Source organism: Legionella sp. PATHC039 (assembly GCF_026191275.1).
In the GTDB taxonomy this organism is placed as follows: domain Bacteria; phylum Pseudomonadota; class Gammaproteobacteria; order Legionellales; family Legionellaceae; genus Legionella; species Legionella pneumophila.
Genome location: NZ_JAPHOP010000001.1, coordinates 2,947,501 through 3,178,186 on the forward strand (window position 1 = coordinate 2,947,501; position 230,686 = coordinate 3,178,186).

Consider the following 230,686-nt stretch of genomic DNA (forward strand, 5'->3'; position numbering starts at 1 on the left):
TTGGCCGTAGAGGGTGAAAGCCCCGTATACGAAGGTTTGATGAGGAACTAGGCACGCGAGCAAGTAGGCCGGGACACGTGAAATCCTGGTTGAAGATGGGTGGACCATCATCCAAGGCTAAATACTACTTACTGACCGATAGTGAACCAGTACCGTGAGGGAAAGGTGAAAAGAACCCCGGAGAGGGGAGTGAAATAGAATCTGAAACCGTTTGCGTACAAGCAGTGGGAGCATGGTTTAGGCTGTGTGACTGCGTACCTTTTGTATAATGGGTCAGCGAGTTACTTTCAGTGGCGAGGTTAACTGAATAAGGGAGCCGTAGAGAAATCGAGTCTGAATAGGGCGATAGTCGCTGGGAGTAGACCCGAAACCGGGCGATCTAGCCATGTGCAGGATGAAGGTTGGGTAACACCAACTGGAGGTCCGAACCGGGTAATGTTGAAAAATTATCGGATGACGTGTGGCTAGGAGTGAAAGGCTAATCAAGCCCGGAGATAGCTGGTTCTCCCCGAAAGCTATTTAGGTAGCGCCTCGTGAATGATTACTGGGGGTAGAGCACTGTTTCGGCTAGGGGGCTGTCATGGCTTACCAAACCGATGCAAACTCCGAATACCGGCTAATTGGATCACGGGAGACACACGGCGGGTGCTAACGTCCGTCGTGGAGAGGGAAACAACCCAGACCGCCAGCTAAGGTCCCCAAGTACTAGTTAAGTGGGAAACGATGTGGGAAGGCATAGACAGCCAGGAGGTTGGCTTAGAAGCAGCCACCCTTTAAAGAAAGCGTAATAGCTCACTGGTCGAGTCGGCCTGCGCGGAAGATGTAACGGGGCTAAAACTAGTCACCGAAGCTGCGGATGTGCGCGAAGGCGCACGTGGTAGGGGAGCGTTCTGTAGGCTGATGAAGGTGCATTGAGAAGTGTGCTGGAGGTATCAGAAGTGCGAATGCTGACATGAGTAACGATAATGTGGGTGAAAAGCCCACACGCCGGAAGTCCCAGGTTTCCTGCACGACGTTAATCGGAGCAGGGTGAGTCGGCCCCTAAGGCGAGGCTGAAGAGCGTAGTCGATGGGAACCAGGTTAATATTCCTGGACTTTTTATAAGTGGTGAAGTGGGGACGAAGAAGGCTAGGTGAGCCAGGCGTTGGTTGTCCTGGTACTTGCATGTAGGGGGGAAGACTTGGCAAATCCGGTTTTCCGATACTCTGAGGTGCGAAGTGGTTCTGACCTTTTGGTACAGAGAAGTCATTGATGCCCGGCTTCCAGGAAAAGCTGCTAGCCATAACTTATAGAGAACCGTACCGCAAACCGACACAGGTGGACAGGTAGAGAATACTAAGGCGCTTGAGAGAACTCGGGTGAAGGAACTAGGCAAAATGGTACCGTAACTTCGGGAGAAGGTACGCCCTTTCTGGTGATGGGATTTACTTTCAGAGCTGGAGAGGGCCGCAGAGACCAGGTGGCTGCGACTGTTTATTAAAAACACAGCACTCTGCAAATTCGTAAGAAGACGTATAGGGTGTGACGCCTGCCCGGTGCCGGAAGGTTAATTGATGGGGTTATCTTCGGAGAAGCTCTTGATCGAAGCCCCGGTAAACGGCGGCCGTAACTATAACGGTCCTAAGGTAGCGAAATTCCTTGTCGGGTAAGTTCCGACCTGCACGAATGGCGTAACGATGGCCACACTGTCTCCACCCGAGACTCAGTGAAATTGAAATCGCTGTGAAGATGCAGTGTACCCGCGGCTAGACGGAAAGACCCCGTGAACCTTTACTATAGTTTTGCACTGGACTTTGATGATGACTGTGTAGGATAGGTGGGAGGCTGTGAAGTGAGGACGCTAGTTCTCATGGAGCCGCCCTTGAAATACCACCCTGTTGTTATTGAGGTTCTAACTTGGTCCAGTAATCCTGGATGAGGACAGTGTATGATGGGTAGTTTGACTGGGGCGGTCTCCTCCCAAAGAGTAACGGAGGAGCACAAAGGTACCCTCGGTACGGTCGGACATCGTACCAAGAGTGTAAAGGCAAAAGGGTGCTTGACTGCGAGAGTGACGGCTCGAGCAGGAACGAAAGTTGGTCTTAGTGATCCGGTGGTTCTGAATGGAAGGGCCATCGCTCAACGGATAAAAGGTACTCCGGGGATAACAGGCTGATACCGCCCAAGAGTTCATATCGACGGCGGTGTTTGGCACCTCGATGTCGGCTCATCACATCCTGGGGCTGAAGCAGGTCCCAAGGGTATGGCTGTTCGCCATTTAAAGTGGTACGCGAGCTGGGTTTAGAACGTCGTGAGACAGTTCGGTCCCTATCTGCCGTGGGCGTAGGAAAATTGAGAGGAGCTGCTCCTAGTACGAGAGGACCGGAGTGGACGAACCTCTGGTGCACCGGTTGTCACGCCAGTGGCATGGCCGGGTAGCTAAGTTCGGACGGGATAACCGCTGAAAGCATCTAAGCGGGAAGCCTCCCTCAAGATGAGTTTTCCCATGAAGCCCGTTGAAGACTACGACGTTGATAGGCAAGGTGTGGAAGCGCAGTAATGCGTGAAGCTAACTTGTACTAATTGGCTGATTGTCTTGACCATATAATCTGAGTGACTTCAGAATGTGATATTGATTTGTATACGTGCAACGTATCGTGTAAACTCTGACTCTTTACCAAACCTGTGGCTTAATAAAGCAATCAAAGCCTCAGGTAAACCAGTTTTCCTGGCGACTATAGCGATTTGGAACCACCTGATACCATCTCGAACTCAGAAGTGAAACATTTCCGCGCCAATGATAGTGTGAGGTCTCCTCATGCGAAAGTAGGTCATCGCCAGGGTTTTATTCCTTATAGCGGCTTACAAGCCGCTTCTTTTATTTTCACATGTTTTTTTCTATTAATTAAATCTGCTATTGACCAAAGTACAATCTGATATCAAAATAATTCCTATTTATTAGCAAGCATGACATTGTTTAGGTGATTCCAGTTCAATCGTATTGATAGAGAATGCTTGTTGGTTCAATTTGATTTATTAAGGATAGGCTGCAGACTTTAATGTTAGTACAAGACATTCATAGGTTTCTTGATGAGTTGAGGGAAGCGAAAAATATTCTTCCCTGTGATAAAAGGTTATCCGCTATTTTACAAGGACATTTCTCCCATAGAGAAAATCATGAAGAGTTAACCTCAAATGATATTCAATTTGTTTTACAATGTTTTAGCGAACGCTGGATTGCTGACTCAGAGTGTGATTATCTGCTTTATCCTTCTCAGGCAAACCAGTTTTGGATCAAGTTGGCTCATGAGATAGAACCATTCACAGATAAAAATTATTTGCAAATTTTGCTGCCCCACATAACCAATCAGTTTGATTTTAATAATTTAACTCCATTGACTGAAACCGTTCGATTGGAAAATTTTTATCTTGGATATGATGGAAAAACTTTATATAGAAAAAGAGGATTATGTGAGCGTTTGCTTGATAATCAATTTGAGTTATCTACTTGCAGAACGCTAAAAACCAAACAATGTGAAGTAATGACAATTGAAGAATTAACAAGGTTATATAGAGGAAAATATTGCAATGGAGAGTTTTCTATTGATAAAGAAAAATTTGATAATTTTTGGGATTTTCTATACAAAAAAGCCTTTCCCCGAATGCAATCAAGAGGTGAAATTCCATTAGAAGTACTTCCTCACTTGCTTATGTTAATTGAGAGTTATTATCATTTAAAAAATTCTGGAGCAGATTTTAAATTATTTACAGCAGAGATTCACAAATTTTTTAAAATATTATATCAGTTTAAATTAGAAAATATTAATTTTCTCTATGGAGTTAAAATTCTATATCATGGGAAAGAATACTATCTATTAGAACTTTTTGTTTTAATCAATATGGCGCAATCTTATGATGTAGATGAACAGGTAAAAGCTATAATGAGTTGGCTGTATCAATTTAATCCCATATTAAAGGCATCAAATAAAGGGTTATTATCTTTTTATACAGAATTGGAGCCAAAATTCCACTCGGAAGGTCACTTAGAGAAGAGAGTAGAAACTGGGACAGATAATTTATTGTATCGTATTAAAACTTTTTTAGTGTCATTATTTGTTACCCCATTCGAAGTTTTTCCTTTTTCAGGTAAAACAATCAGTTTTTGGGATATCAAAAATGTAATCTTTGCAGAAGGGCAACAGATCTATAATCAGTTTGCTCCTTTCATAATGACGAACAAGTCAGACGCTTTAATTGCAGTCTATAAAAAGACAATAGATGAGCATATTATCCCTTGCCAAAAAAATAAACACATTTGTAAATGGCTGACACACTACCAATCAACAGAGGCTTGGTACCAGTTGGTTGAGACGGGTGATTTATCTAAAATGGATGTTTATTGCTTTGATCCGGAGTTAATACTTCATGGTTTAGCGCATTTTAGATTGATTAATAAATCATTGGGCGAAAAAATTGTTAATTTTTTGGATGAATTAATACATACTTATGCTCAAAATAATAGTGAGTTTCAAATTCAACTGAGAGTCAATATTTTATTTTCCAGATTCTTGAAGAGTTTAGATGAGCACCAAAGACGAAAATTAATTTTAACTTTGTCATTGTTTGATCCTGTAGAGGCTAAAAGTAAATTTTTAACGAACTGCATTCATTATGTGACAAACCGACTATGTCAAATTAGTATGTACCAGCTAGACAGTTCCCCTAATTTTTTTGGCACTTACCAATGCATAGATAGTAAGAAATTGTTAATTAATAAAACAGATGTAAAGCAAGTGAGTGCTATTTTGGAAGCCTTTAAAGAAATGCTTCATTCGTTAGAAGAGCGTTGTAAACCTGAGCAATTGGAAAATATGCTCATTTTCCTGCGAAATATAAGCCGCCCTATTTTGACTGTTGCTGAAATAGAAGAGGCGCAACAGTCAGCCCGAGTTATAGATTATATAGGCGCTCCGACCTGACATAATTAGCTGGAATTATCCTAATTCATTGTTGTGGATTTTGATCTCATCGCGTTGATAAGGATCGATTGTCTTGGTCTAGCCTATCAAAGCTTGCTTCAGTGTGCGAATTGAATTATAATGATACAATTTGCCTAATTTATGCTTTTAAAATTATAATATGTCAAAACTAATAGAACTCGCTTTAAGAAATGCGGCACTTGATAGAACAAAACTTTTAAGTCAGGTACAAAAAATTGAATTTTTAAATGGTTATGATCCTAGGTTTGTCGAGGGATTGATATCATTAGAAATGATTGACGATATTGATGAATACGTTGCTTCTTTGATGTATGTTAAAATGACTGATAAATACACTCAGGAGGAAAAAGAGCAATTAACAGATACTATATTAACCATCAATAATGATCGATTGATTTCATGTCAATATCGCTTTCCTCAATTATATCAAAAATTAATGCATGACCAATTTTTATCTACTTTTTTTTCAAGTTCGCATTTACTCCCCAATATTGCTCCAGGCACAAATAATCAATCTTATGTAACAGTAAGTACTAATAATAAAATGAAGATGGAGTCAGCAAAGTTATATGGGCATTATGAATATTATCAATGTGTTGTCGCTTTAATCGCTCAAGTTGATGGTTCTCGGTATTTTTATCATTTGAATCCAAACCGTATCTTTGGTGATTACATGGGTAGTGAGCCTTTGAAATTATCAGGTAGCGAACTTAAAGATGTAAAGAATATAACCTTTATCCTTCACCCGAGAAGTATGGTTGATTATCGCGAATTTCAAAGATTGCAAGAGAGAAATATTGTTTTTAAAACCGTTATGCTACCAGTGGGGGCAAAGTCGGTATCACTTAGTTATGATACAGATAAAGATGTATTGACGGTTAACAATCTTGAGGCAGGACAAACTGTAACATATAACAATCTGCTACAAACATCCCAATATAATAGATATCAATATACACCTGAGCAATATTTCATGACCCAACTATATAGAGGCCAAACATGGGCAGAAGCACTTGGCGAGGCATTGGATAAATATATTGTTACAAGACAAGAAGGTGCAACCTGGTGTGATCTTAAACCATTATTTTTTAATCGTGAGACTACAAAAAATAATATGATTGCTGCTGCGCGAATCAAAAAGGAAGTTGAGGCTGGTGCAACCTCATTTGATTTTACAGGGGTTAGTAGGAATGGCTTGCTGAATCAATTATTAACAACTGCTGTTGACTATCAATTAGAATACCAGCGTGGATTGCAAAACGGGGTGCGTTCGGCTGAAGACCTAACAACAAGTGTTGCGTTACGTTGATAACTGATTATCCATTTCCGGAAGAGCTTTTTGTTTACTCTTTTAAACTATTAAATTGGGCACATAATTTTGTAAAATTTTCATATCGTTGGGTTGAAATTTTTCCTTTATTTAGCGCGTCAATGATCGCGCATTGGGGCGTATCAACATGTGTGCAGTTGCGGAATTTACATTGGGACAAATAAGGTTTGAATTCTTTATATCCTTGAGCAATCATGGCGCAATCAATATCCCACAAGCTGAATTCCCGAACGCCTGGCGAGTCTATCAAGGCACCACCACTAGGTAGATGATAATAGCGAGAGTTTCTTGTAGTATGTTTGCCTAACTCTGAAACCATGGATATCTTATCGATCGCAATATTTTCCTCATGTGGCAATAAGCTTGAAATCAATGATGATTTGCCTACCCCCGATTGGCCAACAAAAACACTGATTTGATTATTTAATGCTTGTTTTAATGGTACTATTGCGTCTGGGGTTTGCTTACTTGCCATGATGACGGGATAGTTCAGCAATTGGTAATCCGCCATGAGTCGCTGCTGAAGTGTTTGACAGGGAAGATCAATTTTATTGAGAACGATCACCACGTGTAATTGAAGTATCTCTGCCATAATCAAATAGCTGTCAAGTAATGGCCAACTAATCTCTGGTTTTGGAGCAATCACTACAACCAGTTGAGTGATATTTGCCGCAACGGGTTTCTTTAACCCCTTCTGACTGGGCCTTGCCAGTAAGCTTCCCCTGGGATAGATGCTCACAACCACCCCTTGTTTCTCGCCTTCTATCTGCCAGATTACTCTATCACCAGCTACCAGTGTGTCAAGATTAGGCCGGATAGAGCAAAGAATTCGTTTCCCCTGATTGTCTTCAATTTCTGCATGCCTGCTAAATCGAGTAATGACTAAACCATCAGCCAGGTTATCGGAGTTATTTTCCATGCTTTCACGGTAGTTTTTCTGGATTTTAGCTATACGGGCAGATTGCTGCTTATTGATTCGTCTTTTACTCATAGTGTCAATCTATACTATAATTGATGCGATTAATAATACAGTATGAAGGTAAATCATATTTAATGAAAGTCTACTTGGTAGGCGGTGCAGTTCGTGATCGATTACTAGGAATTCCTGTCCAGGAACAGGATTGGGTCGTCGTCGGAGCAACGCCGGAAGAATTATTAAAAAGAAAATATAGGCAAGTTGGGCGGGATTTTCCCGTTTTTTTGCATCCTGAAACGAAAGAGGAATATGCATTAGCAAGAACAGAGCGTAAATCAGCTCCAGGATATTATGGATTCATTTGTGAGTTTAGTGAATCAGTGACGTTGGAAGAGGATTTGGCACGACGAGATTTAACGATTAATGCCATGGCTATGGATGAACAGGGAAATTTAATTGATCCATATCAGGGACAGCGAGATCTCGAAGAGAAATTATTACGTCATGTGTCCCCCGCTTTTGCAGAAGATCCTGTTCGTGTTTTACGTGTTGCCCGTTTTGCCAGTCGGTTTCACCATCTTGGATTTAGAATAGCCAATGAGACTCGTTTATTAATGTATTCCATGGTTAAACAAGGTGAATTAACTCATTTGATCCCTGAGCGTGTTTGGCAGGAATGGCAAAAAAGTCTTGAAGAAAAAAATCCTGAACAATTCATTCTTTCTTTACGTTCCTGTGATGCATTAAGAGTGATTTTGCCAGAAATTAACTCATTATTTGGTGTGCCTAATCCGCATCAATACCATCAAGAAATAGATACGGGTATTCATTCATTAATGGCATTAAGGGCATCATCTGAGCTTAGCGAAGAACCATTAGTACGATTTGCTGCTTTGGTTCATGATTTAGGCAAAGCCTCGACACCAATTCAGGCTTGGCCTAAACATCATGGGCATGAGGAGGAGGGTACCAAGCTGATTCGAGCTTTATGTGCTCGCTTGCGCATTCCTAATGATTATCGCGATTTGGCCGTTACAGTGGCGCGAGCTCATTTGAATATTCATAGGGTATGCGAATTGCGTCCTAACACAATCGTCAAGCTTTTGGAGCAGGTAGATGCCTTTAGAAGACCTCAATTATTTCATAGAATATTGATTGCTTGTCAAGCCGATGCCGAGAGTTGTGGCAAAGCAGTGGTCTATCGCCAAACTCAATTATGGAATGAAATATTATCTGAATGTGTTAAAGTGACGCCACAAACTTTTATCGTACAAGGTTATGAAGGTAAAGCGATTAAGGAGGCCATGCACCAAAGTCGTGTGGCTTGTGTAGAGCGAATTATGACTTCTTGGAAATCAAATGAAAAATAATCAAAATTTAATTTGGATTGATTTGGAAATGACTGGCCTTGAGCCAGAACAAGATAGAATTATAGAAATGGCCACGATTGTAACGGATCCACAACTTAATATTCTCGCAGAGGGACCTGTCATAGCGGTGTCTCAGCCTAAAATTCTTCTAGACAGTATGGATGCATGGAATACAAAGCAACATAATCAGTCGGGATTGGTGAAGCGAGTTTTAGAGAGCAATGTCAGTGAATCTCAAGCTGAGCAATTAACGATTGAGTTTTTAAAACAGTATGTGGATAAGGGAAAATCACCCATGTGTGGCAATAGTATCTGCCAGGATAGACGTTTTTTATATAAATACATGCCTGAGTTGGCTGCCTATTTCCACTATCGGAATTTGGATGTTAGTTCGTTGAAAGAGCTGGTATTGCGCTGGCGTCCAGAATTAATGAATGGAATAGTTAAGGAATCGAAACATCTTGCTTTGGATGATATAAAAGATTCAATCAATGAGCTGATTTATTATCGACAACATTTTATTAATTTGCCGGAAGTAAGAAATGACAAATAGAGAACGTTTAGAATTACCTAATGGCGCTAAAAAGTTATTACTTCATTCCTGTTGTGCTCCTTGTTCAGGTGAAGTAATGGAAGCGCTCACTTTTTCTGAGATTGACTTTACTATATTTTTTTATAACCCCAATATTCATCCTATCCAGGAATATGAAATAAGAAAAGAAGAGAATATTAAGTTTGCCCAAAAGCATAGTATTCCCTTTATCGATGCTGATTATGATAAAGAAAACTGGTTTGCTCGAGCCAAAGGATTGGAATGGGAGCCAGAAAGAGGCAAGCGTTGTACTATGTGTTTTGATATGCGATTTGAAAGAACAGCACTCTATGCTTATGAGCATGACTTTCCTGTTATCAGTAGCTCTTTGGGTATTTCACGTTGGAAAGATATGAATCAGATCAATGATTGCGGAGTGCGGGCAGCAAGTCATTATCCTGATTTGATATATTGGACTTATAATTGGCGAAAGAATGGTGGCTCTGAAAGAATGTACGAAATTGCCAAAAGAGAAGCATTTTACAAACAAGAGTATTGTGGTTGTGTTTATTCTTTACGAGATACGAATGCCTGGCGCAAGCAAAATACAAGAGATCGTATTAAAATTGGACTTAATTATTACTCTGCAAGCAAGAACGAAGGAGAATTATGAGTAAGCATTCGCATGATGGAGCACACCATCATGAGCATGGGGAAGTGACTTATGACAGGGCTTTTATAATTGCAATTACTGCGAATGGCCTTTTTGTTGTGATGCAAATTATTTTTGCCTATTTAGCGAATTCTACCAGCTTGCTAGCAGATGCTTTTCATAATCTAGGTGATGTATTAGGGTTGATTTTAGCATGGGTAGCAACCGGATTAATGAAGAGAAAACCTACCCATAAAGCAACTTATGGATTTAAAAAAACCTCTATTTTAGCGGCATTGGCCAATGGAGCGTTACTGGTATTTACTTGCGGGATCATAGCGACAGATGCTATGTATAAGTTATTTTCACCGACTGAAGTTCAAGCTGTCTCTGTGATGATAGTCGCCGCGATTGGTATAGTCGTGAACTTCTCTACAGCGCTGTTGTTTTTACGGGGTTCCGATGATCTCAATATTCGAGGAGCTTATTTACATTTATTTTATGATGCCTTGATCTCGGTAGGTGTTGTTTTATCAGCGGGTGTATTATACCTGACGGGTTGGTTATGGATAGATCCGGTTGTCGGACTATTAATTGCATTAGTGATTTTGAAGGGCACTTGGTCACTATTTGCTGATAGTTTCAGATTAATTATTGATGGTGTTCCCCGTGATATATCCTGGATTAAAGTCAGTGATTTTCTCTTGGCTATACCTGGCGTTAAATCTATTCATGATTTACATATTTGGGCAATCAGTACGAAAGAAAATGCACTTTCTGTTCATTTATTTATGCCAGAGGAGTCATTATCTGATGATTTGCGTAGAGAGCTGGTTGAAAAATTAAAGCATGATTTCAGTATTCAACATGTCACTATCCAAGTTGAAAAGACAGAAGCAGAATGCAATGACGCATGTCATAATCCCAGGATAATCATTTGATTGGGGCTGGATTTACGACCCCTAATTTCTTTGTTTAAAAAAGGGTTTAATTTATTCATTAATTGTATCTAAGCGCCCCCATTAAAAACATTTTCGTCTTGCATTTCGAGTTATCTTTTTCAGTTTTTTAATCAATTAGGATAATTCATCTTTTGTTATCAACTCCAGACCTTTTTTATAACAAGAGCCACTGGATAAGGGATCATTTAGCTTTTCATGGAGTTTACCAAGTTCTATAAATGCTACGGGCGTGGGGTTTAGCTCAATAGACTGTTCAAGATAATGTTTGGCTTTTCCCCATAAATGCCGAGAGAGGCACATTCTCCCTAAACATAGGTACAATGCGGCTGAGTGAGGATTTTTTTTGAGTAATGATTCAGCAAACAACAATTGATTTTCTTCACAAGGGAGCAGGCTATAAAGCTCAATTAACCGATTATCCAACTCTTTGCGAAGGCATCGCCTTAAATGATATTCTGCCTGATCGTAATCCTGATTCCTAATCAGAAAGCGGGCATATTCTGCTGTAATCGCTGTATCGTTAACCATTGTTTTTGGCAGCGTCTGATACAATTTGGTAATGCCATCTGATTGATTGTGTTTTGCTAAATCAATTATGGCTTGCAAATAAGTATTTTTTTGTAATTGTTCAAAAGCTTGATCTGAAATAATGTGGTTCTTTTTTAAATCAGGTAAAAGAGCGATCAACTGCTGCCAATCTTTTATTTCTTCATAAAGATTCATTAATAATTTCAAGACATAAGGATGGTGTGGTGCTAAATCTTGAAGATGCTTTAATGTGGCCAATGCCTGTTCCCATTGGTGATTGGCCAATTGTAATTGCGCCTGGGTTAATTCAACAGCAATTTTCGCTTCGGGCATAGATTGCTGTGCTTCCCTAAGATAATGATCGCGAAGCTTGCTATCCCCCATTTTTTGAGCAGCTCTCGCTGCTGTTAAATAATTAAGTAAAGGAGTGTCGGTGTTTGGCAGAGCTTGTATTAAATGATTTTTTGCTTTTTGCCAATAGCCCTCGCTATATTCTATCAGTCCCTTTCGAGTCGTGGCTTGAGCTTTTTGTGCCAAGCGCCGTGAGTGCCATTTATTGACCATGCCTGGCATTCTTGTAATTTTATTGCAAAGCTGAACCAGGCCATAGATTAAAAAAAACAGAAAAAACAAACCAAAAGCAGAGACCCATAAGGTGGTTTCTATAGTCCAGTTATTAATAGCTATTAAGACATAACCTGGATCCTTATTGAGTTGAATACCAAGGAACACAGAGAGCAGTAAAATAATAAAAGCAAACAGAACTCGTATCATTCTTAGTTTTCTCCTTTCTTGCTGTTTGCTTGATCGACCAGCAATTCTTTATTGTCAATCATTTGATTGATTAGCGGGATGGCTTGTCCTACGACAGGTTTTTCCTGAGTTAATTTTACATTTTGCAGGGTGGATAATTGCTTAATCAAAGCGTCAGTGTTTTGGGAAGATTCATTAAATACTCTTTTAAGATTTGCAATGGCCTGGTTTAAAGCAAACTGGTAGACTGGGGGGTTATTATTTAAAATAGCCCACTGTGCTTCCTGAAGGTTAAGCCGGATATTCTCTTTTATTGCAGATTCATATAGAGGGGAGATAAGTGGTTGAATATTTTCATTATGGCGACGAATAACAACCAATTTCGCCAGAAAATTCACACTGTCTTGCAACCGATTTCGCCATCCAGTTTTGCCAGACTCTTCAGACTTGGTGATATGGTTTAGCACTTCCTGTTGATCTACTACGGATTGAATAGAAAGATTATTGATGGCCGCTTGAGCCGCATCCAATTGGCTTAATATCCCTGTGATATCAACAACAGAAATTGACTTTAATTGGGCAATTTCTTTGGCGATTGTTTGGCGAATGGTAAATATTTTGGGGATATTCATGCCTTTCAGTAGCGCATCAGCTTGCTGTAAAAGGGCGACAGAGGTATTAAAATTATCACTCCAATGAACATTGATTTGTGCTAATTCAAGATAATAACGTGCTTTTAAAAGAAGCCAATCATTATTTTGATACAATTTTTGCTTCATAGCTGTTTGTAATTCTTTATTTAAGTTATTCATTTTGCTTGTTAAATCACGCTGAATTTGCTGAAGATGATCGGCATTGTTATCCAGGAGCTTTTGGACTGTATTTTGCTCTGCTTTTATTCTTCCCAACTCATCAGTTAAATTTTTGTTTTCAACAAGCTGATGATTTTGAAATTGTTTCTCCAATTGAATGGAATAAATAGAGACGATGATAGCAAGGAACGCCAAAAGCGATATCAAGCTGATTATTAAGGATAGGTATTTACTACTGAAGAAAGAGGCTTTCATTTGTTGGTTGATCTCGGGCTCAACTTTAGATGGTTGTTGAGGTTGAATTGTTTTTTTCTGTTCTTCATTGCTATTGGCCATGGATTAATCCTTATAGTCAAATAACGTACCTATCATCCTTTCCGGATGGCTAATAAGAATCTTTTTAATTCCAAATAAAGAAGCTACCTTTGCAAGTCGGTCACTAATGACCAGGCAAGGTTTGTTTTGTAACCACATTTGCCCCTCTATGCTAAACATTTTAAAAAGATTATGTATGGACTGCTCACTTGTTAACAGTATAATGTCCGCCAGGTCATCGCGCCACAGAGAATTAAGAAATTCTTGGTCGATGGTTGGCATGACTCGTTTATAGACTGACAGAAGACATAGCTTCACTCCCTTCAGCATTAAATATTCTTCAATCAGTTGCCTGCCTCCTTCTCCTTTCACAAGCAGAATCGTCTGATTTCTTATTTGTTGCAACGAATTGAGAGTCAGTAAATGCTCGCTATCAGGTAATTCGGGGACATCACTAACTTGGATATTGAATTCATTTAGTACTCTGGAGGTGCCTTTACCTATAGCAGCTACCCGGATGCTATTTGGCCAATTGATGTTTTTGGAAGCCAGTTCCATCATGAAATAACGAACTGCATTTGCACTGACAAAAATGGCCTGATTTACTGAGGTCAAATCGGGCAAATTATTTATCCAATTGTTTTCAGATGCCATTATTTCCATCGTGGGGCAGTCGATGGGTATTCCGCCAGACTCGATAATTTTTTTATTAAGTACTTGTGCTTGCTCCCTGGGTCTGGTATTTAATATGCGAAGACCATTAAGTGATTTGGTCATGATGGTATCGTACTTAATAAGGACATTGCACCTTTAGTCATTAATGACTCGGTACACCTGTCTGCAATGACTTCGGCTTCTGCAATTTTCCCTTGTTGCTCATCATCAATCATTTGAGAACCATCCATATTAAGTACTTTTGCTCTCAAAAGGAGGAGTTTCTCCGCAGTAATGGTACAATAAACAGCAAAGGGTATATGGCAATTGCCTCCTAATTTTGCGTTGACGCGTCGCTCAGTATGGACACAAAGGGCAGAAATTGGATCATTTAATCCATGAATCAGCTCCTGGATTTCCAAATCGTCAGTTCGGCACTCAATACATAAAGCGCCCTGAGCACAAGTAGGCAGCATAATGTCATCAGGTAGGAGTTGGGTGATGTGATGTGCCAAGCCCATTCTTTCCAAGCCTGCGGCAGCAAGAATAATGGCTTGATACTCTCCTGACTCCAGTTTGCTGAGTCTTGTATGGATGTTTCCTCTTAATGTTTTGATTTGCAAATTGGGATTGTAAGCCAATAGTTGAGATTGACGTCTAAGACTTGATGTACCAATAATTGCGTTTTTGGGGAGGGCATCCAGACTCTTAAATTGGGGACTTATTAAAGCGTCAAAAGGGTTATCTCTTTTACAAATGACGGCCAACGAGAGGCCATCCGGAAGTTGTGCTGGCATGTCTTTAGTCGAATGAACAGCTAAGTCCGCTCTTTTATCCAATAATGCTTCTTCTAACTCTTTAACAAATAACCCTTTCCCTCCTGCAGATAATAATTTATCTTTAAGAAACCGATCACCAGAGGTTATCATGGGTAATAATTCAATGCTTAGATTTGGCCATTGCTTTACAAGCATTTCCCGTACATGATTAGCCTGCCATAGTGCAAGCGGGCTCTGCCTCGTTGCGATTCGTATAATTTTTGCGCTCATGGAATAGACGGTATATGTTCTTTGGGTAAAGATCATAACATTGATTCTAATTTAAAAAGAACCCCATTGAGATAATAGGCACACAAATCTTGTCAGGCAATTGATTTATAAATGAGTATTCTTACCGGTTTGAGAATTGGCTTATAGTGCCAACCCCCAATTTCTTTGCTAAAAAATTTTTTAATCCTGTCATTTATAGTCATTTAAAAATCAAATAACTATAGCGTATCTAAGCTCCTTATTAAAAATTTTTTTTGCCTCGACCTTGGATCTTTGTGTAAGTCCTATAGAGCATATCTCATGCACAATCCCTATATTTTATGATAGGCTTTTCCAGTAGATAAAGCGCTGAAAATCAGGGGCGTTTTTTAGCTTGATTTAAGGATAAGGAATGTCACAACTAAAAAAAATAGTGAAACATTTAGATGAATCAATGCAGCGTAGTTTGTCTAATTCTGCTCATCAATTGGTTGCAGTAGGCGCGATAGCTTTTGTGGGATTTCCTTTATTTTATGTTATTTGGGCTTTCTGGTTGCCTCAGCCTTATGAAAACCTGCCACTCCGTCTTATTGGAAGCTTTTTAGGTTTGGGATTGATGCTTACTCCTTATTGGCCATTAAAATGGAAGCAATATTTATCTTGGTATTGGTTTTTAACTCTTTTGTTTACTTTGCCATATTTTTTTACTTTTTTATTTTTAACGAATCAAGCAAGCGTTATTTCTGCGATGTCTTTGTTGTGTGGTGTATTTTTACTTGTATTGCTCGTTGATTTATTGAGTTTATCCATTGTGCTGATACTGGGGTTTAGTTTAGCTCTTGTAAGTTATTATCTTGTTTCTCCGCAAATGTATTTTGGAGAAGAGCATATACAAATGACATTGGTGATCATATTTACCATTATTGCAGGTTCTACTTTAAATTATAAAACAGCCATGTTGCAACAACAAAAATTGGCTGGCATGGCTGCTGCTGCAGGCATGATTGCACATGAGTTACGTTCACCATTGTTAGGAATAAAGAGCGGCGCTCAAGCTTTAGTCCAATATTTGCCAAGATTGATTGATGGTTATCAATTGGCTAAAAAACAAGAGTTAATATCTTCACCTTTACGTGACAGATTGTTATTACAGCTTGGGGGAGTCAGCAATCGAATTGTTAGTGAAATTGATTATGCTAATACGATCATTGATATGTTATTAGTCAAGGCAAGTCGCGATAATATTTTGCAAAATTGCATATTAGAGACTTGTTCTATAGCAGAATGTTTGTCTGAGGCTATTACCAGATACCCATTTCAGTCACCAAGAGAAAGAACATTAATCACATGGACTGGTGATTTTCAATTTAAAGGCTCCAAGTTGTTAATGCAGCATATTTTATTTAATTTAATAAAAAATGCACTTTATGTTATCGCAATGGCACAGCGTGGGGAGATTAATATTTGGACTGAATCTGGCGATAAGTATCATTATTTGTATTTTAAAGACACAGCAAAAGGGATGAGCAAACAACAATTAAATCGATTATTTAATCATTTCTATACTACTACCTTTATGGGAACAGGCATTGGTTTATCATTTTGTAAATTAGTTATGAATGCGTTTGGTGGTGATATTGTTTGTGAATCTAAAGAGGGCGAATACGCTTTGTTTATACTGAGTTTTCCAGGCTCGGTTTAAAATTGGTTTTCTGTTGAACATACCATCATTCGTCTTAAAAGACGTCAGTATGGTATTGAGTTAGAGAGCCCCAGTGATTCTCTTCCGCTAGAGTTTGGCCGTTTTTACTGAGATAGCGATAAAAATATATGTCCAACCAGTGACGATCAATTCAATCGCAATAAAAAGCCCAATGATCCACAGCCCGCTAACAGGCCATTGCATTAGAATTAATACCCCAAGAATAATGGCGGTGATTCCGGCCAATAACAACCATCCCCATCCTTTGGAATCTTTTAAGGCAAAAGCCATAATCATTCTTGTTAAACCAATTACAATAAGCACCGCTGCCAGAAAAGCTGTGATTAGAGTGGATGCTAAAAACGGGTCATACAAAACAATGCATCCCGCCGCAATATACAAGACTGCAATAAGCGCCTGCCATATCATTCCTTTCCATTCTTTGTATTTAAACACGTCTATGATGTGACTTATTCCCCCAATAATTAATAAGGCACCAAAAAAGAACATACTTACCAAGGTTAGACCAACTACCATTCCAAGACCAACACAGCCAAGGATAAGAAAAAATATTCCAAATCCTAAAATCCATCCCCAGTTTCGTTTTAACTCATCCACTGGAGGTTGGTAAAATTCTTGTGAATTAGCCATATCAATATCCTTTTTTGATTTCTTAGCTAAGATAAGGTACTTATTTAATAATATAGACTTATCTTCAATAACTTGTCTAATTTTGAGCTTTGATTTTAAGAACTCTTATTTTGAATACTCACTCCAAAAAGCCCGGTGAATATAAAACGTAAATAATTTGGTTATAATAAACAATCATGTTACTTTATTCACAAGTTAGCCAGGTTCTGATGATGGAGCCACAGGTTATTTGAAGTTCATAGAAAGGATATAACTTTGGAACGTTTTGCTCAGGAGGAGCCATGCAACATTTCTCAATACCTACCTGTTACTTTCCAAGCACTGCGGTTTTTGTCGACGACAGTCGGGATTTCTTGCTCAATTTCGTATTGCAGCTGGATGAAGGTTTGGCGTACCGTGTATTTGATTCCCCTTTTGAAGCTTTGGATTGCATTAAACAAAAACGCTGTGAACTGGAATTATTAAGTGAACGTTGTCTCAGCGAATACACAGAAGCAAAAAATTGCCCATTAACTAATCATACCATTAATCTTGATTTGGCTGCTATTCATGCCGAGGTTTATAACTCTCGACGATTTTCTGAAATTTCAGTAGTCGTTGTTGATTATGCAATGCCAGGCATGGATGGATTAGAGTTTTGCAGGCGAATCGAAGATACTAATATTAAAAAAATATTATTAACTGGGCAAGCAGATGAGAAGCTGGCAATCGCTGCTTTTAATGAAGGATTAATTCATAGATACATCAAAAAGAGTGATCCGGATGTCGCCAGTCTCATTATTCAAAGTATCCATGATTTGCAGTTGCAATATTTTCAAAGCATGTCTGATATGATTGTACGTATGCTTTCGGTGACATCCCCAAATTGTTTACATGACAAAAAATATGCTGAGTTATTCTGGCGTTTATGCAGGGAAAAGGGAATCGTTGAATTTTATCTGGCCGATAACTCAGGTAGCTTTTTGATGCTGGATGATGATGCCAACATCAGTTTTTTAATCGTGAAAAACGAAGCGGATATGAAGTTACACTATGATTTGGCTTTGGATAATGGAGCTAGTGGAGATGTATTGGACCAATTGCATAACGGAGAAAAAATTCCTTGTTTTTGGCAATCTAATTTAGTGTCACCTCAATGGAATGAGTGGTCGAATTGTTTGGTTCCTGCCAACCGATTTGTTTCTGATGAAACCTATTTTTATGCTTATGTGCAAGGGGCTGTTTTGTTTGATGTACGCCTGGATAAAATTCTTTCTTATCACCAATACCTGGAAGAGCTGGATGCAGAAGAAATGTTTCTGAATTAATAGGAATTCTACGTAAGGAGCACATAATTCTTATTTGAAATGGTAAGTGTTCAAATGAGCTACCAATAATCAGAAGTCTTGTTAATTACCCTTAAACAAAGGAATATCGGGTCTTTTTCTTGCAAGTTTGGCCAGGCACTCAATCACTCTGAGCAAGTCCGATTTTTCGTGATGCGCGCTGATGGATAAACGAATCAGGCATTTATTTTTCGGAGTGGCGGGTGAACAGAACACGGCTCCAAAGAGGTCTTCTTTTTCTAACTCATCCCTTAACCAAAGCGTGTTAGCCTCGCTGCCTGTCACTAAAGGGACTATTTGAGAGCCACTACTTCCTATATTAATTCCTTCATATGATAAGGCTTCTCGTAAAAAATCAGCATTGGTTTGTAATTTTGCTCTTCTCCATTCTTCTTGAGTAATAATTTCTAATGATGCGCTAAATCCTGCTAAATCATGAGGCATTAAAGCAGAACTAAAAATAGAAGGCAGAGATGAATATCTGATATATTCTATAAGTTGCCTATCTCCTGTAATGATGCCTCCACGTCCTGACAAGGCTTTAGCCAGGCTTGCTGTTATGATGTCTATTTGGCTTGATAATCCAAGTTTAGCCACCATTCCCTTGCCTTGCGAACCATGCGTACCTAATGAATGAGATTCATCGACGATGAGTAAACATTTGAATTTTCTTGCAATGTCAGCATAGTCAGCCAATGGGCTAATCGTACCCAGCGTACTATAAATAGAATCTACTGCAATTATTCCTGGTCCATGGTGTTCAATTCGTTTTTTTAGTGAATCGACTGAATTATGTAGAAACGGTATAGGTTTGGCTCTTGCTGCTTTTACACCAGACCAAAAAGACATATGGGCATAAAAATCCAGATACACTGGTGTATTGTACTTGGCCAGGGTTTGTATGAGACCAATATTAGCGCTCCAGCCTGATTGAGTGAGCAGGGCCGCAGAATAATTTAAAAAGGAACTGAATTTCTTTTCACATTGGCTGAGTAAAAAAGAGCTGTTATTTAAAAATACAGCGGATTGCATTTGACCATTACCATATTTTTGCATCGCAGCAATTTGCGCTTTAATTAATTGCGGATGTTGACTGATGTTTAAATAATCATTGCTCGAAAAAATCAGTGAATTTGCAGTCGGGGTTTTGCCTTTAAGTATGTGTTTCCCTTGCCAAGATTTATTGACTCGCCCCTCGTAATATTTTTCCATGGAATAATTGATGCACTCAGGATAAGCATGGTTTTGATATTTTTCTTTTCCATTGATATATTGAGTCTCGTTATCAATTGTTTGGTATTCTGTATTGCTCATCCATAGCTCAGATTATTTTTCCTTGTGTGCAGTTTAGCACAATGGTTCATAGTGGAAGGATCTTTTCATTAAAAGTCTAAGTATTAAGTTAATGATTTTATAAATCGTTGGGCTTATTGAAATCTTTCTGGAAAAAAAAGTCACTTGTCGGTATGATTTTTAAATTAACTATTAGAGGACGGATAAATATGAGGTTGAATATTGCGCTAATCTTGTCTTTTTTTTCAATCATGCTTTTTGCAATGGACGAGGTGGATGAGCAACAAATTTTACAAAGAATTCAACCGGTTGGGAAAGTTCGAGTTCAAGAGGAACAGGGGAATAGCATAGAAGCTGGAGCGACTAAAACGACTGTTGTTGATTCCAAGAGCAAAAAAGAACCAGGCCAAGATATATATGATAAATATTGCTCCGTATGTCATAGGGGTGGATTGGCAGGGGCGCCTAAATTTCAATCGGAGGCCGATTGGAAACCTCGATTGGCAAGTAAAAAAATAGATGATTTACTCGCTTCTGCAATCAAAGGGTTAAATGCCATGCCAGCAAAAGGTACTTGTATGGATTGTTCTGATGCTGAATTAAAAGCCGCAATACAATATATGTTGCCGAAATCATGAAAAAGCTTACTTACAGAAAAATACAATCTTTTCAGGCAATTATTACAGTATTGGTAATATTCGCTTCGTTTTACCTTGAATATGCTGTTGGGCTACAACCATGTCCTTTGTGCTTGATGCAACGAGTTTGTGTATTTATTTTGTTAGGATTAATGGGATTGTCTCTGGGAACCGTGAAAAAAGCGCATATACTAAGCTTGATGCAGTTTCTGGTTGCGTGTGCCGGTTTGTATTTCTCTTTAAGGCAATTGTGGTTGCAATCTTTACCATCAGATCAAGCTCCTGCTTGCATGCCTGAGCTTGATGTATTAATTCAGTATTTTCCATGGCAAACTGTTGCTAAAGCCCTATTTTGGGGAGCAGGGGATTGTGCTGAAGTGACTTGGACTATGTTTGGAATTTCTATGCCTGGCTGGGCTGCCATGTATTTTCTGTTTATGGCGATAATGGGGCTTTTTCTGTTTTTTCGAACCCGAACGATCAATTAATTCCTGGCATTAAAAGCGTGCTTTCGTTATCATTCTTTGTTTTATCTTGTCGTTTCTGCGAATGAACACTTTTTCATGTGAAGTACTTTACCAGCATTCGGGTACCAAAGCTCGTGTTACACGTGTGGTTACGCCTCATGGTGAATTTATTACCCCGGTATTTATGCCAGTTGGAACCCGTGCAGGGGTCAATAACATGACGCCATCAGAACTGTCTGCTGCGGGTACTCAAATTATTCTGGGAGGTAATACCTATCATATGTTGTGTGCGCCTGGCATGAAGGTGATAGAAAATGCAGGGGGGATGCATCGCTTTATGGGGTGGCATGGACCTATGCTAACAGACAGCGGTGGTTTTCAAGTTTTTAGTTTATCGAAGAACAAGGAAATTTGTTCTATAGATGAATCTGGTGCTCATTTTATATTGCCTGGCAGTAAGGGGGTTATCCATATGACCCCGGAAATGTCTCTGGAGACCCAGAAAATAATTGGTGCCGATATTATAATGGCATTTGATCAGTGTACTCCTGACAGCTGCTCCAAGGATGAAGTAAGTCAAATCATGTTGCGGACCCACAGATGGCTAAAACAATCGATTGACTACCATCAACAATATCCCAACTCTCGATATGGATATAAACAAGCTTTATTTGGCATTGTGCAAGGAGGAGTTTTTCAAGATTTACGTCGAGAAAGTGCTGATTTTGTTTCTGCAATGAATACGGATGGTATTGCAATAGGTGGAGAAACTGTAGGCTTTGATATGAATACTACAGTGGAAGTCATTCGTTGGGTGTATGAGTATCTTCCGGGCAATAAGCCACGTTATACTATGGGAGTTGGAATGTCACCTCAAGATCTGTTGGATGTGGTGGCAGAAGGTATCGATATGTTTGATTGTGTTGCACCAACACGTAATGCCCGGCATGGTGCCTTATATTGTGGTAAATTGGTAAGAGAAGGGAATTGGCTAAAATTTCAAAGCGAACATGAAAATGGACGAATTCAAATAAAGAAATCATGTTTTGCTGATGATTTGGCACCTGTTATGGAGAGTTGTTCTTGTTATACTTGTCTTAATTATTCAAGATCCTATTTGCATCATTTATCAAAACAAAAAGCTAATTTATTTACTGCTTTGGCAAGCATCCATAATGTTCATGTTTTGCATGATGTTTGTAATCACATGCGTCATTTGATAATAAATTCCTAAATTATTTAATATTAAGAGGTGAAATAATGGTTTTAATTTCTACATCCATGGGTGATATTCATATCAAGTTAGATACAGAAAATACCCCATTAACTGCAGAAAACTTCCTAAATTATGTGCGTAAAGGTTTTTATAATGACACGATTTTCCATCGTGTTATCGATGGTTTTATGATTCAAGGCGGCGGTTTGAAGACAAATATGGAGCAAAAAACAACTGCCTCTCCAATTCAAAATGAAGCAAAAGGAGCGAAACCTAACAAACGTGGAACCATCGCAATGGCGAGAACAATGGATCCCCATTCTGCAACAGCCCAATTTTTTATTAATGTTGCGGATAATGGTTTTCTGAATTACAGCGGTGATCACCCTCAAGGTTACGGTTACTGCGTATTTGGAGAAGTAGTTGAAGGGATGGATGTGGTTGATGCCATTGCTAAAGTGAAAACAGGCCAACGAAATGGTCATGCAGATGTTCCTGTAGAAGAAATAAGCATCATTGAGGTTAGAGAATTGGCTTAGCGAGAAAATATATGGCTGAAATAGCATAGGTTTTCCATGGCAAAAGTATATTTTCTTTAATTTCATCCCAAGTATGGAAGAGGGATCTTCCTTATGCATGCAAGAAGCCGCATTTGTAAAACAGCGTGCCATTTTTCAGAGGCAAAATATCATGGGGTATCTCTAAGAGATTAACATCATTATTTAAGTGTTTTAATGAAAAAATAACGTTATTTTTTTCTCCTCTTTATACTCTCTGAGTAATCAAAAATTGGAATTTCAATATGAAAAAAAATAGCCAATAAGCGGGCGGTAAAAATGCATAACAAAGTGATAATGATATTTAAATTATGAGGGATATGAAAATAGTCTAATGTTATAAACAGAAGCGCACCAGCCAGGGCAATAACAGCATATAATTCTTTTCTTAAAACCAGAGGAATGTCATTACATAAAATATCTCGCAACATTCCCCCGCAAATCCCGGTAATCATTCCACTGATTACTGCAACACTTGGTGGCATACCATGAGCGAGAACTTTTTGTGTACCAATAATAACAAAAGTTGAGAGACCAAGGGCATCAAGAATTAAGAATACTTTCATTATTCTAACCAGTGAATGAGCAATAAAAATAGTTAGAAAAGCGCATACTGAGGTATATAAAAGATATTCCGGGTGAGCTACCCAGGTCAGTGGATAAGTGTTAAATAATGTATCCCTTACGGTACCTCCTCCCAGTGCAGTGATTGACGCAATAAGTAGCACCCCAAAAAAATCCATTTTTTTACGTCCTGCTGCCAGGGCTCCTGTAATCGCCTCTACACAAATCCCCACAATAAAAAGATAATGAAGTAACATATGATTTGCTGCTATTTAAAAAGACAATGATAGCACTAATAGTACAAATGAAGAAATGCTGTACTTCGACTAGAATTTAATAGTAAGGTTTAAATTATTTTGGCAGGAGCAAATTGATGAATAATACGATCGATAATCAATCGCAAGAAGAATTAACTCATTTTGATGTAAATACGCCGCAGAGCATCATTCAATTGGATAGAAAGCTCAGGGAAATGAAAAGCGAAGTTGATATGAAACTAAATGATCCTTCATCTTATAATGGAGATGATAAAGAAGTTTATTTTCAAAAATTATCAAAATTATCTGAAGAAATAAATGAAGCAATCAAGAGCTTGGACGCATTAGTTAAAATGGTTGATATTCAGGATGAAGAATTTAAAAAAGATTTTTATGAAAGTGATGTAATGAAAGAGTTTAATGAATCCGTCATGAAAAGTTTTGATAAATTGCCTGAATGAAAATAGATTTTAAAGGCTCTTAAAATAAATTTTGAGAATGTAAAATAGTTAAATCAACAAGCTTTTTTGCAATACTATTTATCGCAGGAACTGTTTCAGGATTAATATTCAAAATATCCATATTGAGCATTTATCTCTCCCATTCGTCTTATTTTTAGTATTGGTATCGGGCAGGTTATTTGAAATTTCAACAAACATGACCATAGGTAATCACTAAATTGACATATCGCAATAAAACGATATAATATAAAATATGAACGTAATAAATATATTAAAAGCGCTTTCTAATGAAAAGCGATTACAGATAATCAGATGGCTAAAAGAGCCAGATAAACATTTCAGTTCGTCGCACTGTGATGTGAGCAAAGATGGTGTTTGTGTTGGCTTAATAGAAAAAAAATCAGGCTTATCTCAATCCACGGTATCTCAATATTTATCACAATTACAACAAGCTGGTTTAATATTCACTGAGCGTAGAGGACAGTGGACCTATTGTAAAGCGAATGCAAACCTAATTAATGAATTTATAAAAGAATTGAAAGTTATGATTTAAAAAATTTTGCTTTAATAAATCGAATATTTGCGATATTCCAATATATTGTTATGACATGCAGGAGATTTATCATGGTTAACTCCGATTTAATTTTAAGTCCTTATCAGCTTAATGAGAAAATTACACTAAAGAACAGAGTCATTATGGCTCCCATGACTCGTAATATGGCTAACGATGATTTCAGTCCAACCAAGCAGATGGCAGATTATTATGCTCGAAGGGCTGATGCCGGGTTGATTATTACAGAAGGCACTATTATTAGCCCTGATGGACAAGGTTATAGTAATGCTCCAGGAATATTTACGCAAACCCATATTGACGGTTGGAAAATGGTAACTGAAGCTGTGCATGAACTGGGAGGGAAAATATTTTTGCAAATTTGGCATGTTGGCAGGGTATCTCATCCGATTTTTTTACATGGTAACTTACCAATTTCTGCTTCAGAAACGATGATGACAGGTAAGGTCCGGCGTGCCGATGATCTTTATTATGGAAAATCAAGGGCGGCTACACTAGAGGAAATTAATGAGTTAATCCAAAACTATGCGTTGGCTGCAAGAAGAGCGATGATAGCCGAGTTTGATGGCATTGAGATTCATGGTGCCAATGGTTATTTGATTGATCAGTTTTTACATTATCATACCAATCAACGTCATGATCAGTATGGACAGTATCCAGAGAATATGGGGCGATTTGCGCTGGAAGTGGTAAAAGCCTGTATCAATGAAATAGGTGGGCAATCTGTAGGATTGCGCCTTTCTCCCGGAGCTTATCTAAATGAAATTGTCGGAGATGAGCGAGATGCCATGGTATTCCAATATGTATTGGAGGAATTAAATCACTATGGAATAGCTTATGTGCATACAGGTAATTTTGATGACGGTATTCAATTCAAAGAATTAGGGTTCAAAACGATGACAGAATTTATGAGAGCTCATTTTAAAGGAACCATAATTGCCAGCGGTAGCTACACGCTTCATCAGGCAAGAAAAGATATTCAAAATAAAAAATACGATTTAATTGCTTTGGGAAGGCCATTTATTGCTAATCCTGATTTAATGAATCGTATCAAGTGGAATGCCGATTTTATACCTTATGAAAACAGAATGTTGGACACCTTGTTTTAGGCACTTGAGCGGGGTATTCAATTACCTTTCTTGCTTTCTCTATTACCAGAAAATTTTGGAATGAAGTGATGAAAGGCACAAGGAGATGATGAGACAGTGTCTTGGGATGCTAAATATAGAGCATTTCAAATGTTAATATCCTGGGAAGTAATTTTGATTTCGCCGTCAATTTGATTCGCAAAAATCAAAGTATATTCCGGGACCTCAAGCCAGGTTGTTGTGTTTTCAGTTAATGGCTCAGACGCAATAATAATGCTTGAATTAATGGTTCCCCCTTCATCTTATATTCATTTTCATAAAATCCATATCGTTCTCCATAAGTGTACCATAGTGAATGGTAGGTGAAATATGTCGATTGAGGAGCGTCTTTGGGTTTCCAGCCGTAATCCAAACAAAATCGAGTCGCGGCAATAAAATCACCATTGGTCAAAAAAAGATTAACTGGCGATTTAATGACTATGTTGTTTTGTTGGTGTACCGTCTTTAAAATTTTTAAAGTGGCAATCACAGCATTTATGATTTCAAAGGCATCGAAATGACCCTTAGGATTTTCTAATTGAGAAAGAAAAACAGCATAGATCCACTCACTATCTGTAGTTCCTTTAATATATTTTCTGTATTCCGTTTTAACATATTTCAGCAGATCATAGCGCATAGTTTCAAAGTTATGGAGCATACCATCATGTGCTAAAGCAATACTGGTTACTGGATAGAGAAATGGATGCACGTTTTGATCAGTAACTACTTTTCTATGTTCAGTCCCACGTCCAATTTTTTTAAGGAGCGAGCTAGGGAAATGATAGATCCACATATCAAATTAAATAATTTGTACCAGATCATGGGTTTATTTTTTTGGAAATATTGAAGTTCGGTTTCAGATATTTTTAATAAAGTTGCTGATTCGCAGGTAATAAATGTTATTGAAAATTTAGTGTCACTCAGAAAACAGGCCGTGCTGGCAAACAACGAGTCAGGACCAATAACAGACAATTTGGCAATTTTACTGTTTTGTATGACATCACTACACAGTTCCTCAATATATTCGCTGTTTCCAAGTCCATTAATGTATTGTTCAATTTTTTTATTGTTTCAAGAATGTCATCCATGATAGGTATGGACCTGTCTTTATCAGTGACAGTTAATTCTCCTTCCAGACCATGTCTGCTGGCTTGGAACCTGTTGTAATTATAGACATAGTATAAATCATGAGACAGCTGGACAGGTTTTTCTTCGAGGAGATAGAGTGCCAATGCTTGAATATAAGCAGTAATAAGAATCGATTTTCTAAGAGTTAAAGGGTTGTCGCAGACTCTTATTTCTATTGTACCAAGTTCTGGCTTTGGTCTAATGTCCCAATAAAAGTCTTTCATATTTTCAATGATTTTCCAACGATACATTTTGCGATAATAATCAGAGAATTCTTGCCAATTTCTCAGGTAGGGAATGACACCACTTAATGGAAAAGCATTAAAAATAGTCGAACGTGATGAGCAATAATTTGTATTAATACCCAGATAGAAAGGCGATGAAGCGCTGATTGCAATAAAGTGGGGGACATATCTTGCCAAGGCATGAGTTAAATAAATAGCATCGTCTCCTGTTGGGCAGCCGATATGAATATGTTGTCCAAAAACAGTAGCACGCTTGCTGAGATAACGGTATTGGTTAAATTTTTTTTGAATCGTTTCGATGGAAAAATTTTTTGCATGGTCCATTGTTGAAATGGGTATGTCCCTCCGCCGCAAAAAGCAATATCAATGCTTGCAGCAGTTTCTACTAAAATTTTTTGTAGCTCTAACAGTTCGTCATACATTTCTTTAGCGGATTGATGAATTGATGAATTGATTTCAATCATGCTTTGCGTAATTTCCGGCTTAATTTGGTCGCGATAGTACATGTCTTTTAAGGCTCTCATCAATTCTTTTGAACGAGAAACCAGAGACAATGAACTGCAATCAATAATCTGAAACTCCAATTCAGTTCCAATTGAAACAATTTTGGATTTTTTAAAAGATAATAATCTCATTCCTTTCTCTGACTATTATTTTCCTTGTTTAAGTATAGCAGATAGGGTTTTTGGTTAGATGATTGTTTAATGAGAATAGATATGAAGGTTCACGTTTCCCCAAACCCATAAAAATTGTTCAATAATTTATCTTGTTTGCTGCTATTCCAGGGCAATTAAAGTGGGAGTTCATTGCATGAATTTAATACTTCCATGTTATTACATGAAAAGTGAATATTTGTTATTGTCGACTTTGAGTATGCCCTTATTTTGAAGGGGAGTTTTTTACATGGACTAGGGAATGCCAAAACGTCTCATTAACAAGAATATCGATATATACAATTATCCTAATGAATTGGAAGATAATTTAGGTTCTATTTCACTGGGCGACTTGCATGGCAATGCAATCAAGCTTATCCATTTTCTTTTCCGTCATAAAATAATTAAATTTAAACCAGAGATTAGCAATTTCCACGAAGCTTACCAGCAATTTGTAACAATTTATGAACAATATGACGATATGGTTCAAGAATATTTGGAAATTCGTACACTTCTTCAATTGATACAAATAAAAATAACTAACGCACAGCAAAGAATTTTAGACATTGAGCAAAAATTATCACTTGCCATAGACCATCAGAAAGAGTTTTCTCAATCATTATTGCAACTTAAGAAGCCAATAGAGGCCAATTTACAAATGGCTGAAAAGAGTAAAGCTGGCCTGGAAGAAAAATTAAGTGGGTTGAAAACAAGGCTGCCATCATGTATTGAGCGATTTAATAAGTTCATGACGCAGATAGAAATTAATGATATTAAAACGCTTATTCGATTGCTGGGTGATGAGGTGGCCGATCGGGGGAGTTGTGATTATTTCACTTTAAGAATACTGGACTTCCTTTATCAACATCAGATAGCAATCAAGATCATTTTATCCAATCATGGGTACGAGTTTATTCATGCTTATGAAAAACTTGCAATCGGTCAACCATTTAAACCCAAAGGTTATATTGGGGATATACAAATTAAATCATTCTGGGGTATCCAATTATTACTGGAGCAAAGTGCCATTACCCAGGAGGATTTGAGAAGTTTAGTCGAGAGAGCTTATAAACCAACTTTAAAAATAATCGATTTTTCTCTATGCGAGGACGGTATTACCTTGTATAGCCATGCTCCCATACGCTTTGATAGCATTCGAATGGCAGCTTCTCAGTTGGGTGTCGCTTATAATGATTCCACCAAAGAAGCATTGGCTGAAACCATAAACCAACTTAATGCCCAATTGCAAATTTATATGAAGAACAACATGCTGCATTTGTTATTTGAGAATAATGAAATTAACGATCCAACCAATATGACTGATGAAGAGAGAAACGCATCGCCGTTAATTTATTTAGTATGGAATCGCTGGAATGAAAGCAAAGAAGTAGAGAATGCTCGACCAGGAAAATACAATGGTTATTTTGTCACGTATGTTCATGGACATGATCCTTTTCAAAGCCCATTAACTTATGTATATAATCTGGACACTCTGTGTGGAAAATACTCAAGAGTGGATGAGGAAGAGCAAATTAACAAGGCCTTCCAGTTTTTGACTGAAAATCGACACACCAATGTGGATAAAACAGCAAGTGAAAGCCTTCTTCGCAATATATCAAGGTATAAAGTGCTGGATTCGGATGAATACACTTTAAAACACAAAATCCCTAAGACGTCACCTGAATTGGCAACAGATATTCTCGATTGTAAAATTAAGGAGAGTTTAATAAAACTGAGCTTGCTCGGGAAACCAAAAGCAGTATCAGGTTCGCTGAGTGTAGACCAGAATACTACTATTCTTAATCAGGCGTTTCTGGGCAAATGACCGACTCTCTATGAAGCGCTGCGTTTTAGAGATAGCCATAAAATGCGCACAAAATGCTTCGAAAAAATTGAGGTACGTTAGTAGATTATCGAGTTCTTTAAAAATCAAGTAATTCATTACAAAGTCGGGATGGGCGTTTATTGTTCATTGTGAGTTTAAAATTAAATATTGAGAAGGAAAATCTTCATAATAACTAAAAAATGGATGCAGCAAATTGGAGGAATATGGCCCTATTTTTTAAAAATCTTCTTGATGAGTAGAAAATAACTCACGAGTAAAGGCACAAGATTTGTGGCTTGCTATTGAATAAATCACATAATTTTGGGTTATTTTCCATGAAAATTTCTTACTCTACGTTCCTTGCGAGTGTCTAAAATGGCTCACTGAAGAGATAGCTAAATCAATTATTTTTTTGGACTGTTGTTCGTTGGCATTGATGAGACTAATGTCATTGATCAAATCCATCAAAAAGTCGGACACATCATCTTCCACAAGCTCACGATTATATAGACAAGCTGCTTTTGTAAAAATATGATGGAGTAAACTTTTACTTATCGTGATGTGTTCCTTAGATGTTCCAGGATCATTAGCGGTTTCACCAAACAAAAGCCATCCTGGCGAAACATTTAGTTTAGATGCAATTTCTACCAGCTTGACTGGATCGGGAATGACCTCTCCACGAAGGTATTTTCTGCATATTTGCAAAGAGTAACCTGTCATTTCAGCTAATTTATGGATACATACTCCTGATGGAGAGCGTTGAGAATTATGCCCTGCTGCAATCATGGCATCACGCAAACGGTAAGCAAACTGTTTTGTCAAATTAACTTTTTCCATATTGGAGTAATAATTTTAAGAGATTAAAAAGTGGCAAAAGTGTAGCAAAGGGTAGTTAAACCTGCAAATACATCCATTTAAAGGAAATAAATTGTTTCTTTTGGAAATCATTTGTTGATATTTATTATCAAATAATTATAATTGGTATTGGAACGTTATAACACGTTTCTTTAAGTCCAAATATTGGACGCTGATGTTACTTGAAGGAACAAGTATCACAGGGTAGTCCAATCAATAGAAAAAGTGGTTTAACCATAGCGGTTAACCTCGCATTGCTTGGCTTGAATGAACCCCTTCATTCGGGCCATTTCTAAGTTTTAAAGGGTGATATGTTCTAGATTTTTGGATTATTTAGAAAGCAGAAGACAGATTCTGATAAGGATAATCTTATCAGCTTATGACGGCTACTTTTTCCTTTTATTAGCTCGATTTGTATTTTTGGAATTTTAAAAAATTGGGATACAAAGAATAAAAGCTCATTATTCGCTTCTTCTTCCTGCGGTTTGGCATGGAGCGCAATATGCAGCCTATCATCAGAAATGGCCATGAGTTTTGTCTTCTTGGCGTTCGGTTTGGCATAAATAGCTATTTCCACCTGGGAATGTATGATTTTAAACCACATAATATTTTAAACGCTAACGGAGGCTTTATCATTTTACCTTGTTTCCAAGAGAGTTGGAATTAGCTTTTCATGCTCTTTATTCTTCTTGCATGAATGCATTTGGGTGAAAGCAATAGTGTTTTGCGGTTTGGTTAAGAAGGGTTGCATTTGCAAAAGAGTTAAAAAGCAAGATTGATAGGCCAATCTCATCCAAAATTTTAATGTCATGCTATCTTGCTTTTTTATTAGATAAAAATGATATGTTTTGGAGGATTGCATTTCCATGAATCTTATGTGTATAATTCATGCCAATTTTCATTCAGGTTGAATTATAGGCACGTAGCTCAGTGGTAGAGCACCACCTTGACATGGTGGTGGTCGGTGGTTCGATCCCACTCGTGCCTACCATAATTCCTGGATTTCTAGTAGAATCTCTAATTGGTAAGCTACTGCACTGAATTATTAAAGGTTTAAACCCTGCCATGCAGGGTTTTTTTTTAACAAGAACCTGAAAGATGGAAAGACGGATAAGATTATGCCAAATGTTAAATTACCAGATGGAAATGTAAAACATTTTGAAGCGCCACTCACTATTTATGATGTGGCACATCACATTAGCCCTGGATTAGCTAAAGCAGCGATAGCAGGCCGTGTCGATGGCGTCTTGGTGGATACATCCTATCTTATAAAAGAAGACTGCTCTTTGATTATAGTAACCGAGAAACATGAAGACAGTCTTGAAATAATCAGGCATTCTACCGCTCATTTATTAGCTCAGGCTGTAAAAGCCTTATTTCCATCAGCTCAAGTGACTATAGGTCCTGTAATAGAAGACGGGTTTTATTATGATTTTGCTTTTGAGCGCTCGTTTACTCCTGATGATTTGAGTTTAATCGAAGCGAAGATGCATGAGCTGGCAAAGGCTAATCTTTCAATCACTCGTAGAGAATTACCTAGAAATAAAGCAATACAATATTTTAAAGGTTTAGGCGAAGAATATAAGGCAAAAATTATTGCTGATATACCTGAAAATGAAGCGCTCTCTCTCTATAGGCAAGGTGATTTTGAAGATTTATGTCGAGGTCCACATGTCCCTTCCACTGGGTTTTTAAAAGCATTTAAATTGACAAAAGTAGCTGGCGCTTATTGGCGTGGTGACTCAAATAACGAAATGTTGCAGCGAATTTACGGCACTGCCTGGGCTGATAAAAAATCCCTGGAAGAATATTTGTTTCGTTTGGAAGAAGCAGAAAAACGTGATCATCGTAAATTAGGCAAGGCACTGGATTTGTTTCATTTCCAGGATATTGCTCCGGGAATGGTTTTTTGGCACCCCAAAGGATGGACTATTTATCAAGAGCTAGAGCATTACATGCGAAATCGCCTGGTCGATTTTGGTTATCAGGAAATTAGAACACCGCAATTAGTAGATAGATCGTTATGGGAGAAATCAGGTCATTGGGCGAACTTTAGAGATGAAATGTTTGTTACCGAAACAGAGAATCGACATTATGCAGTAAAGCCTATGAGCTGTCCCTGCCACGTTCAAATTTATAATCATGGTTTGAAAAGTTACAGGGATCTTCCTCTCAGACTATCTGAGTTTGGGAATTGTCATCGCTGTGAGCCATCAGGCGCGCTGCATGGGTTGATGCGGGTACGCAATATGGTGCAGGATGATGCTCATATTTTTTGCACTGAGGATCAGATTCAATCTGAAGTGGCTATGATGCTGGAGTTAGTGCAATCCGTATATAAGGACTTTGGGTTTACTGAAATAAAATACCGATTGGCTTTGCGCCCTGAAAAACGAGTCGGTTCAGATGACGTTTGGGATAAAGCGGAAACCGCCCTTAAACTGGCTATGCTGGGAAGAAATATTGAGTGGGTGGATGCGCCTGGAGAAGGAGCATTTTATGGACCCAAAATTGAATGCTCTCTATCTGATTGTTTAGGTAGAATTTGGCAGTGTGGAACGATTCAAGTGGATTTCTCTATGCCTGCACGCCTTGAGGCAAGCTATGTTGCTGAAGATGGAAGCAAGCAAACACCGGTGATGTTGCATAGAGCCATTTTGGGTTCTTTCGAACGATTTATGGGAATATTAATCGAGCATTATGCAGGTAAATTGCCATTATGGTTATCTCCGGTCCAAGCGGTTGTGCTTACTATTAGTGAGAAGCAGAATGAGTATGCCGAAAAAGTGAGGAAAACTTTGCAAAAAAGAGGGATTCGCGCCAATTTTGACTTGAGAAATGAAAAGATTGGATTTAAAATTCGCGAGCATACTTTACAAAAAATTCCTTATTTATTGGTTGTTGGCGATAAAGAGGTTGAAAATTGTCAGGTAGCTGTTCGCACTCGAGATGGCATTGACCTGGGTGTGATGACAATAGATACAATTTGTGATACCTTAACGCAAGAAATTATCCGTAAAGGATCAATATAAATAAACGAACTGGAGGATTAAACCATTAGTGCACCAACTAAGCGTGAAAATGATCGCGCACGAATTAATGAACAGATCACTGTACCTGAGGTACGCTTAATTGATGTCGATGGTAACCAGGCAGGAATTGTATCAACGCGAGAAGCGTTAAGGGCAGCAGAAGAAAGCGGATTGGATTTGGTGGAAATATCTCCAACAGCCAAACCCCCTGTTTGTCGTATTATGGATTATGGTAAGTTTCTCTTTGAACTGAGTAAAAAACAAGCTGAAGCAAAAAAGAAGCAAAAACAAATTCAGGTCAAAGAATTAAAATTCCGTCCTACGACGGAAGATGGAGATTATCAGGTCAAGCTACGCAACCTGATCCGTTTCCTCAATCATGGTGATAAAGTCAAAATCACATTGCGTTTTCGCGGTCGTGAAATGGCTCATCAAGAACTCGGTATGAAGATTTTGGAACGTTTGCAAGCCGACACGGCTGATGTAGCTATAGTGGAGCAGCATGCAAAACGTGAAGGAAGACAATTACTGATGGTATTATCACCCAAAAAAACCAAGTAACGAATGCGGAGTATATTGTTATGCCGAAGTTAAAGTCACATCGTGGAGCAGCTAAACGCTTCCGAAAGACAGCGAGTGGAGCGATTAAACGTCGCGGCGCTTACAGAAATCATATCCTCACTAAAAAATCTACTAAGCAGAAGCGTCATTTGCGTGTAGAAGCAGGTACTTTGAAGCCATGCGATGCGCGTTTGGCTGAACGTATGTTGCACGGTAGTTAACGGGGAGATTGAACGATGCCAAGAGTAAAACGTGGTGTGACAGCAAAAGCGCGTCACAAGAAAATTTTAGACCAGGCCAAAGGTTATTATGGTGCCCGTAGCCGTACCTATCGAGTTGCTAAACAGGCTGTAATTAAAGCTGGTCAATACGCATACCGAGATAGAAGGCAGAAAAAACGACAATTCCGTGCTTTATGGATTACTCGTATCAATGCTCAAGCTCGTGAATGTGGGTTATCCTACAGCCGCTTGATTGATGGTTTGAAAAAAGCTTCCATTGAGCTGGATCGGAAAATCCTAGCTGATATGGCGGTTCATGATAAAGTTGCCTTTGCTGCTATTGCAGAACAAGCCAAAGCAGCTTTAGCTGGTTAATTTTCAGCCCGCTTTATTTGTTATTGCCTTTCGTTTATAAATCACAATTCGGAATAGCAATCTTAAATAAAAGCCGGTTTGTAAAATAAAAATTATTGAGGAGGCTAAGGCCTCCTTTTTACTTGTGGGTAGAACTATGTTGGTACTTATAAACACCATACAAGAACAAGCTTACGAAGCAATCAAACAAGCCACGGATACAGTTGCTCTTGAACAAATTCGTGTTGATTTTTTGGGCAAGAAAGGCAAGCTCACCGAATTGCTAAAAGGACTTGCTAATTTGTCTGCAGAGGAAAAACCCAAGGTAGGTCAATTGGTCAATCAAGCAAAGCAGGGAATTAGTGCTTTGATTGAAACAAAAATGATCGAGCTGAAAGAAAAACAATTATTAGCCAAGCTGGCAGCAGAGCAAATCGACGTTACTCTTCCAGGTCGCAATCATTCCACAGGTTCCCTACATCCTGTTACTCAGGTAAAGCATAGAATTAATGATTATTTTAGTCGTTTAGGATTTGATATTGTTGAAGGTCCTGAAATTGAAACAGAATTTTATAATTTTGAAGCATTAAATATCCCTGGCCATCATCCTGCACGTGCGATGCACGATACGTTTTATTTTGGAGACGGACGCTTGTTGAGGACACACACCTCTCCTGTGCAAATCAGGACAATGGAGCAGCGTAAGCCACCTTTTCGTTTAATTGCTCCTGGTCGAGTTTATCGTTGTGATTCGGATGTAACCCATACCCCTATGTTTCATCAAGTGGAGGGATTACTCATCGATAAGCAAGCCACTTTGGCCGGCTTAAAGGGTTTGTTGCAAGATTTCTTCGCTTATTTTTTTGGTCGGGAATTGGCATTAAGATTCAGACCTTCCTATTTCCCTTTTACCGAACCTTCCGCAGAAGTAGATATAGAATGTACTCAATGTAATGGTAAGGGTTGCCGCTCTTGCAAGTTTACAGGCTGGCTTGAGGTACTGGGTTGTGGTATGGTCCACCCTAACGTTTTAATCGCAGTGAACATTGATCCGAATGATTATCATGGCTGGGCTTTTGGCATGGGTATGGATAGATTGGCAATGCTTTATTATGGCATAGATGATTTGCGTATGTTATTTGAAAATGATTTAACTTTTTTACGGCAGTTTTAACCATTATAAAAATAATGAGTCCCGGATTTTATTTTTATGTTTCTTTATGATTGTCTTTCATATGGTACATAAATGATACAGATTAGACTAAATTGTAGCCCGGGATAATTCCCATGAATACTAAAAATAATATTTTATTATGTAGTTGATACAGGCAAATAGTTATCAGTAATTTTATCTCAATTATCATAAAGAGAGCAAAATTAACGGATGGAAACTTTGAGCCAAATGAACAGTTACAGAGATGAGGACTTTAAATGAAAGTAAGTAAGTTATGGTTACGAGAATGGGTAAACTTCTCATTAACTGAACAAGAACTGGCTGAGCAATTGACCATGGCTGGCTTGGAAGTCGACGCAGTGAATCCTGTAGCTGGCCAATTCACTCATGTCATTGTTGCTGAAGTCCTAAATACCAAGCCTCATCCAGATGCTGATAAATTAACCTTATGTGAAGTGAATATCAATAAAGACAAGCCTCTGAAAATTGTTTGTGGTGCGGCTAATGTGAGGCCTGGTTTGAGAGTTGCCCTGGCCATGATTGGGGCACGCTTGCCTGGCGGTTTGCAAATTAAGGAATCCAAATTGCGCGGAGAATTGTCTCAGGGCATGTTGTGTTCTGCGACAGAACTGGGACTGGCAGAACATTCCGAGGGGATAATGGAGCTGAGTGATGAGGCACCAATTGGAATGGATTTACGCGAGTATCTTGCTCTTAATGACCATGTATTTGATATTGATTTGACTCCGAATCGCGCTGATTGCTTTAGTATTTTAGGTGTCGCGCGGGAAGTGGCTGTTCTCAATAAATTACCCTTAATAGAGCAACCAATAGTTACGGTGCCGCCAGCCATGGATGATGGTCTTCGAGTGAATTTAATTTATTCCGAGGGATGCCCCCGATATTGCGGTCGAATTATCCGTAATTTAAATCTTGAAGCGAAAACGCCATTATGGATGGCTGAGCGCTTACGTAGAGGCGGCATTAGAACATTGCACCCTGTAGTGGATGTAATGAATTATGTCATGCTCGAGCTTGGACAACCCATGCATGCTTTTGATTTATCAAAAATTAACGGTGAAATTAATGTACGTTGTAGCGCTTCAGACGAGCAATTAGAATTATTGGATGGTCAAGAAGTTGTATTAAACGACAATGTGTTGGTAATCGCTGATAAAGAAAAACCTTTGGCTATGGCCGGAATAATGGGAGGAGCTAATAGCGCAGTTCAAGAGCAGACACAACATGTTTTCTTGGAAAGCGCCTATTTTAATCCGGTGACGATTGCCGGAGTTGCCAGAAAATATGGCTTATTCAGTGATTCGTCACAACGATTCGAGCGGGGAGTGGATCCTTGTTTGCAATCAAAGGCGCTTGAAAGAGCGACGGAATTGATTTTATCTATCTCAGGAGGCGAACCTGGGCCAGTGATAGAGTCTTTTGACAAAAAGTTTTTGCCAGGTACGGTTTCCTTTTTATTTGATACGACAAAAGTGAAAAAGTTAACTGGGCTGTCCATCCCTCTAAACGAAATGAAAAATTTGCTCGAAGGTTTAGGTGTTGTCATCACCAAAGAAACCAATCATTTTTTTGAGGTCACCATTCCCTCTCATCGAGTCGATTTGCAACAAGATGCTGATTTGGTTGAAGAAATTATTCGTTTATATGGCTATGACAAGTTACAAGCTCAGCCAATGCAAACATCAGTACAATCTGGTTTAATCAGTGCCAAGGAAAAAATTGCGACACACGTTTCATCGTGGTTTAGTGCCAAAGGCTACCATGAAACCATCAGTTATAGTTTTGTCGATCCTGAGTTGCAGGAAGCGCTTTATCCACAAAAGGAGTTTATGGAACTGCTTAATCCAATTTCCTCTGAATTATCGCAAATGCGTGCGGGAATGTGGCCAGGCTTAATTGCATCTATGATTTATAATAGCCACAGACAACAAACCGCAGTGAAATTTTTTGAAATAGGCGTGGTTTTTGATTTGGACGTAGGGCAATTAAAGGAGCGTTCATGTATTGCTGGCTTGTTAATGGGGGAGCAAGGCAATTTGAACTGGAGTGAATCTGCCCGTTTATTTGATTTTTATGATTTAAAAGGGGATTTACAATCCTTGTTTGCTTCATTGAAGCTGAATGATGTTGAATTTATTCAATCATCTCATCATGCGCTTCACCCCGGCCAGTCAGCTCAGATTGTGATTAACGGCAAGCATTCAGGCTGGATCGGTGTGCTGCATCCTCGATTGTCGGATGCCTTTGATCTTGACCAGGATGTGGTTTTGTTTGAATTGAATCTTGAATCATTAATCAATCCGACTATTTCTCTGTATAAGCCTATTTCCAAATATCCACAAATAAGGCGAGATTTGTCTTTCCTGGTTGATAGGCAGATAAGTGCCATGCAGATTGAGCGAGTAATCAAAAATACAGTTAAAGAGGATTGGTTAAAATCGTTTAACGTATTTGACGTGTATATGGGTAAAGGTATTCCAGAACATAAAAAAAGTATTGCTGTGGCTATGACACTACAAGACGATACTCGAACTTTAGTGGATGCCGAGATCAATTTAACAATTAGTGCTATAATCAAGAAACTGGAAAATGAATTTTCAATCCTTTTGAGGGAATGATCGTGAACGCACTAAGCAAAGCAATAATGGCAGAAACATTGTGTGACGAATTAAAATTAAATAAAACTGTTGCTAAAGAAATGGTTGAAAATTTTTTCGAAGAATTACGTCATGCTCTTGAAAATGGTCAGCATGTGAAATTATCCGGTTTTGGTAATTTTACTTTGAGAGATAAACCACAAAGGCCAGGCCGCAATCCAAAGACAGGTGAAGAAATTCCTGTGGAAGCTAGAAGGGTTGTTACCTTTAAGCCGGGTTTAAAATTAAAAACGAAAATTGAAAAAATAGGAAAGTAGTTTGTTGTCACATTACACCAAGCATGTATTCATATGCACAAATCAGAAAGCACCGGGTAAGCAATGTTGTGCTAATTCCGGCGGAGAAGAATTTTTTGATTTTATGAAATCAAAATTGTTAGAATTTGATTTGCATGGCCCTGGAAAAATCCGGGTCAGCAAATCAGGATGCCTTGGACGATGTGGCTCTGGTCCTTGCATCGTTATTTATCCAGAAGGAGTTTGGTATACCTATTCTTCCTTTGAAGATATTGAACAAATCATCAAGTACCACTTGATTGATGGTGAGATAGTAGCGCCACTTCTGCTAGACAGATAATTATTTAGGGAAATAAACTTTTTTGTGCTTTCCTGGCGCGAAAAGGCTTTTGATAAAATTAAGCGTTGGTTAATTCTGAGCGAGTAGTCAGGCCCAGTCTCTTCTAATGAAACAAAGAGATGAAAATGAGCATCGGGGTTTTCTGTTGATTCAGTATGAACTTACGTCAATAAGATGAAAAATACTTCACATTTAGTCATTAATCTGATGTTTTTATTGAGATTTGATTAATTGTATATATTTTTTTATCCATTTTACTTGTAGGTTGTTTCTGTTTTGGTTAAAATCGCCCGTCCATGATAGAAAGATTACCAATTGAGGCGGTTCGGAGTTTATTTAATGAAGACATTTAGTGCAAAAGGCAATGAAGTCAAGCGTGACTGGTTTGTTGTCGATGCCAGTGAAAAAGTTTTGGGTCGCTTAGCCACAGAGATTGCTCGTCGTTTACGTGGCAAGCATAAAGCTGAGTATACTCCCCATGTTGATACAGGCGATTACATTATAGTCACTAATGCAGAAAAGGTTATTGTGACTGGTCGCAAGTTTAAAAATAAAATGTATCATCATCATACAGGGTTTCCTGGAGGGATTAAATCGGCATCCTTTGAAAAATTACAGGATAAAAATCCAACAAAAATTATTGAGCTTGCTGTAAAAGGCATGTTGCCCAAAAATCCGTTAGGTAGAGAGATGTATCGCAAGTTGAAAGTATATGCTGGCAGCGAACATCCACATACTGCGCAGCAACCGAAGCAACTTGAGATTGAGGAATAAGTATAATGGCTGAAATCAAGCAATATTATGGCACCGGCCGTAGAAAAAGTTCAATTGCACGTGTATTTTTACGTCCTGGAAAAGGTGAGATTAAAGTAAATGACAGAACATTGCAGGAATATTTCTGTCGAGAAACTTCATGCATGATTGTAATGCAACCTTTGGAAACAGTAGATCTTCTTAGTAAGTTTGATGTATACATTACTGTAACTGGTGGTGGCATATCTGGTCAAGCGGGAGCCGTTCGTTTGGGAATAGCCAGAGCATTGGTTGCTTATGATGAAGATGGTTTGGCCGAAGGAGCTGAGCCAAGTCCCGATTCGTTCCGTCGCAAGCTAAGAGCGCGTGGGCTATTAACTCGCGATTCAAGACGTGTGGAACGAAAGAAAGTGGGGCTGCACAAAGCACGCCGAGCTACTCAGTACTCCAAGCGCTAATTCTATTACTTTTTTCCAAGCCTCGTTTTATGCGAGGCTTTTTTATTTTCTAAGAAATAAGTTATCCAACCGTTTGAAAAATTGTTATTCTTTGTTATAACTAACGAGAGTTATATTAGGCGAACTGGATCCAGTTCATAGACCACAATCAGGATGATTAAGCAGTGAGCGAAATGACTGATCTCAATCAGGATGTAAGTAATCACAATCAAGACGAACAATTAGATGAAGAGCGGCGTCGTTTTTTGTTGCATACTACCTGTGTCTTAGGTGGGGTAGGCGCTGCATGCGCCTTAACTCCTTTTATTACTTCCTGGTTACCAAGCTCTAAAGCACAAGCAGCAGGTGCTCCAGTCAAAGTTGATGTCAGTAGAATGGAGCCTGGTGAACAGGCTATTATTGAATGGCGTGGCAAGCCAGTATGGATAATTAAACGAAGCAAGGACATGCTTAACCAGTTACAAAAAGAAGATGAGTCTCAACTGAGGGATCCCGATTCTTTAGTGGATCAACAACCGGAGTATGCGCAAAACAAGTTTCGCTCCATTAATCCCGAGTTTTTGGTTTTAATCGGGATTTGTACTCATTTGGGTTGTTCCCCAAAATACAAACCTAATCTTGGTGAGTTAGGCCCTGATTGGCCAGGTGGCTTTTTTTGCCCATGCCATGGGTCAATGTTTGATCTTTCAGGCAGAGTATTTAAGGGTGTTCCTGCGCCTATCAATTTGGAAGTACCACCTTATCACTTTTTAGATGAACACACCATTGTGATAGGTGAGGATGCAAAATAAGGATTAAGGCATGAATGGGTTAGTCAATTGGTTAGATGAACGTTTCCCTCTTGTTAGCACTTGGAAAGCGCATTTCAGTAATTATTATGCACCTAAAAATTTTAATTTTCTTTATTTTTTTGGATCTTTAGCACTGATAGTTTTAGTCAATCAAATCATTACTGGTTTATGGCTAACCATGTTTTATACGCCAAACGCGGAGCAGGCATTTTCTTCAGTTGAATTCATTATGCGGGACATCAATTTTGGCTGGCTACTCCGTTATATGCATTCCACAGGAGCTTCTGCTTTTTTTATTGTTATCTATTTGCATATGTTTAGAGGCTTGCTTTATGGTTCTTATCAGAAACCACGGGAGTTAGTTTGGTTACTGGGGATGTTTTTATACCTCTTGTTAATGGCAGAAGCATTCTTTGGCTATTTATTACCCTGGGGACAAATGTCTTACTGGGGTGCTGAAGTGATTACTTCCTTATTTGGAGCGATACCTTATATTGGCAAAGCTCTTGCTGTATGGTTGAGGGGAGATTACTCTGTTGCAAATCCGACGTTGCAGCGATTTTTTGCCTTGCATGTCATAGGAATACCCATTTTAATGATCATCCTCGTGTTTTTGCATATTGTTGCATTGCATAAAGTAGGCTCAAACAATCCGGAAGGGATTGACATCAAGAAGGCCTTGGATAGGGATGGAAAACCTTTGGATGGAATACCCTTCCATCCTTATTACACTGTGAAAGATTTTGTAGGTATCATAGTCTTTTCAATTTTATTTTTTGCGGTTGTCTTTTTTGCTCCTGAGATGGGAGGATATTTTTTAGAGCATGCTAATTTTGTACCCGCTAATCCAATGGTGACTCCAGATCATATTGCTCCCGTTTGGTATCTCGCTCCCTTTTATGCCATTTTAAGGGCTATTCCTGATAAGCTAATTGGGGTGGTGTGCATGGCTGCAGCCATATTATTGCTTTTCTTTTTGCCCTGGCTCGATAAAAGCAATGTGCGCTCTGTAAGATATAAAGGAATTTATTCCAGAATAAGTATTACCTTGTTTGCGTTTAGTTTTCTGCTTTTAGGATATTTGGGCACAACTCCGGTTACACCAGTAAGGCTGCTTTTAGCGCGAATTGCCGCTGTTATTTATTTTTCTTATTTTATCTTGATGCCTATTTATAGTCGTTTTGAGAAAACCCAGCCAGTACCTACACGGATAGGTGAAAAATGATGAAAATAAAGGTGTTATTAGTTGCTGCATTGGCATTTTTAATGTCAAACGCCGCTTTTACAGAAAATTTAACAATGGATTATGTACCGGTTGATATAAACGATAAAGAGAGTTTGCAAAGAGGGGCAAAGATGTTTATGAATTATTGCTCGGGATGCCATTCTCTCAAATACATGCGTTATAACCGCATGGCTCAGGATCTTGGATTAACTACTTTTGATGGTCAGATTGCTGAAGATTTATTAAAAAATAACTTAATTTTTACTCAGGCCAATATTTATGATCCCATTCAAATTGCCATGTCACCTGAAGATGCCAAGCAATGGTTTGGTATGGTACCCCCCGATTTGTCTTTAAGTGCGCGGGATAGAGGGCCTGTTTGGATATATAATTATTTGAAAAGTTTTTACAGCGACCCTTCCAGACCTTTTGGTGCTAATAATTTACTAATGCCTGATGTTGCTATGCCTAATGTTTTGGAACCCTTGATTGGAAAAGTCATTTTGGTCAAAGATAAAAACTCGCATGCAAATAGTTTATTAGTGGTAAGACGAGGTGAGATGTTTGAAGGCCAGTTTGACAGCGCATTAAGGGATTTAGTCAATTTTTTGGTTTATGTAGGTGAGCCTGCCAAGCTAATTCGTTATAAATTAGGAGTTTTTGTTCTTTTGTTCTTCTGTATTTTCCTTATAGCAGCTTATGCACTGAAGAAAGCTTATTGGAAACAGTTAAAATAGGAATAGACTACTTACTCCTCAGTTTTGTAAAAAGTACTACATTTTTGCCTTTTATACAGAGTTCAATCTCAAATGGTTACCTTCAGAATCAGAAAATATATCTGGTTTCTTGTATCGACTTTACTCTAAAATAAGAACATTTGCTCAAAGTAACCCAGAAGTTTAAAAATGTGATAGAATAGCAACCTTTGTGCACTAGAATATAAAAAGCCATTTTAACAGGCTTAAATGAATTGATAGGAGTAAGGTAATGGCAATCGTTGCAAAGCGCACCATAATGTCTTTATTTTCTGATGTAGATGATGTTTATAGTCACCAAGTTCGTATCGTTCTGGCCGAAAAAGGAGTTAATGTTGAAATTCTTGCAGTAAAGCAAGATGAGCCTGGAGCCGACCTATTGTCTATTAACCCTTATGGAACTGTTCCTACATTAATTGATAGAGAACTTGTATTATATGAAGCAAGAATCATTATGGAATATTTGGATGAACGTTTCCCTCATCCTCCATTATTACCAGTTTATCCAGTAGCCCGTGCTGAAGCTCGCAAAATGATGCATAGAATTGAACAGGATTGGTATTATTTAATGAATGCTATTTTGCGGGAGGAATCTGTAGAGCAAGCCAGAGCTAATTTACTTGAAAGTTTAACCAGTTTAGATCCTATATTTGCAGATAAACCTTATTTTTTAAGTGATGAGTTTTCACTTTTGGATTGTGCATTGGCTCCTTTATTATGGCGGTTACCTAAATTAGGTTTGGAAATTACGCCTAATTTTAAAGGAATAATTTCCTATATGCAGCGTGTGTTTAAACGTGATTCTTTTCAAACGAGTTTGACTGACGCTGAGAGACAAATAAGAGCAGCATAATTATGGCAATGACATCAAACAGACCCTACTTGATTCGTGCTTTCTACGATTGGATTGTTGATAATGATTTAACACCCTACATTCTCGTAGATGCATCAAATCCCAATGTGCAGGTTCCAATAGAACATGTTCAGCATGATAGAATTGTATTAAACATTTCTCCCTCAGCGACCCGAGGACTTTTATTGGAAAATGATCGTATTGTGTTTACGGCACGCTTTTCAGGGCAAACAGAGCAAATTTTTGTTGCTCCCAATGCAGTACTAGAGATTTATGCAAAAGAAAATGGCAGAGGAATTGCTTTTTCAGTTGACGAGGATGATGAGCCACCACCTAAAACTTCTTCCTCCTCTGAAAGTGCTACAAAAAATAAGCCATCACTAAAACTAGTAAAGTAGATGGCATGGTTTCTTTTAAGCGAATCGTAGCCAAGAAGCAGTGATTTTTACAGCATGATCTTGGCATAGTAGCGATATAAAAATATTTTGTGGTCGTTATATCAAATTTACGTTAATTTGGAGCCAAGAGGTGAACAAGCTAGAAAATGCTCTGTATCGTTGTGATCAAATTAAAGCTTGTGAACAGCAAGCTGCAACTTTGTATCAAAAAGACGAAAATGCCTTGATGGCTCTGGCCGGGGCAGAGGCATTTTCTTTCTTACAGAAACTCTACCCGCCTGTAAGGCATATAGCCGTCTTCTGTGGTGCTGGCAATAATGCAGGTGATGGTTATGTCTTGGCCAGATTAGCTCATGAACAAGGATTCTCAGTTGCTGTATATCAATGTAAATCAATAGAAAATTTACCTTCCGCTGCCAGGAATGCCGCACGCCAGGCATTGGCATCTGGAGTACTTTGTCAATCCGCAGATGAACCTTTAGATGGCGATACCGAATTAATTGTTGATGCATTATTGGGTGTTGGGTTACAAGGAGCAGTGCATGGGGTAATAGCCAACGCGATTCATCAAATCAATGCCAGTGGGTTGCCGGTATTATCGATTGATATTCCATCTGGTCTTAATGCGGATACAGGATTAGTAGAGAATATTTGCGTCAATGCGACTGCCACGATTACTTTTATCGGACTTAAAACAGGAATGTATACTTTGGATGGACCAGATTATTGTGGTGTGATTCATTGTGCTCATTTAAACCTGGAGGCATGTGCAACTAAATTAACCCGATTTGCTTCCCTGCTGAGGGATTCTACCTTGCCATTGCCTCTCGCAGCAAGAAAAAAGAACTCTCATAAAGGTGATTATGGACATGTTTTAGTGATAGGCGGAGGCCCAGGAATGCCGGGAGCAGTGAGCTTGGCAGCCAAGGCAGCACTCAAGACGGGAGCAGGAGTAGTTACTGTTGCAACCTGGCCGGATTATGCGAAGAGCGCTTTACCCTTAATTCCTGAAGCGATGATCTGGGGTATCAAAACGGCAGGGGAGTTAATGCCTTTATTAGCAAAAGCTACGGTTTGTGTTATTGGGCCTGGGCTTGGTGATAGTGATTGGGCTAAGACCTTGTTTTTAAATGCAATTACAACCCAATTACCCATGATCATTGATGCTTCAGCGCTGAGGTTACTTTCTCAACATCCCCAAATGGATGACAATTGGATTTTAACACCCCATCCTGGCGAAGCCGCCAGTTTGCTTTCATGTACTGCAAGAGATGTTCAAATGGATAGATACCATGCGGCATCTGCTATACAAAAACAATATGGTGGTGTTGTGGTATTGAAAGGAGTAGGTACGGTTATTCAGACAGTAGAAAGGAATGTTTTTGTATGCCCGCAAGGCAATCCAGGTATGGCTACCGCAGGCATGGGGGATATTTTGAGTGGGATTATTGCCGCTTTTTGCGCCCAGGGTTTTACCTTATCCGATGCTGCGAAGTTAGGGGTGTGGGTCCATGCAGTTGCTGGAGACAAGGTTGCTGAAAAATCAGGAGAAGTTGGGGTATTGGCGAGCGACTTACTTGATGAAATTCCAAGCATTTTGAATTGTATCTAGTGCGATGATTTATTAAGAGGGTAACCTGAGTGTTACTGAGGTAACAAACTCTGTTTCAATACTTGTGTATAACGGTTTGGCTGACATGCTTTTTCTAAACAGATACATTATGTAGTGTTCTCGATATGGCTATTGAAGATAATGATAATTTCATAACTTTGGATTTGGTTAGTGAACAAGAGAGCAAAAGATTTGCAGAAAAATTGGCGTTTTGTATCTCAGCGCCTTTGGTGATTACTTTAAGTGGTGATATAGGGGCCGGAAAGACTACCATTATTCGCGCAATGCTAAAATCACTAGGGGTAATTTCAGCCATCAAGAGTCCAACTTTTTCATTAGTTGAAAGTTACAATTGTGGTCAATTTCATATTCATCACTTTGATTTATACCGCATTCAACAGGAAGAAGAACTGGAGTATTTAGGTTTTAGAGACTATTTTTCCAATCAGAACGTTTGTTGTATTGAATGGCCTGAACATGGTGGAAAAACATTGCCTCCAGTCGATATTCAGTTTAATTTAATAATTAAAGGGACTGGGCGCTTAATACAAATAGCTGCATTAAGTGTCGCGGGTAAAAGAATTTTAGCTTGCCTGGCGGGTGAATGATGATGATGCGAGCGTGGGTCTTAAGTCTGTTATTATATCTACCAAGTTCTTTTGCTGTATTTTCTGCACAACTAAAGAATATTACAGTTTCTCAGCAACCAACCATGACGTCTCTTTATCTTTCTATACAAGGTTCATTTACCCATAAGCTATTTACCTTAAGTCAGCCTAATCGCGTGGTGTTAGACTTAAGTGATACACAATTAGCCGTCAATATCAGTCAATTGGGTTTAATCAATGCGCTTATTCAGCAGGTAAGAAGCGGTAGCCCCTCCAAAAACACGCTCAGGCTTGTCATGGATGTAAAACAACCAGTCAAGGTGCGCTCATCTTCATGGAAACCGAAGGGAGAATTTAATGGGATCAGAATTGATCTTGTTAATGATACTCCTTTAGTCATAAATAATCGCAGGCAGTTGACTTTGCCTGTTAAAACGATTAAAGCTCCAGTCCAGCAAATCCAATCAAAAATATCCAGCCAGCCATCAGAACAACGAATAACTGTGCATAAAACACCTGTCCAGGTTCCTCATAACCCATCAAAAAAACCTTTGCGTGATGTTGTTGTAGTGTTGGATGCAGGGCATGGGGGCAAAGATCCTGGCGCAAGAGGTCCGCGCCGTAGTAACGAGAAGGATGTTGTGCTGGCCATTACTTTAAAACTTAAACGATTGATAGACAGGCAACCAGGTATGCGCGCAGTCCTGACACGATCGGGTGATTATTACGTTGGACTTAGACAACGCCTGGATATTGCCAGAAAATATAATGGTGATGTATTCATTTCTATCCATGCTGATGCATTCAATAATCCTCACTCTAATGGAGCCTCGGTATTTGCCTTGTCACAAAGGGGGGCCACCAGTGAAGCAGCACGCTGGTTAGCAGAAAAGGAGAATTACTCTGAATTAGGTGGAGTGAATTTAGGTGAGTTGGATGATAGTAATGGGGTAGTACGTTCTGTTTTGATCGATTTATCACAAACTGCGACAATAAATGCTGGTTTGGAAATGGGGGGAAAAGTATTAGGCCAATTGGATAATTTTACCAATTTGCATAATAACAAAGTGGAGCAAGCCCGTTTTGTTGTTCTGAAATCTCCAGATATTCCTTCTATTTTGGTTGAAACCGGTTTTATCTCAAATCCCCGTGAGGAAAGAAATTTAACCAACCCTGCCTACCAGGAGCGATTGAGTCAGGCAATATTTCAAGGACTAAAAAATTATTTTTGGGATCATCCTCCTCATGGGACTCGAATTGAGGCTATGATTTCTCCAAATTTTCATATCGTTAAAAAAGGTGAAACTCTTCCTGCTATCGCTGCTCGATATAGGGTATCTGTGAGCGCATTACAATCAATTAACCGCCTTCAGACAAGGGCAAGGCTTATGCCCGGGCAAAAATTAGTGATACCTGGCACATGGTCTTAAGGATACATCAACTTTCGCCAGCAATAGCCAATCAGATTGCAGCAGGAGAAGTTATAGAAAGGCCTGCTTCGGTAGTCAAGGAGCTGCTGGAAAACTCTTTGGATGCTGGTGCCAGTGTGATTGGTGTCGATGTCAATTATGGGGGATTGCTGCAGATTACAGTTAGTGATAATGGTTCAGGAATTTTTGGAGACGACTTGCCTTTAGCTGTTGCAGCTCATGCGACCAGTAAAATCAGAACGCTTGATGATTTATATTCCATTGATAGTATGGGCTTTAGAGGGGAGGCATTGGCAAGTATTGCCTCTGTTGCCAAAGTGACTATCATTTCAAAGCCTGAGGAGCAGGACAATGCAATGATGTTGCGAGTAGAGGGGGAGAACAGGACTCTCTCTCCTTGTGCGCGCAATATTGGCACTACCATTGATGTTTCTGATTTGTTCTATAATGCCCCAGTTCGCAAGCGGTTTTTAAAAAATGAAAAACTGGAATTTCAAGCTATTGAAATGGTTGTGAAACGGTTTGCATTAAGTGCTCCCCGGATTGCATTAACGCTTAAGCATAATAAGAAACTGATTTTTTCATTACCGCCAGCGTTAAGTGAGCAAGCCAAAGCCATTCGTATGGGTCGAATTTTGGGCAATACTTTCATGAGAGAAGCTATTTTTCTTGATGTGGAGCACAGTGGTATGCGTCTTTATGGCTGGATAAGCAACCATCGTTTGCAACGCAGCCAGAACGATAGGCAGTGGATTTATGTGAATCAACGCATGGTAAAGGATAAATTACTCCAACATGCAGTAAAACAAGCTTATGATGGCTTATTGCATGCAGGCAGATTTCCAATTTGTTTGTTGTATTTTACTCTACCTGCTTCTGAAGTCGATGTGAATGTGCATCCTACAAAGCATGAGCTGAGATTCCAACAGCCCCGCCTGGTACATGATTTTTTTACTTCCCAATTGATGAAAGCGTTGCAATCGACTCTTGACCATTCAGACACAAGGGAATACGCCTATGCTGCTTCCTCTGGTAATGAGCAGCAAAATACAGTTTCGGAACCTTCCCATATCTGCAATGACAGAGAGTCCCATGAAGAAGGGGCAAGAGCTTTATCCCCAAGCTGGAGTGCCAACTCATTATCATCATCTATAACCAACAAAAGGTATAAAAAAACCAGCTCGGTCTATCATCCAGAAACAGAGTTCCAGTGGGTTATCTTAAATGAGCGGTTTATTTTGGTTTTTATAAAGCAACAGCCTTACCTTGCAGACATCGTAACATTGTTTCAAGAATGGATAGAAAAACAGCTAATGCAAAAGGCATTACCTCTTGAGAGCAGGCCGTTATTGATTTCAATTCGTTACCCATTGCCAAACCAATGGATGCATAAGCAGGAGCAATTAAAGCATGAGTTGGCTCATGTTGGGATACAAATTGAGTACCCTAATGCTGATGACTTGTTAATTCGCAGCATCCCTTTGAATGCGCCTTATTTAGATGTTCGTTGTTTTTTTAATGTTCTCTGTGAGTTGGATATTTTTCATACTGAGCAATTGATAGCGTTAATTAGCCGTTCTCAAATATTTGACCCAAAACAATTAACAGTTGAAGAGCGTATTGAAATGAATCAATTATTGCTGGAACTCTCTCTTAAAGAAGAGAAACATAATATATGTAAAGCGTTAACCATTGATGATTGTCGGATGTTATTGCATGAATAAGCTAGTGTTTTGTTTAATGGGACCAACTGCTTCAGGAAAAACAGGGTTAGCATGCGAGTTAGCAACCCATTTCCCTTTTGAAATTATTAGTGTTGATTCCGCAATGATTTATAGAGATATGAATATTGGGACAGCAAAACCTTCAATCCATCAATTACAGCGAGCGCCTCATTATTTAATTGATATTAAAGATCCTGTTGAATCTTATTCGGCAGCCCAGTTTTGTACAGACGCTTTGTCTTTATGTGCTGAAATCATCAAAAGAGGGAATATTCCTTTGTTAGTGGGTGGAACTATGATGTATTTTAATGCTCTGCAAAAAGGGTTAGCCACTTTGCCTGAAGCCGATGAAGCTGTTCGTAAACGGCTGGAGGAAGAAGCATTATCACAGGGTTGGGATTTTCTTTATCAAAAGCTAAGTCAATTAGATCCGGTAACAGCTGCTCGCATTCATGCTCATGATACGCAAAGAATTCAAAGAGCGCTGGAAGTTTATTACTTAACCGGTTCAACGTTATCAACCTATTTGACCGGACCCCATGTACAGCCTGATTATTATTTTGTTAATCTTGCTCTTTTTCCTGAGCAAAGATCCTGGTTGCATGAACGTATCGCGCAACGGTTTGACGCGATGCTTAGTGAGGGATTCATAGAAGAAGTTCAACAATTGCAAGCAAAATGGCCTATTCAAATCAACTTACCCTCCATGCGCTGTGTTGGATATAGGCAAATACTCGAGTATCTTGCAGGCCATTATGATTATGAGAGTATGAGGGAAAAAGGTATAGCAGCAACAAGGCAGCTGGCCAAACGGCAATTAACCTGGTTGAGGCATTGGGAGGGCGCTTTATTTTATGATTCGCAAAATGAGGGTTTTAATACAGATATTATAGCGAAAATAAGGGAAATATTAGATAATACTGTCTCTAATTGACATCATGCCGCAAAGGAACAACATGAGGAAAACAACAAAAGAACCCGCAAGTGCTAAAAAAAATTATGTCGTACATAGACATCAATTACCATTGAGTTGCCCAACAGATGAGATGGAGTTATGGAATGCTCATCCCAAGGTTTATTTGCCTATAGAGAAAACCGGGGTGGAGGTTTGCCCTTATTGTGGCTCTCGTTTTGTATTGCAGAATGATTAAATCGATTTGTGTTATAAGGCTTTCAGCTTTAGGGGATGTTTTGATGTTGGTCCCACTGATAAGAACCTTGCAAAATAAATTGCCTAATGCTCAATTGACCTGGATTATTTCAAAACCTGCCTTTTATTTGGTGGAAGGAATGGAAGGCGTGGAGTTTATTGTTATTGATAAACCTAAAACGCTTGCTGACTATTGGCGGTTTAGGAAACAAATGTTGCCTCGCCAGTTTGATGTGTTGTTAGCGCCCCAAGCCAGTTTTAGAACTAATTGGCTTATTCCATTTATTAAAGCTAAACGCAAAGTTGGCTATGATTCTCACAGAGCGAATGATGGCCATCGTCTGTTTATAAAGGAAAGCATTTCTCCTGGATTGGAACACACACTTGAGGGCTTTTTAAAATTTGCTGAGCCTTTAGGTATCACTGAAAAAATAATCCACTGGGATTTACCGATTACCAAGGCAGATTATGAATGGGCTCAAAATCATTTGCCGGAACAAGAAAGGCCAATTTTAGTCGTTAATCCCGCAGCCAGCAAACCTGAGCGCAGTTGGTTGGCGGAGCGATATATTGAGGTTCTGAAACAGGCGCAAGTTAAATGGGATGTCAAAGTTGTTTTAACTGGAGGGCCAGGTGATCATGATAAATTATTGGCAGAGGAAATAGCGAAAGAGATTCCAGTGGTTAATTTAGTTGGAAAGACAAAACCTAAGCAATTGTTGGCTGTGATCAGTAAAGCAAAAGCAGTCTTGTGCCCTGATACAGGACCTTCTCATATGGCGGCAGCGGTAGGCACGCCTGTTGTGGCTTTGCATGCTGTTACCAATCCCTCTATTTCTGGCCCGTATACTTTTCAACATTTGGTTGTTAACAGGTATTCGCAAGCTATCCAAGCTGTATTAGGAGTGAGTCCAGAGAAGAGTGTTTGGGGTACGCAGGTTCATGGATATGAAGCCATGAAATTAATTACCGTAGATGATGTAATGGAAAAATTAACTGAAATATTTTCAGGACTTATGAACAATACCGAATCTTTATGTGGGAAAGGTTTTTAATGAGAGCATTTCGCTTATGCTCATTAAAAGCCGTTTGCCCTTACCCTGGTGATTTCCCCAAGTACTGATTTTGATTTTTGAGGAGCATAGGATGCAACTTTCTTCTGAGCAATGTGATTTTTTTTTCACAAATGGATATTTGGTAATAAATAATTTCTTTTCAGAATCTGTATGCGATCTATTAAAGCAACGCATTCAAACATTGCTTGAAAATAATCAGGCAGAGATACCTAAAACAATTTTTTCCACGCAAACCAACGAGCATGCTAAAAAACAATATTTCCTTGATTCTGGAGATAAAATTCATTATTTTTTTGAGCCGGGTGCTTTTGATGAAGTCGGTGATTGTCTACGCCCTTTTAATCAATCAATTAATAAAATTGGACACGCTTTACATGAACTGGATCCTGTTTTTAGGCAATATTCCCGAGATGATCGAATTAAGAAGATAGCACATCAACTTGGGTTGAAAACACTAGGATTGGTTCAATCGATGTACATATTCAAACAGCCGGGAATAGGAGCCGAAGTACTTTGCCATCAGGATAGTACCTATATTTTTGGAGAGGACAGTGATGCTTTAGGGTTTTGGTTTGCAATAGAAGATGCTACTTTGGAAAATGGCTGTTTGGAAGTGATTCCAAGCCCTTGTACCACCCCCTTAAAGCAGAAGATGTTTCGTCGAGAAAACGAAATTTATTTTGAAAATTTCGATTCAAGTCCTTGGCCAGAAGAAAACAGTGTCCCTTTACCTGTTAAAAAAGGCGCTTTAATTATACTACATGGCAGAGTTCCACATAAAAGTCAGGCTAATTTTTCTAATCAATCCAGACATGCCTATACTTTGCATTTGGTTGATATTTCATTACCTTATCCTGAGAAAAATTGGTTGCAATGGCCTAATGGGATTCCTTGTTTATAACATCACTAGTTTAGAGATCTCAGAGAATACAACATCAAAAGTTTCCAATTTTTTAGAAAATTGTGTTGGAGAACTCTATAATTTACAAGAGGCTCTTGGTAAATCATTTTGGAAGAAATCCCGAATGGATAATGAAAGTTTGCTTGCCATATTGAATAATTGGTCTGCAACCAATTATGCAAAAGGTAACTATATCCTAAGAGAAATCTCCAGCAAGTTTCTTGCAAAGATATCTATCCATAGTAATGATTACTTACTCGATGCTGGTTGTGGTGATGGCAGTTTCACTCAAATGCTAGCCAATTTAGTCCCTGATGGATATGTTCTTGGCTTGGATCGATCAAAAACAATGATTGATTATGCAAACAAACATTGCAGGAGTATCAACGTTCGTTTTGATATAGGGGATATTCAAGAACCTATAATTTTCGGGCCATTTGATAATATTTTATCATTTTGGTGTCTTCACTGGACTGATTTGGAAAAATCATTATCCAATTTATATCATGTCTTGAAACCAGGAGGTAAAATTTGTGCAATTTTTTCTTCTGGCAAACAAAGCACTTTGTTTGAAGTGTTAAACAGCCTGCAACTTCAAAATCTTTACCCTGATGTCGCTAAAAATGTCGTGCAATCTAAAATGATGCGGGAGAATTATTCTGTTCAATGCAGAAGGGCATTGGATAATTTGCCATTTAAAAGCATTTCTTTTGTTGTAGAACATTGCCAAGTGGAATTACCTGATCTTGGGTTATTTGAAAACTTTATACACGGCGCCCCATTATTCAAGGATCTCCCCGGTAAAATGTACCAAGATATTGTAAATAGCATGGTGCAGTTTTTTGATGAGTACTGCAAAAAAAAATACGGTGGAAAATGGGTGTATAAAACCACTCCCTATTTTTTAACAATTACCAGGGAGTGAAGAATCATTGTAATTAAATTATATTGTAGCGAATAAGTCAGTTTTTTTCTTTCAAGGAACCCAGAAAACCGCTTATGGACTAACATGGGATTGTCTACCCAACTCATCCAAATCGACAGTAATTTTATCGGGGACACTGGGCGTAAAACAAGAGCTCAAGCATTTAGTAATTTGTCGATTCAAGCAGACTCCAACGCACATAGAGAAACAAATAGTAGCAGGAATACTCGAAATATATGCTATTTGCGTTGATGGATCGACAGCCGCTGCTTTCAGGATGTAATAAATACCAACGTGCACTCCAGCCATCAATGTAGTGAAGGTAAAAGCAGAGCATTTTACAAAACATTCATTAGAACTAAGATTGGAACTGAATTCCTCAATTTTTTCGTTCCTGGCTTCCAACTTGGTTTGATAGTCTTCAGTTAATTCGTGAGTTAATGCCTCTAGCTCCATGTCAATAAACCCTGTTTTTATCTCAGGGGGAGTTTCAAGTGAGTGCAACCTGAAAAAGAGATTTGCATTGGTTTTTTGAACGGCATTAGCGGCCAGGGATTTTAAACTGGGGATTTGGAGTGATTTATCTTCAAAGGTTGTTGGCATGAGTTTTCTTAAAATGTAAGTTAATTAATTTTGCCAATTTGACCATACAATTTATTTATTATCTATATAATGATGCGGTAAACATTGCTGATTACCTCATTTCACATGCGATTTTTATGAGTCATCACATATTGGTAAGAGACATCACATTCTTGACCCTTTAGAGCATAATAAATCAAAATTGATTGTTATGATTGAGGAAGGTGATTGGCCTTCCTCATTTCAACTTTAGACAAGCTTTATTTAGGGCTTATCCTCTTTTGTTATTCATTAGATGTTCGGTACCTGTGTCCTTTTCTTCTTCAAATAATTCAGGAAAATAATCACTCCAAAAGGAAGGTGATTTATTTGTACTGGTTGGCTGCTTTCCAGATTGAATAACTGATTTATGATTAATCTCGGGAGCTGTATGGAAATTGGGTGAATGCTTTTTCATGGCTTCATAAGAAGAAGGAGCCGGTTCTGGTTTTTCCTGAACTTTGTCTTGCAAATGTTGCAAGGGTTGCTCTTTAAAGCGGTATACATTGAGCAAGACAAAACAAGCCTGGGTTACCATTAATGCCACACCAACAGCAGGATTCAGCACAAAACCAAGGGTGACTAACAGACCACTGGCTATTAATACTGTTGTCAAATTGTACCCTAAGCTAATTAACAAATTCTGGTTGATATTGTTTACTGTTTGTTTTGATATGGCAAAGGCATTGGCTATAGGCAATATAGTTCCACTTTGTATAATGGCCGAGGCGTGTTGCTGGGTGATTTCATCGCTGTCTTGAGACAGTACAGCTATACCGAAGTCGCTCGCAGCAAGGGCGTTTGCGTCATTAGCTGCATCTCCAATCATAGCTACTTTTAGTCCCTGATTTTGTAATGATTTAATATAAACTGGTTTGGATCTATCTTCTGTATTGATAGTTGTAGCAACACAATTAGCATGTACCTTCTTAATGCCAAGAGCTTGCGCATAGCGATAGGCGGTTTTTTCATCTGCACCAGTACATAGATGTAGTTCTTTTCCCATTTTAATTAAAGCATCAACTGTTTGCTTTGCATCTTTTCGTAAGGGGTCGGTGATGACCAGATAACCTAAGAGTTGTTTGTTTCTGGCTAGAAACACCAGGCTATCGCCTGCAACCAGATTCATTTGGTTTTCAAGCGAAGATGTAGAAATCCCTATTTCCTGCATTAAGGTTTTACTGCCAATAGCATATTGAATACCATTAATCTCTGCTGAAATGCCTGAATGGTTCGAATAATCCAAATTAGCAATATTGAATTTTTGTTTATTGATTCCTTGGGTAAACGATTGTATTGCTTTGCCGAAAGGGTGTTTTGATTGTTCTTCCAACACATTGCAAATACTCAGAAATTGCTCAGAAGAAAGATCAGCATCATTTAATACAGCATATTCTTTAACCACTGGAACGCCGGTTGTTAAAGTGCCATTCAAGTCAAAAATGACTACATCAATTTGTTCTGCTAATTGTAATACCCTGGAATTTTTAAACTGCACACCGTGTTCGGCTCCTTTATGAATTCCAGTTTTTACTGCCAGAGGAATAATTAAACCAAGCGTACAAGGACAAGCAGAAACCAATACTGAAATAGCGCATTGTATCGCAAGTGCTGGTGTGGCAATCAAGCCGACAAAGATCCCTGAAAGGATGGAGAGAGCAATAATGGATGGGATAAAATAGCTAAGAAGCAGCCCTGTTTTTACCTCTATCGGTGCCCTTTCAAGTACAGATTGGGCTATGCTTTCATCAAGACGGGCAAGGTATGACTCTTTTGCAGTTTTTAGAACGCGGAGGGTGAGTGGTTTTGCATCATTTGCCAGACGCATTCCGGCAAGTATTTTTTCACCACTACGAAATTGTTTAGGTATGACAGCACCGGTAATGATGGTGGGATAAATGAGGGTGTCTTGCTCACAAACGCCATCCAATGGTATAAGCTCACCCGGCTTGACTTGTATAATGTCGTTGGGTTGAATCTCTTCAATCCTCGTTTTTTTAAAATCAGGATGGCGATATAATCTGACTTTTTGTGGGGTTCTGTCTTGAAATTTGGCGGAGCTTATTTTTTCTTTGATAGTGTCCTCAATAGCGATACCAATATGCCTGAATCCATAAATAAGTAATCCTGCCTCAAACATCATAGGTAACCACGGTACAAAGAATGAAGCAAGCGACACAACGAGAACAGAAATTGTGCTAATTGAAAATAATGTATCCATTGTGAGTGTGCGAGATTGGACTAACTTTTTCCAAGCCTCGTAATAAGATTGGGCACCAAGGGCAATGGTTAATAAAGTGCTGATGCTTGCTAAAGGAATCATTAGTGCAAGTGGTAAACTACCTAGAGCCATAGTCAGGATCATTAAGCTAACTCCAGTGATACAACCCAATCCTCCAAGCAACCAATGGGAGGTGATTATTTTTTTTGCGCTGCTAAGGATTGTGGATAATTGGCTGGCTTCCTGTTGAACGGTTGTCTGCGTTTTCTCGAGAGGGAGAGCCGGTTGTTGATCTTTCACCTGAGGGAATTCATAATTTTCGCAAGTAAAACCTGTATCATCAATTAATCTTTTAATAGTTTTCCAGTTGCTTTCATGTTCATTTTCCTTTTCTTCAGAAAGAGATATCACAATTTTTTTGGGATCCGGGGTGCTCATGTCCGCGTGAAATGTATTGATTTTGATTAAATTGGAATTTTTTAAAAAGGACTCTATGGCATTGCTGCAACTGGTGCAATTCATTCCGCTGACATAAAAAAAATAAGGTTTGGACATAATAGCTCGCTGAGTTAAATGGTTAACTCATCCTGAGAACTTTATACCGGATTTATCAATAAACACCAACCATTGAGTAGGGGTTACATTTTTAATTTAAATCAAGGCCTATCATCTTTAGTCCAGTGGATGTGATTCACTGTTTTGAAATATTATTGTGGTACTCCCTTATCACAATGCCCCAGACTTTTGGCGTTTCTTGTAAGTTCCGTATTATTCCATTGAGGATACAGTTTTTTTAAATTGGGTTGGAATCATAACATACCCATTATTTTTTTTGCATCATGATTTTGGAGCTTGTTGATGCTGTGTGATATTGTTATTGTGGATTGTGTTATAGAAAAATTTTCTGGAGCAGAACACATTTTGAGTTCCTTGTTATCAAGAAGAAAAACCATTCTGGTGCTATTGATAGCTATTTATTGCGCTTACGATCTGATGGTCTCGTTGTATACAGCCTGGGATTTTACGACAGATGATGCTTATATCAGCTGGTATTATGCTCGACAGTTAGTGAGTGGGAAAGGGCTGTTTTGGCATGTGACCTTGCCTCCCGTAGAGGGGTATTCCAATTTTTTATGGCTTATGATTGCTGCCTTGGTTATTAAATTGCAATTACCTCTGGTGAGCAGTATGAAGGTCATTTCCTGTTGTAGTTTGGGATTGGCATTACTGTTTTTATATCGACTGGCAAGACTTTTTTGTAGCCCTGTGTTATCCATATTACCTGTTTTTTTATTTAGCCATTATACAGGAGTAACTTGGTGGGCGGTCAGTGGATTAGAAACGCTATTTTACTGCGCTCTGTCTTTGGCATTGATATGGCAGTGTACCTTGGCATTTGGTTATCAAACTGTTGGTGACAGGCCATGGCCCAATCGATTTTCCCTTTACTCAACTACTCATTGGATAATAACCAATATGCTCTTGTTATTATTGAGCTTAACACGATTTGAAGGAGTCGTTTGGATAATTCCTTTGGCTGTTTTTATAGGATGTCAATATTTGAGAGCTCAAAGGGAACTGGTTTTTAAAGATCATAAGAGATTGTTCTTATGGGTTTCAATTACTTTTATTTGCTTTGTATTGCCCTATCTTGTGTATTTTATTTGGCGATTAATTTATTTCAGTCATTGGCTTCCTAATAGCTATCGTTGTAAAGCATTAGCTTATGGGCAGTTTTTGGCGGTAGATTTTGATTATTTTCTTTTTATAACACCGTTGCTTGTATTATCGGTACCCTATTTATTGTCTGCCAATAAAGATTGTCGCCATGTTTTACTTTGGTTGCCTTCTGTTTTATATACTTTGTTGCTTTGGAAAGCAAATCCTTTAGTCACATACGGTTTGAGATTGTTTTTAAGCCCATTCGCCCTTATTTCCATATTAACTGTTTTAGGGCTTAATCAATTGATACAATATTTTAAACCTTTCAGATGGGATCCTGAATATCTGGCTGCTGTATTAATGTTGTTTATTACCTGTTTTTTTGTGCCGGGGAATGATTTAAATCATTTATCCAAATCAGTTGCAGAATATAATGAACGCACTCAAAATAGAATGAACATTGCTGATTTGCTCAACCGTAAGGCAAAAAGGGGCGACAGCGTTCTGTTAGATGATTGTGGGATTATTCCTTTTTTTTCTCGAGAAGACATTCGATTTATAGACGCTCAATGTTTGAATAATAGCGATTTAACCAAAAAGCCATTCAAAAACGATTTAAGTTTTTATGCCGATTATCTCAATTCTAAAGTGAAGCCTGATTGGGTGATCACCAATTACTATCCTATGGAATCACGAGGTGATTATTTAACAGATTTGCTATATGAAAAGGATTTTTTTAAAAATTATCATTTAGTTAGTACATTAAGCTCGGGTTTTTATTTAAACAAAGATCAATCAAAAGGAAAAAAAATGATTGATTTTGTGTACCAAATTTTTAAGCGTGTTAATCAACCTAGCGACAATGGCACCCTAGAATTGGAATCCCAGGAGCCAAAGTGATGACTATTATTGCTCGGAAGGAGAGCCTTGACTTGAAAAGTCTGCGGTCGGTTGCGCTGCTTTTAAGTTTTGCAATAGCATAATGCTGTTAGTTAATAATATCCGTTCTTGTATTTGTCTGTCCAAATACATTTGATAATTAATTTCAGCCAACAATACCGCTATTTCTTTTTGAACTGTAGCAGGGGAGGCGTCATTAATTTGTTTAATCCATTGTTGGTTTGGTTGTCCGGGAGTGTTGGAGGCGGTTGGATCAAATAATCTTCGAGTTGCCATGTTAAATTCATTCAACGCCTGGCTTGTCACATTTGGGTTGTTTTGGTCGCTACTCATATTTTGGGGTAACCTTTTGGATAAAATATAGTAGAGATTACTCACTCCGACAGAAGTTTGTGCTGCGTAAACGCGCAAATTATTAAAATAACTGCTCAATGTTGCAGCCGCTTGTTTTTGCTGGACTTCATTATAACCGTCAGAATTCGGTTTGGCAGTGGCTTGATTCCATAATTCACTGTAGGCACTCAACTTGGGTAAGGAAGGAGGGGTGACTTGAGCACTTGCGTATCTGATAAAATTAAGCGCTTGCTGTGCTTGGCTGATAGCTTTTAAGCCTCCAGAGCTACTCAATTGCTGTAGTGTTGCTGGATTGGTATCTAATAGCAACGGGGCAATCAGCGAGTTGCCGTTCAGTTGGCCAATGAGCGATTGGTTATAATTGTAGGTATAAAAAGCAGGTGTCGAACCAGCGGTTTGCGCTGGAGGCAAAGTGCCGATAACATTTTGCATGACCAGGTTTTGGTACATCAGGTTGCAATTTGGCAACCAGTTTTTTTGCTCGTTGTCCATACAAAAACTGTAATCTGGGGTTCCTAGTATATTAAATACGGCCTGACTGACTGGATCCTTCAAATAAGTTCCGGAGGGTGTGGTTTGAGGGTCTGAAAAAACTCCTGAGGGGGTAGGGGCTTGGGCATTGGCCGTTGATTGGTCTATTAAACTGTTGGCAGAAACTGTTCCATTCAAGCCGGATGATGGGGTGCTGAAATTTTGATATTTAAAGGTATTATTCGCCAAATTATTAATTAATGAGCTTCCTTGCACATTTTGGGTCACAAAATTCATAAAACTCTGGGACATGGCATTCACGGGGATAGCGCCTAAAAAGGTATTGTAAGCGTAGCTTTGAATGAGTTGGGCTACGTTGGAATTAAATAATTGTGAATAAGGCGGGTTAGGCGTTTTATTGGATTGAGTGATGTCATAGCCTAAATATTTTCCCAGATTGGTGAGGTAAGTCACTAGATTAGACGTGTTGGTGCTTGTCTGTTGTCCAGACGTATCAGTAGGTTGAGCAAAAACAGATAAAGTGGTAAAACAAAACAGATTGGCCAAGGCCAGTTTAGGTAATACTTTCATTATTCATCCCCTTCGAGTGCTCGTAAAACGAGTTTTAGACGGTATTGGCAAAAAACTCGCGATAATAACCTTAGTCTTTCAAATACAATATTGCGTTTTAGAAAAAAACCTGCCGGGTCATTGCTGCTTAAACTGGTTTCTTCCGCATGGATTAAAACACGGGAGGCGCTACCAGGATGGACTGTATCTATTGCCTGAAGCAAGCGTAGGCCTCTTCCTGATTTGATATTTCCAACGATACGAATAAATTTGTCTTCTTCTGCTAGCAAGCCCAAGTCAATTTTTTCAATATCATCAAGCTCTTGCCCTAACTGTTTCATTGCCTCTTCCAGTTCCGGATTTCCATCAAGAGTCCAGTTTTCCACACTTTCCATAAAAGTGATGACCCTGTAAATCATGGGGTCAAGGTACTCAAACCAGTACTTTGCAGCGGCTTCATGGCTTAAATCAGGCATTATTTACTCTTTTTTTACTGAGATACGTTGATAGACGAAACAACTACTTAATACTATAGTATATTATGATATATAAAAGTCCATTACTTAAAATTGTGAAAAAGTAAAAAATATGAAAAAGAAATCGGGATCAAGGATCGTAAGAGTTATTACAAGGATTATCAATGTTCGTAAATGGGTCGATTGGGACAGAATGAAGTCATTCACCTTATATTTGGTCAATGGCGTTAAGCGTTTATTCGTCCCACAGGAACCAACCCATGTAGAATCATTTGATGAAGCAGTCAAAAAACTAAAATTGAATGAGGCTGACTTGATAATCAAACAAAAAGCCTTGTTCCGGCTAAGTGTGATTATGGTTATCGCTGCGTTTATGCTACTCATTTACACGGGTTATCAACTGTTTTATGGTTCATGGAAAGCTACAATAATAAGCTTGGTTGTGGTTATGATCGCATTGGTGCTAGCCTTTCGTTATCATTTTTGGTACTACCAGATTAAACAACGTAAATTGGGATGTACCGTTAAAGAATGGTACAGGCAAGGGTTATTGGGTGAGAAAGAATGAATAAATTAGCTATTACGGTTCTCCTTTGCTTTTTTCCTGCGCTTGCTCTCGCTGAAAGTGGCTCCTTAAGTTTCGCGCCTCCAGCAAGCGATTTGTCCGTCGTTTTTTTAGGTAACCTGTTTGGTGTAGTCGATGGGGTGCTGCACGGAACGGGAAGCCAGATTATGGGCAACATGTTTGGTGTCTTCAACTCCGCTGTCCTTGCTTTGGGTGGAATCATCATTATGTATACCCTCATGGTTTCCACCATGAACACAGCCCATGAAGGGCAAATGCTTGGCCAAAAATGGTCCTCAATCTGGATTCCTCTTCGTTCCACCTTCGGTTTGGCTTTGTTAATACCTAAAGCATCTGGTTATTGTATGATGCAGATATTTTTTATGTGGGTTATTGTGCAAGGTGTTGGTGCAGCCGATAAAATATGGGAAGCTGCCCTGAGTTATCTGAATCGGGGTGGTGTGATAATACAGGCTCAGTCTGACCCAACCAAGAGCCTCACAGATAAAGGTGGGAAGTCTACAGGTATAGCAAAAGGGGCATTTACTATATTGGCAGGTCAAGTCTGCATGTTGGGTTTACAAAAACAATTACAAACGCAAAGGAATCTTTATCTGAGCCAAAGTAACAGCCCTCCTTGTGGGGGTAATCCTACTCCTGAAATGAATACTTTTTGCCGTACAGCGATTCCTGACTTCATCAGTACAGTGAATTTTGTCAAGAGGCAAAGTGATGACAAGTCTAAAGGACCATTTAGCCTTGATATGCCAAACTTCGATAAAAGCTCACCATTTTATTTCTTAAATGGGATTTGCGGCACAGTAACATGGAATAGTATTTCTGATTTGAAGGCTGATATGGGGAAAAACATAAAGCTTACTTCTTCCCAGTTGGAAACAGCTCAATTGTCTCGCGCGATTGCTATACAGCAAATGTATGTGACTTTATCTACGGTGGCACAGGTGATGGTTAATAATGATCCGGCCTTTTCATCAACTTCGTCTACCGGAAACTCAAAAAATGATTTTTCAGCCATTGCCAAGCAGCAGTTTGGAGTGCCTTATAAGGCATCTGGTCAGGTCTGCACTGAGTATCAACAAGTTTGCCAAACATGGGGATCGATACCCAGTTCTACCGGATCTACTACGGGGGTATTATTTAATGGTACTGAGTTTTTAGGGGCAATTAATGACTACAATGGTATTATGACGCCAACCATTAATCTGATAAAACAATCTAAATCTGCTGAATATGATGACAAATCCCGTGATTTTATCCAAGAAGCCAATATCAAAGGATGGATCATGGCTGGCTCTTATTTTTTTGATTTGGTGAAACTCAATGGAAGTGCAGTAAAAGACGAGAGTGATTTTGATAGTGACACAGGCCTTGATAATAGTAATTTTGATCTAGCACAACTCACCAAGCCATTTGGGAAAACGTGTCAGGGCACGTATGCTTTATTGTGCAACTGGTTTCAAAACAAGAGCGATAAGCTGGTTCAAGTCCAGTCATTAATCAATGGGGCACCGGCCTTGAGTCAGGATGGGGTCAAGCAACCTGATCTAAGTCCTGACCCTAAACGTGCTTATGTTGAAGGGCCATTGTCTTCAACAGTCTATGGGTTTATCAACAATTCCATGATGGTCCAATTGCCAGGCCAGCCGGGAATAAAACCGTTAACTTTTGCCAATCTTATTAATTTTAAAGTAGATACCTCGCTTTATTACATGAAGCACCAGGATTTTGATTGCGGCAGAGTGAAGATTTTGTTCTTCTCTTTTTGCCTTGGCCGCATGATGGGTGATTTATTTTATAACTATGTTTTCAGGTACGTGTACAATTTCTTTCTAGCTATATTCGGGGAAATGATTAATTCCATAGTCATGGCCTTTTTAATGATTCCTTTACAAGGCATGAAAGATATTTTCATAGTGGGAGTTCAAACTCTCTCGCAACCTGGAGTAAACCCCATAGTCGCATTGGCTAATATGGGGACGATGTATATTAATTTTTCTGGTACTTTGTGGTTAACACTGTTAAATATGGCCGTGGTCAGTTCGCTAATCCCACTTTTTGGTATCTTTATCTTTGCCTTGATTATGATGGCTATGCCCTTGTTGATGGCATGGATAGGAACCATGGTATCCATAGGATTTGTTACAGCATATTATATACCCGTTTTACCTTATATGATTTTTACTTTTGGATCATTTGCCTGGCTGATAGCCGTTATCGAAGCCATGGTTGCTGCCCCAATTGTCGCTTTGGGTGTTACGCATCCGGAAGGTAATGAGGCTTTTGGTAAAGGCGAATTTGCCATTATGATTTTGGTTAATGTCTTTTTACGACCATCTCTGATGATAATAGGATATATCACAGCGATTGCCTTGTCGTATGTTGGTGTCTGGATTTTGAATGCCGGATTTGATCATGCTATTTCCTATATCCAATCGGATCAAGGAATAGAAACATGGGAAAAAGGCACCAGTTCGAATGATGCGGGGAGGTTTTTCCAGAGTGCTGGAAACTGGACTGGGGCAAAGAAGGATACATCGCAATGGGATAATTTCGGATCCAAATTGAGCGGTGATTATCAGTCAACTGCATTAGAGGGTGGTTATACGGGCTGGGCAGGAGTGTATGCTTTCTTCTTCTCCATCTTAATTTATACCACCATGTATTTAATTATCGTGCAAAAAGCCTTCACGCTAATAGCTCACCTGCCAGATAAAGTGCTGAGATGGATAGGAGGCAATCCTGAATCTTTTGGTCAGGAAACCACGCAATGGGGTGAAGAAGCCAAGGGTAAAGTAGAGAAAGCAGGTGAAGCCACTTATGGCGCTGAGAAAGCTATTGGAGACAAATTGGGAGCTAAAGGTCAAGAAATGCTTGGCAAATTGGGACCCCAGGCTAAAAAGATTTCAGAAAATGCGGGTGATGTTTCAGGGAAAGGTAAAAACAGTGGCAGCCAGACTGGGCCAAGCTCCAAACCGGATACAGGTCAACAACTGGGCGGTACAGATAGTGGTACCCCAACCAGTACACCGCCTCCCGAATAACATTCTAAAAAATACGATAAGAAGGGCTCAAAGCAGCCTTTCTTATTATTTATGGGCAGTTCATTTTATTAAGACTTTGACAGTTAGTTATAAATACTGTTTGGAAGGCCTTTAAAAACGAGGATTACTATGTTAGTGACTAAGGAAGTCGAATACGAGGACGGTGATACTGTGTGCAAGGGTTTTATTGCCTATCATTCCAGTGTCTCAAAACCGTTACCTTGCGTTATGGTTGCTCATGATTGGGGAGGGCGTGGAGAGGGAGCTTGCAACAAAGCGATTCATCTTGCTGGCATGGGGTATATTGGATTCGCTATAGACATGTATGGAAATGCCAAGCTAGGCAAGGATAATGTAGAGAAAAGAGCTTTAATGACTCCTTTCAGAGAAAATAGAGGAAAGTTAATCACTCGTATTAATGCGGCCTTCAGCAAAGTGGTTCAGTTGCCTGAGGTGGATAGTGATAAAGTGGCTGCTATTGGCTATTGTTTCGGTGGGTTGTGCGTATTGGATTTGATACGTTCCGGTGCACCGCTTAGAGGAGTTGTCAGTTTTCACGGGGTATTATTACCTTTGGAGGGCGAGAGTAATAAGCCATTGCATGCGAAAGTATTGATATTGCATGGTTATGATGACCCTTTAGTACCAATCGAGCAAGTTAATCAATTCTCTATTGAAATGACAGAAAGGAAAGTGGACTGGCAAGTTCATGTTTATGGCCAAACAGCTCATTCGTTTACTGACCCTAATGCGAATGATGATGAAATGGGACTACATTACAATCAATTAGCGGATCAACGTTCCTGGCAAAGCACTCAATTGTTTTTGCAAGAGCTATTTGCATGATTTATTGATATTAGACCTTTGCATAACCTGACTTTTTCGTTTTAGGGCAAGCTGCAAAGCCTTTGAGGGGCAGAGATTAACTGCAATAAAATGAAAGGGACAGGTTATGCAAGGATCTATTGGGACTTTATAAGCCGAGTAATGTGATGGCATTGGAGAGAAATAGCTCTTCCATTCGTTTTGCTGATAAACCCAATTCATTAAATATTCTTTTTGAGAAATGCAGCCACTCTGGAATATCCATTTGGCTGGGTTGTCCCAAATCCGAGCTGTAAATGACTCGAGGGATATGAGTTAATACTTGTGAAAAATCTTGTTTATCCTGGTGCTCAAGGATAAAAGTTAAGGCGGTTTGTTCGAACCATAACCACTCATTTTTAATCAATTCATTGAGTTCAGTAAATTTTAAGCCGATTAAAGGATTAGACGGTTGGCTTAACAATAATGAAGGAACATTATATTGATTGCAGGCATCAATTAGCTTATAAACCTCCTCTCTCGAGGCAAGACCTGATGTTAAAACAATGGGGTAATCCCGGGCCATTTTTAAAATATCTATCACTTCTTTGCGTAGTTGTTGTTTTGATCCAAATAGTGTTTCTTTCTGTCGAGTATATTGTTTTAAATTATTGTGAGTTAATTCCCTAGTTAGTTTTGATTGCAGTTTACGACCGGTGATGGTTGGGAAATCAACGATCATTTTACCCGAAAAAAGAGGTTGATATTCACTCAAGGCACGGATAACTACTCTATAATTTATTCCTCCATTGATATGATTTAACACAACGGAAGGAAAAACGGGCAAACCCATTTCTTGGGCAATAGTTGCCTGGATACCAGTACTGCCAATATGACTTTTTAAAACAACTGCACCGCATAAAGAGTGATACAATCTTCCCGCTTCAATTGCGTTTCTGCGACGAATATAAAGATCAGGGGCTGCATGGTAGTGCATGTCTATGAATTTGAGTTTTTCAGGCAAAAACACTATTACTCGCTCTTTTTATTAATACCTAACCAGGGTTGCTCATAGTAATAATCTTCTCGAGCTTGCTCAAGAGTGGAACCTGATGCTACAGCTGCTTTAATGCGTTCCTCAGTTAATCTTATGGCAATTGCTTTATTCACTACCTCGTGAAGAAGCTCATTTGGGATCACCAACACTCCATTGTCATCAGCAAAGACAATGTCGCCAGGATTTATTGTAACTCCATTAATGAATAAAGGGCATTGCTCATTCGCTTTGTAAACGCGATTCTTACCAGAGCACATATAAATTCCTGTGCAAAACACAGGATAGTTTGTCGAGCGAATTGATTCGACGTCTCTCACGGCCCCGTGCACAACCGTGCCCATGATGTTATTTCTCAATGCGGTATGTGTTAATAGGTCACCCCAAACAGTGCAATCAGTTTGACCGTTGTTGTCAATGACTATGACCGAATGTTTGGGAACTTTGTCAATATAGTTTGCGGCATTATGGAAGGCTGTTTCTTTTTTTTCTCTGGGTAAATATTGGATAGTATAAGCCGGCCCAGCCATTTTCATTCCCTGTGATAACGGTTTGATATTCAATAATCCGCCTTCGATTCCACAAGCTTCCAGGGCGTCAGAAATTTCTGCAGAATTACAGTGCCTTAATTGCTGAAGCAAGTTGCTCATAGTATCTGACTCAATTAAATTTTCTTTAGGGACCGAACTAAAATCTATTGATAAACAAGAAGCTTCTAATCGCGCACAACGTTCAATTACTGCATTCGCCATATCGGTCATAGTGGAGTGCCCACCCAGATCATAAGTAATAAAACGCTTTTCCTTTATGATTTGCATCACGGCATTGACTATTTTTTTTGCCCGCTCAGGATAACCAAAATGATTTAGCAGCATGCTAATTGTTAAAAACATAGCTGATGGATTGGCACAATTTTTTTTCATTCTTGGTCCGCTACCATGTACTGGCTCAAAGTAACTCCCTTTATCACCAATATTGGCACTGGGTGCAAGTCCTAATCCTCCCATAACGCCTGCTCCGATGTCGGATAAAATATCACCAAACATATTCTCCGCGACGATTACTCCAAATCTTTCCGGACTTTTTAGCAACCATAATGCTACGGCATCGACATTGAGTATGTCCGCTTGGATTTTCGGGTATTTTTGGGCTGTGCTTTCAAAAATTTTCCTGGCAAATTCGCCACTTTCTCTAAGCACATTTGGTTTATCTGCCAAAGTTACTCTAGGCATGCCAGTTTGCATGGCATGATTAAAGGCAAAATCAAATAAACGGGTTAAGCCGGGTTTTGATTGCAATCTTAAGGCACAACTTGCTTCATCAGCTGGAATCGTTTGCCAATGTTGGCTTTCTGCTAATAAATTATGTATTGCTTTTGGTAATGGAAAATAATCAAATCCGCAATATAATCCTTCGCTATTTTCCCTAATGATGCAAAAATTAAACGGCTTTGATTGGTCATCGATGGAAAAACAGGGGCGAACATTTGCAAAAAGATCCAAACCTTGTCTTAATTGAATGACAGGAGATACGTAATAAGGGTTGCTCTTTCTAAGCGCTTTGCTTAATTCCTTTTTGGCTTCACGTTGGGGCTTGCTGGTAATCGCCCCTAGCAAAACGGTATCAGAGGCGGCTATCAATTGCCATGTTCTGGAGGGGATTGCTGTTCCTTCTTTTTTCCAAAATTCCCAGCCAATATCGCCATAACTCAGGGTTGCAGGGACATCAAGGACTTCAAAAACAGGAAGCGTAGCCTCAGTCACTTCAATCCCAATCCCGTCACCTGGTAATACAGCAATTTTTATAGGATCAGTGGATTTCATGATTCAGGGCCTTAAATATAATTTCTTTGCAAAAAGTGGGGTTGCTTTCCAGAACTCGCATACTTGCTTGGGGGACTACAATCAATTGGCCACATGATGGTTTTATCACGTTATTGGTATTAACCAGTTGTGATTTTTCACCTATTAAATGCAGGTGATTCACATTACAATGATTTAAAATTGAAACACAATTTGTTTTCAATACTTTGGTTAAGCCAAAAATAAGCCTCTTGATTGCAAGTTTCCTATTTAAATACTGCAGTGAAGCATCAGGAATAGAATGAGGCGCGTAAACTGCTTGATAGAGCGAAGACAATCCTTCTTCCAACTTATTTTGAGAACAGAGGGAGATGACTGTTTCAAGTTTTTCTCTTAAGATGGAATCTGCAAATGTTGGTGTGGAAAAAAGAATGATTTGTTTTTTTTCTCCGCTCAATATGGAAAAACATTGTTGAAGAATAACACCACCAAAAGAAAAGCCAACAAATGCATCATAAATTTTGATGAGCGACTTTAGTTGATTTTGCCAAATTCCATAATATTCCTCATCGGAACATTCTTGCAGCGTGACAAGAGGATCAAGACACTCAATGGAGTAATAAGGATTAAGAAAAGATAAATTTTGGCTTAAGTGCCTCAGACTAGAGGATTGAGTTGAAACAGGGCCGATAATCAATAATCTTTTTTTTGCCATTGTATTCTCTACTTATTCCTGGAAGAACTATGATTTTGCCAGCTTAATTTTGAAAGTACGTTGCTTTCTGGAGCATCAAATATTGAGGAATCAAGGTGTCACAGTCTTATACTCCTATATTGGAAATGTAAGCATTTTCTACAGCTTGCCTGGTTTATAGCTTTTAAGGTCTGCTGTAGACAGATCAGAAATTCCCCTTATGAATTCACTCATTTCAATGGGTTCTTGTCCTATTTTCAAGGCATCTCTTACATAATTAGCTGCTGTCAACACATCTTCCAAATTATATTTTTTTATATTGTTTGCAAGTAAATAAGCGATAAAAAATTCAGTTTTTAGGTTACCTGTTCCCTTGCCCATTCCTGCCAGTGAGGCATCAATAAAATGAACCCCGGCGTTTACCGCCGCAAGAGCGTTGGCTTGCGCCAATCCAAGGTTATCATGAGCATGAAATCCAAAAGAAACTTTATATTGACGGGTGTATTTTTTATACAGGCAATTTATCCTGTCAGGAAATAAGCTTCCATTAGAATCAGCAAAATAGATCATATCCGGTTGGTGTTTGCTTACTTCCTCAATCAAACTATCCAGTTCGCTTTCCGTATAATAAGAAATATGGATAATGTTCACTGAGGTTTCAAAATTCAAATTCTTAGCCAGTTTAATTAGAGGGACAGCGTTTACAAGATCACCTTTTGCTATACATATTCTTATTAATTTCACACCGCAATTTTTTAGCTCGAACAGATCCTGTTCGTTTACATTATGAGGATGAACCATCACTGCAATTTTTGCTTTTTTTATTAGAGATTGGCAATACAGGAGATAATCTTGGGGACACATTCCAGCTTTCCCTATATTTTCAATAGGGTGAAGTGAACCATTACGGTAGCCAATTTCAATGTATTCAATACCCGAATTATCAAGAGGAAGTAGTATTTGTTTTAAATCATCATCCTTAAAATGAAAATTAGTTCTATGTCCACCATCTCTTAATGAGGCATCTAAAATCGATACAGGATTCATTTAATACCTCGTAATATAATTTAACCTCATTATTATTAAGTATAAACTTTAAAAGAGCACTTGCAAAATGAGCCTGCTCAATAGATTGTTCGATTAAGTACTTTAATCTCAAATTTCTTTCATCGAGGTTAGTGAATTATCAGAATTTATCATGAAGTGAACTACATTTACCTGAGCAAAGTGATTTCAGAAATAAATTTATTATCAAATAAGCTCTCTGCCAGGTATTGAAAGTAAAGATTGGGAAATGACATAAGTTTTAGGTGAGGTGAATTACCACACGGCTAAAAGAATTAATCCCATAATGATAATAAGAATAGAACTGCGGGCATAAAAAGCGGTCGGTTGGTTGTTGTAGATAGAATATAAGTAAGACAACGGGTGGCGGATGATGAAATTACGCATAATTTTTTTTGTGACTTTTTGCGGGGTTCCTTTCATTGGGAACTCATGAATTCGGATACTGGGTTTGTGGTTAACTTCCAGTATGACCCCTTTTGATTGTTCTATAGGAACATTGATAATATCTGAGCATTCCACATCTATTCCAACTAATTGCAAGTCGAGTATTTTGGCTGCTTGAAGCAATAATTTACGATTTTGCTTGCACATCTTCTTGTTTATGGTGACATAGGATCCACCTCTTGTTGCATTGCTTGTATAGCATAAAACAATTTGTTCTCCAAAGGAGGGGATGTAATTTTCTGTTATGCCCAGCTCTTGAAGTTTAATCCGAGTTTCCTCATCTAAAGTAATTTCACCTAAAGCTTCATTGATTCTTTTTCTGTTTAAATTTTCCTGTTTAATTAACTCATGTATGGGATGTACCCTATCGCCAGTTACAGTGGCTGGATAACGTTGGACTATACCAAGGATACGGTTATTAAAAACCAATACACGGTAAGAATTCAGTTTGCCGTGGAATTCTTCTATTATTAGGCACTGATAAGAGGAAAAATATTTTGTTAAATGGCTTTCCAGTTCTTCCCATGTTTTTATATTACATAAAACGCCGATTCCCAGCGAACCATCTATTGGTTTAATGACTAAGGGAAAGTTTAATTGTGCAATTTTATCTTTATGCACATTCCGTTGAAATTCACTACAGTTTAAAGAAATGGCTTTGGGAACAGGAATACCAGCTTTTTCCAATAGTTTAGAGGTACAATATTTATCAATAGCAATATTGGCACTACAGCTATTATTAAAAGGAGTTTCATTCTTGCAAAAATGGTAGTTATTCTTGCCCAATTTAAGTATAAAACCATCAAATTCCTCGACAGGTATTACTGGCAAGAACAATTCCTTCGCGCTTTCAAAATATTGCTGTGCATTCCTCTCTATGGTAACGTCTCCTTGGAATAATGAAATGCAATAGTAAAAGAATATAGTATCATAACTGTAATAATCGCTATATATCTCTACTTTCGAACGCTCATTTTACCGCTTGTTTTTATTTGCATGTCAGCAAGATGAGAAAGAATTGTTAACGATATTATAAATCACCAGAAAATAGCTTATAGTTCATGGACAACGCACGGAGTCTTTATTCTGAAAAACAGGACATTTTAATGAAGCCATCTGTTTACCTGACCAACCAATTTCTAGAGCCAATTATTCCCATGCTGATTCCTGATTGGAACATTATTCATGGTTGGAAAATGGCTTCAGGAGTGGATCAATCCCGAGTTGTAGCTTTAGCCACAACGGTATGGGATCAGATTGACCATTCGTTTTTAATGCAATTTCCTAACTTAAAAATTATTAGTCACCTGGGAATAGGAACGGACAATATTGATCTTAATTTTTTAAAGCAAAATCATATTATTCTGCATTCACAACCTAATGCAGGTGTTCATGATACAGCAGAACTTGCTATCGCTTTATTGTTAGCACTGTCGCGAAGGGTGATTCTAAATGATCGCTATACCCGAAATAATGAATGGGTTGAGAAAAAGCCCCGTTTTCTGGGCAACCATTTATTGGGAAAGCAATTGGGCTTGGTTGGATTCGGTCAAATTGGTGAAAAGATAGCGCAATTTGCAGAGCCTTTCGGGCTAAAAATTGCTTATACGGCCCGAAGTCAAAAAAATAGCCCTTATTTGTATTGTCCAACAGCCGCAAATTTAGCATCTATTAGTGATTTTTTAATCATTTGTTGTTCCGGTGGTGTTGAAACACAACATTTAATTAACAAACAGGTTTTAGATAATTTAGGGGCAGAAGGATATTTGATTAATGTTGCGCGAGGCAGCATTGTGGATCAAAACGCTCTGATTGATGCTTTGCAACGCCATACAATCGCTGGTGCCGCTTTGGACGTATACCAGTATGAACCGGAAGTTCCTTTCGCTTTAAGGCAACTTGATAACGTCGTCTTATCACCGCATATGGGTAGCTCAACTAAAGAAAACTTAAACCAGATGTTCCAATTACAGGCAAAACACTTAAGCCAATATTTAAGTGAGCCTTTGTGGCAAAGGGAAAGCCATGTAACCCTTTTTGAAGAACAATAGTTATTTTTTATCAAATATAAGGATATATTATGACCAGTACTTACATTCTAAATACCAATGAAAAGGCGAGAGAGCGTCTTTCTCTGCAACATCAATTGTATGCCAAGAGCAGCCTGGATTTACTTTCTGAGGTTGGGCCTTCAGCGGCAATGACTGCTCTGGAAATAGGGTGTGGCTCTGGTGATATGACCCTCGAATTAGCCAAATTAATTGGCCGGGAGGGCAATTTGCTTACTATAGATTTGAGTCAGGAGCAACTGGATCATACTCAACAACGAACCAGAACTTATAGCAATATACGATTTAAGGTGTGGGATGTTAATCATCTTTCAGATCTTGGGGAAAAATTTGATTTGATTTATTGTCGAATGGTTTTACATCATGTGGCTGATGCGCGCTCTGTCATTCTTCAAATGAAAAATTGTCTTAATTCTGGTGGTTTCATCGTATGTGAAGAACCCTCTTTATTTGATTCTACCTTTTGCTCTCCTCCTTCACCCTCCTATGACCAGTTTACACAATGGGCGAGGTCATGTTTTAGCAAAAACAATCGAGATTTTCAGATAGCGCATCGATTAGAGCAAGAGTTTTCATACTGCGGTTTTGAAATTGAGCATTGTTCTTTATTTCAACCCTTACTCAGAACGAACAAAGAAAAACTAATTTATTCAATGGCCCTTGATGATTTGACCCCTCAGCTTTTAGAGCTTGGTATAGCTAAAAGGGAGGAAATCAAACAATTACATAATGAACTTGAGGACTTAGCGAAAACAAACTCTACTATGTGCTGGATTAGAATGCATAGAATAATAGCAAAACTTAATTAATAAATAATAAAAACAGGGGCTGACGGTAAAATGAATTTAGTCTATCCAACTCCTGTTTTTAATCCAGTCTCTGATTCTTTTATCCTTGCCTCAATAGACGCGTGAAAGGGTTGAGGTAAACTTTTAATATAAGCGATTACCGTGTCATGATCACTTTGACCAATATGGATTATTTTTCCTCTTTTCATAACTGAAAAAACTCCATTCCCGCTGGCAAGAAAATCTGAAGTGGCTATGGTATACATTTTTTCTCTAAGCAATGGTTTATTTTGATGTCTAATTTCAATTATTTTATGTCCCAGAGGTTGATGTGAATCATAGGTGTAGGCAAACCCGGAAATTTGTAACATATTGATATAAGAGCCCATCCATTGTTGCTCTAACAAGTTATAAATGTCATTTCCAGTTAAGGTAATTATGACTATCCTGTTGGAAAAGGGTAAAATAGAATAGATATTTCCCCAGTTAACTTTCCCTGCTTTTAAATCATCGCGAATTCCATTGGGATTAGTGATGCCCAGATCGGTATTCATTACAGTTCTATAAGCATCAGCGATCAGATTTCCTAAACTCGACTCTCCATCTTCATTTTGTTTCCTTAGCAGATCATATTCTGCGGTGCCTACATGGCTATTTATTATTGGCCCAATTTTATCTTCTGCTAATTTAACAATTTCCAATGCTTGTGTATCCGGATTTGTTCCTGGCCATCGATTAGCATAAGTTGTAATAATTTTGGCTGATTTGTTTTTTACTGTATGATTTCTGGTATCGACTTGGAGGATAACTTCAGCAAATGCAGCACTGTAACTATTTGCTTGTGTGACCAAGATCTCGTGCCCATTGCGATTACGAAGGAAAGCATTTAGAAATTGATGGGTGTGGCCACCCATAACAACGTCGATTTCATCACCAAGGGAATAAACTATTTCTTTAATATGACCTTCAACTGCTGAGGTAGCTTGGGTATCTCCCTCATAAGGAATTTGATTCCCACCTTCATGAATCAGGACAATAATAACATTGACTCCTTTCGCTTTAATTTCCGGGATGTAACGATTAATACTGTCTGCTTCATCTAAAAATTTAATTCCTTCTGCATTTGCAGGAAACATGGAGTCCGCCGCATCTTTTAAAACAGCCCCAATAAATGCTATGGGAATATTATGTATCCGTTTAATTGTGTAGGGCGGGAAGAGAGGTTGCTCTGACTTGGCGTCAACGATATTCGCAGAAACATAGGGATAAGATGAGCCAGGATAACTAGGTAACGAGATCCATGAATCAGTCGGTGGATTATTGGTACCATAAATTAAATCAAACATGGCCTTTTGACCTTTGTCAAACTCATGGTTTCCTACCGTGGCAACGATGTTGCAAAGAGGATTCATTCTTGATTCGGGCTTGCATTGATTATTTCCCAAGCTATTAATGAATAAAATACTGGGCTCATCATTCAACAGTCCTGAAGAAGGGGGGGAGGCTCCAACTAAATCACCCATGATGGTAATTATTGATCGATCTTCCATTCCCAATTGAGCTTCCTTAAGATAAGCGGCCAAGACAGCTGCCCCGCCAACAGGTTCGTTTTTTACGGCTCTCCCACTGCTTATTTGACCATGAAAGTCATTAATGCCTAAAATTTTAATGTCGAGGGTTGGCGAATCTGTGCCGAGCTGATTGACGGAAGCCCAATTGAGAGAAGAGCCTAAAATTAACAAAATAAATAAATTAAAAAAATGGTATAGGCATCTCCTGTGAAACATCATGAATCGATTCCTTGATCTTGATTGTTTTATATGTGGTATATCAATGATTTTTCTATGGCAAGTACAAGCAGATTAATTTTGATTATTGTTGATATTCTTTGGCCCCGGCAATGATTAATTTATAAACTCGCTCACTGATAATCCCCTGTTCAAATTTCATTTTTGCGTCCCAAGTCATTAACTGCCCTTTTTGCCTCACTAACTTACGAGTGGCAGAAGTTACTTCGTTAGGGTCTCCCTCTAATAGAATATCTCTCACTTCTTCATCGAATACCAGATACTCCCTTAGGGCTACACGTCTTTCATCAACGGTTGGGACCAGTTTTTGCCAAATGCAAAGCCTAATTGTTTCAAGAATATCGATGGTTCTTCCCAAACGCTCTTCCCCGCTAAAAGATGTGACCAGACGTCGCATCGTTTCTGCAACACCAGAAGTATGCAGGGTTGTGTAGACAGGGTGTCCTGTTAAAGCGGCTTCAAGAGCGGCGCTGATGGTTTCTGCATCACGACATTCACCCACCATAATTAATCTCGGCTTTCGTCTTAATGCGTTTCTTACTCCATCAGCAAAGTTGGGTAAGTGTCTTGGAATCTCTGATTGGCTTACTACAGCGGAAATTGTTTCAATTTCATCATAGACGAATTCTATTGGGGATTCGTAAGTTAATACTTTGCGGTTTGAGTCTGATGTTTCAATAAGCTCGCGAATAATGGAGGCCAACAATGTCGATTTGCCCGAACCGGTAGCGCCTGTAATAAACACGATTCCTTCCTGTGGAGCAATCGCTTCAATAATGTTATCAGGGAGGTTCATGGTACTGAGTTTGGGTGGTGTGGTCGGAATAGTTCTTAATGTGATCTGAATGGCATCATGACCTTCAACAAGGCAGGCAGTCGCGTTAACCCTATATCGATAGCGTACACCACGGTTGGGTCGAAACTCATAATGAGTATCTATATCTTTACCGGAAAGTAATTGTGTCGTGGCATTCGGGCCATAAATGGAATTAATAAGGTCACCCAATTCTGTATTGGAAAGACGTCGATTTGTAATTTTAAGGAGTCTTCCATAAACCTCTGCAAAAATGGGTTCGCCAGTTTGGATTGTTATATCTGAAGCATTCAGGCTTTCTGCATGCTCCAGCATTCTGTCCATGAATACAGGAGTGAAACGAGTTGGCTCATCGGGCATTAAATTAATATTATCCATAGACATTAACTTACTGGTGCTATAATAGGTTGCCAGGATTTGTTCGTTATAACAATTTTAGCCTGATTTGCCAGTTTTTCCATATTTTTGAAACGTTCGAGAGCATTTTCATCTTTGGCGACCGCAGCTCTCCATTCCGCACTATTGACATTAAGTTCAGGTAACGCGGTGATGCGTAAGACCCTGTCATCGATATGAATTTCTGAGCCATCCCCAGTTACCCCCAAGTCAGTATGAGAAACATAAGGAGGAGATACCATGTTCATAGCCAGTAATTTTCTATAAAGAATCATACCGCCGAAATCTTCTTTAATGCGGGCAATATTTTCTTCCAAAATGGTGTTTGCCTGATCTATACCATTTTTCCACCCTCTTTCAGTATAGATGCACCATATTTCTTTTTCAGCCTTGGTTTTGGGGAGTAGAGTGACATTGGGAGCTTCAGGTTTCACATAATCCATCCACAAATATTGCCGCCAGGTAGGTGGAGTGGTAATGAAATGAGCTTGTTTTGCGACTTTATAGGTGCGATCTGAAATACGGATACTTTGAGCATCTGCAAGATTCAAAGTATTCCTTCCCTCAAGCAATACAGGAGGTAAAATATTATGCTCTAAGACCAGGGAATTAAAATCATAAATTGCATCAAGATTCCTTGCCTGTTTGTTTAATTGCTCGTCAATTATTTTTGCTCTCCAGGCTAACCCAGCCTGGGCGCCAACACTTAAAGCGGTTTCCTTAAGGGCCATCTCGCGAATTTTACCCATTTTTTGTTTTTTTTGAGCTCGGGTGTATTTTGAATCAGCCATCGCTTGAAGGCCTGCCAATGAGCCAGTATCCCCGTAATGATTACGAGAAGAACAGGCTACCAGGAGGGCTGATAGCAAAATAGATAAACTAAGAATAAATTTTCGCATAGCGCAATTCTACAACCTGACTGTTAGGATACACATGAATACTGGCTTTTTTCCCAGCTTGATAATCAATATCTCTAAGGATCTCGGCCAGACTCTCATCTTTGGTACTGATGCTGATTAAAACTGGAACCGAAGGGGATTTACCTAAAACACGAAAGCTGAAATGTGCTGCTTTGGCGATACGTGCAGTCAATTCTTCTATCGGACCAGACCAATCGACACTGGCTCTTGCTTGCAAATTATAAGCATTAGGTATAGTTAAGGTATTGTCTTTGCTTGGTGGAGTAATTACTTTTTCAACTTTTGCCATTTCAAGCATGGAGTCACTGACTGAAACGGCAGCTTCTGCTAATTTAATAGTCGCATCATCACTTGGATTATTCATGGGTGGTTTTTTAAATTTCATTGTTCCAGCGCAACCAGCAAGAAGCGCTGAAAAAATAAACATTATGACAATCTTATTGTTGTTCATTCAATGTTCTTTACCATTTGGAAATATTAGTTTGATTGAAACAGGAGGAGGGCTTGTTGTCAAGACATTGTTTGTTAGAGTTTTTCAAATAATCTATAAATGACTTGACCGGCTTGTTTTAATTTCAATTGCTTCCAAAGTTCAGTTTTTACTTCAATAGGAGATGATGATTCAATGTAGATAAGACCTCCTTTAACAAGAAGGTTATTTGTTATGATATGATCAAGACATTGAGGAACATAGTTGAGAGCGTAGGGAGGATCTAAAAAAATCAGATCGAATTGCTCGGTGCTTTGTTTAAGATAATTTAATGTATCAGTTTTTATAAGTTGCAAGTTGGGGGTATCAAATTGACGAATGGTATTTTGCAAACTGGCATGAGCTTTGCTAGATTGTTCGATAAAAACGACATGAGACGCTCCTCTGGAATAGGCTTCAAATCCCAACGCGCCACTACCTGCAAAAGCATCCAGACAGCGGGCATTTCTAATATCATTCATTAGCCAATTAAAAAGTGTTTCCCGAACTCTGTCTGGTGTTGGTCTCAGGCCATCTACATCGGGGAAATGTATTTTTTTCCCCCGATATAATCCTCCGATAATCCGTATTACCTGTTTCAAGATTGTCCAACCGTTACCAGGAGTAATTTTTCAGGGTTCACCTGTTGCTGGAATGCTTGCCTGATTTCAGCATCGGTTACCGCGTTGATTTTAGCGACATAGGTATCCAAATAATTATCAGGTAAATGGTAGAACGCCATTCTTAATAACAGGTTTGCAATGTTGGTATTGCTCCCTAGCGAGAGAGGAAAACTGCCTGTCAGATATTGTTTCGCTGAAGTCAGCTCCTCCTTATTAGGCCCATTTTTGATAAATTTTATCAGGGTATCCTGGGTAATGTGCAGTGCGTTTCTGGCCTCGGAGTTTTTGGTTGATAAACTAATGATAAACGGTCCTTCACCTAGCATAGGGACAAATTGACTATCGATTCCGTAAGTTAAACCTCTTTTTTCTCGTACTTCAGTACCTAGCCTGGAAACTAATGTTCCTCCACCTAAAATATAATTCCCAACCATTAAAGGGAAATAATTTTGATTATGATGATCTATTCCTATCTGTCCCAAGCGAACTACTGTTTGTGAGGAAGGAAACGGTACATTAATTTTTTCCGCATCGGCCAGCTGAGAGGCCTTGGGAATTGTTGGTGCTGGCTCTCCTGCAGGTAGATCCTGGGTCAACTGTTCTGCCAATTGATGAGCTTGAGAACTGTCAATAGCACCAACCATAACTAATATACCATTTTTAGCAACAAAATATTTTTTATAAAAATCAATGACTTGATTTTCTTTAATGGCATTTAGTGACTCAACTGTCCCATGCACAGGATGGGCATAAGGATGCTCTTGATATAAGGTTTTAAAAAAGTTCTGGATGGCTACATCATCTGGCGATTCTTCTGTTTGTTCAACTGCCATGAGAAGTTGATCTTTTTCTCTTGCGAAGGATTCTTTAGGAAAATCAGGATGACTAATAATTTGGCTAAAGTTTTTGGTAGATTGCTGCAAAGCCTCTTTGCTAGTAAGAGTTCTTAGACTAAGGACAACCATATCCCTACTCGTTTCGGCATTAAATTGTGCTCCGGTGTCTGCTAAAGCTTCCGCAATAGTCGTTGCGTCTTTACCGGAATTGCCTTGATTAATCAAATTGGTTGTTAATGCGCTTAAACCAAAATACTTACCGTCATAGGCAGAGCCGGCAGCAAATGCCAAACTAATATCAAGCATAGGTACTTCCATTGCTTGATAAAATACAACTCGCACCCCATTTTTAGTCTGCCATTTTTCAGTTTTGAATGAATTGGCGAATAGATTGTGAGAAAAAATTACACTAAACGAAATGATAAAAGCTCTTATAACACTCATGGTCTTACCTCTTCTTGCCTGATTGGCTTTAATTCTGCAACAGTCATGTTATTTTCTTGAAAATATCGTTGCGCAACTTGCTGAATTTGCTCGGGAGTTATTTCATTGATGGCTTTGGTGTATGTTTCCGTATTTTTCCAACCCAGACCTATTGTTTCTAACAATCCCAGTTCCATGGCCTGACCAAAAATAGAATCTTTTTCAAAAGTTTTTTGTGCTATGATTTGATTTTTAACCCTTTGCAATTCCTGATTGCTAACAGGCGCTTTTTTTAAGGCTTCCAATTCCGTAATCAATGCCTTTTCCAGATCTTTTATTCGATGATCTTGGCTAGGCGCCCCAAAGACAATAAATTGGCTTTGGTACCTTGAATAGAGGTTATAATAGGCCTCTGCACCAGTGGCTACTTGATTGCCTCGCACCAAGTGTTTGGCAAAGCGCGCACTTTCCCCTGCATCAAGTATCCCGGCTATAATCTCCAATGCGTAAGGTTCCCAGTTATTTTTAGCAGTTTTTACACTGGGTACAGTATAGCCAATTAACAGTAATGGCAATTTCGCTGGCGCGTTAATGTAAACCATTTTTTTCCCGAGCGCTGAGGGTTCTTGCTGGGGTTTACGAGACGCTATGGGACGTTTGGCTATTGAGCTGAAATAACGTTCAGCCAAGGCATGTACTTTCTCTGGATTCACATCGCCTACTACTACCAAGGTGGCATTATTTGGTGCGTAATAACTTTCATACCATTTTTTTAAATCCTCTACTTTCATTTGTTTCAAATCATTCATCCATCCTATCACCGGGTGATTGTATGGTGCTGTAAGATGCGCTGTGGCCAGAAAACGTTCGAAAGCAAGTGCCTGCGGGTTATTGTCAGTACGTAAACGTCTTTCCTCTTGAATGACTTTAATTTCTTTAGCGAATTCCTCGCTATTAAGCAGTAAATTATTCATGCGATCGGCTTCTAATTCGAAGCTTGTAGCCAGATGATCAGCATCTAATTTTTCATAGTAGGCGGTATAATCATTGTTTGTAAAAGCATTTTCCTGACCTCCCAATGCAGCAATTGTTTTGGAAAATACCCCTACCGGGTATTTGGAAGTTCCTTTAAACATCATGTGCTCTATGGCATGAGAAACACCAGTGATGCCTATAGGCTCATCTGCTGAACCCACGTTATACCAAATCATGGATACTACGACTGGAGCTCGATGATCTTCTTTTACCAGTACTTTTAAACCATTGTTTAACGTATACTCCTGGACTTGGCTAAAAGCCTGAAATGAGAGTAGCATCATAAGAGAAATGAGTAATTTGTGCACAATGTCACCTCAAAGCTAAAAAGATGATAGAATTTCATATTTTTAAGGAATTGTACACTAAAATGATTAAATGGTTTAAACGAAATCAAAATTCCGAACCAAATTTGGATGCCGAAGAGCAACAAGATTATGCCGAAAGCAGCATGGAATCCAGGCTTGAAGAACCCCAGGAACTGACTGCCAAAGAGCCTTCGCCCAAAGAAAGTATTTTTGCCCGGTTTAGGAAAGGCCTTAGCAAAACCCGTCATCAATTGGGGGAAGGCATAAGTCGGCTGCTGTTAGGTAAAAAAGAAATCAGCCAGGAGTTACTCGAAGAGCTGGAGACCTTACTAATTAGTGCTGATTTAGGTTTGGACACCACTCAAGACGTATTGAAACAGCTAAGTGAAGGCTTGGCAAGAAAGCAACTGTCTGATGGTGAAGCAGTTTATCAGACTCTAAAGACAAATTTGCAAACGATTTTGAGCCAGGAAGAGAAACCGCTTTCCATAGAAACTGAAGACGGTTCTCCCTTTGTCATATTAATGGTTGGTGTCAATGGTGCCGGTAAAACAACCACGATTGGTAAACTAGCCAAACAATTCCAGAAGCAGGGAAAAAAAGTCATGTTAGCTGCGGGCGATACGTTTCGGGCTGCCGCGGTGGAGCAATTGCATGTATGGGGCGAAAGAAATGGCATACCTGTTATTGCCCAGCATACCGGCGCTGATAGTGCCTCAGTAATTTTTGATGCTCTTCAGGCTGCCAAAGCGAGAAAAATAGATGTTTTAATCGCTGATACAGCTGGGCGTTTGCATACTCAAAGCAATTTAATGGAAGAGTTGAAAAAAGTGAAAAGAGTCATGCAGAAACTCGATCCCAAGGCACCTCATGAAACCATGTTGGTATTGGATGCGAGTATTGGGCAGAACGCCTTGGCTCAGGCAAAACAGTTTCATGAAGCAGTACAATTAACTGGAATTACTATGACCAAGCTTGATGGAACAGCCAAAGGCGGGATATTATTTGCTATAGCGAATGATTTGGGTATACCATTTCGTTATTTAGGGGTGGGGGAGGGCATTGAGGATTTGAGGCCCTTTGACGCAGCGCAATTTGTTAGTGCAATATTCGATGATGATCACATTTGACCAGGTTAGTAAACGTTATCCGGGCGGCTTCGAGGCATTAAGCCAAGTTAATTTTTCTTTGCAAAAGGGAGAAATGGCCTTTCTTACAGGCCATTCAGGCGCTGGCAAAAGCACCTTGCTCAAGTTGATCGCTCTTCTTGAATGGCCGACGTCTGGTCAATTAACAGTCAATGGTTTGAAATTAAATCATCTCAAAAAGCGAGATGTTGCTGCTCACCGCAGTCAGTTGGGCATTACATTTCAATCACCTCAGCTGCTGAATGACAGAACTGTTTTTGATAATGTTGCCTTGCCCTTGCAAATTCAAGGAGTTGCTTATCCTATGATTGCCAAAAGGGTGCATGCCGCTTTGGATATGGTTGGATTGTTGAGTAAAGAGAAAATGTTACCAGTTCACCTGTCTGTTGGTGAACAGCAACGAGTCGGTATTGCTCGTGCTGTAGTTCATAAGCCTGCATTGTTATTGGCAGATGAACCTACCGGTAACCTGGATCCAAAACTTTCTTCTGAGATAATGAAGATTTTTGAACAATTTAATCAGGTTGGAGTTAGTATATTAATTGCAACTCATGATTTGGCTTTAATAGCCGGAATGAAACATCGCATCGTCATGCTGAAAGGAGGAAGGCTGTGTTAAAACGATCACAATCTCTTCTTGCCTATCATTTGCAAGCCGCGGCCAATAGCTTGAATCTTTTCTGCCGCAAACCGATAGCAACCATGATGACCGTCATTGTTATTGCTATCGCTTTGGCGTTACCTACACTTTTTTGGGTATTCACTGACAATTTAAGTGAACTAACCAATCGTTGGCAGCGAGGGGGGCACATTTCCCTGTTTTTGAAACCTTCATTGTCGGAAGCGGAGCAAACATCGTTACTTGAAAAAGTACGCACTACTGAAGGAGTTGGTCAAGCAAATATCAAATCTGCAGCAGATGGATTATCTGAGTTAACTCAACAAGAAGGCATGCAAGACATTATGCGGTATCTTCCTGAAAATCCTTTGCCCGCAGTTATTGAAGTAGTTCCTGCATTAGTTATAGATTCTCCTGCAAAATTAGATTTATTATCTCGAAAGCTTCAGGCTTTTCCACAAGTCGCGTTGGCGAAACTGGATATGGAGTGGATTAATCGATTGCACGCTATCTTGGGTTTTTCTGGCAAGGCAGCAAATGCTTTAATGGCCTTATTAGCTTTGGCTGTAGTATTTATTATTGGCAATACCTTACGTCTAGACATTCATAATAGACAAGAAGAAATTAAAATTTTAAAACTGATTGGCGCAACAGATCCTTACATTATTCGTCCTTTTTTATATTCTGGAGTTTGGTATGGGGCAGCTGGCGCGCTTTTAGCCATCTTTCTGGTTAATATTTTTATTCTAACCCTGGGCGTCGCAGTGAATCAGCTGGCTAATGTCTATCAAATGCACTATCCTTTAGCTTGTTTGTCACTGCGGCAAATCTTGCTACTTGTGTTATTTGCTATTATACTCGGGTGGCTTGGAGCCTTGATGTCTGTTAAGCGGCAATTGGCTTCTATAGAACCCTACAAATAATGTATAATATTAGTTGATCAAGTATTAGTTTTGGTCAGTATTTGTTCAGATTCGGTGTGTGCTTATAAACCGTAAAAAACTTTTATATAAGAGGTTTAGCGATTTATAAATATGCCAAGGATCGCTGAAATAATGACCAAAATTGAAACATCATGAAGAGAGTGCTAAGTTATGAAGTTTTACTTAATTTGCAGTTTTTGAAAATTTATAGCTTAGCATTCATTTTGGTGAATCCTATCAGTTAATAGGATGTAAATTTTAATACTATTTTAGTGTTAATGACCGGAGGAAGTAGTATGAGTCAACAGTTGCAACTTGCTGCAATGAATCTACCTGTTGGTAGTCTTGATTCTTATATCCATCGAGTAAATCAAATTCCAATGCTGACTTTGGAAGAGGAAATTGCATATGCCGAGCGTTTTCATTCTGAAGGAGATATAGAAGCTGCTCGACAATTAGTTCTTGCGCATTTGCGCTATGTAGTTCGTGTAGCCCGCGGTTATCTGGGGTATGGATTGCCTTTAAGTGATTTAATTCAGGAAGGTAATGTAGGCTTGATGAAAGCCGTAAAACGTTTTGACCCCAAGATGGGCGTACGCCTTGTTTCTTTTGCCGTTCATTGGATTAAAGCAGAAATTCATGAGTTTGTGCTGCGTAACTGGCGAATAGTGAAAGTTGCTACAACCAAGGCCCAACGTAAATTATTTTTTAATTTGCGCCAAATGAAAAATCGATTAGGTTGGTTCAGCAATGAAGAAGTTGACGCTGTCGCCAAAGATTTGGGCGTTAGCCGAGAAGACGTGTTGTTGATGGAGCAACGTTTAAATGTTATGGATTCATCTTATGATGCGCCAGATGTTGATGATAATGATGATGCTTACAAAGCGCCTGAGCGTTATTTGTTTAATGTGAATGATGATCCTGCTGTCTTGTTAGAGAATGAGGATACTGGCGATCAGGGGCGTGAAAAATTACTGTTTGCTATGGAACAACTGGATGAACGTAGCCAGGATATTTTACAACAACGCTGGCTTGCTGAAGAAAAACTCACGTTACATGATTTGGCAGAAAAATATGGTGTCTCTGCTGAGCGGGTTAGGCAACTTGAAAAAAATGCCATGAAAAAAATCCGTCAATACATGGAAGGTTAATTACAAAATTTTGAAGCCAATTTCTCTGTATGTGAAGCACATTGTTTCAGCAAATACAATGGTCTGCCTATCTACTGGATTCACCTGGATTAGGTAAAGCCGTAATCCAGGTGGATCAAAATTCCCCTGTCATATTAACGATTTAAAAAATCCAAAGCGATTTGTTCGACACGCTCATCCATTAACACACTCACATGATCAGCGTCTGGTAAAAGAGACAGGCGGGCATTTTTGTAATATTTGCAAAAATTTATCGATTCTTTGGGGCTGATAGTGGCATCCAATTCTCCATGGATACATAGAAAATAGGTATCAGGGGCTTGGGAAATAAAATGACTTAAACGAATTCTCTCAGGATCTACCGATGCTTGTTCACGGATTAGTTGGCGAAGTTGTAAATAGGCTTGCCCGCTTAATTTAAAACGTCTGGCAATTTTATTGACAGGAGTTCGCATTTGTGTTGGCGATGCAATTAAAATGGCTCTTTCCGGCTTGTGATTTAATTGCCATTCTGGTAATTGGCCTGCCAGATTCAAAGTATTTAAAATCATTGAACCACCAAAAGAATGGCCAACCAATCCATAAAAAGGCCCAAATTGGTTAATCGTTTCTTTGATAATAGCAATGGCATCAGTCCAGGGAAGCTGAATCCCTTTAGCTTCGCCATGGGCAGGAAAATCGATAGCATAGACTTCATATCCTTCTTTATGAAGAAGCCTGATTAAGCGAACCATATAAGCAGCACGAGACATCCAGCCATGGGTAATCAATATTTTTTTTCCATTTGGTTTGTTCGGGGGAGTAAATCGATGTAAAACATGATGACGAGGATATTCTCTGTGTATGATTTCATCCCGTCTTCCTTCTATGAATTCACAGGCCATTTTGGCAAATTCCCTGTATTTTTTATCGATAGGAAGATGAATGGGGGTAATAAACATTTGGTAGCAAAATTGAGCATGTAACAAATCCCTTATGTGTATTAATGAATCAGTCATCATGGCAACATTCCTCACATAATTTATTTTTATTTTAGACCAAATCCATAATTTGAGTTAATTAGTGGACATATTGATATTTACTGACTCATGGACTCATGTTTTGGCGAAACATGCAAGAGCATTAGATTAATTCAATTCGATATCCTTTTATTGGACGACACTATTTTACTTAGCCACGAGGAATAAAAGACAAAGAATAGCATTATGCTAAACTAATGTAATTACTGGACTTTTACGGATATTGCCCTAGACTATTTTAAAATAATTTAGGAGATATTTTATGTATTCATCGAATTATATTTATCAAAATGATGATCTTGAGTTACACGGATTTTTAGCGCATGAAGAGGGAATTAAACAATCTCGGCCTGCCGTAATAGTCGCTCATGATTGGAGTGGAAGAGGTGAGTTTGCTTGCCTTAAAGCAAAACAACTTGCTGAGATGGGCTATATAGGCTTTGCTTTGGATATGTATGGGCAAGGACAAATTGGTTCTAACAATGATGAAAAAATGGCATTAATGCAACCCTTGTACAGCGATCGCTCTTTGCTTAGGGAACGGTTGTATGCCGCATTGGAAGCCATTAAATCAATATCGGTAGTTGATAACAATCGCTTAGCCATTATAGGGTTTTGCTTTGGTGGTTTGTGTGCTCTTGATTTAGCCAGGAGTGGTGCGGATATTCGAGGAGCAGTAAGTTTTCATGGCTTGCTTAATAAACCTGAGAATCTAGCATCCGAAAGAATTAAAGCAAAAATTTTGGCCTTGCACGGTTATGATGATCCTATGGCAAAACCTGAGCAAGTACATGCTTTTTGTCAGGAAATGACAGAAGCTAATGTGGATTGGCAAATGCACATGTATGGGCAGGTGAAACATGCTTTTACTAATCCTCAAGCGCATGATGGACATTTAGGATTAATTTACGATGAGGTTGCCGCGCGCCGTTCATGGCAAGCAATGAGCCGGTTTTTACAAGAGATTTTTAATGTTTAAAAAAATTCTGGTAGCTAATCGCGATGAGATAGCCTTGCGAATAGTTCCTGCTTGCAAGGAGATGGGGATAGCAGCAGTTACTATTCACAGTGAAGTAGACAGATTTGCCCTTAGTACTTCGACGGGCGCGTCGATCTCTTGAGGAAATGCGTATGTTTGGAATAAAAAACTACCATTCCTTATTATTTAGAAATGATAAAATCGGAGGAGTTTCAGAAAGGGGTATTCAATACCGGTCTAGTGGAGGCATACCCCGAATGGTTAAAGTATTCAAATAAATCCTTGCCTCAAAACAAGGCAGCGGTTATTGCAGCGGTAATCGCTTTAAATAAAACCTAGAACAGGTTTATCTCTAGGTATCAACATGGGATAAAATAATTTCCAGGCGTTCTTTTATTGAGGTTGCTGGTAATTCTATGACAGGGTAGTTAAGGCCAACATAGGCATTATAAATGCAATCGCTAATTTTCTTTGCGGTGACATCATCCTCATCTCTTATGGTATCAGGGACAACAGGCAAGGGATGACAGAAAAAAATTTTTTTATAACGTAAATACCGACAAGCTCTAACTACATGAGCCTCATCTAAATGATGAAAACGAAAATAGCCGATGCTGTCCGGGGTGCCACGGTCAAAAAAAATTAAGTCGTCCTTAGGCAGGTTTCTTTCTCGTCTTAACATGATATTGAGAATTTTTCTTTGTAACCAAAGGATATCATGTTTTACTTCTTGTAGAGTTTTTTTATCATGAGACAGCAGTTGGTTGATATAAAATCTGGCTATTTCTGGCGCAGTTTTGTATCCCAACTCTGCCAAATGATTAATTAAAGTGGTTTTCCCTGAGGAAGGTCCACCTGTTATCACGCACCAATTGGTTTGAATCATAGCAAATAATTATCAATGAGACGGATATCGCCAATTTTTACAGCAGCAAATCGTCTGCCCTGGAATTCTTCAATATATTCTACAGTAATTCCAAGCGCTTCCAATTCTTTGCTTATCATGGCAGAGGATTTGTTTTGATGAAATATTTTTGCAAATTCATCAGCGATTTCTCTTTGGCTTGGAGTAAGCCTGTTATTGCGTGAGCTGCAGGCCAGGCCACTTTTTTCTCTTACTGTGGGGCAAGATTTGATTTCAATATCCATGAACAATGCTTTTACCATTCCTTGAATTAGCAACAGTTGTTGGTAATCTTTTTCACCAAAATAGGCACGGGCTGGTTTGACCAAATTAAAGAGTTTCATGACGATGGTCAGGACTCCGTTAAAATGCCCCGGTCGGTGTTTCCCCTCCATCAATTGCCCAAGCCGGTTTTCTTGAACTTGATAAGCATAGCCATCGGTATAGATTTCATTTTCATTGGGGAGTATACAAAAATCAACTCCATTCTGAGTCATTAATTCGAGATCAGCATCAACTGTGCGTGGATAATGCTTGTAATCATCAGGGTTATTAAATTGGGTCGGGTTAACAAACAAACTGGAGGCGGTATAGTGATTTTCTTTGCTACTGGCTAAAAATAAAGAAGCATGTCCAGCATGCAAGTTACCCATAGTTGGAGCAAACCCCAGGGATAAATCAGAGGACAGGGTATTTCTAAAGTGAATCCACTCATTTAAATTATGAAAAATTTGCATGGATAATTTTCCTAGAAAGAATGTTCATTAGCTGGGAAATGCATCTGTTGTACTTGCTGGACATAGCTGTTTAAGGCTTCAATAAAATGGTCTTTGGCTCTAAAATATTTTTTTACAAATTTAGGATTAAATGAAGTCTGTAAACCCAGCATGTCGTGCCAGACAAGGACTTGCCCATCAGTTCCAGGGCCTGCGCCAATTCCTATAGTAGGAATAACCAACGAATCGGTAATCGTTTTTGCCAAGTCCTGCGGAACACATTCAATGACTACCGCAAAGCAGCCTGCTTGTTCCAGGGCGGCTGCCTGTTGTAATAGAGTTTCTGCCTGTTCGCTGCTTTTTCCCTGGACTTTATAACCGCCTAATTGATGAATGGATTGGGGAGTTAAGCCGATATGCCCCATAACAGGGATGCCGGCATTAACTAAATGGGAAATCGTTTGGCAGGTGTCTTTATCAGCTCCCTCGATTTTAACTGCTTGAGCTCCAGCCTGTAAAAGCCTTTTTACGTTTTCTACTGTATGACCTTGAGATGATTTATGTCCAAGAAAAGGTAAGTCAGTAATCAAAAACTGTTTGCCTAAACCACGAGCTACTGCCTGGGTATGTAATTCCATCATTTCGATAGTGGCCATAATGGTTGTAGGATGGCCGTGCACTGCCATGGCTACGGAATCACCCACGAGAACACAATCGATATTTGATTCTGCTACTATGCATGCTGAAGGGTAATCGTAACAGGTCAACATGGAAATTTTCTTCTGTTCCTGTTTTTTTATTTTAAAATCATGGATTTTCATGCCGCTCTCCCTGAATAGGAGAATGCGCATGTAATAGATAAGAATGATGGTAATGCAGGTACCTGTCTCATGGATCAAGTCCTCCTCTGAAGGTCAATAAAAGTCGCTGCCAACAAAATAAACCAGATATACAAAAGGTCTATTGGGGGTCAACGCATCCATTGCTATAATAGCCTAACTCTTTTGCTTAAATCCATATTGATTTGGGTTATTATCTTTAAATTGGCAGGGTTGTTATGCTATTTACCGACAAATTAAATACTCCCGGAGAGCATAAATTAATGCTTGAAGGATTAGTTGGCCCACTGGAAGCTGTACTGACTGTTCCTGAAGATGCGGATACTCGTTATGTTGCTTTTCTTGGTCATCCACATTCTTTACAAGGCGGGACAATGAATAACAAAGTAGTTACTACGATGGCCAGAGCTTTTAGGGAATTGCATATTCCTTCAGTGCGGTTTAATTTCAGAGGCGTAGGGCAGTCCGGAGGCCATTATGATAATGGCATTGGCGAGAGTGACGATATGCGCAAGCTTGTGAGGCAGTGGCATTCTGAGCAACCGCAAGCCCAAAATATTTTTGCGGGCTTTTCTTTCGGATCTTATGTGGCTTATAGAACGGCGTCTCATTGTGAGCATGCTCTGTTAATAACGATAGCTCCTCCTGTGCATCATTATGATTACAAAGAATTTGAACCCCTTCCTTATCCCTGGCTTATTATACAAGGCAAAGAAGATGAGGTCGTGCCATTTGAACTGGTGAGTGACTTCGCCAGCCAATCATCGCAGGTATTGCCAGTCATTGAATTTGTTGAAACGGGTCATTTTTTTCATGGTAAGCTGTTAATATTAAAAGAAAAACTGATGGATTCTGTTCGTGATCAGGTTTGCCTGTCATGAGTTTGATTGAGCAGTATGAAGCCGCGATTTATAGAGGTGAAATAGATAGCGATCCTGAGCAGAGAGAAATCCTTGAACACATGCAGAGGCTTGCTGATGATTTACAGAAAAAGAATGACTCTTGGTTTCCCTGGAGAAAAAAACATCTTATTAAAGGGCTTTATATCTATGGGCCTGTGGGAGTTGGCAAGACTTATTTGGTGGATTTGTTTTATCAGCATATTGATGAGGAAAAAAAGGCGAGATTTCATTTTCATCATTTTATGCAGCAAATTGATGTTCAATTAAGACGATTACAAGGTAAAAAAAATCCTTTGCAGTATATCGCCAAAGAAATGGCCAAATCGATTCGTTTACTTTGTTTTGATGAGTTTTTAGTTCACGATGTGGCTTATGCAATGATTTTGGCTGAATTATTACAAGCACTGCATCACTACGGCGTTGTTTTGGTTGTTTCTTCGAATACTCGTCCGGATGATTTGTATTTAAATGGGGTGCATAGAGAGAGATTTATTCCGGCTATCGAGATTATTAAAAAAAATTGTGAGGTTCTGAATCTTAATCAAAAACGAGATTATCGTTTAGGTCGACAACCCTTGTTAGAGGCTTATTTATATCCTTTAAATGAGCAAACACAAGAAGCAATGGAAAAACAGTTTGCTCTAATAACCCGGGAAGAAGACTGCAAAGGTTTTATAACAGTACAAAATCGTGATATTCCATATATTAAATATGGGGCACGGACTATTTGGTTTGCTTTTGATGTGATTTGTAATTTTCCTCGTAGCCAATTGGATTATTTAGAAATTGCTGATCGCTTTGATAATATCTTCCTGAGTGATGTTTATCAGCTTACTGAAAGTCACACAGCACAAGCGATTATGTTTATTCACTTTATAGATGTTATGTATGATAGGGGCATTAAGCTCATTATCTCAGCGGATGTTCCTGCAGAAGAATTATACGTTAAAGGTGAAATGAAGGAAACGTTTAAAAGAACGTTGAGCCGTCTAATTGAGATGCAATCGGTAGACTATCTGGGTCGTCATCCTCGGCGTTTGTTAAAGGAAATGCTGTAATGTGGTATAAAATTTCTTAATTGAGAATGATTCTCGATATCGTTTGTGTTAAAATCAATTAAATGAATCACCTTATTGTTTATATATTATGCAGATTAGTGAATTAAAACAAGGGGATAAAGTACGATTGGTCAGTTTTGGTGCGACTGATATGCAGTATCGACGCAGGCTTTTATCCCTTGGTATTACTTGTGGAGTTGAGTTTTCTGTAGTGAGGATGGCTCCATTAGGTTGTCCAGTACAAATTGAAGTAAGGGGAACATTTTTAACTTTGCGTAAAGATGAAGCGAGTCAATTAGTGTTGGAGCATCTATGACTCATGCCCTATTAATAGGAAATCCCAATTGTGGTAAGACAACCCTATTCAATGCCTTGACTAATGCGAATCAACGCGTAGGCAACTGGCCCGGAGTAACTGTTGAGAAAAAAACAGGTGAATTTTTGCTTGGAGAACATTTAATTGAAATCACTGATTTGCCAGGTGTCTATTCTCTGGTTGCAAATGCCGAAGGAATAAGCCAGGATGAGCAAATTGCTGCTCAGTCAGTTATTGATTTGGAATACGATTGCATCATTAATGTTATAGATGCTTGTCACCTTGAAAGACATTTGTATTTAACCAGCCAACTTTTTGAGTTAGGTAAACCTGTTGTTGTAGCACTTAACATGATGGATATTGCCGAGCATCGGGGTATTTCTATTGATAAAGAGAAACTCGAGAGTTTCTTAGGGTGTTCTGTTATTCCCATTCAGGCCCATAAAAACATTGGTATTCCGGCACTTCAGCAATCATTACTTCATTGCTCCCAAAAGATAAAACCTCTAAAACTTTCCTTATCAGTTGCAGCACAACAAATTTTGAATGACCTGGAAAATCAGCTGATCTCAAAAGGGTATAAAAATTCCCTTGCCTACTATTTCTCCCGTAGGCTTGCCGAAGGGGATACTTTGATAGGAGAGAAAGCGTTTACCGAGAGTCTTCTTATAAAGCTTCAAGAAACGGATCAAAATCTTGATGTGTTACTGGCAGACGCTCGCTATCAAAAAATCCATGAAATTGTTACTTTGGTTCAAAAAAAGCATAGTGATGCCAGCGAACACTTCACTGCTAAATTGGATAAACTTGTTTTGCATCGCTTTTTAGCTTTGCCCATATTTTTTGCGATGATGTATTTGATGTTTTTGTTTGCTATTAATATTGGGGGAGCATTCCAGGATTTTTTTGACATTAGTACAGAGACTATCTTTGTTCAGGGTAGTGGTTGGTTGTTGCAACAGCTCCATGCACCAAATTGGGTAATCGCGCTTGTAGCTAATGGGGTAGGCAAAGGAATTAATACCACTATTACTTTTATTCCTGTGATTGCCGCGATGTTTTTCTTTTTGTCCTTATTGGAAACTTCTGGCTATATGGCAAGAGCTGCTTTTGTCGTGGATAAAGCGATGCGAGCAATGGGATTACCAGGAAAATCATTTGTACCCATGATTGTGGGTTTTGGATGTAATGTCCCTGCCATTATGGCAGCACGCACCCTGGACTCAGAGCGCGATCGATTATTAACTGTGATGATGAGTCCATTTATGTCTTGTAGTGCCAGATTAGCTATTTATGCGGTATTTGTCGCGGCTTTTTTCCCCTCTGGTGGGCATAATGTTGTTTTTTCGTTGTATTTGATTGGCATTTTAATGGCCGTATTTACCGGATATATTTTACGCAAAACTACGTTGAAAGGACATGCTTCTCCTTTGATTTTGGAGTTACCCGCTTATCATAGACCCTCACTCAGAAGATTGCTGAGAGAAACCTCCATGCGATTACGATTTTTTGTTTATCGTGCGGGTAAGCTGATTATTCCCATTTGCGTGATTCTAGGAGGATTAAATGCGATTACTTGGGGAGGAGGGATTAGCTCTGGAGAAGCCAATACGGATTCTTTATTGTCAATAATAGGTCAGTGGATTACTCCATTATTTGCTCCAATGGGAATTCATCAAGATAACTGGCCCGCGACTGTCGGTTTATTAACTGGCATGCTGGCTAAAGAGGTAGTGGTTGGCACCTTAAACTCACTTTATGCCCAAGTAGGCCATGTGGGAGAAATAGCTGCTGCTCACTTTGATTTTTGGGAGGGCATCAAAGCTGCTTTTGGGTCTATTCCCGCCAATTTGTCTGAATTAGGCTCTGCATTGTGGAACCCTGTTTCTGCCAGTGCAGCTGATAGTGAGTTATCTCAATCTGTCTATGGCATCATGTCACGACGTTTTGATGGAGCTGTAGGAGCCTATGCTTATTTGCTTTTTGTTTTGCTTTATATCCCTTGTGTTTCGACTATGGCGGTGATTCGCCAGGAGGCAAACAAGCGATTTATGTGGACTTCAATTGTTTGGTCATTTGTCGTGGCTTACGCTACTTCTGTTGTTTTTTATCAAGGCGCTAAATTTCTGGATCATCCTCAACAAAGTATGGTCTGGGTTTTGGCTATGTCACTGAGTCTGCTTGTTGTTTTAGTTGTATTTCGTTATAGCCAGTATGGTATGGGGAGGCAAAATGCTGCTGCAAATACGTGATTTTATCTACCGGGAAGGGGTAGTAAGCACTCAACAGTTGAGTAGGGAGTTTCACTTGGATCTGACCGCATTGCAACCTATGCTGGACTTATGGGTTAGGAAAGGAGCAATAAAGAAGTGTCAGGAAGGAGGCAATTGCAAAACTGCCTGCTTTAAATGCCGCACTCCACCAGATTATTATCAATCGGTTGTGTAATTATTAGAATCAATGCAATTATCAGGTTAATAATTTCTTTCCAAGGCAAATTTGGCCAAATCGACTAAAGCTTCTTTATAAACTGAGTCAGGCAGTATTTCCAGGGCAGATAGTGCTGAGACTACTTCTTGGGCAGCAATTCGTTTCGTAAACGGTATGGCTTCGGTTTGCTCAATAGCAATTAAAATATCAGGCAGATGGCTTAGACTGCCTTTCATTAAACTTTCTCTTATTTGCTGTTGTTGAGTCGCATTACCATTTTGTAACGCATGTATTAGTGGTAAAGTCGCTTTTCCATCAGCTAAATCGTCGCCGATGTTTTTACCTAAAGTGGCAGAATCCGAGCAATAATCCAAGGCATCATCAATCAATTGAAAGGCATTTCCCAAGTGTAAACCGTAATTATATAAACTATTTCGAATCTCAATAGGCGCATTCGTGAGTATAGGACCTATGCAGGCAGCCGCAGCAAATAAAAGAGCTGTTTTGGCCCGGATGACGTCGAAATAGTCATCAAGGGTTAAAGCGGGATTGTGGCGATTGGCAAGTTGTTTGACTTCACCACAGGTAATTTGGTGGGAAGTATTGGCCAGTAGATTGAGAATTTCTTTGATGCCAACCTCTACCATTAAATTTACGGATTGGGTAAAAAGATAATCACCAACTAAAACACTGGCTTTACTGCCCCAAATACTATTTGCAGTTTGTCGACCTCTTCTTAAAGTGGATTCATCAATCACATCATCATGCAACAAAGTGGCAGTATGGAAAAACTCAACCATAGCGGCAAGAGAAATATGGTCTTTTCCTTTGTATCCACAAGCATTGCTTGCCAACAGGACAACCAAAGGCCGTAAACGTTTGCCGCCACTTTCGACTATATGTTGAGACAAGTCCTGAATTAAACCAACTTGAGATTGAATTTTATCAATAATTAAATTATTAACCGCGTTAAAATCTTCACTAACCAGCGCTCTTATACGGTCAATAGTCATTCATTTACCCTCTGATATTTAATCAATGAATGCTAAAGTTGTAAAAGTTAATTGTCAAGTGAATGTCAGATTGCTGCATCCTGTGCTTGATAAAATGAAGGCCCAATCATACTAATTAAATTAGGGGTGTTGGTTAAGAGATTTGTTTAAGCGTTTGATATTTTTTCCTTTTATTGTCATACATCGCTTTATCAGCCCATTTTAACAAATCTTCCGCATTTTTTGCATTGCGCGGGTAATTGGCTATCCCAATGCTTATGGTGCAATGAATGGTCTGGCCATTTATGACAAAAGGTTGTTCAAATTCCTGTTCAATTCTCAGAGTTAGAGCCTCAGCAATTTGATCATGCGGTTTATGAACGATAATCGCGGTAAATTCATCTCCTCCCAGTCGGGCTATAAAATCATTTTTCCTAAAGCAGGATTGCAAACGCTTGCTGGTTAAAAGTAAAAGCTGATCACCGAACTCATGACCGTATTTGTCATTGATGGGCTTGAATTTATCCAAATCCATAAAATAAAGAGTAATGGCTTCCTTTTTAGTGTCAGTATTCTCTAATAGGGCCTGAAGATGAGCATGAAAGTAGGAGCGGTTGGGTAAGTTGGTTAATGAATCGTGATGCGAAAGGTAATGGAACTTTTCTTTATCCGCAATGAGCAGATAATTTTGCTCTTTTAACAGCAATTCATATTGTGAGTTTTGATCCAGAAAATGATAAAGAACAGTGAAAATAAGAGCAAAAATAAACAGGTGGTTAGTATTGTCCAGAAAAAATACATATTCCTGAGAAATGGAATAGATGGGGATGTAGAATTCGAATACAAAAAGAAACATTGCCCCAATCGCCAGCAGACCATAAATGACTAAGCCGGCTAATCCAAGTGTAGCAAAAGCAACGATTGGGGAAACATAGAACCATCCCAGGTAAGACATGGTAGTTTTTCCAACCATGAGATTGCCTCCAATGATGATAGACAACACAAGAATATTCAAAATGTGCCCGCTCAAGGCCAGATTGAAGTTCCTTTTAATTAAGATTAAATTTCCGAGCAAAATGAAAATGCCCACGATTAACATACTGATTATAAGCCAGTCTCTTAGCAGGCAGAGGTTTGTTATTATCAGCAAGAGACCCAAAATTACAAGCTCTATGGAAATAACATTAAGTAAATGGCGCTTTCTTTGTTGGTCTTGAGTGGTAACCAGGATTGAGTAATCCTGCTCTCTTGTTTTCTTTAGTAATGACATTCAGCTACCTCAATCGCATTGGCCGGTAATCAATGGGGCTAATTTCTTTTATTAATTCAATTATAGATTAAAAAACAGCCACACTGTCCTCATTGAGGTTAATTTACGCACAGGGAGTTGGTTTGCTATTCATTTTCTACCAAGTCGTTTATCTTCTGTTGACCCGGCGTCGGTTCGAGCTATCGCAAGCTAAGCAACAGTAAGTGTGGTATAAGATTAGTAAGACACATGCCTATAGCTTACTTCCACTTGCTTCAATGCTTTGGCCACTCGTAATGATGAAACGATAGAGGCTCGAGTCTCTTTGGTTCAATTCTTGAAAAATCACCACTTGCAGAATACTAATGATTAAACATTAAAGCGAAAATGCATGACGTCTCCGTCACAGACAATATATTCCTTGCCTTCAAGCCGCAATTTTCCAGCTTCTTTGGCACCTTGTTCTCCGCCAAAGCGAATAAAATCATCGTAAGAAATCACTTCCGCGCGGATGAATCCTTTCTCAAAGTCGGTATGAATGACTCCGGCAGCTTGCGGTGCTGTGGCGCCTTTGCGTATTGTCCAGGCTCTTACTTCTTTCACTCCTGCGGTGAAATAGGTTTGCAATCCCAGCAATTCATACCCTGCACGGATCACTTTATTTAATCCAGGTTCACTAAGCCCCAAATCAACCATAAACTCTTGTCTGTCTTCTTCATCCAGCTCAACCAGCTCGGCTTCTGTTGCTGCACAAAGGGCTACTATGCTGGCATTGTCCTGGGAAGCCAGAGCCTGAACTTTAGCCAGGAGCGGGTTATTCTCATAGCCGTTATCATCGACATTGGCTATGTAAAGTACTGGTTTGGCCGTTAAAAGAAAAAGGCGTTTGCTAACCTGTTCTTCCTCAGGGGTAAGTTCAAGGGTTCTTACAGGATATCCGGCATCAAGATGTGCTTTAATTTTTTCCAGAGTTTTTAATTCAAAAATGGCTTCTTTATTTCCACTTTTACTGTTTTTCCCTACTTTTAATAGCGATTTTTCCAATGTCTCCATATCCGCTAATGCCAGTTCTGTATTAATCACTTCTATGTCACTTAAGGGGTCAACTCGCCCCTCCACATGAACAACGTCCGAGTTGTCAAAGCAGCGAACGACGTGAGCAATAGCGTCTGTTTCTCTAATATTGGCCAAAAATTGATTTCCTAATCCTTCTCCACTGGAAGCGCCTTTTACCAATCCCGCAATGTCAACAAATTGCATGGTGGCATGAATCACCTGCTGAGGCTTGACTATGTCGCTTAAATTATCCAATCTTGAATCAGGAACGGTGACGATACCTACATTGGGCTCAATGGTACAAAATGGGTAATTGGCCGCTTCTATCCCAGCCTTAGTCAATGCATTAAAAAGAGTCGATTTCCCTACATTGGGCAATCCTACTATTCCACATTTAAATCCCATGAGTCATACCTCATTATGTTAAGCGTTTACTTGATTCATTGCTCGGGCCATATCCCCTGACAATACTATAGGTATTATCGCTATACCTCTGTCTATTGCATCATAAATTTGTTGCCTGTCGTGCATAGAAGGCCTGCTGAGTACGTATTGATGGACTAGATCTTTATGTCCAGGATGACCTATCCCTATACGTAATCGATGAAACTCACCTGTTCCCAATTGAGCAGTGATGTCTCTCAAACCATTATGCCCACCATGGCCACCACCTGTTTTTAATTTGATTCGTCCAACAGGTAAGTCCAACTCGTCATGAACAATTAATATTTCACCGGGTTCAATTTTATAGAATTGACTGATTATTCTTGTTGTCTGACCACTATGGTTCATAAAAGTCAAAGGAAGCGCTAGTCGACATGGGTGGTTGTTAATATCAATTTCAGTTAATTCCGCTTGCATTTTCTTATCAATCTTAAAATGCGAATTATGTCTTTGGGCCAAAGCGGTCACTAACCACGCACCTGCGTTGTGTCTGGTTTGTTCATAAGCCGATCCGGGATTGCGTAAACCGACAATTAGTTTAATGGCCATAGATTTTCTATAAAATTTGAATTAAGCGGATTTGAGTTGACTATTCTAGCACTAGATTTTATGCAAATACTCTGGATTAAGCTCTGAGTATTCGCATAAATATAACAGGGAAGTGCTTATTCAGCACTTTCCCCTTGATCTGTAGTCGGTACAGCCGATGCTGGAACTTCAGGTGTTTCTTCCAGTTCAGTTGAACTTACTTTAGCGGCATGTATACTCACCACAGGAGCATCATGACTACCATCGGCTACATCCACTGTCAGCTGAACGCCTTTTGGAAGTTTTAAATCCGATAAGTGAACTACATCATCCATACCTACCTTAGACATATCCACTTCAATAAATTCAGGCAGATCTTTTGCCTGGCAACGTATTTCAACTTGAGTCATGGTATGTTGAACAATACCGCCAGCTTTAATTCCTGGAGATTGTTCTTCATTTATGAAGTGAACAGGTACTAATTTAACCAGAATGTCTTTACTGGAAACGCGTTGTAAATCCATATGTAACACGATTGGTTTGTAGGGATGGCGTTGCAAGGCTTTCAAAATAACGTGCTCTACTTTGCCATCTACTGTGATGTCAAAAACGCTGGAATAAATGCTTTCTGTTTCCAATGCCTTAATCACTTTATTGTGGCTAAAATGGATTGCCATAGGTTTTTTGCTTCCGCCATATATGACAGCAGGAACTTTATTTTCAAGACGACGTAGGCGGCGGCTCGCACCTTTCCCCATATCCGTTCTTGATTGTGCTTCTAATTGAATAGTTGACATTATAAAAACTCCAAAAATTTAAGGGTTCCCTCTAGGCACTATCTTAAATATGACTATAGCTCCTAATTAATCCGCGACCAGATTAAAATTTACTCGAAAGCCTCAAAAACATTAAGTCAATCGGTAAAGGGTGGTGAAGTATACAATATTTTAAAATGAACTTGAAGTAATAGTCATAATTTCATAGAATATGGCACTTTGTTGGAATTGTGATAGCCAATCAGGCGAATTGGAGAATAGTTATGTATGCGGTAATTAAAACTGGCGGTAAGCAATATACCGTGAAAGAAGGTGACGTTTTAAAAATTGAAATGCTGCCTGAAAATGTTGGCAATGAAATTAAATTTTCGGAAGTATTAATGCTAGTGGATGGTGATAAGGTCACTTGTGGCACACCTTTTGTTGCTAAAGCAACTGTAAAGGCTGAAGTGCTTGATCATGGTCGTCACAAAAAAGTTAAAATTATTAAATTTCGTCGACGTAAGCACCATATGAAACAAATGGGGCACAGACAATATTATTCGCAAGTTAAAATCACTGCGATTGGTAAATAAGAGGAGATAGCAATGGCTCATAAGAAAGCAGGTGGTAGTACTCGTAATGGCCGCGACTCGAATCCAAAGTACCTCGGTGTGAAACGTTTTGGTGGTCAATTTGTAAATGCCGGTGAAATCATTGTAAGGCAGCGTGGCACACGTTTTCATCCTGGACCTGGTGTTGGTTGTGGTCGAGATCATACTTTGTATGCGTTGGTAGAGGGGTTAGTACAGTTTACTACCAAGGGTGAAAAAAATCGTAAGTATGTCACTATATTACCGGAGCAACGAGAAGAAGCTGCGAGTTAAGCTGAAACAATGCTATTACCCAATGGCATCATAATTCGTTTTGTTTAACCCCGGAAACGGGGTTTTTTTTTACAGACTTAGGCAAAATCCCAATCTCTTTACTAAAAAATATTTTCAATTCAGTCACTTAGCTTATCTAAACGCATTCATTGAAAATATTTTTTGCTTCGAGCTTGGAATTTTGCGTAAGTCCTATTTTAGTCTAAGGTTAGGCATGAAATTCGTTGATGAAGCACTTATTAAAGTTGAAGCCGGAAAAGGAGGGAATGGTTGCTTAAGCTTCAGGAGAGAAAAATTTATTCCTCGTGGTGGCCCTGACGGGGGTGATGGGGGTGATGGAGGCAGTATTTATTTTGAGGCGAGCAGCGATTTAAATACCTTGATTGATTTTCGTTATACTCGTCAATACAAAGCAGAGAATGGACAATCAGGGATGGGTGGAAATTGTACTGGGAAGAAAGGAGAGGATTTAATCATCAAAGTGCCAGTCGGTACTATGGTTTATGATGCCGATACAGGTGAATTGTTAGCTGATATCAGTCAACCAGGTGTTCCCGTGCTGATTGCTCAGGGTGGGTTTCATGGTTTGGGTAACACTCGCTATAAGAGCAGTGTGAATCGATCACCTAGACAAACAACACCCGGAAGCCCGGGTGAATCCAGAAATTTGCGTTTGGAGCTCCGAGTTTTAGCAGACGTAGGTCTGTTAGGGCTTCCCAATGCAGGAAAGTCTACTTTAATAAGAGCCGTCTCCAGTTCAAAAGCCAAAGTGGCTGACTACCCATTTACAACCTTACATCCTGGTTTAGGGGTGGTCCGCGTTTCACCCTATAAGAGTTTTGTCATGGCGGATATCCCAGGTCTTATAGAAGGCGCGGCTCAAGGAGCAGGATTGGGGCATCGGTTTTTAAAACATCTTTCACGTACCTGTGTCTTGTTGCATGTTATTGATATTGCGCCTTTGGATGGGAGTGATCCTGTCGCTGATGCGAAAGCAATTCTTAATGAGTTGACTCAATATAATCCCGATCTGCTCAACAAACCCAGATGGTTGGTTTTAAATAAAATCGATATGTTACCTGATGAAAAGGAAAGAGAAGAAAAAATTCAATCCATAATAAAAGGCTTGAAGTGGAAAGACAAAGTATTTTCTATTTCCGCTATAGAGAGTAAGGGAACACAAGAACTTTGCTACGCTTTAATGCAATTGATTGATGAGATGAAAGAGTCTGAAGCTTAGCCATTCAGCGGCATAATGCACAACCATAGCACTTCGATAAGGAATCTGATGTGTTTCACGACCCTCTTGCATTTGATTGCTGTAGTGAATGATTAATTTGGTAGTGCCTTGGGGGGCTTGTTGTGACCAATAATCTTCTAATCCACTGCAATGAAAATATAATTTGGTCCTGTTAAGATTATGAAAATTTAATAAATGGTAGTTTTCTGGTCTTACCAATAGGGATTGCAATAATCCTCCAGTAATCTCATCAATAATAGTTATTGGTTCATTATTCTTTAAGATTAGGCTTCTCAATTGATCAGATGCTTTGGTTTCAAGTGATGATATAATGTGAGGGGCTAAAATGGGGTCTATTATTGATGTTATTTTTTCAATCAATTCTCTTTTGCAGCGAACCTTAAACTCCAGATAAGGCGTTTCCAATCGGTACCCCGTCTGACAGTCTAAACCTTCCAGAGCTTCTTCAAGGATTTGAGCTATTTCACTTTCAGCCAAGCCAAAAACTCGCCAGCGCAGAATTTGTTTATTGCTATGCCTGGATGTTTGCAATAATAACGGCAGTACATCCTGATTAAACATTGGAAGGCATTCACGAGGAGGCCCAGGCAATAGAATAAAAACTTTACCTTTCCATGAATAAGAACATCCCATGGCTGTGCCATAAGGATTAGGAAAAAGTCGTGCATTGGCTGGAAAGAGGCATTGCTGCAAATTGCCTTGATTCAATGATATTTTGGCTATGTTTGCTTTTTTTTCTATATGATTCAGAGCGTCAGCATGTTGAATAAGAGGTTCTTTGGTGAATTTAGCCAAAGCAAAGCGAGTAATATCATCCTTCGTTGGACCAAGCCCACCAATTAAAATTAGAATATCATGGTGTTCCGTCAGGAAGTTTAGGCTATCTATCATCTCATTTTCCTTATCGCTACAGGCCACTTGTAATCCAAGAGGTAAGCCTTCAGAGCAAAGGGCATGAGCAATGTAATGCGCATTGGTATTTAGAGTATCGCCATGTATTATTTCATCTCCGGTAGACAAGATAGCTATTGTCATTTTGTGTATTCCAATGAGTAATTTCTGTAATAAATTCTATAGCAGAATCTGTAAAATAAGTAATAATTAATATATAAGGGTTAACAGATTAAGTTATCGTTTTATGATGCCCTAGTTACGTTACCTCACATAAACCAGTTGGTAATTTTGGCCATATCGGAAAGTTACTTATTGCTTTCCATTGTTAGAGGGCATCTCAAAAAGATAATGGTAATCATGTTGACATTTAGTTTACTGTTAGGTAATTACTAAAACAAGTTAGAGAGTTTAGTGATCATCATAATAATGCCAATCTCAAACAGGGTATTGGCTTAGATGTATACTCAAAATAAAGCAACTTTTAGGTAAAAATTCTCGTTGACTTTAATAGGCTGACCCCAAATACAAATAAATATTATTATCCCTGGTTATTGATTTTTGAATGAGATGAGTGAAGGAGAGATTATGGAGTTTAGTAGCCGGTATGTCGCACATGTCCCTGATGCTCAGGGTTTAGTCGATTATTCGGCACAAGAAAATAGAATTTGGAATATTTTATTTGAGAGACAACTCAAGTTATTGCCAGGAAGAGCTTGTGATGAATTTCTGTCTGGATTACAGACTTTAGGACTTAACTCCTCGACTATTCCACAACTTCCAGAAGTAAGTGAGCGATTAAAGGCCAAAACGGGATGGCAAGTAGCGCCAGTTGCTGCTTTAATTTCAGCCAGGGAGTTTTTTGAATTATTAGCAGAAAAATATTTTCCTGCGGCGACTTTTATTCGAAGTGAAGAAGAATTGGATTATGTTCAAGAACCTGATATTTTTCATGAGCTTTTTGGTCATTGTCCTATGTTAACCGATAGAGTCTATGCTGAATTTGTCCATGATTACGCATGTAAGGTATTAACTTTTCCTGAACAGGATTGGCCTTTATTGCAAAGAATGTTTTGGTTTACTGTAGAGTTTGGATTGATTAAAACGCCTAAAGGGCTTAGAGCATACGGCGGGGGAATTTTATCTTCTATTAGTGAAACGGTATATTGTGTGGAAAGTGATATTCCTGTGCGAATTTTATTTGATCCAGTGGTGGCTTTTCGAATGCCTTATCGGATTGACCGGCTACAACCGGTTTATTTCGTTATTGACAGCTATCAAAATTTATACGACTTCGTGCTTTCTGACATGGGTAAATTCATGGATCGTGCGCGAGAGTTAGGTGAATTTCCACCGTATTTTGATGTGGATCCGGATAATCCAAATATTCATATAAGGGCTTGTTAGTTTGTTATTTTGTAAGACAGCTGGACTTGTGGATTAGAGTGACTATGTATTGTAATGATTATCGAGTCTTGTTAACATCGACCAACACAGTTTGTTCATTGACTGGTTGGTCAAGGAGCATTATTTGATTAAAGTATTAATTGTTGATGACCATGCATTGGTTAGAATGGGCATTCGACGATTGCTTGAAGATATGTCGGATGTTGATGTGGTTGCAGATGCTGAAAGTGGGGAGCAGGCTTTAGCTTATGTGAAAACCCACTCCCCTGATGTCGTATTATTAGACATGAAAATGCCTGGGATAGATGGGTGGGAAGTGACGCGTCGTTTAAAAAAAACAAACCCAAATATTAAAGTCATAGCCGTTACAGCTATTTGCTCAGATCCTCTCCCTACTCGAGTATTGCAATTAGGTGCTATGGGATACCTTACTAAAGAATCAGGGGCTGAAGAAATGGCTGCTGCAATTCGTAAAGTGGCTAAAGGTGAGAAATATCTTAGTGCCGAGATTGCACAAAAAATGGCAATTAATAGTCTTCAGGAGCCTCAGGATTCCCCCTTTGATTTATTGTCTGAAAGAGAAATGCAAGTCATGTTGATGATTACGAGCGGCATGAATGTACAAGACATTGCTGATAGATTATTTTTAAGTAGTAAAACCATCAATGGTTATCGGTATAGGATGTTTGAAAAATTGGGGATTAAAAATGATGTGGAGCTTACTTATTTGGCTATGAAGCACCGCATTATTGAACACCCCAATGATTTGTCACAAGATGATTAGATGTTAATTTCATGAATGACTTACAGCTTTCCGCTGAACTCGCTTTATTTTTAACGAAACTCCCAAGTGAGCCGGGTATATACCGCATGTTAGACGAGGAAGGCACCGTACTATATGTGGGGAAAGCAGCCAATCTTAAAAAAAGAGTCAACAGCTATTTTAGTAAACAAAATACAGGAGTTAAGACACGAGCACTGGTAAGCCAAATCAAATCCATAGAAATTTCTGTGACAAGATCAGAGACAGAGGCCTTATTATTAGAGAGTAATTTAATTAAAGCATTAAGGCCAAAATATAATGTTTTGTTGCGTGATGACAAATCCTATCCTTATATTCATCTATCAAATCATCCAGATTTTCCAAGAATTGAGTTATACCGAAGTAAAAAGAAGCCGCCCTCCGGTAATTTTTTTGGCCCCTATCCTGGGGTAGCTGCCGTAAGAGAAACAATAGTCACGATTCAAAAAATATTTAAAATTCGCAATTGTAGAGACAGTTATTTTAAAGCCCGTTCTCGCCCTTGTTTACAATATCAAATAAAACGGTGTACCGCGCCTTGCGTTCATTATATTTCTCCTGAAAACTACAAATTGTCTGTAGAGGATGCCATAAGATTTTTACAGGGGAAGTGTCAAATAATTCTTGATGAACTTGCCGAACGAATGAAACAAGCGGTGAATCAATTAAATTTCGAAGAAGCTGCTGTTTTGCGTGATCAGATAAAAAATTTGCGCTTAATTCAAGAACAACAAGGAGTTGTCCAGTTACGTGGTGATGCTGATGTGATCGCAATAGAAGTACGCCCTGGTTTCGCATGTATTCAGTGTGTGACTATTCGTGAAGGACAAGTACTGAATAGTCAAAGCTATTTCCCTACAGTGCCTTATGCAGTATTAGATGAAGAATTGGATGCCAACTCACTTTGGCAGCAGACTTTTGAAGCCTTTATTGGTTTTTATTATTTGGATACATCAGAAAGAATTCCGGATTTGATAATTACTAATCAATCGATAACAGAGAGTCGTTCATTAGAATATATTTTGTCCCAGCGACGAGGCAAATCCTGTAAAATTCAAGTCAATCCAAGAGGAGTCAAATCGAGATGGATGGATTTTGCAGTGAACAATTTACGAATTTCAGTAGCAGAATATGTCAGCAAACATTCTACGATAAGATCAAGATATCAGGCATTAAAGCAATTGCTTGCGCTTGATAAAAATATAGAGCGAATGGAGTGTTTTGATATTAGCCATACTCAAGGTGAAGCAACTGTTGCATCTTGTGTTGTATTTGATACAGAAGGCCCTCGCCCCAGTGAATACAGGCGATTTAACATAGAGGGTATTACTCCAGGGGATGATTACGCAGCAATGGAACAGGCAGTTACTCGCCGATTTAAAAGACTGATTGATGCTCAATTATTGCCAGATGTTTTGATTATTGATGGAGGTAAGGGTCAGGTTTCTATTGTAAAACGAGTTTTAACTTCTCTGGGTGTGGAAGATATTACTCTATTGGGTGTATCCAAGGGGCCTTCACGAAAGGCGGGATGGGAGAAATTGATACTGGTTAATGAAAACAGAGAATTTGTTTTGCCAGAGGACTCGAAAGCGCTTCATCTTTTACAACATATTCGTGATGAAGCGCATCGTTTTGCTATTACTGCCCATAGGAAGAAAAGACAGAAGACACGTGTTGAATCCACTCTTGAAAGTATAGAGGGTGTTGGTGCGAAACGACGTCAAGCGTTGCTGCAGCGTTTTGGCGGGTTGCGAGAATTGGCTAAAGCGCCACTGGAAGAAATTTGTAAAGTCCAGGGAATCAGCGAGCAGTTGGCAAAGCGAATTCATGAACATTTTCATCCTTGAGCAAAATTGAAGTTTTGCCATACTTAAAAGGCTCTTACAGCACGGACAGCAGCTGTTTTATTTTTGGCAATGTCTTTAATTTCCCCTGTTTTAGAATTAAATACCCAGCTGTTTGCCGATGATTTTTCAATCGAGCTCCAGTAATTGCCTGCCAAAAAATTTCCCAGCTCATCACGCATCATATAAATTAAATTCAATTCAAAGCGGCTAGGAAGCCTCCAGTCAGAATATAATTTACCTTCATTGTCAAAGTGGGCAGGATTGGTTATGGAATCTTGAGCATCCCACCATGTGCTTGAATTAACTTGATCTGAATTTGCTACTACAAGCCCATGGGTCCCTAGCGCATTAACATAAATTACTGTACCGCCAAGAGCTTTATCGCCTAATTGCCGCCTAATACCGGAATTTGCCGGGTCAACCCACATGGTATTGAAATCGAGGTCATTTGATTTAGCAAGGACTTGACCGGTTTCACCGCCTGCAGGCACACCTTGGCCGTCATCTCCTGCTTCGCCTTTAGGTCCTGGTATACCTTGTGGACCTACTGCTCCTGTTTCTCCTTTGTCTCCTTTCGGTCCGGGTAATCCCTGCGCTCCTGCCTCCCCTCGATCTCCTTTTGGACCAGGTAATCCCTGAGGTCCTGCTTCCCCTTGGTCTCCTTTTGGTCCGGGTAATCCCTGAGGTCCTGCCTCCCCTCGGTCTCCTTTCGGTCCGGGTAATCCCTGTGGTCCTGTCTCCCCTCGGTCTCCTTTCGGTCCGGGTAATCCCTGAGGTCCTGCCTCCCCTTGGTCTCCTTTCGGTCCGGGTAATCCCTGTGGTCCTGTCTCCCCTCTGTCTCCTTTAGGGCCAGCCTCGCCTTTATCTCCTTTAGGTCCTTGAGGTCCAGAGGGGATACTGTTGATTTTGTTGGTTAATTCATTTTTTAATTCAGATACCTTACCGTCCACATAGGCTTGCGAGGCCGGATTGCTTTTGGCAAATGCTATCTGTGATGTGAATAAGATTAATAAAATGCTATTAAGAACTTTATTTCGATGTATCATTCTTTATATCCCACTGTATGCTCACTTGTCTCTTTTATTTTACCGCTGCGTTGTAAGCGTTTCTGCGGTGCTCATTTACTGCTTGTAAATCCTAGTCCTCAAAACGTTTGTACCTTGCCCTAAAACAAAATAAGCAGGTTATGCAAGAGATCTATTAGAAAAATGAGTTAAATCATTAAAACAATACCTAACAAAATGGCGTGTTGAACAGGAATCTTTTGTACATGGCCAATGCCACTTTCCAGATCAATAGTGAAATTTGGTTTGTCTCCAAATAAACCTTGATACGATAGGGTAATACTGGCATTTGGTGTAATTGTATAACCACATCCAGCCATTATTTCGCCTGCAAGTTGAGAGATGTCATTGATCGTGTCTCTATCCATTTGCCATTGCCTGTAGGCAGTTCCTGCTTTCAGTTGTAGAAACAAAGGGGCGGTAAATTCAGGGGTAATACGGATTGTAGCTAATGCATCAACCATAGGTTTCAAGGTGGTTTGTACCAAAAGTCCTCCGAGGGCATCGACCTCTTCTTCCGTCATTTGCAGTCGCATTTGATTCCCACTTTGTAAACCTAATTCAAGTCCAAATAAAAAGGGGCCTTTCATCAACAAATCTTTTCCTATTGCAAACCGACCTGTTGCGGTAATATGGTCGCCTTCGTGTACGTATTGATAATTGACATACCCCAAGCTTGCGGAGACTGTCCATGGATAATTGATTGTTTTCGCAAGGCTCGAATTACTAAAGAAGAGAATAAGCACAAGTATTTTTAGAATAAGTTTGTTATTTAAAATATTTGGTTGGTTGGAAAAACAAAAAGGCATAAGTTAACTTCCATTGCAATGTATGATTCTTTTATCAAGTATTTAAGTCAATTAATTATCAGGACTTACGAAAAACCCCAATCTCTATGTTAAAAAATGTTTTTAATTCGGTGATTTAGTTTATCTAAACTCCCTCATTAAAAATAGTTTTTGCCTTGACCTTGGAGTTTTTCGTAAGTCCTGATTATGACGAAAAACTATCTAAGTAATGGTTCAAAACAGTTAGAATCTTATAAGATTATTGCGTTTGATGCCATAAAATTAGGTTGAATTATTAATTACTTAGTGGATGGTTTTTTTTATAAGTGGCAGTAAATCATTTAAGGCAACAGGTTTGCAGTAAAAATATCCTTGTGCGTATTGGCATCCTAAAGATTTAATCACTTCATGCTGTTCTGCAGTTTCAATACCCTTTTGAATAATTTTAATATCAAGATCTTTAGTTAAATTGATTATTCCTGATAATAATTTACGTAATTTGATTTTTCCCTCTATGCCTATTAATAATCGTTGATCTACTTTGAGATAATCAAGTGGTAATGACAGCAATTCAGGAAGGGAAATTTGTGGGCAGCAAAAATTATCCAAGCTTATATTAATTCCAATATGATGTATTTGTTTTAATTTTTTTGATATTTGAATAAAGTGTGGGGCAATCATTCGTTCTGATATATCTAAAATGATCTTGCTCTTGCTTAAATTATTTTGCAGTAAACTATCACACAATATTTTAGTAAATCGCGTGTCATTTAATTGACTTAAGGAAACATTTATCGACAATTTGATGTTTGAACTTAATTGCTGAAACTGGGAGTAATCAAGTAATGTCTGTTCTATAAACCATTGACTGATGGTATGTATACACCCTGTTTGCTCTGCTATGGGAATAAACTCAGCAGGTAATATTAAACCCAGAGTAGGGTGTGACCATCGTAATAAAGCTTCAATTCCAACTATTGTGTTATCGGATAAGTCAATTTGGGGTTGGTAATCTATATAGAGTTCTCTTTTTAATGCTGCTAATTCTATGTCTTTTTTGAGAATTTCATTTCTTTGATTTTCCTTGTAGTGTAAGTTTTTTGAAAACACAGTGCACTTGTTTTTACCTGTTTTTTTGGATTGGTACATTGCAATATCGGCATACTTTAGTAAGTCACTGGCTATTTCACTTGTTTCAGGATAGATGGCAATGCCAATACTGGCTGTGATTGTCATATGATATTCATCAAATTGAAAAGGTTTGTCGAGTACGTTAATAATCTTTTCCGCAACCTTAAATGCGGTCTCCGTATTGCATTGGTCAAGAAGGACGATGAACTCATCTCCTCCAAGGCGGGCAATAAAATCATTTGCTCTTAGGCATCGGGCCATTCTATTGGTAACAGCCATCAGTAGTTTGTCTCCTGTTGGATGTCCTAATGTATCATTAACAATTTTAAAGTTATCTAAATCAATTAATAATAATGCCAGGCTTTTTTCTTTCAGATGATGCTCATATATTTTTTCAATTAGTTTTTCTTCAAAATATTGTCGATTTGCGATTTGAGTTAAAGTATCTCTGCGGGTTAGATTTAACATAGCGTTTTGCGTATTCTTGAGCTGGGTTATATCAGTCCCGTAAATATTGATTTGATTAAATTCGTCAATCCAGACAAGTGTGAATAAGTAGATTTTATCCTCAATTTCCATTTCAATTCTTGTGCTTTGATTGGATTTCTGAATTCTTTGTGCTTCTTTTAATAACTCTACTGGAAGTCCCTTAAATAATTTTATCCAGTAGTTTAAAATGATTTTCCCTTCATCGTTAGTGAATACGACATCCCCATTGAGAAGAATCCTTATGATTGGATTAGGGTTTTGCTGGGGTATACTCGCCAGAAACTCTAATTTTCTAAGGTTTATCAGTCTCTCAATCTCCGAATTGATTCGGTTTAAAAACAAACCAAACAAGGTATTATTCAGTGTGTCAAATTCGACTTTGCGTTTACACAGGATAGTCATTATACCAATCACCTCATCCTGGGGATTTGTAATTGGGCCTGCGAGATAGGTATTGATTTTCATCCTTTTCAATAATTTATCGTTTGGAAATTGCTTTTGAACGTCATTAAAATAACAGATAGTTTTTTTCTGGACTACTTTAGCGCAGGGTGTATTGATTAAAGAAAAACTAATGTTCTCTTCTTTCTTTCCAAATTTATAGTAGCTTATTGTTCTTGCAATTTGCTGGTTGTTTATTAAAGATACAGAAGTATAATCCGCTGCAAAAACATCACTGGTTAATTGTAGAATTTGATCAATAATTTCATTGATTTCTTGGTGGTTACTTATTTTAGTTAAAGACCATAAAATCCATTCTATGGTTTTCGATTTTAGAATATCGGTAAGTTTGGTAAAAATGATTGATGTGTTTTCTATTTCTGTTTTATTGAACAGGATATGGTATGCAAGCACTGGTTTTTGTGCTTTGCTTTCAAGCCAAGTGAATTGCTGGGCTATCCCCTCATTGGCTAAAAGAAAACACCTCTTTGCTTGAATAAATTGCCTCTTAATGGCGAAGCTATTTAACTTAAATAGTTTCCAAATCGGTTTGTCAATTAGTTTGTCAGGGCTTTTTTTAAATAAAGCAGCAGCTTTTTCATTAATAGCAATAATTTTGCCTTGTTGATTAAAAACAATGATGCTGTCTTGAGAGTTTGTAAATAATCTTTCAATCGTGTTGGTAATGTCTTGAGTTTTTGTTAATTTGTTGAAAGACTTTGTTTTAATTTTACTTTTTAAAGGACTCATGAGTGTTCAACCCAGTCAATGCTAATTTAAATATAGCAATAATTTCAATTTTTTTTTGTATGGGTCTAAACTTAAATTAAAAATAACCGAAAAAAGATAAAAAGAGTGGCATTTCATTTTTAGCACAAATTTTGCATAAATTATAAAAATCAGGCATAAGGGGGCGGCACCATGAAAAAAATACTATTAACAACGTTCATGATGTCAATGGTGACTGTACTTAATGCCGGGCATTTTTATGGATCGGCATTATGTGCTTATCCTCAATATGAATGTATTAAGGTAACCGGGGGACAAAGTTGGGAAAAATTATTCCCTGATCCTGTCCAAAGAGACATTGTGCAAAGAGTCAATCGTACTTATAACTACCTTTGGTCAGGCAGAGAAATCGCTGTACCAAAGAATTTAGCCAACATCAATATTTTTGATGTCTCTCCTTTCCCACTTAAAATCGAGAGTGAAAATGAAAAACAAATTATCGTGGATCAAGAGAAGCTGGCTTGGGGCGCCTATGATGCTCAGGGCAATTTAGTATGGTGGGGACCTATTTCTTCTGGAAGTGATAAATGCTCTGATTCCAATAAAGTCTGTCGTACTTTGACAGGAATTTTCCGTGTATTCAGCAAGGAAAATGTTCGTTGTACTTCAGATGTTTTTCCTATAGGCAGAGGCGGTGCCAAAATGCCCTATTGCATGTATTTTCATAAAGGGTTTGCTCTACATGGTTCTGATGATATCCCGGGGGTAAGGGCTAGTCATGGTTGTGTGCGTATGTTTATCCAGGATGCCAAGTGGTTAAACGAAAATTTTGTAGAGTTGTCCAGTGAGCGTAACAATTTTATGGGGACTAAGGTGATTGTACGTCCTTTAAATGATAGTGAGAATAAAAAATGAACCTAAAAAGCCGAAGCTTGATAACTGCAATCGTTGTGATTCTATTAACTGGTGCACTAAATATGTCGGCATATGCCGCCAAATCCAATAAAGCAACCGCCGAAGATAAGGCAGAGAAAAAAGATAACGGAAAATTTCCTCTCGGTTGTACTGCTGTTGGCTATCAGCAAAATTTAAAGGTATTGACTCTTCTTCCAGGGAAGGAAGGGGCCTTGCAGTCGATGTATTTTATTTATAATACATTGCCAGAAACCGTTAGCTTATATCAGATGCATGATAAGGAAAGTTTATATTCCTATTGGCTAAATCACTCTATCAGAGGGAATTCCTGGGCTGTTTTGGCCACAGGTGAAAAGGAAGTGAAGTTCATCTGTACCTTGGGTGATGGCAAAAAGTCCTATGGAAAAATACTGGATTGTGCTGATGTGATTAAAGTATGCGAATATGTTAATGTCAAATTTGGTTTGAATAATAAAGGTAATTTTTGGATAGTAGACAGCAATACGAGAAATGGGGCAGTTAGTCAAGTGGTGCATTATGGCATTATACCCGGTGTATAAATGGCCATGAAAAGAGGGGAATCTTCATGAAATCACTAGTACCTTGGGTGTGTGTTTTAGTCGTGTCAGCTGGCCAACAGGCTTTTGCCAATGATGCGTTCAATGCTTATAGATTAGGCAATTATAATGAAGCAGCTGAACCCCTAATCATTAAATCAGGTCAGGATGCTGTTGCCGAATATTATTTAGGGCGACTTTATCTCTATGGATATGGACAGTTAAAAAACAATCGTGTTGCGATGCGCTACTTTACCAAATCAGCGGAAAAAGGCTATTTACCTGCTGTCCTGCTTATGGCCAAATACAGTTTGCTCCATGAAAAAAATCGGGAAGAAGCTGCTCGTTGGTTTAAGCAAGCAGCCGCGGTGGGAGATGTAAGCGCACAAATGTTTATGGCGGCAGCTTATTTATATGGAGTTGGCGTCAAGAAAAATACAGATATCGCGAGACGTTATTATATTGATGCAGCAAAAAATGGTAATCCTATTGCTCAATACACCTTAGCAGAGTATTTCTTAGAGAGTAAGCATGCGGGTAATAAAAAATTAGGAATCATTTGGCTGAATAAAGCAGCAGAAAATGGAGATCCAAAAGCTTTAACAGAATTGGGCAGATTTTATGTAGCCGGACAAATGGTTGCCAAGGATACTTCCAAGGGCGTCGAATTATTAAATAAAGCAGCTTCAGAACAATATGCCCCAGCTATGCTTGAGTTGGGTAAATTGGCTTTAATGCAAAATCAATACGATGAGGCTATTCAATGGCTTAATAAGGCCGCGAAACAGAGTACAGAAGCTACTCTTGAATTAGCCCATATTTATTTACAAGATAAAAGTCCAGTTTATGATCCAAAAACAGGTTTTTTATTGGTACTAAAAGCAGCTCAGAATGGTTCTGTTCAAGCCCAAAAAGAATTAGCCAATTTATATCAAAAAGGGATTGGCGTAGCGGCTGATGAGGAATTGTCTAAACAATGGACTCTTAAAGCAGCAGAAAATGAGAAGAAAAATGCAGAGCCTCCTGTTCTTGCCCAAGCTGCATTATGGCTAAGTAATGACAGAACGGATAAATTGGAAGAGACGGCTTACCAGATGAATGGTATATTTAGCCCATGGAATAATCCGTCTGCCTTGAGAAATAATAGCTATAATCAAGCACCTAAGCTTGAAACCATCTCTCGTCAGGATATTTTCAAACCGCAATTTGAGTTGACTCAGCCTAATAATATTCCTATAAGCAATTACTATGATGCTTTAATCAGTAAACAAGTGGAGTTTCAATCAAATCAATGGGCTTATCCAACTTACAGACTTAACCCATTCGTAGAAGCTCTGGAGAGGGCCAATAGTCCTGTTGTACAAAAGCTCAACTTGCCAGTTCCTTATGCCGACGCGAATTATGATGATAGTGAAGTTGGTAGTTTTGATTTGATGGACATTTGGACAGAAGATTGGAAACGGACTGTCAATTATATGTCTGTGGTTAATTATTTGTATTTCAGGGCAATACTTGGAAATGCCCAAACTCAATTTGAAATTGGTCAATTGTTTCAATATGGGATTGGTTTAATGCAAGATGATGCTTCGGCTATTATTTTTTATGAGAATGCCGCAGAACAAAAGCACTTAGGTGCTGAATATAATTTGGGAATACTTTATCTGAAACGCGGTAAAGACGAAAATGATTACCAACAAGCATTAAATTGGCTGACTGATTCCGCATTCAAAGGGAATAAGAGAGCACAATACGTATTGGCAAGGATATTGCGCCAGGGGATCGTTGGTCCTGATGGAAAAGAGTATATTAAAGCAAATGATGAGCAAGCTATGGCCATGCTTTATCTTTCAGCTGCCAATGATTATGGGCCGGCAGAATATGAGTTGGCAGAATATTTGGCAAGAGACTACAACAATGGTTTAAGTGTAGATGTCAGAAAACAAAAAATTGCCTTAATAAGAAAGTTATACCAAGGTGCTGTGAAGAATAAAGTGGCAGAGGCATTGTTGCCATTGGCATTTTATAATGCGATGGATGATAACAGGCAAAAGCAGGAACAAGCATTTAAAGTAGCCGAAGAGCAAGCTGAAACAGGTAATGAGAACGCCGCTCTTTTACTCGGTATGCTCTATGACCGTGGTATAGGAATAACAGCTGATCCAGCCAAGGCCATGTACTGGTATCAACAAGCCGGACAAAATCCCGTAAGTCAGTTTATATTGGGTACTTACATAACAGAAGGAAAAGGGGTCGCACAGGATAAGGAAAAAGGATTGGATTTGCTGAAGCAATCAGCAGACTCCCAATTTTCCTATGCCGACTTTAATCTGGCAGTACTCAAGCAACAATCCGGGGAAGACTTTTTACCCAATTTAATTGAATCCTATAAATTAGGGAATAGTCATGCGGGGATAGTATTGGCAGATTATTATTTATCTCAAAGCAGTGTTCCTGAACAAATGAATCAAGCTAAGGAAATTTATCAGGGCTTAGCTGATAAAGGCGATCAATATGCACAATTAAAATTGGCTTATATGCTACAAAAAGGATTGGGTGCCGCACCGGATCTTGCTGGCGCGCAACATTGGTATACTGCTTCGGCAGAACAAGGCAATCCTGAGGCACAATACTTATTAGGCCAATTTTATCAACTAGGTGAAACAGGAGAACCTGATTATAATTTGGCCAAACATTGGTATCAAAAAGCAGCGAAACATTTATCTAAAGCCGATGTAGCATTAGGTTTTATTTATGAAACGGTAGATGATAATTATGCTCAAGCACTAAAAGCCTATGAAAATGCTGCGGCAAAAGGAGATATGCTAGGCGCTTATAATTTGGCTTTAATGTATGAGTATGGCAAGGGCGTGCCCGTCAATTACTCCAAAGCGTTATCTTTGTTTAAAGAAGCATCAGAGAAAGGTGCTCCTGAAGCGATGAGTCAATTGGCTGGAATGTATTTTTATGGTTTGGGGCAACCAAGAAACGAACAACAAGCTTTGGTCTGGTATAAAAAGGCTGCAAGCTTAGGTAATGGGAATGCTTTGTATGCCCTCGGTTTATTATCCGAAACTGGTGTTGGTGTTAAATTGGATTTTCCAGATGCTTTACGGTATTACCAGGATGCATCTGATAAAGGCAATGAAAAAGCAATGCTGGCTTTGGCAAGAATGTATCATTATGGTCTTGGTGTTGAAAAGGATCATAAAAGGTCAGCGAGTATTTATCAAAAATTGGCACAAAAGCAAAATGCTTATGCTCAATATCAATTAGGTACTTATTATATTGAGGGAACGGCAGGCGAACGACTACCCGAAAAAGGCCGTGAGCTATTACAACAAGCGAGTGAAAACGGAAGTTTACAGGCCCGTAGAGTATTGCAAAGATTAGATGCACAAACCCAGGGTAAAGTAAGTTATGTCGAGCCCGTATTATTTAATAATGTTCCCAAGTTTGATGGCCAAAGCGCTGATATGATTTATTTTGATGCATTAAATGAATGGAATCATGGGGAGGAGGTTTTGTCCAGAATGATCTTGCAACGTTTGGTGACGCAATATCCCAATTTCATCCCTGCAAAGCGAGCTTATGAGCAGTTGAATCAAGCCAAATTAATGAATAACTTGGGTTAAGATCATTGCTCGGCTTTTTGAGCCATTTAACAGATGATGTTTCAATTTTGCTAATCAATTATCCGATTTTTCTGGGCCGCAAGGCCCAGCCTGCATTTGTTGCCTCGATTATATTAAACACATGAAGGATTGCTCTCATCTTGGCTATTTACGAAAGTGTAGCCATGCCTTATTGTAATTTTAAAAATAATCTTTTAGAGATTTAAATTGTTAGTTAGGTTTTATGCCTAAGCCGATTATTTTTTTAGGGCAAAGTACAAACGTTTTGAGGAGCGGAGTTTATAATGCAGTTAATGAGCAACGCAGAAATATTTGCAAAGCAGCAATAAAATGAAAGAATCGGCTTGGGCAAAAGGTCTATTTAATCAAGGTCAAATAATTAGATACAAATCGATGAGGGTGGTGATATGAAATATGCTGTTACATTTTGTACTACAGATCAGGAGGTAGGGAGTAATCCACTGTGGCACAGTTGTCTATTGCTTTCAAAAATGGACGAAACCAGTAAATTGCTGGAGGTTGTTGATAATTGGGGATTTTATGGATTACCGACAACCAATCGTAATAGTTCTTGGTTAGATCAATTGAAAATAAAAATGGGGCTGGATGTTGATTTGATTGGCAATCATGGAATGTTGCGACATGAAGAGCTCAGATTTCTCGATCAGGGATGTGGTTTGCGCGGGGTTACCTTTGAGTTAACCAAAGACGATTTTGAGTTATTACAAAAAAAGTGTTTGCAGATGGCAACTGATCAGGAAACAGCAATAAATGAGTTTGTCGAAACGCAGGGCATTAAAGGGAAACCACCTGAAAAAACCAGAATTTATCCTCACGAACAATTTTCAAGATTGATTTATGCGACTGAAAAAATTAAAGCGGAACAACAAGGGCGGGAAGCTCGCTTAAAACCTTTTGAGTTGCGTTTGTCCTGGGGATTGTTTGGGCCTAGTTTAGCTCTTTCACAAAACTGTAAAACACAAGCTTTATCATTGCTGTCTTATGTATTATCAAAGGAGCAAATTGAACGCCTTACAGAATATGGTGAACATCCCACAGTGCCCAGACGTAGTGGGCCAATGGAGTCGATTTTTTTACATAGTACTGGTCCTTTACGGGAGCATAGGAAATCTTCAGGAGACGTTGTGTACTATCGTGATTTAAAAGATCCTGGAGTAAAGCTTTATTGGACAGTTCCTCCGCAAGAACTTGAAGCATTATCTGAAGAGACAATCAAATTATTTCAAATAGATGGGGAATATTGCGAAGAAGTGAAAGCAATTGTCAGAAAACTGCAGCGCCTGGAGTGGTTATTAATCAATAGCAATTTACCTGAAAAATATCGGCCTTATAAAGATGAATTAATCAATAAGGTAGTTGGATGTTATAAAGCTTTTTCTTTTATTGAGCCTAAGCAAGAAGAACCTAGACTTGGAGGTTGGTATGGCTGGGCGCTTTCTTTATTTTCAGCACCAAGAAGTTCGGAAGAAAGAACCTTACAAGGCAAAATTAAAAAAGCAAAATCGTTATTTAACAGTATTTATATGGCCATTGTGGATAATTATCAAATTGATGATAATGCTCCAATGGAAAATAAAAATATCCTTCCCTATGAAGAAACTGGCGAAAACAGATTTGAAAATATGGTGGAAGCAGTAGCTTCTTACTTATCAAGGAAGGATAAAATTAATCTTTGTAAAATTATCGGACGCACCTATTGCGAGGATCATGTCGAGCTAGAAGACAATGAGGGGAAAATTGCTTTATCTCCACAACCTTTGGCAACGTAGAGGTTGTGGAATAGATTCCAGTTCATGAGCTTTTTGTGATTCCAGCTTGGGTTGGTGTTGAGGGATTGATAAAGACCAACCCTTTTTAGGAATCAATATCAAATAAAAAAGGATTTATGAAATCTCCTAATCTCTTCGTTAAAAAATGGTTTTAATTCAGTCATTTAGTTTATAAAAACCACCTCATTAAAAATGTTTTTTGCCTTGACCTTTGTTTTTACATAATCCATGTTGTTTATTAATAAACAATTTGTATTAAAATATCCGGTTATGAATGAATTTTTTTGATTGAAGTATGCATTTTAGAGTGATAGATTAAGGTCACTCAAGCAAACAAGTGAGCATAAAAGGATGTTTTTAACCATAAATGATTTACAAAGCCAAATTCAATTGGCTAAAAAGAGACTGCATGTTTTAGCCAAAAATTGGCTGGATACTCAAAAGGAAGCAATCAATTCAAAAGATAAGGCAAATTGGCTCAATGCATTTCAAGCCTCGACAAAAGAAGCAATGCAGGAGCAATTAAAAGCCACAGGTTTTCCCCTGATCCGCAATGCAATATTGGTCAATCAATCGGAGGGTGAACTTCCGCAGCATAGTCTGGAGCAATCCTCGTCTTTGATCCACTCAGAAAATTTCCCCGAGCAATTCAACTCAAGAACAGTGCCCAGAGTGATTTATGTATGCCACTCAGGAGAAAATAATCAAGTAATCAAGAGATTAGGCCAACTTACTACCTTAATGGAACAATTGCATAGATTGGAGGAATTAACCTTTGAAGTCCAAACTAATGTTCATTTTAGAGGCTTAAATTTGGCTTATCGCATGGCACGCAGTATCAATAAGGAGTGGCGCGATGTCGAAAAGGGTCGTGAAACTGTAGAGTATTATGCGGAGCGTCTGCAGATAGCAGAAAAACAATATAAATTGGCATCGGATTTTTGTCATGAGTGTTTAGGGATTTATAAGGAGCAATTGGATGCACGGATAATGTACTTTAATGAATCATTAAATTTCTTTGTTGAGTGCCTGGCTGCTGCTTTTTCCTCTGTAAAAGACGACAGGTATTGGCTAACAAAATTTTTACTGCCCTCTTTACCTTGGCATAGCATGCTTAATGAGGTGGCCACATGGCTCTTTACTACAAATGGCTTTACTAACCCGACAATCGACAGCATTGAAGTGAATCGCTCACATTTAAAAGCAATTACAGAACAATTTGCCAAATTGATGATGGCGCCTTTTTGTTCTTTGGAAAAAGAGTTACAGGGCAAAATAGAAAAAGTAGAGAATGAGCAAAAAATAGCCAAGGAAAATGTGTATGCCATGTCCTCGGAATTGGATATAGTGATACACATGCAGTCACAAAGAAAATTAGCCGCATTACTGTTCCCTGCTCAACCATTAAGTATGTTAGGCTTTTTCCAGGGGGTTGCAGCAGCAATGGGTAGAGGTTATTTTTATTCAACTTTTATAAAAGAAAATCAAAGCCAAGAAACCAGGATAACAGATGATGAAAAACCTCTCATCGAGGCAACTGATTATTCCAACGCGCTACACTAGGGAACCGAACCGGGAATTCCGGTTCGGTAGTTTCGAACTTAGAGCGACGGAAACTCTCGATTAGGCAGCCATAGCTTTAAGACGTGCAACCAGACGGCCTTTAATACGTGCTGCTTTGTTTTTATGAATTAAGCCTTTATTAGCGGCTTTGTCTATCACTGGCTGTGCTTTGGTATAAGCAGCACGCGCAGCTTCTTGATCTCCTGACTCTACGGCTTTCAGCACGTTTTTAATGTAGGTGCGGTACATCGAACGCGCGCTGGCGTTATGTTGACGCAATTTGACGTTTTGACGTGCACGCTTAATCGCTGATTTGATATTTGCCACTTAAAAATCTCCACTCAATCAGATGTTGCAAAAGATGTAGATCTTGCACAATGAGTTAGAATTTGTCAATAGACCTGCTTTGAACCTTTTGTATTTATGTATTTGTTTTGACGCAGGTTGATGTTGAAATGTTTTATTATCCGGATAAATCTTGTAAAACCAATATTTCAGGTGATTCACTTACTCATTTGATATATTGCACGACTTCGTTTGAGGTGGAATCCGTATCCTGATGTGTTGTGTTTTACTGGATAATGCCAACTTAAACAGATATAAGAGGTATTTCCATGCTTTTTATATCGAACTCGCGCCAGTTTAAGTATATCATAAAGAAAATTTTTATCTATTTAAAACATCATGCTGACAACGGATATTATGGTACCTAAAAAACAAAGCTTGATACGATCCACTTCCCTTGTTTCATTAATGACATTTATTTCAAGGATAGTCGGGTTTGCACGAGATATGGTTCTTGCCAATTTTTTTGGGGCTCAAGCTGGCATGGATGCTTTTTTTGTTGCTTTCAGGATACCAAATTTTATGCGGCGCCTTTTTGCGGAAGGCGCTTTTTCCCAAGCTTTTGTCCCGGTATTGGCTGAATATCAAAAAACGCGTTCTGCTGAAGACGTTCGTACTTTCATCGCTCGGATTTCAGGCTATTTGAGTTCTATATTAACCCTGGTCACTGTAGTGGGAATTGTAGCATCGCCTGTTATTATTTTTTTATTCGCGCCAGGTTTCCATCATGACAGCGTCCGGGCTGAATTGGCAACTCAGATGCTTCGTATCACTTTTCCCTATTTAATGCTTATTTCCTTAACAGCCATGGCAGGGGCAATATTAAATACCTATGGTTATTTCGGGGTTCCAGCCTTTACTCCCGTTTTGCTTAATATCAGTATGATACTTGCTGCGGTGTATTTGTGCCCTAATTTGCCACAACCCGTTGTTGGTTTGGCATGGGGTGTGTTGATTGCCGGTATCGTGCAATTGCTTTTTCAATTACCATTTTTGCATCAACGACATTTGCTTATCAGGCCGAGAGTTGTTCGGGATGATCCAGGAGTCAATAAAGTACTCAAGTTAATGATCCCGGCTTTATTTGGCGTTTCAATTGCGCAACTTAACTTGATGATAGATAGTATTTTTGCTTCTTTTCTAAAGGTAGGGAGTGTCTCTTGGTTATACTATACAGACAGATTAACTGATTTTCCTTTGGGTGTCTTTGGGGTCGCGATTGCGACAGTTATCTTGCCCCACCTGTCCCGAAAACACACAGAACAAAATATTAATCAATATTCTCGCGCTTTGGATTGGGGGCTGCGTTCGATTTTATTAATAGGAATTCCAGCCGGTTTGGGATTGTCCTTTTTTGCCTTGCCTCTGATAGCCAGTTGTTTTGCTTATGGTAAATTTACTGCCTATGATTTATTACAAACTCAAAAAAGCTTGATTACTCTTGCCATGGGAGTTCCTGCTTTTATGGTAGTAAAAGTGTTGGCTTCTGGTTTTTATGCTCGCCAGGACATCAGTACCCCTGTAAAGGTGGGTGCCATAGCCATGGTAGTTAATACTCTTTTATGTTTCGTATTTGTCTGGCATTTGGCTCATGCTGGCTTGACGTTGGCTTCAGCTTTAGCTGGTTATGTAAATTGTGTTATTTTGCTGTTTCTCTTGATTAAAAGGGGATTGTTCAAACCATCTCCCGGATGGCTGAAATACAGTATGCAGTTGTTGATAGCCAATTTTGCCATTGGGGTTTATTTATATTTTATGAGTGGAACAGCGACTTACTGGCTTGGTTTCTCTCCTTTGATGCGTTTGAGCTTGTTATTAGCTCATGTGTTCGTCACCGTAGTCATCTATTTATTAGTTTTAGGTATAATAGGGCTTAGGCCTAGCCACTTTCGTGGCCAGATAAAGGATTAAAAAGATGCAAGCAGAAGTATTTTACAAAAGTTGCGGCGATAGGATAGTTCCTGTCCATCTCATTTCTCAATCGCAATGGGACGAAGGAATTGAAAATCTAACCCCCATGGAACGAAATTGTTTTTCTGTACGCCAGTTTAAGGGCAAATTAGGCGATTATTGTTTTATCCTCAATGCGGATGGCGTGATTGAAAAAGCTTTTATTGGATCGGGAACTGGCAATCAGGAAAGTGCTTTGGCCAATGCCGCACTTTTATTGCCTCCAGGGAACTATCAATTTCAAGATAAGTTAAGTCGTGAGTCTGGCGTAGTTTGGGGATTAGCGCAATATCGATTTGATGAGTATAAAAAATACGAGTTACAGCCTCGAGTTTTAATTGTTGAGGCAAATGATATGGATTATATTTTATCCTTGGCGAATTCTTTATTTCTCGTGCGGGATCTCATTAACACGCCAACTTGCGATATGGGGCCAGAATCGTTAGCCCATGTTGTCGAAGAATTGGCTAAAACACACAAGGCTTACTTTAAGCAATGGATTGGAGAGGAATTGATAAAGGATAATTTTCCTGCCATTCATGCGGTTGGAAGAGCTTCTGCTTTAGCGCCTCGCTTATTATCTTTGCATTGGGGAAATGAGAAACATCCACGCGTAACTTTGATTGGAAAGGGTGTTTGTTTTGATAGTGGTGGGCTTGATATCAAACCTTCATCAGGCATGCGTTTGATGAAAAAAGATATGGGCGGTGCCGCACACGTCATAGGTTTAGCCCAGTGGATAATGGTTCAGCGTTTGCCGATTCGATTACAGGTATTAATCCCCGCTGTTGAAAACGCCATTGGTCCGAATGCTTTTAGGCCAGGAGATATTTTAACCATGCGCAATGGATTAACCGTAGAAATAGAAAACACTGATGCAGAGGGTCGATTGATTCTGGCAGATGCTTTGGTTAAGGCTTGTGAAGAAAAACCAGATTTGATCATTGATTTTGCTACCTTAACAGGTGCTGCTCGTATCGCTGTCGGAACTGAAATTGCAGCTATGTTTTCTAATCATGATCAACTGGCTCAGGATATAGTAGCAGCATCTAATAAAGTCTCAGACCCTGTCTGGCGGCTGCCTTTATTTTCACCATACGAAGAGTTATTGAATTCGAATATTGCAGACATGAGCAATTCTAGTTCTTCGTCCTATGCTGGGGCTATTACTGCCGGCTTATTTCTACAACGATTTGTGACAAAATCAATACCATGGGTTCATTTTGATATCATGGCCTGGACTGCAGTAAGTAAGCCAGGAAAGCCAGAGGGTGGTGAAGCAATGGGCTTGCGAGCGGTTGCCGAGTATTTATTACAGACTTATGGATAGAATTTTCAGTTGGGAGTTAGTTATGTTTGTGACTTTTAGTTGTGATGCATATGAGAACATTACTTATTTTGAAAATGTGGCAAAACAATTATTGTTGTTAATGGGACATGGCGGCACAATCCCCGGTGCTATTAAGTCTGAAAATGTACCAGATGCTTTGCATCATTTACAACAAGGGCTGGGAAAAATAAAAAGCGAAAATAAACCGCTAGAAGACGATGAGGATAGTGAGCCTGATATCAGTTTGGCTAAACGAGCAATCCCTTTAATTCACTTATTGCAAGCCGCCGAAAAAAAGGATTGTGATGTGCTGTGGTCTTATTCAAAATCACCAGGTTGAAATGTAACTGCTGATTCTCCGGGCTTCTTTATCCTTTATCCGCTCCCTGATGGTCGCGGCTCTGATTATAATAAAGTAACACAGAGCCGCGACCATCAGGGAGCGGACACACAATAAGCTTAAAAGTCCAGCGAGCAGAAAAATATTTATTCAATGGAGTGCGTGTGCAGCTCACAGCCTTTATACCTATATTCTTTATAGTGCACTCGACTCACTTCTTTCTCATGTTCTACATTACTCACCAATTCAATGACTCTTTTAAATCGGGTATAAAAAATTGGAATATTGGTGGATAAATTCAACAGGATATCTGTAAAGCCTCTGGGTTCTTTTTGATAGCCAATTTGTACGGGGGGAGGAGGCTCCGGTCCTTCACCTTGCAAATTATGAGGAATAAAACTGTCGTCTTTGAAAGTCCACAATAATTCATCAAGGTATTCTGCTTGTTGCTGATTGTCGCAAAAAACAAAAATAGTATGTCCTTTGGTATAGGCTTTTTCTATTAAACGACAAGCAACCAACCAGCGAGATTCTGGAAGGCTACTGGCTAATAAGTAAAAATCAACGCGAATTGGCGACATGGCGCAATAATTGAATTAATAAAGGAACAGGGCGCCCTGTTGCATTACGCTTCTTTCCAGAAATCCATGCTGTTCCCGCGATGTCCAAATGGGCCCAACGATATTTTTCAGTAAACCGTGATAAGAAACAGGCGGCAGTAATACTTCCTGCACTGCGATCAAAGCCGGCGTTGATCATATCAGCCAATGGGCTTTCCAAAGCATCTTGATAGGCCTCATCCAGTGGCATACGCCAGACTTTATCCTGGCTTTCATAAGCGGCACATTCGATTGATTTGGCCAGCTGCTCATCTCTAGTCATATAGCCAGTGGCTATATTGCCCAAAGCGACGATAATCGCTCCTGTTAAAGTAGCAATATCGATTACAAAATCAGGATTATATCGCTCCGCGTAAGTCAAAGCGTCTGCTAGCACTAATCGACCCTCCGCATCGGTATTGATAATTTCGACTGTTTGTCCTGACATGGTGGTTACAATGTCTCCTGATTTTACAGCGGAGCCACTTATTAAATTTTCAGCACTGGCTATAATGCCGATAAGATTAATTGGCAATTTCAGCAAAGCACAGGCTTTTATAACTCCCAGCACACTGGCAGCGCCAGACATATCATATTTCATTTCATCCATGGCGTTGGCCGGCTTTATAGATAAGCCTCCTGAGTCAAAAGTAATGCCTTTCCCGACAAGAATGACCGGTGCTGAGTTTTTGTTACCGTGATAATGAATGTCTATCAATCTTGGGGGTTGGTCACTTCCCTGGGCAACGGCTAATAATGCGCCCATACCCATTTCTTTTATTTCTTCTGGCCCCATCACTTGACAGCTTATTTGGTCGAATTGTTTGGATAATGAAATGGCTTGCTCACCAAGGTAAGTCGGAGTACAAATATTGGCCGGCATATTCGCTAAATCACGGCAAAATTCAACTCCGGTAACAATGGCTTTGGCCATTTCAAGGCTTTTTTCAGTAGCTCCAGGAAGATGGAATATTACCGACTCCAATTTATGACTTTTTGCATGTTTCGTTTTAAAATCAAGGAGTTGATATCGTAAATTATCGATTTGAACAATCATTTGCTCTAACTGCCATTCAGCAGATTCCTGATTTAACCGAGGCAAGCACACGGTGGCAGAAGAGAAACGCTGTTTAATTAATGCTTCTGTAATTTCTCCTACACGTTTTTGGAGTGAATTAGCGCTAAACTCTTCCTTTTTGCCACACTGAATGATTAATAGGCTATGTCCTTCAAAATCAGTTTGCCATACAGTATTTCCTGGTTCAGGGACTCTATGGCAAAGTTTTTTAATCAGCCCTTGCTGTTCATTATCAATTGCAGTTATAAAATCTGGTAGCGCCAAATCTGAAAAAACGCCTAACACCAGACATTCGCTCGTGGTTAATGAGGGGGTATGAGTTAATCCATAATTCATAATATTTTTTCCTGCACCGCTTGAGAAAGACAACTAGTTTACCTAAATTGGATAAGCATTTGAATGAAAAATTCTGTTTTAATCATCTGTTTTAAATCAATACTATTTTTAAATAGGCTGTCTTGAATTATCATGATGGGTTCTTTCATATGTTATTCTGAAAGAATTGAATTAATTGATAAGGTCCTCTGTAGGGTATTGTAGTGATTATTTTTCGTTATTTGACTAAAGAAGTGTTTCTTACTTTAATCGCATTAACCGCGATATTAGTTCTTATTTTCATGAGTAATCAATTCATACAATACTTAAATCGCGCTGCTTCTGGTTCAATTCCTGGTTTTGTGATCATGAAGTTGTTGATGTTGGAGTTGCCAAATTTAATGGGTCTGTTGCTGCCCCTAGGGTTTTATGTCGCTCTTCTATTGGCGTATGGCAGGTTATATGCCGAAAGCGAAATGACGGTTCTGCGAGCTTGTGGGTATGGCCCCAGGCAATTACTGAAACACAGCTTTGCCATGGCTACTGTTGTGTTGGTAGTGGTTGCCATCGTAATGATTTGGGCAAGCCCTGTGATTGCTGTTGAACGCACCAAGTTAATACGTTCTACAGGAATCAAAACTTTAATTCAAACGATTATGCCTGGACGCTTTCATGCCATTAATAGCGGTCAACAAATCTTTTATGTCCAATCCATGAATCGCGATCACTCCCAAGCAGAACAGATATTCATGGCAAAACATAGCGTTCAGGATAATAGGCTGTTATGGGATGTGTTGTGGGCAGATAAAGCATTTGCTGAGGTTAATCCTCAAACAGGCGAGGAATACATCGTGCTGCAAAATGGCAAGGAATATCAAGGTGTTCCGGGTCATGCCGATTACCAGATTGCAGAATTTGCAAGCTATAAATCCAAATTGCCCAACCCGACTGTTGTTATGCATGATGATGCTCGCACTGCAAAAACCAGAGACTTATGGCCTTTGAACAATCATGATTTGAAAAAGGCGGCTGAATTACAGTGGCGTATTTCCATTCCTTTAATGGTTTTGACCTTGACTCTGGTTGCCGTTCCACTTAGTCGTGTCAGCCCTCGTTCTGGAAAATATTCGAAACTTTTGCCAGCCATCATTATCTATATTTTTTATGCTAATTTTATGTTTGTTTCTCGTGATGCGATTGCTACCGGGAAGATTCCCTGGTGGATAGGGATGTGGTGGGTACACGTGGCGGTTGCCATGCTCGGCATCCTATTTATTTGGCGAAATCAGGTGAAGCTTGCATGAGCAGAAAAATACTTGATCGTTATATTGCCAAAACGGTTTTATCTGCAATTGGCTTGGTGACTTTGATGTTGGTCGGTTTGCAGATCTTTATTTTGTTTGTTAATCAGATAGACGATTTGGGGCGAGCAGACTATGGAATCGTGCAAGCCGGTGTTTTTGTCCTTTTACAGATGCCCTACCAAGTCTATCTGTTTTTCCCTATTGCCAGCTTGCTCGGGTGTTTGGTTGGCCTGGGAGTATTAGCTAATCATAGCGAGCTGGTTGTGATGCGTGCCGCGGGGATATCCATCGGCCAAATAACGGGGGCAGTATTAAAGGCGTCTCTGATAGTCATCCTGTTAATCACGTCTTTAGGTGAAACCATTGTACCAGTAATGGCGCATTATGCGAATGAATACAAGGTTTCCGCTTTAACAGGAGGGCAGGCTTTGCTGACTCCAAGAGGGGTTTGGGTCCGTAATGGTAATGATTTTGTTTCTATTGCTTCAGTCACACACGAGAATACTCTTCGCTATGTAAATCAATTCCGCTTTGACAACCAGCATAATTTAAAACTGGCTCGCCAGATAAGTGAAGTGAAGTATGTCAATAATTCATGGATAGCTTATGATGTGAAACAAACTGAATTTGCAGAGGATCATACCAAAGCCTATCATTTCGATACCATGCCTTGGGATGTGCCGGTGAAACCTGAAATTCTTAAAATTACGGGCACCAATCCGGATGAAATGACTTTACATGAATTGAACCGCTATTTACGTGAGCAACAACGCAACCATCAAAATGTATCAAATTATAAGTTTGCCTTTTTTCAACGAATTACTCAGCCTTTGAATACTATGGTTATGATGATATTAGCTATCCCCTTTATTTTTGGCCCCTTACGTTCGTCAACCATGGGGTCAAAATTACTGGTAGGTGCTATGGTTGGATTCGGGTTTCATATTCTGAATCGATTTTTTGGCCCAGTGAGCACAGTATTCCAATGGCCGCCTGAATTGGCTGCCTTTAGTCCTACTCTCATCTTTTCTTTAATTGGAGTTTATTTAATGCGAAGAGTCAGATAATGGCATTCATTAGACATTTGCTTGAATACTTGCTGCATCCTTTCTTTTTATGTCTTTTGGTATTAGGTATTTGCACTTTTTTACTATATCGTCGGCTTGCTCCTACTTTCACTAAAGTTATGTTGTTTGTTGTATTGATTGTATTGCTTGCTATGAGTACGGGTTGGTTACCCAGTTATTTAACTTATCAATTAGAGTCTCGATACCCTATAGTAAAGCGGGTTAATCCAAATGTGAAATGGGTGGTCGTTCTCGGTGGAGGACAGAATATTGGGGAAGGAATGCCTGCAAATGATCTGTTGACCTCAGCGAGCATCAAACGATTGATTGAAGGTGTCCGATTATTCAGAACTTTGCCCAATGCAAAATTGCTTTTATCGGGCGGAGGATCTTCTGGTGAGCAATCAGAGGCTTTATTATTGACAGAATTAACCAGCTGGTTTGCAATCGATTCGGAAAAAGTTGTCATTGAAACTGCTTCTATCAATACAGCAGATCAGGCGCGTGAATTAGCAGCCATAGTACATGATCAACCCTTTTATCTGGTTACCTCAGCGATTCACATGCCACGTTCCATGGCATTATGCCAGCAGCAAGGATTGCATCCCATAGCAGCCCCAACTGATTTTACCTTCTTTTGGTCTACTGATACCTGGGTCAAAATGGTGATACCTAATTCTTATAACCTGGCCTATACTTCTATTGCTCTTCATGAAATCTTGGGGAAAATTTGGGCTTTGGGATTCTGGTAAGCTAATGCGCCTTGAGAATTGGTTTTTTTGAATCCGTTATTTACACTATTTGCCCGGCAGCCCAACCAGAAGACCATGCCCACTGGAAATTATACCCACCTAACCACCCCGTCACGTCCAGGGCTTCTCCAATAAAATATAGGCCTGGTACCTTGTTGGCTTCCATGGTTTTGGATGAAATAGCATGACAGTCTACTCCGCCTATTGTCACTTCTGCTGTACGGTAGCCTTCTGTCCCATTGGGTTTTACTACCCAGTTCTGCAACAAATGGGAAATTGTTTCCAAATCTTTATTAGAGCTGTCAGCCAGTCTTTTTTCACCCAGTTTTTGAGGAATAAAGACTTCAACAACTCGTTTGGGCAAGTACATCGATAATACAGAGTTTAACTGTTTATGCGGAGCTTCCGCTCGGGCTGTTTTCAAGCTTTCCAGGAGGTTATGTTCGGGCAGCAAATTAACGCATATCTTTTCACCAGGATACCAGTAGGATGAGAGTTGCAAGATAGCAGGGCCACTCAAGCCACGGTGGGTAAATAAGATGTGTTCGCGAAATTGATTTCTTTCATTATTGACCAGGCTATCAACGCCTATTCCCGACAGGACGGATAATCTATTCTTTTCGAGGACATCCAACGTAAATGGTACAAGGCCGGCCCTGGTTGGCCATACCTTAATATTGAACTGCTCTGCAATTTTATAGGCAAAGGGGCTCGCGCCTATTGTGGGAATAGAAAGCCCTCCAGTCGCAATGACTACAGAATGGCAATGAAACCTTCCCTTTGTCGTGCTAATCTTGAAGGAATGGTCGTTGGTTTTTTGTATTTGTTCTATCACAGTATTTAAATAAATTGTCGCCCCGTATTGCTCACATTCTTTAAGCAACATATCAACGATGTCTTTGGACTTATTATCGCAAAATAATTGTCCTAATGTTTTTTCGTGGAAGGGAATTTTGTGTTTGTTAACCAGGTCAATAAAATCCCATTGAGTGTAACGAGATAAGGCTGATTTGAAAAAATGGGGGTTGTGGGAAAAATACTTGTTGGGTTCAATGTAGTAATTGGTAAAATTACAACGACCACCTCCTGACATGAGTATCTTTTTCCCTACTTTATTGGCATGATCCAGCACGAACACTTTTCTTTTACGTTTGCTTGCTTCAATAGCACACATTAGGCCTGCGGCACCAGCACCAATGATAAGGACATCGATTTCTTGCATAGAGAGATTTGGTTATGACAAATTTTTTAATTAAAAAGTATTTAATTTTATCATGTCGAACGATAATTAAATATATGCTATAGATCTTAGTATCAAATAATAAGGAATTAGTATGAACGAAATGTATATTCTGTCCTTGTTTTATGATGAAATGACCGCGCGCGGGGTAACCAGAGAGCAGGTTTTTTTGAGTATTGAAGAGGATGCGGCAGCAATGCTTACCCAGAAATTGGGCAAACCTGTTTCAGTGGAAGAAGCGCAGAAATTAACGGACATTTGCATCGCAAATGAATGGCTTGAGCGAACAACAGCTGATCCCTATTATAAATATCTGTCTTTGACAGAAGCGGGTTTGCAAATTCTGCTTTCTAATTTATACAAGTAATTTTATGTCATTTAATGCCTTTGGCGGTTTTCTGGGCAACTAAATGACTCAAAACATGTCATCGAAGGGTATAATCTTTGGGCAAAACTCGGTAAAATATATCACTTTATTCTTTTTTTATTGTCATTATGCCAAAACGAACCGATATAAAATCTATTCTAATTCTTGGAGCAGGCCCTATTGTGATTGGGCAGGCTTGCGAGTTTGATTACTCAGGTACCCAAGCAGTCCGCGCTTTGAAAGAAGAAGGATATCGAGTGATATTAGTTAACTCTAATCCAGCAACCATAATGACTGATCCTGAGCTTGCTGATGCAACCTATATAGAGCCTGTTCAATGGAAAGAAGTGGCTCGTATTATCGAGATAGAGAGGCCAGATGCTCTTTTACCGACGATGGGAGGACAAACAGCCTTAAACTGCGCCCTGGATTTGGTAAGAGAAGGGGTATTAGCCAAGTACTCTGTTGAAATGATAGGAGCGACGCGTGAAGCCATAGACAGGGCGGAAGATAGAGAAAAATTTCGCCAGCTGATGATTAAAATCGGATTGGATATGCCGAGGTCAGCGATTGCTCATAGCCTGGAAGAGGCAATTCAAGTGCAAGCCCGTTTAGGCTTTCCTGCCATCATCAGACCCTCATTTACCATGGGTGGTAGTGGAGGCGGTATTGCCTATAACCGTGAAGAATTTGAAGAAATTTGTATTAGAGGATTGGAGTTATCACCAACTCGCGAGCTTTTGATTGATGAATCGGTTCTGGGTTGGAAAGAATATGAAATGGAAGTCGTCCGGGATAAAAATGATAATTGCATTATTGTTTGTACTATAGAAAATTTTGACCCTATGGGTGTGCATACTGGAGATTCCATTACCGTTGCTCCGGCACAAACATTAACTGATAAAGAATACCAACGGATGCGGGATGCGGCGATTAAAGTGCTAAGAGCAGTTGGTGTGGATACGGGAGGTTCCAACGTTCAGTTTGCTATTAATCCTGAAGACGGGCGCATGCTGGTTGTGGAAATGAACCCGCGTGTATCTCGAAGCTCGGCTTTGGCGTCAAAAGCAACCGGTTTTCCCATTGCTAAGGTCGCAGCTAAATTGGCTGTGGGTTATACCTTGGATGAATTGAAAAACGAAATCACCGGAGGTAAAACACCTGCGTCCTTTGAGCCCAGCATTGATTACGTCGTTACCAAAGTTCCGCGGTTTAATTTTGATAAATTTCCGCAAACTCCAGACACTCTTACCACACAAATGAAATCAGTCGGGGAAGTCATGGCGATTGGTTCTAACTTTCAGGAATCTTTACAGAAAGCCATAAGAGGTTTAGAGATTGGACGATGTGGATTGCATTCGCTGTTTCAAAAAGAGGATATGGCGCGTTTAAGAGGGCATTTACGAGAACCCACTCCGGATAGACTTTGGTATATTGCTGATGCCTTTAGGCAAAATTTATCACTTGAGGAAATTCATCTGGAAAGTCGAGTCGATCCATGGTTTCTGGCACAAATTCAAGAGTTGGTTCTTTTAGAGCGCTCAATCATTGGAAAAACGATTCGGGATCTGGATAAAACCACTTTACACTTGATGAAACACCGGGGTTTTGCTGACGCGTACTTGGCCAAATTGCTTGGTTGTACGGAAGCAGAAGTTCGGGCAAGACGCATTGAATTAGAGATCTTGCCTGTCTACAAGAGAATTGATTCTTGTGCCGGAGAATTCCCTAGTGATACAGCCTACATGTATTCTTGTTATGAAGGAAGCTGTGAAGCACGTCCTGAGAGCAATAAGAAAAAGATTATGATTCTTGGAGGTGGACCTAATCGAATTGGCCAAGGCATTGAATTTGATTATTGCTGCGTGCATGCGGCCTTGTCATTAAGGAGTGCGGGTTACCAAACTATTATGGTGAATTGCAATCCAGAAACGGTTTCCACTGATTTTGATACCTCCGATCGACTATATTTTGAACCTGTTACTTTAGAGGATGTGTTGTCCATCGTCGCAATGGAGCAACCGGAGGGTGTCATTGTGCATTATGGAGGACAAACACCATTAAAGTTGGCTCGTGATTTAGAGGCTAATGGCGTAAAAATAATTGGTACTTCATCAGATGCTATTGATATGGCTGAAGACAGAGAACGATTTCAGCAAATGGTCAAAGAATTGAAACTGCATCAGCCTGATAATGGAACTGTCCGAAGCGAAGCAGAGGCCATTGAATTAGCTAACAAAATTGGTTATCCGCTAGTCGTTAGGCCCTCTTATGTTCTCGGTGGACGAGCTATGGAAATTGTTTATCAAGAAGAGGATTTAAGGTATTACCTGTCGCATGCAGTTGAAGTTTCTAATGATTCACCCGTTCTTCTTGATAAATTTTTGAACGATGCCATAGAGGTAGATATTGATGCCGTTTGTGATGGCAAAGACGTATTGATTGGTGCCATCATGGAGCATATCGAGCAAGCGGGGATACATTCTGGTGATTCGGCATGCACTTTACCTCCTTTTAGCTTAGGCGTAGTTGTTCAGCAAGATTTGATAGAGCAGATCCGAAAAATGGCTTTGAAATTAGGCGTGGTGGGCTTGATTAATGCGCAGTTTGCTATTCAAGCGGATGATATTTATGTTTTGGAAGTGAATCCGCGCGCTTCGAGAACCGTGCCTTTTGTTTCAAAGGCTACCGGGCTGCCATTAGCTAAAATAGCGGCTCTTTGTAAAGTGGGAATTAGTTTGAAAGATCAAAGATTAAACCAAAATCATCATGCGCCTTCTTTCTACTCGATTAAGTTGCCGGTTTTTCCCTTTATCAAATTTTCTGGTGTGGACTCGATTCTTGGCCCAGAAATGAAGTCAACGGGGGAAGTCATGGGTATTGCCAAGCGTTTTGGACAAGCTTATGCTAAAGCACAATTGGGTGCCGGATGTCACATTGCCAAACGTCGACGAGCTTTCGTATCGGTACGTGACGCAGATAAAACGCGTGTCGGCGAGATTGCCAAGAGATTAATAGAACTGGGTTTTGAAATTATCGCCACGCGCGGTACTGCTTTGGCATTACAAGCAGCCGGCGTAGACTGCAGAAGAGTCTTTAAAGTAGCAGAAGGCCGACCACATGTGCTGGATTTTATAAAAAATAATGAAATAGACTTTATTGTAAATACTACTGAGGGCAAACAAGCGATAGCAGATTCTTTTGCTATCAGACGCAACGCCTTACAGCATAAGGTCAGCTACACTACGACCTTATCAGGAGCCGAAGCTGCTTGTTTGGCTATGAAGTATGAAGATAGGGAAACTGTAACTCGCTTACAAGATTTACATTAGGGGTAAATATGAGTAAACATCCTATGACAGTTGAGGGTGCAGAAGCACTAAAAGCAGAATTGCATCGCTTAAAGTTCGTGGATCGTCCGCGCATTGTAGAAGCAATTGCAACTGCAAGAGCTCATGGTGATTTGAAAGAAAATGCGGAATATCACGCAGCTCGAGAACAACAGAGTTTTAATGAAGGGCGTATTCAAGAACTTGAAGCGAAGTTGTCTCATGCGCAAATAATTGATATCAGTAAATTACCTAATAATGGTAAAGTGATATTTGGTTCAACCGTTACAATTTGTCATGTAGCAACGGGCTCAGAATTAACCTATAAAATAGTTGGAGAGGATGAAGCTGATATCAAACTGAACAAGATTTCATACAGTTCTCCTATTGCCCGAGCTTTAATTGGCAAAGAACTTGATGATGCGGTCACGGTAGAAACGCCTGGCGGTATGGTTGAATATGAAATCATCCAGGTGCAATATATTGTTGAGTGATTTCAGTTATTTTCTTTGATTTTTAGTGCAACTGTCATGAAAGACAGTTGCCACTCCAGGAAACCTTAAGTATTTATGGCTGAAATACTTCTTGCTGAATACCCCCTACAACCCACTCTTTTCTGTTATCAAACTGGCGGAAATGCCATATTTCATCCAGGTTAGATATTTCACCGTTTTCTTTGATTGTTCCAGTGAATTGTACGCTGGCTATCGTGGATAAGGATTGTTTGGACACATCAAGCAATTTTGCATCGAGGGAAATGACTTCCGTTTGGTTGGGGGCATTGCCTCGTTCGTCCAGTTGCATTTTAATTTCTGCAAATACTTCCGGAACTGTGAATGTTTGCAAATCCTGCAGATTTTTTTGGTCGTAAGCCGCTTGTAGACGTATAAAAGTTACCTTGGCATCACGAAGAAAATTGTCCGCGTCAAAGCTTGTTTCTTGTTGGGCAAAATGAGCTCCTCCACTATTTCGGTTTCCGTAGTTTTGCGTGAATTGTTCAAAAGAGTTTTGGCGGAATGCTCCGGATTGAGTTGCTTGAAACCCTGGATTCATTTTCCTGCGTAAGAAGCTGACGACAAAGAAAATGACTGAACCAAGGATTAGCCAGGTGATTAACCCATTTGCCAAGCCATTGCCCATAAAGAGGCTGGCCAATAGTCCTCCAATCAGGAGGCCGCCTAATACACCACCCCATCTGCTCTTATTAGCTTTTTGTGTTAATGAAGACTTATTGTATGTTTTATTTGATGAGAAAAGACTGCTTTGAGAACGTTGAACCCCAAAACTGCGCCCGCCGCCAAATCGTTTAGCAGAGGCCTCATTGATAATTAAACCAAAAGACAATAGGGTTATCAGGAAACATGACAATAGAGTACGCATATTAATATCCTCTTTTTTAGAATCAGGCTTATTATATATGAACTCGGGTCAAGTTGCTTGTTTTCTTAAATTGAATCTGATTTGTTATTTTTGATTCGTCAATGAGAGGATGTGATTTCAGTATTCGAGATAGAATTTGTTTGATAAAAATTATCACAGCGCTCTAGCGAATGGTCACCTTATTACAAAATGGTTTCTACTGTGCGAATAGAAAATTAGCTTGTCATTTTATTCTTATTCGCATGATTTGTTTGCATTTAATTCACCTCTTGATATGATGCAAGAGGGTTAATTATAGGGATATATTTTATGAGTAAGTTAATTAATTTAGCTGTATTGTCTTTCTCTTCATCACTGGTTTTTGCAGGTCCTTTGACTTTAAAAGGAGAGGTTGATGTTCACATTACGCCTAAAAATCCCAGTGGAGTCGCTCAAAGCTTAACATTTAAGTTGCCCAAGTATGAATTATCGACCGAAGCGAAATCTTATTTGCGTGAACAGCTGTCAGAATATCCTAAAAATAGTATAAACACAGCCAGTTTTTCTTCTGAGTTACCAAGAAAAGTTAAGTTGGGAATGCAGTTAACACCCGTATTGGATCAGGGATATCATGGTAGTTGTGTCACTTTCGCAGTAACTGCAGCCATAGATGCTGCCCTTGGGGCAGGAGATTACATCAGTCAATTGTGTAATCTGGAGTTAGGAAGTTATCTGGCGATACATGACAAAGCCAAAGCCAGCGGGTGGAATGGTTCTTTTGGTTACTGGGTTCTTCAACAGATTTCTGAATACGGTATCATCAGTCAGAATTATCAGAAATTGAATGGTTGCGCCGGTGTTAGAGAATATCCTTTAGAAGACGAAAACAATGAAGGCAAACCCATGTCTGACTCCGAGTTCCTGGCGCATAGCGTCCCGGTATCGAATTTAATTAGCTGGGAGGCTTTGTTAAAGGATGAGGAATCCTTTTCAGCTAAAGCGGATATGAATCAAATCGTCTATCAGATCAAGGAAGAGCTCGCGAAAGGTAACCGTTTGACTATCGGCATGTTATTGGATGTATTTGTCGGGGATGCCGGAGCTGTAGGTACCAACCGTGCATACAATGACACCTGGATGTTAACACCTGAAATTGTATTGGACGCAATGAATGGAATGATCTATGCCGGGCACGAATTAGTGATCACTGGCTATGATGATGATCTTGAAGTGATGGATGAAGAAGGCCATGTTAACAAAGGCGTTTTCACCTTGCGTAATTCTTGGTCCAAATTTGCTGGAGATCAAGGAGATTATTACGTGACCTATGATTATGTCAAATTCCTGGCTATGGAAGTCATGGCAATTCGTATGAAAGAAAAAGCAGCTTAATGCTTGTAGTCATTAAGAAACCTCGGGTCGTTGTGCCTGAGGTTTCATAGATTCAAAATCAACAGGACCTACGAAAAACCTAATCACCCATCACACCTTGACTAAGGCAAGTAGTAAAATGGATTGGGAAGTTTAAATCCTTTTTTAGCATATCCCCCTTGGATATCACTGTATTGATCACCGATGCTGGCAATGATGGTGTATCCCTTTTTAGCTATCATTTCCCTTGCTTTTGATTTAAATGGGATAATCGAGGGGGAAGAATACCCATTAGGCCGTAGATAAAGTCCCGCCCATTTAGTATATCCTGCTTTAATTAAATTAGCGCGGGTTGCGTCGCGCTCAGATTCTTGCCTTCCGGTTACAAAAAATACTTTGATACCCTTTTTTAAGGCGTTTTTGTAAAGTGTCAGCATAGGCTTGATTGCCGGTGAATTGGCAGCAAGTATTTCTTTATGAATTTGCTCTTTGCTACCGGTAAAATCCCGTTTTACCATCTTATCATAGTTGGACAGGCTGGTTTCATCAATATCCAGTACTATGGCAAGTTTTTGTGGGTGTTTGTTGTTTTTATTGATTAAATATTGTTGGTGTATATATTCTTGAGCTAACTTAATGGTTCGTTCCAATTCGTGATAATACAAGCCAGAGTCGTAATAGTTTTTAATTTCTTTTCTAATTAAACTAAGATTTGGCGGTTCTGCTTGGATTGGGGTGGAAAGAATCAATAGGAGACAAAGGCTTATTAGAATTTGGGGCAATTTATAGAATTGCTGTTTCATTGTTTACCTACATTTGTTAACAGAAGTATGCATTATAAAGCGATAAAATTGTTTGTCAATTGAGCATGTTGTCCTTATCGATGGCAGAATAAAGCGATATGGAGGTTCTGAAATAGTCAGGATTCACTTCCTACGATATACTAATCGATTATTATTTTATAATTCGCAGTTAAAATGCATTTGAAGCAATTAAAATTGGCTGGTTTTAAATCATTTGTTGATCCCACCACGGTTCATTTTCCCAGTCATTTGGTCGCTGTTGTTGGCCCGAATGGATGCGGCAAGTCCAATATTATTGATGCTGTTCGCTGGGTTATGGGCGAAAGCTCTGCCAAAAATCTTCGTGGAGAGTCCATGACGGATATTATCTTTAACGGTTCTTCCAATCGCAAACCCGTAGGGCAGGCGTCAGTAGAACTGGTATTTGATAATAGCCTGGGAAGACTGACTGGCCCTTTTGCCAGTTATGGTGAAATTGCTGTAAAGAGAGTAGTCACTCGGGATGGAGAATCTTTTTATTATTTGAATGGAGCTCGATGCAGGCGAAAAGATATTACTGATATTTTTTTAGGCACAGGAGCAGGGGCACGAAGTTACTCAATTATTGGCCAAGGTACTGTATCTCGATTAATAGAAGCAAAACCCGAGGAATTAAGGGTCTATTTGGAGGAGGCGGCAGGAGTTTCAAAATACAAAGAGCGTCGCCGGGAAACTTTACAACGTATCGAACAAACAAGGGATAACCTGACGCGCGTCGCTGATATTAGAGAAGAATTGGGCAAACATTTGCAACGTTTGGAGCGGCAGGCCAAAGCAGCAGAACGCTATACCATTTTAAAGGAAGAGGAAAAAATTTGCCGAGCTGAGATCCAGGCTCTTAAATGGCAGGAATACTCAGAAAAACAAACGGTAAAACAGCGAGAATTACAAGAGTTAGCAATCCGCAATGAGCAGCAACAAAGTTTATTAACTAGTTGTTACAAGGAGCGGGCAGTTTTAAATGAACAATTACAAGATGCCATTGATCAATCCCAATCAATTCAGGATTCTCTCTATCAATCAGGAACTGAGATAGCTCGTCTTGAAGAAGCCATTCAGCAACAAGAAAGAGAAAAAAAGCGTTTGGAAAATGACAGGCAGCAAATGCAGGTTGATTCTCAACTCATTGAAGAGCAACTTAAGCTGGATAATGAAGAATTGCTCAATTGCAAGCTTAAGGCTCAACAGTTAGAGGAGCATTTGCATCATTTAAAAATGGAATTCAAAGAACAGGAATCTCTATGGCAAGAAAAACAAAAAGAACAATCGCAATGGGAGAAAATTTGGCAAGAGGTGCAAATTAATTCCAATACCATTAAAAATGAATACCAACTCACTCAAGCCAAACTACAACATTTAGAGCAGAAGCGCCATCAAGTCCTGGTAAGGCTGGAAAAACTGAATTTGGAACAATCAGCTATCTCGCTTGACGATTTGCAAAAAAATAAAATCAAATTGCAAGAAAAGCATTTCCAATTGAAAGAAACACAGGAGTTTGATGAGGAACAGCTTAGGCAAGCGAATGAGACTCAATCGGATTTGCAGAATCAATTACAAAATACCGAGCAACAACTGCATGCATTGCAAGATGAATTTCATCGTTTAAACACTGAGCTTGCTGCATTAAAAGCTGCTCAAATTGCAGCAAAAAAGGAAAATCGGCCTAATAAGGACGGAATTGCGGAATGGTCAGATAAGCCAAGATTAATGGATGTTTTAAAGGTTGAACCCCAATGGCAATCTTCTTGTGAAATCGTATTAGGGGACGATCTAATCGCTTATGTATTGGATGATTTTGCTGAGCTATGGTCTCGGTGGCAGTTTTGCGAAGATCATAAAGAGAGCGTAGTGACGATGAGAGCTCTCAATGGGGAAAAGCAGGAGCGCCCAAGGTTAGCTGATAAAATTCAAGGCTTGGTTCCCTCAACAGTAAACCATCTTGAACACATTTATGCCGCAGACAATCTTGAAGAGGCAAAGGCGTGGTTTCCTGATTTATTGGCTCATGAATCTATTGTAACCGTCAATGGTATTTGGCTAGGCAAGGGGTGGATTAAATTACCTCGCCAAAAAGAGCAAGATGAGGTAGGCGTTCTTGCCAGACAGCAAAGGATTGTCGAGTTGAATTTAAGTGTGGAATCTTTACAACAAAAAATTGAATCCATCCGTTTAGCAAGAGATAGTTATCAAGCGCGGCTACAGGAAAATTTAAATTTTATCAAACTGCATCAATTAAATTTAAATGCCAGTAATGAGGCGCTACGCAATCATATCATTGCGGTAAATAATCAGGAACAAGCTATTTTTCATGCTGAAAAACAGAAAGATGCTATCACGAACGAGATAATAGAGCTGGAGTCGTCGCTGGAAGAGCTAAACGCTGAACAATTGGAAATGTCTGATAAAATCAGAGAACTGGAAGGTCAATACCAAGCTTCTGAGTTGCAATTCAAGCGATTTATAAATGAAAAAGACACATGGAACAGTGTTCTCGTTGAACAAAATAAACAAGTAGAGAGTGTCCGTGCTTTGTTGCATCAAAGTGAGTTGGAATATGATAGAGAAGTCACCAAGATACAGCAAATAACCGATAGGATAAGTAGAGAAAAAGAGCGTTTGCAACGTGCACAGATGCGTTTAGAGGAGTTAACTCAACATTATTTACAGTCAGTAGCGCCAGAAGCCGAGTTTAAAAATCAATTGGCAGCATTATTGATAAAACATGGTGAAATCGAATCGATGTTGACTTTGAGCCGAGAAAAAGTATCTCAGCTTAAGTTGCAACTTGAAGACCAAGAGAAATTAATTTTAAACTATGATCAGGAAGTAAAACGGATTCAGGAACTCATGAATCAAATCCAAATGGAAAAACAAGCCCTATCCGTTCGTGCCAGTTCAATTCAAGAAACTCTTGATGAGGCTAATTTACAAGCCCAGTCTTTATTAGAGCGAATTCCATCCGGAGTCACGCAAAGTATAAAAGAAGACGAATTGATAGCGATTTTGGAGAAAATTAAAAGGTTAGGCGCTATAAACCTGGCCGCCATCGAAGAATTTGCTGCCGAACAGCAGCGCAAAGTGTTCCTGGATGAGCAATATAATGATTTGAGCCAAGCTTTATCTACTTTGGAAACTGCAATTGAAAAAATGGATAATGAAACGAAATCGCGTCTTGAAAATACGTTTGATGAAGTGAACACCTCTTTTAAAGCGCTTTTTCCAAGATTATTTGGCGGTGGTCGGGCACAGCTCGAATTAACTTGTGATAATCTGTTAGAAGCAGGGATTGTAGTAATGGCGCAGCCGCCTGGAAAACGTAATAGTTCTATTCATCTATTATCTGGTGGTGAAAAGGCAATGACTGCTGTGGCTTTGGTGTTTGCAATTTTTCAGCTAAATCCTTCACCATTTTGTATGTTAGATGAAGTAGATGCGCCTTTAGATGACTTAAATGTAAGTCGGTTTTGCGATTTAGTAAAAGAGATGTCACAATTCATACAATTCCTGTTTATTACACATAATAAGGTAACTATGGAATTGGCTGAACATTTAGTTGGGGTGACCATGCGTGAGCCGGGAGTGTCTCGTTTGGTTGCGGTTGATGTGAAACAAGCTTTGACTATGGAGTAAACTTATGCAGGCAAATTGGAGCTTAATTCTTAATGTCCTGTTGTTAATTGGCGTTCTAGTGGCTATTGGCCGTTTAATGAAGACTAGAAGACAGAGCTTAAATCAAGAACACTATCAACCTTCTCTTGGCCAAGTAGAAAATAACTCCTATGGCTCTCAATCATATAATGATGAAATTATCGCTGTGCGGAAGGTCAATAGGGAGGTTCCTTTGGATTTTGAAAATTTTGATGGTTCTGAAAAGCGACAAGCAATAAGGAAGCCCTCTGTAAAAACAGAACAACCTCAGTTGATTCCTGAGGAAGAAGAGTGCGAATCAAATGAAAGAACAGAACCTAATAGTGATTGTTCTTCTTCCACCGCCATGGTGTTTTTATTGGCTAAGGAAAATCGACAATTTGCCGGTTATGAATTATTGCAAACTGTTTTGGCTGCTGGTTTGAGATTTGGTGAGAGGCACTTGTTTCATAGACATCAATTCACGAATGGACAAGGTCCAGTGCTTTGCAGTTTAGCTGCAGCTACAGCAACCGGTGTTTTTGATTTACAGAATATCGGTGCTTTCAGTGTAAGAGGATTATGTCTGTTCATGCAAATATCAAATAATCCTGAGATTAATGCAGAACGGTTTTCTGTTATGTTAGATACTGCAAAACAATTAAGTGAGGGGCTCGACGCTTATTTGCTGGATGAACAGCGCAAACCTCTAACGGAGGAGCGTATCGCACGATATCATCGATACTTGAAAATTGAGCATTTGATGGATGATTGTGTAACAAACTAATGCCAATAGGCTAGAATCATTGCACTATCTAGCGATTATATTTTCAGGATAGGGCTTCGCACCAGGCGAAGCTCATTATCCACTCTGTTAATGGTTAATGTCCGATAACTTATGAATCGGATTATAATAAACTTAAAATTCTTGACTTTTTAGTTATATTCTTATCTATCTATTCTCAAACCATCTTGAACTGTGAGCCTGAGTGTTAGTACACTAGTCTTTTCGACATCACAAAATACTATGAACCTAATTACTATTGCGTCACTTCTTTCTCAGTCTTGCCAGATTAATGCCGACATTACTGGTGTTAGTATAGATACCCGCACATTAAAGCCAGGAAATTTATTTTTTGCGATAGTGGGGGAACGCTTTGATGGTCATGATTTTATTAAAGAAGCCGAGGCTAAAGGCGCTTCAGCTGCTGTAGTTAATCGATTGATTGACGGTGTTCATATTCCTCAATTTGTGGTTGTCAGTCCTTTAATGGCTTTGGCCAAAATTGCTGCGGTACATCGACAGGAAATGAGCTGCCCTATTATTGCTTTAACAGGGTCAAATGGAAAAACTACTGTCAAAGAGATGATAGCGACTATTTTACCGCAGCCATCACACGCTACAAAAGGCAATTTAAATAATCACATAGGGGTTCCTTTAAGCATGTTGGCTTTAAATAAGCAGCACCGCTATGCTGTTTTTGAGTTGGGAGCCAATCATCCCGGAGAAATAGCGCATACGGTAGGGATAGTGCAGCCTGATGTGTCTTTAATTAATAATATTGCCCCGGCACATGTCGAAGGCTTCGGATCAATAGACGGAGTCGCTCGTTCCAAAGGTGAAATCCATCAAGGCTTATCCCCGACTGGTGTTGCTATAGTAAATGATGATGATGCCTACGCTCACTTTTGGGATGATTTGATTGCTGATAAAAAAATATTACGTTTTTCCTCACTTCATCCTGCAGATATTTACGCCCAGGATATACGCTTGGATACCCATGGGCGAGCTCATTTTACATTGGTTTTACCTAATAGCAGAGTGGAGATTGAGTTACAAGTACCAGGTTTGCACAATGTCCGAAATGCTTTGGCTGCCGCAGCTTGTTGTTATGCTGTAGGAATATCAGGCAATGACATTCAAAGAGGACTGGCTCATTTTGGTGGTGTAAAAGGTCGGATGACGATGTTGTCAGGGCAAAATCAATCAACAGTTATTGATGATACATACAATGCTAATTTACGCTCTGTCTTAACAGCCCTGGAAGTTTTATCTGGGCGTCCAGGAAGAAAAATTTTTGTATTCGGTGATATGGGAGAGTTGGGTGAATGGACGACACAACATCACAGAGAAGTTGGCATAGCTGCTCGCCAGCTGGGAATAGATAAGTTGATGAGTTGCGGTTTACATAGTGAACTGGCATCCCAGGCGTTTGGTGAGGGAGGCCAGCATTTTTGCAGTCAAGAAGAGTTGATTGAAGTGGTAAAAAATGATTTAACACCTGATACCACGGTATTGGTAAAAGGATCCAGGTCCAGTGCTATGGAAAATGTTGTGCACCGGTTGGTTCAGGTAGAGGGCTAACCTCTTCATTGAATCGACAGGAATGTGGTATGCTTGGCCACTTTTTTGCCCCATTAAAGGAATTATGCTCAATAAAAGTCATTGAGCATAATTTTAAGAACAAGAGGAATAATTATGCTCTATTGGTTAACGCAGTTATTGCAGGGACAATATCATGCGTTTAGAGTTTTTCAATATTTGACATTCAGGTCTATTTTAGCCTCATTAACTGCCCTTATAGTGGGTTTGTTATGTGGCCCATTAATGATCCGCTGGTTAAGAGGGCTGCAAATAGGTCAAATGGTTAGGAGTGATGGTCCCCAAACCCATTTATCAAAGGCGGGAACTCCCACTATGGGGGGCGTTTTGATTTTATTGGCTATCACTGTGAGTTGCTTGCTCTGGTGCGATTTAAGACAAACAAGCCTGTGGCTGGTGCTCTTGGTTACCTTGGCTAATGGTTTGGTTGGTTGGGTTGATGATTATCGCAAGTTGGTATTAAAAAATAGCAAAGGATTACCTGGTCGTTGGAAATATTTTTGGCAGTCAGTCATTGCTTTAGTTGCTGTCTCTTATCTGTATTGGAATGCCAGTTTGCCAGTACATACCCAGCTCACAGTTCCTTTTTTTAAAACGGTCACTTGGGATCTGGGCGTTTTTTTTCCTGTACTTGCCTATTTCGTCATTGTTGGAAGCAGTAATGCAGTGAATTTAACTGATGGTCTGGATGGCTTGGCTATTATGCCAATAGTAATGGTGGCTGGTGCCTTGGGTGTGTTTGCCTATGCATCGAGTAACGCCGTATACTCTAATTATTTAGGAATCCCTTATGTGCCCAATACTGGTGAGCTAACGATTTTTTGTTCTTCTATTGTTGGTGCCGGCCTGGGTTTTCTTTGGTATAACAGTTATCCTGCCCAAGTTTTCATGGGCGATGTGGGCTCTTTGGCGTTAGGAGCAGCTTTAGGGATAGTTGCGGTTGTAGTTAGGCAAGAACTTGTTCTGCTCATTATGGGTGGATTATTTGTAATTGAGACGCTTTCTGTCATATTACAAGTGGGTTATTTTAAATATTCAGGCGGAAAAAGATTATTCAGGATGGCTCCATTACATCACCATTTTGAATTAAAGGGGTGGTCAGAGCCCAAAGTGATAGTAAGGTTTTGGATTATTACGGTTGTATTTGTGTTATGCGGATTGGCTACTTTAAAACTTCGATAGACAAGGTGCATTCATGAATCATTCCTTATATTTGGTAGCAGGGCTGGGTAAGACGGGACTCTCTATAGCAAGATACCTGAAGAGAAATAATAAATCGTTTGTTGTTTTTGATACACGTAAAGAGGCTCCTGGATTAGCTGAATTCCAAAATGAATTTCCTAATGTGCCAATTTACCTGCAACAGACTCCTGATGAAGTAATCAGCCAGGTGACGGATGTTATCACTAGCCCCGGTTTGGCACTGGATACTCCTGTTTTAGAGAGAGCGCGTCAAGCGGGCGCATCAATTTATGGAGACATAGAATGCCTGGCCAGAGAGATTAGCGCCCCTGTCATTGCCATAACGGGAACCAATGGCAAATCCACTGTAACGACTTTGGTGGGAGAAATGGCTAAGGCGGCCGGGTTTCGCGTAGCTGTAGCCGGAAATATCGGCACTCCTGTCTTAGATATGTTGGATGATGAACATCACTACGATTTGTGGGTATTGGAGTTATCCAGTTTTCAATTGGATTTAACTTATTCTTTGTCGCCAGTGGTTGCGACGATTCTTAATGTAACGCCTGATCATTTGGACAGGCATCACACTATGGAAGCCTATACGCAAGCAAAACAAAGGATTTATCGTGGTGCCAAGGCTGTTTTATTTAATCGAGAAGACGTCTACACTGTTCCTCACCAATCCTGTCAAGCAGATATAAAACGCATCTCTTTTGGCAAAGACGCGCCTTCAATGGGAAATTGGGGGCTGATTGAACAAGAGAATACTACTTATTTGGCGAAAGGAATGGAGCGTCTTTTGCCTGTGGAATCGATTTTAATAAAAGGGGTGCATAATTGGATGAATGCCCTTGCTGCTTGTGCTTTAGCTGAAGCAGCGGGAATCTCTATGCAACACATTCTTAATGTTTTAAAAACCTTCTCTGGACTGCCACACCGATGCCAATGGGTAAGAGAGGTGGATGGAGTAGGTTGGATTAATGATTCGAAAGGAACAAATATTGGTGCTACAATCTCTGCTATTAATGGAATAGGAGGTTCTATGCAAGGGAAAATTGTTCTTATTGCGGGTGGACAGGGAAAAGGGGCGGATTTCCAAGAATTAGCCCAGCCAGTTTCAGAATTTGTTCGTTCCATTGTTTTGATTGGTGAAGATGCTGACAAGATTGAATCGGCTTTAGCCAAAGTAGTTCCTGTCGTACGTGCTTCTTCTCTGGAGGGCGCTGTGACTATTGCCAAGACATGTGCGAAACCTGGTGATGTCGTTTTGTTATCCCCAGCTTGCGCCAGTTTGGATATGTTCCGTGATTTTAATCATAGGGGCGATGTGTTTACATCTTCAGTGCGCGGATTGTGAACACGATGCGACCGAGACATTTAAATCAAAGAGGCAAACCCGTCAGTAGACCGATATCACTTTATGATAAATGGCTGATAGGGGCAGTTTTTGGTTTGCTGATAATTGGTTTGATGATGGTGGCATCAAGCTCGGTTATGATTTCAACAAAGTACTTTCATCAACCTTTTCATTTTCTTATTCGCCAGGCTTGTTATTTATTTGTGGGACTCTTGCTGGCCTTAATTGCAGTGCGTACAGACAGCAGTTTCTGGGAAAAAATAAGCATGCCCATGATGATTGGTTGCGTGTTTTTATTGCTCATTGTTTTAATCCCGGGTATTGGTAAATCAGTGAATGGCAGTCGGCGTTGGTTAGCTTTAGGTCCGATTGGTGTGCAAGTCTCAGAATTAACGAAACTTGCAATGATATTCTATCTTTCCGGGTATTTGGTTCGCCAGCAAGAGGCGGTTTGTGAAAGCATTTTTGGATTCATTAAACCCATGGCAATACTGGCTGTTGTTTCAGTTTTATTACTGCTCGAACCAGATTTTGGAGCAACAGTTGTCATTTCTGGTACAGTAATGGCTATGTTATTTTTAGCTGGAGTTAAATTAAGATACTATTTTGGTTTAATGCTGGTTGTAGTGACAGCACTTGCTCTGTTAGCGGTATCTTCCCCCTATAGGGTTGCTCGCTTAACAGCCTTTTTGGATCCGTGGGCAGATCAATACAATAGTGGTTATCAATTGACTCAGTCATTGATTGCTTTTGGACGAGGTGGATGGTTTGGTACCGGATTAGGTGAAAGCATACAGAAATTACTCTATTTACCTGAGGCACATACTGATTTTTTATTTGCTGTGATTGCTGAAGAATTAGGGTTATTTGGAATTTTAGTTGTCATCACATTGTATAGTATACTGGTTATTAGAGGATTAAACATAGGATATACCGCCTATGCTCAAGAAAGGCATTTTGCATCCTATACAGCCTATGGTTTGACTATTTGGTTAGCTTTACAGGCTTCTATTAATATGGGTGTTAATGCCGGGCTGTTACCAACCAAAGGGCTAACTCTGCCTTTACTCAGTTATGGTGGGGCCAGTATGGTAATTAATTGTATCGTGATTGCACTATTATTGCGCATAGATCATGAAAATCGTTGGCAGTCTCTTGGGTTGAGACCGCTAACGGCTTAAGGGGGAATATTGAATAACTCAGAGCAATTTTTATCTCCGCGCATGGGGCGTGTAGAGCAAATTCATTTTGTTGGCATTGGTGGTGCTGGTATGTGTGGTATTGCCGAAGTATTGCATAACCAGGGCTACCGTATTACTGGTTCGGATCTCGGAGAAAGTAGCGCGGTACAACGCTTAAGGTCATTAGGTATTCAAGTCTATATCGGTCACAGGTTGGAAAACATTAAAGGCGCTGATGTTGTAGTAAGATCTTCGGCCGTTGATTTTAATAATCCCGAAATTGTGGCTGCTCGTGAGCTAATGATTCCAGTTATTCCTAGAGCAGCTATGCTTGCTGAGCTAATGCGATTTAGGCATGGTATAGCAATTGCCGGCACTCACGGCAAAACGACAACAACGAGCTTGGTCAGTAGTTTGCTTGCCGAAGGTGGTTTGGATCCCAGTTTTGTTATTGGAGGAAAGCTGAATAGTTGTGGCGCGAATGCTCAGCTTGGAAAGTCAGCTTATTTTGTTGTAGAGGCTGATGAGAGCGACGCCTCATTTTTGTTTTTGAAGCCTATGATGGCGGTAGTTACTAATATTGATGCTGATCACATGGATACTTATGAAGGTGATTTTGAAAAATTAAGAACAACATTTTTGGAATTTTTGCATCATTTGCCTTTTTATGGATTAGCAGTAGTTTGTTTGGAAGATGAAGAAATTTGCCGTATCCTCCCGGCTATTCAAAGACCAACCTTAACTTATGGGTTTAAAGAAGAAGCTCATTATCGGGCAATTAATTGGACTCAAAAGGGCATGCTGAGTGAGTTTGTAGTCGTTCGACCTGCACCACATAAACAACTGACTATACAATTCCAATATCCAGGCCGCCACAATGTATTAAATGCATTAGCTTCTATAGCAATTGCCACCGAGTTGGGAGTTGATGACGGTTCCATTGTTCGTGGCTTACAAAAATTCCAAGGGGTGGGACGCCGCTTTCAAATGCTTGGTGAAAAACGGTTCGAAAAAGGCGCGGCGATTATTGTGGATGATTATGGACATCATCCACAGGAAATTTTATCCACAATTGATGCTTTTAGACGTGTTTGGCCCGAGAGACGTTTGATTCATGTCTTTCAACCCCATCGTTATACCAGAACAAAGTCCTTGCATAGACAATTTGTCGATGTTTTAAGTTTATCGGATGAGTTGTTATTGATGGATATCTATGCAGCGGGAGAAACAGCTATTCCAGGCGTTACTAGTGAAAATCTGGCCAATGAAATACGATCCAGGGATAAACGAGTGACCATAGTTAGCGAGCAATCGTTGAAAGCCACCTTAGATGAATTTATTAAAGATGGTGACGTTATTTTGATGCAGGGAGCTGGAAGTATCGGCCAAATGGCAGTGAACCTGATGAAAAACATGTGAGAATGAACATGAGCATAACGGGAATGGACGGCAGTCATGTAACAGAGTCTCAGGGCAATTTGCTTTTCAATGAGCCTTTGGCCGAGTATACTACCTGGCGAGTTGGTGGCCCTGCAGCGAGGCTCTATAAACCAGCAAATATAGATGATTTGGCTTTGTTTTTAAGTCGATTGCCTTTTGATGAGCCATTATTATGGTTAGGTTTAGGCTCTAATTCTCTAATTCGCGATGGCGGTTTTTCCGGTACTGTGATTCTCACTCAGGGCTGTTTAAAAGAAATGACCCTGTTGAGCGATAACTGTATTCGGGTTGAAGCAGGGGTATCCTGTGCCAGTATGGCTCGTTTTTCTGCGCGTAATAATCTGTCAGGAGGAGAGTTTTGGGCTGGTATCCCCGGTACCATGGGTGGTGCTCTGCGAATGAATGCCGGTTGTCATGGAGGTGAAACCTGGCAGTCAGTTATTGAAGTACAAACGATAAATCGTCGAGGTGAAATCAGAACCCGTAAACCGGAAGAATTTGAAGTAGCTTATCGACATGTTGCTGGCTTGGGAGATGAATGGTTTATTTCCGCCAAGCTTCAGCTATCACCAGGTAATAAAGAGACATCCTTGCAATTAATTAAGGATTTATTGGCTCATAGAGCCAAGACCCAACCAACTAATGAATATAATTGTGGGTCGGTATTTAGAAATCCTCCTGGAGATTTTGCAGCGCGGCTTATTGAATCTTGTGGCCTCAAGGGGATAAGCATTGGTGGGGCAATTGTTTCTGAAAAACATGCCAATTTTATTATCAATCATCAAGGTACTGCCACGGCAGCTAATATTGAAGCCTTGATTCATTTGGTGCAAACTAAAGTTCGAGAGCAAACATCTATAGAGTTGATACGCGAAGTACATATCATTGGAGACGCTAATGTCCAAACCCGTTAATTTGGTTTTACTTTATGGTGGAAAATCAGGCGAGCATGAAGTGTCATTGGTTTCTGCCGCATCGGTTCTAAAACACCTGGATTCCGAGAAATATCATATTATACCCATTGCAATGGATAAAAGTGGTCGATTTCATCGTCATGATTATAATGATTTGCTCGCCTGTTCTGATAAATTACCTGTTGTTACTGAAAAATCAACCCCATTGGAAGGCTTATTAATTAATGGACGTCTGGCAGTTGATGCTGAAATTGTTTTTCCAGTGGTTCATGGCCCTTTGTATGAGGACGGATGTTTACAAGGTTTACTTGAGTTAGCCGGTGTCGCCTATGTAGGATGTGACGTATTGTCTTCTGCAATCGGAATGGACAAAGACATGGCGAGGCGACTCGCATGCATTAATGGGCTCAAATCAGCAAGATATAAATTATTATCATGGCATGCCAATGCGTCTGAAAGACAACAATTTTGTCATGAAGTTGCCTCGGAGTTTGGTTGGCCTCTGTTCGTTAAACCATGCTCGCTAGGTTCCAGTGTGGGAATTCACAAAGCAAATAATATGGATGAGCTAAACGCAGCAGTTGCTGATGCATTACGCTATGATGAAGAAATTCTGGTTGAAGAATTTATTGTCGGAAGGGAAATTGAACTGGCAGTGTTGGAGAATAGTATTCCCTGTGGGAAACCAAGAGTAAGTATGGTGGGTGAGATAAAAGTAAACCACCCTGACGGTTATTATTCTTATACTGCGAAATATTTGGAAAGCAGTCAAACGGATTTGATTATTCCAGCTCAATTAAATAATAGTCTGGAAGAACAATTAAAACAGGCTGCCGCGAATATTTTTAGTTATCTTAAATGCAAAGGCATGGCTAGGGTAGATTTTTTTGTAAATGATAAGACAGAAGACATTTACTTTAATGAAATAAATACATTACCTGGATTTACCTCCATAAGTATGTACCCCAAATTGTGGCAGGCAACTGGTGTAGCTTATACTGATTTACTTGATGAATTGATTAATCTAGCAATGATTCATCATAACTGTCGTCAACATTTGGTGACAAATTACTTGTGAAGGGAACACTAAATTATGGAAGTGAACTCTGTCGGCTTGCGTTATTTAACGATAATGGGTTTGTTAATTCTTAGTGCTTTGCTGCTAGCGGGTCGCTTAGGCTATTTATATCTTGCTGATGCAGAGCGTTTTCCAATTACAACGATCAAAGTTGCAGCGACGTATGAACATATAACACATAAAGAATTGGAGAATGTGTTAGCTAAATATCTGGATGCCAGTTTCTTTTTATTATCAGTAAAAGGATTGCAAAGTGAGTTGAATTCAATGAGTTGGATTGATACGGCCTATGTAGAAAGAGTTTGGCCAGATACATTGAAAATTAAACTCACTGAAAAAAAGCCCGTAGCGATTTGGGGTGATGCTCTAATGACAAGGGATGGAAAGTTATTCAATCAGGGTTCTGTTCCATCTGATTTGGATATTCCCAAATTAAAGGGTCCACAATCTCAGCAATTAGAAGTCTTACAAGTTTATGAAAAATTGAGTAAGATATTATCATCATACGGTTTAAATGCTTCAGGCTTGTATTTAAGAGATAATCAATCCTGGGTGTTGCTGCTTAATCATAGTGTAAAAATATACTTGGGAAAGAAAGAGTTAGAAGAGCGGTTGCTGCGTTTTTGTAAAGCATACCCTGCTGTTTTTGCTGAAAAAGCAGATCAGTTGGCTGGCGTGGACCTGCGTTATCCACGTGGCATGGCAGTGCAGTGGAAACAACAAATGGGACGATAATGGCTAAAAAAATAGAAAAAAATATTATCACAGGGTTGGATATTGGAACTTCAAAAATTATTGCATTAATTGGTGAAGTAACATCAGATGGAACGATAGAAATTATAGGTATTGGCCGTCATCCCTCTCGCGGATTAAAGCGAGGAGTTGTAGTTGATATAGAAACTACAGTCAATTCAATCCAACGTGCTGTACAAGAAGCCGAATTAATGGCTGGTTGTGAGGTGAGGACTGTTTACGCAGGCATTGCTGGCAGCCATATACGTAGCCTCAATTCCCATGGTATTGTGGCCATCCGTGATCAGGAAGTATCTCAAGCCGATGTGGAAAGGGTTATCGATGCAGCAAAGGCCGTGGCAATCCCTGCTGATCAAAAGATACTTCATATATTACCGCAAGAATTTATCATTGATCATCAAGGCAGTATTCGTGAACCGATAGGTATGGCTGGTGTAAGGCTGGAATCTCGGGTTCATATTGTTACTGGTTCTGTCAGTGCCGCCCAAAATATTGTGAAGTGTGTCAGGCGTTGTGGTTTGGATGTGATTGATATTATTCTTGAGCAATTAGCTTCAAGTCATGCTGTTCTTACTGAGGATGAAAAAGAGCTTGGGGTTTGTTTAATTGACATAGGTGGTGGAACTACCGACATCGCAATATTTTGTGAGGGAGCTATCCAGCATACTTCAGTCATACCGATTGCAGGTGACCAAGTGACAAATGATATTGCAATGGCCTTGCGTACGCCAACCAAGGCGGCAGAAGCAATTAAGGTCAATCATGCTTGTGCATTACCAGAATTAGCCAATCCAAATCAAATGTTAGAAGTTACCAGTGTCAATGATAGGCCTGGGCGAAAAATCTCGGCCAAAGCTTTGGCAGATGTCGTTTCAGCTCGATACGAGGAACTATTTTCACTGGTACGTAATGAATTACGTCGAAGTGGGTTTGAAGACCGTTTGGCTGCTGGTATTGTTCTAACAGGTGGAGCTTCCAATGTAAGAGGAGCAATTGAGTTGGCCGAACTTTGTTTTGAAATGCCAGTCAGAAAAGGATGTGCGCATTATGTATCCGGTTTGACTGAAGCGACAGAGAATCCTTCGTTTGCAACAGGGGTTGGTTTACTGCTTCATGGCTTTCAACAGCAATATGAAAGTGGCTATAATGTGCCAGCAATGAATGATAATGGTAAAAGCATTTGGTCACGCATGAAAGAATGGTTTCAAGGAAATTTTTAGCTTTTCATGTAAAAACACTGATATGATGCTTAAAAATGTTCCTGGTATGGATAGAAATTGAGATATGGGGTTGCATGATATTTTGCATAACAACAAATGCAGATTTTTGTCTTGTAAAGTGTCAAATGCGATAAGTTCAAAACTGTTTTATTTATTTAATAAGAAAAAAGCAGCACATTAGGGGAGACAGGGTTATGTTTGAATTAATGGAAAGCAGCCAGCAAGAAAATAATGCTGTCATCAAGGTTGTAGGTGTTGGTGGTGGCGGTGGTAACGCTGTCGAACATATGGTCGCTGAAAATATTGATGGTGTGGAGTTTATTTGTGCGAATACCGACGCACAAGCTTTAAGAGGTTCTAGTGCCAAAATACACATTCAATTGGGTGATGCATTAACCAAGGGCTTGGGGGCAGGCGCTAATCCACAAATTGGAAGAGAAGCAGCAGAAGAAGACAGAGAGCACATTAAAGAGATTCTTAGTGGCGCAGATATGGTCTTTATTACAGCCGGAATGGGCGGAGGAACAGGGACAGGAGCTGCGCCTGTTTTTGCTGAAATTGCTAAGGAATTAGGTATTTTAACGGTCGCTGTGGTAACTAAACCATTTTCTTTTGAAGGAAAACAAAGGGCGCTTGCTGCAGAGGAAGGTATTCGACGCTTGGCTGAGCACGTGGATTCGTTAATTACTATTCCTAATAATAAATTATTAAGTGTTTTAGGAAAAAATATCAGTTTGCTCAATGCGTTCAAAGCCGCAAATAATGTGTTGCTTGGTGCTGTGAAAGGTATTTCTGATTTAATTACTCGCCCTGGTTTGATCAACGTTGATTTTGCGGATGTGCGTACGGTGATGTCAGAAATGGGAATGGCCATGATGGGAACAGGAAGTGCAGTTGGTGAGCAAAGGGCGCGTCAAGCGGCCGAAGCAGCGATTGCATCTCCTTTATTGGAGGATGTGAATTTCTCTGGTGCTCGCGGAATATTAGTGAACATCACCGCAGGCCTTGATATGTCTATTGGTGAATTTGAAGAAGTGGGTGACGTGGTTAAAGAATTCATTTCTGATGATGCCACTGTAGTTGTTGGAACTGTTATTGATCCTGAAATGACAGATGAGATGAGAGTGACTGTGATTGTGACTGGTTTAGGTGATAATAGACAGCGTCAGCAACAGCCACAACAACCTCTTAGAGCACGCCTGGTTGAAACGACAAGAAGTGATGGGTCTCTTGATTATCAACAATTGGAGAGACCTGCGGTGATTCGTAAGCAGGCTCAGACTGGTACTGCAACAACCGCTACAAAGCAAACCAATAATGGTAATGAGAGTGTTCCTGATGTGGATTACCTGGACATACCAGCGTTTTTACGTAGGCAAGAAGAAGCATAGAAGCATTTTTAACGGGATATCTTGAGAGAGGATGTGTTTGAGATGGATACAAACATTCTTTCTTGAGTATCTCATCAATTGATTCGTGTGGTTATTTTTTGCAATTTTTGTATTTGGTTTCCAAAACCGCATTAATTGAAATTAAAAAAATTAGACTAATCAATAAATTGTTGCTAAGATCTTAAAGTTTTTGCGTGCAAAATAAATATAAGAGAGAAAGGTGAGCACTGAATGATAAAACAAAGAACTCCTAAAAAGGTAATCCAGGCTACTGGCGTTGGATTACATTCCGGTGAGAAAGTGCTTTTAACCTTAAGACCAGCTCCTGTAAACACAGGTATCGTTTTTAGACGCGTGGATTTGTCACCAGTTGTCGAAATACCTGCCTCCTACGAATACGTCGGAGATACTATGCTTTGCACCACCCTTCATCATGGCAAGGTGAAAATTGCAACGGTCGAGCATTTATTATCCGCTCTGGCCGGATTAGGAATTGATAACGCATATATAGATGTCAATGCTTCAGAGATTCCAATTATGGATGGAAGTGCGGCCCCATTTGTATTTTTAATTCAATCAGCGGGTATAAGAGAGCAAAATGCAGCAAAAAGATATATCCGAATTCTTAAGCCTATACGAGTCGAAGAAAATGGAAAGTATGTTCAGTTCCTTCCTCATAAAGGATATAAAATAACATTTACCATAGGTTTTGAGCACCCGGTTTTTAATGATAGACCACAAACAGTAAGCTTTGATTTTTCTGGAACATCGTATGTCAAAGAAGTTTGTAGAGCGAGAACTTTTGGTTTTCTTTCAGATTATGAAAAATTGAGAGAATGCGACTTGGCAAAAGGCGGTAGTCTAGATAATGCTATTGTAGTAGATGATTATCGTGTCCTTAATGAAGATGGTCTCCGCTTCGAATCAGAATTTGTTACTCATAAAGTATTAGATGCTATCGGTGATCTTTATTTATTGGGTTCCAGTTTAATTGGCGCATTTGAAGGATATAAATCTGGTCACGAATTGAACAATAGATTGTTGCGTGAATTAATGGTAAGGCAAGATGCTTGGGAATATACCTATTTTGATACAGAAAGTTATCTGCCCGCGGTTCACCCTGAATATTATCCTGTTGAAGCCTGACAGAAATACATCATATCCACGTAGTGAGAATATTCATTTTCACTATTATCATTTTATAGGCATTATCTATACTAAATATAATGGCCTAAGCAGTTTCCTTCTTTAGAAATTTATATAAAGCTCAAATTAAGGGGAATATCAGGATGAAATTTAAGATTGCAACTTGTATTGTTATGATGTTATCTAGTTTTATAGTATTTTCTTCCAACTCCAATTTTTCCGATAATAATACAAACGATCTTCTTCATCTTGACTGGCGTGATACCAGTGTGTCACCAGCTGTGGATTTTTATACCTATGCCAATGGCAATTGGAAAAAGAATAACCCAATACCCGCTGACTATGCTTCCTGGGGAAGTTTTTATGTTGTAAATGAGAAAGTACAAAACATTATTCATCAGATGTTAATCAATGCATCCAAGAATACTCATGCTAAACCTGGAAGTATTGAGCAGAAAGTGGGGGATTTTTATTTTAGCGGTATGGATGTTGATAGCATTAATAAGTCAGGTATCACGCCTCTAAAACCAGAATTCACTAAAATAGAAGCAATTAAGAATCTCAAAGATTTACAGACTGAAGTTGCCCATCTGCACAAAATAGGCGTAGGGCCCTTGTTTAATTTTGGCAGCATGCAAGATTTTAAGGATAGCACTTCCATGATAGGGGCTGTTATGCAAGGGGGATTGGGGCTCCCAGATAGAGATTATTATCTTAAAAAAGAAGCTAAATTTAAACAGGTAAGAGAAACTTATGTTAACCATCTTACTAAAATGTTTGAGCTATTGGGTGACCGTCCTGAAATGGCGGCAAAAGAAGCTAAAATTGTAATGGATATTGAAACTCAATTGGCTAAAGCGTCCATGTCACAAGTGGAGCAACGAGATCCACACGCCATTTATCATATGATGACCATTACTAAATTGGATAAATTGACACCTAATTTTTCCTGGTCTCAATACTTGAGCGCTAGAGGTCAGGGCAAAATTAAAAAAATCAATTTTGCTATGCCTGATTTTTTCAAAGCAATGAATGAATTATTACAGTCAGTTAGTTTGGATGAATGGAAAATTTATCTGCGTTGGCATTTGATAGATGCATTCGCTCCTTATTTATCCAAACCCTTTGTCGATCAGAATTTTAAGATGGTTTCTGCATTAACTGGTACACAAAAACTATTACCAAGGTGGAAAAGAGTAGTTAACACTGAAAATGGTGCATTGGGATTTGCAATCGGAGAATTGTATGTAGAAAAATATTTTTCTCCTGAATCTAAACAAAAGGTCTTGGATATACTAAAAAATATCAGAGCAGTACTACAAGAAGATATAAAAACTTTAAGCTGGATGTCACCCAAGACTCGTGATGCGGCATTGAAAAAGCTGGATTTAATGGAAGAACGAGTTGGTTACCCCACCAAATGGTGGGATTATTCCAGCTTGAAAATAGATCGCGGACCCTACGTATTGAATGTTATCAGAGCAAACGAATTCTTGATCAATCGAGATCTCGACAAAATTGGTAAACCTGTAGATAGAAGTGAATGGGCGATGACGCCTCAAACGATCAACGCGTATTATGATCCTTCAATGAATAACCTCAATATACCCGCAGGTATATTACAATCTCCCTTTTTTGATCCAAAGGCTCCGACTGCCATAAATTATGGGGCAATAGGATATGTTATAGGTCATGAAATGACGCATGGATTTGATGATCAAGGTGCTCAATTTGATGGTTATGGAAATTTGAAAAATTGGTGGGCGCCAAATGATTTATCAAAATTCAAAAATGCGACGCAATGCATTGCTGATCAATTCTCAAAATATGTAGTAGATGGCGATTTGCATGTACAGGGACAATTGGTTGTTGGCGAAGCAACTGCAGATCTGGGCGGAATGATCTTGGCATATAAAGCGTTTCAGCGTTCAAAAGAGTACAAGAATGCTAAAACGATAGAAGGAATTAACCCTGATCAACAATTTTTCTTAGGAACAGCTCATGTTTGGGCTATGAATGTCAGGCCGGAGCAACTTCGTAATCAAGTGACAACAGATCCACATCCGCCTGCTGTATACAGAGTCAATGGTAGTTTGGCAAATATTCCTCAATTTCAAGAGGCATTTAATATTCCAAATGGTAGCCCTATGATAAGTAAGAATCGTTGTATCATATGGTAAAGTGAGTTGATTTGTAGTGATTTCGGGTACCTTATAATAACGCGCAATGACAGTCGAATGGATTACAGATTTAGGGATATGAGTAATAGAAAGTTGGAAGTTAGTTAATTAATTAGAGTTTGCTATTCGAATCACTCGATGATGGAGGCTGTTATGTGTCGATTCGTTGCTTATTTGGGACGCCCTACGCTATTGGAAAATGTGTTGGTAAGACCTAAGAATTCAATCATCATGCAGAGTTTGCATGCACGCGAAACCAAATATCGAACCAATGGAGATGGTTTTGGTTTGGGATGGTATTCACCAGAAGTTAGCTCTGATCCTGCTTTGTTCACCTCCGTTTATCCAGCCTGGAACGATAGAAATCTTTTACACTTAACAGCAAAAATTCAGTCTCCTTGTTTTTTTGCTCATGTCCGCTCTGCCAGTGCAGGAGGAGTAACCAATTATAACTGCCATCCCTTTATTTATGGCGATTGGATGTTAATGCATAATGGGGAAATTAATGATTTTATTGATGTGAAAAGGCATATAAGGCATTTGTTGGATGATGACATTTACCATTGGGTTAAAGGTCAAACAGATTCTGAGCATTTGTTTGGTTTGTTTTTACAATTAGCAAAAAGAAGAGACATTAATCAACTATCGGTGGCTGCTGATGTGCTGCAAGAAACTATTAACAAAATATTGGAAGTAATAGGACAATTTGGCCATAGTGGACCTTCCTATTTTAATATTTGTCTTACAAATGGTAAAAAGATTATCGCTACCCGCTATTGCAGTCATGAGAAGAAAAAACCTTTGACGCTGCATTATTTGATTGGGTATGTATTATCTACTCAAGGATTATGGATAAAAGAAGAAGGTAATCCAGCTTATGTTGTAGTCTCTTCTGAAAGGCTAAATGATTTGGATGAAGGATGGGAAGATGTGCCACCACAACATATGATACTGATTGATGAAAATAAAAACATTCAGTTGCGCCCTTTACAAACATTGGGTTAAACTTGAATTATTTTAACAATAAGAGACAATTATGGCTAAAGAAAAAATGATTTGTAGAATAATTAGATTCATTACTCAGAAACCAAGTAATAAAAAAACTTGTTGTGGGCGTTAATGAGTTTTTCTCTTTCTGAATTACTTCACTATAAAAATGAAAAAATAGTGACTCATTTTTGCTATTCTCATCCAGAATATTCCATACAAGAAGGGCTATTTCTCTTTGAGGATTTATTAGCCTGGATGTGGCTTAATAAGCAAAGAAGGTTGCAGGGGAAAAAAACCTATCTTTTTGGACCATTGTTGATCCTCGATGAGATGTGGCATTCTTTTATTTTGCATACTCGGGATTATATTGATTTCTCAATGAAGTACTTCGGCGAATACTTTCACCATGACGTTGAACCTGTAGGTTTCGAGCATGTCTTGGATGAAGAGGAATTGGCCGATTATCTGCAAGATTGTTTTCAGTACCTCAATAAGGACTGGGTTGAAAGGAGATTTTCAATGGCCTTTGCGGAAATCGATGATTAAGTTCAAAATAACGTTGATGATGACAATGCTTTAACAATGAACTATCCAAAAAAGCTAGGAACACTGGTTTAAAGCAAATTGAATAATTTCCCTCGAAAAATTATCAGCACTCCACAAATCATTATGTTCTTTGTCGTCAAAAAAAATCATTTTTTTAGGTTCATTGGCTTCATTAAAAACATTTAAGCCTTCTTGATACGGTACTATCTGATCCAATTTTCCATGCAAAACCAGAATGGGTGCATTAATTTTTTTCATACGGGCAAGTGAATTATATTGATCCCAGGGTTTAAGGAAGTTCAATGGGTAGTGATACTGGGCAAGCCTGGTTAATGATGTAAAGGGTGATTGAAGTATAACCGCACAAACCGGGTATTTTGTGGCAAGATGAGTTGCTACTCCGGTACCTATGGATTCCCCATATAGAATCACGCGCTTTGATGGCACACCATGTTGAATTAAAAATTCAATGGCTGTTTCTCCATCTGCATAAAGACCTTTCTCGCTAGGTTTGCCTGGATTGCCTCCATAGCCACGATATTCTAATAAAAATACGCCTAAACCAGCGTCAATAAATTCACGAACCAAAGGCATTCTGTAACCAATATGCCCAGCATTCCCATGCAAATAGAGTATTGTAGGGCGATGCTTGCTTGCAGGTTTATACCAGGATTTTAAATGTAAATTATCTTTTGTACGTAAGGAAATTACTTTCATATCCGATGCATTGTAATCTTCCAGCTTTGGGGTATGTCTATTAGGGAAATAAATGAGGTGGCGCTGAAATAAGTACATTAGCGTAATGACAATCCCTATAATAACTAGACCGGTTAGCACAATTTGTTTCAGCATGATCACCTTAAGAAGGATTTAAATATATTGTATTAATTTGATTATAATGCATCTTAATCGATTGGAAGCCAATATCGATGATGGACGAACTGCCTCAAAAGAAATGTTAGCGAAAGAAGGAAATAGTGAGGGTCCATTTTTATGGGGAAGTTATTAATGGAGCTTTACTTAAAAAAATTGTCGAAACGCTATAAGTTTGCCATGAAAAAGGCTTAATTAATTTTTCAAGAGTTATTTGAATTAAGCCGAAACTAACTCACATAAAAGCATGCTATTCACAGAATTAAAATTGACACGTCCTAAATGCTTACATTAGGGCTATTCAATATTCGCTCTTCTGCTTCTTTAAATATTACCATCACTTTTTTATGAGAACTGGTTTTTAAGTTCAGTGCTTTTGTTGTCTTATCCTGACCTTCAGCAAGAATTTGCATTTCTGGGGAAGCTAAAAACTCCAGTTTTTTTTCCTCCAATTGCTCCATTGTTCTTATCTCAGCTAACGAGTCTCTAAGTTCTTTTAGGATCACTTTTTTTAGCCCATCACCCTTTAAACCCTCATAGATTTCTTGTTTTTTCGGGCTAAAAAAGCGATTCACCCCTACCTCGTGCGAATGTTTTTTAAATTTTTTATCCTGGGATAACTCTTCTAATATTGTCTCAAGCAGATCATGGGCAAGTTTTTTTGGCAATGATATAAGTCCCTCATGGTAAAATCGAAGCAACGCATGTGGATTATCCGATAAAGATTCGTCTCTGTTATTTTCATACCATTTCTCTATAGGGACTTTCCAATCAATTCTGTTATCCTCCTCATCGGTGGGTGGATAGATGAAATTATAGACATATAGCCATTGATCTTTACCATAAACAAGAGATTTCCTGCTGAGATCATCAACTCTTCCCTTGTCGTACTGAAAGCCACCATCAAGATCAATAGTCTTTACCATTTCTTCTGTTGCAATCAGATTTTGTGGACTAATATGGTAAGGATTATTTGCCAAATCAGGATGCCAGTACCCTGCATCATTAAGTTCTTTAAGCGCAAGAACAAATTCCTCAATTTTGGGCTGGTCGATTTTTTTGTTAATAGGGATCGCATTGATTTTAGGCATGTAGAAATACACGTTTTTTTCATTTTTGATATTCCAGAGTCCTAGAACAAAGTGCTCTTGAATGCCATGATATTTAAGGAAAAATTGCTGTTCTATAATATGGAGGTTAATTTCTTCATAAAATTCTCTTGGATGTCTGCCTCGAGATACTTTCATTGCCTTATCTTCTGTTTTCTCATATACCGTTCCTTGTTCTCCTTTTCCAAGCTCCTTATAATCCTCTTCAGTATTTTTAATCATTTCACTGTTCTGTGTATGCTCACTCTTGTGACTTTTCCACATTAAAACATAATCTATTGGTTTATCATTCTCAAAACGAACAGCATAAACTTCCTTATTATAACGGTAGATTTTGAATTCTTTGTTTGGCTCACTTAGATAATGGGGGGTTAGGTCTGTTCCATTAACAATTTTATTTATTTTAGGCATAGCAAGCTCTAACATATTAGCTGAATATTTGAGCATTATAGTTAAAAAAAATTCATAATACAAATGAGATGGTTGATGAGTTATTCACTTTGAGCTAAATGCAGTAATGCCTTTTTCAGTGGCTCATAAGTACAGTGTTGGCTTTCACTAATAATGGTTGCCTTGGCTTTTTCAGACAGGGTAAGAGATTTTTTTTGTGCAGGGTTTTCGATTTGATAGGAGGGAGCAATGATGGTAATTTTAATTGAAGACAGCTGATAAAGGCCGGCTTCTTTTCTCAATTTATCCCGTAATTCAGGAAGTAAATAACGTATTTCGGACGCAAAAGCAGCATTGGTTGTGGTTAAAACCAAACACCCTTTATTAAAACTACCTACTTGACATTTAGAAATGAAATGGGAAGGAAGAAATGCAGAAATTTTAAGAGATAACTCTTCCAATTGCATAGAATGCTGGCAAATTGTACTGAGTTGCTTGTTTAGGCATTGACTGATTGATTTCATAACGTCCGTCTTAATTGTTAGGTATCTATTAAAGAGTTAGACTATCGAAAAGTAAGTTGATTTATGTATAGAATAGCAAATTAACGTTAAGTGCAATATCATATTTTTTTGAGGTATATAAGGGTGATCAATGGCTGAAAATACTACAGAAAGTAATGACATTTATTTTACCAGATTGCATTGGATCATATTTTTTGGTCCTTTCGTCGGATTGGGTTTAGTGATGGCAATTTATATTTATATCATCCAGTTGCGCGAAGTGAGTCTTTTTTTAGGATTTTTTGCACTGATCTGGATATTGATTACCTGGGTAACCTATCATTTTTCTTCCATTACCATAAAAAGGAAGCAAGTTATTTTACGTACCGGTATCATAGTAAGGCAAACTGTGGATATCCCCCTGAATAAAATTGAAACGATAGACATACGTCAATCCATTTTAGGCAGTATTTTAAGTTATGGTACTTTGATAATCACAGGAACTGGTGGAACTCGCTATTTAATTAATTATTTATATAAACCGTTAACCTGCAGACGCTATATTGAACAATTGATGAATGAACCACACTAAAATAGTTCTCACTAAAAAAAGATTATTGTGATATAACTCTGAATTTCCCAATTTGCAAACCTTTGTACAGAAATAAAGTGCAAGAGTGGGCATGTAATTAGTATTAATCAACAATCATTTTATGGAAATTGTAGTGTGAACTATCGCTCAGATATTGATGGCTTAAGAGCAATTGCTATTTTATTTGTTTTATTTTTTCATGGAGGCTTAACTCTTTTCCCATCCGGGTTTATTGGAGTTGATGTTTTTTTTGTCATTTCAGGATTTCTCATTACAAGTATCATTGAAAAATCTTTGCAAAATAATCGTTTTTCTTTTATGGACTTTTACAGCAGGCGATTATGGAGATTACAGCCTGTTTTTATTTGTTTGATTGTAGTCACAACCCTGGTTACCCTGTTTTATTATCTGCCCGATGACTTGATGCTTTTTAGTAAAAGTGCCCGTAAAACATCTATTTTTACATCGAATGTGTTTTTTAAAAATGTCACTAGCGATTATTTTTCTCCGGATAGCAATCAATTGCCTCTTTTGCATATGTGGTCTTTATCCGTAGAATGGCAGTGTTATTTTATCTTGCCGGTTGGAATCTATTTGCTTTACCGATTGGTTGGTTCACAGCATCGAATCAAGATAACCTATTTATTAACCATCACTTTTTTCGCATTATCCATGTATTACTCTTGGAGTAATCCTGCAAAAACGTATTATCAATTTTCCAGTCGTATCTTTGAGTTTTTAATTGGTTCCTGTGTTGCTTCAGCTTCAGGGAGTAAACGTTTTTTAGCCAATAAATATGTATTAAATTTTATAACTGTCTTGGCTATTCTGACGCTGTTTTATATTGCAATGCACCATGGCATTAATATAGGTTTTCCCAATTGGTATACTTTAATTTTATGCCTTGCAACGGCCATACTGATTGCCGCTGGAAAACAAGAGCCGCAACCTATAGTAACTTATGCTCTTTCATTAAGACCTCTGGTGTTCATAGGATTAATTTCCTATTCCTTGTACATTTGGCATTGGCCTGTATTGGCTTTAATGCGCTATTTAAACATTGAAGAGTCCAATTTGGTTCTGTTGGTTACTTTTGGGTTGATATTGATTATCGCTTATCTTTCCTGGCGATTTATTGAAAAACCAGCAAGGAAATTGCATCGAATCCGGTTCAGCTATACAGTGGTTTGTTTATTGGTTATGCCGGTTTTTGTCACTCACTTGAGTGATTATCTGATTAAAAAGAATGCGGGTTATCCTCATCGTTTCAATGAAGCAATCCAGGTTTATGCGGAATTAAACAAGTACAAAAATCCACAGAGGCCTTTGTGTCTGGAACGCAAAAATACCGAAGTTAATCCTCAGTGCGTTCTGGGAGCAAAAAACTCGGATAGTCGAACCGGCTTTATGATAGGCGATTCTTATTCCAATCAGCATTGGGGATTTATGGATACGTTGGCAAAGGAGGCCAATGTATCCATTTTGGCTCATGCAACGGTTGCTTGTCTTGCCTTGCCTGACATATATCAATTTGATTGGAATGTTAAAAATAAGATTTACCAGGAATGCCATGATCAAGCGAATCGCTATTTTAATATGATTAAAACCAACCACTATGATTATGTTATTTTAGGCCAAAACTGGAATGGTTATTTTAGTGATAGAATTATTGATCAATTGAATGACAACCGATCTCAAGAGCTTTCTTTAAAGCGCATTGAAAAGGCTTTGGATAAAGCTCTGGAGCTTATTACCACTTCAGGAGCGAAACCTGTATTAATCAAATCGATAGCACTGTCTAAGGGGAATCCTTACAATTGTTTTTTTGAGCATATCAAGCTGCATAAAAAATACAATCCCGAGCAGTGTGATTTTAACCTGGATGTCAGTGAACAGATTTGGTTCGATAATTTGTTTGCAAAAATGCAAAGAAAATACAAGACACTGGTCATTATTGACCCACGAGTAGCTCAGTGTCCGTCGGGAATGTGCAAGGTAGATATCAATGGTATTCCAGTATTTCGCGATTCAGGACATATCACCGATTATGCTTCCTATCATTTGGCCAAATTATACTTACAGAAGAATAACAATCCCTTAGTGAGTTGAGATAATTTACTGGGTTAATGGATTGCGAATAAAACAAACAGATCATTCGCAATCCAATAGTCTGAGGTACTCAGGGTGTAAAAACTGGAGTAACAAAGTACTTAGTCTTCTTTGGCAGAGTAATCACAACCTTCACGAGGACAAAGAATTTGACGACCAAATTTTTTACTTTCTTTTAAGGTTAAGATTGGCCATGCACATTTAGGACAAGGCAAATCCACGGGTTCATTCCACAGAGCGTAATCGCATTTTGGGTAATTTCCACAGGAATAAAAGATTTTCCCTTTTCTTGATTTCCGCTGCAGAATTTTCGCCTGGTTGCATTTAGGGCATGTGACGCCAGTATCGGAGGGTTTTTCTAAAGGTTCCATATGCTTGCATTCAGGATAATTGCTGCACCCAATAAATTTTCCATAGCGGCCGGTTTTAATATGCAAGGCTCCATGACACAGGGGGCAGCTTCTGCCTTCCACGACTTCAGGTTCTGATTTTTCTCCTTCTGGATTGCTTATATCCTGAGTGTAATCGCAATCCGGATATCCTGTGCAGCCAATAAAGCGTCCTCTCTTGCCGAGCCTAATGGACAATGGCTTTTGACATTTAGGACATTTTTCATCTAATAATTCCGTAGTAACATCCTTTCTTTGCACTTGTTCATCTATATTCTGAATTTGCTGGACGAAAGGTTGCCAGAACTCTTCTAGAACAGGGATCCAATCCTTTTCTCCACGCGCGACGGCATCCAGTGTGTCTTCAAGGCCAGCGGTAAACTGATAGTCGACGTAGCGAGTAAAATAGTTGGTTAGAAATCGATTGACAATTCTACCCACGTCAGTGGGCAAAAAACGTTTTTTTTCAACTATCACGTATTCGCGCTGTTGCAAAGTATGAATGATAGAGGCATAAGTAGATGGCCTGCCTATATCGTATTCTTCAAGAGCTTTAACCAAAGTTGCTTCAGAATATCTCGGAGGTGGCTCGGTAAAATGCTGATTGGTTTCAATATCCGATACTTTTATTTTTTCACCTATATTGAAAGCAGGTAAAATTTTATCTTCATTGTCTTCGTCTTTAGAATCATCTCGTCCTTCTTCGTAGACAGAAAGGAAGCCAGGAAAGGCTATTGTTGAACCATTGGCTCTGAAGGTATTCCCTTTACCACAGCTAAAATCCACGCTCACCGTATCCAGGATGGCATCAGCCATCTGGGAGGCCACTGTGCGTTTCCAGATTAAGCTATAGAGTTTCAATTGATCGCTTGTCAGGGAACCTTGCACCATTTCTGGAGTTCTTTTGATGGAAGTTGGCCTAATGGCTTCATGTGCTTCCTGTGCGTTTTTGGATTTAGTTTTGTAAATTCTGGGAGAATTCGGGCAATTATCTCCCTTATAACGTTGTGTGATATAGTCGCGTATTTCGTCAATCGCTTCCTTTGCCAGGTTGACTGAATCAGTACGCATGTAAGTGATTAAACCCACCGTTCCTGTGCCTATATCAATACCTTCATATAATTGCTGAGCGACCATCATGGTTTTTCGTGCGGTGAAACCTAATTTTCTGGCGGCTTCCTGTTGCAAGGTAGAGGTAATAAAGGGGGGAGATGGCTTACGTTTACGCTGTTTTTTATCAATTTGAGCAACGGTTAAAAAGCCTTGTGCTTGTGCTATCAGTTGCTTTTTTATTTCATGGGCTTGTTCTTGTTGAGTGACTGAAAACTGTCGAAGTTTCTCTTCGTTATAATGGGTCAGTCGTGCTTCAAATTCGGTGCTGGCATGAGCGCATTTTGCGATTATTTTCCAGTATTCCTGAGCAATGAAACGTTCAATTTCCTCTTCTCGCTCAACAATTAACCTAAGGGCAGGGCTTTGTACTCGTCCGGCCGATAATCCTCGTCGAATCTTTTTCCATAGCAAAGGGGACAGGTTAAAGCCAACCAGATAATCAAGAGCACGTCGGGCTTGTTGAGCATTTACCAAATCCATGGATATGGAGCGAGGATGATTAATTGCATCCTGGATTGCTGCTTTTGTAATTTCATTAAAAAAGATTCGATGAACTGATTTGTCCTTTAAAAGGTTTCGTTCTTTCATTAATTCAAAAATATGCCACGAGATAGCTTCTCCCTCTCTATCAGGGTCAGTTGCCAGCAGTAGAGAGTCTGATTTTTTAAGAGTTTTTGCTATCGTATCAATGTGTCTCGCATTTTTTTCAATAGGAACATAAGTCATGGAAAAATGTTTTTCAGGGTTTACTGATCCTTTACGAGCAGGCAGATCACGCACATGACCATAAGACGCTAACACGTCATAGTCATTTCCTAAATATTTCTGTATTGTTTTAGCTTTCGCGGGCGACTCGACGATCACCAAGTGTTTACTCATATCAAATAAACCTTATCCTTTTTGGGTTGTGTGGCTCACTAACAGTTCATGAATGGGTTGATATCAGTACACTCATTAATTAGTGAATTGTTAATTCATCTTCTGTTTGGTATAGCACAAGATCAAGAAAAGTTAATTCCTCTTCATTCAAGGAAGATGCCAGAGCATTTCTTATAGTCCATTTTGTTTCTTGCAAGGTTACAATACGAGATTCAGAGAATTGAAGTTGATTTATTATTGATTCAAATTGATCGATATCAAGGATATTCCATAGCTTCATACGCATTAGAAATTGATAACTGGCTTTTGTCAGTTTCATCTGCTCATCGTAAGTAAAAATACGCGTTGATTTTTGTTGAGCGGATTTGATAAACAAAGATTGCTCTTCAGCACTTAAAAGATCTTCTTCAAGCAATTGATTTTGGGAGTCTTGATCATTGGATTTATGGCTTTTTTGGAGTTGAGTAAGACTTTTTTCAAACAAATTCAATAACATTTCAAATAAATTATCTTTCATATTCACACCTTATATAGCCACCGGGAACTGCCATCACAGCCCCTTTCAATTCTAGTTCAGCCAGTCCACTCGTGACTTGTTCCATGCTATATCCGCTACGACCAATAATTTGATCGATAGTCGTAGTTTCAAAACCAATGAACTTTACTAGGTTTTCCTTACCGCTGGCAAGGGAAAAAATTGGTTTATTAGAAGCGAACTGATGGTGCTCAATTTTTAGTTCATCAAGAACATCAGCCACTGAAGTTACTAATTTCGCACCCTGTTGCAATAAGTGGTGGCAGCCCCTGGCTAACGGGTTATGAATCGATCCGGGAATAGCCAATACATCTCTGTTTTGTTCCAGAGCCATTCTTGCTGTAATTAAAGAACCGCTTTTAATTGCTGCCTCGATAACCAAAATGCATAATGATAGACCGCTTATTATACGATTTCTGAGTGGAAAATGTCCAGCAATTGGTGGACTTTTTAAAGGAAATTCGCTTAATAATAAACCATTCTCTGTAATTTGCTCAGCTAATTTTAAATGTTGGCGGGGATAGATAGAATCAATTCCGGTACCTAAGACGGCTATCGTTTTGCCGCCACCTTCCAGACAACCTAAATGAGCATGAGCATCAATTCCCAAGGCTAAACCACTCACTATGCTTACCCCATGCCTGGAAATCTCCTTGGAGAATGCTCGGGCATTCTCGTTTCCTGTTACAGAAGCATTGCGACTTCCAACAATAGCCAGGCTGGGTTGTGTCAAGGCGGACAGCTCACCTTTAGCGTATAAAATGAAGGGAGGATCGGCTATTTCTTTGAGCAATGCGGGATAATAGGGGGAGTCCCAAGTTAAAATATGATGATTTTCTGATGAACTTAACCAGTCCAAATCAGTTTTTATAAAGTCCGGATCAAAATTTTTTATGGTTTGTGCCAACCAGGATGGCAAGCCCGCTTCTTCCAGATCAACACTGGACAGTTGGAACATAAGGTTTAAATCAGGCCATCTTTTTTGCAGTTTTAATACGGTTCGGGGGCCAATTCTTTTCATCCTATTTAAGGAGAGGAGGGGTTGCAGATTATTCATGGGTTCGTTACTGTATCTAATAAATGAATAGCACGCGTGGATCTTACTATCAGGGCATAACTTGCTTTTGTAAACACACGAAATACCATAGCTTCGCCAAGACGTTCTTGCGGTAAGGTAATAGGTCTGAGATGATTTTGGGGATCATTGACAATACGTTCCTTGCCATAGATAGCCAAAACATCTCCCGGTTTTATCCCGGAGGTTTCTCCAAGATTAATGATAATGACTCCTCCAACAGCCTCTTGTGTATTTCCAACAGGCATATTGTCAGGCATTTCAATAATGTATCCTCTGACTTGCCTGGCAGGAGTTTCAGGTTCGAAATACAATTCAAATTCAGGGTGATTATTAATCAATACCTTATCATTGATTTTGATGCCCTGATTAATACTGGTCAATAAAACCGTAGCTGGCTCGCCGCCAGCAACCAATTCTCCATAACCAACCAAGACTGCTTTATAGCCTAACAATTCATGGGTTATTGGATCAAAATAATTTCTCCCTCCCCTGAAGATGGAGTATCCTATAGTGCCTCCTTGAGGCATTTCTTTGGAGGGATGCAAGCCTCTGACATAAATTTCGTCTCCCTGGCCTCCAAGCATCCGCTCACTCATGAGTGCTATCACATACGGTGCTCGGTTTAGGACATTAACATCCAGGATTAACGATTCATCCAAAAAAGGTTTGATATCGCCTAATGGAATTGGTGGAACGGCATCTTCCTGGGGTGTCAGTCTTATGTTGGGGGAAAGTTTGATTGTTCCGTTAGACAGAACCCTGAGATAGGGAATGTTTTGATAATACTCTAAAGCGAGAACGGCACCAGGATATAACCTGTCGGGATTTTGAATCTGGGGGTTTGCGCGCCATAACGCTTTCCATTCCCAGGGGTTATTCAAAAAACGGCTGGAGATACTCCATAAGGTGTCTCCAGGTTGCACAACATAACGAGAGGGGGAATCCGGTCTTAGGCTTAAGGCATGAGTAATGGATGATATAATGAAACAGAAAATGAGGAGACAATATTTCATGTATCAATCCCTTTAGTTGAGCCTTAGCATCTTGCAGCATTACTGTATATCGGGGATAATATCATGATTAACGTGTGGAGAACTAGATAAACAATGGCAATTCGCAAGATTCTTTATTTACCTGATGAGCGGTTAAGAAAAATAGCTAAGCCGGTCGAGACTTTTGATGAGAGTTTACAGACATTAATCAACGATATGTTTGATACAATGTATGATGCTCGGGGAGTTGGGCTTGCCGCACCGCAAATAGGAGTCAGCTTGCGTTTATCTGTCATTGATATAGTGGGAGATAAAAAGGAGCAGATCGTTATTGTTAATCCTGAAATAGTTTCCTCTCATGGCGAAAAAGAATTTGAAGAAGGCTGTTTGTCTGTCCCAGGGGCTTATGATACCGTTGTCAGAGCTGAAAAAGTGACCGTGAAGGCACTGGACAGGTTCGGCAAACCGTTTGAAATATCGGGTGAAGGGCTGCTTGCTGAGTGTTTACAACATGAAATTGACCATATGAATGGCAAATTGTTTGTCGATATGTTGTCTCCATTGAAGAGAATGATGGCTCGCCGGAAATTAGATAAATTCAAGCGTTTACAAGCTCGTAAACCATGAATGGTTTAACTGTCGTTTTTGCTGGAACTCCAGAATTTGGCTTACCCTGCCTGGATGCTTTAATTCAATCAAGGCATCATCTCAAGGCTGTTTATACTCAGCCCGACAGGCCGGCTGGTCGAGGCCGTAAATTGCAGGAGTCTCCTGTAAAAGAATGGGCAATAAATCACCAGATACCAGTTTATCAACCTCTTAATTTTAAAAATCAAGAAGCTATCGATGAGCTTTCTGCCTTAAAGCCCGATGTAATGGTCGTGATAGCCTATGGATTAATATTACCAAAAGCAGTGTTGGAAATTCCTCGTTTGGGTTGTATTAATGTACATGCTTCTCTGTTACCGCGCTGGCGTGGCGCATCTCCAATACAACATGCCATTTTACATGGTGATGCTGAATCCGGAGTGACCATTATGCAAATGGATGTTGGATTGGATACAGGTCCTATGTTATGCAAGGCCGCATGTCCTGTGACTTCCTCGGATACCGCTGGTAGTTTGCATGATAAATTAGCACAAATGTCAGTAAAACCATTATTGGATGTTTTGGAGGCTTTAGCATCCAATTCAGCACCATTTGAATTACAAAACAATGAATTAGCCACTTATGCTGGTAAAATTAATAAAGAAGAGGCACGAATTAACTGGCATCAGTCTGCAGTGGAAATAGATAGAAAAATTCGCGCATTTAATCCATGGCCTGTTGCCTATACGCTGGCTGGGGAATTAATGCTCAGAATTCACCAGGCAAAAGCAACTGATATCATGAGTACCGAGATGCCGGGCATGGTATTAAATATCGATAAAAATGGAATGTTGGTCGCTACCAGTGATAATGCATTGTTAGTGGAAAAGATTCAATTTCCCGGAGCAAAGGTCATTTCAGTTAGGGATTGGTTAAATTCGGGTAAAACACAATTGCATACTGGTTTAATGTTGCAATGAAAACAAATGACAGATTCAACGCCTTAAAAATTTTGACGGCCTTGACAGAATGCAGAAAAAACCTATCCTATTTGATGTCTCCGCAAGAAATTTCTCCCATGACAAAAGAAATTTGCTATGGATTTTGTCGTCATTGTTTTCGTTTACAATCCATAGCTGATACTTTAATCAATAAGCGACCTAAAGATAATGAGGTATGGATAGTCTTGTTGATAGGTATTTATCAATTGCAGTATATGAATAAGCCGGCTTATGCCGTGGTGAAGGAAACAGTGTCTTTACTGGGGCAGGTTAAAAAAAGTTGGGCAAAAGGACTGGTGAATGCTGTGCTAAGGAATTTTTGCCGTCGACAAGACCATATTCTGGAAAAGCTGGCAGCAGAACCGGTTTTTATCTATGGACAGCCGAATTGGCTACTTCAACGCCTGCAAAAAGACTGGCCAAACGATTGGCAATTCATCGCTGAGGCGAATGATAAACACCCACCTATGACTTTGAGAGTCAATGTGCTGAAAAACTCAGTTGATGAGTATCTTGATTTACTAAAAAAATCCGGGATAGAGGCTTTTAAACATCCTGTCGCACCAGATGGAATTACTTTGGCAATCCCTTGTGATGTGATGACGCTTCCTGGTTTTGCACAAGGTTCTGTGTCTGTTCAGGACGCTGCGCCTCAATTAGCAGCGTATTTGTTGTCTTTAAAACCCGGGCAGCGAGTATTGGATGCTTGTTGCGCTCCTGGCGGAAAAACATGTCATATTTTGGAGAAAGAGTCTGGTTTGGCTTCCTGTGTTGCATTGGATTTAGACCCACAGCGCTTACAGCGGGTCAGAGATAACTTAAATCGATTGGATTTGCAAGCAACGGTAGTGCAAGGTGATGTATTGGAATCCAGAAGCTGGTGGGATGGTCATTCATTTGATCGTATTTTACTGGATGCGCCCTGTTCCGCTACAGGAGTGATTAGACGCCACTCTGATATCAAATTATTACGAATGGATGAAGAGATTTCAGCAATTTCTCAGGTACAATCCAGCATGTTGAATTCATTATGGCCACTGCTTGCACCAGGTGGTTTAATGGTTTATGCCACATGCTCTATTATGAGTGATGAAAATGAGTTGCAAATCGCCCGATTTGTTGCAGAGCATTCGGATTGTCAAGTGAGTGATGGCAAATGGTCCTGGGGAAGGTGGACTGGGCATGGTCAGCAGATATTGCCTGGGGAGCACGGCATGGATGGCTTTTTTTACAGTGTATTGCGAAAGGATGAAAAATGATAATTGATTGGCCTGTAATTATTGTCTTGTTTTGTTTATCCATTCCTGGTGTTTTAATCGTGATGCATCGCCTGGTATATTTTCTGCTAGCCGATAATACCGAGAGATTAAAAAAAAGATTTAGTCGTTTTGTTGTGCTGCAAACCTTATTTATGACATTTGTCATGAGTTTTGCTGGCTCCATCCTGTCTTCACGTACCGGGCTAGGCGATCCTCTCCTGGAAGGTCTTTTGCAAGGCAAAGCAAGCTTGGATTCCTTTCAAGTGATTTTATTACCTACTTTTTTATATGCCCTTTTAGGGTTGATTATTTTTTGTATACTGTATTATGGGTTGTTTGGTTCCATACTTGATGAAAAAAGTTGCAAGATTATGTCGGAATTACGGTCCAAAATAGGACTTGATGGTTGTGTCCTTTATGGAGGGGTCGTAGAAGAGGTAATTGCCAGATGGGGATTAATGAATGTAGTGTGCTTTTTTGCTCTATTGTTTACAAGTCAAATTAATTCGGAAATTATAATTATTTCAATATTTTTGAGTGGATTTATTTTTGCTGTGGGCCAACTTCCAGCTTATATTGCAGCAGGTTGCATACCATCCAGACGATTTCTTTACTCTTTTGTATTATTGAGTCTTTCGCAGTCCATACTCTTTGGTTTTTTATTTTGGCAATATGGACTGACCTCAGCAATTTTAGCACACATGCTATTTCATTTGGGTTGGGATAGGTATGAGAAACTATCTTAATTTTCATTCCATGTTTTGATCGAGATGGAAGTTTTTTGGCATTTATAGCCTTAAAATACAGTTAAAAAAACAGTTAAGTGTAAAAAAAATGTAAAAGTGCCATCCTTTAATTTTGTCTTAATTTTGAGCATTTATTCTGTCTTTAATGAAGATGATAATCAAAGGTTGAGGTATGGCCGCGCAATTAGATCCAACTAGCGAATTTGCTGCTTTGGTTAAACAATTACAACGAGAACCCGATAATCCGGGATTAAAGCAAGCCGTAGTGAAGCGTCTGCCTGAAATGCAGGTATTAGCTAAAACGAATTCTTTGGCTTTATTTCGTTTGGCACAAGTTTATTCTCCTTCATCATCACAGCATAAGCAGATGATTTTGCAATCAGCTGCCCAAGGTTGCACGAATGCCATGTTATCTGCTTGTGAGATATTATTGAAATCCGGATCTACGAATGACTTGATTACTGCTGCACATTATATGCGTCTCATTCAAAGCTCCAAGGATTCGTATATTATTGGGCTTGGCAAGAAATTATTAGAAAAATATCCCGACTTCGCTGAAGAATTAAACTCCAAGTCCAAAGAAATGCTTTATCAGTCCACTCTTCGATTTTTTGGAGTTCAATCTCAAAGTAACAAGGAAAATGAGGAAAAAATAATAAACAGACCCACTGTTTAGAATAAGTTTTTTCTCGTTTCAGGGTTTTTCTTTGTGGTCAGATAAACCGGATACAATTCCATTCCAGGCACTATTGTGAAACAATTTCATATCCTTACGTTTTTTGATTTTTTCCTATGCAAACCCGATTTACTTATTTATCTGTTACAAGCCTGCAGGCAGGTCAGTATCAACCCAGGCAAGATTTTAATGTAACGGAGTTACAGGAATTGGCTCAGTCAATTTCTTCCCAGGGTTTAATTGAACCCTTGGTGGTAAGACCCATAGCAAAAGAGCGATATGAAATTATTGCAGGTGAAAGAAGATGGCGTGCGGCCAAATTGGCGGGATTAAATGAAATCCCTTGTTTGATTGGAGATTATAGTGATCAACAGGCATGCGCTCTCACTTTAATCGAAAATATTCAACGTCAGGATTTGAATTTAATCGAGGAAGCCACTGGTTATAAGCGTTTAATTGAAGAATTTCATTATCATCAGGACGAGATCGCAGCGTTGGTAGGTAAATCTCGTAGTCATGTCGCAAATATTCTTCGTCTCCTTACCTTGACAGATAAGGTTAAACAGTTAGTTCGAGACAAAGTGTTATCCTTTGGCCATGCTCGCGTATTGGTTGGCTTAAATCCTGAACAGCAAGAAATGTTTGCTCACCAGGTTATTGGAGAGGAGTGGTCTGTCAGACACTTAGAGCAAGAAATTAAATCTTATAAAAATAAAGATACGAACAGTCCAAAAAATCCCAGAAAAGACAGAGATATTGAGCGGTTGCAGACTATCCTGGCTGAGCAAGTGGGGGCTCCTGTACAAATTGTAAACGATGGTGAAGACGGAGGTTGGTTAAAAGTAAAATTTTTTGATAATGATACCCTTGCAGGGCTTTTGGAGCGATTGGGCTTGAGATATGATTAGCTTATCGGAACTAACTCAGAAATTGTCACTATGCATCAAACAATTCAAACTGATTTATATTGTGAAATTCAATGTTAAGGAAAATATTTAAATGAAAAGGACGTTGACTGGGGCATTCATGTGGGCAGTATGGTCACTGTCATCTCATGCGGCTAGTATGCAGTTCGAGGTGGATAAATTAATTAATCGGCTAAACCCTCATGTGAACCTGGGGATAGTCGTGACCGATCTAACCTCGGGCGAGACGCTATATAAACGCAATGCCAATCGTTTGTATATTCCTGCCAGTAACATGAAGCTTTTTTCCGAGGCAGCGGCTCTGATGGCTTTGGGTCCAGACTACCAATTTAAGAATCAACTCAGTACGAGCGCCAATCAATTACAACAAGGTGTTTTGCACGGAAACTTGTATTTACATCTCAGCGGCGATCCTTCGTTTAGCAGAGAAGATTTAAAGACATTGCTTTCTTCACTCAAGGATTGGAATATCACAACCATTCAAGGTAATGTGATCATTGACAGTAGCCTGATGTCCATTCCCGCCTATCCCCCAGGCTGGCTAACTTCTGATTTATCTTATAGTTATGGTGCGCCAATAGCACCTTTGATGGTTGATTCCAACCGATTAACAATCACGGTCAACCCCGGGGCTAAAGCAGGCGCTCCTGCTATTGTTGAAGTAGATGATGGCGGCGGTACTATTAACCTGAATAATCAAGCGACCACGAAGGCAAGTGAGAAAGGATGTGGTGTAGGGTTTTATTTGGATCCTGAGAACAATTTAACGGTAAGAGGCTGTGTTGGATTAGGGCAATGGGCTGTTCAGCAACGCATCGCTATAAAGAATCCTTTTGTTTATGCCCAGGGGATGATTGTGAGTGAGCTTGCCAAGTCTAATATTAAATTAAATGGACAGGTTTTGCTTGGAAGAGCGCCTGCTGGTACTTTATTAATTGACACTCGCTATTCAAAGCCAATTTCCCAACTGATGGCAGATACTTTAAAACCTTCTGATAATTTATATGCTGATAGTTTGTACTTGCATGCTGCTGCCAAAATTAAGGGTAGTCCTGTAGATTGGAAGCAAGCACAGCCTGTAATTAAAAATTTTTTGCAGCAACAAACGGGAATCGATTTAAAAGACTCGAATTTTACAGATGGTTCTGGATTATCACGTTATAATTTGGTAACTCCAGCGCAAACCATGGCGCTTTTAAAATTCTTGTATCAACGTTTCCCATTATCTTATGAATACATTGCTGCTTTACCCATCTCTGGTCGGGATGGTACTTTGCAAAAACGGTTTAAAACCCCAAATCAACAAGGATTTGTGCGGGCCAAAACCGGGACGATGACGGGTATGAACAGTTTATCCGGTTACTTGTATACTGCTAATGGCCATACTTTGGCTTTTGCTATGTATATCAATAGATTACCCGGAAAACCAGCTGGGCCAGGACGTCCATTATTAGACGCATTATGCACTTATTTCTTGCAGCAAAGTCCAACAAGCAGTCGACTGGCACGGGTATTATCTCCCCATAGTCGCATTAAGTTCCAATTTAATCCTACACAAATTGAGTTACAGAGAGTTCATCAAGCCAAATGGAGGCGTTTGGAAACGGCAGTGAGGCAGGTCTTGAGAGGACAGGATGTGAATGTGGTTTACCGGGGCAATGAATTAATCGTGACAGACAATCAGTCTAATGCGAATAGCGTTTGGAAAGCTTTACAATCAATTGGCAAGAAATATTCATTCGCCGTAGCCTTGTCTTCTAAAGTGATGCCTGTTACACCATCGGGAAAACCTTTGCTGCTTTGGGTGCAAGCACCTTTATCTGAAAATAAGGCAGAGAGAACCTGGATAATTCGGGAAGCGGTATAACCCCAGTTTGATAATTAAAAGAGAGACCAGCCTCGTACTATTAAAATGCAATGCGGGGCTATTCCAATCATTCCATAAAATTACTCTATTTTATTAGTGCCCTTTATTAAACTTTTGCCTAACCTACCTCTTTCATTTTATTGTTGCATTGCAAACATTTCTCCAGTCCTGAACAATTGATTTTAAATTGATTTGGAAGGCGTCATTAGGGATTGGGTTTTGTGTTTTGCCCAAACACGATTTAAATAACGTGAAGTTATGGATAAGGTCAGTTGTTATCTCGAAGCCTTGTATGGGATTTCATATTTCGTGTCAGGGCTTCGAGACGATGCTTATGCATCTCCTCAGCCTGAACGGACCCTGGATACCGGCAGGTTCTCGTATAATCCTTATCGGTATAACTCATTTTAAATAGATTGTTATTTCTGCATTCGGGCTTTGCAGTATTCAAGGTGATTGTGAGAGTACTTACGAAAACGCCAAGGTCAAGGCAAAAATGTTTTTAATGAGGGAGTTTAGATAAACTAAATGACCGAATTAAAAACATTTTTAAACAAAGAGATTGAGGTTTATCGTAAGTCCTGTATAAAAGAGCTATAATTGAGAACTGAATAATTTCGGTATAAATTGGCTTGGAGTAGTAATTGAATTTTAGTATTCGGGTAATTCTTTTGTTAACATGTTTTGTTTCTTTAGCCTTTTCTGCACCAAAGTTTCTAACAATCTCTGATATTCATTATGGTGCAGAAAATATAGCAAAGGATGGGCAGGATACTGGAAAGGAGTTTTTGGACGTGACGTTCAAACGATTTGAGGAATTGTCTCAAAATGTAGATTTTATTTTACATTTGGGTGATCTGCCTACTCACTCGTTATTTTCGACATCTAAAAAAGAAGAATACGAACAAGTTGTATTTCATGGTTTGCATGAAGCGAATCCGGGTCAAAAGCCCATGTTTTATATTACAGGAAATAATGATTCCTTGCTTGGCAATTACCAGCCATTTTCTTCAGACAATAAGTCGCCACTCAATTTGGCTCTGGATTGGGATGGTGCTTGCGTTCATTGTGATGGGTTAATTATTGATGATACTCATATGCGCAAGGATGGGTATTACTCCAGTTATGTCATCCCTGATAATAAAGAGATTATTTTAATAGCACTTAATTCAGTTCAATGGACCAAAACCCCTGTTTTTTTACCAAAGTACCCTAACCAACAAAAGGATGCTTTTGTACAATTATTTTGGCTTGAGCAACAATTAAAAAACCACCGTGCAAAGCAATTGTTGTTGGCGATGCATGTTCCTCCTGGTACAGCCTATAACGGCAACCGGTTTTGGCATGAAATTTATCTGGAAAGATTTTTGACCTTATTAGACAAATATCATCGATCCTATGATCAAATCACCATACTGTTCTCACACTCCCATATGGAGGAATTCAGGAAAATCAAATTATCCGATAGCTCAACTATTTATGCGTTTTCTACTCCCGGAATTAGCAGGGCGCATCACAACAATCCCGGGATGAAAATTTTTGATTTAGACAAGCAAATGAGGGTCAGAAATTTTACTACTTATTTTACGTCCGATTTGTATGAGTGGGGTAATGAGCATTATCAAGCGATGAACATTCCTGACGCCATTTTTCCAAATTGTCAAAATAAAACGATACCCCAGTGCCTGGACACCTTAAGTCCAGAGCAAGTATGCAATAATCTGGAAGCAGGACTATTTTATGGGGTGAAAAGTACGCGTGTTCCCTATCAGGGATGCATTAAAACTTACCAGATCAATTAAGTTAGGATTTCGTTTATCAGGTAAGTTTAACGAGATGTTCATTGCTTTCTTTAGGTTGTAAATACGTTGCGACCGCTTTTTGCAAGGCAGCAATATCATCTTCGCTTCTTGTCGTTACCTTATTTCTAAAGAAATCAATCATTGGATTCTGGTGAGTTTTTATTATTTTTGAATGATCAGGGTTTAAGGTAAATGCAGAGATTAACCCATAGATGTTTTCAAGGTTTCCATGTTGGCATTTTATTTCAAAAATAAAATGCTTTAATAATTCACCTTTTTCACGTCGTTGAGCATCAGTGGATTGACACATCAATTGTGCTCTTGAATGGATAGCATTCAACATCAATACAATATCTTCCGGAAGCTTCTTGATCGGCTTATCGGTTTTGATCATGGAGTCCGTTGTTTTTGCCAGAGCATCAGCAGTTTCTTTGTGCCTATGCTTTGCCTGAAGCGGTGGTTCAAATCGAAAAATTTTATCGTAGTATTTCTCTTTGAAACGCTCAGCTAACCAGTCATGCATTGTTGCAGTCGGGTGAACATCATCCCAGAACATATATCCTTTAGCTGGTGAAATATGTTCTTTTTGATCGACAGGGTTTTTCTGATTTTCTTTAAAAAGATCCGATTCAACGTAAGGGGATTTTAACTTGTCTCTATCAAAGCCATATTGTTCGGGATTACTGTAAACTTCCTTAAACTGCTCATTAACATCAAAGACGGAGAGATTGACAGGAATTCCCAATTCTTTGTATTTTTTGATTAATTCAAGAGATTTTGTCTGCAGTTGCTGATTAAAGTATTCAGTACAATCAGATGCATTACGCTGTTCTTCAGCATTTTTTCTTTGAAATCTTGGGGTCAATGAGAGATTGGGCAAATTGAATAAAACAAAATTTCTGTACCCATTATGAATAAGCGCTTCAATATTTTGAATTCGGTCGTTAACGGCTTTCTCTGCAGCCGCACGAGAAGGCTTGTCATTGGCGGTGATCAAGTCGTTCGCGCCTGACCACTCCACAACTAATGTTTCAGATTTTTCAAGGTTGGAAATATTGTATTTTTTATCATCAGCCAATAATTGAGTCCGTTTTCCTCCCAAAGTAGCGAGAATCAATCTTGTAAAGAACAGAACCAGGTTAAAGGTAAAGCTACAAGAGTAGTCATGAGAAGTTAATCCACCTTCGCAATAGAAGCGGGCAAATCTTTCCCCTTTAAACAGAATATGATTGTCTTCATTTAAGCTAAAAGAGTTTTCATTTTCTCTTCGCGCCTTATCATTGATGAGTAATTCATCGCCTATATCCGCATTGTCTCTTGCATTATTATGCAATCTTAATTTTCTTCGGATATGCTCTATCTCAAATTGCTCTGCAGTGGTCGCACCGACATAATCACCCCAAAGAAAACCATTAGTGAATCGACCTTTTGGAGATTTGCTTCTTAATCCACTTAAATAACTCATGGGGATAAAACCCAACAGCTCGCGTTTATTAAGCGTTCCTCTATCGGATAAACTATCTCCCAATACTACAAGGTGTGTGATTTTAGTTGGTTTTTGGGCCATGATATTTGCAAGAAAAATAACGTGATCATATTATACACAAAATGATTTTTAAATGGTATATTTTGGGCTGATCTTTTGGTGAAATTTTTATTGCGGAGGACGTAAAATAGCTGAATCAAGTTTGATTTAGGAATACCCTCACCTAATCCACTTGCAAAATGAACCAGGATGAGGGAAGTTTAGCTTAACCGATTATATTAATTTTATGATGGTGATTTGTTCAGGCCGTCATTGACTCTTCTTCTGATTCATTATCAGCAAGAGCACGGATACGTTGTGCCTCAATAGTTAAAACCTTGAAGTAATCATAGGACATGTAAAAATTACCCTTGTCTCCAAATTGCTCACCCCATGAGTTACGTAAAGTAAATAATCCTTTGTGCTCCCGGCCATTGTCATCAACAGCGACGGCATTGTCATCATATCCAGTTATAATCATTTCATGACCGCCAAAAAATGGGCGAAGATAAATATCACGAGCAATTTCAGGGGTTAGTACCCAGGTATCGAATTGTTTTTTATTCGTTCCTACGGCACCCATAACACCCAAATCAAAATCCAGCAATAATACCGCAAAAGTAACCCGATCTTTTTGATTCAAAGCGGTTTTTATATCATTAATCGTTTTGTTGGTGTCTGTTCTGTCTAATACAGCCTGATAAACATCCAGGATGGGGGTGTAAATAACAGGATTAGTCTCTGGATCCTCGCTCATTTCATGGAATTGCTCAAGCGACATGGCATGATCAGGGGTAGGTTGCTCGTTGTCTGGGTATTCAGTTAGTTCACCACATCCCAGGTTTTTTTGTTTTTCTTTGCTGACTATCCCAAAATTTTCCATTTGACTTAAGACGATGCGCCCTAATGAGCCATCCCAACCACTTGGTGAATGACCGTTTTTCTCCAGATACAGTCCTAGTTGTAATTGGCACAATTGACTGATGTAGTCACCTTTGTTTAAAGCAGCATCTACGGCCGCGGTCGTTGCAAAAGTAACGCAGGTTCCAAAGCTTCCCTGGTTCAGAACAGGTACGTTATTCATACCTAATTCTACTTTGGATGGGAGAGCTGTCGATGTGGCTATGATATTCGGTTTTTTGAGTGTAATGTCTGTTTTTCTCGCAAGTGCCTTGATAGCAGAATTTGACAACTGCATTTTAAGCAATTTGATTTGTTGTATGGCGGGTTTTGTATTGAGTGTTTTATTTTGCGGGGCTTTTAATGTCTGGTTTAACGTTCCTACTACTTTGATGTCTTGAGCAAATAAATTCCCGCTCAATGCCAAAGTTAATAAAAGTAATTTTGAAACACGCATTTATCATTCTCCTTTAGTGACATGGACTTGAAATGGTTGGCAAGAATAACTGATGCGCAAATAATATTCAATATATATTGAATATGCCCATGAAAGAAAAAAATAAACCCATATTGTGTTTTAATTGTCTTTCAAGGGTTGGATTGATCTGTTTCATCCAGGACATGAATAAGCGGGTCAGAGTTAATTCTGATGTTAACTATTTATTCGACTGGAAAATTGAAATAGGTGTCTGGATAAGGTTCGTTTTTCAGGGTGAAATGCCACCATTCATAGTAATAAGGTCTAAAACCAAAGCGGCTCATGAGTTTTTGTAATAATTTGCGATTGGTTTTCTGGTTTTTACTCAGTCTGGAATAATCAATGTTGGCTGACACATCCAGACAATCAAAGCGAGTTCCTGTATCGATTGAATCGTCATCAAGATAGTCTGGCTTTTTATCGTAGCAACGTGTTAAAGGATGATTAGATTTTTTTTCTTGAGAGGCCGTTAGTTTCACCAGCGTTAAGTCAAGGGTACTGCCTCGGGTGTGGCCAGAGGTTAGAGCAATATAACCACGGTCAAATAAATCTTGTTTTATTTCACGGGGATAAAATTCAGGTTTCATGCGATTATCTTTGGCATTGCGGCTCCACTTATAAAAATAATCCACAGCCCTTTGTGGCCTGTAGCAATCATATACTTTAAGCGTATATCCTTTGGGTTTGATGTATTCTTCCGCTTTTTTTAATTGTTGCGCGGTTTGTCTGGTGACTATACATACTCCGCGTTTGTAACCTGGGATAGGATTTCCTATGAAATTATTATGGGTGGCATATCTTATGTCTTCAATGATATCAGGCGCTACATCGTGTAAATAAACAAAGCCTTTGGGAAGCGAAAAACTGGCCGTGCTTATGAGATAAAGAAAAATAAGAGCGCTGATTTTTTTCATTATTAGATTGTTAAACTCATAACCCTTAGAAGTTTACTGGAGTGGGGGTGCTTTCGCTTCGCTTATCATCCTCCATCGCTGGTGTTAAGTCAACTTTCGAGGTCATATCTTTGGGTTTTTCAAACTCTTGTTTTGGAGTGGATTGTCTTTCTAAGACAGACTCTCGCGTCACACCTAATTGTTGATGAAGTTTGGCATTCACCGTTAAATTATCCTTTTGTTCGGTTTTGTGTTGTGGTGAATTTTCTGATGCCGCTTTCATACCCTCGCGAACAATGGATTTAATCTTTCCTTCTTCTATCTTGTTATTAATGGCATCAATAGCGGTACCAAAAAGATAAGTGGCCGCAAAAGTAACGCCAGCAACAATGGCAGCACCGGCTGCCACACCAATTCCCAATGCAGCCACAGCCAAGCCTGCCGGGGGGAATAGTAAAGTAAGGGCGACTAACCCACCAGCCGCTAGCAATCCAAGCCCAAGGCCCGCTTTAATTTTTGTACCCATATTTTTGGTAAAAGCGTTTTCAGGCCCCATTTCTTTTACTTTGGCAAAATTAGCGACCTTGCCGAAAAGGCCATTATCAGCGAAATTGGCTTTATCCTGAATTTCAAACTTTCCGCCGGAAACACCAGTATTGGCAGTATGATGAAGGGCCTGTATGGTAGTAAGTTCCCGATCAAGTTGTTCTACTTTACTGACTTCTTTACCATGTGTCCTTCGATGATCCAGAAATTCACCAGTGTATAACCCGTCCTCACTCATTGCTGTCCATAAAGCATTGCCAACAATTTTTTGCGCCAATCTTTGGCCACGATCATTATTACTCTTACATCCTTTCGTATTGGCGTAATCCAGCTCGCAGGAGAGAGAAGCCATTAAGGTTTGCAGCTTGAAATTATTTTTGCCATGATGCCAGGTGTTCTCATAATAGAGCTCTTGAGCTTGCATGAGGTAAGCGCATGAATTGTAAAAGTGCTGCAGTCTGGATTTGGTTTCAGGATCTGTTTCTTTATTCTGGATTACAGGGCTTATTTGTTCTTTAAGTTCTTGTAAAGCCTTATTGATTTGCCCTTTGTGTTCTGTGTAATAAGCCTTTCTTAAGGCATCGATTTGATTATGCAGTTCATAAATTGCTGATTCTTGTTTTTTAATGCTTTTTTCATAGCCATCAACCTGATTTTTCAATTGATCCAGCTTGGCTTGATCCCATTTTCCTTCGCCTTTCTGATATTCTTCGAAATAGCTGAATAATGCTTCTCGATAGGCTTCTTTCACCTCTTTTAATTCATTTTCTTTCCTGGTGATTTGTTGATTCAGATTGCTGGCGTCTGGGCCTTTTAATAACGTATGTAATGCGCCTGCTTTGTCGTAATCACCCAGGTTTTGTACCACTTTGTCTAAATTGCTGATGACGTCATCAGTCATTTGATTTACAAAACGCGCATTTTGGTTTTTTGTGACACTATTGTCAGAGAGCGGATTGAGCGCTCCAACCTGTCTAAACCAATTCACTCCCCAGGAACTCATACGCGCTTGATAACCAACCTCTGTTTCCACTTCTGTATTGGAGCCGGTTTGAATGGTGATTTTTGCTTTGGAGCCATCAAAAGCATCCATCATTTGCCGAACGTATTCAAATTGTTCTTTTTGATTTTCGGCTGCTACCCTTTGTCCGGCTGTTACAACTTGTGTATAACATTCCGTGACAGATAATGGATTGTGTTCTACATACAGCTTTATTAATTGTGCTCGTGCTTTCTCCGCATCAGGAGGAAGTTCATCAGGGCGATACTCTTCAGGAATTTTATTCCAAAGGTCTTCATTGGTCATTCGGTCAATTTGACGCTGTGCCAGGGTTTGGATGACTTCTTCCTGGTTGATTAAGGTGACCGCTTTGATAGCCAGCTTTTTATAGTCATCAGCACCCTTAAAATCAGAATAGGGCATGCGTGCGCCAGGACCAGAAAAACTATCATGGTGAATAGTCACGGTGCCATCAGAATGCCTTGTCCCGGCAATCATTCGCGCCATACTGCTGTTGCCCAGAACCAGGTCAGAGCGTTTATGACTTGTAGTGTCATGATCTCGGTTGACTTCAGATTTATCCTTGCCCATTAGTCTTTGTTGGCGTTTGGTGTACCTTCCACACGGAATGTACATAATAAATTGTTCTTCGCCTTCTTTAGAGTTGGGCGCTTTAAAGCGATGTATCAAGGTATCGCGATTATGACTGCGAACATTATGTCCCTCTTTATCCAGTGCTTTTAATTTATGACCTGAGGCTTTTGCGACAGCCTGTGTGAATTGCTGTAAACTGCCTTCGACTTTGGCTAACTGTTCCAGAAAGTCTTTATTGGCAGAACTTTTTTTACTTGAAAACAAATCCGCTTTTGCTTTGTCGGAAGGAATGGTTTCTGAAATGGACTTTTTGAAAGTTTTTGCCATTTCATCAATGGCATTCTTTCTCAAATCCTTCTCACCTTTGTTATCTTTGTCTATCAGAGATTTGGCAGCGGCTACAAGATTGTCTATATAATTATTCGCCTCTTGGATCACATCAGGTTGCCCTGTAACAGGCTTGCCATGTTTATCATATTGACTGTTCACCACCACGACTTGTTTCCCGTCCAGCATCGGGTCTTTGAATACCTGTCTTTCGCCGGAATAACCGTAGGCAAGATGCTGATTATGAGAAGGAACGGGTTCCAGATCACTTAATAAATGCGTTACATAGGTTTCTATATTTTCAGTGATTCGTGGCATGGTTTATTCCATATCATAACATTTATTTTATTATAGCTGGCAAACATTAACGTAAGATTAATAAGTTTTTTTGACACAAATTTTGCTTGCATTGAGTGATTGCATAGGGCTTCACTTAAAGACTGGACTGAAAAATAGAATTTAGTACTATTCTCAGAAAATAGTGAAGCCTGATAATTTCCTAGTAAAACTCAATAGTGGTGGTAGTCACATCCAAAGGCTCCGGATCATCGACATCTAAAATGACGGGCTCAACCACTGGAGCGGCAACTGTCACTTGTTGGTATTCAACTACTTCTGCTGTAGTACAACAGCAACCTGCAGTTGTTATAATAACAACGATCAGCATTATCCATTTCATAGCGAAACCTCTCGTCATAACTTAACCAAATTGTAGATTATTTGTTCAGATATTGCCAATGTTTTATGGATGCCTTTGCGTTTGTTCATCTGAAGAAGTTCAAATTCGTTTGAAATGGATTTATTCTTTGGAGTGTTTTCCATTGATGTAATAAAGGAATGCCAAAATTTGGGCTACGGCAATATAAAGCGCTTTGGGTATTTCTTCATTGAGGCGAACTTGAGATAAGAGCGCTGTTAATTCGGGATTTTGTTCGAGAGGAATGCCATGTTTTTTGGCTGTATTGATAATTTGCTGAGCAAATAAACCTTCTCCTTTAGCGGTTACTTTGGGAGGAGAATTGCCATCATAGCGTAATGCAACAGCGACAGGTTTCTTTCTTTTCATATTTTTATATCCAATAAACGAAGGTTTGTGGCATCGATATGATTTTCTTCCAACCCAACTTGCAGCTTCCATTCTCTTAAGTGAAGCCCCAATTCATAGAGCGTTTCTTCCAAATCCTTATGGTAATCATTGAGAAGTTGCAATGTTGAAGATTGCTGAGTATTAACCTTGATATCGATGTTTTTAGCGTAAATCGAAACCGTAGCTTGTATGCTTCCTAAATGGGATAAATTCAAAGCGAACGATATTGACCATTTAGACAGTTGCATAGGTTCTGCCTTGTGTTGCTTGATCATAATAGGGATTACATCAATGCCATCGGGGGTTTTTAAAGGAAAATCAAGCATGATCAGATAGGCTTCTTGATTCTCCTGCGATAAATAATTAATTTGATTTGTCGTGATTCGCGCTAATGCCTGTGTTACTTGCTCACGTAAAATATGGTGTACCGCCTCTGTTGATAGTCCAATAAGATTCAATATTGTGTCTTTAGTCAGTGGTTGAGGGATAGCTCCTGGTAAAGGAAGGGGCGCTTGCTGAAGAAAACCTGATTCCAATTCGTTCGGCAGATTGATTGGGAGTTTACTATCTGTGCCTAAACTGTGTAATAATTTAAAACACAACCCTTTAAAATCCGATTGTATTTCTCGGGGTATCTTTCCTTTTAACAATTTGGATTCTAAGAACACACCACTTTGACTAATCGCTTGCATAAGTTGATTAGGTAATTGAGTCAAAACAGGGATATTGCCTAAAATAGTTTTCATAACCTGATTGATGGGAGCCGATAAATTATTTTCTGCCATCAATTGAGTCAGTGTCTGTAAAAGATTAGTAGCTGGTGCTTGTTTTGGTAAATACTGAAGTAATGCATTTTGTAATAGAGATGAAAGCGGTGTTTTTTGTTGCACTTCAAGGATGGTTTCGGGGTGGTTCGCTATGACTTTTACTTCAAATAATTCTCCCGGTGTAAAATGATGAGATGCCTTTGCGTTGAGATTTTGTCCATTGATATTGATAAGAACCTGATCATTAGACAGTGTTGTGACAACAACCGTTTTCAGAATTTGTCCTACATAAAGTTCTGTCGTCGGTTTTGCTAATTTGATTTCTTGTCCAGGAGGGAATCTGACACTGGAGGTTTTGCTCATCTCGACCGACATACACCATCCTTATCATCAGTTAGACTGCTTTTTCTTATCGTCGTCCCCCGTTGGACTGTTTCGTAAGTTGTCTAATAAGTATATACTCATCGTCTTAATTATCGGCAGAATTATGAATTTCTTTATAGTTCGTTGGGAAAGGATACCAGGCATGGATATAAGAGTAATCATTACACAAAATGTAATTGAAATAGCTTTATTCATCTGGTCATTGCGCAATTTAAACAGGGTGTGGTGATGTTAGATAGAGCAAGTGTAGTGGATGAACAATTTCTGAAAAGAGTGTTGCAAGGGGATTTCCCACAATTAAGAAGCAGCATGAGCCCCGATACAGCAGAGTTGGACAAGAAAACTGCTATAGAATTTTTTGACTCACAAATTAAATCTCGGCTTCTTGATATTATTGCGAGACAATTAAAGGAAAAAGGCCTCTCTTTTTATACGATAGGAAGTAGCGGCCATGAAGGTAATGCGGTCTTGGGTCAGGTTTTTAGAGCGAGTGATATGGCGTTTTTGCACTATCGAAGCGGTGCCTTTTTCTTGCAACGAGCAAAGCAATTACCTGGAATCGATGGAGTAAAGGATATCTTGTTGTCATTAGTGGCTGCGGCAAGTGATCCTATCTCAGGGGGTAGGCATAAAGTCTTTGGCAGCGTCCCTTTAAATATCCCGCCTCAAACGTCGACTATCGCATCTCATTTACCAAAAGCTTTAGGTGCTGCTTTATCAATTACCCGGGCGAGAGAGTTAGGATTGCCAAGTAAACTGGCGCCTGATTCCGTGATACTTTGTTCCTTTGGTGATGCTTCAACCAACCATGCAACGAGCCAAGCCACATTGAATGCTTGCTCTTGGATAACCCAGCAAAATTATCCGCTACCGATTGTGTTTATTTGTGAAGATAATGGAATCGGTATCTCAGTGCCTACTCCATCCAGTTGGATTAAGTCATCCGTCTCCTCTCGTCCAGGAATCCATTATATTGAGTGTGATGGATTAAACATTGCTGATGTTTTTGCCAAAGCGCAGGAAGCGGACTATTTGGCAAGAGTAAAAAAACAACCCGTGTTCTTGCACATGCGTTGCGTCCGTTTGTTAGGCCATGCCGGTTCTGATATTGAATCGCAATACAACACTCAGGAAGAAATTGAGCAACGAGAAGCAAACGACCCTTTATTGCATACAGCAGGAATTTTGTACAGAGAGGGTTGGATGAGTTTGCAGGCAATGGTTGAGCTTTATCAGGACAATCGAGCTTTAATTGAAGCAAAAGCACTGGAGGCAATTAGAGAACCCAGAATGAGTTGTGTGGAAGAAATAATGGCTTCAATTGTTCCACGAGTTGAGAAAAAGCCAAAATACCTATTGCCAGATGATAATAGACGAGCGCAAGTATTTGCCGGAACTTATAATCAACTCACCCTAAAGCGTAATTTATGCCAGCAGATCAATTTTGCTTTGACCGATCTGATGATGCAGTATCCTAATATGTTGATTTTTGGAGAAGACGTAGGAAAGAAAGGTGGAGTTTATCGAGTTACAGCTGATTTACAGGCTCGTTTTGGGCAACGCAGGGTTTTTGATACCCTTCTCGATGAAACGACCATTATAGGTACCGCTATTGGTTTGGCACATAATGGCTTTATTCCTGTTCCGGAAATTCAGTTCTTAGCTTATCTGCATAATGCCGAAGATCAATTACGCGGAGAAGCATCCACTTTATCTTTTTTTTCAAGTGGCCAATATCAAAATCCTATGGTACTTCGAATCGCCTCTCTTGCTTACCAGAAGGGATTTGGCGGTCATTTTCATAACGATAATTCGATAGCCGTTTTACGCGATTTGCCAGGGGTTATAGTGGCTTGCCCCTCTAATGGCCCGGACGCAGCAAAAATGCTGAGAACATGTATACGTCTTGCCTATGAGGAAGGACGGGTTGTCGTGTTTTTAGAACCCATCGCCCTCTACATGACCAAGGATTTGTATAGCCCGGGAGATAATGGGTGGTTATTTGAATACCCGTCACCTGATGAAATGATTTCTCAAGGAGAGGTTGGCGTATATGGGGAGGGGGATACTGTTATTTTAACATATGCCAATGGATATTATTTATCTCGCCAGGCGGAAAAGGTTTTGCGAGAAGTACATAATATTTTTGTAAAGATTGTTGATTTGCGCTGGCTTAGCCCCTTGCCAAAAGACGCCATTTTAAAAGAAATTGCCAAGGCAAAACGTATTTTAATTGTCGATGAGGGTAGACAAAGCGGTTCAATTAGTGAAGGATTAATGACATTATTGATGGAAGAGGCTTCGCCACGTTTAAAAATCAAGCGGATTACGGGCAAAGATTGCTTTATTCCATTAGGAACGGCCTGGCAGTATCTTTTGCCAAGTCAGGAAAGTATTATAGACGCGGTAATCGCATTACAGTCAGATAAAAGGGAGAAGGAAAGTGGACGACTTGTTGTTTCTTGATGAACAATTACATGATGACGAGCGCATGATACGAGATAGTGTGTCTCGTTTTGTTAGCAATGACGTAATACCTTTGATGGCTGAATCCTATGAGCACGCCCATTTTCCAAAAGAGTTGATAAAACAATCTGCTGATCTGGGTTTGTTGGGCTTAACTTTACCTGCCGAATACGGCGGTGCGGAAGCTTCTTATGTTGCTTATGGTTTAGTCTGCCAGGAATTAGAGCGAGGTGATAGCGGTTTGCGCAGCTTTGTTTCTGTGCAAAGTTCTTTGTGTATGTATCCTATTTTTAAATTTGGCAGTGAAGAGCAAAAAAAACGCTACCTGCCGGAGATGGCTGCGGGGAATATTATAGGTTGTTTTGGATTAACTGAGCCAGACTCAGGATCTGACCCGGCCAGTATGCGCACTCATGCTAAAAAAGTTGAGGGTGGCTGGGTTTTGAATGGTGCTAAAATGTGGATCACCAATGCCCCTATCGCAGACATAGCAATAGTGTGGGCAAAAACAGAAGCAGGAATTCGCGGTTTTATTGTCGATACAAAATCTGAAGGCATGAGTTGCCCTGAAATTAAGTTAAAGATGTCTTTACGAGCCTCCATTACCGGGGAGCTGGTTTTTGATAATGTTTTTGTTCCAGACGAGAATTTATTGCCGAAAAGTGAAAAGGGTCTTGGAGCTGCGTTAAGTTGCTTGAGTCAGGCGCGTTATGGTATCGCCTGGGGCGCAATGGGTGCTGCCATGGCGTGCTTTGATATCGCGCGGGATTATTTGTTAGAACGTAAGCAATTTGCCAAACCTTTGGCCTCGTTTCAGTTGATTCAAAAGGATTTGGCTGATATGTATACAGAAATTATTAAAGCACAATGCCTTAATTTACAGATTGGGCGCTTAAAAGATCAGCACCGTGAGACACCCACTATGATTTCTCTGGCTAAGGGGAATGCTTGCCGTGAAGCATTGAAAATTGCGAGAAAATGTAGGAATCTAATGGGCGGGAATGGAATTAGCCTTGAGTATCATGTCATTCGGCATATGCTTAATCTGGAGTCGGTCTTCACTTATGAAGGTACCGATAATGTGCATACTTTGGTGTTGGGAAGACATATAACGGGAATTAATGCTTTTGGTTAAGGATTTTTCTGCTTTTATCGAGTTAGTTCTGAATACCACAAGATAATTATTCTTAATCCGTAATGATTACGGTTCCAGTTCCCTTTTCTTATGGAAAGGGGAACTGCTTAAGCTTTTTTGATTTCAGAGTTGAGCGATTGCTTGCCAGATTATGACGCTGAATTAGAAAGGTATGGTCCTGCCATGGCTTATTTTATGGATATTCGATGTAAAACGGTTTTATACAAACAATTACAGGAGTTTAATATGATTAACATGAAGTTAAAAGCAACTTTGATAGCCTGTTTGTCCGTTCTAACTTTAAGCAGTTATGCAAATTCATCAGAAAATAAAGAAGCCATTTTACAACAGTGTCATGACTTGGCTTCAACAGTAGCCTCTTTGGTTTCCAGCCAGGCTAAAAAAACCTGTGCGGAAAAATTGGTTATTGCTTCATTACACATTGATACAGCGGCGGACTGGATTGTAGAGGATGTTCATTCTGCAGCAAAACAAGAATTAGATAATGCCATTTATTCTTTGCAATATGCTGAGCTGAATAGTTGTAATCGCTATATACAGATATCTCATTCCAAACTGGAAGCACAAAGAATAAAAAGCCTATTATAGAAATAGAAAATAATGGTTATATTTTTTGAAAAAAGGTCTCTTTGCTTATAGGGCAATGAGACTTTATGTCCAACTGAAGTAGCAGTTTAGCCTGTCATTAACTCCATATCACCCGATGGTTTTTTGAGTCTTTTCCCAGCAAGGGGCAGAAGGTATTCGGTAAACTAATCCTTGCCAAATTTCTTATCTTTCTATCCCTGCTACACTTAAATATAGAGAAGATTATATTTAAGGGCAGCAATATGATTGAGTTAGAGCCAGAACCAGACACAGTCCTGGATCCTAAAGATATTTTGACTGAGGAAATGAAGTTGGAAGGGTCAGATAATGATATGGATCATAATCAATTCACCCGTGGTGATGAAGTGGATTTAGTCGGTGATGGTGTTCCTGGATATGAAACAACAGGACAAGATGGAACAGATGATGAAATTGAAGAGCAAAGAGAAGCTCGCTATACTCCTACCTTGAACCCTAATCCCAAAAATGTGCCTTGATCTCCGTAATGAGGTTCAAGGTGTAGTTTATTGTAAATTTTTTGCAAAATTTACCAAATTGCCAAATGAAACATTCATTTTAAATTATCATCTGCCTGTTAGTAACTCCAAGGTTTAAAATAATGGTAGTGGCAAAGAAAAGAGAAGAAACGCAAAAAGATGAACGTGCACGTGCAATTGAAAATAATCCCTGCAGTATCTGTCGTTCATTAGGATTACCTTTTTGTCGTGGTCATGGCGGCGGTTCTGGGGGCGGCGGATCGGATAGTGCTTCTGACGACAAAGTGGACGATAATGAACATCAATTGCTCGCACCAAAGAATCCTGCCAATGTTACAAACATAGAGCAACTACTATTGCATAGCGGCCTATGGCATTTGCCAGAGGATGAAGATTTTGTTTTTGAATTTAAAGACCCCCTTGCTTTAGTCAATATGACTCTGAACATGGAGCTTGGTTTATTAATGTTGCAAGGCAAGCGCGAGCTTAGCAATGAAGAGCAGAATGCTCTGGATGAGTTGTATGATACGATTGCACAGGAATTTAACCTTTTTAAAAATTCAATAAAAGACCCACAGGTTCCTCTGGAAACAATGGCACTCGCCAGAGAGGGTAATAGTTTGACTATAAAGATACCCAGCCCTAAATATTATGATTTGTTTGTGCAACAGTTGATGGAAAAAAATTTGTTACCCGGCAACGCACCAGTTTTGCAACATCAAAACCAATCAGTGAAACATCCGGAAAAATCGGAAGCGGCTAAGGATTTATTAATGGAAGAATATAAGTCATCCTTGCCTAATCCATTTGATATTAGCCGCGGCCCTAAATTACCTGATTGGATATAATCTTTCCCAGGTAGGGATGAGCGGAAAAATTTCTCCATCATGCTATTCTTAATTAAAGTGAGTTATGGATAAGAATTATAGTAAGAAGCAGTCGATATCCAGGAGCCGTTCAGGCTGAGGGATGCATAAGCATCGTTTCGAAGCCTCGGCACGAAACATTAAATTCCATACAAGGCTTCGAGACAGTATTAATGCCTCCTCAGCCCGAACGATTGGAGATAACAGCCTATCTTATCCATAACTCACGTTAATCAAAAAGATCAAAATGACCCTGAAATTTTTCCAATGATACGGATGACACTATATGACGGCGCCCGAAATTACCTTATCCAGAGTGTACTCTCCACCGGAACATAAAGAAGGGCTATGGATATTTGTAGACCGATTATGGCCTCGGGGAATAAAAAAAGACAGTATTCCTTTGGATATGTGGCTGAAAGACATAGCTCCAAGCCCGGCTTTGAGGAAATGGTTTCATCAAGAGAGTGATCATTGGCATGAGTTTGCAAAGCGGTATGCCCAAGAGTTAAAAGAGAAACCCGAATTGATAGAACATGTTTTGGCGTTCGCAAGCACTTCACCAGTCACTTTGTTTTATGCGGCAAAAGATCTTCAACATAATCATGCGCTGGTACTTCAGAAAGTTCTAAAATCGTGGCCAAAAATACCAGAAATCAAGTAGAGCCTATTGCAGGAAAATAAAACTCAGACAAGCCCGGAACTTATACTTTACTCCAGGGCAAGATCATACCTTTTTGACCAGTAATTATCATTTAGTATGATTTTTCAGTGATTTGTGATCAAATACTCATTTTTTGGATGACAAGAAATGAGTTTTGTAGAAAATTTTTCCATACTTAAAGATCCTCGTAGCGAAATAAATCAGCGCCATAATCTGCTAGATATCTTATTTTTAGCAGGTACTGCGGTGATGTCTGGAGCTGAGGGATGGAAAGACATAAAGGATTTTGGAGAAGAAAAGCTTGATTGGCTAAGACAATATCGGGATTTTAAGCATGAGATACCAGCCGATGATACCATAGCTCGTGTAATTAGTGCTCTTGATTCAGAGCAGTTCACGTTGTGTTTTGTAAATTGGGTGAATGAACTTCGTTCGAAAGATGGTCGAGAACAAATAGCAATAGATGGAAAAACTCTACGCCGCTCATATACAGGTGACCGCACCACAGCCTTACATAGCATTACTGCATGGAGTAAACGAAATGGGTTGATATTAGCTCAAATGCGCTCTAATGGAAAAGCAAACGAAAAAGCCAGTGTGTTAGAAATGCTAGACCTCTTGGAGCTTAAGGGAGCAATTGTTACTGCCGATGCTATGAATACAGAAAAGAAGATAGCTAAAAAAATACATGATAAAGGCGGAGACTATGTGCTTTGTGTTAAAAACAACCATAAAAAACTATTGAATGAAATTAAGGATTATTTTCATATCATGGAAAGAGACCATCGAGAAATCTGGTCACAAAATTACTTCGAAGAAGTGGACGCAGGCCATGGACGCATAGAAACAAGAACATGCCGGCAAATCGTAATTAGTCCATGGATTGAAGGTTACGCCGACTGGCAAGGATTACAAACCGTAATTGAAGTAACGCGAACACGTGAAATAAAAGAAAAAACCGGCACTGAAGTACAATACTATATCAGTTCCTTGCCCTTAGAGCCTAAATAAATTGCAGATGCTATCAGAGAGCATTGGGCAGTCGAAAACAAAGCTCACTGGGTGTTGGATGTGACCTACAAAGAAGATGACTCAAGAATACGCAGAGACAATGCAGCAGAAAATCTAGCCTTGCTTCGTAGGTTTGCACTCAATCTGGCTCGACTTCATCCTCAGAAAAATAGCATGAAGGGAAAACTAAAAAAGGCTATGTGGTCTGATAAATTTAGAAGTGAACTCTTGATTGGGCAAATTCAGGGCAAAGTATGATTTTGCCCTGTACTTTACTCATGATAGTAAACCATAACCCTTGTTATTTTAGCCTTATTTAGATATCATGCCTAACCAATCGGGGCGTAGCGCAGCCTGGTAGCGCACTAGCATGGGGTGCTAGTGGTCGAAGGTTCAAATCCTTCCGTCCCGACCATGAAATCTCTTTTAAAATCAGTAAGTTGCATCTTCACAGTAAACTCTTTTAAAAATCAAAAATTCTGCTAGGTGTACTTCTGGGTGTACTTTGAAACTGAAGAGACCAGATGCAGGTTTGCTATATTTGGGCTCTTCCCCAAATCCGGGGGCACTAATCAAGAACACAAAACTTTAACCCTTAACCTATAATTTTCAAAATTTCTAAATCCATAAGCACGTCGTTGAATGAGCTTCATCTTACGATGGAACCCTTCAGTAATGCCGTTGTTTTTAGTAAACCGCCACATAAGGCAGCCGTTTCCTTGGGTTAATATATTAAAATCCTGTATAAGCTTTATTTGAGCTTCGGAGCGAATAGGAATCTTCCTATCCTTGCTATTAAAAGTGATTTCTCGTGTTAGTAATAATTCATGTTCTTGAATATGCACCCCGGGCAAAATTCGCATGGCTTCGCTCATGGTCAAACCAAAATGAATTTGAAAGCCCAAAAGGATTTTGGCAATGGGATCATTAATATTATCAAGCAAATTAGCAGAGGATTTTCGAGTTTTCTTCCTAATTTTCTTAGTTTGCAAACCAAGACTGAGATTATCAATATTCTCTGCCTTATGACCTAGATGGCAGAGGAATTTACGGATGATTGTCATGTAATTCATTAGGGTCGAGGGTTTAACTTTTTTCTTATGCCAATGTTGAAGCAGTTGTTGCAAATGGATTGGGGTCAAACAAGGCCAATTGGATGGAGCAAGCCCAAGCACAAAGAGATCCTCTATCATTCTAAGGATAACAAAGCGGCGGTATTTTTTGTCGCGAGGACTACCGCTATTATCATGATCCAGATACTGGTTCGCTATTTGTCTTAAAGAGTTTTTGCGCATAGTTTTATTCAATCAATTTATTTGCCTTGTCTTTGGTTTAGTGCTAGTCGAGCGATTCACTCAAAGAGGATATCCAGCTTGTGCTGCAAGGCTCGAAATAGTGGGGCAAATCAAAGGTTAATGATTATTATGGTACAACGGTTTTTTGTGGTTTATCTCCTTATTGTTTAAATACAAAAACGCACGGCATTCCAACAGCAGCTGCCGCTGATCCATGGTTAATAAAGAAGTGATTATTAACTTATCTACCCGATGGTAGCCTATCCTAGAACTACAGAATCCCGACTAGACGTCCAGCCACAGGTTATGGGATGAGAGTGGCTTAGCATAAGACCCGAAGGTTTCGCCTGAGTTGCACAGGCTCATCAGTTATGCTTATGAAAAATTTAGCAAAGGTGAGATCTGGGGGCAATAGGTTTTAGAGGAATATTTTGTTCAATCCTACGGTGTGGGATTGAATTTTATTTGTTAATTGGTTGATTTTAACATTAGATTTTTTATAAGTATTCCTGCGTCACTGCAGAGATATTGCAGTGACGCATTAAGTTATTATTTCTTTGCGATGACTTCATGATCATTAGTAAGTAAACTTGCTTTCTATTGCCGTAAACCAGCTTTTTATTTCCTCATAGCCATTGCGTTCTTTTAAACGCTCTAATGTCATATTATTAGCTACATCTTCATTTAGCCAGTTTTTGATAGTACGTCTTTGGATTCTTCCTTGTCCATTTAATTGAGCTCTGATCTCACTTTCAACATCACAGTCATCTGAGAGTATGAAGTTAAAAGTATGGTCAACAATTGGTTTTAAAGTGTCATTAATTGCATCTATATGAAGGTAGTTTTCCATTTCTCTTTTTGTCGTAAGGAAAGCTTCTGAACCATCCCTTCTTAAGCAAACTTTATCTTTAGCATCTTGATATTTATACTTTCCATTTCTCAACTCATCTCTATCGTAAATATGTACTTCTGGAAGTCCAATGTTTCGTAGATAGTGTTGATTTACCCATTCTTGTAATGTACTCCCTCCAAGGACTACAAATGCAACTCTAGGATCTGTAAAAATGTCGGTGATATTATTGTCCTCAACTTTGAGTAGTTGGTTTATTCGTTTAAGAAATTGGAGATCGTGAGGTCCCTCCATACACACTAATACTTTTGCACGTTTGTCAGGAATAATACCCAAATCTTTAATAATTTTTTGGATTATTTCGTCGTTTGCCATAAATATTTTATTATTGTTTTCATCATGAGATGAAACATATCGAACTGAATTAATGGGTAGGAGAGATGCTAAAGCAGGTACATGAGTTGTTAACATTACCTGGCAGCCATCTACTTCAGCAATGGTTTGTAATGCTTCAATAACTTTTCTTTGATTATATGGGTGTTGGGCTGTTTCTGGTTCTTCTATTGCATAAATTATATTATTTTTTTTATGTTTTTCTCTAAGTCTCTCAGCCTCCGCGCGAAAAAAACTGAACAATATTAATCTACGAACTCCACTGCCTCTCTTATTGATAGGAATTTCATCTTCTCCAGTGAGTGATATTTTAAAAAGACTATCCCACTTAGGATCAGATTTAAAAACTGGTTTAAGTTGTGATGACAACGTTTCATCGAAATCAGCAAGTTTTTTAATAGTGCGTTGAGCGACATCAATAGTATGCATTTTAACTTTTTCTTTTACAGCGTCCAATTCAGTTTGTACATCTTCAATGGCTTGTTTAATTGCGACTTTCAGTGGATCTTGTACTTCAGAGTCCTCATCAGTAGATGGGCGATCAGCCCTGAATAAAGCATACTCTGGTAAGTGCTTTGAAAGTTGCTCCCAGATTGCTTTCGCATCCTCCTTATCTAGTTGTATTAAAGATGGTTTTAACTGCAGTTCACTCAAACTTTCCCAAAGAGCTTTTCTCAATGCAGCGCTAGAACGTTTATCTACTCCATTATCGATACCGGACGTTTTGGCTAACGTTTTTAATTCATTGATTTTTTTTGATAATAAATCCTCATAACCCTTAGCTGTTGGATGGTTTGCTATAGCATATATCTTCGCTTTTTTTAGATTCCCATCAGAAAATTCATGTACTTTATGAATTTCTAATTCTCCATTACAGTTTAATAGGTATTCATTTTTAAGCGTGGTTGTGGTTGTTGAGTCAATAACGATTTGCTCCGGGAAATTATCAAAAACACAACCAATTCGTAGTTCACCATTTTTTCCTGCATGAACACAGTAATCTGAAGAATCAATTTTTGCTAATGGATGGTCAAAAAAAATAGCTAATGCATCAAAAATTGAAGATTTTCCAGCGTCATTTTTACCAATAAAAGCGGTTAGTTGATCCACTTCTATCGTATGTTTATTTTTATATCCACGAAAATTTTGAAGTATAATTTTTTTGAGAAGCATTATTTTCTCCATTATTCGAATCTATAACTGCCTCGAATCAATAACTTGATCTGGAATAATTTACATTTTGGTATATATTATTTTTGAATATTTATGCAGGCTATGGATTATGTCTCTGAGCCAGAGACCAGCGATCTTAATTCTAATCCTTCTATTTCTTGAAGTGATTTACCTGCTATACCTTGTAAATCTCCATACATACCTATAGTCGCACTTGTAACTCTTTCAATTTGCTCACTGCGTTTAGCCCATTGTTTCATAATAACTTTACGTTCCTTTTCTAAATCAGCTTGCATTGATGAAAAAGCATCAACTATAGCTTCTACCCTCTGTCTAAATCGAGGACCAGTTAGATAATCATAGACCATTTCCATTTTTGTTTGCTGACCTGTAGCAGAGTTCCGCGCTAAAGATACTTCAAGGAGTGTTTGACGGAGTACCATTGCCACAGGAAATGCTGCTTTTGGATGAGTGACCCATACGCCATTTATTAATTCAAAAGTATCTATACCTTGTGGGAGAGATTGACTGACTATAACAGCGATTTCCGCTTTAGCTGCTCTTTGATCATCTTTTAATTTTGAGATCCAGCCATCACTCCAATTTTTAGTGCGCTTCGACTCCCATAGAATCATGCCACAAATTTGCCCAGTTGAGTTTTTAACTTGTTGTATAACATCTCCGCCAAATTCACCTTTAGGTACTGGTTCGATTGAATCGAAAGGAAATTTTGTTTGTAGCAAAGATTCAATAGCAAGCTCTTGAGCTTCTCCTTGAAGTTGTTGTGATCCTTGCTCTGCTTTTCTTTTTAAATCTTCTATTTGCTTCTGCATAGATGAAATTGTTTGTTCTTTCTCTCTAATTTTTAGATTCAGCGATTCTTCTATTTCTTGTCTTGCCATTGATCTAGCTTGATCAACGCCTTCACTAATACGTTTTTCAATAGTAAGTTCCATTTCTCTTTTAGCGTCATTTAATTCACGTTGTTTTTTAATAAAGTCGGCTTCAGCTTTTTGGGCTATAGTTAATTTTTCATCACGGGACTTAAGGATTTCTTGTAAATCAAGAATATTTTTAGATTTCTTATCTAACTCTGTTTCGAAGGCAATTTTAGCTTTTCTTGCTTCTTCTTTCGATATCGTAGTACGTTCAATCTTTAGTTGCTCTTGAACTTGCTTTGAAATTTGCTCATCAATTTTTTGTTGTTTCTCTTTTAGCTCTGATTCTTTTAGTCGAATAGCATTTTCTTTGTCATTGATTTCTTTATCTTTAAGTCTTATTTTTTCTTCAAATTGTTTCTTAGTTGACTCTATTAAAGGGGCGGCTAAAGATTCAGTCAATTTGATCTCAGTTTTGCAGGAGGGGCAAATGATTGTAGGCTCTGACATTGTATAATTCCTTTTATTGGACTTATCTAATTATAGTTAGTATTAATGCCTTGCTCAAAGGTTAACTAGAAATCTCATACATGGTAATTAAGTGACAATTTTTACAAAAAACCGTTAATAGTGGTATGCTACACATAATACGGCTCGTTCCTCTACATCGAAAAATGCACGAGCGGGTTTTCTTTTCTATAAACCTTCAGAAAAATTTCGCACTATAGTCAACTTTCTCGCATCTTTAGAGCAGAAATCTTGATAATATTTTGTGGTTTAGAGAGTTATTTTTGTGTACAGTCAACCCAACTTTTTTGACCTAACCAACTAGCAGGATAAGGCCAATAAGCTCCTGATCGATTAACTTTTGTTAACTGATTTTGCAATCCATCGATGATCTGTGCAAAAAGCCGCTCATCAGGATCAATTTGCTGAAATTGTTTCCAAGCTTCAGATTTATAACTAGGTAAGGGGTAAAGTTGCCAGAACTGTTCGAATCTTTCATATTGATCTTTTAAGTTTCTGCTGATCTTAGTTTTGAAGGCTAGTTTTCCGGTTTTCATTAATTTCAGATTTTCTGGTGGTGCTGACTGATTTTGTTCTGCTTGGGTTGGTGGGCTATTCTTAGGCTGAGATTCGCTCTCAATCTCTACAGGCTCATATGGATTAGCCAGAAGACATTTCACAATGAGATTTTTGGTTGTTGAGCGAATTTCTATAACGCCTTGACGTGCCAGAGATTTAATTACACATTTCATTTGTTGGTGACTAGGGCAGCCTGTTTTTACGCCCTTGATGGGGGCGACATAAAGTGTTTCTCTCAGTGACTGGTAACTGATCTTGCGTTTGATGCCGACCATGAAGGTCTTTCTGTCCATGTAGGGACGGATGCCCATGAGATAGACCACTCTTTGTATGAGAGGGATTTCTCTGAGTGCGTCCAGTTCGTAGGTGGTGACGAATAAGAAATCCATTTTTTACTCCTGTTTAAACCCTGTATTTTTATTTCGATTGATATCAAACGCTATCAATCGATGACATTTAGATAACCAAGATGCATTAAACTTGATTCATTCTAGGAAATTGGTTGAGCGTGTCAATAGGGGAAATAGGTTTGATAGCAAATGATATTAAATGAACCTTATATTTTTTTACTGAGAAGTTTTTGCATTGGTAATTGGTTATTTTTGTTCAAAATTGTTTAAAAATTTTTTCCTCGCGCGCGTAAACACATAAAAAACAGATTTTGGAGTTATGAGGTGGGTCGGCCTAGAGAGTTTTGCTTTGTCGGTTTTTTAGATTCGACAGGCTTTTTCTCCTTGCTAGAACTGAATCTTCTTAGGTCGGGTTTGTGCCGGGTTGATGTGTCGGGTTAAGGTCGGCCTTGTTTTGGACGGATTTAGGCTCATTGATTTGGGGAGTTAAAAAATTGTGGTGAAAGTTTAGTTTAATGGTCATCTATTGATGATGTTTATTTAAATCGGAGTGTTTGTCAAAGGTTTTTTCTACCTGTTATTGATTGAATATATATGAAGTTATTTTCAAACTGTGACAAAGTGAAGTCCCTCCTTTAAAAATCACATGAGGAGATAGGTCTTTATTAGAGAAAATATGATCTAGAGTCCAGCATACCCAAAAATCCTTCTCAATTATAATTGGGTTCTTAATTGTTGTGGAACGAGCGGTGGCTTCTTCAAAAGCTTGTTGGCGCTCTTTAGGGCTAAATTCCAATAGATCTTGCATTATCATTTTCCTATGATTTTTAAAACAACGTAAATCATCCAGTCTGGTAACTGATTCAATATTTTTTTAAGTTGGGCTTTGTCTCTTTGAGACAATATTTTTTTACTTTTTTGCACCATATCTTCAGTAATATGATTCTTTCCAATATGGTTTAATGCATTAAGCACCTTAATCACATTGGGATTTAAAGGCATATTATTCATTAATTTTGAATGACTAAATTTTATTGGATAGTTCGCAATAGTTTTTTGTCGAGAGACCCCAGAAACAATATAAGACGGCGTTGCCGATACTTGATTATCAAAGCCAAGCTGATTAGCTAATTGAGCACCGCCGGGTTGAATAGTATCACCTTTTTTTGATGCAATTGCTCTCGCTATTGCATCTGGATTTGCTGATAAAGTTCCGAGTTTTGAATGTTTGACAGGAAAATCATATATCCCATGCCCAATTTTCCTAATAATACCTTTTTCAACTAGCCTGAGTAAGGTCACACCTACTGTATTTCGAGGCGCAATATCAAGAAAATCTTTGGGCGTAAAAACCCAACCGCGTTGTTTCGCTCTGATTCGTCTTAAAATACTGTCACTCGTTGATTTCATGATTAATCCATGTAATAAATTTTATATCAAAAACATTACATAAAATTATTTGTTTTATTATATATCTACATGATATATAACATATATTTTTATTTTATATAAAAAAGTGCTTTTTAATATTATAGCATGCACGAAACAAACAACAATGTTTTAGGTGATAAGTTTTCAATTTGAATAAAATTAGAGGCAAAACGATAAAGAACGTACTTTGGTGACAAAATGTCACCGGCTCTTCTTTTAAGGATGACTTTTATTCTTTATGCCAATTATAAGGTATACTTAACCAGCTTCCAACCGGCTGATATTTATGATTAACCAACATTCTTCTACGGCAGAAAAGATCGCATTATTTCAATCTTTATTTCGAGGTCGCTCTGATGTTTATCCTCGCCGGTTTCAAAATAGAAAAACACATAAATCTGGATATGCACCTGCTTGTAAAAATGAATGGGTTAGAAATGTCTGCCAAAAACCACGTATCAAGTGCATGGATTGCCAACATCGACAATTTCTTCCTATAGACGATGAAGTTGTCTATTGGCATTTACAAGGATATGACAATAAAGGTCAAGATTTTGTGATGGGTGTTTATCCTATGTTATTGGATGAAACCTGTTATTTTCTTGCGGCTGATTTTGACAAGGCAACCTGGGAGCATGATGCTGTTGCTTTTTTGAAAACCTGTCATCAAAAAAACTTGCCAGCAGTACTTGAGCGTTCTCGTTCTGGTAATGGCGCACATGTTTGGCTGTTTTTTGAGGAATCAATTCCCGCAGCACTAGCAAGAAAATTAGGTGCTTCAATTTTAACAGAGGCCATGGAGTCTAATCCTGAAGTTGGCTTGGATTCATACGATCGATTTTTTCCCAATCAAGATACTCTACCCCGAGGTGGTTTTGGCAACCTAATTGCCTTGCCTCTACAAAAAGCAGCACGCCATACCGGTAATAGTGTATTTATTGATGAACAATTACAAATTATTGAAGATCAGTGGGCTTATCTTGCAGGTATTAAGAAAATAACTCGTTTTGAAATAGAACAATTAGTAAATGAGGCAGAGGCTAAAGGACGTGTTGTTGGTATCCGATTAGAAATTACTGAAGAAGAAAATAGAACGCCTTGGAAACCACCAGTACCATTGCCAATCATTGATACATTACCAAAAAAGATACACTTGGTCATCAGTAATGAGATTTTTATTGAAAAGGAATCATTGCCATCGCCGTTATTAAATAGACTGATTCGTATTGCTGCCTTTCAAAATCCTGATTTCTATAAAGCTCAAGCTATGCGATTACCAGTCTATGAAAAGCCTCGTATCATTGGGTGTGCTCGTGATTACTCGCACCATATTGGGCTTCCTCGGGGATGTTTTGATGATATTACGAAATTGCTGCGTGAGCTAAAAATTAAATACACCATCCAAGAGGAATTGTTTGCGGGGGAGCCAATAGATATTCAATTTTGTGGCGAGCTTAGACCTGAACAACAAATTACCGTGGATGCGTTAATCCAATCAGATATCGGTGTACTTTCTGCAACGACGGCATTCGGTAAAACAGTTGTTGCTGCCTGGATGATTGCCAAGAGAAAAACTAACACCTTAATAGTAGTTCATACGAAACAACTGCAAGATCAATGGGTAGAGCGATTACAAACCTTTCTTGGGCTTCCTGCTAAAAAAATTGGCCGCTTTGGTGGGGGGCGAAAGAAAATTACAGGATTTATTGATATTGCCCTAATTCAAAGTCTCACCAAGCATACTGACATTGAGAGTATGATTTCTCAATATGGTTATGTCATTGTCGATGAATGCCACCATATCCCGTCAGTAAGTTTTGACGATATAATTCGACAAGTCAAAGCTAAATTTATTACAGGATTATCAGCCACGCTTGTTCGTAAAGATGGTCGTCATCCTATTATTATGATGCGCTGTGGTCCTATTCTTCATCGAGTAGATGCTAAAGCGCAAGCCATTGTTAGACCTTTTGAACATTATGTTTTTGTGCGTCCAACAAGTTTTCGTCCTTACAAGCAAATCCATGAAAACTTGCGCATTCAATTTCAAGATTTATATGAAGAATTAATGCATGATGATTATCGCAACCAAATGATTTGTAATGATGTGATTCATGCTGTAAAAAAAAGGGCGTTCGCCTATTATTTTAACGGAACGAAATGAACATCTTGATATACTTCATCAACAATTAAGCTCAGAAGTTCAACATTTAATTGTGCTTAAAGGCGGTCTAAATGTTAAAGAAATGAAACAAGCTGTTTCGAAGTTAACTTCTATTCCATTAAACGAAGAACGTGTTGTGCTTGCAACGGGACGATTTGTTGGTGAAGGATTCGATGATGCGCGATTAGATACTTTGTTTTTGACATTACCTATTTCCTGGAAAGGAACGATTGCACAATATGTTGGTCGCCTACATCGATTGCATGATACAAAAAAAGAAGTCCATGTATATGATTATGCTGATTTCGCCGTGCCTATGTTAGAGCGTATGTTCCAACGAAGATCCAGTGCTTATGAATCTGTTGGCTATAAAATAATACAACCTGCAAGTGCTTATCCAGGATGGCCATCGGACGTTGTTTTACCTGTTGAACCCCTTTGGAAAAATGATTATGGCAGTACCATTAGACGTTTGGTTTCAGATGGTATTGATAATTCATTAGCGCAATTATTCTCGGATGTTGCGATGTTGGAGTCTGATCAAATTGATCGCGCTCGTAGCCTCATTGAGGCTTTCTTGTTTTGTCGTTTGGAAACATTACCGGAAACTAAAGGGCAATTTCAATTAAATCATGTGCTAACTATCCCATTTGACGGACTAGGTGGGATGGAAGTGGATCTGATTTGTCTTGATGCATGGGTTGCAATTGAAATTGATGGAATTCAGCACCTTTCATCCAAAGAAGCTTACCGTACTGACAGGCGTAAGGATTTGTTATTGCAAGAGAATGGTTACATGGTTTTGCGTTTTCTTGCCGAAGATGTTAGTAAACGACTTGATGTGGTGCTTGATACGATTCTTCGTGTGCTCCATAGGAACCATAAGCCGATGTTATTATCAGTATTATAAATATCTTTTATTCCTAAATTTCATTTTTTTTAATTTATATAACATATTGATTTACAAATATTAAATTTGATTTTATTCGTAATTTATTCGTAATTTATTCGTAATTTATTCGTGATTTATTCTTTTTTATTCCCGATTTATCTTGCAGCTCCCACACAGGTGATCTACGGGAACCGACATTTTGGATAATGCCTTTATCACGCATGGAACTGAGAAGATTGCCAATTTTGTGTTGCTTTTGTGTAGGAGTGAGAGCATCACTAAGTTTAGGTAGGAGGAGTATATCAAGAGCATTTCGAGTAGCAGAAGAAAATTTTTCAATATAGTCCATAATTAATTTTTGGTAATGAGCGTTATCTTGACCACGATTATGAATATAATCTGCTTGAGTTGCTGTTACAACTGCAATAGATGCAGAAACGTGAAAATTAGGTTTACGACCCTCTATTAAATGTTTTTGTCTCAGATTTTTAATCATTTCTTCAGTTAAGGGTAAATGTTTTTGAACTCGATCCAAACCTACAATTTCATTCAGCGTTAACTCAGTTTTTTGTATCAACATTCTTGTATAAGATAAATCAACAATTCGGCCATAAATAATAATTTTCACTGTATTGGGTTCACTCAGATCATAATCAGGCAGAGGAAAATAACGTCTAGCTTGTCCACTATACATTTCATGAATGCCATATCCCATTGTATCAATCATGCCAATTTCAACCATGGCTTGGGCTAGCCAAGGGTTACGATAGCTCTGCGGTGTTTTATGTCCAGCTATATAATCTTCTGGTTTACCTTCATAAAATGTTCCAGTGTTTTCAAGTATTAATTTATCTAGTTGCTCTATAACAATGATTCTGGCATTTCTCGAGTAGTCTTGATGAGCAATGCAGTTATGTAAGGCTTCTAAAACAATTTTTTGATCGTATTTCGCAAGCTCGATGGCCACCAGCTCATTTTCGGGTAAGATGCGTAACTGTATATTGCGGATTTTTTGATAGAGTGCGCTGGTTGTAAGAATAAAAGGTAATCCAAAATGCTCATAAGCTCGCTCCTCGCCCTCTAACTTCCAAGTCATTTGTGCTGGATATGGCGAAAGATAATAGGAAGATTCTGATTTACCCAATAATAATAAAGTCGCTCTTGTGATCTGTCCATTAATTGTTAGTTTTGCTCGATCAAGAAAGACTGCATCTGTCCAGTTCATTACTTCATCAAGTTTAAAACGATTGGCATGTTTTTGTGCAAACAAATCTTTTGCCTTTTTTATAGCAACTGGATCAAGATCTTTAATAGTGACATCTGGAACCACGTGAGCTGTCCAATCTAACCCAAGCACTTGTCGGCGTATCCGCTCGAATTTTTCAGTTCCCAAAGCAGTCAAACTTTCTCCTGCGCGTGCATAATAATGTCCTTGCCAGGCAATTGGTATTCCACGTGGAGCTGCAGGAATTTCAAACATAACGACCCGACCATTAGGTGTATCCAATTCATGAATATTAATAAACGAAATAGACGGATCTGTGCCTTGAGAAATTTGATGTTTCAAACTATTTAAGCCATCCCTCTCTTGACGATAAGTGCTTCCGACTATCTCATGGGAATGATTATCAACACCAAATATTAGCCAGGCTTTTTCTGCTTGATGCAGGTTAGCTTCATTTGCCAAAGCAGAGAAATACTTACCAATATCAGATGTTGAATATGAGTGATTAGCCTGTTTGAATTCAACTAATTCATATTCCCAATCTTTTATTAATTGGTTTAATAAAGTTTCTAAACTGTGCTGCATGATTGCTTTTCCTAGTAAATTTTGCACTGCTTTTTTAAGCTATTTTCGATTCGATTATTACCACATTATCCTGTTACATATTTTCAATAAGCTCTGACCAGGCATTTAAAGCCTCCTTTCGCTGAGGCAGCATTTCATTTTTATTGTAAGTAGCCATGATCTTAGGCATCTTGTGTCCTAAACATTTCTCAATCACTACCGGATCAACATGCAAAGCCTCACCAAGCTGAGTTGCAAAGGTTCGTCTTAAATCATGCGCTGTCCAGTGGGGGATGCCTACTCGTGATTGTATTCTGATTACGGCTCTTGGCATAGCTCGGTCGGATAAAATACTTTGGCCATCTGCGCCTGTAATGACGTATTCTGAATCGCTGTGTGCTTTGAGTTCTCGCAATACTTTTTTGGTCATTTCTGTTAGGTGAATTCTCATGACAATGTTGGTTTTGGTGTTCTCGGAAGGAATAGTCCATAAAGAGTTTTCAAAGTCGAATTCTGACCATTTGGCTACTCGGATTTCTCCTGTTCTCACCCCTGTAAGTAGGATAACTTTTAGGGCTGCTCGGATCTGGAAAGAGGTTCCGTGTTCTTCACTGTCGAGAAATTGCCATAGGGTTTTTACTTCATCGAGAGTTAAATAGCGTTCTCTGGGTTTTTCTATGCCGCCTATGTCTCTGGCTCGTATGGTCATGGCAGGATTTAGCACCATTTCGCCTCGGCTTACTGCATAGTTGAATGCTTGTTTTAGCGTGCTTAAGACTTTATTGGCATGAACAGGTGAGCCACGTCCTACAATTTTATCGAGGGCTTGAGTTATCTCTCGAGTTTTTAAGTTTTCCAGTTTCTTATTGCCCAATAGAGGGATGATATCTATTTTGATGTGTTGCCAGATTTGCAGCGGTTGGGTGCGGTGTTTTTCAATGTAGTTGGTATACCAGTGGAGTATCAGATTTTTTACTGTGCTTTGTTCTTTCTGTTTTTGTTCAGCAATCTGTTCTTTGGGATTTACCTCGCCATGGCGTATGTCGCTTAAATCGATAAAACGTTTCTTGGCTTCCGATAAACTCATAGCAGGGTAGTGACCTATGGTTATGAAATGCCTTTGGCCGTTGATTCTGTAACGATAAAGAAATGTTTTTAGCCCTTTGGGGGTGACTCGAATACCAAAACCGCCATCTCTGAATTCTTCGTAGCGAGAAGATCTTGGTTTTAGCGATCGAATATAGGCGTCTGTAAATTGTCTTTCCATCATTGCACCTTGCAAAAAATTAGGTGTACTTCTAGGTGTACTTTCGTGAGTTCTCACATGAAGTCGTTTGATATTTTTTGAAGTATAACAGATAGTAAAAATTGTTAAATAACAATAAGTTAATGATGTTTTTTGATATCAATTGAAACCATTTGAAAACGGTCTTTTTAAGAATTGGGTGCTAGTGGTCGAAGGTTCAAATCCTTCCGTCCCGACCATCAACAGGGGGGTCTTTACATAATATCTAAGCAATTACAGATGGCCTCAATTTAAAATCTCCTGCTGTTTATATTTTAGAATTGTCGGATATTCAAAATTGCAATCAGCTTTCATATTTAATATTATCATGCTACAAAAGTAATATAAGGATATGTATCACATGAAGCTTACAGAATCTCAAAAACTAGCATTAATAAATTTAAACCAAGAATTTAAACATATTATAAAACAGCAGCAACAAGAGCCTGGTAGTTTTGATAATCATGTAAATTGCTTAAAAGATCTTGAAAAAATACTAGGGCGTTTGACGAATTTAATGTCACCCTATATTTCATTGCAAATAAATCAAGGAGAGAAATTACTGCATGCTAAATGGAATATATTTAAGCAAGTAAAGATAAAACATAATTTGGGAGAATATAAAAAGATAATAAAGGAAATTAATTCTCTAGTTCTTGATGACGATTTAAAAAAGCAAATGAAATTAGCATTTGAAGGTAAACCAGTTACAGGATTCGATGTACATATAGACGATAAGGAACAAACAACGAGGAATTACCGAGGAACATTTTTTGAACATAGTCATTTAGTGACTTATAAGATTAATTTTTTCGATGGTACAGAACTGACATGGCATTCCTTAGAAGATGAAAAAGAAATGAAAAAAGCTCGACAAATATTTGAGGAAAAGGTACCTCAGCCTAAAAAAGAAATTACATATGAATTAACCAATACGTTAATAAAAGACATGCAGGTTAAAGAAGCTACAGAGGGAGAAGAAAATCTTATGATAAACACAGATAATGACTCTAATTATAGATGCGTATTTATGTAAAATTGGGTATTGTATTAATGATTTAAATCCATCCTTTTTTTAAGTAGCGTAGCAACTGTCTTGAACTGGGAATCAAGACATAACTATGTGGCTACTACTTTGATGGGCCCTAAAACACGACCAATAATAATTGTTGATTGGTCTCCAGTATCAGACGATTTTAAGCATTACTTTCTACGAGCATCAGTTACCGGAATAGGTCGTTCAATGACTATCTATGAGGAGGTTCATCTTCAGAAGCATTATGCAAATAATACCATTCATACCCATTTTTTAAGAAAATTACGCTCCATTCTTCCTTAGAAGTGTCATCCTATTGTTGTTACAGATGCAGGTTTTAGAAACACATGGTTTAGGCTGATTACTAAATTAGGATGGGATTTTATCGGGAGGGTAAGTTTTCAGACGTTGATAAAAATAGGTGATGAAGATGGGGTCTATGTGAAATGCTTATATCCGAATGCGACAACAACACCTAAATACCTAAGTCGAGCGACCATTGCCAGAGCAAATCTACTTGATGCAGACCTTTATATCTATAAGGAACGTAGTAAAGGCCACATAAAAAAGACGCTTCAAGGCGTAAAGTGTCAATCAGGCAATAGTAAGAAATATGCTAAAGGAGCTAAGGAGCCATGGATAATTATTACGTCTCTTCCAAAAGGCTTAAATACTGCTAAAAAGATAATCAAAATATATAAATTACGCATGCAGATCGAAGGCGCTTTTAAAGATATAAAAAATAAACGTTATGGATTTTGTCTTCAGGCAAATACGGTTCGTACTATTCCTGTATTAAGTATCATGTTCATTGGGCTTCATATTCTAAAGCATTTAGCTCTTTATAAAGTGAGTAAAAAACAACTGATACAAGCTTTTTCTTATATCAGTAATTATGTCTTGGATTGGGGAAATTATGATTGTGTAAAATCATGACGGGATCGTTCAGAATCTGATCCCTTAGTTCATCGCTCATGCATTAGTCCGTTAAAGTTCATTAAAATTAAAGTAAATTGTAAATACAATTATCAATTGTAGTAATACTGCTGTTGTGTAACATTATATTCCTCTTCTTCATCGCTGTAATACGATTGCATTTCTGTACGCTGGTTATGTCCATTCTTTTCTCTGTAATAAGCACTTTCCAGCAAACGAAATTGCTCACGCTCAACTTCTAATCTTGTTTGGTCGCTCTGAGATTGTCCACGGCGTTCATTAATTTTGTCATTTTTTGTAGATGCGTATAAAGTCATTTGACTTAACATATTTCGAGTGCTATCTGGGCAAGTCTCTGCTTCTTGTTGCAATTCAAATTTAGCTTTTAGAAACAACTTCTTCCATTCTACTAGGGCTTCTTTCATAAGTGGTATGCGATCGATAGCATCTAATTTTGATAGGGTACTGATAATTTCAGTGGCTTTTAGATGTGACAAAGAACCTAACTTCCAAATCCCGGCATGCAAAGCTGTATCATGGCTTAAAGCTAATAGATACAAAAGATCAACCCCATTATACTTGTTCAACGAAGTTAACTTATGATGCGCTATGAAATCTATAAAATCTTGACCTAAGAGTATGTTTTCTCTCGTAGTTAAAAGAGACAACTTATATTGCGGAGAAAAAATAATATCAGCAACAGCTTGATAATGAGCAGTTTTTTCCGGTGATTTTAAATCAATGGGAAATGAGTGAGAAGTTAATTCATCAATAGAATTTGTCAAATGAAGCTGGACATTTGTTTTATTATAGAAATAACGCATATATTTTCCTTTTTAAAAAGTTAGAGTGAAATTTAAGATTAATACCTAATTTGCCCAATAATTTTAATTTATAATCATTTAGAATAAAAATAAAACATTTGTATATATGTTATATAATATTTTTATATTCTTGATGTATGATCTATGATTAAGCACATGCCAATTTTTCAAAAAATATTTCAGCAAGGTACCCTTGGCCCAACAACTCCTTGATTCGAAATAATAATTGATTCATAAACGTAGATAATGGAAATGAATGTGGTCAAAATTTATGCAATATTGTAGAGTTGTGTTGCCAGGAGCGACCTACTTTTTTAGGGTTAATCTTGTTAATAGAACAAATGGAATTTTAATCAAAGAAATCGACTCGTTGATTTATTATTTAATAAGTTAATCAGATACATCAGATTATTTGCTCGAGTAAACTTTACTTCTTAGCATTTTCAAACGACTTCAATTTCAACAGGAGCAATGCCTTTTATACCGAGTTTTTTTGCGGCAGCAAAGGATAAATCAATTAGCCTGTTTGATAAAAAAGGACCTCTATCGTTAATTCGAACCACAACCGATCGGCCATTATTCATGTTTTTGACACGTACTCGTGTAGCAATTGGGAGCGTTGGATGAGCAGCTGTCATCGCATACATGTTGTAGCGCTCTCCGGTCGATGTTTTTTGGTGACGAGCGTGTGACCCATACCAGGAAGCAATTCCTTTTGCTTTGTAGTGTTTGGCAGACTTCATCACATGATAGGTTTTCCCTCTGACCACATAGTGATCCGGACCATGAGATTGCTTATGCGTACAAGCAACCAGTAGTATGGGGAGTAAACCTATAATGAGTCGTTTAATGGTCAACAAAATCGAATAATAATTCATAAAGTTATCTTCTACTTCCGCTACAGATTATAAATATAAGTTTTAAATGTTACTGAGATGACCTTTATAAAAAACTTAATTTTAAATACACGTAATTAATAGATTACGAGAAACAAAGATATTTCTTGCAAAGAAAATCGTCAATAGGTCACACATTTTTATCATTTGCTTTCATTGATTATACATTTTTTGGATGAATATGTACCAACAAATTTTGCGGTATAACCTCTTGTCCTATCACAACAAGGATACCTCTATACCCCAGGGGTTTTCATGTGGAGGTAGCAAGAGCGGGTCGAGCCAGGGCAGGCCCAACCTACTTTTTCTGGATTACCCAGGGAAGCCAATCACTAAGCAAACTCCGATTTGCCTGAAAATTCTGATTGACGATATTTTGGATTGACTTTCACATGCCAGAGCGGCAGCATCAAAAATAATGGAATCAAGCAGCAAATAAATAATGTGAGGAAGAAATTATCCCAGCCGTAATTTTTGATAATTGCGCCCAAAGGAGCGCCGGCCAGAACAGCCCCTAAACAATAGGCAAAAAATCCGGCAAAGCCAGTTGCAGTTGCCGCTGCTTTTTTATGTGCTAATTCCGCACAAGCCATACCAATCATCATTTGTGGTCCAAAGATAAAAAAACCAAAGAAAAAAAGAAACAAAGAATCAAGGAATGGTGTATATGCCCTGGTCAACGTAAACAGCAACAAAGTGGCAAATACTCCTGCAGTAAAAAGAACATTGATTGGGTTGCGTTTACCTTGAAATATTTTATCAGAAGACCAGCCGGCAACCAGATTTCCAAAAAAACCGCCAACCTCAAACCATATGACACAACTGCCTGCTGTGATTAAGGAATACTCCTTCACTTCCGTTAAATACAACATGCTCCAATCATTAATGGCCGTTCGGACAATGTAAATAAACAAATAAGAAATGGACAATATCCAAATATATTGGTTGCACAACACATAATTCCAAAGAATTTCTTTGACTGAGAGTTCTGTTTTCTCCTGGTGGTGATTTGCAGAACCAGAAAAATCTTCATGATATTGCTCTATCTGGGGTAAACCAAGTGATTGTGGAGTATCTCTTAAACGATTGATTAAAAAAATACCTCCAAAAATGCAGATGATCCCAGGCACAAACATGGCTGAACGCCAGCCAAAATATTGCGCGCACACAGCAACAATCAAAGGAATTAATGCACCACCAACGTTATGTGATGTATTCCAAAGACTCCACCAACGGCCACGCTCCGATTGGGAGTACCAATGTGTTAATAATTTAGTGCATCCTGGCCAGCCCCACCCTTGAAACCAACCATTCAATCCCCAAAAAATAGCGAATAACCACCAGGTGGAAGACAATCCAAACAAAATATTAAAAACACCTGTCAAAATCAGCCCGATCGCCATTAAATAACGAGGATTAGATTTATCACCTAGAATTCCGCTCAAAAATTTGCTGATACCATAACTTAAACTCAAAATGCTGGCGATCATTCCCAGTTCAGTTTTAGTCATCCCCAAGGTGCTTTGTAACGCAGGCATCACGAAGGTAAAACTCTTTCGCGTAAAATAAAACAACGCATAGCCTATATACATTGCATAAAAGGTGCGAATACGCCAATAACGATATTGCCGTTTAATAACGGCTTTATCCTGAATTTCATCAAGATAAGGAGCAGGTTTTAGAAAACTCAATAATGCCATGATTGTCCATGATCATGAAAAAAACATGATTAGAATGTAACTCGCAAAGTATGTCAAATCTTTCTAGTGAAAATATAACAGGATCATAACTATTGATGATTGAAATAAAAATTTAATGGAATTCTTGTGAATTTATAAATAAGCTACGCAGTTTGTATTAAAAAAGGATTTATTGTAATGAAAGAAATAGTTAGTTTATTAGAAGAAGATCAAATCGATTTTGCTAATCATAAACGTCGCGAAGTGTTAATGGTTTTAAGAAGAAAATTTCGTACTCAAAAAGATTGGATTATTACCTCTTTCAACCAATATCAATTTACTAAAGAAGAATCGCAAAAAGTTCAACAAGCCATTCTAAACGGGGATCTTCGAATAACAGATCTTCTTAATCGTCCTTTTTCTCACTATTTTTGGAGTTTCCTTACCTTTAAGTGGGGAGAGATACTTTCGGGTGGAAAAAGATTGTCTAAACAGGAAGTCTTACAGATTGCTATCTGCTCTAGCAATGGCCAGGAATTTGCGAGAACACCAACTCAAAATAGAAACAGGCTGATAAAAGGAGTGCCATTGGTCATTGGCAAAGTCGTTACCTCCATGGCGCTGTGTATGGTATTTTGCCTGGGATTATTAAGTACTTTAGGAGCGCCTTTTGGCTTTAGCCTTGGCTTGGCGATAGTACTTTCCTTATGTAATGGAATAGTTTGCTTATTAAGCCGCGGGAAAGCCATGCTTGATAGTGCCGGCTTTCAGCCTCAAAAACAAAAAACGTTTAAGATCCTTGAAGAAAATATAAAAGAAAAAACGATATTCGATAGAGGCCAGAAATTATTTTTTGGTGTCGTGACCTTGTTGGCGTGCATTTCTGCAGGCATTTCTGGATATGCTGGCCTCGTAGGACTTCTCACGTTTTTGGGGGCAGGCATGCTAATCTCTAACCCTCTGGTTTTGATACTTACAATTGGGTTGTCTGTGGTTGCAGCTGTGTCTTTTTATTCGTTTCAAGCTATAGGCATACGTGAAAATTATACAAAATTTAAAAATCTTTTTATTGAAGATTACCAAAAACCCTATGGTCTTTTACGATGCGTTTTATTAGGAATGGTAAGTACGGTCTTTTTGGCTGTTTATGCGACGCTAACGTGGTTTACAACGGTCTCAGGGGTTAATAAGCTTTTCAATGCTTTAGGTGCGACTCCTGATACTCTTTTAGCACATTTTATTGCCATGATATGTACTTCAACAACGATGGTTGTCAATACTTTTTCACAAGTATATAAAGTCTTTAACCCGAAAACGTATGTCGATCTAAAAGAAAAATTTGAATTAATATATCAACCACCGGAAGAAAACCTAACAAGAACGCAAAAGATACAGCATGGAGTTATCAACATGCTCAAATTATTTGCTTTGATAGGTGATTCTCTCGCTTATTCTGTTGCCGGTGGAATCCGAAGTGGGATTCATATTGGTGAAACGCTGGGAGAAACAATAGGGGCAAAATTTGCATTAACCATTACCATGGCAATATTGTCTCCGGTCATTTTAGTATTTGTATCGATAGCTTTTACCTGGCCTACCGTTTTTGATAGAAAAAAATCGACTCAAGATCCTTCGCAGATGGAGATGCCATTGATAGAAAAAATAAGCCGCAGCCATACTTCAGATGCACCCCCAAATAATAATCGATTATCAATATCAGAAGAATCCCCCAAACCTAATAACTCTAAGATTAGGCAAGCTGGGCTAAGATTTTTTGATGCGAGCTTGAGTGATGAGTGTATTCTTGATCCCAATTGTAGCCCTACTGTAGAAAGAGGAACCGTTTTGAAATCCTCCTTGCCATAAACACATATAACAGGGTCAGTCTTTCCTTTTTCTTATTTCATTTTTTGGAAAAAAAATTCCAGTTCATATAAAACTCTATAGGATACATTTAATAATCTCATACTTTGGAAAAAGGAAAGACCTGGCCTTGTTGTCTTATGGGGCCTTTCCCAAGAGAAAATAATCAATCGGTATAATTTCAAAGAGGCTGATCTCAGACCATCCCCCTTGAGTTATTTATTATTTTTAACTGATTAGAAATTGGGACTAATCTCTACTTGTTTTCATGGGGATTGTATTCCAATTTTGGTATTGATTCATAAACTACTTTAGTTATATCTAGACCAGGTCTATTTAAATGTGTTGCATAATAAATGTCCTGATCCAGAGCTTGATTTGTAGCTTTTTCTAATGCATCTAACAGATATTGAAGGGATTTAAGCTTGTTTTCTTTCCATCCGCCACTGCCATTGGAGAAATTTTGCCAAAAGGAAAACTCAATTTTTGGTATTTTTTTATATAAATTACCATCAACCTGCATATATTCAGTGCTTTTATGTTGATATGAACAATCAAAGTCATCATTGGTTTTGATAAGCTTTACGAAACCATTCATTATCTCTTCATCATCGCTCACTACAGTTATGGATAAATTTTCTGTGGTATTGAATATAATCCCCATAGAAATACCAGTTGAGACTTGTTCCACATGAATTCTGATATACTTGTCATTTTTCGATACAAAAGATTTCCTATCAATATCTTTATTGCCCTCTTGAAGTTTCTGTTCAGATTTTTCCCATAATTTATATTCATCTATTGTATTAATAATACGACTTATAAACAGTGGATTGTCTTTAATTGATACGATTGCAGCATTTGCGGCAGGGAAAGATAGTTTTTCTAATTCTCTAAAGTATATTGAACGATAACATTTTCCAGATTCACTATAGTACTCAAAACATTCACGCTCGAAAAATGTATCTGATTTACTCGTTACCTTTCTAAGTAAAAGAGTATCTTCACTGACAAAAGGATTCGGATCCATGTCTTCAGGTAGAAGTAAAATCTTGGTTATTTTCATTTATAAAAATCCTTAGTTATTTCGTTGGTTGAGACTAACATAGCGATATTTTGGTGACAATGTATTTTTTTGTCGCATATCTGCAATGAGGTAGGCTTTTTTATTTCTAATCAATGAGTTGTCGTGCCTTGGCCCATAGCCGTTAAGCTAAGGACTAAAAGCCTCTGGTATAGGGGCTTTCCTTTTGCTGTCTTTATTTGCAAAGCAAAGGAGTTTTTCATAAAAAGTATTAAGGAATTGCGTTAGTCGATAGGTAGAAGTTAAAGTACGTGCTAAATCGATGCGATGAATAATTAATAATTTACAGGCTTTAAAAAAGAAAAGGAGTTGGCATTATGATTTCTAATCGGTTCGCACAATAAAAAAAGCAGCATCATCCCCATAAACTTCCCATAAGTTTCAATCACAACGCGAGATGATTGGGTGGTTCGTATCAGGTCAATATGAACTAACGATTTGCTTAGTTTGAAGAGCAGTTCTATTTGCCATCGTAAAGCATAGTTTGATGTGGTTCTTCTTCGGTAACATTAGTTATGAAGCAACTCGGTGTAGTTGTTTAAATCTGTTACAAATCTATGAAGATCAACACATATAGCCTATGATATACATAAGTAGATAATATTTTAATCAAAATGCCTCGAATCCCAAATGCAATAGCGGCTGTCATAGAAGCCGGCTTGGTAAAACTAAATCCTGAACAGAAGAAAATTGTTCAAAACTACTCTGACAAACTCTAGGCGGGTAAATCTATCAATTAATTGAAACGATGTCTATGAATCACACACTTAACTGGGGGGTCCAAATTTGCTTGACCATGTCAGTTTTTCTTCAGTTTTCTCAGTTTTCTCAGTTTTCTCGTTTATTTGAGGAGTACTTTTTTCTATTTCTGCTGACAAACTCTGTGCTCTTTGTCTCTGAGGAGTAGGTTGTGGCGCTTTTTCAGAGAGCTTATCCAAGATATGGGTGTAGGAACATGGATAACACTTGGTTTCAAAAGCAATGCTCTTAAGTTTTTCTTTTGCATGTCTATCATTTAAGTAATAGGTAAAAAACTCTTTAAAACTCTTATCGTCTTTAAACTGCATCCAACCTGCATTAGCATCAAAATAATCGATGAGGAAACCTTGAGGTGTCGGTTTTGTTCGTTTGTGGATAGCAACAACATGTCCGGAATTGCTATTAGCATAACTAGCAAAGGTAGCTGATTTACCATACTTGTCTAATTCAAGCATTATTCTATCAATGAATTCTTCGAACTGCTTTTCAGGTTCAGAGCCCATTGTATCCTCATAATCAATATGTTTTTCTTGAGACTGTTGAGTTTCATAGATTTTAGGATTAAGACGTACAAAATCATTAAAACTTGGTATTGCCTGTAATATCTTATCTGTAGGTTTGTTTGGCTGAATATAGACTTCTTGATTACCTCGAAAGCCCATAAATCTGTCTTTCTTTATCACCTCTTCTGCCCAATGCCTGGCTAAGCCGTGACACATCCCAGTTTTTAAACCCATCCCTGGAAGCATGGCCTGACTACAATGGAGAACAATACGACCACCTAGTTCACGACATTTATCTTGATGCCGATAGGCCTGCAAATCTTTACCACGCTCAACTATGGCTTTCTGTAACTCCCTCGTTTTTGCAGCAGTTGTAGTGCATCCAATCGATAAATATTTTAACGCACGAGCTAAGGGCTCCTGTCCATCAATAATGGCTATCATTCGTTGCTTTTCAATCTCTCCTTGCAATTGAAGCAAGGATACGTCTTGTGATAAGTTTTTAGTAACCACTGGATTTGGAGTATGGGCTACTTTTAGTTTCATCAGCACAATCAAGTTGGCTAGTTGTTCAGGGTCTCCATTATCGAGGGAGGCGTGTTCCAAGGCGTATTCAATGGAAGTCAGGATTGATGGATCATCTTTTTCTAAAAGTTTCCCAATGTTTGTAACAACACTGTTACTCTCGGGGTGTAGTAAAAACTCTAAAAAACCCTTCTTCAGATTTTGATAATTCTTTTCAAAATCTCCTGTTATACAACTCTCTATGAGTTTTAAATCACTTTCAATTTTTTCAATCATTTCATGCCGACGCTTATCTTTGTCTGGCGCCGTCTCTAAATTCATTTTTTTCAACGAAGCAGATAATTGTTCGAGTTGCTCTTTCATGGTTTTTACAGTTAACTCAAATGTACGCGGTTGATGAGCTTTATCTTGAACTTTTAAGAGTTTGTCAGAGTAGTTTTGAACAATTTTCTTCTGTTCAGGATTTAGTTTTACCAAGTCGGCTTCTATGACAGCCGCTATTGCATTTGGGATTTGAGGCATTTTGATGAAAATATTATCTACTTATGTATATTATAGGCTATATGCGTTGATTTTCACGATTTAAAACCTTCAATCTCTCTCAACGGTTTTTAAATCAAGTGTGATATAATCTATTTTTTACAGGTAAATGCTCGCTTGGGGCAATATGTTGCTGACTAATCGTATTGATCTTCGTTCTTACCATACTGAAAGTTGCAGTCACACTCACGATTTTGCGCAATTGGTACTGCCTGTCTCGGGTTCTATGGAGCTAGAGGTAGGTCATTACTCTGGTGTTGTTAATGATGATATCGGAGTATACATTGCGCCTAATGAACAACATTGTTTTGCCGGAAGTCAAAAAAATCTGTTTTTAGTGATTGATGCAACTACTCAAAACTCTCTTCATGACGAAGCTTTTGAGTCTAATATTCTCAATTTAACCGCCAGTACTAAAAAGCTCATCCAATTTACCCACCATTATTTAGCACATAATGAAAGAGATTTTTTTACAGACTCTTTAATCAATCAATTATTGTTTCACTTTGCGGCAAGTTCTTTTTCACCCGAACCGGATCTGGTTGTTATCAAAGCAAAACAATGGATTGATCATTATTTTGCAGATTCTGTGGATGTGAGCAGTGTAGCGAAGCATTGTTATTTGAGCATTAGTCAATTGCAGCGCCGTTTTAAACAGAGGTTAGGCAGTGGTATTGCCGAATATTGGCGGATGAAAAAATTACTCCATGCTAAAAAATTATTATCTCAGAAAAATTGTTCCATTGAAGCAATCGCATTTGAAGTAGGTTATGAAAACTTGCCCGCATTTAGTCGCCGTTTTAGTAAAGTATTCGGTGAATCCCCTTCTCAATGGAGAGCCAAAGCGTTAACAGCAAAGAAAATGCGTCAAATAGATAACTAACTCTGGTTTTAAATTGATAAACTACGAATTCATTTGATGGTAACGATACAGCCTATGCAAAATATTGAGGTGTAAAAATGATGATATCTTATGAAGAATTTGAAAAAGTCGACTTGCGTTCTGGTACAGTTGTGAAAGCAGAGCCATTCCTGCGAGCCAGGAAACCTGCTTATAAAGTTTGGGTGGATTTTGGTGCCGATATTGGTATTCTCCAAACCTCAGCGCAAATAACAGTGCATTATACGCCTGAAACATTGATAGGCCGGATGGTAATTGGATGCGTGAATTTAGGTGAGAAAAATATTGCCGGGTTCGTTTCTCAATTTCTATTGCTTGGTTTTTCTGATGAAAAGGGGGCTATCTGCCTTGCTTCCGTTGAGCCTCATGTGCCTAATGGTAAAAAAATGTACTGATTACTATCCGAGATATTTACACATCATAATTTTGAACTATGGCTTTGTGTTTTGAGGTCTCTTGATTAAATTCAGTGATATTAAAAATATCGTTATCAGTTAGCAATAAAATTCGTTTTCAAAATATCAGTGCAATATGTAAAATAATTAAACAGTAATTATTGTTACATCGGAGACGAAAATGAGCATAACAGTTAAATCCTTGGATTTTGATCAATGCATCTCACATAGGGAATATAAAGAGTCATTACAAACAAATGATGGACGGAAAGTTTGGGATGCTGAAAAATTATTTAACACCAATAAGGGTATTCTCAGTAAAAGTAATAATGATCCCATCCATGTTTTTATTGGTTCTAACAGGCAAAACCTCAAAGCGGATTTAATCAATTTAAATGCAGGAGCATCTACTTTATTTATACCCGTAGCTCAAGAGTTGTGCGACTTCATGGGGGCAACTTTTCATCCATTACTTGTTCCTGATTTGATCTGTGAGAATGCCGCAATTGGAGATACTTTTCACAGTGCTCTGCAAGTGATTAAAGGCTTGAATGACTTGAATTCATTAGGCAGTGAGTCTCTAGCAGAACTGGTAAAATCGGCGCTCAGTGGCCAACTAAATTCACTCCATTGCATAAGCGATGAGAGTAAATTTTTAATGCTGTATTCTCAGATTCAGTATATTGCTCAAAAATATCCGGATGAGAATATTAATTTTGAGTTTTACGATGATAAGGAAGATATATTAAAGCCTCTGTATGAGCTCTTCTCTAAAAATCCTGATTTAATCCCAGCTAATGTGACTTTGCATATTAACCGCTATTTGAATGGCAATCTTATGGAGACTGGCTTTAGTCCAATTTTGGGCCTGGGGTCTCAACAAGAGAATTATCCGAGTATTATAAAGATGAAGCACGTACTGTTATTGATGAAAATAAAGCAGCGACGACTTACAATAATTTAAGAAAGCAATTTGCAAATTTAAGGGCACAAAGTCCTGCTGATGCTCAAGTTGAACTGGAACATTCGTCTGAAACTTCAAGAACTCTAAAGTTCTAAATGGCGCTATAAATTTCTATTCGGCCGGATTTGTTTACCAATTCCGGCCTGTTTGATCACTCTCAGAAACTCATGAAGCCGTGATTTTTATGCAATGTTCTTTGCGGTAGTAAGGTAATATAGATAATAGAGATATGATAGTTTTTTGTATGAATTCTCGATATACAGTTATTTTAGCGAGATGTCTTTACTTACGTTGTACTCTATTTTTCCACCAGCTACTGGGCAGAGCAGGCCCAATAGCATTTGTGATAAGTATTTTGCATGCCTGCTTTCTATTTTCGTTTAGGTAGTGCCACAAATAACGTTCCAGTGTGATTTAGTTGATTTGCTTCCACACCTGCTTGATTTCCCTCACCTTTATAGACGTCAACATGAGCCCCTATAATGGCGCCGCCTGCATCCTGAGCCACACACCATGAAGTAGCTTTTTTGCAATGATAGATAAAATTCATTCCAACAGGAATAACCCTGTGATCGGTTGCACATGACACATGAGGGGTTAGAGAAATATTTTCTGAACCATAAGGGCCACCATCTTCTTTGGCAAAAAATACATAGCTTTGATCTCGATTCCGTAAATTGTCTGCTTTATCAGAGGTAAGATTGTTCAGATATTGCCGAATGAGCTTTTCTGATGCAGCGCTTTGCCTGATTTTTTTAGATACGTTGCAGCGTAACTTGGCTTCATCATGGCATTTCGGATCTTTAGCGCAACGTTCCATTATGTCAAGATTGCCACCACAGGTTGGATCTTGAGCGCATTGGACTATGCGACCAAGCATCGTGCGTGGCCTGCCGTTGGCACCGTCATAATTGATGTGAAACAATTTGCCATCAAGGAGTAATGAACCAGAGCCTTGTAGCATTAAAAAAGCAGAGTCATTTGGATCTTTAAGATAGCCAATTATATATTTTGGATTTAAAGCTCCATGCTCAATTTCTTCTCGATCTGGTGCTACAGAGTAGGTGCCATCCGCATTTTTCAGACAAAATCCACGCATCACTTTGCTAAGCGGATCCACTCCGCAAAGAGGAGTTTTCAAATTATATTTTTTACTTTCTAACGCAACGCTAACAACCCCGGGGTTGCTATAGAGAGGATACAGAAATGCTCCACCACGTTTAGATCGGGCTTCAACAGCGGCTGGAGCGTAATAGGCAGTAAATTGAAACTCACCTTTTTTAAATCCGGCGTGGTTTTCCGGCCAGCCATCGCTTTTATACCAGTCAAACTCGGTTTTGATGCTCGATAAAAATTTTTTAAAATCACCATGAGCGGCTTTTGCCAGAGTCAGCATTTTTTTGTTGGTATTTAAGCACCATTCCTGGCGTTTGAATTGATGGCTAGCGATTGTTACTGTCTGGAATTCACCATAGCTATTATTGCAGTTTTCAATCTGATTATTTAATGCCTGGATAACTTCATCCATATTACCCACAGGGTTATCTAACGGGAGTTCTGATGCTGAAATTTTATGAAATTTAAAACGTAACACCCCGGGTTCTTTGGCTGCCATTTTCTGTCTTGAGGTGATATCCACGAGCCTTCTAATATCCAGGCAGCGTTGGATTGGATCAGCAGGGAGGGCTGCTTGAGTGATGAAGCTAAAAGTCATTAGCGCAATTATTAGAATGGATTGAAACATTGGTATCCTTTAGCTTAGCTATGGTTGAGGCTTTGCCCATCCATTGATTGCAATTAGTAACAAGAATTATATAGGCTATTGGCCAGCTCATCAAAGGGATGAATTTACATAAATTCTGCTACCCTATAACTTACCTTATCATTATACAGAAATGGTGTCGAATCCCTATTGTTCCTGTTTAAAAAGCGGATTAAACCAAATATTTACATATCCTTAATCATCGTATTCAACATAACAATAACCCAATAATTTTTTATTGGGTTTATTTAACGGGATAACATGGATAAATTTTTCATAAAAATTATATTATTTTCTTTTCATAAGACTTATTTTTCATTTAAGATGTAGAAAATAATGACATTTTGGTTGGTAAATGACTCTAGTCTTAAAAATGAAAAAATTTAAATTGATGGCGAAAGAGCAATGTTTTACCTTTATAAAAAACGCTATTAATATTGGTATGGATAAGGTTATCTATAGTAACGGTACGAATAAGACTTTTATTACCGATGGATTGGCTACCTGTGCTGCTGTTGCTATTTACTGTAGTGATAGCGGTTGTTCTGCCACATTTACTCATATGTCCAGTGACGCTTCGGACAAGGATGATAAACGAATTCACTGCAATTAAAGCAGGACGCATCCGATAAAACATGGCATGGTCATGGTATTATCATTGGCCAGAGCGAGGGCAATCCAGTGGTTAAGAAGCAGAAAAACACTTTGTATTCTTTGCAGATGAGATTTCCTGTCACATTACCAAACTTTCAGACTCTCCTAAAACAGTTGGCTTAACAGCCGCAGTAAGTGCTTAGGAATAAGCATAAGCTGGATAAAATGAAATGAATTTCGTATTTTAGTCAAAATTGAAATATTTCCTCAATGCTGGGTAGATATGTTAATTTCATAATGGATTGTTTTTTATGCTACAATTTGTAGGTGGTGTATGATGAGAAGACATTTTATTATTATCGTGCTTGGTATATTTCAGTTCGGTTGTATCCCTTTGGCAGAACATCATAATAAAATTTCACCTGCTACCAAGCATGAAGAGTACCATGAGGTTAGTTTTTCCAATTTATATGAAAAAAATCGCTCTTTTCCAGCATTAGAAACCGGCATTTATGCTATTTTGGATGGAATCTTAATTTCCTCAAGCCAGGATACGCATCTTGGTAAAAAACAATCGAAACTTCTGGAAGAATATGTGCGTCAAAATAGATTATTCTGTCAAAAAGGTTTTGATCAGGAGTGGATCAATCAATTGAAGCAGAATTTGGGCAGGTTAGAAAAAACCGAAAACAATCGGATTGCATCTGCTGTAAATAAAAAAATGCAAACGCTGTTTTCTGAGCGACAGTGTAACAATAGGTAACCAAGGTTCGTCATTTTATTAGGCAGCCTGGTTCAAATCATGTGTGAACTCAATCTTTCTAAACATTGATACCGTATTTTTTGTGCAGGATATCATGTCATGAGAAGGGTGGTTTTAGTTCAATTTTCAATTCCATACCATGTAGTCAGGGATAAAAATGGGAAAGAGACGCAATTAATATTGTATATTTATTATTCATATTGACTATTATTCGCTTGTTCCGTATAATCATCATCTTGATTGGATTATGGCTCTATTGCCTTTTTAGTGAGATGTGCTAATGGAATTCGAAGATTGGTTTCTGGAACAAATAAGTAATGGTAAAAAATGCATCTTGATAGGGGAAAACCATTATTCCTATGCAAGCGAGGATTGTCTGGATTGTATTTTAAAATTGCAAAGGCAAGGTAAGATAAACAAGAAAATAGCATTTTTCGATGAAAATTTAACTGCATTAGATAATTTGGAACCTTATACTCTGGAATCTTTAAGCAAATTAAATACAGTTGAACCTTCTTTAATTGCATTAATTAAAAATAATGTTGAGGTATATGGGTTAGAAGATAATTTTAGCAATCCATTTAAAAGTCTTAAATCCATTAAAAAAGTGACGGCACGTTTAAAAGATTTGGGTTTGGAAATAGGGAATCGAATATTTAATGACCTTGATCATTGTGTTTACTGGGCCTACCATCTCTATGGAAAATCATTAGCCAGAGTACAACGGGGTAATGAAGGCTTTTGTAATCAAATTTTGCATAAGATGGATGAAGATACTATCGTTATTGCCAGGGTAGGGGCCAAACATATCCCTGCGGTGCGAAAAGATGGAGTAGTTATTGAAGAGGGGATGCTGCAACGATTAGGCAAAGACATGGCTTCTGCCTGTTTTATTACACACTTCCCTAAAAACAGCACTTATTCAGAACAAAAAACGTATCGGCCAGAGTTCGATATGTTTGGAAGTTATGATTCTATAGAATGTTGTATGGTTCAAAAGAAGATGATTCATCAACCGGATTTGACTCTATGGGCGGAACAAGATAAAAAAAGAAAAGATACCAATAACTACAAAGATACTAAAAAACACCGTTGTACAATAATGTAAACTTAAGTTTCTCTCTAAAGCTAACAGGCTCAGAACGGTCTGTAATTGAAAGATTGGAAAAATTTTGCGAATATACATTTTATCGCATAACTTAATCATGATAGGGATGTCTGATGAGTTTACTAAAGGAATTCAAAGAATTTGCCATGCGAGGCAATGTGATGGATTTGGCAGTTGCTGTTGTAATGGGTGTTGCTTTTAATAAAATTGTCACTGCTTTGGTCGATGGAATTATCATGCCTTGCGTTGGTTTGTTATTGGGAGGCATCAATATTGCAGGATTGAGTTTTACTGTAGGAGACGTTCAAATCAAGTGGGGAAATTTTTTACAAAACGTCATTGATTTTATTATCGTTGCTTTTGCTATTTTTGTACTCATCAAATTAATCAATCTGTTGCAGAGAAAAAAAGCAAATGAACCAGAACCAGTCACTCCGGAAATTCAATTACTTACTGAAATACGCGATCTGCTTGCAAGAAATAGTAGTAAAATCTGAAATTGGCTGGTGGAAATAAATCCATGCCTGCAGTCAGGCCCTTTATTTAAAGTCGTCTGTAGACAGCTTATGTTTTATTTTTAGTTAGAGTTATATAGAGTTCTGGTGTTTCAATCAGTCACTGAAATCTCACAAAGCCATATATTGATTTACTGCTATTTAAACTATACTAGCAGACATGGCTAATTTTTACTTAATGAGCGCAAATGAAACTTATAATTAATAAAAAAAATAGGGCGGAGTCGATGGCGTTGGATGTTGAAGCAACAACGACAGTGAATGAGTTGCTTTTAATTCTTTATACTCATCGCAGTAAAAGGTATGAGCTTTTGTCTTTTAGTGAGTATCAAAAATTTATTTCCGTTTACCAATGTTTATTGTATGGAGATCAATTTATAAATAAATTAATTCCGGGAACCAATTTAGCTGATTATCAGCTTGAAGATCCATCTCATTTGACCTGGGAGGAGTTCACTGAGAAACAGTGTCTTATAGCGGATGCAGAGGCCAGTAGAATCCTTCTTTGGCAAGCTAATAAGAAAGCAAGTAAACCTGAAATTGAAAAAGATCTTATGTCTGTTGCAAGCAGTGATAGTATGAATCCTCATATGTAACAAGAATAAAGCGTCCTGTATAACATAGCGAGTGTTTGTTTTATAATTCATTGATTAAGTCATGCAATGAAAAAATTAAATACATCCAATCAGTTAACCAGTGAAAAGTCTTGAGTCCCCTATGGCCTCCCTATTGCCTCAATGAAAGATGTTCCCCATTTAATAAATCCTTAAGTTTTTATTGTTAAAATTTTGCTCACTTAAAAGATCATAAAAAATGATCTTTTTGCTGCGGCCTATCTTCTCCACAAGGATATTTGGAGGACTGGTGGTAACACCTAGTTTTAATTTAGTAAACGGGTTCGTCGCTGAGGCAAAGAAGATGAACGATTTACTCTCGAATTTGGTTATTGATTGAGAGTAGTTTATTAACTTTAATTCAGCGAAGTGTGACTTACTAAACCATCGCTTCACATCTTTTGTCTCTAAATGGAAATATCCATTGTCTCTGTCAGTCTTTATTGGGCAGAGGGTTTGTTAATTTATAAGGAATTCATAATGAAAAATAATGATTTTAATAATCAGTTGTTTCATTGAGATAGAGCAAGGAGTTGTCATTATGAAATCAATGAAAATCATCCCGGTGGGCAATTAATTGATTCCAGTCCCAGTGATGAGAAAAATTCATGAATTAGTAATGATACAAGCTACTGCCGGGGTTTTTATGAAAACAAAATATGAAATGAGTCAAGGTAAAACTGAGTTTTTGGCTAAAGAACAAGATAGTTCTTATCCAGGGTATCAAGTCAGCGTTCTGGATCTCGAAAAAATAGTTAAGCATTATCAGGAAAAATACGGTATTCGCTTGATTATTAATGGTACGACACCCAAATATCGGGCTCTGATTAAAGAGCGCCAGGTTAATTTTGAACAACAAAGACAGCAATTCCTGGATTTCAAATACGCCAAATTTTTACAAATATTTTTTCAACCACCTAATCTGAATGGCGCAAATTCTCCTTTTTCTATCAATAAGCATATGGGCGTATTTATAGGTTTTTACGAAGAAATATACAATAAAGTTCTTCCATTTCTGGATGCAAAAGGAAAAATCATTTCAGGCTTATCCCTGGAAGAATTAAGACAACTCAACGAGGCCTGCCAAGGGCTGTCATGCAAAGGAATACTTGATGCAACAATTAATGAATTTATAGAACGAAATTCTGATTATATGGGGTTAACTGCCAGGGAAAGCGCAAGTGAAATAAAAGATATCTGTGATGAACTGCAAGAAGGGGAAGTTTTGGGTTATTTTTTTACTGGTCAACGTACCAGTGGGAGATGTCATTTCGATCTCTATATCTGTTTACCTGGTAAGGCTATAAGACCGATATTTTATAACACAGCGCTTATCAGATATCATGATCTTGGAGGGATGTTTCATTTGAATTTTCCTTTTGTCGAAGGGAATTTTTTTACACCTGATTTGTTAAAATTATATTCTGCAATGGATTTGCAACAGCTAATTCCTCAAGCTGACAGGACTTCATGTGGTACTTTGACAATGATGTATGCCAAGGAGTTATTAAAAGATGACGCAAGAGAGCTGAAAGAGTTTACGTTGAGTTTTACTTATTATAATGAGAAAGGCGAAAAGGAATATTTTTTTCTCCCATCACCACAAGTATTACGATATTCTCAAATAAGCTTATATAATGAAGCGCTGCAAGCCATTGTGTCTCATGAAAATGATGAGCAGGCTGGTTTAGTCAGGAAAGGCGCTAAAAAATATATGTTTCATACTATCGAAAAAATTCTCATCCAATCTTTTAAGATTGCACTTGAAAAAGAAGATGCTGATGTTCTGGAGGAAAATCAAAAAATTTGGGATATCTTGCCCAGCTTTCAGGAAAAATGGCAGGAAGCTTATAAGGGAATGGTTGCCAAACGCGATATGATGCATCAAGGGGTAAATAAATATTTGCTTTATTCCACCTATCGTATGAGCCATATTGCAAGTGAACAATCCATAAACAATGAAGCGGATGCTGATAGATTAATTCTTCGTTAAAAAATATTGCAGAATGAAACTATTTGTATTTTATTTCTATAAAGCATGACATTAATTGAGCCTGGCTCAATCAATGTCTGCGAGAAAATCAGTCCCTTACTGATATGATGCAAGAGACATGATTCATATTAAGTTCAAATTCTTGGCATTTATAGAGAAAATTTTTTGTTTCGTTTGGTTTGATAAATCGGAATCTTGAATAAATCGAGTAGCGTCAAGTAAGGATTCCATTGGGTAATCGGAGGCAAACAATACCCTGTCCTCTCCCATGACCTCTAGAACATAACGTAAGGCGGGAACGAAGAAACATCCGTTAGTGGTTATGTAAACATTTTGACGTATTGGGAACTTCCTGGCGTTGATTCAGATAATCAATACAAGCTTCAGTGATGAAGTGCGTTTCAAAATCGACGATCATGAACGTAATCCTTTCAGAAGTGAGAAAAACGATTGAAAATTATATGTTTAAGTATAGCCGGAAGATTAGATACCGTCACATGGCTATAAAAATTCTGATGACACATTACCGGAAAACGTCTTAAAGAAAAGAAATGCTACCAGCGGAAAGAAGAGATCATTTTGATGAGTGAGAAACATAATCTGGTTTGCACCAGATTATAAATCACCAGAGCTATTTAATATTATAAAAAAATATCACTATAAATATTTGCTGAAGGAACATCCGCAAGAAAAATTCGTGTTTTCAATTTATTGGGTGTTTCCTTTGGACCATACACGTAGACTTTCGTAGTATTGGGAGAATGCAAGTGAGTTAGCACCCGTTTTTCAATTGAGCCTTCTGGATAAAGCTCTTGACTGTGCAGCACACAGGGATCATAGCGGAAGTTGCTGAACAATAAAGACAACATTTCCAGTTCTTCCTTGTGATAGATATCCTCATCAGTAACCCCGCCATGCACCAGGGTAATTGTTCCTTCATGCTTTTGTGTTAATGCGCTTCTGATAATACCTATCAGCGGAGCGAGGCCAGTTCCTGTTCCTGCCAGCAATATATCAAAAGACAGATTATGTGGATTATGATAATAACATTGGCCAAAAGGGCCTCGGATGGTGATGAATGTATTAATGGCTGCGCGTTGCAAAAGCTATTGTCCCATCTTGCCTTGCAAGTAACTTTTGATGTGCAGTTCAATGTATCCATCATCAGAAGGGATATTGGCTATGGAATAATCGCGTATTGTTCCTTCAGGATTAATGAGCGACAGGTATTGTCCGGGTAGCCATGGGGCAGTATGTTCCACCTTCAGTTTATTCCCTGCGCGCTTTCCTGCAGATTTTAGAGCAGTATACTCTCGCTGATGTTTTACATAACCCAAGTGAATTGTCTGCTTTATTGAGGATCATTTAGCAATCCAGAATAATATTTTATGAAAGTGATCTTTATGTAACTTTCTGGGCAAGCAACAGACCGAATAATCCTTGCATTGGTCTTCCCAATTTATCCTGTTTATGAAGATGTCCTATTGATTCTTTGTATTCGAGGATAGACCAGCCGCTGTCCTGGTAAAAATGATACAGCTCTTCTTGTTTTGGTAAAAATGTGAATGAGCTTGGGAGTGAATAAAGTTCAGATTGGACGGGAAAAACCAGAAAATGATAGCCATTTTTCTTCGTTGCCTCCTGCAGCTCAGTCAATAAAGTGGGGATACGTGAGGCATTTAAAAATTGAAGAGTCACGGTAGAGCAGATAAAATTGTAATGATCTGGTGCAAGGGATTGAGGTTGGTTTAAATCCTGTGACAAAATATTAAGTGGGCTCAGGTTTTCTTTTTGGGCAATAACTTGAATATTTTCCAGTGCCGATTGATTGATATCAATTCCAGTCACTGCATGGCCAAGTTGAGCTAAGTACAACAGATTTCTACCGGAAGCACAGCCCACATCCAGAGTAGTTAGTGGGCCTAAATGCGACAAGTAGGTATGATACACATACAATAAGTCACGGTGCACCTCAGTTAAACCGTATTTTTTGTTAAAGTAGCGATGAGGTTTGCAATAAAACTCAAGCTGAGCATCGAAAGCGGTGTTGATCGGAATGATTTTATGCCAGGACGCCGGAGGAATGGATAATTGCCGATTATTTTTATCAAGACGAATACGCGACAGTTCCTGGCCCAAGCCATTCTGGAAAATAAAATCAATTTCACCTTCGTTTAGGGAAAGTTTGCCCCATGTTCCTTCTTTAGTGCTGTGCTTTTCAAGAAAAAATTTTAGTTTTCCATGGTTGTCAATTGATATCTGTTTGTAGCAGATTAAATTATCGTATTCTATGGACATTATTTTTTTATCCTGATATTTCAACAAGTAACATAATCTTTTTTTAGTCTATTGTCGAATGTATCAATCTCATAGAGCTATTAAATGAGCCAGGTCAAAACACGGTATGCTCTTGTATAGATTATGGAGTAGATCCTCTTTCTGGTTCTATGTCAATAGCATTATCATCAGGAGTGAAGAGTGCATTTATTATACCTTCGGTCGCGAGATCATGCTCTTGTGACGAGTGAAATTCTGAAGTTGCTATATAATTTGTTTTGATAATGCCTGTTATAGCCTCTCGGAACATTTGATCATCTTCTCCACTGCATCGTATTACATAATTGCGAATCGTTTCTAAATAAACATCATCCTTCTTTTTAAACTCGAAATATAATGAGTCTGGTTTATTGTTCATATTCCTCATATACTCATTATAAATAGATTTTGCTCTTCGTTCTAAATAAGCTAATAAGATACCTTGACAAGATAAGCGTTCTTCCTCCGAAATGTCAGGGTTTTCTTGTAATTTTTGAAGGGCTATCATTACAGGTCTACTTCCTGACACAAACCTATTAGCAAATACTAGCACTCTGTATTGAGCTTGATTTGCAGATTCATAAAGATGGATAAATTCATCTTTTGTAATAGCAGGCATGATAAACTCCTGATCAAATTTGATTAAGTATCATTGTAGATTATAGCCTATTGGTAATAGTAAGTTTCTTATTAAAACTGACGCTACATTTTGAGTAGAGTAAAATGACTATTACAGACTTCTCCCAATTTATAATATTTCCCGCTTCACTTGATGAATATATCCAGCCAGACATCATCTCTGTAAATTTTAAGCGATTGTATTTTTGTTCATATCCATTGAGATAAGATTGAATGTAATCATTGTTTTCACCATAAATATTCGATTATTTTGTTTTAGGTCAAGGTGCAAACGTTTTGAGCGGCGGAGTTTACATACAGTAAATGAGCACCTCAGAAACGTTTGCAACGCAGCAGTAAAATAAAAGAAACAGGTTATATTGTAGTTCTAATAATGCTTCTTGGAGAGTAATCAATTGCTTTAATCAGTTATGTAGCCATTGTGCCAGAGCATAGAGACCTGATTTTAAATCGTCTTCACTGCCTCCAAAAGACAAGCGGACATAACCCTCTTTACCAAAGGCGATTCCCGGTACCAGGGCAATATTTGCCTCATCCAAAGCTTGTTTACAAAATTCTCCGGAGTTTTGACTTTTGCAGCCGAGAGTCTTTAGGGAAAGAAAAACATAAAGTGATGAAACTGGGGGCGTTATGGTT

At 38.8% G+C, this 230,686-nt stretch carries 200 protein-coding genes, 2 tRNA genes, 2 rRNA genes and 9 pseudogenes (2 of these 213 running past the window's edge); 131 read left to right on the forward strand and 82 right to left on the reverse strand.

What is annotated here, in order from left to right:
* The 4 genes from OQI99_RS13405 to OQI99_RS13420 all read left to right on the forward strand — a co-directional run.
* Positions 1-2,583: ribosomal RNA gene (locus OQI99_RS13405) — 23S ribosomal RNA — on the forward strand; it begins 310 nt to the left of the window's first position.
* Positions 2,584-2,706: 123 nt separating this feature from the next.
* A 5S ribosomal RNA gene (gene rrf / locus OQI99_RS13410) occupies positions 2,707-2,822 on the forward strand.
* A 216-nt stretch (positions 2,823-3,038) separates the two neighbouring features.
* Entirely contained in the window at positions 3,039-4,958 is a 1,920-nt protein-coding gene (locus OQI99_RS13415) for a lpg2745 family Dot/Icm T4SS effector (RefSeq protein WP_265732140.1), read from the forward strand.
* A 160-nt stretch (positions 4,959-5,118) separates the two neighbouring features.
* On the forward strand, positions 5,119-6,288 hold the full coding sequence (locus OQI99_RS13420) for a lpg2744 family Dot/Icm T4SS effector (protein ID WP_265732141.1): 1,170 nt from the start codon (positions 5,119-5,121) through the stop codon (positions 6,286-6,288).
* A gap of 34 nt (positions 6,289-6,322) precedes the next feature.
* Here the strand turns inward: OQI99_RS13420 and rsgA are convergent, their stop codons facing one another.
* Positions 6,323-7,300, reverse strand: coding sequence for a small ribosomal subunit biogenesis GTPase RsgA (gene rsgA, locus OQI99_RS13425; RefSeq protein WP_061514642.1), 978 nt, complete (start codon positions 7,298-7,300; stop codon positions 6,323-6,325).
* Between the two features lie 62 nt (positions 7,301-7,362).
* Between rsgA and OQI99_RS13430 the strand changes: the two genes are divergently transcribed.
* From OQI99_RS13430 to OQI99_RS13445, 4 genes are read left to right on the forward strand one after another with little or no spacing between them, the layout of a single operon-like run.
* A complete protein-coding gene (locus OQI99_RS13430) occupies positions 7,363-8,595 on the forward strand; it encodes a multifunctional CCA addition/repair protein (protein ID WP_265732142.1) in 1,233 nt (410 codons plus the stop codon).
* The gene (gene orn / locus OQI99_RS13435; RefSeq protein ID WP_061514640.1) at positions 8,585-9,148 is read left to right on the forward strand and encodes an oligoribonuclease; all 564 of its coding nucleotides are present in this window, start codon (positions 8,585-8,587) and stop codon (positions 9,146-9,148) included. Before OQI99_RS13430 ends, orn begins: the two co-directional genes overlap by 11 nt.
* The gene (locus OQI99_RS13440) at positions 9,138-9,800 is read left to right on the forward strand and encodes an epoxyqueuosine reductase QueH (protein ID WP_061514639.1); all 663 of its coding nucleotides are present in this window, start codon (positions 9,138-9,140) and stop codon (positions 9,798-9,800) included. Before orn ends, OQI99_RS13440 begins: the two co-directional genes overlap by 11 nt.
* Positions 9,797-10,720, forward strand: a complete 924-nt coding sequence (locus OQI99_RS13445; RefSeq protein ID WP_014844819.1) for a cation diffusion facilitator family transporter — start codon at positions 9,797-9,799, stop codon at positions 10,718-10,720. The genes OQI99_RS13440 and OQI99_RS13445 overlap by 4 nt, the downstream gene beginning before the upstream one ends.
* A gap of 135 nt (positions 10,721-10,855) precedes the next feature.
* On the opposite strand, the gene OQI99_RS13450 is transcribed toward OQI99_RS13445, so the two are convergent.
* Genes OQI99_RS13450 through hemC form a run of 4 tightly spaced genes read right to left on the reverse strand, consistent with a single transcriptional unit; the run spans position 10,856 to position 14,852 of the window.
* Entirely contained in the window at positions 10,856-12,043 is a 1,188-nt protein-coding gene (locus OQI99_RS13450) for a heme biosynthesis HemY N-terminal domain-containing protein (protein WP_265732143.1), read from the reverse strand.
* Positions 12,044-12,045: 2 nt separating this feature from the next.
* A complete protein-coding gene (locus OQI99_RS13455) occupies positions 12,046-13,170 on the reverse strand; it encodes a uroporphyrinogen-III C-methyltransferase (RefSeq protein WP_265732144.1) in 1,125 nt (374 codons plus the stop codon).
* 3 nt (positions 13,171-13,173) lie between these two features.
* Positions 13,174-13,926 carry a uroporphyrinogen-III synthase gene (locus tag OQI99_RS13460; protein ID WP_265732145.1) on the reverse strand — a complete coding sequence of 251 codons (753 nt, stop codon included), beginning with the start codon at positions 13,924-13,926 and terminating at the stop codon, positions 13,174-13,176.
* The gene (hemC, locus tag OQI99_RS13465; RefSeq protein ID WP_265732372.1) at positions 13,923-14,852 is read right to left on the reverse strand and encodes a hydroxymethylbilane synthase; all 930 of its coding nucleotides are present in this window, start codon (positions 14,850-14,852) and stop codon (positions 13,923-13,925) included. Before hemC ends, OQI99_RS13460 begins: the two co-directional genes overlap by 4 nt.
* Before the next feature lie 391 nt (positions 14,853-15,243).
* Here hemC and OQI99_RS13470 point away from each other — a divergent pair, with 391 nt between their 5' ends.
* Positions 15,244-16,533: a sensor histidine kinase gene (locus OQI99_RS13470; protein ID WP_061514633.1), complete on the forward strand. Its 1,290-nt coding sequence runs from the start codon at positions 15,244-15,246 to the stop codon at positions 16,531-16,533.
* 87 nt (positions 16,534-16,620) lie between these two features.
* Here OQI99_RS13470 and OQI99_RS13475 read toward each other — a convergent pair whose 3' ends face one another.
* Complete coding sequence (locus OQI99_RS13475; protein WP_061514632.1) at positions 16,621-17,184, reverse strand: HdeD family acid-resistance protein; 564 nt, start codon at positions 17,182-17,184, stop codon at positions 16,621-16,623.
* Positions 17,185-17,465: 281 nt separating this feature from the next.
* Here OQI99_RS13475 and OQI99_RS13480 point away from each other — a divergent pair, with 281 nt between their 5' ends.
* On the forward strand, positions 17,466-18,491 hold the full coding sequence (locus OQI99_RS13480) for a response regulator (protein WP_265732146.1): 1,026 nt from the start codon (positions 17,466-17,468) through the stop codon (positions 18,489-18,491).
* 81 nt (positions 18,492-18,572) lie between these two features.
* On the opposite strand, the gene lqsA is transcribed toward OQI99_RS13480, so the two are convergent.
* Positions 18,573-19,823: a quorum-sensing autoinducer LAI-1 synthase LqsA gene (gene lqsA, locus OQI99_RS13485; RefSeq protein WP_265732147.1), complete on the reverse strand. Its 1,251-nt coding sequence runs from the start codon at positions 19,821-19,823 to the stop codon at positions 18,573-18,575.
* Between the two features lie 188 nt (positions 19,824-20,011).
* Here lqsA and OQI99_RS13490 point away from each other — a divergent pair, with 188 nt between their 5' ends.
* The 4 genes from OQI99_RS13490 to OQI99_RS13505 all read left to right on the forward strand — a co-directional run bounded on the left by OQI99_RS13490 (position 20,012) and on the right by OQI99_RS13505 (position 22,662).
* Positions 20,012-20,440 carry a c-type cytochrome gene (locus OQI99_RS13490; RefSeq protein ID WP_061514629.1) on the forward strand — a complete coding sequence of 143 codons (429 nt, stop codon included), beginning with the start codon at positions 20,012-20,014 and terminating at the stop codon, positions 20,438-20,440.
* Positions 20,437-20,928 carry a disulfide bond formation protein B gene (locus tag OQI99_RS13495; RefSeq protein WP_265732148.1) on the forward strand — a complete coding sequence of 164 codons (492 nt, stop codon included), beginning with the start codon at positions 20,437-20,439 and terminating at the stop codon, positions 20,926-20,928. The genes OQI99_RS13490 and OQI99_RS13495 overlap by 4 nt, the downstream gene beginning before the upstream one ends.
* Positions 20,929-20,989: 61 nt before the next feature.
* Entirely contained in the window at positions 20,990-22,141 is a 1,152-nt protein-coding gene (tgt, locus tag OQI99_RS13500; RefSeq protein WP_265732149.1) for a tRNA guanosine(34) transglycosylase Tgt, read from the forward strand.
* 26 nt (positions 22,142-22,167) lie between these two features.
* Positions 22,168-22,662 (forward strand): peptidylprolyl isomerase, encoded by a 495-nt coding sequence (locus OQI99_RS13505; protein ID WP_014844810.1) that lies wholly within the window; start codon positions 22,168-22,170, stop codon positions 22,660-22,662.
* A gap of 209 nt (positions 22,663-22,871) precedes the next feature.
* Here the strand turns inward: OQI99_RS13505 and OQI99_RS13510 are convergent, their stop codons facing one another.
* Complete coding sequence (locus OQI99_RS13510; RefSeq protein ID WP_010948424.1) at positions 22,872-23,501, reverse strand: trimeric intracellular cation channel family protein; 630 nt, start codon at positions 23,499-23,501, stop codon at positions 22,872-22,874.
* Between the two features lie 116 nt (positions 23,502-23,617).
* Between OQI99_RS13510 and OQI99_RS13515 the strand changes: the two genes are divergently transcribed.
* From OQI99_RS13515 to OQI99_RS13525, 3 genes are all read left to right on the forward strand, one after another.
* Entirely contained in the window at positions 23,618-23,962 is a 345-nt protein-coding gene (locus OQI99_RS13515; RefSeq protein ID WP_265732150.1) for a hypothetical protein, read from the forward strand.
* 253 nt (positions 23,963-24,215) lie between these two features.
* On the forward strand, positions 24,216-24,515 hold the full coding sequence (locus OQI99_RS13520; protein WP_011947628.1) for an ArsR/SmtB family transcription factor: 300 nt from the start codon (positions 24,216-24,218) through the stop codon (positions 24,513-24,515).
* A gap of 71 nt (positions 24,516-24,586) precedes the next feature.
* Complete coding sequence (locus tag OQI99_RS13525; RefSeq protein ID WP_265732151.1) at positions 24,587-25,642, forward strand: alkene reductase; 1,056 nt, start codon at positions 24,587-24,589, stop codon at positions 25,640-25,642.
* 229 nt (positions 25,643-25,871) lie between these two features.
* Here the strand turns inward: OQI99_RS13525 and OQI99_RS13530 are convergent, their stop codons facing one another.
* From OQI99_RS13530 to OQI99_RS13540, 3 genes and pseudogenes are all read right to left on the reverse strand, one after another.
* Complete coding sequence (locus OQI99_RS13530; RefSeq protein ID WP_265732152.1) at positions 25,872-26,453, reverse strand: class II glutamine amidotransferase; 582 nt, start codon at positions 26,451-26,453, stop codon at positions 25,872-25,874.
* A pseudogene (legN, locus tag OQI99_RS13535) lies at positions 26,384-26,665 on the reverse strand (Dot/Icm type IV secretion system effector LegN); the annotation flags it as partial. The pseudogene legN and the gene OQI99_RS13530, both read right to left, overlap by 70 nt.
* Positions 26,581-27,668, reverse strand: a pseudogene (locus tag OQI99_RS13540) (YbdK family carboxylate-amine ligase). The pseudogenes OQI99_RS13540 and legN, both read right to left, overlap by 85 nt.
* A 280-nt stretch (positions 27,669-27,948) precedes the next feature.
* Between OQI99_RS13540 and wipA the strand changes: the two are divergent.
* The gene (gene wipA, locus OQI99_RS13550; protein WP_265732154.1) at positions 27,949-29,511 is read left to right on the forward strand and encodes a Dot/Icm T4SS effector WipA; all 1,563 of its coding nucleotides are present in this window, start codon (positions 27,949-27,951) and stop codon (positions 29,509-29,511) included.
* A 351-nt stretch (positions 29,512-29,862) separates the two neighbouring features.
* Here wipA and OQI99_RS13555 read toward each other — a convergent pair whose 3' ends face one another.
* Together OQI99_RS13555 and OQI99_RS13560 are read right to left on the reverse strand one after the other, a co-directional pair.
* Entirely contained in the window at positions 29,863-30,348 is a 486-nt protein-coding gene (locus tag OQI99_RS13555; RefSeq protein ID WP_061514475.1) for a helix-turn-helix domain-containing protein, read from the reverse strand.
* A gap of 334 nt (positions 30,349-30,682) precedes the next feature.
* Positions 30,683-30,970, reverse strand: a complete 288-nt coding sequence (locus OQI99_RS13560) for a DUF167 domain-containing protein (RefSeq protein WP_265732155.1) — start codon at positions 30,968-30,970, stop codon at positions 30,683-30,685.
* 312 nt (positions 30,971-31,282) lie between these two features.
* Between OQI99_RS13560 and OQI99_RS13565 the strand changes: the two genes are divergently transcribed.
* From OQI99_RS13565 to OQI99_RS13685, 25 genes are all read left to right on the forward strand, one after another.
* A tRNA-Val gene (locus OQI99_RS13565) sits at positions 31,283-31,357 on the forward strand.
* 127 nt (positions 31,358-31,484) lie between these two features.
* Positions 31,485-33,398: a threonine--tRNA ligase gene (thrS, locus tag OQI99_RS13570; RefSeq protein WP_265732156.1), complete on the forward strand. Its 1,914-nt coding sequence runs from the start codon at positions 31,485-31,487 to the stop codon at positions 33,396-33,398.
* Between the two features lie 24 nt (positions 33,399-33,422).
* Complete coding sequence (gene infC, locus OQI99_RS13575; RefSeq protein ID WP_032829658.1) at positions 33,423-33,959, forward strand: translation initiation factor IF-3; 537 nt, start codon at positions 33,423-33,425, stop codon at positions 33,957-33,959.
* A 20-nt stretch (positions 33,960-33,979) separates the two neighbouring features.
* Positions 33,980-34,180, forward strand: coding sequence for a 50S ribosomal protein L35 (gene rpmI / locus OQI99_RS13580; protein ID WP_011216579.1), 201 nt, complete (start codon positions 33,980-33,982; stop codon positions 34,178-34,180).
* 15 nt (positions 34,181-34,195) lie between these two features.
* Entirely contained in the window at positions 34,196-34,555 is a 360-nt protein-coding gene (rplT, locus tag OQI99_RS13585) for a 50S ribosomal protein L20 (RefSeq protein ID WP_010948412.1), read from the forward strand.
* A 136-nt stretch (positions 34,556-34,691) separates the two neighbouring features.
* The gene (gene pheS, locus OQI99_RS13590) at positions 34,692-35,708 is read left to right on the forward strand and encodes a phenylalanine--tRNA ligase subunit alpha (protein WP_265732157.1); all 1,017 of its coding nucleotides are present in this window, start codon (positions 34,692-34,694) and stop codon (positions 35,706-35,708) included.
* 257 nt (positions 35,709-35,965) lie between these two features.
* Complete coding sequence (gene pheT, locus OQI99_RS13595; RefSeq protein ID WP_265732158.1) at positions 35,966-38,347, forward strand: phenylalanine--tRNA ligase subunit beta; 2,382 nt, start codon at positions 35,966-35,968, stop codon at positions 38,345-38,347.
* A gap of 2 nt (positions 38,348-38,349) precedes the next feature.
* Positions 38,350-38,643: an integration host factor subunit alpha gene (locus OQI99_RS13600; protein WP_027220024.1), complete on the forward strand. Its 294-nt coding sequence runs from the start codon at positions 38,350-38,352 to the stop codon at positions 38,641-38,643.
* 1 nt (position 38,644) lies between these two features.
* Positions 38,645-38,962: a (2Fe-2S) ferredoxin domain-containing protein gene (locus OQI99_RS13605; RefSeq protein WP_014844795.1), complete on the forward strand. Its 318-nt coding sequence runs from the start codon at positions 38,645-38,647 to the stop codon at positions 38,960-38,962.
* A gap of 339 nt (positions 38,963-39,301) precedes the next feature.
* Positions 39,302-39,736: a 50S ribosomal protein L13 gene (gene rplM, locus OQI99_RS13610; protein ID WP_010948407.1), complete on the forward strand. Its 435-nt coding sequence runs from the start codon at positions 39,302-39,304 to the stop codon at positions 39,734-39,736.
* Between the two features lie 5 nt (positions 39,737-39,741).
* A complete protein-coding gene (rpsI, locus tag OQI99_RS13615; RefSeq protein WP_265732159.1) occupies positions 39,742-40,173 on the forward strand; it encodes a 30S ribosomal protein S9 in 432 nt (143 codons plus the stop codon).
* 173 nt (positions 40,174-40,346) lie between these two features.
* The gene (petA, locus tag OQI99_RS13620) at positions 40,347-40,964 is read left to right on the forward strand and encodes a ubiquinol-cytochrome c reductase iron-sulfur subunit (protein WP_265732160.1); all 618 of its coding nucleotides are present in this window, start codon (positions 40,347-40,349) and stop codon (positions 40,962-40,964) included.
* Between the two features lie 10 nt (positions 40,965-40,974).
* Positions 40,975-42,189 carry a cytochrome b gene (locus tag OQI99_RS13625; RefSeq protein ID WP_061514481.1) on the forward strand — a complete coding sequence of 405 codons (1,215 nt, stop codon included), beginning with the start codon at positions 40,975-40,977 and terminating at the stop codon, positions 42,187-42,189.
* A complete protein-coding gene (locus OQI99_RS13630) occupies positions 42,186-42,926 on the forward strand; it encodes a cytochrome c1 (RefSeq protein ID WP_265732161.1) in 741 nt (246 codons plus the stop codon). Before OQI99_RS13625 ends, OQI99_RS13630 begins: the two co-directional genes overlap by 4 nt.
* Before the next feature lie 250 nt (positions 42,927-43,176).
* Positions 43,177-43,797: a stringent starvation protein SspA gene (gene sspA / locus OQI99_RS13635; RefSeq protein WP_265732162.1), complete on the forward strand. Its 621-nt coding sequence runs from the start codon at positions 43,177-43,179 to the stop codon at positions 43,795-43,797.
* A 2-nt stretch (positions 43,798-43,799) separates the two neighbouring features.
* Entirely contained in the window at positions 43,800-44,195 is a 396-nt protein-coding gene (locus OQI99_RS13640; RefSeq protein WP_061514484.1) for a ClpXP protease specificity-enhancing factor, read from the forward strand.
* Between the two features lie 130 nt (positions 44,196-44,325).
* Positions 44,326-45,807 (forward strand): NAD(P)H-hydrate dehydratase, encoded by a 1,482-nt coding sequence (locus OQI99_RS13645; RefSeq protein ID WP_265732163.1) that lies wholly within the window; start codon positions 44,326-44,328, stop codon positions 45,805-45,807.
* Positions 45,808-45,932: 125 nt separating this feature from the next.
* Positions 45,933-46,415, forward strand: coding sequence for a tRNA (adenosine(37)-N6)-threonylcarbamoyltransferase complex ATPase subunit type 1 TsaE (tsaE, locus tag OQI99_RS13650; protein ID WP_061514486.1), 483 nt, complete (start codon positions 45,933-45,935; stop codon positions 46,413-46,415).
* Positions 46,415-47,845 (forward strand): N-acetylmuramoyl-L-alanine amidase, encoded by a 1,431-nt coding sequence (locus tag OQI99_RS13655; protein WP_265732374.1) that lies wholly within the window; start codon positions 46,415-46,417, stop codon positions 47,843-47,845. The genes tsaE and OQI99_RS13655 overlap by 1 nt, the downstream gene beginning before the upstream one ends.
* Complete coding sequence (mutL, locus tag OQI99_RS13660; protein WP_265732164.1) at positions 47,836-49,569, forward strand: DNA mismatch repair endonuclease MutL; 1,734 nt, start codon at positions 47,836-47,838, stop codon at positions 49,567-49,569. Before OQI99_RS13655 ends, mutL begins: the two co-directional genes overlap by 10 nt.
* On the forward strand, positions 49,562-50,503 hold the full coding sequence (gene miaA / locus OQI99_RS13665) for a tRNA (adenosine(37)-N6)-dimethylallyltransferase MiaA (protein WP_061514489.1): 942 nt from the start codon (positions 49,562-49,564) through the stop codon (positions 50,501-50,503). Before mutL ends, miaA begins: the two co-directional genes overlap by 8 nt.
* 22 nt (positions 50,504-50,525) lie before the next feature.
* On the forward strand, positions 50,526-50,720 hold the full coding sequence (locus OQI99_RS13670; RefSeq protein WP_011216566.1) for a zinc-finger domain-containing protein: 195 nt from the start codon (positions 50,526-50,528) through the stop codon (positions 50,718-50,720).
* A gap of 43 nt (positions 50,721-50,763) precedes the next feature.
* Positions 50,764-51,774, forward strand: a complete 1,011-nt coding sequence (locus OQI99_RS13675; RefSeq protein WP_195911937.1) for a glycosyltransferase family 9 protein — start codon at positions 50,764-50,766, stop codon at positions 51,772-51,774.
* Positions 51,775-51,838: 64 nt separating this feature from the next.
* On the forward strand, positions 51,839-52,696 hold the full coding sequence (legD1, locus tag OQI99_RS13680) for a Dot/Icm type IV secretion system effector LegD1 (RefSeq protein WP_265732375.1): 858 nt from the start codon (positions 51,839-51,841) through the stop codon (positions 52,694-52,696).
* Positions 52,697-52,820: 124 nt separating this feature from the next.
* On the forward strand, positions 52,821-53,621 hold the full coding sequence (locus OQI99_RS13685; protein ID WP_265732165.1) for a class I SAM-dependent methyltransferase: 801 nt from the start codon (positions 52,821-52,823) through the stop codon (positions 53,619-53,621).
* Between the two features lie 72 nt (positions 53,622-53,693).
* Here OQI99_RS13685 and OQI99_RS13690 read toward each other — a convergent pair whose 3' ends face one another.
* Both OQI99_RS13690 and OQI99_RS13695 read right to left on the reverse strand, forming a co-directional pair.
* Positions 53,694-54,224: a lpg2692 family Dot/Icm T4SS effector gene (locus tag OQI99_RS13690; protein ID WP_061514492.1), complete on the reverse strand. Its 531-nt coding sequence runs from the start codon at positions 54,222-54,224 to the stop codon at positions 53,694-53,696.
* Positions 54,225-54,474: 250 nt separating this feature from the next.
* The gene (locus OQI99_RS13695) at positions 54,475-57,018 is read right to left on the reverse strand and encodes a heavy metal translocating P-type ATPase (RefSeq protein WP_265732166.1); all 2,544 of its coding nucleotides are present in this window, start codon (positions 57,016-57,018) and stop codon (positions 54,475-54,477) included.
* Between the two features lie 366 nt (positions 57,019-57,384).
* Here OQI99_RS13695 and OQI99_RS13700 point away from each other — a divergent pair, with 366 nt between their 5' ends.
* Positions 57,385-59,025, forward strand: coding sequence for a protein LphB (locus OQI99_RS13700; protein WP_241495255.1), 1,641 nt, complete (start codon positions 57,385-57,387; stop codon positions 59,023-59,025).
* 6 nt (positions 59,026-59,031) lie between these two features.
* Here OQI99_RS13700 and icmX read toward each other — a convergent pair whose 3' ends face one another.
* Together icmX and icmW are read right to left on the reverse strand one after the other, a co-directional pair.
* Entirely contained in the window at positions 59,032-60,441 is a 1,410-nt protein-coding gene (gene icmX, locus OQI99_RS13705) for a type IVB secretion system protein IcmX (protein ID WP_265732167.1), read from the reverse strand.
* Positions 60,441-60,896, reverse strand: coding sequence for a type IVB secretion system protein IcmW (gene icmW, locus OQI99_RS13710; RefSeq protein WP_027222834.1), 456 nt, complete (start codon positions 60,894-60,896; stop codon positions 60,441-60,443). The genes icmX and icmW overlap by 1 nt, the downstream gene beginning before the upstream one ends.
* Positions 60,897-61,008: 112 nt before the next feature.
* Between icmW and icmV the strand changes: the two genes are divergently transcribed.
* The 3 genes from icmV (at position 61,009) to OQI99_RS13725 (ending at position 65,369) form a co-directional block, all read left to right on the forward strand.
* The gene (icmV, locus tag OQI99_RS13715) at positions 61,009-61,464 is read left to right on the forward strand and encodes a type IVB secretion system protein IcmV (RefSeq protein WP_061514495.1); all 456 of its coding nucleotides are present in this window, start codon (positions 61,009-61,011) and stop codon (positions 61,462-61,464) included.
* Entirely contained in the window at positions 61,461-64,523 is a 3,063-nt protein-coding gene (dotA, locus tag OQI99_RS13720; RefSeq protein WP_061514496.1) for a type IVB secretion system protein DotA, read from the forward strand. The genes icmV and dotA overlap by 4 nt, the downstream gene beginning before the upstream one ends.
* Before the next feature lie 129 nt (positions 64,524-64,652).
* A complete protein-coding gene (locus OQI99_RS13725) occupies positions 64,653-65,369 on the forward strand; it encodes a dienelactone hydrolase family protein (RefSeq protein WP_265732168.1) in 717 nt (238 codons plus the stop codon).
* Positions 65,370-65,496: 127 nt separating this feature from the next.
* Here OQI99_RS13725 and OQI99_RS13730 read toward each other — a convergent pair whose 3' ends face one another.
* From OQI99_RS13730 to OQI99_RS13750, 5 genes are all read right to left on the reverse strand, one after another.
* Entirely contained in the window at positions 65,497-66,357 is an 861-nt protein-coding gene (locus OQI99_RS13730; protein ID WP_061513690.1) for a DUF6282 family protein, read from the reverse strand.
* Positions 66,358-66,359: 2 nt separating this feature from the next.
* Positions 66,360-68,204 (reverse strand): isocitrate/isopropylmalate family dehydrogenase, encoded by a 1,845-nt coding sequence (locus OQI99_RS13735; protein ID WP_265732169.1) that lies wholly within the window; start codon positions 68,202-68,204, stop codon positions 66,360-66,362.
* Complete coding sequence (locus tag OQI99_RS13740) at positions 68,191-68,898, reverse strand: hypothetical protein (RefSeq protein WP_061513692.1); 708 nt, start codon at positions 68,896-68,898, stop codon at positions 68,191-68,193. The genes OQI99_RS13735 and OQI99_RS13740 overlap by 14 nt, the downstream gene beginning before the upstream one ends.
* A 138-nt stretch (positions 68,899-69,036) precedes the next feature.
* Positions 69,037-69,924 (reverse strand): aldolase catalytic domain-containing protein, encoded by an 888-nt coding sequence (locus OQI99_RS13745; RefSeq protein WP_061513693.1) that lies wholly within the window; start codon positions 69,922-69,924, stop codon positions 69,037-69,039.
* Between the two features lie 273 nt (positions 69,925-70,197).
* Positions 70,198-71,220 carry a UDP-N-acetylmuramyl peptide synthase gene (locus OQI99_RS13750; RefSeq protein ID WP_265732170.1) on the reverse strand — a complete coding sequence of 341 codons (1,023 nt, stop codon included), beginning with the start codon at positions 71,218-71,220 and terminating at the stop codon, positions 70,198-70,200.
* A gap of 275 nt (positions 71,221-71,495) precedes the next feature.
* Here OQI99_RS13750 and OQI99_RS13755 point away from each other — a divergent pair, with 275 nt between their 5' ends.
* A complete protein-coding gene (locus OQI99_RS13755; protein ID WP_322783723.1) occupies positions 71,496-72,440 on the forward strand; it encodes an NAD(P)-dependent oxidoreductase in 945 nt (314 codons plus the stop codon).
* Positions 72,441-72,469: 29 nt separating this feature from the next.
* A complete protein-coding gene (locus tag OQI99_RS13760; protein ID WP_027220006.1) occupies positions 72,470-73,267 on the forward strand; it encodes a class I SAM-dependent methyltransferase in 798 nt (265 codons plus the stop codon).
* A 41-nt stretch (positions 73,268-73,308) separates the two neighbouring features.
* On the opposite strand, the gene OQI99_RS13765 is transcribed toward OQI99_RS13760, so the two are convergent.
* From OQI99_RS13765 to OQI99_RS13795, 7 genes are all read right to left on the reverse strand, one after another.
* Complete coding sequence (locus OQI99_RS13765; RefSeq protein WP_265732172.1) at positions 73,309-75,036, reverse strand: bifunctional metallophosphatase/5'-nucleotidase; 1,728 nt, start codon at positions 75,034-75,036, stop codon at positions 73,309-73,311.
* 82 nt (positions 75,037-75,118) lie between these two features.
* Complete coding sequence (gene dotB / locus OQI99_RS13770) at positions 75,119-76,252, reverse strand: Dot/Icm type IV secretion system ATPase DotB (protein ID WP_011216546.1); 1,134 nt, start codon at positions 76,250-76,252, stop codon at positions 75,119-75,121.
* On the reverse strand, positions 76,252-77,163 hold the full coding sequence (gene dotC / locus OQI99_RS13775; protein WP_010948375.1) for a type IVB secretion system protein DotC: 912 nt from the start codon (positions 77,161-77,163) through the stop codon (positions 76,252-76,254). The genes dotB and dotC overlap by 1 nt, the downstream gene beginning before the upstream one ends.
* A complete protein-coding gene (dotD, locus tag OQI99_RS13780) occupies positions 77,144-77,635 on the reverse strand; it encodes a type IVB secretion system lipoprotein DotD (protein WP_265732173.1) in 492 nt (163 codons plus the stop codon). Before dotD ends, dotC begins: the two co-directional genes overlap by 20 nt.
* Before the next feature lie 74 nt (positions 77,636-77,709).
* Entirely contained in the window at positions 77,710-78,255 is a 546-nt protein-coding gene (gene rsmD, locus OQI99_RS13785; RefSeq protein ID WP_265732174.1) for a 16S rRNA (guanine(966)-N(2))-methyltransferase RsmD, read from the reverse strand.
* Complete coding sequence (locus OQI99_RS13790) at positions 78,252-79,556, reverse strand: M16 family metallopeptidase (protein WP_265732175.1); 1,305 nt, start codon at positions 79,554-79,556, stop codon at positions 78,252-78,254. The genes rsmD and OQI99_RS13790 overlap by 4 nt, the downstream gene beginning before the upstream one ends.
* Positions 79,553-80,878: a M16 family metallopeptidase gene (locus OQI99_RS13795; protein WP_265732176.1), complete on the reverse strand. Its 1,326-nt coding sequence runs from the start codon at positions 80,876-80,878 to the stop codon at positions 79,553-79,555. The genes OQI99_RS13790 and OQI99_RS13795 overlap by 4 nt, the downstream gene beginning before the upstream one ends.
* 62 nt (positions 80,879-80,940) lie before the next feature.
* Here OQI99_RS13795 and ftsY point away from each other — a divergent pair, with 62 nt between their 5' ends.
* From ftsY to rpoH, 4 genes are all read left to right on the forward strand, one after another.
* Positions 80,941-82,008, forward strand: a complete 1,068-nt coding sequence (gene ftsY / locus OQI99_RS13800; protein ID WP_265732177.1) for a signal recognition particle-docking protein FtsY — start codon at positions 80,941-80,943, stop codon at positions 82,006-82,008.
* Positions 81,995-82,645 carry a cell division ATP-binding protein FtsE gene (gene ftsE, locus OQI99_RS13805; RefSeq protein WP_027222817.1) on the forward strand — a complete coding sequence of 217 codons (651 nt, stop codon included), beginning with the start codon at positions 81,995-81,997 and terminating at the stop codon, positions 82,643-82,645. Before ftsY ends, ftsE begins: the two co-directional genes overlap by 14 nt.
* Positions 82,639-83,568 carry a permease-like cell division protein FtsX gene (ftsX, locus tag OQI99_RS13810; RefSeq protein ID WP_265732178.1) on the forward strand — a complete coding sequence of 310 codons (930 nt, stop codon included), beginning with the start codon at positions 82,639-82,641 and terminating at the stop codon, positions 83,566-83,568. The genes ftsE and ftsX overlap by 7 nt, the downstream gene beginning before the upstream one ends.
* Before the next feature lie 296 nt (positions 83,569-83,864).
* Entirely contained in the window at positions 83,865-84,719 is an 855-nt protein-coding gene (rpoH, locus tag OQI99_RS13815) for an RNA polymerase sigma factor RpoH (protein WP_013101924.1), read from the forward strand.
* Positions 84,720-84,853: 134 nt separating this feature from the next.
* Here rpoH and OQI99_RS13820 read toward each other — a convergent pair whose 3' ends face one another.
* On the reverse strand, positions 84,854-85,720 hold the full coding sequence (locus tag OQI99_RS13820; protein WP_265732179.1) for an alpha/beta hydrolase: 867 nt from the start codon (positions 85,718-85,720) through the stop codon (positions 84,854-84,856).
* Positions 85,721-86,000: 280 nt separating this feature from the next.
* On the opposite strand from OQI99_RS13820, the gene OQI99_RS13825 reads away from it, so the two are divergent.
* The 3 genes and pseudogenes from OQI99_RS13825 to OQI99_RS13830 all read left to right on the forward strand — a co-directional run.
* Complete coding sequence (locus tag OQI99_RS13825) at positions 86,001-86,717, forward strand: dienelactone hydrolase family protein (RefSeq protein ID WP_265732180.1); 717 nt, start codon at positions 86,001-86,003, stop codon at positions 86,715-86,717.
* Positions 86,710-86,820 (forward strand): annotated as a pseudogene (locus OQI99_RS16270) (biotin carboxylase N-terminal domain-containing protein); the annotation flags it as partial. The gene OQI99_RS13825 and the pseudogene OQI99_RS16270, both read left to right, overlap by 8 nt.
* Positions 86,819-87,056, forward strand: a pseudogene (locus OQI99_RS13830) (acetyl-CoA carboxylase biotin carboxylase subunit); the annotation flags it as partial. The pseudogenes OQI99_RS16270 and OQI99_RS13830, both read left to right, overlap by 2 nt.
* A gap of 13 nt (positions 87,057-87,069) precedes the next feature.
* On the opposite strand, the gene OQI99_RS13835 reads toward OQI99_RS13830, so the two are convergent.
* From OQI99_RS13835 to panB, 3 genes are read right to left on the reverse strand one after another with little or no spacing between them, the layout of a single operon-like run.
* Positions 87,070-87,603, reverse strand: coding sequence for an ATP-binding protein (locus OQI99_RS13835; RefSeq protein ID WP_061513706.1), 534 nt, complete (start codon positions 87,601-87,603; stop codon positions 87,070-87,072).
* Positions 87,600-88,358: a pantoate--beta-alanine ligase gene (gene panC / locus OQI99_RS13840; protein WP_061513707.1), complete on the reverse strand. Its 759-nt coding sequence runs from the start codon at positions 88,356-88,358 to the stop codon at positions 87,600-87,602. The genes OQI99_RS13835 and panC overlap by 4 nt, the downstream gene beginning before the upstream one ends.
* Before the next feature lie 11 nt (positions 88,359-88,369).
* A complete protein-coding gene (gene panB, locus OQI99_RS13845; protein ID WP_265732182.1) occupies positions 88,370-89,158 on the reverse strand; it encodes a 3-methyl-2-oxobutanoate hydroxymethyltransferase in 789 nt (262 codons plus the stop codon).
* Between the two features lie 236 nt (positions 89,159-89,394).
* Between panB and OQI99_RS13850 the strand changes: the two genes are divergently transcribed.
* From OQI99_RS13850 to OQI99_RS13870, 5 genes are all read left to right on the forward strand, one after another.
* Complete coding sequence (locus tag OQI99_RS13850; protein ID WP_061513709.1) at positions 89,395-90,057, forward strand: alpha/beta hydrolase; 663 nt, start codon at positions 89,395-89,397, stop codon at positions 90,055-90,057.
* Positions 90,054-91,136, forward strand: coding sequence for a cell division protein ZapE (gene zapE, locus OQI99_RS13855; RefSeq protein ID WP_265732183.1), 1,083 nt, complete (start codon positions 90,054-90,056; stop codon positions 91,134-91,136). Before OQI99_RS13850 ends, zapE begins: the two co-directional genes overlap by 4 nt.
* 88 nt (positions 91,137-91,224) lie before the next feature.
* A complete protein-coding gene (gene feoA / locus OQI99_RS13860) occupies positions 91,225-91,452 on the forward strand; it encodes a ferrous iron transporter FeoA (RefSeq protein ID WP_010948358.1) in 228 nt (75 codons plus the stop codon).
* Positions 91,449-93,704, forward strand: a complete 2,256-nt coding sequence (gene feoB, locus OQI99_RS13865; protein WP_265732184.1) for a Fe(2+) transporter permease subunit FeoB — start codon at positions 91,449-91,451, stop codon at positions 93,702-93,704. Before feoA ends, feoB begins: the two co-directional genes overlap by 4 nt.
* Positions 93,685-93,900, forward strand: coding sequence for a FeoC-like transcriptional regulator (locus OQI99_RS13870; protein ID WP_061513712.1), 216 nt, complete (start codon positions 93,685-93,687; stop codon positions 93,898-93,900). Before feoB ends, OQI99_RS13870 begins: the two co-directional genes overlap by 20 nt.
* A 26-nt stretch (positions 93,901-93,926) precedes the next feature.
* On the opposite strand, the gene OQI99_RS13875 is transcribed toward OQI99_RS13870, so the two are convergent.
* The 5 genes from OQI99_RS13875 to OQI99_RS13895 form a co-directional block, all read right to left on the reverse strand.
* Positions 93,927-94,895, reverse strand: a complete 969-nt coding sequence (locus OQI99_RS13875) for a polyprenyl synthetase family protein (RefSeq protein WP_061513713.1) — start codon at positions 94,893-94,895, stop codon at positions 93,927-93,929.
* A gap of 133 nt (positions 94,896-95,028) precedes the next feature.
* Positions 95,029-96,144 carry a GGDEF domain-containing protein gene (locus OQI99_RS13880; protein WP_265732185.1) on the reverse strand — a complete coding sequence of 372 codons (1,116 nt, stop codon included), beginning with the start codon at positions 96,142-96,144 and terminating at the stop codon, positions 95,029-95,031.
* Positions 96,145-96,492: 348 nt separating this feature from the next.
* Positions 96,493-97,584: a redox-regulated ATPase YchF gene (gene ychF / locus OQI99_RS13885; RefSeq protein WP_265732186.1), complete on the reverse strand. Its 1,092-nt coding sequence runs from the start codon at positions 97,582-97,584 to the stop codon at positions 96,493-96,495.
* Between the two features lie 18 nt (positions 97,585-97,602).
* Positions 97,603-98,172, reverse strand: coding sequence for an aminoacyl-tRNA hydrolase (gene pth / locus OQI99_RS13890; protein ID WP_015961730.1), 570 nt, complete (start codon positions 98,170-98,172; stop codon positions 97,603-97,605).
* Between the two features lie 116 nt (positions 98,173-98,288).
* Positions 98,289-98,948 carry a 50S ribosomal protein L25/general stress protein Ctc gene (locus tag OQI99_RS13895; protein WP_010948352.1) on the reverse strand — a complete coding sequence of 220 codons (660 nt, stop codon included), beginning with the start codon at positions 98,946-98,948 and terminating at the stop codon, positions 98,289-98,291.
* Between the two features lie 242 nt (positions 98,949-99,190).
* Here OQI99_RS13895 and rplU point away from each other — a divergent pair, with 242 nt between their 5' ends.
* The 3 genes from rplU (at position 99,191) to cgtA (ending at position 101,033) form a co-directional block, all read left to right on the forward strand.
* Positions 99,191-99,502, forward strand: coding sequence for a 50S ribosomal protein L21 (rplU, locus tag OQI99_RS13900; RefSeq protein WP_010948351.1), 312 nt, complete (start codon positions 99,191-99,193; stop codon positions 99,500-99,502).
* Positions 99,503-99,514: 12 nt separating this feature from the next.
* Positions 99,515-99,793, forward strand: coding sequence for a 50S ribosomal protein L27 (gene rpmA, locus OQI99_RS13905; RefSeq protein WP_010948350.1), 279 nt, complete (start codon positions 99,515-99,517; stop codon positions 99,791-99,793).
* A 214-nt stretch (positions 99,794-100,007) separates the two neighbouring features.
* Entirely contained in the window at positions 100,008-101,033 is a 1,026-nt protein-coding gene (cgtA, locus tag OQI99_RS13910) for an Obg family GTPase CgtA (protein WP_014844758.1), read from the forward strand.
* On the opposite strand, the gene OQI99_RS13915 is transcribed toward cgtA, so the two are convergent.
* Positions 100,992-102,089 (reverse strand): competence/damage-inducible protein A, encoded by a 1,098-nt coding sequence (locus OQI99_RS13915; RefSeq protein WP_265732187.1) that lies wholly within the window; start codon positions 102,087-102,089, stop codon positions 100,992-100,994. The genes cgtA and OQI99_RS13915 overlap by 42 nt on opposite strands.
* 444 nt (positions 102,090-102,533) lie before the next feature.
* Between OQI99_RS13915 and phhA the strand changes: the two genes are divergently transcribed.
* From phhA to uvrC, 3 genes are all read left to right on the forward strand, one after another.
* Positions 102,534-103,352 (forward strand): phenylalanine 4-monooxygenase, encoded by an 819-nt coding sequence (gene phhA, locus OQI99_RS13920; protein WP_014844756.1) that lies wholly within the window; start codon positions 102,534-102,536, stop codon positions 103,350-103,352.
* Positions 103,353-103,476: 124 nt separating this feature from the next.
* Complete coding sequence (letA, locus tag OQI99_RS13925; protein WP_011947563.1) at positions 103,477-104,136, forward strand: two-component system response regulator LetA; 660 nt, start codon at positions 103,477-103,479, stop codon at positions 104,134-104,136.
* Positions 104,137-104,147: 11 nt separating this feature from the next.
* On the forward strand, positions 104,148-106,004 hold the full coding sequence (uvrC, locus tag OQI99_RS13930) for an excinuclease ABC subunit UvrC (protein ID WP_027268581.1): 1,857 nt from the start codon (positions 104,148-104,150) through the stop codon (positions 106,002-106,004).
* Positions 106,005-106,027: 23 nt separating this feature from the next.
* On the opposite strand, the gene lcl is transcribed toward uvrC, so the two are convergent.
* The 3 genes from lcl to OQI99_RS13945 form a co-directional block, all read right to left on the reverse strand.
* Entirely contained in the window at positions 106,028-107,050 is a 1,023-nt protein-coding gene (gene lcl / locus OQI99_RS13935; protein WP_265732188.1) for a collagen-like adhesin Lcl, read from the reverse strand.
* Between the two features lie 167 nt (positions 107,051-107,217).
* The gene (locus tag OQI99_RS13940; RefSeq protein ID WP_265732189.1) at positions 107,218-107,877 is read right to left on the reverse strand and encodes a hypothetical protein; all 660 of its coding nucleotides are present in this window, start codon (positions 107,875-107,877) and stop codon (positions 107,218-107,220) included.
* Positions 107,878-108,159: 282 nt separating this feature from the next.
* Entirely contained in the window at positions 108,160-110,667 is a 2,508-nt protein-coding gene (locus tag OQI99_RS13945) for an EAL domain-containing protein (RefSeq protein ID WP_265732190.1), read from the reverse strand.
* Positions 110,668-110,838: 171 nt separating this feature from the next.
* Between OQI99_RS13945 and OQI99_RS13950 the strand changes: the two genes are divergently transcribed.
* The 5 genes from OQI99_RS13950 to OQI99_RS13970 all read left to right on the forward strand — a co-directional run bounded on the left by OQI99_RS13950 (position 110,839) and on the right by OQI99_RS13970 (position 119,103).
* Positions 110,839-111,561: a L,D-transpeptidase gene (locus tag OQI99_RS13950; protein ID WP_061513722.1), complete on the forward strand. Its 723-nt coding sequence runs from the start codon at positions 110,839-110,841 to the stop codon at positions 111,559-111,561.
* Positions 111,558-112,121 carry an endopeptidase IV gene (locus OQI99_RS13955; protein WP_265732191.1) on the forward strand — a complete coding sequence of 188 codons (564 nt, stop codon included), beginning with the start codon at positions 111,558-111,560 and terminating at the stop codon, positions 112,119-112,121. The genes OQI99_RS13950 and OQI99_RS13955 overlap by 4 nt, the downstream gene beginning before the upstream one ends.
* Before the next feature lie 26 nt (positions 112,122-112,147).
* Positions 112,148-115,750, forward strand: a complete 3,603-nt coding sequence (enhC, locus tag OQI99_RS13960) for an enhanced entry protein EnhC (RefSeq protein ID WP_265732192.1) — start codon at positions 112,148-112,150, stop codon at positions 115,748-115,750.
* Positions 115,751-116,157: 407 nt separating this feature from the next.
* A complete protein-coding gene (gene mavV / locus OQI99_RS13965) occupies positions 116,158-117,540 on the forward strand; it encodes a Dot/Icm T4SS effector MavV (RefSeq protein WP_042754705.1) in 1,383 nt (460 codons plus the stop codon).
* Positions 117,541-117,891: 351 nt separating this feature from the next.
* Positions 117,892-119,103: a lpg2637 family Dot/Icm T4SS effector gene (locus OQI99_RS13970; protein ID WP_265732193.1), complete on the forward strand. Its 1,212-nt coding sequence runs from the start codon at positions 117,892-117,894 to the stop codon at positions 119,101-119,103.
* Between the two features lie 60 nt (positions 119,104-119,163).
* Here OQI99_RS13970 and rpsT read toward each other — a convergent pair whose 3' ends face one another.
* Positions 119,164-119,430 (reverse strand): 30S ribosomal protein S20, encoded by a 267-nt coding sequence (gene rpsT, locus OQI99_RS13975; RefSeq protein ID WP_010948336.1) that lies wholly within the window; start codon positions 119,428-119,430, stop codon positions 119,164-119,166.
* Positions 119,431-119,787: 357 nt separating this feature from the next.
* Here rpsT and murJ point away from each other — a divergent pair, with 357 nt between their 5' ends.
* Genes murJ through OQI99_RS13990 form a run of 3 tightly spaced genes read left to right on the forward strand, consistent with a single transcriptional unit; the run spans position 119,788 to position 123,068 of the window.
* On the forward strand, positions 119,788-121,359 hold the full coding sequence (gene murJ / locus OQI99_RS13980; protein WP_265732194.1) for a murein biosynthesis integral membrane protein MurJ: 1,572 nt from the start codon (positions 119,788-119,790) through the stop codon (positions 121,357-121,359).
* 4 nt (positions 121,360-121,363) lie between these two features.
* Entirely contained in the window at positions 121,364-122,728 is a 1,365-nt protein-coding gene (locus OQI99_RS13985) for a leucyl aminopeptidase family protein (RefSeq protein WP_265732195.1), read from the forward strand.
* Between the two features lie 22 nt (positions 122,729-122,750).
* Positions 122,751-123,068, forward strand: a complete 318-nt coding sequence (locus tag OQI99_RS13990) for a DUF1840 domain-containing protein (protein ID WP_013101902.1) — start codon at positions 122,751-122,753, stop codon at positions 123,066-123,068.
* Between the two features lie 146 nt (positions 123,069-123,214).
* On the opposite strand, the gene OQI99_RS13995 is transcribed toward OQI99_RS13990, so the two are convergent.
* Both OQI99_RS13995 and OQI99_RS14000 read right to left on the reverse strand, forming a co-directional pair.
* Positions 123,215-123,649 (reverse strand): DNA polymerase III subunit chi, encoded by a 435-nt coding sequence (locus tag OQI99_RS13995; protein WP_265732196.1) that lies wholly within the window; start codon positions 123,647-123,649, stop codon positions 123,215-123,217.
* Positions 123,630-125,081 (reverse strand): leucyl aminopeptidase, encoded by a 1,452-nt coding sequence (locus OQI99_RS14000; RefSeq protein ID WP_265732197.1) that lies wholly within the window; start codon positions 125,079-125,081, stop codon positions 123,630-123,632. The genes OQI99_RS13995 and OQI99_RS14000 overlap by 20 nt, the downstream gene beginning before the upstream one ends.
* Before the next feature lie 203 nt (positions 125,082-125,284).
* Between OQI99_RS14000 and lptF the strand changes: the two genes are divergently transcribed.
* Genes lptF through OQI99_RS14015 form a run of 3 tightly spaced genes read left to right on the forward strand, consistent with a single transcriptional unit; the run spans position 125,285 to position 128,183 of the window.
* On the forward strand, positions 125,285-126,364 hold the full coding sequence (gene lptF / locus OQI99_RS14005; RefSeq protein ID WP_265732198.1) for an LPS export ABC transporter permease LptF: 1,080 nt from the start codon (positions 125,285-125,287) through the stop codon (positions 126,362-126,364).
* The gene (gene lptG, locus OQI99_RS14010) at positions 126,361-127,431 is read left to right on the forward strand and encodes an LPS export ABC transporter permease LptG (protein ID WP_061513733.1); all 1,071 of its coding nucleotides are present in this window, start codon (positions 126,361-126,363) and stop codon (positions 127,429-127,431) included. The genes lptF and lptG overlap by 4 nt, the downstream gene beginning before the upstream one ends.
* Positions 127,431-128,183, forward strand: a complete 753-nt coding sequence (locus OQI99_RS14015; RefSeq protein WP_265732199.1) for a lpg2628 family Dot/Icm T4SS effector — start codon at positions 127,431-127,433, stop codon at positions 128,181-128,183. Before lptG ends, OQI99_RS14015 begins: the two co-directional genes overlap by 1 nt.
* 40 nt (positions 128,184-128,223) lie before the next feature.
* Here the strand turns inward: OQI99_RS14015 and OQI99_RS14020 are convergent, their stop codons facing one another.
* Entirely contained in the window at positions 128,224-129,405 is a 1,182-nt protein-coding gene (locus OQI99_RS14020) for an NAD(P)/FAD-dependent oxidoreductase (RefSeq protein ID WP_265732200.1), read from the reverse strand.
* A 112-nt stretch (positions 129,406-129,517) separates the two neighbouring features.
* Here OQI99_RS14020 and OQI99_RS14025 point away from each other — a divergent pair, with 112 nt between their 5' ends.
* The 3 genes from OQI99_RS14025 (at position 129,518) to greA (ending at position 133,613) form a co-directional block, all read left to right on the forward strand.
* Positions 129,518-129,790, forward strand: coding sequence for a hypothetical protein (locus OQI99_RS14025; protein ID WP_265732201.1), 273 nt, complete (start codon positions 129,518-129,520; stop codon positions 129,788-129,790).
* Between the two features lie 128 nt (positions 129,791-129,918).
* A complete protein-coding gene (gene carB, locus OQI99_RS14030) occupies positions 129,919-133,122 on the forward strand; it encodes a carbamoyl-phosphate synthase large subunit (RefSeq protein ID WP_265732202.1) in 3,204 nt (1,067 codons plus the stop codon).
* Positions 133,123-133,130: 8 nt separating this feature from the next.
* Positions 133,131-133,613: a transcription elongation factor GreA gene (gene greA / locus OQI99_RS14035; protein WP_010948324.1), complete on the forward strand. Its 483-nt coding sequence runs from the start codon at positions 133,131-133,133 to the stop codon at positions 133,611-133,613.
* 73 nt (positions 133,614-133,686) lie between these two features.
* Here the strand turns inward: greA and OQI99_RS14040 are convergent, their stop codons facing one another.
* Positions 133,687-134,499, reverse strand: coding sequence for a Tim44 domain-containing protein (locus OQI99_RS14040; protein WP_061513737.1), 813 nt, complete (start codon positions 134,497-134,499; stop codon positions 133,687-133,689).
* Positions 134,500-134,808: 309 nt separating this feature from the next.
* On the opposite strand from OQI99_RS14040, the gene OQI99_RS14045 reads away from it, so the two are divergent.
* Entirely contained in the window at positions 134,809-135,870 is a 1,062-nt protein-coding gene (locus OQI99_RS14045) for a C1 family peptidase (protein ID WP_061513738.1), read from the forward strand.
* A 101-nt stretch (positions 135,871-135,971) separates the two neighbouring features.
* On the opposite strand, the gene OQI99_RS14050 is transcribed toward OQI99_RS14045, so the two are convergent.
* Positions 135,972-136,652, reverse strand: a complete 681-nt coding sequence (locus OQI99_RS14050) for an HAD family acid phosphatase (RefSeq protein ID WP_061513739.1) — start codon at positions 136,650-136,652, stop codon at positions 135,972-135,974.
* Between the two features lie 174 nt (positions 136,653-136,826).
* Here OQI99_RS14050 and smc point away from each other — a divergent pair, with 174 nt between their 5' ends.
* The 16 genes from smc to OQI99_RS14130 all read left to right on the forward strand — a co-directional run bounded on the left by smc (position 136,827) and on the right by OQI99_RS14130 (position 158,079).
* The gene (gene smc / locus OQI99_RS14055) at positions 136,827-140,321 is read left to right on the forward strand and encodes a chromosome segregation protein SMC (RefSeq protein WP_265732203.1); all 3,495 of its coding nucleotides are present in this window, start codon (positions 136,827-136,829) and stop codon (positions 140,319-140,321) included.
* A 4-nt stretch (positions 140,322-140,325) separates the two neighbouring features.
* Complete coding sequence (locus OQI99_RS14060; RefSeq protein ID WP_265732204.1) at positions 140,326-141,105, forward strand: cell division protein ZipA C-terminal FtsZ-binding domain-containing protein; 780 nt, start codon at positions 140,326-140,328, stop codon at positions 141,103-141,105.
* Positions 141,106-141,345: 240 nt separating this feature from the next.
* Positions 141,346-142,683, forward strand: coding sequence for a UDP-N-acetylmuramoyl-tripeptide--D-alanyl-D-alanine ligase (locus OQI99_RS14065; protein WP_265732205.1), 1,338 nt, complete (start codon positions 141,346-141,348; stop codon positions 142,681-142,683).
* 114 nt (positions 142,684-142,797) lie between these two features.
* Positions 142,798-143,883: a phospho-N-acetylmuramoyl-pentapeptide-transferase gene (gene mraY / locus OQI99_RS14070; protein ID WP_014842671.1), complete on the forward strand. Its 1,086-nt coding sequence runs from the start codon at positions 142,798-142,800 to the stop codon at positions 143,881-143,883.
* Between the two features lie 13 nt (positions 143,884-143,896).
* On the forward strand, positions 143,897-145,240 hold the full coding sequence (murD, locus tag OQI99_RS14075) for a UDP-N-acetylmuramoyl-L-alanine--D-glutamate ligase (RefSeq protein WP_061513742.1): 1,344 nt from the start codon (positions 143,897-143,899) through the stop codon (positions 145,238-145,240).
* Positions 145,241-145,245: 5 nt separating this feature from the next.
* Positions 145,246-146,421, forward strand: a complete 1,176-nt coding sequence (ftsW, locus tag OQI99_RS14080) for a putative lipid II flippase FtsW (protein WP_061514737.1) — start codon at positions 145,246-145,248, stop codon at positions 146,419-146,421.
* 9 nt (positions 146,422-146,430) lie between these two features.
* Complete coding sequence (gene murC, locus OQI99_RS14085; RefSeq protein ID WP_061513744.1) at positions 146,431-147,840, forward strand: UDP-N-acetylmuramate--L-alanine ligase; 1,410 nt, start codon at positions 146,431-146,433, stop codon at positions 147,838-147,840.
* 8 nt (positions 147,841-147,848) lie between these two features.
* Positions 147,849-148,775 (forward strand): UDP-N-acetylmuramate dehydrogenase, encoded by a 927-nt coding sequence (gene murB / locus OQI99_RS14090; RefSeq protein WP_061513745.1) that lies wholly within the window; start codon positions 147,849-147,851, stop codon positions 148,773-148,775.
* Positions 148,759-149,853: a D-alanine--D-alanine ligase family protein gene (locus OQI99_RS14095; RefSeq protein ID WP_061513746.1), complete on the forward strand. Its 1,095-nt coding sequence runs from the start codon at positions 148,759-148,761 to the stop codon at positions 149,851-149,853. The genes murB and OQI99_RS14095 overlap by 17 nt, the downstream gene beginning before the upstream one ends.
* A gap of 15 nt (positions 149,854-149,868) precedes the next feature.
* Positions 149,869-150,588 (forward strand): cell division protein FtsQ/DivIB, encoded by a 720-nt coding sequence (locus OQI99_RS14100; protein WP_010948311.1) that lies wholly within the window; start codon positions 149,869-149,871, stop codon positions 150,586-150,588.
* Positions 150,588-151,826, forward strand: a complete 1,239-nt coding sequence (ftsA, locus tag OQI99_RS14105) for a cell division protein FtsA (protein WP_011216485.1) — start codon at positions 150,588-150,590, stop codon at positions 151,824-151,826. Before OQI99_RS14100 ends, ftsA begins: the two co-directional genes overlap by 1 nt.
* Positions 151,827-152,020: 194 nt before the next feature.
* On the forward strand, positions 152,021-153,217 hold the full coding sequence (gene ftsZ, locus OQI99_RS14110) for a cell division protein FtsZ (protein ID WP_010948309.1): 1,197 nt from the start codon (positions 152,021-152,023) through the stop codon (positions 153,215-153,217).
* 231 nt (positions 153,218-153,448) lie between these two features.
* Positions 153,449-154,363 (forward strand): UDP-3-O-acyl-N-acetylglucosamine deacetylase, encoded by a 915-nt coding sequence (gene lpxC, locus OQI99_RS14115; protein ID WP_061513748.1) that lies wholly within the window; start codon positions 153,449-153,451, stop codon positions 154,361-154,363.
* 143 nt (positions 154,364-154,506) lie between these two features.
* Positions 154,507-156,543: a M13 family metallopeptidase gene (locus OQI99_RS14120; protein ID WP_265732206.1), complete on the forward strand. Its 2,037-nt coding sequence runs from the start codon at positions 154,507-154,509 to the stop codon at positions 156,541-156,543.
* Between the two features lie 153 nt (positions 156,544-156,696).
* Complete coding sequence (locus OQI99_RS14125; protein WP_061513750.1) at positions 156,697-157,548, forward strand: class II glutamine amidotransferase; 852 nt, start codon at positions 156,697-156,699, stop codon at positions 157,546-157,548.
* Positions 157,549-157,662: 114 nt separating this feature from the next.
* Positions 157,663-158,079 (forward strand): hypothetical protein, encoded by a 417-nt coding sequence (locus OQI99_RS14130; protein WP_061513751.1) that lies wholly within the window; start codon positions 157,663-157,665, stop codon positions 158,077-158,079.
* 54 nt (positions 158,080-158,133) lie between these two features.
* Here the strand turns inward: OQI99_RS14130 and OQI99_RS14135 are convergent, their stop codons facing one another.
* The 3 genes from OQI99_RS14135 to OQI99_RS14145 all read right to left on the reverse strand — a co-directional run bounded on the left by OQI99_RS14135 (position 158,134) and on the right by OQI99_RS14145 (position 160,975).
* Positions 158,134-158,931, reverse strand: coding sequence for an alpha/beta hydrolase (locus tag OQI99_RS14135; protein WP_061513752.1), 798 nt, complete (start codon positions 158,929-158,931; stop codon positions 158,134-158,136).
* A gap of 299 nt (positions 158,932-159,230) precedes the next feature.
* Positions 159,231-160,535 carry a Dot/Icm T4SS effector Lem28 gene (gene lem28 / locus OQI99_RS14140; protein ID WP_080447402.1) on the reverse strand — a complete coding sequence of 435 codons (1,305 nt, stop codon included), beginning with the start codon at positions 160,533-160,535 and terminating at the stop codon, positions 159,231-159,233.
* A gap of 17 nt (positions 160,536-160,552) precedes the next feature.
* On the reverse strand, positions 160,553-160,975 hold the full coding sequence (locus OQI99_RS14145) for a DUF721 domain-containing protein (protein ID WP_061513753.1): 423 nt from the start codon (positions 160,973-160,975) through the stop codon (positions 160,553-160,555).
* 130 nt (positions 160,976-161,105) lie between these two features.
* Here OQI99_RS14145 and OQI99_RS14150 point away from each other — a divergent pair, with 130 nt between their 5' ends.
* Together OQI99_RS14150 and OQI99_RS14155 are read left to right on the forward strand one after the other, a co-directional pair.
* Entirely contained in the window at positions 161,106-161,546 is a 441-nt protein-coding gene (locus OQI99_RS14150) for a PH domain-containing protein (protein WP_061513754.1), read from the forward strand.
* A gap of 135 nt (positions 161,547-161,681) precedes the next feature.
* A complete protein-coding gene (locus OQI99_RS14155) occupies positions 161,682-163,655 on the forward strand; it encodes an acyltransferase family protein (protein ID WP_265732207.1) in 1,974 nt (657 codons plus the stop codon).
* Between the two features lie 101 nt (positions 163,656-163,756).
* Here the strand turns inward: OQI99_RS14155 and topA are convergent, their stop codons facing one another.
* The 4 genes from topA to OQI99_RS14175 form a co-directional block, all read right to left on the reverse strand.
* The gene (gene topA, locus OQI99_RS14160) at positions 163,757-166,036 is read right to left on the reverse strand and encodes a type I DNA topoisomerase (RefSeq protein ID WP_265732208.1); all 2,280 of its coding nucleotides are present in this window, start codon (positions 166,034-166,036) and stop codon (positions 163,757-163,759) included.
* Positions 166,037-166,115: 79 nt separating this feature from the next.
* The gene (locus OQI99_RS14165; RefSeq protein ID WP_061513757.1) at positions 166,116-166,553 is read right to left on the reverse strand and encodes a DUF494 family protein; all 438 of its coding nucleotides are present in this window, start codon (positions 166,551-166,553) and stop codon (positions 166,116-166,118) included.
* A complete protein-coding gene (gene dprA / locus OQI99_RS14170) occupies positions 166,543-167,628 on the reverse strand; it encodes a DNA-processing protein DprA (protein WP_061513758.1) in 1,086 nt (361 codons plus the stop codon). The genes OQI99_RS14165 and dprA overlap by 11 nt, the downstream gene beginning before the upstream one ends.
* Positions 167,625-168,662 carry a LysM peptidoglycan-binding domain-containing protein gene (locus OQI99_RS14175; protein ID WP_061513759.1) on the reverse strand — a complete coding sequence of 346 codons (1,038 nt, stop codon included), beginning with the start codon at positions 168,660-168,662 and terminating at the stop codon, positions 167,625-167,627. Before OQI99_RS14175 ends, dprA begins: the two co-directional genes overlap by 4 nt.
* A gap of 93 nt (positions 168,663-168,755) precedes the next feature.
* Between OQI99_RS14175 and def the strand changes: the two genes are divergently transcribed.
* The 8 genes from def (at position 168,756) to legS1 (ending at position 177,506) form a co-directional block, all read left to right on the forward strand.
* Positions 168,756-169,268, forward strand: a complete 513-nt coding sequence (gene def, locus OQI99_RS14180; RefSeq protein ID WP_061513760.1) for a peptide deformylase — start codon at positions 168,756-168,758, stop codon at positions 169,266-169,268.
* Complete coding sequence (fmt, locus tag OQI99_RS14185) at positions 169,265-170,209, forward strand: methionyl-tRNA formyltransferase (RefSeq protein WP_061513761.1); 945 nt, start codon at positions 169,265-169,267, stop codon at positions 170,207-170,209. The genes def and fmt overlap by 4 nt, the downstream gene beginning before the upstream one ends.
* Entirely contained in the window at positions 170,206-171,489 is a 1,284-nt protein-coding gene (gene rsmB, locus OQI99_RS14190) for a 16S rRNA (cytosine(967)-C(5))-methyltransferase RsmB (RefSeq protein WP_265732209.1), read from the forward strand. Before fmt ends, rsmB begins: the two co-directional genes overlap by 4 nt.
* Positions 171,486-172,235, forward strand: coding sequence for a type II CAAX prenyl endopeptidase Rce1 family protein (locus OQI99_RS14195; RefSeq protein WP_061513763.1), 750 nt, complete (start codon positions 171,486-171,488; stop codon positions 172,233-172,235). Before rsmB ends, OQI99_RS14195 begins: the two co-directional genes overlap by 4 nt.
* A gap of 172 nt (positions 172,236-172,407) precedes the next feature.
* Positions 172,408-172,911: a Dot/Icm T4SS effector Ceg33 gene (gene ceg33 / locus OQI99_RS14200; protein ID WP_061514740.1), complete on the forward strand. Its 504-nt coding sequence runs from the start codon at positions 172,408-172,410 to the stop codon at positions 172,909-172,911.
* A 116-nt stretch (positions 172,912-173,027) separates the two neighbouring features.
* Positions 173,028-173,819, forward strand: a complete 792-nt coding sequence (locus OQI99_RS14205) for a ParB/RepB/Spo0J family partition protein (RefSeq protein WP_061513765.1) — start codon at positions 173,028-173,030, stop codon at positions 173,817-173,819.
* Positions 173,820-173,910: 91 nt separating this feature from the next.
* On the forward strand, positions 173,911-175,704 hold the full coding sequence (gene dacB / locus OQI99_RS14210; RefSeq protein ID WP_061513766.1) for a D-alanyl-D-alanine carboxypeptidase/D-alanyl-D-alanine-endopeptidase: 1,794 nt from the start codon (positions 173,911-173,913) through the stop codon (positions 175,702-175,704).
* Between the two features lie 644 nt (positions 175,705-176,348).
* Complete coding sequence (gene legS1 / locus OQI99_RS14215) at positions 176,349-177,506, forward strand: Dot/Icm T4SS effector LegS1 (protein WP_265732210.1); 1,158 nt, start codon at positions 176,349-176,351, stop codon at positions 177,504-177,506.
* Positions 177,507-177,522: 16 nt separating this feature from the next.
* Here the strand turns inward: legS1 and plaD are convergent, their stop codons facing one another.
* The 7 genes from plaD to OQI99_RS14250 form a co-directional block, all read right to left on the reverse strand.
* Complete coding sequence (plaD, locus tag OQI99_RS14220; RefSeq protein WP_061513768.1) at positions 177,523-179,073, reverse strand: GDSL family phospholipase PlaD; 1,551 nt, start codon at positions 179,071-179,073, stop codon at positions 177,523-177,525.
* A 220-nt stretch (positions 179,074-179,293) separates the two neighbouring features.
* A complete protein-coding gene (locus OQI99_RS14225; RefSeq protein WP_061513769.1) occupies positions 179,294-180,388 on the reverse strand; it encodes a C1 family peptidase in 1,095 nt (364 codons plus the stop codon).
* Positions 180,389-180,591: 203 nt separating this feature from the next.
* Complete coding sequence (locus tag OQI99_RS14230) at positions 180,592-181,323, reverse strand: M15 family metallopeptidase (protein WP_061514742.1); 732 nt, start codon at positions 181,321-181,323, stop codon at positions 180,592-180,594.
* Between the two features lie 25 nt (positions 181,324-181,348).
* Positions 181,349-184,087 carry a Dot/Icm T4SS effector PI phosphatase SidF gene (gene sidF, locus OQI99_RS14235; RefSeq protein WP_265732211.1) on the reverse strand — a complete coding sequence of 913 codons (2,739 nt, stop codon included), beginning with the start codon at positions 184,085-184,087 and terminating at the stop codon, positions 181,349-181,351.
* Positions 184,088-184,268: 181 nt separating this feature from the next.
* Positions 184,269-184,448 carry a hypothetical protein gene (locus tag OQI99_RS14240; RefSeq protein ID WP_011216460.1) on the reverse strand — a complete coding sequence of 60 codons (180 nt, stop codon included), beginning with the start codon at positions 184,446-184,448 and terminating at the stop codon, positions 184,269-184,271.
* 120 nt (positions 184,449-184,568) lie between these two features.
* Positions 184,569-184,835, reverse strand: a complete 267-nt coding sequence (locus tag OQI99_RS14245; protein WP_027224812.1) for an EscU/YscU/HrcU family type III secretion system export apparatus switch protein — start codon at positions 184,833-184,835, stop codon at positions 184,569-184,571.
* Positions 184,832-185,998, reverse strand: coding sequence for a flagellar hook-length control protein FliK (locus tag OQI99_RS14250; protein ID WP_061514744.1), 1,167 nt, complete (start codon positions 185,996-185,998; stop codon positions 184,832-184,834). Before OQI99_RS14250 ends, OQI99_RS14245 begins: the two co-directional genes overlap by 4 nt.
* Positions 185,999-186,235: 237 nt before the next feature.
* Here OQI99_RS14250 and OQI99_RS14255 point away from each other — a divergent pair, with 237 nt between their 5' ends.
* The 8 genes and pseudogenes from OQI99_RS14255 to OQI99_RS14290 all read left to right on the forward strand — a co-directional run bounded on the left by OQI99_RS14255 (position 186,236) and on the right by OQI99_RS14290 (position 193,670).
* Positions 186,236-188,473 carry a dehydrogenase E1 component subunit alpha/beta gene (locus tag OQI99_RS14255; RefSeq protein WP_061513773.1) on the forward strand — a complete coding sequence of 746 codons (2,238 nt, stop codon included), beginning with the start codon at positions 186,236-186,238 and terminating at the stop codon, positions 188,471-188,473.
* A 25-nt stretch (positions 188,474-188,498) separates the two neighbouring features.
* Complete coding sequence (locus OQI99_RS14260) at positions 188,499-189,608, forward strand: acyl-CoA dehydrogenase family protein (RefSeq protein WP_322783724.1); 1,110 nt, start codon at positions 188,499-188,501, stop codon at positions 189,606-189,608.
* Between the two features lie 195 nt (positions 189,609-189,803).
* Positions 189,804-190,217, forward strand: coding sequence for a hypothetical protein (locus OQI99_RS14265; RefSeq protein WP_050069646.1), 414 nt, complete (start codon positions 189,804-189,806; stop codon positions 190,215-190,217).
* A gap of 242 nt (positions 190,218-190,459) precedes the next feature.
* Complete coding sequence (locus tag OQI99_RS14270; RefSeq protein ID WP_010948278.1) at positions 190,460-190,714, forward strand: hypothetical protein; 255 nt, start codon at positions 190,460-190,462, stop codon at positions 190,712-190,714.
* A gap of 95 nt (positions 190,715-190,809) precedes the next feature.
* Positions 190,810-191,562, forward strand: a complete 753-nt coding sequence (locus OQI99_RS14275) for a hypothetical protein (RefSeq protein ID WP_080446627.1) — start codon at positions 190,810-190,812, stop codon at positions 191,560-191,562.
* A gap of 304 nt (positions 191,563-191,866) precedes the next feature.
* Entirely contained in the window at positions 191,867-192,244 is a 378-nt protein-coding gene (locus OQI99_RS14280) for a DUF488 domain-containing protein (RefSeq protein ID WP_265732212.1), read from the forward strand.
* Between the two features lie 147 nt (positions 192,245-192,391).
* A pseudogene (locus OQI99_RS14285) lies at positions 192,392-193,513 on the forward strand (ISAs1 family transposase).
* 80 nt (positions 193,514-193,593) lie between these two features.
* A tRNA-Pro gene (locus tag OQI99_RS14290) sits at positions 193,594-193,670 on the forward strand.
* Positions 193,671-193,827: 157 nt separating this feature from the next.
* On the opposite strand, the pseudogene OQI99_RS16275 reads toward OQI99_RS14290, so the two are convergent.
* The 7 genes and pseudogenes from OQI99_RS16275 to OQI99_RS14325 form a co-directional block, all read right to left on the reverse strand.
* Positions 193,828-193,959: pseudogene (locus OQI99_RS16275) on the reverse strand (transposase); the annotation flags it as partial.
* 333 nt (positions 193,960-194,292) lie between these two features.
* Positions 194,293-194,550, reverse strand: a pseudogene (locus tag OQI99_RS14300) (phage integrase N-terminal domain-containing protein); the annotation flags it as partial.
* 577 nt (positions 194,551-195,127) lie between these two features.
* Entirely contained in the window at positions 195,128-196,966 is a 1,839-nt protein-coding gene (locus tag OQI99_RS14305; RefSeq protein ID WP_265732213.1) for an ATP-binding protein, read from the reverse strand.
* A 107-nt stretch (positions 196,967-197,073) separates the two neighbouring features.
* The gene (locus OQI99_RS14310) at positions 197,074-198,354 is read right to left on the reverse strand and encodes a DUF2130 domain-containing protein (RefSeq protein ID WP_061514702.1); all 1,281 of its coding nucleotides are present in this window, start codon (positions 198,352-198,354) and stop codon (positions 197,074-197,076) included.
* A gap of 275 nt (positions 198,355-198,629) precedes the next feature.
* On the reverse strand, positions 198,630-199,319 hold the full coding sequence (locus tag OQI99_RS14315) for a Vir protein (RefSeq protein WP_265732214.1): 690 nt from the start codon (positions 199,317-199,319) through the stop codon (positions 198,630-198,632).
* 538 nt (positions 199,320-199,857) lie between these two features.
* Complete coding sequence (locus tag OQI99_RS14320; protein WP_061513375.1) at positions 199,858-200,088, reverse strand: hypothetical protein; 231 nt, start codon at positions 200,086-200,088, stop codon at positions 199,858-199,860.
* Between the two features lie 2 nt (positions 200,089-200,090).
* Positions 200,091-200,690, reverse strand: a complete 600-nt coding sequence (locus tag OQI99_RS14325; protein WP_154694781.1) for a DUF6088 family protein — start codon at positions 200,688-200,690, stop codon at positions 200,091-200,093.
* Between the two features lie 307 nt (positions 200,691-200,997).
* Here OQI99_RS14325 and OQI99_RS14330 point away from each other — a divergent pair, with 307 nt between their 5' ends.
* The gene (locus tag OQI99_RS14330) at positions 200,998-202,875 is read left to right on the forward strand and encodes a TOTE conflict system archaeo-eukaryotic primase domain-containing protein (RefSeq protein WP_265732215.1); all 1,878 of its coding nucleotides are present in this window, start codon (positions 200,998-201,000) and stop codon (positions 202,873-202,875) included.
* 82 nt (positions 202,876-202,957) lie between these two features.
* Positions 202,958-203,785 carry an endonuclease domain-containing protein gene (locus tag OQI99_RS14335; protein ID WP_241495181.1) on the forward strand — a complete coding sequence of 276 codons (828 nt, stop codon included), beginning with the start codon at positions 202,958-202,960 and terminating at the stop codon, positions 203,783-203,785.
* Positions 203,786-203,879: 94 nt separating this feature from the next.
* Here OQI99_RS14335 and OQI99_RS14340 read toward each other — a convergent pair whose 3' ends face one another.
* Positions 203,880-205,604, reverse strand: a complete 1,725-nt coding sequence (locus OQI99_RS14340) for an RNA-binding domain-containing protein (protein ID WP_265732216.1) — start codon at positions 205,602-205,604, stop codon at positions 203,880-203,882.
* A gap of 46 nt (positions 205,605-205,650) precedes the next feature.
* Positions 205,651-206,826: a tyrosine-type recombinase/integrase gene (locus OQI99_RS14345; RefSeq protein ID WP_265732217.1), complete on the reverse strand. Its 1,176-nt coding sequence runs from the start codon at positions 206,824-206,826 to the stop codon at positions 205,651-205,653.
* A 376-nt stretch (positions 206,827-207,202) separates the two neighbouring features.
* On the opposite strand from OQI99_RS14345, the gene OQI99_RS14350 reads away from it, so the two are divergent.
* Genes OQI99_RS14350 through OQI99_RS14360 form a run of 3 tightly spaced genes read left to right on the forward strand, consistent with a single transcriptional unit; the run spans position 207,203 to position 208,813 of the window.
* Complete coding sequence (locus OQI99_RS14350) at positions 207,203-207,877, forward strand: hypothetical protein (RefSeq protein ID WP_061513372.1); 675 nt, start codon at positions 207,203-207,205, stop codon at positions 207,875-207,877.
* 60 nt (positions 207,878-207,937) lie between these two features.
* On the forward strand, positions 207,938-208,180 hold the full coding sequence (locus OQI99_RS14355) for a hypothetical protein (RefSeq protein ID WP_241495180.1): 243 nt from the start codon (positions 207,938-207,940) through the stop codon (positions 208,178-208,180).
* 12 nt (positions 208,181-208,192) lie between these two features.
* Complete coding sequence (locus OQI99_RS14360) at positions 208,193-208,813, forward strand: transposase (protein WP_265732376.1); 621 nt, start codon at positions 208,193-208,195, stop codon at positions 208,811-208,813.
* A 92-nt stretch (positions 208,814-208,905) separates the two neighbouring features.
* Here OQI99_RS14360 and OQI99_RS14365 read toward each other — a convergent pair whose 3' ends face one another.
* The 3 genes from OQI99_RS14365 to pgtP all read right to left on the reverse strand — a co-directional run bounded on the left by OQI99_RS14365 (position 208,906) and on the right by pgtP (position 212,233).
* A complete protein-coding gene (locus OQI99_RS14365; protein WP_265732218.1) occupies positions 208,906-209,637 on the reverse strand; it encodes a hypothetical protein in 732 nt (243 codons plus the stop codon).
* Positions 209,638-210,080: 443 nt separating this feature from the next.
* On the reverse strand, positions 210,081-210,515 hold the full coding sequence (locus tag OQI99_RS14370) for a septal ring lytic transglycosylase RlpA family protein (RefSeq protein WP_265732219.1): 435 nt from the start codon (positions 210,513-210,515) through the stop codon (positions 210,081-210,083).
* Between the two features lie 350 nt (positions 210,516-210,865).
* Positions 210,866-212,233, reverse strand: coding sequence for an MFS transporter (gene pgtP, locus OQI99_RS14375; protein WP_265732220.1), 1,368 nt, complete (start codon positions 212,231-212,233; stop codon positions 210,866-210,868).
* A gap of 177 nt (positions 212,234-212,410) precedes the next feature.
* Between pgtP and OQI99_RS14380 the strand changes: the two genes are divergently transcribed.
* Positions 212,411-214,078 carry a hypothetical protein gene (locus tag OQI99_RS14380; RefSeq protein ID WP_265732221.1) on the forward strand — a complete coding sequence of 556 codons (1,668 nt, stop codon included), beginning with the start codon at positions 212,411-212,413 and terminating at the stop codon, positions 214,076-214,078.
* A 253-nt stretch (positions 214,079-214,331) separates the two neighbouring features.
* Here the strand turns inward: OQI99_RS14380 and OQI99_RS14385 are convergent, their stop codons facing one another.
* Positions 214,332-215,141 (reverse strand): hypothetical protein, encoded by an 810-nt coding sequence (locus tag OQI99_RS14385; RefSeq protein WP_265732222.1) that lies wholly within the window; start codon positions 215,139-215,141, stop codon positions 214,332-214,334.
* A 785-nt stretch (positions 215,142-215,926) separates the two neighbouring features.
* Complete coding sequence (locus OQI99_RS14390) at positions 215,927-217,468, reverse strand: hypothetical protein (RefSeq protein WP_265732223.1); 1,542 nt, start codon at positions 217,466-217,468, stop codon at positions 215,927-215,929.
* Positions 217,469-217,613: 145 nt separating this feature from the next.
* On the opposite strand from OQI99_RS14390, the gene OQI99_RS14395 reads away from it, so the two are divergent.
* The 3 genes and pseudogenes from OQI99_RS14395 (at position 217,614) to OQI99_RS14405 (ending at position 219,841) form a co-directional block, all read left to right on the forward strand.
* The gene (locus OQI99_RS14395) at positions 217,614-218,369 is read left to right on the forward strand and encodes a helix-turn-helix domain-containing protein (protein ID WP_265732224.1); all 756 of its coding nucleotides are present in this window, start codon (positions 217,614-217,616) and stop codon (positions 218,367-218,369) included.
* A gap of 77 nt (positions 218,370-218,446) precedes the next feature.
* Positions 218,447-218,782 (forward strand): tRNA-binding protein, encoded by a 336-nt coding sequence (locus tag OQI99_RS14400; protein WP_265732225.1) that lies wholly within the window; start codon positions 218,447-218,449, stop codon positions 218,780-218,782.
* Positions 218,783-218,963: 181 nt separating this feature from the next.
* Positions 218,964-219,841, forward strand: a pseudogene (locus tag OQI99_RS14405) (hypothetical protein).
* Positions 219,842-220,116: 275 nt separating this feature from the next.
* Here the strand turns inward: OQI99_RS14405 and OQI99_RS14410 are convergent.
* Positions 220,117-221,490, reverse strand: a complete 1,374-nt coding sequence (locus OQI99_RS14410; RefSeq protein ID WP_265732226.1) for an MltA domain-containing protein — start codon at positions 221,488-221,490, stop codon at positions 220,117-220,119.
* A gap of 391 nt (positions 221,491-221,881) precedes the next feature.
* Between OQI99_RS14410 and OQI99_RS14415 the strand changes: the two genes are divergently transcribed.
* From OQI99_RS14415 to OQI99_RS14440, 6 genes are all read left to right on the forward strand, one after another.
* Complete coding sequence (locus OQI99_RS14415) at positions 221,882-222,121, forward strand: hypothetical protein (RefSeq protein ID WP_265732227.1); 240 nt, start codon at positions 221,882-221,884, stop codon at positions 222,119-222,121.
* Positions 222,122-222,439: 318 nt separating this feature from the next.
* Positions 222,440-222,865 carry a hypothetical protein gene (locus tag OQI99_RS14420; protein ID WP_322783725.1) on the forward strand — a complete coding sequence of 142 codons (426 nt, stop codon included), beginning with the start codon at positions 222,440-222,442 and terminating at the stop codon, positions 222,863-222,865.
* A gap of 274 nt (positions 222,866-223,139) precedes the next feature.
* Positions 223,140-223,973, forward strand: a complete 834-nt coding sequence (locus OQI99_RS14425; protein ID WP_265732229.1) for a lpg2541 family Dot/Icm T4SS effector — start codon at positions 223,140-223,142, stop codon at positions 223,971-223,973.
* Between the two features lie 113 nt (positions 223,974-224,086).
* Positions 224,087-224,470, forward strand: coding sequence for a large-conductance mechanosensitive channel protein MscL (gene mscL / locus OQI99_RS14430; RefSeq protein ID WP_010948242.1), 384 nt, complete (start codon positions 224,087-224,089; stop codon positions 224,468-224,470).
* Positions 224,471-224,676: 206 nt separating this feature from the next.
* Positions 224,677-225,084 carry a lpg2539 family Dot/Icm T4SS effector gene (locus OQI99_RS14435; protein WP_265732230.1) on the forward strand — a complete coding sequence of 136 codons (408 nt, stop codon included), beginning with the start codon at positions 224,677-224,679 and terminating at the stop codon, positions 225,082-225,084.
* 595 nt (positions 225,085-225,679) lie between these two features.
* Complete coding sequence (locus tag OQI99_RS14440; RefSeq protein ID WP_265732231.1) at positions 225,680-227,095, forward strand: lpg2538 family Dot/Icm T4SS effector; 1,416 nt, start codon at positions 225,680-225,682, stop codon at positions 227,093-227,095.
* Between the two features lie 123 nt (positions 227,096-227,218).
* Here the strand turns inward: OQI99_RS14440 and OQI99_RS14445 are convergent, their stop codons facing one another.
* From OQI99_RS14445 to OQI99_RS14470, 5 genes and pseudogenes are all read right to left on the reverse strand, one after another.
* Entirely contained in the window at positions 227,219-227,458 is a 240-nt protein-coding gene (locus OQI99_RS14445; RefSeq protein ID WP_322783726.1) for an amidohydrolase family protein, read from the reverse strand.
* Between the two features lie 278 nt (positions 227,459-227,736).
* Positions 227,737-228,366: pseudogene (locus OQI99_RS14450) on the reverse strand (FAD-binding oxidoreductase); the annotation flags it as partial.
* 130 nt (positions 228,367-228,496) lie between these two features.
* Positions 228,497-229,393, reverse strand: a complete 897-nt coding sequence (gene tehB, locus OQI99_RS14460) for an SAM-dependent methyltransferase TehB (protein ID WP_265732234.1) — start codon at positions 229,391-229,393, stop codon at positions 228,497-228,499.
* A 121-nt stretch (positions 229,394-229,514) separates the two neighbouring features.
* Positions 229,515-230,030: a hypothetical protein gene (locus OQI99_RS14465; protein ID WP_265732235.1), complete on the reverse strand. Its 516-nt coding sequence runs from the start codon at positions 230,028-230,030 to the stop codon at positions 229,515-229,517.
* 424 nt (positions 230,031-230,454) lie between these two features.
* Positions 230,455-230,686, reverse strand: partial view of a pyridoxal phosphate-dependent aminotransferase gene (locus OQI99_RS14470; protein ID WP_265732236.1) — the end only. Its footprint extends 935 nt past the window's final position; only the last 232 of its 1,167 coding nucleotides appear in the window; the start codon falls outside the window, past its right edge — the gene reads right to left on this strand; it ends in the stop codon at positions 230,455-230,457.

Excerpts from the sequence above, each read along its gene's own strand:
- OQI99_RS13415 (WP_265732140.1), top strand. The coding sequence starts at position 3,039 with ATGTTAGTACAAGACATTCATAGGTTTCTTGATGAGTTGAGGGAAGCG.
- OQI99_RS13420 (WP_265732141.1), top strand. The coding sequence starts at position 5,119 with ATGTCAAAACTAATAGAACTCGCTTTAAGAAATGCGGCACTTGATAGA.
- rsgA (WP_061514642.1), bottom strand. The coding sequence starts at position 7,300 with ATGAGTAAAAGACGAATCAATAAGCAGCAATCTGCCCGTATAGCTAAA.
- OQI99_RS13430 (WP_265732142.1), top strand. The coding sequence starts at position 7,363 with ATGAAAGTCTACTTGGTAGGCGGTGCAGTTCGTGATCGATTACTAGGA.
- orn (WP_061514640.1), top strand. The coding sequence starts at position 8,585 with ATGAAAAATAATCAAAATTTAATTTGGATTGATTTGGAAATGACTGGC.
- OQI99_RS13440 (WP_061514639.1), top strand. The coding sequence starts at position 9,138 with ATGACAAATAGAGAACGTTTAGAATTACCTAATGGCGCTAAAAAGTTA.
- OQI99_RS13445 (WP_014844819.1), top strand. The coding sequence starts at position 9,797 with ATGAGTAAGCATTCGCATGATGGAGCACACCATCATGAGCATGGGGAA.
- OQI99_RS13450 (WP_265732143.1), bottom strand. The coding sequence starts at position 12,043 with ATGATACGAGTTCTGTTTGCTTTTATTATTTTACTGCTCTCTGTGTTC.
- OQI99_RS13455 (WP_265732144.1), bottom strand. The coding sequence starts at position 13,170 with ATGGCCAATAGCAATGAAGAACAGAAAAAAACAATTCAACCTCAACAA.
- OQI99_RS13460 (WP_265732145.1), bottom strand. The coding sequence starts at position 13,926 with ATGACCAAATCACTTAATGGTCTTCGCATATTAAATACCAGACCCAGG.
- hemC (WP_265732372.1), bottom strand. The coding sequence starts at position 14,852 with ATGAGCGCAAAAATTATACGAATCGCAACGAGGCAGAGCCCGCTTGCA.
- OQI99_RS13470 (WP_061514633.1), top strand. The coding sequence starts at position 15,244 with ATGTCACAACTAAAAAAAATAGTGAAACATTTAGATGAATCAATGCAG.
- OQI99_RS13475 (WP_061514632.1), bottom strand. The coding sequence starts at position 17,184 with ATGGCTAATTCACAAGAATTTTACCAACCTCCAGTGGATGAGTTAAAA.
- OQI99_RS13480 (WP_265732146.1), top strand. The coding sequence starts at position 17,466 with ATGCAACATTTCTCAATACCTACCTGTTACTTTCCAAGCACTGCGGTT.
- lqsA (WP_265732147.1), bottom strand. The coding sequence starts at position 19,823 with ATGAGCAATACAGAATACCAAACAATTGATAACGAGACTCAATATATC.
- OQI99_RS13490 (WP_061514629.1), top strand. The coding sequence starts at position 20,012 with ATGAGGTTGAATATTGCGCTAATCTTGTCTTTTTTTTCAATCATGCTT.
- OQI99_RS13495 (WP_265732148.1), top strand. The coding sequence starts at position 20,437 with ATGAAAAAGCTTACTTACAGAAAAATACAATCTTTTCAGGCAATTATT.
- tgt (WP_265732149.1), top strand. The coding sequence starts at position 20,990 with ATGAACACTTTTTCATGTGAAGTACTTTACCAGCATTCGGGTACCAAA.
- OQI99_RS13505 (WP_014844810.1), top strand. The coding sequence starts at position 22,168 with ATGGTTTTAATTTCTACATCCATGGGTGATATTCATATCAAGTTAGAT.
- OQI99_RS13510 (WP_010948424.1), bottom strand. The coding sequence starts at position 23,501 with ATGTTACTTCATTATCTTTTTATTGTGGGGATTTGTGTAGAGGCGATT.
- OQI99_RS13515 (WP_265732150.1), top strand. The coding sequence starts at position 23,618 with ATGAATAATACGATCGATAATCAATCGCAAGAAGAATTAACTCATTTT.
- OQI99_RS13520 (WP_011947628.1), top strand. The coding sequence starts at position 24,216 with ATGAACGTAATAAATATATTAAAAGCGCTTTCTAATGAAAAGCGATTA.
- OQI99_RS13525 (WP_265732151.1), top strand. The coding sequence starts at position 24,587 with ATGGTTAACTCCGATTTAATTTTAAGTCCTTATCAGCTTAATGAGAAA.
- OQI99_RS13530 (WP_265732152.1), bottom strand. The coding sequence starts at position 26,453 with ATGTGGATCTATCATTTCCCTAGCTCGCTCCTTAAAAAAATTGGACGT.
- wipA (WP_265732154.1), top strand. The coding sequence starts at position 27,949 with ATGCCAAAACGTCTCATTAACAAGAATATCGATATATACAATTATCCT.
- OQI99_RS13555 (WP_061514475.1), bottom strand. The coding sequence starts at position 30,348 with ATGGAAAAAGTTAATTTGACAAAACAGTTTGCTTACCGTTTGCGTGAT.
- OQI99_RS13560 (WP_265732155.1), bottom strand. The coding sequence starts at position 30,970 with ATGTGGTTTAAAATCATACATTCCCAGGTGGAAATAGCTATTTATGCC.
- thrS (WP_265732156.1), top strand. The coding sequence starts at position 31,485 with ATGCCAAATGTTAAATTACCAGATGGAAATGTAAAACATTTTGAAGCG.
- rpmI (WP_011216579.1), top strand. The coding sequence starts at position 33,980 with ATGCCGAAGTTAAAGTCACATCGTGGAGCAGCTAAACGCTTCCGAAAG.
- rplT (WP_010948412.1), top strand. The coding sequence starts at position 34,196 with ATGCCAAGAGTAAAACGTGGTGTGACAGCAAAAGCGCGTCACAAGAAA.
- pheS (WP_265732157.1), top strand. The coding sequence starts at position 34,692 with ATGTTGGTACTTATAAACACCATACAAGAACAAGCTTACGAAGCAATC.
- pheT (WP_265732158.1), top strand. The coding sequence starts at position 35,966 with ATGAAAGTAAGTAAGTTATGGTTACGAGAATGGGTAAACTTCTCATTA.
- rplM (WP_010948407.1), top strand. The coding sequence starts at position 39,302 with ATGAAGACATTTAGTGCAAAAGGCAATGAAGTCAAGCGTGACTGGTTT.
- rpsI (WP_265732159.1), top strand. The coding sequence starts at position 39,742 with ATGGCTGAAATCAAGCAATATTATGGCACCGGCCGTAGAAAAAGTTCA.
- petA (WP_265732160.1), top strand. The coding sequence starts at position 40,347 with ATGACTGATCTCAATCAGGATGTAAGTAATCACAATCAAGACGAACAA.
- OQI99_RS13625 (WP_061514481.1), top strand. The coding sequence starts at position 40,975 with ATGAATGGGTTAGTCAATTGGTTAGATGAACGTTTCCCTCTTGTTAGC.
- OQI99_RS13630 (WP_265732161.1), top strand. The coding sequence starts at position 42,186 with ATGATGAAAATAAAGGTGTTATTAGTTGCTGCATTGGCATTTTTAATG.
- sspA (WP_265732162.1), top strand. The coding sequence starts at position 43,177 with ATGGCAATCGTTGCAAAGCGCACCATAATGTCTTTATTTTCTGATGTA.
- OQI99_RS13640 (WP_061514484.1), top strand. The coding sequence starts at position 43,800 with ATGGCAATGACATCAAACAGACCCTACTTGATTCGTGCTTTCTACGAT.
- tsaE (WP_061514486.1), top strand. The coding sequence starts at position 45,933 with ATGGCTATTGAAGATAATGATAATTTCATAACTTTGGATTTGGTTAGT.
- OQI99_RS13655 (WP_265732374.1), top strand. The coding sequence starts at position 46,415 with ATGATGATGCGAGCGTGGGTCTTAAGTCTGTTATTATATCTACCAAGT.
- mutL (WP_265732164.1), top strand. The coding sequence starts at position 47,836 with ATGGTCTTAAGGATACATCAACTTTCGCCAGCAATAGCCAATCAGATT.
- miaA (WP_061514489.1), top strand. The coding sequence starts at position 49,562 with ATGAATAAGCTAGTGTTTTGTTTAATGGGACCAACTGCTTCAGGAAAA.
- OQI99_RS13670 (WP_011216566.1), top strand. The coding sequence starts at position 50,526 with ATGAGGAAAACAACAAAAGAACCCGCAAGTGCTAAAAAAAATTATGTC.
- OQI99_RS13675 (WP_195911937.1), top strand. The coding sequence starts at position 50,764 with ATGTTGGTCCCACTGATAAGAACCTTGCAAAATAAATTGCCTAATGCT.
- OQI99_RS13685 (WP_265732165.1), top strand. The coding sequence starts at position 52,821 with ATGGATAATGAAAGTTTGCTTGCCATATTGAATAATTGGTCTGCAACC.
- OQI99_RS13690 (WP_061514492.1), bottom strand. The coding sequence starts at position 54,224 with ATGCCAACAACCTTTGAAGATAAATCACTCCAAATCCCCAGTTTAAAA.
- OQI99_RS13695 (WP_265732166.1), bottom strand. The coding sequence starts at position 57,018 with ATGTCCAAACCTTATTTTTTTTATGTCAGCGGAATGAATTGCACCAGT.
- icmX (WP_265732167.1), bottom strand. The coding sequence starts at position 60,441 with ATGAAAGTATTACCTAAACTGGCCTTGGCCAATCTGTTTTGTTTTACC.
- icmW (WP_027222834.1), bottom strand. The coding sequence starts at position 60,896 with ATGCCTGATTTAAGCCATGAAGCCGCTGCAAAGTACTGGTTTGAGTAC.
- icmV (WP_061514495.1), top strand. The coding sequence starts at position 61,009 with ATGAAAAAGAAATCGGGATCAAGGATCGTAAGAGTTATTACAAGGATT.
- dotA (WP_061514496.1), top strand. The coding sequence starts at position 61,461 with ATGAATAAATTAGCTATTACGGTTCTCCTTTGCTTTTTTCCTGCGCTT.
- OQI99_RS13725 (WP_265732168.1), top strand. The coding sequence starts at position 64,653 with ATGTTAGTGACTAAGGAAGTCGAATACGAGGACGGTGATACTGTGTGC.
- OQI99_RS13735 (WP_265732169.1), bottom strand. The coding sequence starts at position 68,204 with ATGAAATCCACTGATCCTATAAAAATTGCTGTATTACCAGGTGACGGG.
- OQI99_RS13740 (WP_061513692.1), bottom strand. The coding sequence starts at position 68,898 with ATGGCAAAAAAAAGATTATTGATTATCGGCCCTGTTTCAACTCAATCC.
- OQI99_RS13745 (WP_061513693.1), bottom strand. The coding sequence starts at position 69,924 with ATGAATCCTGTATCGATTTTAGATGCCTCATTAAGAGATGGTGGACAT.
- OQI99_RS13755 (WP_322783723.1), top strand. The coding sequence starts at position 71,496 with ATGAAGCCATCTGTTTACCTGACCAACCAATTTCTAGAGCCAATTATT.
- OQI99_RS13760 (WP_027220006.1), top strand. The coding sequence starts at position 72,470 with ATGACCAGTACTTACATTCTAAATACCAATGAAAAGGCGAGAGAGCGT.
- OQI99_RS13765 (WP_265732172.1), bottom strand. The coding sequence starts at position 75,036 with ATGATGTTTCACAGGAGATGCCTATACCATTTTTTTAATTTATTTATT.
- dotB (WP_011216546.1), bottom strand. The coding sequence starts at position 76,252 with ATGTCTATGGATAATATTAATTTAATGCCCGATGAGCCAACTCGTTTC.
- dotC (WP_010948375.1), bottom strand. The coding sequence starts at position 77,163 with ATGCGAAAATTTATTCTTAGTTTATCTATTTTGCTATCAGCCCTCCTG.
- dotD (WP_265732173.1), bottom strand. The coding sequence starts at position 77,635 with ATGAACAACAATAAGATTGTCATAATGTTTATTTTTTCAGCGCTTCTT.
- OQI99_RS13790 (WP_265732175.1), bottom strand. The coding sequence starts at position 79,556 with ATGAGTGTTATAAGAGCTTTTATCATTTCGTTTAGTGTAATTTTTTCT.
- ftsY (WP_265732177.1), top strand. The coding sequence starts at position 80,941 with ATGATTAAATGGTTTAAACGAAATCAAAATTCCGAACCAAATTTGGAT.
- ftsE (WP_027222817.1), top strand. The coding sequence starts at position 81,995 with ATGATCACATTTGACCAGGTTAGTAAACGTTATCCGGGCGGCTTCGAG.
- rpoH (WP_013101924.1), top strand. The coding sequence starts at position 83,865 with ATGAGTCAACAGTTGCAACTTGCTGCAATGAATCTACCTGTTGGTAGT.
- OQI99_RS13820 (WP_265732179.1), bottom strand. The coding sequence starts at position 85,720 with ATGATGACTGATTCATTAATACACATAAGGGATTTGTTACATGCTCAA.
- OQI99_RS13825 (WP_265732180.1), top strand. The coding sequence starts at position 86,001 with ATGTATTCATCGAATTATATTTATCAAAATGATGATCTTGAGTTACAC.
- OQI99_RS13835 (WP_061513706.1), bottom strand. The coding sequence starts at position 87,603 with ATGATTCAAACCAATTGGTGCGTGATAACAGGTGGACCTTCCTCAGGG.
- panC (WP_061513707.1), bottom strand. The coding sequence starts at position 88,358 with ATGCAAATTTTTCATAATTTAAATGAGTGGATTCACTTTAGAAATACC.
- panB (WP_265732182.1), bottom strand. The coding sequence starts at position 89,158 with ATGAAAATCCATGATTTTAAAATAAAAAAACAGGAACAGAAGAAAATT.
- OQI99_RS13850 (WP_061513709.1), top strand. The coding sequence starts at position 89,395 with ATGCTATTTACCGACAAATTAAATACTCCCGGAGAGCATAAATTAATG.
- zapE (WP_265732183.1), top strand. The coding sequence starts at position 90,054 with ATGAGTTTGATTGAGCAGTATGAAGCCGCGATTTATAGAGGTGAAATA.
- feoA (WP_010948358.1), top strand. The coding sequence starts at position 91,225 with ATGCAGATTAGTGAATTAAAACAAGGGGATAAAGTACGATTGGTCAGT.
- feoB (WP_265732184.1), top strand. The coding sequence starts at position 91,449 with ATGACTCATGCCCTATTAATAGGAAATCCCAATTGTGGTAAGACAACC.
- OQI99_RS13870 (WP_061513712.1), top strand. The coding sequence starts at position 93,685 with ATGCTGCTGCAAATACGTGATTTTATCTACCGGGAAGGGGTAGTAAGC.
- OQI99_RS13875 (WP_061513713.1), bottom strand. The coding sequence starts at position 94,895 with ATGACTATTGACCGTATAAGAGCGCTGGTTAGTGAAGATTTTAACGCG.
- OQI99_RS13880 (WP_265732185.1), bottom strand. The coding sequence starts at position 96,144 with ATGTCATTACTAAAGAAAACAAGAGAGCAGGATTACTCAATCCTGGTT.
- ychF (WP_265732186.1), bottom strand. The coding sequence starts at position 97,584 with ATGGGATTTAAATGTGGAATAGTAGGATTGCCCAATGTAGGGAAATCG.
- pth (WP_015961730.1), bottom strand. The coding sequence starts at position 98,172 with ATGGCCATTAAACTAATTGTCGGTTTACGCAATCCCGGATCGGCTTAT.
- OQI99_RS13895 (WP_010948352.1), bottom strand. The coding sequence starts at position 98,948 with ATGTCAACTATTCAATTAGAAGCACAATCAAGAACGGATATGGGGAAA.
- rplU (WP_010948351.1), top strand. The coding sequence starts at position 99,191 with ATGTATGCGGTAATTAAAACTGGCGGTAAGCAATATACCGTGAAAGAA.
- rpmA (WP_010948350.1), top strand. The coding sequence starts at position 99,515 with ATGGCTCATAAGAAAGCAGGTGGTAGTACTCGTAATGGCCGCGACTCG.
- cgtA (WP_014844758.1), top strand. The coding sequence starts at position 100,008 with ATGAAATTCGTTGATGAAGCACTTATTAAAGTTGAAGCCGGAAAAGGA.
- OQI99_RS13915 (WP_265732187.1), bottom strand. The coding sequence starts at position 102,089 with ATGACAATAGCTATCTTGTCTACCGGAGATGAAATAATACATGGCGAT.
- phhA (WP_014844756.1), top strand. The coding sequence starts at position 102,534 with ATGGAGTTTAGTAGCCGGTATGTCGCACATGTCCCTGATGCTCAGGGT.
- uvrC (WP_027268581.1), top strand. The coding sequence starts at position 104,148 with ATGAATGACTTACAGCTTTCCGCTGAACTCGCTTTATTTTTAACGAAA.
- lcl (WP_265732188.1), bottom strand. The coding sequence starts at position 107,050 with ATGATACATCGAAATAAAGTTCTTAATAGCATTTTATTAATCTTATTC.
- OQI99_RS13940 (WP_265732189.1), bottom strand. The coding sequence starts at position 107,877 with ATGCCTTTTTGTTTTTCCAACCAACCAAATATTTTAAATAACAAACTT.
- OQI99_RS13945 (WP_265732190.1), bottom strand. The coding sequence starts at position 110,667 with ATGAGTCCTTTAAAAAGTAAAATTAAAACAAAGTCTTTCAACAAATTA.
- OQI99_RS13950 (WP_061513722.1), top strand. The coding sequence starts at position 110,839 with ATGAAAAAAATACTATTAACAACGTTCATGATGTCAATGGTGACTGTA.
- OQI99_RS13955 (WP_265732191.1), top strand. The coding sequence starts at position 111,558 with ATGAACCTAAAAAGCCGAAGCTTGATAACTGCAATCGTTGTGATTCTA.
- enhC (WP_265732192.1), top strand. The coding sequence starts at position 112,148 with ATGAAATCACTAGTACCTTGGGTGTGTGTTTTAGTCGTGTCAGCTGGC.
- mavV (WP_042754705.1), top strand. The coding sequence starts at position 116,158 with ATGAAATATGCTGTTACATTTTGTACTACAGATCAGGAGGTAGGGAGT.
- OQI99_RS13970 (WP_265732193.1), top strand. The coding sequence starts at position 117,892 with ATGTTTTTAACCATAAATGATTTACAAAGCCAAATTCAATTGGCTAAA.
- murJ (WP_265732194.1), top strand. The coding sequence starts at position 119,788 with ATGCTGACAACGGATATTATGGTACCTAAAAAACAAAGCTTGATACGA.
- OQI99_RS13985 (WP_265732195.1), top strand. The coding sequence starts at position 121,364 with ATGCAAGCAGAAGTATTTTACAAAAGTTGCGGCGATAGGATAGTTCCT.
- OQI99_RS13990 (WP_013101902.1), top strand. The coding sequence starts at position 122,751 with ATGTTTGTGACTTTTAGTTGTGATGCATATGAGAACATTACTTATTTT.
- OQI99_RS13995 (WP_265732196.1), bottom strand. The coding sequence starts at position 123,649 with ATGTCGCCAATTCGCGTTGATTTTTACTTATTAGCCAGTAGCCTTCCA.
- OQI99_RS14000 (WP_265732197.1), bottom strand. The coding sequence starts at position 125,081 with ATGAATTATGGATTAACTCATACCCCCTCATTAACCACGAGCGAATGT.
- lptG (WP_061513733.1), top strand. The coding sequence starts at position 126,361 with ATGAGCAGAAAAATACTTGATCGTTATATTGCCAAAACGGTTTTATCT.
- OQI99_RS14015 (WP_265732199.1), top strand. The coding sequence starts at position 127,431 with ATGGCATTCATTAGACATTTGCTTGAATACTTGCTGCATCCTTTCTTT.
- OQI99_RS14020 (WP_265732200.1), bottom strand. The coding sequence starts at position 129,405 with ATGCAAGAAATCGATGTCCTTATCATTGGTGCTGGTGCCGCAGGCCTA.
- OQI99_RS14025 (WP_265732201.1), top strand. The coding sequence starts at position 129,518 with ATGAACGAAATGTATATTCTGTCCTTGTTTTATGATGAAATGACCGCG.
- carB (WP_265732202.1), top strand. The coding sequence starts at position 129,919 with ATGCCAAAACGAACCGATATAAAATCTATTCTAATTCTTGGAGCAGGC.
- greA (WP_010948324.1), top strand. The coding sequence starts at position 133,131 with ATGAGTAAACATCCTATGACAGTTGAGGGTGCAGAAGCACTAAAAGCA.
- OQI99_RS14040 (WP_061513737.1), bottom strand. The coding sequence starts at position 134,499 with ATGCGTACTCTATTGTCATGTTTCCTGATAACCCTATTGTCTTTTGGT.
- OQI99_RS14045 (WP_061513738.1), top strand. The coding sequence starts at position 134,809 with ATGAGTAAGTTAATTAATTTAGCTGTATTGTCTTTCTCTTCATCACTG.
- OQI99_RS14050 (WP_061513739.1), bottom strand. The coding sequence starts at position 136,652 with ATGAAACAGCAATTCTATAAATTGCCCCAAATTCTAATAAGCCTTTGT.
- smc (WP_265732203.1), top strand. The coding sequence starts at position 136,827 with ATGCATTTGAAGCAATTAAAATTGGCTGGTTTTAAATCATTTGTTGAT.
- OQI99_RS14060 (WP_265732204.1), top strand. The coding sequence starts at position 140,326 with ATGCAGGCAAATTGGAGCTTAATTCTTAATGTCCTGTTGTTAATTGGC.
- OQI99_RS14065 (WP_265732205.1), top strand. The coding sequence starts at position 141,346 with ATGAACCTAATTACTATTGCGTCACTTCTTTCTCAGTCTTGCCAGATT.
- mraY (WP_014842671.1), top strand. The coding sequence starts at position 142,798 with ATGCTCTATTGGTTAACGCAGTTATTGCAGGGACAATATCATGCGTTT.
- murD (WP_061513742.1), top strand. The coding sequence starts at position 143,897 with ATGAATCATTCCTTATATTTGGTAGCAGGGCTGGGTAAGACGGGACTC.
- ftsW (WP_061514737.1), top strand. The coding sequence starts at position 145,246 with ATGCGACCGAGACATTTAAATCAAAGAGGCAAACCCGTCAGTAGACCG.
- murB (WP_061513745.1), top strand. The coding sequence starts at position 147,849 with ATGAGCATAACGGGAATGGACGGCAGTCATGTAACAGAGTCTCAGGGC.
- OQI99_RS14095 (WP_061513746.1), top strand. The coding sequence starts at position 148,759 with ATGTCCAAACCCGTTAATTTGGTTTTACTTTATGGTGGAAAATCAGGC.
- OQI99_RS14100 (WP_010948311.1), top strand. The coding sequence starts at position 149,869 with ATGGAAGTGAACTCTGTCGGCTTGCGTTATTTAACGATAATGGGTTTG.
- ftsA (WP_011216485.1), top strand. The coding sequence starts at position 150,588 with ATGGCTAAAAAAATAGAAAAAAATATTATCACAGGGTTGGATATTGGA.
- ftsZ (WP_010948309.1), top strand. The coding sequence starts at position 152,021 with ATGTTTGAATTAATGGAAAGCAGCCAGCAAGAAAATAATGCTGTCATC.
- lpxC (WP_061513748.1), top strand. The coding sequence starts at position 153,449 with ATGATAAAACAAAGAACTCCTAAAAAGGTAATCCAGGCTACTGGCGTT.
- OQI99_RS14120 (WP_265732206.1), top strand. The coding sequence starts at position 154,507 with ATGAAATTTAAGATTGCAACTTGTATTGTTATGATGTTATCTAGTTTT.
- OQI99_RS14125 (WP_061513750.1), top strand. The coding sequence starts at position 156,697 with ATGTGTCGATTCGTTGCTTATTTGGGACGCCCTACGCTATTGGAAAAT.
- OQI99_RS14130 (WP_061513751.1), top strand. The coding sequence starts at position 157,663 with ATGAGTTTTTCTCTTTCTGAATTACTTCACTATAAAAATGAAAAAATA.
- OQI99_RS14135 (WP_061513752.1), bottom strand. The coding sequence starts at position 158,931 with ATGCTGAAACAAATTGTGCTAACCGGTCTAGTTATTATAGGGATTGTC.
- OQI99_RS14145 (WP_061513753.1), bottom strand. The coding sequence starts at position 160,975 with ATGAAATCAATCAGTCAATGCCTAAACAAGCAACTCAGTACAATTTGC.
- OQI99_RS14150 (WP_061513754.1), top strand. The coding sequence starts at position 161,106 with ATGGCTGAAAATACTACAGAAAGTAATGACATTTATTTTACCAGATTG.
- topA (WP_265732208.1), bottom strand. The coding sequence starts at position 166,036 with ATGAGTAAACACTTGGTGATCGTCGAGTCGCCCGCGAAAGCTAAAACA.
- OQI99_RS14165 (WP_061513757.1), bottom strand. The coding sequence starts at position 166,553 with ATGAAAGATAATTTATTTGAAATGTTATTGAATTTGTTTGAAAAAAGT.
- dprA (WP_061513758.1), bottom strand. The coding sequence starts at position 167,628 with ATGAATAATCTGCAACCCCTCCTCTCCTTAAATAGGATGAAAAGAATT.
- OQI99_RS14175 (WP_061513759.1), bottom strand. The coding sequence starts at position 168,662 with ATGAAATATTGTCTCCTCATTTTCTGTTTCATTATATCATCCATTACT.
- def (WP_061513760.1), top strand. The coding sequence starts at position 168,756 with ATGGCAATTCGCAAGATTCTTTATTTACCTGATGAGCGGTTAAGAAAA.
- fmt (WP_061513761.1), top strand. The coding sequence starts at position 169,265 with ATGAATGGTTTAACTGTCGTTTTTGCTGGAACTCCAGAATTTGGCTTA.
- rsmB (WP_265732209.1), top strand. The coding sequence starts at position 170,206 with ATGAAAACAAATGACAGATTCAACGCCTTAAAAATTTTGACGGCCTTG.
- OQI99_RS14195 (WP_061513763.1), top strand. The coding sequence starts at position 171,486 with ATGATAATTGATTGGCCTGTAATTATTGTCTTGTTTTGTTTATCCATT.
- ceg33 (WP_061514740.1), top strand. The coding sequence starts at position 172,408 with ATGGCCGCGCAATTAGATCCAACTAGCGAATTTGCTGCTTTGGTTAAA.
- OQI99_RS14205 (WP_061513765.1), top strand. The coding sequence starts at position 173,028 with ATGCAAACCCGATTTACTTATTTATCTGTTACAAGCCTGCAGGCAGGT.
- dacB (WP_061513766.1), top strand. The coding sequence starts at position 173,911 with ATGAAAAGGACGTTGACTGGGGCATTCATGTGGGCAGTATGGTCACTG.
- plaD (WP_061513768.1), bottom strand. The coding sequence starts at position 179,073 with ATGGCCCAAAAACCAACTAAAATCACACACCTTGTAGTATTGGGAGAT.
- OQI99_RS14225 (WP_061513769.1), bottom strand. The coding sequence starts at position 180,388 with ATGCGTGTTTCAAAATTACTTTTATTAACTTTGGCATTGAGCGGGAAT.
- OQI99_RS14230 (WP_061514742.1), bottom strand. The coding sequence starts at position 181,323 with ATGAAAAAAATCAGCGCTCTTATTTTTCTTTATCTCATAAGCACGGCC.
- sidF (WP_265732211.1), bottom strand. The coding sequence starts at position 184,087 with ATGCCACGAATCACTGAAAATATAGAAACCTATGTAACGCATTTATTA.
- OQI99_RS14240 (WP_011216460.1), bottom strand. The coding sequence starts at position 184,448 with ATGAAATGGATAATGCTGATCGTTGTTATTATAACAACTGCAGGTTGC.
- OQI99_RS14245 (WP_027224812.1), bottom strand. The coding sequence starts at position 184,835 with ATGAAAAGAAAGAAACCTGTCGCTGTTGCATTACGCTATGATGGCAAT.
- OQI99_RS14250 (WP_061514744.1), bottom strand. The coding sequence starts at position 185,998 with ATGTCGGTCGAGATGAGCAAAACCTCCAGTGTCAGATTCCCTCCTGGA.
- OQI99_RS14255 (WP_061513773.1), top strand. The coding sequence starts at position 186,236 with ATGTTAGATAGAGCAAGTGTAGTGGATGAACAATTTCTGAAAAGAGTG.
- OQI99_RS14260 (WP_322783724.1), top strand. The coding sequence starts at position 188,499 with ATGATACGAGATAGTGTGTCTCGTTTTGTTAGCAATGACGTAATACCT.
- OQI99_RS14265 (WP_050069646.1), top strand. The coding sequence starts at position 189,804 with ATGGATATTCGATGTAAAACGGTTTTATACAAACAATTACAGGAGTTT.
- OQI99_RS14270 (WP_010948278.1), top strand. The coding sequence starts at position 190,460 with ATGATTGAGTTAGAGCCAGAACCAGACACAGTCCTGGATCCTAAAGAT.
- OQI99_RS14280 (WP_265732212.1), top strand. The coding sequence starts at position 191,867 with ATGACGGCGCCCGAAATTACCTTATCCAGAGTGTACTCTCCACCGGAA.
- OQI99_RS14305 (WP_265732213.1), bottom strand. The coding sequence starts at position 196,966 with ATGCTTCTCAAAAAAATTATACTTCAAAATTTTCGTGGATATAAAAAT.
- OQI99_RS14310 (WP_061514702.1), bottom strand. The coding sequence starts at position 198,354 with ATGTCAGAGCCTACAATCATTTGCCCCTCCTGCAAAACTGAGATCAAA.
- OQI99_RS14315 (WP_265732214.1), bottom strand. The coding sequence starts at position 199,319 with ATGGATTTCTTATTCGTCACCACCTACGAACTGGACGCACTCAGAGAA.
- OQI99_RS14320 (WP_061513375.1), bottom strand. The coding sequence starts at position 200,088 with ATGCAAGATCTATTGGAATTTAGCCCTAAAGAGCGCCAACAAGCTTTT.
- OQI99_RS14325 (WP_154694781.1), bottom strand. The coding sequence starts at position 200,690 with ATGAAATCAACGAGTGACAGTATTTTAAGACGAATCAGAGCGAAACAA.
- OQI99_RS14330 (WP_265732215.1), top strand. The coding sequence starts at position 200,998 with ATGATTAACCAACATTCTTCTACGGCAGAAAAGATCGCATTATTTCAA.
- OQI99_RS14335 (WP_241495181.1), top strand. The coding sequence starts at position 202,958 with ATGAAACAAGCTGTTTCGAAGTTAACTTCTATTCCATTAAACGAAGAA.
- OQI99_RS14345 (WP_265732217.1), bottom strand. The coding sequence starts at position 206,826 with ATGATGGAAAGACAATTTACAGACGCCTATATTCGATCGCTAAAACCA.
- OQI99_RS14350 (WP_061513372.1), top strand. The coding sequence starts at position 207,203 with ATGAAGCTTACAGAATCTCAAAAACTAGCATTAATAAATTTAAACCAA.
- OQI99_RS14365 (WP_265732218.1), bottom strand. The coding sequence starts at position 209,637 with ATGCGTTATTTCTATAATAAAACAAATGTCCAGCTTCATTTGACAAAT.
- OQI99_RS14370 (WP_265732219.1), bottom strand. The coding sequence starts at position 210,515 with ATGAATTATTATTCGATTTTGTTGACCATTAAACGACTCATTATAGGT.
- pgtP (WP_265732220.1), bottom strand. The coding sequence starts at position 212,233 with ATGGCATTATTGAGTTTTCTAAAACCTGCTCCTTATCTTGATGAAATT.
- OQI99_RS14380 (WP_265732221.1), top strand. The coding sequence starts at position 212,411 with ATGAAAGAAATAGTTAGTTTATTAGAAGAAGATCAAATCGATTTTGCT.
- OQI99_RS14385 (WP_265732222.1), bottom strand. The coding sequence starts at position 215,141 with ATGAAAATAACCAAGATTTTACTTCTACCTGAAGACATGGATCCGAAT.
- OQI99_RS14390 (WP_265732223.1), bottom strand. The coding sequence starts at position 217,468 with ATGCCTCAAATCCCAAATGCAATAGCGGCTGTCATAGAAGCCGACTTG.
- OQI99_RS14395 (WP_265732224.1), top strand. The coding sequence starts at position 217,614 with ATGTTGCTGACTAATCGTATTGATCTTCGTTCTTACCATACTGAAAGT.
- OQI99_RS14400 (WP_265732225.1), top strand. The coding sequence starts at position 218,447 with ATGATGATATCTTATGAAGAATTTGAAAAAGTCGACTTGCGTTCTGGT.
- OQI99_RS14410 (WP_265732226.1), bottom strand. The coding sequence starts at position 221,490 with ATGTTTCAATCCATTCTAATAATTGCGCTAATGACTTTTAGCTTCATC.
- OQI99_RS14415 (WP_265732227.1), top strand. The coding sequence starts at position 221,882 with ATGAAAAAATTTAAATTGATGGCGAAAGAGCAATGTTTTACCTTTATA.
- OQI99_RS14420 (WP_322783725.1), top strand. The coding sequence starts at position 222,440 with ATGAGAAGACATTTTATTATTATCGTGCTTGGTATATTTCAGTTCGGT.
- mscL (WP_010948242.1), top strand. The coding sequence starts at position 224,087 with ATGAGTTTACTAAAGGAATTCAAAGAATTTGCCATGCGAGGCAATGTG.
- OQI99_RS14435 (WP_265732230.1), top strand. The coding sequence starts at position 224,677 with ATGAAACTTATAATTAATAAAAAAAATAGGGCGGAGTCGATGGCGTTG.
- tehB (WP_265732234.1), bottom strand. The coding sequence starts at position 229,393 with ATGTCCATAGAATACGATAATTTAATCTGCTACAAACAGATATCAATT.
- OQI99_RS14465 (WP_265732235.1), bottom strand. The coding sequence starts at position 230,030 with ATGCCTGCTATTACAAAAGATGAATTTATCCATCTTTATGAATCTGCA.